Here is a 163,859-nt window from a genome sequence, read left to right as displayed (position 1 = left end):
ATTGTCCCCGACGATGTACAGATTCTCCGACTCAGCGTTCGTCGCGTCGGCGTTGTGCTCAAGGTCAGGCACCCCGGCACCATAACCGTCTCGGTCCGCGTCGAGGTCAGGTACTTGGCGTAGGACTTCGCGAGGGACTCGAGGTCGTAGCCTCGCGGGTCATCGAGACATCGGTCGAACTGAGCGCGTCCTGAAGGCGGTCGAGCCTGAAGCCACCGTCCTTGTCAAAGTACTCGGGCAGGGCCGCGCGGAGGCGTGTCAGCTCGAAGTCGTTCGTCTTCGTTGTCTCGTTCGCGTCGTGCGCGTCCCTGATCACTTCCTACCTCAAGACGTGAGACCCGTCCTAAATTCGACGGCGTTTCGCAGCTGGAGTGCATGACAGCATTGGTAGTTGCTCAGTCTTAAAAGTCTTGTCAGGAACGCGGCAATTCTCGGTTCGAGAAGCGCAAGGAGTTGCCGGTCGCTGGCCGGCCGGAGAGCTATTCCGTGGTGCGAGGAGTGAGCCTTCGGAGGACAAGAGTGGGCTTTGTTGCTCCCCCCTGGGCCAATTGTGTCGCACTTGGCCGTCCCGACGGTCAACTGAGAATCCGTTTGACGAGCGGGAGCGCATATCGCCAGTCGTCGCCGTCTCGATCAGAGAGATCGGCGTCCTCGAACCAGGTTGCGTCCGCCTCCGGATGAGGGCCAATCAAGCCCACACTGCCATCGCCAAACCGATAACACGCGGCGGCAAGGTCGCCTGTCTCGTAATGGGCGTAGGCCTCAGCGCCGTCTACAGGCAACCGCGCGCCCTCTTGGAAGTAGGTCCATCGCAACGTGTCGCCCCACGTGACTGCCACCACATCATCCGCACTATCTTTCACAGGGAAGTCGGGAACGCCCACCTCCCCCTCGACGGATTCACTGAAAAAGCCGAAGCCCTCGCTCCCTGCAAGATATGCACCCATGCAGATGCCGAGGTAGCTACCGCCGGTAGCCACAAAGTCACTCACCCCGCGGATGAAATCCGCAGGAAAACTCTGGGCAGCGGCACGAATATCGTCTCCACCGCCCGGCTGAGCGTAGAGAGCGACTCCAGAAAGGGCACTTGATTCGAGAGGGAATTCTTCGTGCGGGCCGATAAACGCAACGTCCATACCAAGCGGTGATTGCGACAGTCGCTCAGCAAGAGTTTCCGAGCATCCTGCGCACCCCGCCGGTCCGCGGTACAGGAGGGCGATCCGCGCATCCGAAGTCTCGTCGTCGTTCCTGCTGATGGGTGCACATCCGTTCGCTAGCCCAGCGAAAGGGACCGTCAGCAGCCCCGCGAGGACCGACCGGCGCGACCGTCCAGCAGGTGATTCGAACGTACCCATACTTCAATGCTAGGTGGGCTTGATCCACTGCCCGAAGCGACCGGTGCAGCCTGCTCCTGGCCTCTGATCGTTGAATGCGCCCCGAAGTCACGGGCTGCTGCTCGGATGGGTGACATTGGATCGTCTCGCAGCCTGGTCGGCTGGCTCAAAGTTCGTCTGCAGGTCCAGTTTCGACGCCGGGGAGCGGTGACCGTCTCTTCGCACACGAGGATGTGGGGCTCGCAGTAGCCCGGGTCCTTGGGTTCGGCCCACGAGTACGCGTACCGGTTGGCGGTCGTGGGGATAAGCGCCACGTCCTTGTAGGCCCAGCGCAATTCGAGCTTTTGCGGCTACCCATCCAACGACCCGCTCCTTCCACCGGGACCGCCCTTTCAAGCCCATCGACAGGGACTCTCGGCGGCGCCTCACCGCCTCATGAATCCCGGCGTCGGGCGCGCCGCCGCGATGGGCGCTGTCGTCGACCTGGACGGCATTGCCCTCATGCCTGTACTCCTGCTGACCGGCGCAACGCTTCCGCCCAACCGATGATGGTCGGGATCTACATGGCACTGGTCCCGATGCTCCTGGGCTATCTGCTCTTCGGGTATGGCCTCACGCGCGTCACTCCAAGCGCCGAGACAACGCTCACGCTCGCTGAACCCTCGATCGCCGCCCTCCTGGCCGTGGTCCTCGTCGGTGAGCGCCTCCCCGCCATCGGATGGGCTGGTCTCGCGGGCATCTGCGCCTCGCTTCTGGTCCTCTCGCTCGCACCTGCGACACAGGAGTGTGCCGCCGAACCGTCACGTTCGCGCGAGCTCCCGATACGTCAGGAAGCTTGAATCAGTCAGCCTGAGATAGACATCGGGTAAGACCTGGAGATGCGCCCCAGTACCGGGATGAAATCACTGGGTCCGGCCCAATAAGGTCCGTGGAGGGGTTAGATGGCGAAACGAAATTCCACCGCGTTCCGTAGCCAAATAACGTCTCCGCTCGTGGCGTTCACGCGCCGCCGAACGGTGTCGCTGGGCTGCGTCAGACTGTACGGATGACACGCAAGTAGCACCTCCCCGATGTCCTCTCTACCTCTCACGTCATCGCACTGCAGGATTCCCTCCTGGCGAACGCGAACCGTTTACTGAAGACTGCACTGAGGTCAGTCGAGGAAGAAATCTCCCGCTCGCGCGGTCGCTTGCGATCCTCGGCATGGAGGAATCGGGGATGGTTATCGCCCTGCACGAGCGTCGGGTCAGCATGGTACGCGCACCGGAAGGCGAAGAATTCGTCAACGACGAGCTGAAGGCGCGGTGGGTGGTGGGGCTCAAGTTCCTGGCGTACGTAAGCCCTGCCCGAATGAATGCCCGCTGAGGGATCCCCCAACGAGCTACTACTTTCGTTTTTGGTACGACATAGAAGCGATCACCATAGCCATAGGGACAGACGCACGTGTAGGTGTCACATGATCTGTGGCGCTGGAGAGCGTTGCAGGGATGGATGTGTACCATGCCTGCTTCCTATCCCCAGGAGTTCCGGGACGACGTCGTCCGCGTCGCGAGGAACCGTGAACCTGGGACCAGGCGACGGATGGCGACGACAGCAGCGTCACCGAGGGCCTCCAGTCTGACTATCAACGACTCACAGATGAGCAATGGAGCTGGATCAAGCACATCGTTCACACAGAAGAGGGCCCTCTCCGCGGGCGGCCACGCACTGACGTACGCAAGATCGTCGACGCGGCTCTTTACAAGACCCGCACTGGTATCCCGTGGCGCGAGCTCCCAGCAGAGTTCGGGTCATGGCAGACCGCTTTACGCCGGCACAACCAACTGGTGGCGAGCTCCCAGTGGGACGAGATCACTCGCGCTCTGGCGGAACGAGACCTGCCCTAGTGAATGAGGTAGTCGAGGCCCTGCTCCACGCCAACCGGTCGCTGCCGGTGCCGCCAACACGGTGCCGAATCTGGCCATGGCCCCAGTTTGTCCCTCGCCGACCGTAGTCTCCTGATGACAGCTGCTCACGTGAGAGCAGCACTCAGCCGACCGGAATGAGGATATCTATGGGCGCAGACCTGTTCATCTCGTACGCCTGGACGTCGGAGGGGCACCGCGAGTGGGTGCGCCTGCTCGCTGCGCAGCTCACGGCACTCGGGTTCGACGTCCTGATCGATGCCGACGTCGACTACGGCGACGACCTGAACGGATTCATGCGCCGAGTCACGGACTGCGAGCACGTTCTGCTAGTCGTGGACCACAACTACGTCGAACGAGCCGACACCAAGCCCGAGTCGGGTGTGGGCAAAGAGAGCCGCTGGATAGCCGAGGTCTACGAGGACCGCGCCCCTGCCTGGCTCTCCACCCTCTTCGTCGACAACGCCTCGTGCGCCCTGCCAGCATGGCTCGGCGAACGGATGCCCAAGGGCTTCGACTTCAATCACTCCCCCGGCAGCCAGCAGGAGTTCCCCGGGGCAGGGCAGATCGAGGATCTGTGGCGCTGGGTCGCAGGGCTGCCGGCCAACCGCGACAGCGCTACGCCTATCGCGACTCTACGTGAGCGAGCCACACGGCTCGAGCGGCAGGAACTGCGCAGTTCCCCAGCCCAATGGAGAAGTCCAAATCTCGTCGGCGAGACGCACTTCATGTACGAAGACGCGCCCGGTAACAGGTTCCATTGGGGCTGTGGAGCCTCTGAGTTCGCGCTCCATATCAGCGGACGCTCGTACGACTCGGTGTACGTGTACAAGGACCCAATCAAGTCCGTCGGCCTGATCCGAGGCAACGACGTCGACGACGCCGATCTCGCGCAGCACCTCACACCCGGACGGTCTGTCGCTCCACAGGTTGGCCACAGCGTCGTTCTCATGAATGCGCACGGGCGACTGGCCGTCGTCGAAATCCTCCGGGTACAGCAAGAGGACACCAGCGGCAGTCAATACGTTCCGCCCTTCGTCGACTTTCGCTGGAGAGTCGTCGAATCGTCCTGACAGTCACTCCGCATACAAAGAAGCTCGTATCGCCGTCGGTTGCCGGTATGAAGGGTGGAATCTACGCCGGGGCTTCACCAGTCACGGTCGTGTCCAGTGCCTCAACGTCAGCGATCAGCTCCATCACCGACTGGTAGCGCCGGCCAGGCTGAGAATCGACGCATTTGTGGATGATCTGCTCGATCGGAGTTGCATCGTTCCGCCCGATGTTTTTCCGCCCAGTGAAGATGTACAGCAGTACGAAGCCAGCCGCGAAGATGTCATGGACAGCACCGAAGTCCTTGAACGAGCCGAGAGCTGGATCGATCTTCGTACCCTTGAGTTCGGTCTCCGTCGTCGTGAACTCGGACCCTTTGAGCTTGGCCAGGCCGAAGTCGGACAGCTTAACCAGCACGGCTGAACCGCCGAAGGTGCGGAGCAGGACGTTCCTGGTGCTCAGATCCCGGTGGAAGTGCCCCTTGGAGTGGATGAAGTTGAGGCCGTAGAGGAACTGCAGCGCGATTCGCTTGCGGGTGGTCGGGCCGAAGCCTGGCTGGTTGTTGCGTTTTGCGATGTAGTCCTCCAGCGAGGTGTCGCAGTGTTCCATGGTGTACGTCCAGTCCGACTCCTTGAAGTTGTAGACCTCAAGGACGTACGGGAACTGAAGCTCCTTCATCAGCTCGAACTCGCGGCGGAAGCGCTCCTTCTCCCGATCATCAGCACCGGGTTTGAGCTTCTTCCTTGCCAAGGTCATGCCGTAGTTCGGATCAGTGAACCGATGGACCAAAGCGAAGGCACCCTCGCCGATGGGCGTCAGCTTCACGATGTGGGAATCGGACACTGATACGGCTTGGTCACCGAGGCTGAAGACTGGCGCGTAGCTTTCGACCTCGACGGGAGTGAAGCCTTCTGGGATGGGGCTCCCTCCACTATCAACGAGCCATGCCGGCGCGTTCTCGATGACCCGCTGGTACTCGGGAGTCATGGTAAGGGAGTGACCGGCCTTGTTGAGTAACGTGCGGGCTTCTGTCAAAAGGTCGATGAGACCTAGCAAGTTCCTCGAGTTGTCAGCATTGAAGTGTCCGCTGCTGCCGCCACGGGCCTTGTAGTTCATGTGCTTGAACTCGGCGTCGAGGCCAGCGTGGATGTAGGCGAAGGCGCGGGGCAGGACCTGCTCCCGGCGGTATAACTCGAGGTAGGTCGAGTCGATGTCTCTCTCATAGAACGTGCGCTCAAAGCGCTCCACCCGCTCCTGCTCCATGGTCTTCATACCTCGAGGCTATCGATGACCTATGACAGACTTCCCAAGCTGCTCCATGCGGCGTATCCCGAGGAGTCACTGAAGCCGGTGCGACCTGACTACTATGGCATCCAGGCCCGGTCACGGCTTGCTCTCGCCGTCGAGAGCCTCTCAGTCATTCGCCCGCAACCACTCGTGGCCCCACGTCCATCTGCGGCCTCCGGCGTTTGCGTCCTGAAGGATGGCCCGCCTGCCGAAGAAGTTCGACCTCCCGGGCAACCAACTTTTGAGTCAGGGCGATTTATGAGTCAGCGCTCGTGCCGAGCAATCGCCCGCCGAACAATTAGAACTTGCCCCCAGAACAGGCCCTTCGAGGCCGCCTGCCTGCTCCGCTCGCACACCCGAAGGAAGGCAGCCGGCCCCTGCGAGAGCCCCGCAGAGGCCGACCAAAGTCCCCGGTCAGCGGGGCAAATGCTTAGCAACTGATGGTCGATCGGAACTCGTCCGCCGAGCCAGGTCGGAAACTGCGAAGGCAAAACCCCTGGTCAGACGCGCTTTTTTAGACGTTGAAGCGGAACTCGACCACGTCCCCGTCGGCCATGACGTAGTCCTTGCCCTCCATGCGGGCCTTACCCCTGGCGCGGGCTTCGGCAACGGATCCGCACTCGACGAGGTCGTCGAAGCTGATGATCTCGGCCTTGATGAAGCCCTTCTGGAAGTCGGTGTGGATGACGCCCGCGGCCTGCGGGGCCGTCCAGCCCTTGCGGATCGTCCAGGCGCGCGTCTCCTTCGGCCCGGCCGTCAGATACGTCTGCAGCCCGAGCGTGTTGAAACCCTTGTGCGCGAGCTGCTCCAGGCCCGGCTCGGTGATTCCGACCGACTCGAGCAGCTCCTTCGCCTCGTCCTCGTCGAGCTCGGCGACCTCCGACTCGAGCTGCGCGTTGAGGAAGATCGCCTCGGCCGGCGCGACGAGCTGCTGCATCTCGGCCTGGAACGCCTCGTCCGTCAGCTGCGACTCGTCGACGTTGAACACGTAGATGAACGGTTTCGCCGTCAGCAGTCCGAGCTCGCGGATCTCGCTCGTGTCGAAACCGACCGAGCTGAGCGTCTTGCCCTCCTCGAGCACCTTCTGCGCGGCCAGGGCAGCCTCGTAGACCGACTTCTCGGTCTTCTTGCCCTTGACTTCCTTCTCCAGACGCGGCACCGCCTTCTCCAGCGTCTGCAGGTCGGCGAGGATCAGCTCGGTGTTGATCGTCTCCAGATCCGAACTCGGCGAGACCTTGCCGTCGACATGGTGGACGTCGTCGTCGACGAACGCACGCACGACCTGGCAGATCGCGTCGGCCTCACGGATGTTCGCGAGGAACTTGTTGCCCAGGCCCTCACCCTCCGAGGCGCCCTTGACGATGCCCGCGATGTCGACGAACGACACCGTCGCCGGCAGGATCGCCTGCGAGCCGAAGATGCCCGCGAGCACCTTGAGGCGCGGGTCCGGCAACGGGACGACGCCGACGTTCGGCTCGATCGTTGCGAACGGGTAGTTGGCTGCGAGGACGTTGTTCTTCGTCAGTGCGTTGAACATCGTCGACTTGCCGACGTTGGGGAGACCGACGATTCCGATGGTGAGTGCCACGATCGACGATTCTACCGACCGACCATCGGTCGACCTATTCGCCGGGCGTACCCTGCGGCCGCCGTATCGTGAGCGCATGCTGATGCACCTGCGCCTCACCGTGCCGAGCACACTGTCGTCGCAGGTTCGCACCCGCCTCGTCGATGACGAGGCCGTCACCAACGTCACTGTCTCCCCCGGTGCGGTACTCAAGCCCGTAGGCGACCTCATCGAGGCCGACGTCGCCCGCGAGGCCGTCAGTTTCGTCATCGACGACCTCACCGACATGGGTCTCGGCGACTCCGGCGGCATCGTCCTCAGCGAGCCCCTCGCCACCCCGTTCCAGCGCGCCTCATCGGTGGAGCGTGCGGCCCACGGCGACCCCGACGACGCCGTCATCTGGCGCCTCCTCGTCGAGCGGGCGAAGGGCGCAAGCCACATCACCGTCAACTACCTGGCGTTCCTCGTCATCGCCACGGCTCTCGCCTCGATCGCAGTTCTCACCGACTCGTCGGTGCTCGTCGTCGGAGCGATGGTCGTGGGCCCCGAGTTCGCCGCGGTCGCAGCCACGTGCGTCGGCCTCGCGATGCGTGAGTGGCACCTCGCCGGCCGCTCGTTCGCGCTTCTCGTCTGGACCTTCTGCGCCGCCATCGCCGTCATCACGGCGCTCGCGTGGGTCGGCCTCCACGTCGGGCTCTTCGACGCCGACATGGTGACGCGCGAGCGACCGCAGACGAACTTCATCTGGCGGCCGGACAAGTGGTCGTTCATCGTCGCTCTTCTCGCGGGCGCGGCCGGGGTGCTCGCCATGGCCATCGACAAGTCGAGTGCCATGGTCGGCGTCTTCATCAGCGTGACGACGGTGCCCGCCGCCGGCAACGTGGCGCTCGGCCTCGCGATCTGGGACTGGCAGGAGATCCGCGGCTCGCTGGCACAACTCGGCCTCAACATCGCAGGCATGCTCATTGCCGGCGTCGTGACGCTCGTGGTCGAGCGCCTCGTGTGGCGCCAGCTCGGCGAGGAGAGCCGATTCACCCTGACGCAGCGGCACTTCAACCGCGCACACCGCTGACGCGCGGGGCCACCGAAATCCCCGTCGTTCCGCGGTTGTCGGTGGCCCATGCCATCGTGAGGGCATGTCCCCGCTTCTCGCCGTCGCCCTGTTCGCCCTCGGGCTGACGCTCGGCGCCATCGTCGCCTGGCGCCTCACCGCGCTGGTCACCGCGGGGCGCGCACGCGACGACCTCGCTGCCGTCAGTGCCGAGCGTGATGTGCTGCGCGAACGCGTCGTCGACCTCGAAGCCACCGTGAGCGACGACGCCCAGACGGCCGCCGCGCTGCTGCCGCTGCGCGACACCCTGGCCCGTGTCGAACACCAGGTGGCAACGCTCGAACGTGACCGCGTGGAGCAGTACAGCCACGTCGACGTCGCGCTCAAGGACGTGCGAGCCAGCACGGAGCTGTTGCGGCGCGAGACGTCGTCGCTCGCCGGCTCGCTCAACGCCTCGAGCGTGCGCGGGCAGTGGGGCGAGGCGCAGTTGCGCCGCATCCTCGAACTCGCCGGCATGCTCAACCGTTGCGACTTCGACGAGCAGTGGCGCGGACACAACGACGAAGGCCGCCCCGTGCGCCCGGACGTCGTCGTCCACCTGCCCGGCAACCGCCAGCTCGTCATCGACGCCAAGGCACCCATGAGCGCGTTCCTCGAGGCGCAGGCCACGGACACCGACGACGCCCTGCGCGCCGCAGCCCTCAAACGCCACGGCAAGGCCCTCGCGGGGCATGTCGACACTCTCGCGTCGAAGCGCTACTGGAGCGCCGTGGCCACCTCCCCCGACTTCGTCATCGCGTTCGTGCCCGGCGATGCCATGCTCGCCGCTGCGCTCAACGCCTCACCTGGCCTGCTCGAGAGCGCCATGGAGCGGCGCGTCGTCCTCGCCTCCCCGAGCACCCTGCTCGCCACGATGCGCAGCGTGGCCGTGCTGTGGCAGCACGCCACCGTCGAGGACAACGCCCGCGAACTCCTCACGCTCGGTCGCGAACTCCACGAGCGCATCGGCACCCTCGCCAAGCACACCCACGACCTCGGCGGCTCACTGCGCCGCAGCGTCGAGGCCTACAACCTCTTCGTCGGTTCCCTCGAATCTCGCGTCCTCGTGACGTCGCGCCGCATGCACGAGCTCGACCTCGCCACCGCACCGGCGCCCGAGGTCACCCCCCTCACCTCGGTGCCGCGTCCGCTCACCCACGAATCGCTCCTCGAGGCGATCTACGACGACCCCGAGGACGACGAACGCCGCCGAGCCTGAGGCCGGGCGGCGAACGACGAGACGAGAACAGCCGACTACCTGGCTGCGGCCGCCTTCGGCTTATCGGCGTACACCGTCGACACGCCGATCGGGTCGCCACCCTTCGGGTACGCCACCGCGAGCGCCCGAGCAATGCCCCGCGCCTTGGCTGACGACCCCGTTCCGTTGTTGTGGTTCGCATCATCCTGCAGGAACCACTCGGGGTGCGGCAGGGCTTCCGACGCCCAGTCGTAAACGCGCAGGTTCGGGTAGCGCTTCGTGGCCGCCACGACCTTCTCGTTGAACGCCGCCATGTTCTTGTTGGCGTACAGCGGGTTGTTCACCCAGGCCTGCGTCACCGACGTCACCCACAGCACCTTGGCGTTCTTCGGTATCTGCTTGAGCAGCGCATCGACGCGCATGTCGGCCGTGAACGGCGACTCGCCCTTCGCCATCGTCGCGGCATCGTTCATGCCGAGCGCGAGGACCCAGCAGCCGTCGAAGCCCTCTCGCACGTGCTGCGCCACGGCCTCCTTGCCGTTCGTGTCGCTACCGAAGTGCTCGATGATGTTGCGGCCGCCCTTGATGTCCTCGAGCACCGTCGTCACCCCAACGCCCTGGTAGCGCGCGCGGATGCGTTTGGCCGGATCGGTGATGTTGGTCGAGGCACCGTCCTCGAGCCCGAGCGACGACGAGTCACCGATGTGCATAACCTTCTCGCAGGACGTCTTGAGCGGCTTCCCCGGTTGCGGGTAGGCAACGGCAGGAGCCGCAGCGGCCTTCTTCGCCGCCTTCTTCTGCGAGTCCGCATTCTGCTTCGCCGCGATCTCCTTGACCGACATCTGCGGCAGGTTGCCGACCGCCGCCATCGCGCCGACGGAGAGCGCCGTCAGAGCCCCACCACCGACGATGAACGGCGGCAGCACACGTCGGCTCGCACCTGCACGCATCGGCGCTGTGCCGCGCTTCCACGCCCCGACGAGCCCGTAACGACGGATCGGGTCCTCGACCACGACCCAGGACAGCGACGCGATGACAAGCGTCAACACGACGACGATCGTGCCTCGCAGGAGGGTGTTGCCGTAGAACGAACGCTCGGGCAGAAACGCCGCAACCGGCATGTGCCACAGGTAGATGCCGTACGTACGCTCACCGAGCCAGCGCAACGGCTGCACCGACAGCACCTTCGCGATGACGTTGTTCGGGTGTGCCGCGGCGAAGAGCACCATGCACGTCGCGATCGTGAGCAGCGCGATGCCACCGCGGTAGATGAAGGGGGACGTCTCCGTCGTGAACGCCGCGAGCAGGCCGATGCCGACGAGACCTAGGGCGCCGATGAGGGCCACGCCCGCGCGATGAGCAGCACTCGCGAAACGCTCGGCGACGCTCGGGTGCCACAGGAAGGCCAGGGCAGCACCCCACAAGAGCCCGCCGGCACGGGTGTCCGTGCCCTCGTAGGCCCGTGTGGCGTCGGCGTTGCCCGTCGGCGCGACGACGGCGAGCAGGATCATCGAGACGAGCCCGAGCGCGAACGTCACACCGGCGACCTGCTTGAAACGCCCCTTGAACACCGTGAGGAGACCGAGCAGAAGCAGCGGCCACAGGACGTAGAACTGCTCTTCCACCGACAGCGACCACAGGTGCTCCAGCGGCGAGGGCCCCTCGAAGCGGTTGAAGTACGTGTCACCCTCGAGGATCGTGCGCCAGTTCGCCACATAGAAAAGAGCCGCGAGCGCCTCTCTCGTTCGCTCACCGAGTTTGTCGGGCGTGAGCAACGCAACCGCGATCATGACGACGACGAGCAGGAGCACGACGGCCGGCAGAAGTCGGCGGGCACGACGGATCCAGAACGTCTTCAGCCCCAGGCTGCCCTTGCGCTGCCACGAACTGATGAGCAGCGACGTGATGAGGTACCCGCTGAGGGTGAAGAACACACCCACGCCCAGCAGGCCACCACTCATGTGTGGCACACCCACGTGGTAGGCGATGACGAGGGCGACGGCAATGGCACGCAGGCCGTCCAACCCCGGGTAATAAGCAGCGCGCGCGTCTGTGGGCCGTGGCACCGGCGTCCTCACTTCAATGATCGACTCACCACGGTGGAGTTCCCCGCCCACCGCGTGGTCCGACCATAAGAAAGGACTCTTAATGCCCCCTGAAATTCCGGGGCATTCCGGTCACGATTTGACAACGCTCACCCGCGGGGGTGAGCCAAGAATCGTCTTACGCCGCGAGGTCAGTGAAGGTCTGCGACAACACCCTGACCGACGACCTTGGCGCCGTCCGGAAGTCCGCGCGCCTTGAGGTCGCGGCGCAGTTCCATCGGCAGTGCGAACGTCAGCGATTCCTCGGCCGAGATGATCGGCTTGACGTCCTCATAACCGCGCTCGGCGAGGAACTCGAGAACTTCGCGCACGAGGATCTCGGGAACCGACGCTCCGGAGGTGACGCCGACCGTGCCGACGCCGTCGAGCCACGCCGGGTCGATCTCAGCGGCGTAGTCGACGAGGTGACCGTCCTTGGCACCGTGCTCGAGCGCCACCTCGACGAGACGCACCGAGTTCGACGAGTTACGCGAGCCGACGACGATCATGAGGTCGGTGTCCGCCGCCATCTCCTTGACCGCGAGCTGACGGTTCTGCGTGGCGTAGCAGATGTCGTCGCTCGGCGGATCCTGCAGTTTCGGGAACTTCTCGCGCAGACGGCGCACCGTCTCCATCGTCTCGTCCACGGAAAGCGTGGTCTGCGACAGCCACACCACGCGCTCCGGGTCGCGAACCTCGACGTTCTTCACGTCGTCGGGGCCGTCGACGAGGGTGATGTGCTCGGGCGCCTCGCCGGAAGTACCGATGACCTCTTCGTGCCCCTCGTGCCCGATGAGGAGGATGTCGTAATCGGCATCCGCAAACCGGATGGCCTCGCGGTGCACCTTCGTCACGAGCGGGCACGTGGCATCGATCGTCTTGAGTGACAGCGCCTTGGCCTCGTCGTGAACGACGGGGGCCACACCGTGCGCCGAGAAGACGACGGTGGCGCCCTCGGGCACCTCGTCGGTCTCGTCGACGAAGATCGCGCCGCGACGTTCGAGCGTCGTCACGACGTGCTTGTTGTGGACGATCTCCTTACGCACGTACACCGGCGGGCCGTAGAGGTCGAGAGCCTTCTCGACGGTGATCACGGCACGGTCGACGCCCGCGCAGTACCCGCGCGGGGCGGCCAGCAGGACACGCTTCGTCTGAGTTTCCACACCCCCATGGTAACGACCCGCGCTGTGTGCCGCCTTGACGCCTACAGTGGGCGGGGTGACGAACGTTCCCCCACACCTTCCTCAGCTGGCGGGTGACACGAGCGCCGAATCGCCGTGGCCCGTGCGCGTGCTGAGCATGAAGATCGCCGAGTACGTCGATCGCATGTCGCCGCTGTGGGTCGAGGGCCAGATCGTCCAGCTCAACGTGCGCGCCCGCACCGCCTACCTCACCCTGCGTGATGCCGACGTCGACATGTCCCTGTCGCTCACCGTCCCGACGAACACGCTCAACGCGATGGGGCCGCTCGTGCGCGAGGGGGCGCGAGTCGTCGTCCACGCGAAACAGACGTTCTGGACGAAACGTGGCCAACTCATGCTCGAGGGTCGCGTCATGCGTCCCGTCGGCGAGGGCGAACTGCTGCTCCGTCTCGAGCAACTCAAGCGAACGCTGGCAGCCGAAGGCATCTTCGACCGCGACCGCAAGAAGGCCCTTCCGTTCCTCCCCCGCCGCATCGGGCTGGTCACCGGCCGAGCGGGTGCCGCAGAGAACGACGTCGTCGAGAACGCTCGCAGACGATGGCCCGCAGCACGCTTCGAGATTCGGCAGGTCGCCGTCCAGGGCCCCGACACGGTGCAGCAGGTCGGCGGTGCCATCCGCGAACTCGACGAGATCGACGACGTCGACGTGATCGTCGTCGCGCGCGGCGGCGGCTCCTTCGAAGACCTCCTGCCGTTCAGCAACGAAGCCCTCGTGCGCGTCGTCGCCGCAGCCCGCACGCCGATCGTCAGTGCCATCGGCCACGACGTCGACACGCCCTTGCTCGACCACGTGGCCGACCTGCGCGCGTCGACGCCCACGGACGCGGGCAAGAGCATCGTGCCGGACCTGGCCCTCGAGAGCTCGTCGCTGCGTGAGGCGCGGGTGCGCCTCAGCCAGGGGCTGCGCGGGCGCTTCGCCGCCGAACGGCGCCACCTCAACGCCCTCGTTTCCCGGCCGGCGTTGGCCGACCCGAGTTCGCTCGTCGCCGACCGACGTGACGACCTCGACCGCATGACGAACCGCAGCGCCTACGCCCTGCGCCAACGCCTCTCGCGCGCCCACGACCAAGTCGCTCACGCCCGTGCGCAGGTCGTCGCGCTCTCACCGCAACGCACGCTCGATCGTGGGTACGCCGTCGTCCAGCAGGTCGACGGCACCCTCGTCACCTCGCGTGAGAGCGTCAGCGCCAACGACCTGCTCAAGGTGACGGTGGCCGACGGCAACTTCGCCGCCACCCCGGTGTCGGCAACCCCGACGCGAGACTCGAAGGCGCCCACGCCGAAGAAGAAGACGAACGCCGCCCGAAAGACACGAGGAGACGACGCATGAGCGACGACACACAGAACGCAGGCGAAGCGACCGGCACCAACGCCTCGACGCTGACGGCCGTCGACACGAGCGACATCGCCCAGATGGGCTACGAGCAGGCGCGCGACGAACTCGCGTCCATCGTGTCCACGCTGGAGAGTGGCCGCACCCCACTCGAGGAGAGCATGCGCCTGTGGGAACGCGGCGAGGCTCTCGCCGATCACTGCTCGACGTGGCTCGACGGTGCACAGTCACGCATCGAGGACGCCGTGGCGCGGCGCGAGGGCCGCGACGGTGAGGATGACGCCGAGCAGAAGTGAGCTGACCGGCCGGGCGTCGGAGTTCCGAGATTCAGCTCGACCGACGACGGCCGAGCCACAGCGTCACTTCGTGACGGCGCTGATGGGCTTGGCCGACTTCGCGACCTGCTCGAGCTGATTCCACGTGCCCTTGCCGGTGACGACGGTGTCGAGGCCCGCCAGCGGCGTCGTGCGCACGAGCGCCTTCTGGTCGCCGTCCATCTCGACCTTGCGCCACGTGGCACCTCCAGCCTTGAGCTCACCGGAGTTCGTGCCCTTGGCGACCTTCGCGAACCACGCCGCGCCACCGTCCTTGCGCTGCTGGATCGAGAGGTAGTCCTCGCCCGCACCCTGGTATCCGGCGCGCCAACGCTCCGGGTTCTCCTTGTCGCCGGGGATCATCGCCGCGTGGACGGGACGCCAGGGCGAACCGAGGCCGTCGGCAACAGCGACGTCCCACTTCTTCGACTGCGAGACCTGCCCGGCCACGCCTGCCGCGTCGACCGTGGCGAGTTTCGTCGCACCCTGACGAGGAATCAGGGCCAAAAGCACCAAACACCCCGCGATACAGGCGATCATGGACAGGACCATGCTCTTGGCATTGCCCTGCATCCCACGCCGCTTCGGCGGCTGGGGTGTCGGGTTGTCGTTCGTGGCGGTTTCGGGGGGCGTGCTCACGCCCCTATGGTCTCCGACAATGCCCCGTCGGAGCGAACCGGGTCCGTCCGAGCGCTCACGGCGGTGCGATGCCGAGCCGTTCGACGCCGTCGTTCCAACCCCGAGGAGACATCGACGTGACCACGTCCCTGCCGACCTATCAGATCCCCGACCGCAACCTCGCGCTCGAACTCGTGCGCGTCACGGAGGCCGCCGCGATGGCCGCCGGCCCGTGGGTGGGCCGCGGCGACAAGAACGCAGCCGACGGTGCCGCCGTCGAGGCCATGCGCACGCTCATCTCGACGGTGAGCATGAACGGCACCGTCGTCATCGGTGAGGGCGAGAAGGACGAGGCGCCGATGCTGTTCAACGGCGAGCGCGTCGGGGACGGTACGGGCCCGGACGTCGACGTCGCCGTCGACCCGATCGACGGCACCACGCTCACTGCCAAGGGCATGCCGAACGCCGTCTCCGTGCTCGCTGTGAGCGAGCGTGGCTCCATGTACGACCCGAGCGCCGTGTTCTACATGGACAAGCTCGCCACCGGCCCCGAGGCTGCGGACGTCGTCGACATCCGCCTGCCTGTCGCCGAGAACATCCGGCGCATCGCGAAGGCCAAGGGCACCTCGAACAACGGCGTCACCGTCGTCCTGCTCGACCGCCCGCGCCACGAGGGCCTTGCCCAGGAGATCCGTGACGCCGGCGCCCGCATCAAGTTCATCTCCGACGGTGACGTCGCCGGCGCCATCATGGCCGCACGCCCGAACACCGGCGTCGACCTGCTCTTGGGCACCGGCGGCACCCCCGAGGGCATCATCGCCGCCTGCGCGATCAAGTGCATCGGCGGCGTCATCCAGGGCCGTCTCGCCCCGAAGGACGACGAGGAGAAGCAGCGCGCTCTCGACGCCGGCCACGACACCAACCGCGTTCTCACGACGCACGACCTCGTGCGCGGCGACAACTGCTTCTTCGTCGCCACCGGCGTCACCGACGGCGAACTGCTGCGCGGCGTGCGCTACCGCGAGGACGGCTGCACGACCAGCTCCCTCGTCATGCGCAGCAAGAGCGGTACCGTACGAGCCATCGAGGGCGAACACCGCCTGAGCAAGGTGGCCGAGTACGCCTCCGAGCAGTACCAGTAAGCACGACCCGTCCCCCGCGCCCTCGTGGGGGTTCACGCCCCCACGAGGAGCCGCATGTCCCAGCCGAACACCCGCACCACGCTCGTCATCGGCGAGGCACTCATCGACGTCGTCCACGCACTCGACGGTGACGTGACCGAGCACGTCGGCGGCAGCCCGCTCAACGTCGCCGTGGGCCTCGCTCGGCTGGGGCACACCGCCGTGCTTGCCACGCACCTGGGCAACGACGCACGTGGCGAGCGCATCCGTGACCTGCTCACGGACGAGGGCGTCGACGTCACGATGTCGAGCTTCGACCTCGAGTCGACCTCGACGGCCCAGGCCACGCTCGGCGAGGACGGTGCCGCAGAGTACGAGTTCGCCATCGAGTGGCCTCCAGTCACCGGCATTCCGCACGACGCCGAACACCTCCACACCGGCTCGATCGGCGCCTCTCTCGACCCGGGGGCCGCTTCCGTTCTCGACGCGCTCAAGGCTGCGCGCAGCGCCGCGACGACGTCGTTCGACCCGAACGTGCGGCCCTCCCTCATGAAGTCCCCCGAGGACGAGCGGGTTCGCGTCGAGGAGTTCCTCCACCACATCGACGTCGTGAAGTCGTCCGACGAGGACGCACAGTGGATCTACCCGGACCGTAGCCTGCGAAAGATCGCGCACGGTTGGGCCGAACTCGGCCCGCGACTCGTCGTCATCACGCGCGGTGGCGACGGCGCCTTCGTCGTCGTGGGCAACGGCGAGGAGCTCGAGTTCGCGGGCCACTCCGTCGAGGTCACCGATACGGTCGGCGCCGGCGACTCGTTCATGTCCGGTCTCATCTCCGGCCTCCTCGACGCCGGCCTGCTGGGTGGCGCGGAAGCCCGTAGCCGCCTCGAGATGGCGCAGGCCGACGACGTGCGCCCCGCCCTCGAGCGCGCCCTCCTCACCTCGGCCACGACGGTGACGCGCGCCGGTTCGAACCCACCTCACCGCCATGAGGTCGTCGCCGACGAGTCGTGAGACTTCTCACCCCGCGCCTCCCACGGATGCATTCCACCCTTTGGTTTAGTTAGGTTCGCCTTACCTAACTAATTCAGGAGGTGCCGTGCGTCCCAACGCACTCTTCAGCGGCAAGAGCTTGCCCGAGTACGAGCAGGCGATCAGCGAAGCAGGGGCCGTCGTTGCCGACGCCGTGGCCTCGGCGAACCACCCGGCCACACCGCGGCCACCGGCTCACCTGCGCTCCGTCGTCCGCCAGGTCGACCTCGATCGCCCCCTCGGTGAGCTGAGTTCGGCACTGGAGGAATCACGCGACCTCTTCCTCGAGCACGCGGTGTGGTTCCACGACGCCCGCTACCAAGCCCACCTCAACTGCCCCGTCGCCACGGCCGCCATCGCGGCCGACGTCATCGCCTCGAGCGTCAACACGTCGGTGGACACGTGGGATCAGAGCCTCGCTGCCACCCACATCGAGACGCATCTGCTCGAGTGGCTGGCCGGCCGACTCGGACTCGGCGATCTCGCCGACGGCGTCTTCACGAGCGGCGGCACGGCGTCGAACCTCCAGGCGCTCCTGCTCGCTCGGGAACACTCCACCGCCGACGGCACTCCCCTCGACGCGCTACGCATCCTCACCTCACCCGAGGCCCACTTCAGCGTGACGAAGGCCGCCCGAACCCTCGGCCTCGCAGCCGACGCCGTCGTCCACTGCCCCACCGACGAGCGCGGCCGTCTGCGCCCCGACGGCGTGGAGAGCGCCATCGACGACGCCGAGGAAGCTGGCCTCACGGTCATGGCCGTCTCTGCCACTGCGGGGACGACCGACCGCGGGGCCGTCGACCCGCTCGCCGCGCTGGCACAGATCACGCACGGCCGCGGGCTGTGGCTGCACGTCGATGCCGCCGTCGGTGGCGCGCTCGTGACGTCGAGCCGCCACTCCTCGCTGCTCGACGGGATCGGTGGCGCTGATTCGGTCACGGTCGACTTCCACAAGACGTGGTACCAGCCCGTGGCCGCGAGCGCCCTGCTCGTGCGGGACCGCCGCATGTTCGCGCACTCGCGCACGAATGCCGACTACCTCAACCCCGAGCACGCGCGTGTGCCAAACCTCGTCGACAAGAGCCTCGCCACGTCGCGTCGCTTCGATGCGCTCAAGCCGTGGATCACGTTGCGCACCCACGGCGCCGACGCCATCGGATCGTGGCTGGACGCCTCGCTCGACCTCGCGCAGGAGGCCCACACGATCGCGGAGGCAATGCCCGATCTCGAGGTCTTCGAGCGCCCGTCGACCCACATGCTGCTCTTCCGCTTCACGGCCGTCGACCTCGAACAGCGCGACGACGTCAATGACGCCATCCGCGAGACCCTCTTCATGGAGGGCCGCACGGTCATCGCCCGCACCCGCTGGGGCGGTGAGACGTGGCTCAAGCTCACGCTGCTCAACCCGATGGCCGACGCGGCCGATCTGCGCGCGACGTTCGACGACGTCGTGCGCACCGGCCACCTCCTGGCCGGTGACCTGAGTGCGGAGGTGAGCGCATGAGCACGGTTCACGACGTCCTCGCGGTCGGCTGCGGACCGTTCAACCTCGGCCTCGCGGCCCTTGCGGAACCACTTGACCTCGACGTCGCCGTCCTCGAGGCACGCGACGAGTTCTCCTGGCACCCCGGCATGATGCTCGAGGGCGCCACGATCCAGGTTGCGTTCATGGCCGATCTCGTGACGATGGCCGACCCCACGTCGCGCTGGTCGTTCCTCAACTACCTCAAGCACCACGAGCGGCTCTACCCCTTCTACATCCGTGAGTCGTTCTACCCGCTGCGCGCCGAGTACGACGCCTACTGCCGTTGGGTCGCGAGCGAGCTCGAGTCCGTCGAGTTCGGGCACCACGTCGATCGCGTGACCTACGACGAAGGACGCGACGCCTTCGAGGCCCGTTGCACTCTCGCCGACGGCACTCAGGTCACCCGCTACGGAAGGCATCTCGTCCTCGGTGTCGGCACCGCGCCGCACGTGCCGGAATCACTGGCCGACCTCGACGGCGTGATTCACACCGCCGAGTATCTCGACCACCGCGACGAGCTCGCCGAAACAGAACGCGTCACCATCGTCGGCAGTGGCCAGAGTGCCGCGGAGGTCTTCCACGACCTGCTCGTGCGGCGCGGTGAGGACGCTCCCGGCGACCTCACGTGGGTGACACGGTCTCCGCGCTTCTTCCCGATGGAGTACACGAAGCTCACGCTGGAGATGACGTCGCCCGACTACGTCGACCACTTCCACGCGTTGCCCAGCGCTCGTCGTGACGCTCTGGGGCGCGATCAGCGCAACCTGTTCAAGGGCATCAGCGGTGACCTCATCGACGCCATCTACGACACGCTCTACGAGGCGTCGCTGCACGGACGCGTGCCGGCCCGGCTCGGCACCGCACAGGAGGTCGTCGCCGCCGAGACGACAGCGGACGGCCAGCTCCTTCAGCTTCGCCACCTCGACACCGACGAGACCTCGACGCTCACGAGCGAGCGCATCGTCGCGGCCACGGGCTACGCCTCCCGTGTTGGCTCCCTCGTCGAGGGCCTGCCGAACGTACAGCTCGACGAGCGGGGTCGCCCCGCCGTCACCCGCGACTTCACGCTCGACGACGGCCGCGGGCGCATCTTCGTCCAGAACGGGGAGGAGCACACCCACTCGCTCACCGCGCCCGACCTCGGCATGGGTGCCCACCGCAACAGCGTCATCCTCAACCGCATCCTCGGAAGGGAGGCATACCGCGTCGAAGAGCGCATCGCGTTCCAGACGTTCGGTCCGCTCCATGACTGACACCCAGACCAGCCCCAACCGCCACGCCGGCAAGAGCGTCCGCGCCCAGGACGTCGACTTCAGGCCACTCGACGTCGAGCGGGACGTCCCGCTCGTGCACAGCTGGCTGACTCACCCGCGCTCGCACTTCTGGGACATGCAGGAGGCCACGCGTGACGACGTTGCTGCCGGTTACCGCCGCACCGCCGAATCCCCGCACGAGGACGCCTGGATCGGAGAGATCGACGGCATGCCGATCGTTCTCGTCGAGACGTACGATCCCGCACACCACCCCCTCTCCGACCCGGCAGTCGGCGCCGATGTGCGTGACGGTGACCTCGGCATGCACCTGCTCGTCGCCCCGCCGGAGGGTGAAACACGCCGCGGCCTGACGAGCGCCGTCATGGAAGCCGTCGTCGGGTTCTGCTTCTCCCGCGGCGCCGACCGCATCGTCGTCGAGCCCGATGTGCGCAACACCGCCGTCCACGCGAAGAACGCCGAAGTCGGGTTCGAGCGCGTGGCCGACGTTCAGCTTCCCGACAAGCGGGCTGCGTTCAGCGTCTGCACCCGCGACGCGTTCACCCGCGCGTGCTCCCCGACGAACCGTGCGTGGGACGAAGCCGAACGCCTCGTCACGGCCAAGGCGATCGGCGAGTTCGCCCACGAGCTGCTCATCACTCCAGAGCCGCTCGAATCCGGCGCCTACGCACTGCGCATCCCCGCGAGTGACGACCGGCAAGCCGTCGACTGGTACTTCCGCGCGCGGCGCTACGCGCTCGAGCACTGGCACGTCGACCCGCGCAGCATCGAACGCCGCACCCTCGACGGGCGCATCGGCCCGGCGAGCGCCACGACGCTCGTCCTCGACCTGCGCGACGCTCTGAGCCTCGACGGAGACCTGCTCACCACCTATCTCGAGGAACTCTCCTCAACCGTCGCTCACCGCGTGCGCACGAGCGACCCGTCGCGTCCGACGAGCGCGGACCTGCTCGATGCCCCCGCACACGACGTCGAGGCGGCCATGGCCGAGGGCCACCCGTGCTTCGTCGCGACGAACGGGCGGATCGGCTTCTCCGCCGACGACCTCGCGGCCTACTCCCCCGAAACCGGCGCCGACGTGCGGCCGCTGTGGGCTGCCGTACCGAAGGACGTCTCACACCTGTCGCACAGCGATCAGCTCGACGAGGAGCGCGTTTACCGTCTCGCGCTCGGTGACGCGCAGTACGAGCGTCTGCAGGAGCGCATGCGGGAGGTTGGCGTGGAGCCGAGCACCCACCGGGTCATGCCTTTGCACCCGTGGCAGTGGAGCGAGCGGGTCCGGACGACCTTCGCCGAGGACGTGGCGCGTCGGCGCATCGTCCTGCTCGGCGAGGACACGGACAACCACCGCGCCTGCCAGTCGATCCGAACCTGGACGAACGTCGACGACCCGGCCCGTCCCTACGTGAAGACTGCCCTGGCAGTGCGCAACATGGGGTTCGTCCGTGGGCTGTCACCCGCCTACATGCGCGCGACGCCTGCGATCAACGACTACGTCGCGAGCATCGTCCGCCATGACGCCACGCTCGAAGCAGCCGGTTTCGACGTCCTCACCGAGTTCGCCGCCATCGGCTACACCGGCGACGTCTTCCACCGAGAGAACCTCACCGGCCCGCAGACGAAGATGATCGCCGGGCTGTGGCGCGAGTCCGCTGCCTCCCGCACCCCCGAGGGCGAGCAGGCCATGACGATGGCGGCGCTGCTCCACCGCGATCCGCACGGGCGGGCGTTCGTCACCGAACTCGTCGAAGCGTCGGGCCTCAAGGCACGCGAGTGGCTGCGTGGATACCTCGACGCGTACGTCCTGCCGGTCGTGCACATGCTGTCGGCGCGCCGACTGGCGTTCATCCCGCACGGCGAGAACATCATCTTGCGTCTTCGCGATCACCGCGTCGTCGGCGCCTTCCTCAAGGACATCGGCGAGGAGGTCGGCCTCATGGACGACGGGTCCTCACCCGAACGCGTTGCCGCGCTTCCCGAGGAGATCCGGCGCATCGTCGTCGAGGCGAGCAGCGACGACATCGCGCTCGGGCTCTTCACCGACGTCTTCGACGGCTTCCTGCGGTTCCTCGCTCCGGTCTTCGTCGAGGACGGCCTGCTCACCGAGGACGAGTTCTGGGATGAGGTGAGCGACGTCATCGGCGACTACGAGCGGGAGCACCCCAAGCACGCCACATCGCTGCCTCTGCGGGCGCCGTCGTTCGCCCGCAGCTGCCTCAACCGTCTCCAGTTGCGCAACCCGCTCGAGATGGTGAGCCTCGACGACACCGTCGGTTCGCTCATCAAGACCGGCGAGATCGCCAACCCGATCGCGAGCTGACCGCCTCGAGCTGCGTCCGAACCTGACGAGGGCCGCACCCTCCCTTTCGGGAGGATGCGGCCCTCGTCAGGGGATCAGGCGATCCGCGTTCACCACTCAGGCGACGTCGTTGCCACGCGAGATGGCGCCCTTGGCGTCACGCTCCTGCGCACGCTTGAGAGCAGCCTTGCGCTGCTTCTCCGAGGCCTCGGCGATGCGAGCTGCCTTCTCCTCGTTGCGCGTGTAGTTGTGACCCGACTCCGGGTCGAACACGTGCATGTGTGCCGGGTCGAACGCGAACTCGACCTCGTCACCCTCGAAGATCTGCGAGCGAGCGTCGAGGTTGACGACGATCTGGCTGCGAGCGCCTTCGCCGTCGAGCTCCTTCTCGAGGTTGTCGAGGTGGCCCTGGACCGACGAGTCCTGCTCAAAGGGGATGTAGGCGTACTGCTCGTTACCCAGCCACTCCGTCTGGTCGACGAGCGCACGGAACGTGGCACCGCCGGAGACCGGGTTGACCTCGGCGTCCTTGATGTACTCGGGGCGGATACCGACGATGACGACGTCCTTGCCCTTGACGTCGGCAGCGAGCTGCGGCGTCATCGGAACCGAGACGAAGGGCAGACGCAGCTGGTCGCCTTCGACGCGAGCCGGGACGAAGTTCATCGGCGGGGAGCCGATGAAGCCGGCGACGAAGAGGTTGACGGGCTGTTCGTACAGCTCACGCGGGCTCGCGCACTGCTGCAGGACGCCCTTCTTGAGGACGGCGACGCGGTCACCCAGCGTCATGGCCTCGGTCTGGTCGTGGGTGACGTAGATCGTCGTGATGCCGAGGCGACGCTGCATGCGAGCGATCTCGGTACGCATCTGGCCACGCAGCTTGGCGTCGAGGTTCGACAGCGGCTCATCGAAGAGGAACGCGTCGGCCTCACGGACGATGGCGCGGCCCATGGCGACTCGCTGACGCTGACCACCGGAGAGGTTGCCCGGCTTGCGGTCGAGGTGGTCGTCGAGCTCGAGCATCTTGCTCGCCTCGCGCACCTTGCGCTGGATCTCGTCCTCGGAGTGCGTGCCCTTCGAAAGGCGCAGCGGGAACGCGATGTTCTCGAAGACCGTCAGGTGCGGGTAGAGGGCGTAGTTCTGGAACACCATCGCGAGGTTGCGGTCGCGCGGGGCCAGGTCGTTGACGCGCTTGCCGTTGATCTCGAGGTCACCGGAGGTGATGTCCTCGAGGCCGACGACCATGCGCAGCAGGGTGGACTTACCACAGCCGGACGGACCGACGAGGATCATGAACTCGCCGTCGGCGATGTCGAGGCTGACGTCGTTCACGGCCGGGAAGCCGTCGCCGTACTTCTTGATGATGTTCTTGAGCTGAATGCTTGACATTTTTTGTCTCTCCTAAGAGGGCCGGGCGTCAGCCCTTGACGGCGCCAGACGTGAGGCCGGAGACGATCCGACGCTGGAAGATCAGGACGAGGATGATGACGGGGATCGTCACGATGACGGCCGCCGCGGCGATGGCGCCGGTCGGCTGCGTGAACTGGCTGGCACCGGTGAAGAAGCTCAGCGCGGCGGGAACCGTGCGGGCGTTGCCGGAGGTCAGCGAGATGGCGAAGACGAAGTCGTTCCACGCCGTGAAGAACGTGATGATCGCCGTCGTGAAGACGCCCGGGCCGGCCAGCGGAGCGATGACCTTGCGGAACGCTTCCCACGAGGAGGCGCCGTCGACCTGAGCCGCCTGCTCCATCTCCCACGGGATCTGCTGGAAGAACGCCGAGAGCGTCCAGATCGACAGCGGCAGCGTCAGCGCGAGGTACGGAATGACGAGGCCGGGGATCGTGTCGAACAGGCCGATCTGACGCCACATGTTGAACAGCGGCGTCACCATGGCGATGACCGGGAAGAACGAGACCGCGAGGGCCATCGTGAGGATGACCTTCTTGCCCGGGAAGTCCAGGCGGGCGATCGCGTACGCACAGAACGTCGCAAGGATGACCGAGATGACCGTGGCGAGCAGCGAGACGATGATCGAGTTGCGCAGCGCCGGCATGAACAGGTCGGACGCACCGCCCTTGAGGATCAGCTCGTAGTTCTCGAAGCTCGGGTTCGTCGGGAAGAAGTTACCGAAGGTGTTCTCCTTGCCCGTCGTGTCGGTCAGGGCCTTGTCGCTCTTGAGCGACAGGGCGAAGATCCACACGAGCGGCAGCAGCGTCCAGATCATGACGGGAATGGCGAAGCCGAGCATTCCCCACTTGGCCTTGTTGGAGACGTTGGTATCCATCAGTTGTTCCTCCCAGCGGCCAGGTCGACCTTGAAGCCCTTGACGAAGATCGCCGCGATGATGAGCACGCAGAGGAAGAGGATGACGGCGAGCGCCGAGCCCATGCCGATCTCCACTCGGTCGATGGCTTCACGCGAGACGAGCATCGACAGGGACGTCGTCTTGTTGGCACCGCCGGTCATGACGTACGGGTTGTCGAAGATGCGGAAGGCGTCGAGCGTGCGGAACAGCAGGGCGACCATGATGGCGGCCTTCATGTTCGGCAGGATCACCTTCGTGAGGCGCTGCCACCAGGTGGCGCCGTCGACCTTGGCCGCCTCCTCCATGGAGGAGTCGACCTGGGCAAGGCCCGTCAGGAGCAGCAGGGACATGAACGGCGTCGTCTTCCAGATCTCCGAGAGGCAGATGACGAACAGCGCGCTCCAGCGGTCGCCGAACCAGTCGTAGTCGAGCGGGAAGCTACCGAACGACAGCGTGTGCAGCCAGTGGTTGACGAAGCCCGTCGAGACGTCGAAGCCGAACTTCCACGCGAACGCGGAGACGACCGTGATGATCGCGTACGGCAGCAGGACGACGGTGCGCAGCGTGCGACGCGGCATGACGATCTTGTTCATCAGCATCGCGATGGCGAAGCCGAGGATCAGCTCGACGACGACCGTCACGAGCGTGATGATGAGCGTCGTCCACATGGCCTCCCAGAACAGCGAGTCCTTGAAAGCGGAGACGTAGTTCTGCAGACCGACGAACTTCTTTCCCGCCGGGTCGGTGAGACGGTACTTGAAGAACGACAGGTACAGCGCGTTGAGGATCGGGTACATCGTCACGAGAACCATGACGACGAACGCCGGGCCCGCGAGCTTCCAGCCGAGATTGCGCTCGGCCTTCGCGCGGTCGGAAAGGCGCGCCTTCTTGGGCTTTCCCGAGTCGGCTGCGGCCGACTTCTTGGTGTCTACAGCAGCGGAACTCACAGCAGTGCCTTCCCCTTCAGAACGTCAAGGATGTACTTCTGAGCCGTGGCCGGGGTCTGCTGGTTGACGGCGCTGGGCGGCGAGAACTTCAGCTGAAGGGCACCGGAGATGTCACCCCAGTAAGGCGAGAGCGGACGCGGGACGGCCTTGTCGAGCGACGTGCGGATCTGGGCGGCGATCCCGTTCGGGAAGGCCTCCTTCACCTTGGCGTCGTCGTACGACTTCTTGCGGCTGCTCGGGTTGCCCGAGGCCACCATGTAAGCCGTGGTGTTCTCCTGGTTCGTGATGCAGTCGATGGCCTGGTAGGCGAGGTCCGTGTGCTTGGAGTTCTTGCCGACCGAGAGCTGGATTCCACCGAACGGCGGCGCGGAGTCCTTGTCCGCTACCGTGCGCGGGTAGATCGCCGCGGCAACGTCCTTCTTGTCACCCGTGTACGCGCCGTAGGTGTACGGCCAGTTCACGAGGAAGCCACCGTTGGGTGCCTGGAAGAGCGTCAGCGAGGCCGTTTCGTCGGAAGAGCCGACGGCCGGGCCACCCACGCCGCTCGTGGTGACCTTGTTGATGATCGTGGCGGCCTTCTTGCCCGCCTCGGAGTCGAGACCGAGCTTGATGTTCTCGTACGTGGCGCTGGGGTTCTCGACGAGCTTGCCACCGGCACCCGCGACGAGCGCATTGATCCACACCGCATAGCCCTCGTAGAGCTTGGCCTGGACACCGACCTTGGTGTTCGTCTTCTGCGCGGCGCTGACGAGCTGGTCCCAGGTGACGGGCTTGCTCATGTCGAGGCCGGCCTTCTGGGCGACGGACTTCTTGTACCAGAGCAGCTGGGTGTTGGCCCAGAACGGCACCGACGTCAGCTTGCCCTTGTACATCGAGGCGTCGATGGAGCTCTGCACACGGTCCTCGGTGAAGTTCTTCTCCATCCCGGCCGGAATCGGCGCGAGGTAACCCGCGGCCGCGAACTCCGTGACGAAGGCGGGGTCGGCGCTCATGATGTCCATGGAGCTGTCACCCGCCGCGAGACGACGAAGCAGCTGCGTGCGCTGATCCGAGGCCGAGTTCGGCAGCAGTTCGACCTTGATCTTGTACTTGCCGCCCGAGTTCTTCGTGCAGTTAGCGGCCAACGTGGCCTGGCCACCCTTGCTGGCGTCGGAGTTACCGACGTCAGGGTTGATGTACCAGGTCAGCGTGGGCGTGCTGCCCCCGCCGCTGTCCCCGCCGCAACCGGCGAGCACGCCCGTCGCGAGCATCGCCATCGATGCTGCGACGGCTACCCGTCGGCGAGACTTGGATGTGTTCATGAACACCGCTCCATCCTTGATGATTGACGTTTCATGATCACCTGCTCATGTGACGATCGCCATAGTCAGGTGAGCACCGAGACCAAACGGTTACGCAGAAGCAACCGGCCCGTTATGCGAGCGGCGATAAGGGTCGAACAGTCACCCTCCAAGGGGTGAGTTGTGGACAGATGTCCGCCCTCGGCGCGCCCTCGCGACGACGGCATTCGGGATGGCGGCGCCCCGAGGACACGACGACCGCTCCGATAGGCTCCGCGCATGGCAGATTTCGCGTATTCGGACCTCCTTCCGATCGGCGAGGACACGACGACCTATCGCAAGCTCACCGACGAGGGCGTCCGAACCGTCGAGGGCCCCGGCAGACGAACCTTCCTCGAGATCGACCCGAGCGCCCTGGAACTGCTCGCGAAGACTGCGATGCACGACATCGCCCACTACCTGCGTCCGGCGCACCTCGCGCAGCTGCGCCGCATTCTCGACGACCCCGAGGCGAGCAACAACGACAAGTTCGTCGCACTCGACCTGCTGAAGAACGCGAACATCGCGGCCGCGGGCGTGCTGCCGATGTGCCAGGACACCGGCACCGCCATCGTCATGGGCAAGAAGGGCTCGCAGGTGCTCGTCGACAGCCCGTCGGCGCCCGACGAAGAGGCACTGTCGAAGGGCATCTTCGACGCGTACACCGAGCTCAACCTGCGCTACAGCCAGATGGCTCCGGTGACGATGTGGGACGAGAAGAACACCGGCTCCAACCTGCCCGCACAGATCGAGGTTTACGCCGACAGCCAGCCGGGGCACGAGACAACCTACAAGTTCCTCTTCATGGCCAAGGGCGGCGGCAGCGCGAACAAGTCGTTCCTCTACCAGGAGACGAAGGCGATCCTGAATCCGAAGCGCATGCTCGAGTTCCTCGACGAGAAGCTGCGCAGCCTCGGCACGGCCGCGTGCCCGCCCTACCACCTCGCCGTCGTCATCGGCGGCACGAGCGCCGAGTTCGCGCTCAAGACCGCCAAGTACGCGAGCGCCAAGTACCTCGACGAACTGCCCACGTCCGGAGACGCGGCCACGGGTCACGGCTTCCGCGACCCGCAGCTCGAGGAGGAGATCCTCGAGCTCACCCGTAACTTCGGTATCGGCGCCCAGTTCGGCGGCAAGTACTTCTGCCACGACGTGCGCGTCGTGCGCCTGCCGCGTCACGGTGCGTCGCTTCCGGTGGCCATCGCCGTCAGCTGCTCGGCCGACCGTCAGTGCCTCGCGAAGATCACGCCCGAGGGCGTCTTCATCGAGCAGCTCGAGACCGACCCGGCGCAGTTCCTGCCCGACGTCACCGAGGCGCACCTCATCGAGAGCGGCGACGCGGCAATCGGCGCGGGCTCGACCGGCAAGGGCGCCGCCGTCGACATCGACCTGAGCCGCCCGATGCCCGAGATCCTGGCCGAGCTGACGAAGCACCCCGTCAAGACGCGCCTGTCGTTGACCGGCACGCTCGTCGTCGCGCGCGACATCGCGCACGCCAAGATCAAGGAGCGCCTCGACGCCGGCGAGGAGATGCCGCAGTACCTCAAGGACCACCCGGTCTACTACGCAGGCCCCGCGAAGACGCCGGAGGGCATGGCGTCCGGTTCGTTCGGGCCGACGACGGCCGGCCGCATGGATTCGTACGTCAAGCAGTTCCAGGCCGCCGGCGGCTCGATGGTGATGCTCGCCAAGGGAAACCGCAGCGCCCAGGTGACCGAGGCGTGCAAGGCGCACGGCGGTTTCTACCTCGGCTCGATCGGTGGCCCCGCGGCTCGCCTCGCGCAGGACTGCATCACGAAGGTCGAAGTGCTCGAGTACCCTGAGCTCGGCATGGAGGCCGTCTGGAAGATCGAGGTCGAGAACTTCCCCGCCTTCATCGTCGTCGACGACAAGGGCGACGACTTCTTCGCGGCCACCGCGAAGCCCACCGCCATGACCATCACCACCCGCCCCGGCCTGAGCTGACGGCGTCGGCGACATCACCAAGGAGCCACCATGAGCAGCACCCTCACGCCGCAGCAGGCCTGGGACACCCTCGTCGAGGGCAACCGACGCTTCGTCTCCGGCACGACGCAGCGCCCGCACAGTGACGGCGAGCGCCGGCGCGAGCTCGTCGCCGGGCAGGCACCCCAGGCCGTCATCTTCGGGTGCGGCGACTCCCGCGTGCCAGCCGAGATGATCTTCGACCAGGGCCTCGGCGATCTGTTCGTCGTGCGCACCGCGGGCCACGTGCTCGACCCCAGCGTGCTCGGCTCGATCGAGTTCGGCACCGAGGTGCTGCGCGCACCGCTCGTCGTCGTGCTCGCGCACAAGAGCTGCGGCGCCATCAACGCGACGCTCGCCGCCGAGGAGACCGGCGACATGCCGCCGGGGTACCTCCACACGATCATCGAGCGCGTCATGCCGTCGATCCTGCACGGGCGCAAGCACGGGCTGACGACCGGCGAGCAGTTCGAGGCCGAGCATGCCCGGGCGACGAGCGAGCTCCTCCCCCAGCGCAGTCAGCTGATCCGTGATCGCATTGACGCCGGCCGGCTCGCCGTCGTCGCCGTGCACTACGACATCGGTGAGGGCGAGGCGCACGTCGTCGGCACCCTGGGTGACATCACGGCCTGATCGTCCGACGCTGTCACCGTGCCGCCGTCCCCCAGCGAGTGGCGGCACGCCTGATGTCGCGGCACGCACAGGCTGCTGTGCGCCCCTCCCGGGCCACTCGCACACTCGGGGGCCTCGGGAGGGCCCGCAGGGACGTTCGGCCCTGACGCGGCGGGCCGGCTCGGCCTACCGTCAGTGGTGACCCGAGGTCTCGTCCGAGAACCCGCCGACGAAATGAGCCGTCATGCCCAAGCCCGCCGTCCGCGTCGCCGTCAGTGGAGCTGCAGGTGCCATCGGATACAGCCTCCTGTTCCGCATCGCGGCGGGTGAGCTGCTCGGGCCCGATCAGCCGGTGGAGCTGCGCCTGCTCGAGGTCGACGAGGCGCTCGGCGCGCTCGAGGGCACCGTCATGGAACTGCAGGACTGCGCGTTCCCGTTGCTCGCGGGCATGGAGACCGGCTCCGACGCGCGCCGCATGTTCGACGGCGTCTCCCACGCGTTGCTCGTCGGGGCTAAGCCGCGCGGCCCGGGCATGGAACGCGGTGATCTGCTCGAGGTCAACGGCCGGATCTTCGGCCCGCAGGGTGAGGCGCTCAACGACGCGGCGTCCGATGACGTGCAGGTCACCGTCACCGGCAACCCCGCGAACACGAACTGCCTCATCGCGATGCACGCCGCGCGGGACATCCCGAACGAGCGCTTCAGTGCGCTGACGCGCCTCGACCAGAACCGCGCCGTCGCGCAGCTCGCCACGAAGACGGGTGCGAGCGTCACCGACATCCACGACGTCATCATCTGGGGCAACCACAGCGCGACGCAGTACCCGGACGTCACGCACGCGACGGTCCATGGCCGTGCCGCGCGCCTCGAGGTGGGCGACGATGCCTGGCTCAACGACGTCTTCATTCCCACCGTCGCCAAGCGCGGTGCCGCGATCATCGAGGCGCGCGGAGCGTCCTCGGCCGCGAGCGCGGCGAGCGCAACCATCGATCACGCGCGCGACTGGGCGCTCGGCACCGAGGCGATGGTCTCGATGGCCGTTCCGTCGGACGGCTCCTACGGGGTCCCCGAGGGCCTCGTGTCGAGCTTCCCCGTGACGGTGCGTGACCGCGCCTGGCGCATCGTGCCGGACCTGACGATCGACGAGTTCAGCCGCGCCCGCATCGATGCGAGCGTCGCCGAACTTTCGAGTGAGCGAGACGCCGTCCGAGCCCTCGGGCTCATCTGAGCGTCGAGACCGCGCGTCGGCGCGTCAGGAGACCAGGGGGTTCCTGACGCGCCGACGTGCATCCCACGAACAGTAGGGCCCGAGCGACCGGGGCCGTCTGACGTAGCCGGCACGACTGGTGAACCGCAGGACGTCACAGCGTCATGACGAGCTATCGACGAACCTCACCATCCGGTCGAACGCCTCGTCGAGCTCATCGCTCGCGACAGCGAGGCTCATCCGCATGAACCGGTGCCCGTCGACGGGGTCGAAGTCGACCCCTGGCGTGATGGCGACGCCCGTCGCGGCGAGCACGTCGGCGCACCAGCGCGCGGAGTCGTCGGTGAGGTGCGCGACGTCGCACCAGGCGTAGAACGCGCCGTCCGGTGGCGCGTAGGTCGTCACCCCGATCTCGGGAAGGCGCCGCTGCACCAACTCACGATTGCGCCGGTACGTCTCGACGTGCTCCTCCAGCTCACCGCGTGCCGCCTCGCCGAGGGCCGCGAGCGCCGCATGCTGTGACACGGCCGGCGGGCAGATCGTGAGATTCGAGGCGAGAATGGCGACGCGTCGGCGCAGGTGCGCGGGCACGAGCATCCACCCGACGCGCCAACCCGTCATCGAGAAGAACTTCGACACCGAACCGATGACGGCGCCCTGGCGCGACGTCTGCCACGCGCTCGACGTCGCGCGCCCGAACGAGATGCCGTGGTAGATCTCGTCGCTGACGAGCAGCACGCCGTGTGCGTCGCACCAGCGCGCGATAGCTGCGAGTTCGTCCGCGTCGATGATCGTGCCCGTCGGGTTAGCGGGGCTCGCGACGACGAGCCCCTTCGGCGCGGCGACGCGCGCGGCACGTTCCGCCTCGAGCATCGCGACGGTGGGTTGGTAGCGCACCTCGGCGCCGCACGCGAGCTCCACGACGGACGTCCCCAGCGCCCGCAGCGTGTTGCGGTAGGCGGGGTAGCCCGGGCGGGTCATCCACACCTCGTCGCCGCCGTCGAACGCAGCGAGGAACAGCAGCGTGAACGCGCCCGACGACCCGGTCGTGACGACGACGTCGTCAGCACTCACGTCGTCGACGCCGAGGTCGCGGTGATACGCGGCGATCGCCTCACGCAGCGGCCGGATGCCGACCGTCTCGGTGTACCCGAGCGCATCGGCCTCGATCGCCGCGACGGCCGCCTCCCGGGCTGCACGGGGCGCGCCCGTCGAGGGCTGGCCGGCGCACAGGCTGATGACGTCGCCGTGCGTGCGCTGACGTTCCGCTGCCGCGGCGAGCACCTCCATGACGTGGAACGGCTCGACGTCGCTGCGTCGACTCGGCTGGGCGGCTGGCAGGCTCATGCCTGCCACTGTGACACACCCCGCACGCGTGACGGCCGTCGGCGCTGTTCGTCAGCTCCCGTCGATAGCTCGCCGGGCCACCACACGACTGGGAGGCAGACGACTGCGCCCAGATGCACCCGGTGCATCTGGGCGCAGGACGAAAGCGCGTAGCCGGCAGTTCAGTCCATCGACAGCTCGCGCTTGACGACGTCGGCGAGGTGCGAGGCGACGGCGTGCGCGCGTTCGGCGGTGTCGGCCTCGACCATGACGCGCACGACCGGTTCGGTGCCCGACTTGCGCAGCAGCACGCGCCCGGCGCCGGCGAGGTCGCTCTCGGCGGCGCGCACAGCGGCCTGGACGCCCTCGTGCGAATCGACGGCCGACTTGTCGACGCCCTTGACGTTGATGAGCTTCTGCGGCATCCGCTGCATGACGGCGCCGAGCTGGGCGAGCGAGCGCCCACTCGAGGCCACGCGCGCAGCGAGGAGCAGGCCGGTGAGCACGCCATCACCGGTCGTGCCGTGGTCGAGTGCGATGACGTGCCCGGACTGTTCGCCCCCGAGCGAGTACGACCCGCGGCGCATCTCCTCGAGCACGTAGCGGTCGCCGACACCGGTCTGCTTGACGGTGATGCCCTCGCGCTCCATCGCCTTGATCATGCCGAGGTTACTCATGACCGTCGCGACGAGCGTGTCCTCGGCGAGCACGCCGCGCTCCTTGAGGTCGAGCGCGAGGATCGCCATGATCTGGTCACCGTCGACCACCTCACCCGTTCCGTCGACGGCGAGGCAGCGGTCCGCGTCACCGTCGAAGGCCACACCGAAGTCGGCTCCATTCGCGACGACCGCTTCCTGCAGCTTCTCCAAGTGCGTCGAGCCGTAGCCGTCGTTGATGTTGAGCCCGTCCGGCGTCGCACCGATGACGACGACGTCCGCGCCCGCGCGGCGAAACACCTCGGGCCCGACGACGGAGGCCGCGCCGTGCGCGCAGTCGACGACGATCTTGAGGCCCTCGAGGCGGTGCGGAAGCGCCCCGAGCAGGTGACCGATGTACTTCTCACTGCCCTCGGCGTAGGAATGCACACGACCGACCGACGCACCCGTCGGACGCTCGTATTCCTCATGCAGGTGCGCCTCGATCGCGTCCTCGAGCGCGTCGGGCAGCTTGTGGCCGCCGCGGCTGAAGAACTTGATGCCGTTGTCGGGCATCGCGTTGTGCGAGGCGGACAGCATCGCGCCGAGGTCGGCGTTCATCGTCGCCGTCAGGTAGGCGATGGCCGGCGTCGGCAGCACGCCCGCGTCGTAGACGTCGACGCCCGCGCTTGCGAGCCCGGCGACGGTGGCCGCACCGAGGAACTCCCCCGACGCGCGCGGGTCGCGTCCGACGACGGCGACGGGACGCTCGTGATCGGCCGAGACCTCCCCGGCCTCGACGAGTACCCGTGCTGCTGCGACGGACAGCCCGAGTGCGAGCTCTGCCGTGACGTCCTGGTTGGCGACGCCACGCACACCGTCAGTGCCGAACATGCGGCCCATGTGCCCCTCCTGAGGTCTTCGGAATCTCTCTCCACAATACGCGGCGGTACGCGAATCGCTCCGCACCCGGCGCATGGGCCGGATACGGAGCGATTCGAGCAGTGCAGCGCGTGGATCAGCGCTTGCTGAACTGCGAAGCCTTGCGGGCCTTCTTGAGACCGGCCTTCTTGCGCTCCGGCACGCGTGCGTCACGCGTGAGGAAGCCGGCCTTCTTGAGCACCGGACGGTTCAGCTCCTCGTCGACGCCGTTCAGCGAACGAGCGACACCGAGGCGAACGGCACCGGCCTGGCCCGAGGGGCCACCGCCGTGCACGCGCACGAGGACGTCGTACGCACCGTTCAGCTCGAGGGCAACGAGGGGCTCGTTGACGATCTGCTGGTGCACCTTGTTCGGGAAGTACTCCTCGAGCGAGCGGCCGTTGATCTTCCACTCACCCGTGCCCGGGACGATGCGCACGCGGGCGATGGCCTGCTTGCGACGGCCCGTGGCCGCACCCGGTGCGGATGCGGACGGACGACGAACCTCGCCGTCCTCGCCGACCGGGCCGGTCGACTCGCTCGTGTACTCCGTCAGCTGCGGCTCGTCCGTCTCGAGGGCGTCGAGCTCGACATTCTGGTCTGCCACGTTTCTCCTAAGAATTCTTGGCAGGCGCGATTACTGCGCGACCTGGGTGATCTCGAACGGCTTGGGCTGCTGCGCGGCGTGCGGGTGCTCGGCACCGCGGTACACCTTGAGCTTGGCGATCTGGGCGCGGCCCAGCTTCGTCTTGGGCAGCATGCCTCGGACGGCCTTCTCGACGGCCTTCTCCGGGTCCTTCGCCATGAGCTCGGTGTAGGAAGTCGCCGTCAGACCACCCGGGAAACCGGAGTGGCGGTAGGCCTTCTTCTTCTCGAGCTTGGCGCCGGTGAGGGCAACCTTGTCGGCGTTGATGATGATGACGAAGTCACCGGTGTCGATGTGCGGAGCAAACGTCGGCTTGTGCTTGCCGCGCAGCAGCGCCGCGGTCTGGGACGCGAGGCGACCCAGAACGACGTCGGTGGCGTCGATGACGTGCCAGGCGCGGTCGGCCTGAGCCGACTCCTGGTTGGGGGTGAACGTACGCACGGTCGTTCCCTTCGTTCTGTCGTTGACGATGGGGGCGGCCACTTCGCACGTCACACCCTGTGCAGGGCGCGCTGCGAAGCAACAGATGTCAATGTTACGCGGCCCTGCTGACCTGAACCAATCGAGCGCAAACCGTGACAACCATTGCGGCCCAACGCTTTTCATCGCCGCTCAGTGGGCCACCTCCGCGCACGAGTCACTCTTTGCACAACTTTTGTGCAAAATCCTCACGCGTCGTACCCTGGATGCCATGGAGCCCACGGCTGCCGCAGACACCTACCGAGTGCTCGCTCACCCTCTGCGCTCACGCATCCTCGCCCATCTGCGTCTGCACGGTGGCTCGACCTCCGCCGAGCTCGCCCGCGCACTCGGCACACACACCGGCGCCACGAGCTACCACGTGCGTGTCCTCGAATCGGCGGGCCTCGTCGAGGACACCGGGCTTGGCAACGCCAAGACCCGGGTGTGGGCGATCGCCGACGACGAATCCGACGATGAAGACGGTTCGACGACCGATGCTCTCGGCTTCATCGACGAGGCCGACGCGGAGGACGCCCGGTGGCTCGAGCACGACTACGTCACCCACGTCAGCGAACGCGCCCACGCCTGGGTCGACGAGCAGGAGGGCTGGACCTACGTGTGGCAGGAGGAGTGCCGCGCCTTCGACGCTCCCGTCCTGGTGAGCGAGGAGCAGATGAGCGCGCTGCGTTCCGAGATGGAGGCGCTGCTCGGGCGCTACCGCCGCATGGGTGCAGGTACACCCGGCGCTCGCCGGGTGGCCGTCACCGTCATCCCGCTGCCCCTGCCGCCGAGTTGAGCTCAGGCGTGCGGCAGCTCGCGCATGACACGCGACGCCTCCGCGCGCGCTGCCCACTCCTCGGCCGGCGGGTACGAGACCTCCTCGAGGCACAAGCCGTGCGCCGGCATGACGACGACGCCCGGGTCACGACGGCCGGACGTCATCACCTCGCGTGGCCAGCCGACATCCCTGCGCCCCTCCCCCACAGGCACGACCGCGCCGACGAGGGCCCGCACCATCGAGTGGCAGAAGGCATCGGCCTCGATCCGCCCGACGACGACACCCTCGTCGTCCCGGCTCCAGCCGTAGTGCAGGAGAGTGCGAATCGTCGTGGCTCCCTCGCGCTTCTTGCAGAACGCCGCGAAGTCGTTCAGCCCGACGAGTCGCGCGGCTGCCTCGTTCATGGCCTCGACGTCAAGGCCCCGCTTCACGACGACCGTGTCGTGGCGGCGCAACGGGTCGAGCTGCTCCGGTCGGTCGAGGATGCGATACGAATAGCGCCGCTGTGTCGCCGAGAAGCGCGCGTCGAAGTCTTCGGAGACGTTCGCCACGCGTCGCACGACGACATCACGCGCGAGAACTCCGTTGAGCCGGGTGACGAGCGCCTCGGCCGGCGTGCGATCGCTGCGTCCCGGAAGACGCTCAGCCACCGTCCGGTCGAGGTCGACGTGGCAGACGCCCCCACGGCCGTGGACACCGGCATCCGTCCGGCCGGCCACGGTGAGCTCGAGGCCGGCGACACGGCACACCGTCTCGAGGGCCGAGGTCAGTTCACCCTCGACCGTCCTGCGCCCCGGCTGCGCCGCCCACCCGCTGAACTCGGTGCCGTCGTAGGCGAAGTCGATCCGAAAGCGCATGGGCGAAAGCCTACCGACAACGACGGAGCCCACCCGACCTCCGAAGAGGAAGGGTGGGCTCCGTCCGAGATGATCAGCGCAAGGCGGGAATCACGAGCGTGACGCTCAGGCCTCGTCGACCTTCTGAGCCTCAGTCGCGGCCGGAGCGGCCTGCTCGTCCTTGGCCGCACGCTGCGTGGCAGCCTCGGCCTCCTTGACCGTCGACTGCTTGGCGGAGTAGGCCTCACGCACGAGCTCGATGACGACCATGGGGGCGTTGTCGCCCTTACGGGGAGCGATCTTGGTGATGCGCGTGTAACCGCCCGGACGCTCGGCCATGTCGGGCGCGATCTCCGTGAAGAGGCGGTGGACGACGCCCTTGTCGCCGATCGAACGCATGACGCGACGACGCGAGGCGAGGTCACCGCGCTTGGCGAACGACACGAGGCGCTCGGCGTACGGACGCAGGCGCTTGGCCTTGGCTTCCGTCGTCGTGATGCGGTCGTGGGCGAACAGCTGCGTGGCCATGTTGGCCAGGATCAGCCGCTGGTGCGCCGGGCTACCGCCGAGGCGGGCACCCTTCGTGGGGGTAGGCATGTGTTTCTCCTTGGTCTACCGGTCCGCTCCGAGTGGGCTCGGAGCGATCCGAAAAGCTGCTCAGTACTGCTCGTCCTCGGCGAGGTCCGCGCCGTCGGCGTCCTCGTCGTAGCGGTCGGCGATGACGCTGGCGTCGAACCCGGGCGGGCTGTCCTTCAGCTGGAGGCCCATGTCACGGAGCTTGTCGGCGACCTCGTGGATCGACTTCGAACCGAAGTTACGAATGTCGAGCAGGTCGGCCTCGCTGCGGGACACGAGTTCACCCACGGTGTGGATGCCCTCGCGCTTGAGGCAGTTGTAGGAGCGGACGGTGAGGTCGAGGTCCTCGATCGGCAGAGCCAGGTCCGCGGCGAGCGCGGCGTCGGTCGGCGACGGGCCCATGTCGATGCCCTCGGCCTCGACGTTGAGCTCACGGGCCAGACCGAACAGCTCGACGAGCGTCGAACCGGCCGAAGCCATGGCGTCACGCGGAGCCATCGAGTTCTTCGTCTCGACGTCGACGATGAGCTTGTCGAAGTCGGTGCGCTGCTCGACTCGCGTGGCCTCGACCTTGTAGGTCACGGCCAGCACGGGCGAGTAGATGGAGTCGACCGGGATGCGGCCGATCTCCTGCTCCGCCGACTTGTTCAGCGCTGCCGAGACGTAACCGCGGCCGCGCTCGACCGTCAGCTCCATCTCGATGTTGCCCTTGTCGTTGAGCGTGGCGATCTCGAGGTCCGGGTTGTGCACCTCGACACCGGCCGGGGGCGCGATGTCAGCGGCGGTGACCACTCCGGGGCCCTGCTTGCGCAGGTACATCACCACGGGCTCGTCGTGCTCCGAGGAGACGACCAGACCCTTGATGTTGAGGATGACCTCGGTGACGTCTTCCTTGACGCCCGGGATCGTCGAGAACTCGTGCTGCACACCGTCGATGCGAAGGCTGGTGACGGCGGCACCGGGGATGCTCGAGAGCAGGGTGCGACGCAGGGAGTTGCCGAGCGTGTAGCCGAAGCCCGGCTCCAGGGGCTCGATGACGAACCGCGAACGGCTCTCGGAGACAACTTCCTCCGACAGGGTGGGGCGCTGTGCGATGAGCACTGTCGATGTCCTTTCCTACGGCGACCGCTATTTGACGCCGGGTGAACGAGCAGGAATCGAGTCCTGCGCCGGAACGAGCTCTGTCTCTCGAACCGGCCGGTGGACGGCGGCGGGCGCACTGGGTGCGGCCTGCCGCCGTCCGACGTGAAGAAGGATCAGTTCTTCGAGTAGAGCTCGACGATGAGCTGCTCGGTGAGCTGGCTGTCGATCTGCTCACGGGTCGGCAGCTGGTGGATGAGCACCTGCAGCGTGCCGGGCACGACGTGCAGCCACGCCGGAACCGGACGCTCGCCGAACGTCTCGCGAGCGAGCTGGATCGGGAAAGCCTCGCGCGACTTCTCACGGACCGTGATGATGTCGTACTGCTCCACGCGGTAGGACGGAACGTCGACGCGCTTGCCGTTGACCTCGAAGTGACCGTGCGTCACGAGCTGACGAGCGGCACGACGGGTGCGGGCAAGGCCTGCGCGGTAGATGACGTTGTCGAGGCGGGACTCGAGGATGACGAGCAGGTTCTCACCGGTCTTACCAGGACGGCGCGCGGCCTCCTTGTAGTAACGGATGAACTGCTTCTCCATGACGCCGTAGGTGAAGCGAGCCTTCTGCTTCTCCTGCAGCTGGTGGAGGTACTCCTTCTCCTGGACGCGGCCGCGGCCGTGCTGTCCGGGCGGGAAGGGGCGCATCTCGAAGTTCTTGTCGCCACCGACGAGGTCGGTCTTGAGTCGACGCGACTTCTTGGTGATCGGGCCGGTGTAACGGGCCATGGTGGGTTGTCTCCTAGTTCGTCAGGAAGGTCGTGCGGATCTGGTGATCAGACGCGACGACGCTTGGGCGGGCGGACGCCGTTGTGCGGCGTGGGCGTGACATCGCTGATCGCGCCGACCTCGAGGCCGGTTGCGGTGAGCGAGCGGATGGCGGTCTCACGACCGGAACCCGGGCCCTTGACGAAGACGTCGACCTTGCGCATGCCGTGGTCCATGGCACGACGCGCGGCGGCCTCGGCGGCCATCTGCGCTGCGTAGGGGGTCGACTTGCGGGAGCCCTTGAAGCCAACCTGGCCCGCGGACGCCCACGAAATCACGGCACCGGTGGGGTCCGTGATGGAAACGATGGTGTTGTTGAACGTGCTCTTGATGTGGGCCTGGCCCGCAGCAACGTTCTTCTTCTCCTTGCGGCGCACCTTCTTGGCGCCCGCGGCCGTACGGCTCTTGGGAGGCATAGTTCGAATCTCCTGTTTCGACGCTCGTTAGAGGAAGTAGTCGTGCTCAGCGTGAGCTGAGTGACTTACTTGGCCTTCTTCTTGCCGGCCACGGTGCGCTTCGGACCCTTGCGGGTACGAGCGTTCGTCTTGGTGCGCTGACCGTGCACGGGCAGGCCACGGCGGTGGCGCAGACCCTCGTAGCTACCGATCTCGACCTTGCGGCGGATGTCGGCGGCGATTTCACGGCGCAGGTCACCTTCGAGGCGGAAGCTGGCCTCGAGGTGGTCACGCAACTTGACGAGATCTTCCTCGGTGAGGTCGCGGACACGGGTGTCCGGGTTGACGCCGGTTGCTGCCAGCGTCTCCTGAGCGCGGGTGCGTCCGACGCCGAAGATGTACGTGAGGCCGACCTCGACGCGCTTCTCGCGCGGCAGGTCGACACCGATGAGACGTGCCATGAGTTCTCCTGAATCATGAGCGGAGGTCTGGAGCAACACCGGTCCCGCTATGGCGTGAACCCCGTTGCCGATGTCGGCGGGTCCGCGGGTCCCCGGCCTCCGCGCCGGGGGTGACGTCCACTGGCGTGTCTCGTGAACAGATCGCTGTTTCCATCGCTCTGATGAGATCTCGACGACGATCCGCGTGCGGATCTCGTCAGAGCCCAGTGGGGCCGGGTGCTGCAGTTGTTTTTGCTGCGTCCTGTGGAAGACGCTGCGAGCAAGATGCTCTAGGGGATGATCAGCCCTGGCGCTGCTTGTGGCGCAGGTTGTCGCAGATCACCATGACGCGCCCGTTACGGCGAATCACCTTGCACTTGTCGCAGATCTTCTTGACGCTCGGCTGAACCTTCATCTGCCTGCTGTCTTGTCGATCGCGCCCCTGACACGCGAGCCGCGCTGCATCCGCGAGGGAGCAGCGCGCCGGCCAGGGACTGGGTTGAATCAGCGGTAACGGAAAACGATACGGCCGCGGGTCAGGTCGTACGGCGAGAGCTCCACCACGACCCGGTCCTCAGGGAGGATTCGGATGTAGTGCTGACGCATCTTGCCCGAGATGTGTGCGAGCACCTTGTGACCGTTCGTCAACTCGACCCGGAACATTGCGTTCGGGAGAGCCTCGACGATCGTGCCCTCGATCTCGATGACACCGTCCTTCTTGGCCATGTCCTCCGCATTTCGCTGAGCGATCCCACCCCGGTTGGGTGTGATCTCGTGCAGGTCCGCGACACGCCGTGACCCAGGTTCGGGCAGGGTGTGACAAACAGACCGTTCACCAGTCTACGATCAGCGTCCGCCATCCCCAAATCGGGGACGGCGGGCGCCGAGGCACACGCCTGCGAAGGCGCACGGACACCTCAGTCGTCGAGCCCTCCGTAGAGGTCGCCGAGCGCGCTGCGCCCGCCGTCGTGCGCGGTGAGAACCCACAGGCCGCGCTCGGTGACGGCGACCGTGTGCTCGAAGTGGGCGGCGAGCGAGCCGTCGTCGGTCTTGACCGTCCAGCCGTCGTCGAGTTCGTGGGTCTCGTACGTTCCGAGCGTCACCATCGGCTCGACGGCGACAACCAGGCCGGTCTCGACCTTCGGCAGCCGCTCCGAGACTGCCTCGTTGTAGACCGTCGGCTCCTGGTGCAACTCGCGCCCGACGCCGTGGCCCGTGTACCCGTCGACGATCTCGAAGTCGGCCAGTTCGGCGTACCCCGTGCGCAGGGCGGCTTCGACCTGGGAGCCGACGTCGTTGAGGCGCTTGCCGGCGGCAAGGGCTCGAATGCCGGCCCACATCGAACCTTCGGTCGCGAGGACGAGGGAACGCACGGCATCGCCCCCGGCGGCCGCGATCAGCCCTGCTTCGTCGAGGTGGGGGTCCTCCCCCGCGTGACGAGCCGCCACCCGTGCGGCGCCGGCCGGGTTGTCGTCGCTCGCGCCGACGACGAACGTCAGCGCGGAGTCACCGTGCCAGCCGTCGACGATCGCACCGCAGTCGAGGGAGACGACGTCGCCCTCGCTCAGGACCCGGGGCCCGGGGATGCCGTGAACAACCTCGTCGTTGACCGAGATGCACAAGGTGGCCGGGAAGCCGTGATAGCCGAGGAAGGAGGGCGTGGCGCCACGCTCACGCATGTGGTCGTGGGCGACGGCGTCGACGTCCTGCGTCGTCATGCCGGGACGGGCGGCGAGCGCGGACGCACGAAGCGCCGAGCCGGTCACGAGACCGGCCCGGCGCATCGCGCGGATGTCGTCGCTCGACTTCAGGGGAAGGCGAGTGCGTCCGAACATCAGCGTGCCGAGGAAACCTGATCGAGCGCGGCGTTGATGCGAGCCTCGACCTCGTCCATGGAACCCATGCCGTCGATCTGCACGAGCATCCCGCGTTGCGTGTACGCCTCCGCGAGCGGTGCAGTCTCACGCACGTACAGCTCCTGGCGCTCGCGAATCACTTCTTCGGTGTCATCGCTACGACCCGAGGTCTCGGCGCGCTTGACGAGTCGCTGCACGACTTCCTCCGCGTCGACCGTGAGCTCGAGGACGGCGTCGAGCGCCTCACCTTTCTCCGCGAGCATGGCGTCGAGAGCGTCCACCTGGTTCGCCGTGCGGGGGTAGCCGTCGAGGAGGAAGCCGGCCTTCGCGTCGTCCTCGGCCAGACGGTTCTTGACGATCTCGTTGGTGATCTCGTCCGTGACGTAACCGCCCGAGGCGAGGATGTCCTTCACCTTGAGACCGAGCTCGGTCTCGTTCTGGATGTTCGCCCGGAAGATGTCACCGGTCGAGATGTGCGGGATACCGCGTCCGGCCGCGAGTCGCTCGGCCTGAGTTCCCTTGCCGGCCCCGGGAGGGCCGAGAATGATGAGTCGCATTATCGGAGGAACCCTTCGTAGTTGTGCTGCTGGAGCTTGGAGTCGACCTGCTTGACGGTCTCGAGACCCACACCGACGAGGATGAGGATCGACGCGCCACCGAACGGGAAGTTCTGGTTCGCGTTGACGAGCGCGAGGGCGATGAGCGGAATGAGCGCAAGCACCGCGATGTAGATGGCACCCACCGTCGTGATGCGGTTCAGCACGTAGCTGAGGTACTTCGCCGTCGAGGATCCGGCGCGCACGCCCGGGATGAAGCTGCCGGCCTGTTTGAGGTTGTCGGCAACCTCGTCGGGCTGGTACGTGATCGAGACGTAGAAGAACGTGAAGAACACGATGAGCACCGTGTACACGGCCATGTACAGCGGGTGGTCGCCTCGCGCGAAGTAGGTGTTGATGATCTCCACCCACTTCGGCGGGTTGGTCGAAGATCCCTGGAACTGCGCTACGAGCATGGGCAGCGAGAGCAACGACGTCGCGAAGATGATCGGGATGACGTTGGCCATGTTGACCTTGAGCGGGATGTACGTCGTCGTCCCGCCGTAGGAACGGCGACCGATCATGCGCTTGGCGTACTGCACCGGAATGCGACGCTGGCTGTTCTCGACGAAGACGACGGCCGTGGTGATGGCCAAACCCATGACGACGACGATGAGGAACTTGCCCCAACCCTGATCGCGGATCGCCCAGATGCTCTGCGGCACGCTGGCGGCGACGGCGGTGAGGATGAGCAGCGACATTCCGTTGCCGATTCCACGCTCCGTGACCTGCTCACCGAGCCACATGATGAGGCCCGTGGCCGCCGTGAGCGTGATGATCATGATGAGGATCGTCGGGATCGAGTCGTCCGGCATGATCGTCGAACACGTCGCCGGCGAGCCACCCAGGATCGAGGACGGGTTGCGGGCCGCCGTGATGAGCGTCGAGCTCTGCAACAGAGCGAGAGCGATCGTCAGATAACGCGTGTACTGCGTCATCTTGGCCTGGCCGCTCTGGCCTTCCTTCTTCAACTGCTCGAAGCGGGGAATGACCACGGTGAGCAACTGAACGATGATGCTCGCGGTGATGTACGGCATGATGCCGAGCGCGAAGATCGACAGCTGGAGCAGCGCGCCACCGGAGAACAGGTTGGCCAGGCCGAGGAGGCTGCCCGATCCGGTAGCCGCCTCCTGGCACTTCTTCACCAGGTCGAAGCTGATGCCGGGCGTCGGAATGTGCGACCCGAGCCGGAACAGCGCCATGATGGCTAGCGTGAACAGGATCTTGTTCCGCAGTTCGGGCGTCCGGAAGGCGCGTCCAAAACTGGTGAGCACTACAACCTCCTGCGCCACGCGCTTACGTGGCAGGTGTTTGGATCGATCCGTCGGGCCAAAAGGCCGTCAGGTGAGTTCGCGACTCGGGCGCGGGTACGCCGGGCGCAAGCATCAACGGATGAACGATACCTGTCCGTTCCCCCGTGATGCGAAGAACCCCGGCCCGGGCGGTCACATCGTGACTCCCCCGGACCGGGGTTCATCGGTCGAACAGTGCGTCACTCAGCGGTGACGGAACCGCCGGCGGCCTCGATCTTCCCCTTGGCCGAAGCCGAGAACTTCTGGGCCGTGACGTTCACCTTGACGGTGATGTCACCGGTGCCGAGCACCTTGACCGGCTGGCCCTTGCGGACCGCACCCTTCTCGACGAGCGCAGCGACGTCGACGTCGCCACCGTTCGGGAAGAGAGCCGAGATCTTGTCCAGGTTCACAACCTGGTACTCGACCTTGAACGGGTTCTTGAAGCCGCGGAGCTTGGGCAGACGCATGTGCAGCGGCGTCTGGCCACCCTCGAAGCGGGCGGGAACCTGGTAACGAGCCTTCGTACCCTTGGTACCACGGCCTGCGGTCTTACCCTTCGAGCCCTCACCGCGACCGACACGGGTCTTCGCGGTCTTGGCTCCCGGGGCGGGACGCAGGTTGTGGATCTTCAGGGTCGAACCGCCCGTAGCTGCCTTGGTGTCAGCCATTGTCAGTCAACCTCCTCGACGGTCACGAGGTGCGCGACCGCGCGGACCATGCCACGGAACTCGGGGCGGTCCTCCTTGACGACCGTGTGGCCGATGCGCTTGAGGCCCAGCGAACGCAGGGTCTCGCGGTGCTGCGGCTTGCCACCGATCTCGGAACGGATCTGGGTCACCTGGAGCTTAGCCATCACGCATCAGCTCCTGCCGACATCGCGTGCTGCATCGCTGCCGGGGCAACCGCGTCGAGCGGCAGACCACGGCGGGCGGCGACAGCCTCCGGACGCTCGAGACCCTTGAGGGCCGCGACCGTCGCGTGGACGATGTTGATCGAGTTCGACGAACCCAGGGACTTCGACAGGACGTCGTGGATACCTGCGCACTCGAGCACGGCGCGAACCGGACCACCGGCGATGACACCGGTACCCGGCGAAGCCGGCTTCAGCAGGACGACGCCTGCGGCGTCCTCACCCTGGACGGGGTGCGGGATGGTGCCCTGGATGCGCGGGACGCGGAAGAAGTTCTTCTTCGCCTCCTCGACACCCTTGGCGATGGCGGCCGGAACTTCCTTGGCCTTGCCGTATCCGACACCCACGGTGCCGTCACCGTCACCGACGACCACGAGGGCGGTGAAGCTGAAGCGACGACCACCCTTCACGACCTTGGCGACACGGTTGATGGTGACGACGTTCTCGACGTACTGGTTGCGCTCTTCCTCGCGACCGCGGCCACGGCCGCCGTCACGACGACCGCCGTCACGACGGTTGTCACGCTGGTTGTTGTCGCGCTCGCCGCCCGTCTGAGCGGTACCGGCGCCTCGACGCTGGGGTCCAGCCATCAGACATTCCTCTTCTCGGCGTTGTTCTTGTTGGTCATCACAGGCTCAGGCCACCCTCGCGGGCACCGTCGGCGATCGCGGCGACGCGACCGGCGTACCGGTTACCACCACGGTCGAAGACGACGGCCTCGATGCCGGCAGCCTTCGCGCGCTCGGCGACGAGCTCACCGACCTTGCGGGCCTTGGCGGACTTGTCACCGTCGAAGGTGCGCAGGTCGGCTTCCATGGTGGAAGCGGACGCAACCGTCTTACCGACGGTGTCGTCGACGACCTGGACGAAGACGTGACGGCTGGAACGCGAGACGACCAGACGGGGACGGACAGCCGTACCCGTGACCTTCTTGCGCAGACGCAGGTGGCGACGGCCACGAGCTGCGGACTTGGACGCAGAACGCTTGACGATCTTTGCCATGGCTTACTTACCAGCCTTTCCGACCTTGCGGCGGATGTGCTCGCCTTCGTAGCGGACACCCTTCGCCTTGTACGGGTCGGGCTTGCGCAGCTTACGAATGTTGGCCGAGATCTCGCCGACGAGCTGCTTGTCGATACCGGAGACCGAGAAGCGCGTGGGGTTCTCGACGGCGAAGGTGATGCCCTCGGGCGCCTTGACGAGAATCGGGTGCGAGTAACCCAGAGCGAACTCCAGGTCGCTGCCCTTGGCCGTGACGCGGTAACCCGTGCCGTGGATCTCGAGCTTCTTGGTGTAGCCGTCGGTGACACCGACGACCATGTTGTTGATGAGGCTACGCGTGAGGCCGTGACGCGAGCGCGAGTCGCGCTCGTCGTTCGGACGCGTCACCTCGACGGAACCGTCCTCGCCCTTGGCGACGGTGATCGGCGCGGGAACCGTCAGGTCGAGGGTGCCCTTGGGGCCCTTCACCGTGACGTCCTGGCCGTCGATGGTCACCTCGACACCGGACGGGACAGGAACCGGGAGACGTCCAATACGTGACATCTGTTTCTCCTCCTAATTCCTGATTACCAGACGTAGGCGAGGACTTCCCCGCCCACACCCTTCGCGGCTGCCTGCTTGTCGGTCAGGAGGCCGGACGACGTGGAAATGATGGCAACACCGAGGCCACCGAGAACCCGCGGGAGGTTCGTGGACTTGGCGTACACGCGAAGACCGGGCTTCGACACGCGACGCACGCCCGCGATGGCGCGCTCACGGTTCGGGCCGTACTTCAGGTTGATCGTGAGCGTCTTGCCGACGCGGGCGTCCTCGACGGTCCAGCCGGCGATGTAACCCTCGCGCTCGAGAATCTCAGCGATGTGGGACTTCAGCTTCGAAAACGGCATGGACGTCGAGTCGTGGTGCGCCGAGTTGGCGTTCCGGACTCGCGTCAACATGTCCGCGATCGGGTCGGTCATGGTCATTGGGCTTCTCCGCCCTTCCTCACCGGGGTTTCAACCACTCCTGGCCGACCTACGGTGTAGAGAGAATTGTGGGAGTTGTGAGTTCTTACCAGCTGGACTTGGTGACGCCGGGCAGCTCGCCGGCGTGCGCCATTTCCCGCAGGCAGATACGGCAGAGGCCGAACTTGCGGTAAACCGAGTGCGGACGGCCACAGCGCTGGCAGCGCGTGTAGGCACGGACGCCGAACTTCGGCTTCTTGTTCGCCTTGTTGATCAGTGCGGTCTTCGCCATCGTCACTTCTCCTTGAACGGGAATCCGAGGGCGCGCAGCAGGGCGCGGCCTTCGTCGTCGTTGGCGGCCGTGGTCACAACGGTGATGTCCATGCCGCGCACGCGGTCGATCTTGTCCTGGTCGATCTCGTGGAACATCGACTGCTCGTTCAGACCGAACGTGTAGTTGCCGTTGCCGTCGAACTGCTTCGGCGACAGGCCGCGGAAGTCACGGATACGCGGGAGCGCAACCGAGACCAGACGGTCGAGGAACTCCCACATGCGGTCGCCACGCAGCGTGACGTGCGCACCGATGGGCATACCCTCGCGCAGCTTGAACTGAGCGATGGACTTGCGCGCCTTGGTGACGGCCGGCTTCTGACCGGTGATCGCCTCGAGGTCGCGGATGGCGCCCTCGATCAGCTTGCTGTCCTTCGCGGCGTCGCCGACACCCATGTTGACGACGACCTTGACGACACCCGGAACCTGCATCGCGTTGGCGAAGTTGAACTCGCCCTGCAGCTGGCCCTTGATCTCGTCGGCGTAGCGCGTCTTGAGACGCGGGGTGGTCTTGGTGGTCTCAGACATCACAGGTCCTTACCGGAACGCACGGCCACGCGGGTACGCACGTTCTTGGTCTTGCCGTCGCGCTCGACCTGCTCGACGCGGGTGCGCACACGGGTGGGCTTGTTCGTCTCAGGGTCGACCAGGGCCACGTTCGAGACGTGGATCGGCGCCTCGACGACCGTGAGGCCGCCGGTGCCGGCACCGGGCTGACCGGCCTTGACGTGCTTCGTGACGCGGTTGATGCCCTCGACGAGGACTCGCTGCGTCTCCGGGAACACGGCAATGACCTTGCCCTGCTTGCCCTTGTCGCCACCGTTCTTCTCGGAACGGCCGCTGATGACCTGGACGAGGTCGTTCTTCTTGATCTTCATCTTGGCCGCCATGGTTCAGAGCACCTCCGGGGCAAGCGAAATGATCTTCATGAACTTCTTGTCGCGCAGCTCGCGCCCGACCGGGCCGAAGATGCGCGTACCACGCGGGTCGCCGTCGCCCTTGAGGATGACGGCCGCGTTCTCGTCGAAGCGAATGTAGGAACCGTCTGCACGACGGCGTTCCTTCTTGGTGCGAACGATGACGGCCTTGACGACGTCACCCTTCTTGACGTTGCCACCGGGGATGGCGTCCTTGACGGTGGCCACGATGGTGTCACCGATGCCGGCGTACCGACGGCCAGAGCCACCGAGCACGCGGATGCACAGGATCTCCTTGGCACCGGTGTTGTCGGCGACACGAAGTCGCGACTCCTGCTGAATCACAGTTTCTACTCCTGTCGTCTCACTGGTTCTCGCCCTACCTGAGCGAGCCTTGCGGAACGTTTAATGGTCTCATACCGGTCCGCACAGCCAAAAACCGGGGTAATCTGCGCCCTCCCACGGGGGACGAGCAGGCTCGTCCCCCGTGGTGTGCGTGGCTCAGAACGTCCCCGGCTCCGGCTGTGCCATCCGGTTTACTTGGCGCGCTCGAGGATCTCGACGATGCGCCAGCGCTTGGTTGCCGACAGCGGGCGGGTCTCCATGATGAGCACGCGGTCGCCGATACCGGCGCTGTTCTGCTCGTCGTGGGCCTTGACCTTGCTGCTACGGCGCATGACCTTGCCGTAGAGCGCGTGCTTGACGCGGTCCTGGACCTCGACGACGACCGTCTTGTCCATCTTGTCGCTGACGACGTAGCCCTGGCGCGTCTTGCGGTAGTTACGCTCGGCGCTCTCGCTCACGGCGGTCTCCTGCTTGTCGTTCATCTTCAGCCAACCTTCTCGTCACGGCCGATGTTGAGCTCGCGCTCACGCATCTCCGTGTAGATACGCGCGATGTCCGTGCGGACGGAACGCAGACGTGCCGAGCTCTCGAGCTGGCCGGTAGCCGACTGGAAGCGCAGGTTGAAGAGTTCCTTCTTCGCCTCTGCGAGCTTCGTAGCCAGCACCTCGTCCGTCATCTCGCGCAGTGCCTGCGGCTGCAGGTCCTCCGAACCCTTGGCCATCAGATGTCACCACCTTCACGCGCGACGAAGCGGCACTTCATCGGCAGCTTGTGCATCGCCAGGCGCATGGCCTCACGAGCAACTTCTTCGGACACACCGTTGACCTCGAACATGACGCGGCCCGGCTTGACGTTGGCGACCCACCACTCCGGCGAACCCTTACCGGAACCCATGCGGGTTTCGGCCGGCTTCTTCGTGAGCGGACGGTCCGGGTAGATGTTGATCCACACCTTTCCGCCACGCTTCATGTAGCGCGTCATGGCGATACGAGCGGACTCGATCTGACGGTTGGTGACGTAGGCCGGCTCGAGAGCCTGGATGCCGTAGTCGCCGAACGTCACCTCGGTGCCGCCCTTGGCCATACCCGTACGCTTCGGGTGGTGCTGCTTGCGGTGCTTCACACGACGGGGAATAAGCATCAGGCTTCAGCTCCCTCGGTCTTCGGGGCGGACTCGGTGGTCTCGGTGGCCACGTCGTTCGCCTGTGCGGTCTGCTCCGAACGCTGGCCGCGACCGCGACCGCGCTCTCCACGCTCACCGCGGGGACCGTCGCCACGACGACCGCGCTGCGGACGCTGCGGGGCGGCGGCCTGCTCGCGAGCGAGCTCCTTGGCCGTCAGGTCACCCTTGTAGATCCAGACCTTGACGCCGATGCGACCGAACGTCGTCTTGGCCTCGAAGAAGCCGTAATCGATGTTCGCGCGCAGCGTGTGCAGCGGCACACGACCCTCGCGGTAGAACTCCGAACGGCTCATCTCTGCGCCGCCCAGACGGCCGGAGCACTGGACACGGATGCCCTTGGCGCCGGCGCGCTGTGCGGACTGGATGCCCTTGCGCATCGCGCGTCGGAAGGACACGCGGGCCGAGAGCTGCTCGGCGATGCCCTGGGCGACGAGCTGAGCGTCGGCCTCGGGGTTCTTGACCTCGAGGATGTTCAGCTGGACCTGCTTGCCCGTGAGCTTCTCCAGGCGACCGCGCAGGCGGTCGGCCTCGGCGCCGCGGCGACCGATGACGATGCCCGGGCGAGCGGTGTGGATGTCGACGCGAACGCGGTCACGCGTGCGCTCGATGTCGACGCGGGCGATGCCGGCGCGCTCCATGCCCTCCGAGAGGAGCTTGCGGATCGCGACGTCTTCCTTGACGTAGTCGCTGTAGCGCTGACCCGGCTTGGTCGAGTCGGCGAACCAGCGGCTCTTGTGCTCGGTGGTGATACCGAGGCGGAAACCGTTCGGGTTGATCTTCTGACCCATCAGCGGTTACCTCCCTTCGAGTCGCGCTCGCCCACAACGATCGTGATGTGGCTCGTGCGCTTGAGGATGCGGCTTGCGCGACCCTGAGCGCGCGGACGGAATCGCTTCATGGTCGGACCCTCGTCGACGAACGCGGTCTTGACGACCAGCGCGTTCTCGTCGAAAGCCACGGAGTTCTTGTCCGCCGTGAATCGTGCGTTCGCAATGGCGCTGTTGAGCGTCTTGAGAACCGGCTCGCTGGCCGCCTGCGGAGCGAACTGCAGCAGCGCGATCGCGTCAGCGGCCTGCTTGCCACGGATCATGTCCACGACGCGGCGGGCCTTCATCGGCGTTACGCGGACGTGCCGCGCCTGCGCCTTGGCTTCCATCGCTGTCCCTTTACTTTCGTCAGTCATGGTGGAGTACCCCCGCCGCGTCAGCGACGGCGACCCTTCTTGTCGTCCTTCTCGTGACCCTTGAAGGTGCGAGTAGGAGCGAACTCACCCAGCTTGTGGCCGACCATGCTCTCGGTCACGAAGACCGGGACGTGCTTGCGGCCGTCGTGCACGGCCAGGGTGTGGCCGAGCATGTCCGGGGTGATCATCGAGCGGCGCGACCACGTCTTGATGACGTTCTGCGTGCCGGCGGCGTTCTGGGCTTCGACCTTCTTCGCGAGGTGATCGTCGACGAAGGGGCCCTTCTTGAGGCTACGAGGCATTTCGAAAGGCTCCTATCAGCGCTTCTTGCCAGTGCGACGGCGACGCACGATGAGCTTGTCGCTGTCCTTGTTCGGGCGGCGGGTGCGGCCTTCCTTCTGGCCCCACGGGCTGACGGGGTTACGACCACCAGAGGTCTTACCCTCACCACCACCGTGCGGGTGGTCCACCGGGTTCATGGCGACACCGCGGACGGTCGGGCGCTTGCCCTTCCAACGCATGCGGCCGGCCTTGCCCCAGTTGATGTTGCTCTGCTCGGCGTTGCCCACCTCGCCGATCGTCGCGCGGCAGCGGACGTCGACGTTGCGGATCTCACCGGAGGGCATACGCAGCTGGGCGTAGGGGCCGTCCTTGGCGACGAGCTGAACGCGAACACCCGCGGAACGGGCGATCTTCGCGCCACCGCCGGGGCGGAGCTCGACGCAGTGGATGACCGTACCGACGGGGATGTGACGCATCGGCAGGTTGTTACCCGGCTTGATGTCGGCCTCGGGGCCGTTCTCGATGCGGTCACCCTGCTTCAGGCGGTTCGGCGCAATGATGTAGCGCTTCTCGCCGTCGGCGTAGTGAAGCAGCGCGATGCGGGCGGTGCGGTTGGGGTCGTACTCGATGTGAGCGACCTTGGCCGGGATACCGTCCTTGTCCGCGCGGCGGAAATCGATCACACGGTAGGCGCGCTTGTGGCCACCACCGATGTGACGGGTCGTGATACGACCGGAAGCGTTGCGGCCACCGGTCTTGGAGAGCGGGCGTACCAGCGACTTCTCGGGCGTGGAGCGAGTGATCTCGACGAAGTCGGCCACACTCGAGCCACGACGACCGGGGGTCGTGGGCTTGTACTTGCGAATAGCCATGGGTCTAAGTCGTCCTCAGTCTTGGATTGATTCGGCGATCGTCATCTGTTGGTCAGGAAGCCTGACCGAAGATGTCGATGTTGCCTTCCGTGAGCGAGACGATGGCGCGCTTGGTGTCCTTGCGCTTACCCATGCCGAAACGCGTACGGCGCGTCTTGCCCTTGCGGTTCAGCGTGTGCACCGAAGCGACCTTGACGTCGAAGATCTGCTCGATGGCGATCTTGATCTCCGTCTTGTTCGCACGGGGGTCAACGATGAACGTGTACTTGCCTTCGTCGAGGAGCGCGTAGGACTTCTCCGACACCACCGGCTTGATGATGACGTCACGCGGGTCCTTGTTCAGCGAGCTCACTTGGCCTCCTCCTTCACCTGTGCAGCGCCACCGGAGACGAAGCCGTCGAAGGCGGCCTTCGTGAACACGATGTCGTCGGCGCACAGCACGTCGTACGTGTTGAGCTGGTCGGCCCACAGAACGTGAACGTTCGGCAGGTTGCGAACGCTGAGCTCGGAGACCGAGTCGAAGCGGTCGATGACGACGAGCAGGTTCTTGCGGTCGGACAGCGACGCGAGGAACTTCGCGGCGGCCTTCGTCGACGGGGTCTCGCCCGCGACGACCGACTCGAGAACGTGGATGCGCTCGAAGCGTGCACGGTCCGACAGGGCGCCACGCAGAGCGGCGGCCTTCATCTTCTTGGGCGTGCGCTGGCTGTAGTCACGCGGCTGCGGGCCGTGGACGGTGCCACCGCCGGCGAACTGCGGCGCGCGGGTCGAGCCCTGGCGGGCGCGACCGGTGCCCTTCTGGCGGTAAGGCTTGCGGCCACCGCCGCGGACCATGCCGCGGGTCTTGGTGGCGTGAGTGCCCTGACGAGCTGCTGCGAGCTGAGCCACCACGACCTGGTGGATCAGCGGCACGTTGGTGACAACGTCGAAGATGTCAGCCGGCAGTTCGACAGAACCGGACTTCTTGCCCTCAGGGCTCAGGATGTCAACGGTAGTCATGCTCAGGCTCCCTTGAGTGCCGTACGCACGAGAACGACAGCGCCCGCGGGGCCGGGAACGGCACCCTTGATGAGCAGCAGACCCTTCTCGGCGTCGACGGCGTGGATCTGGAGGTTCTGGGTGGTCTGGCGAACGCCGCCCATGCGACCGGCCATACGCATGCCCTTGAAGACACGACCCGGCGTGGCGCAGCCACCGATCGAGCCCGGCTTGCGGTGGTTACGGTGCGCACCGTGCGAGGCCGAGACACCGGCGAAGCCGTGACGCTTCATGACACCGGCGAAACCCTTGCCCTTGGTGCGGCCGACGACGTCGACCTTCTGGCCGGCCTCGAAAGCCTCGGCCGTGATCTCCTGGCCGAGCGAGTACTCGCCGGCGTCGGAGGTACGCAGTTCGGCCAGGTGACGACGCGGCGTGACGCCGGCCTTCTCGAAGTGGCCGGTCAGCGGCTTGGTGACCTTGCGCGGGTCGATCTGGCCGTAGCCGATCTGGACCGCGTTGTAGCCGTCGGCGTCAGCGTTACGGACCTGCGTGACGACGCAGGGGCCGACGGCGACGACCGTGACGGGGACGAGGCGGTTGTCGGCGTCCCAGACCTGGGTCATGCCGAGCTTCTCGCCGAGGAGCCCCTTCACGGAGCGCTCAGTGGTTGCAGTCATGAGTCAAACCCTCGCTTACAGCTTGATCTCGATGTTGACGTCAGCCGGGAGGTCGAGTCGCATGAGCGAGTCGACGGCCTTCGGCGTCGGGTCAACGATGTCGATGAGGCGCTTGTGCGTACGCATCTCGAAGTGCTCGCGGCTGTCCTTGTACTTGTGCGGCGACCGGATGACGCAGAAAACGTTCTTCTCCGTCGGCAGCGGCACCGGTCCGACGACCGTTGCGCCTGCACGGGTCACCGTGTCGACAATCTTGCGCGCCGAGCTGTCGATGACCTCGTGGTCATACGACTTCAGTCGGATGCGGATCTTCTGTCCCGCCATTCGCGTGAGTCTCTCTTCTCGCCAATCATGTTCAGTGCCGGCTCCCCACCCACGCGCTCGGGCGTGTCGCGACCCCTTCGGGCCGTCGCCTCCGTCGGGGAGGCGAGGGCTTTTCAGCCGGTGCTTGCGCTTCCCTGAATCGCACGTCACCCGCTCGGGGTGGTCGCACCTTCAGGAGGCGCAGAACAGGTGCGTTTCAGAGGCGGCAGTGCAGGTACGGACCTTCACCACGCGTCAAGCAACTTGTCCATAGTGCCAGATGCCCGGGCGATGGCCAAATCGGGGCGGCCGTGGCGATGGCCACACCGCGCCTTGCCCTCACACACCGACCGAGCCCACCTCGGAGCGCACCGCTCGGTTCGAGCACGGTGCGCCCCGGGCGGGCCCGGCCTCTCGAACCCCGGCACGGGACCGTGGTTCGGTCGTGTGTCGTGTTCAGGCTGTGTTCTTCGCCTCGGCCGCTGCGAGCAGCACACAGAGGGCGACACCCTCCATGGCCGTGCGTACCTCGTCGAGCGGAGGGAGCGACGGTGCGAGACGGATGTTCTCGTCCTTCGGGTCCTTGCCGTAGGGGAACGACGAGCCGGCGGGTGTCAGCGCGATGCCGGCTTCCTTGGCGAGTTCCACGACGCGTGAGGCCGTGCCGGGCACGACGTCGAGGTTGACGAAGTAGCCGCCGTGCGGCGTGTTCCATCGCGCGACGTCGTAGCTTCCGAGCCGAGCCTCGAGGGCTGCTCCGACGGCGGCGAACTTCGGCGCCATGATGTCGCGGTGCTTGGCCATGTGTGCGCGCACCCCGGCTGCGTCACCGAAGAACTCGGCATGGGCGAGCTGGTTGACCTTGTCCGGCCCGATGGAACCGTTGCCCAGGTTCTCGAGGTACCAGGCCACGGTGTCGCGCGAGCCCGCGAGTAAGGCGACACCGGCACCGGCGAAGGTGATCTTCGACGTCGAGGCGAACATGATCGGGCGGTTCGGGTGACCCGAGGCCTGCGCGAGGCTGACGATGTCCGCCGTCTTGGCCTCCACGCCGTCGAGGTGGTGCACGGCGTAGGCGTTGTCCCAGAAGATGCGGAAGTCGGGAGCTGCGGTCGGCATCGCGGCGAGCGCGGCCGCGACCTCCTGCGAGCAGACGGCCCCCGTCGGGTTCGCGTAGGTGGGCACGACCCACATGCCCTTGATGCTCGGGTCGGTCGCCACGAGGCGGGCGCACTCTTCGGCGTCGGGGCCGTCGTCGTTCATCGGGACGGTGATCATCTCGATGCCGAACGACTCCAGGAGCGCGAAGTGGCGGTCGTAGCCGGGCACAGGGGCCAGGAAGCGAACCTTCTCCTCCTGTGCCCAGGGGCGCGGGGAGTCGAGGCCGCCACGCAGGAGGTGGTACACGAGGGTGTCGTGCATCATCGTGAGGCTCGAGTTGTTGCCCGCGACGATCTGGTCGAGCCCCACACCGAGCAGTTCGGCGAAGATGCTGCGGATCTCAGGGAGGCCCGCGAGCCCGCCGTAGTTGCGTACGTCGACGCCGTCGGCCGTCGTCTGCGAGGGGAGTGTGAGCAAGGCGTTCGCAAGGTCGAGCTGCTCGGCCGAAGGCTTGCCGCGCGTCAAATCGAGCTTCAGCCCCTTGCCCTTCAGCTGTTCGTACTCGTCACGCAGGGATGTCACCAGGCCCGCCAGGTCATCGGCGGCCATGTCGGCGAGGGTCATCGGGTTCCTTCCGGTCGCTCACAGTCGTTCTCATCCTTCCACGCACGGAGCCCCGCAGCCAGACACGTCTCACTCCCCCAACGCCGCCTCGGGTTCGAGCAGACTTCCGCCGTATACGAATTCGATGGAACCTCCTGGCGCGCAGGCCCGTCGGACGTTCATCCAGCCCGGCTCACACACGAAGGAAGACGATCATGCGTAAGACGACACGAGCTACGGTTCTTTCCCTCTCCGTCGCCTCGGCGCTGGCTCTCGGCGCCTGTGGCCCGGAGTCGGCAACCGGCGGGAGCGGTTCCTCCTCGACCACGTCGAAGTCCAGCAGCACGGACGAGGCCTCGCCGTCGACGCAGTCCGAGAAGTCGAGCGAAGACACGACGTCGTCCACGACGACGCCCTCCGACCCGACCGAGGACGCCGGCACAACGGACGAGAAGGACCAGGGCGCAGCATCACCCGAACAGGCCGCCAGCCTGCCCAGCGGCCCCGTGACGAAGGCGACGCTCGTCACCGCAGGTGGTTACCAGAAGCGTCCGGACAGCAAGTACGGCGAGTTCTACGCCGTCCTCAAGGTCGACGGCACCGGCCCGGGCAAGGCCACGGTCCGCTACGACATGCTCGACGCGAGCGGCAAGGTGATCGGCACGGTCGAGGACACGATCAAGGTCGGCAAGGGCAAGGACATGATCAAGATCAGCACCAAGCTCGGCAAGGCCCCGGCGGGCATCAAGAAGGTGCGCCTCAGCCTCACCAAGAACGAGACCGACGACCGCTCGGACGACATCACGATGAGCAACGTCAAGATCAACAACGACGGCCCGAACCGCCGCCCGGTCATCACCGGCAACTACGCCGCGAACGGTGACTCGCCGGTCACCGGGATCCGGGCCATCTGCATGGACGCGAACAAGCGTGTGATCGTCGGCCACGGCCTGCCGGACGTCAAGGGCGCCAAGAGCGGCACCTTCAAGGCTGAGCTGCACGAAGCGCCGCGCGACTGGAAGGCGAGCACCTGCTACGTCGGCCAGAGCGGCACGCTCTGAGTTCGAACGAACGTGGGCCGGGACCATCGCGTGCCCCCCGGCCCACGTTCGTGCGTTCCCCTAGTCCAGTCGAAAGACCGTGACGGTTCCGGAGTGATGTACGGCATCCGCGTAATCCGCGAGGTCGGGAGAGACGTCGCTGGCCGCGGTGTCGGCGTAGAGCCAACGGACTCCCCGCCGTTGCAGTTGCTCGACTGTGCTGCGGTCGGGATCGTGAAAGACCTTCTCGTTGAGCGCGAAGAGCTTCTGATCCGAGAACGGCTGCGACGTCGCCGGTAGACCGCCCCTACCTGCGTTGCGCTGCGCGGGATCGGTGTAGCCCCATGCCTCGATGAAGACCCGCCGCTCGGTCAGCGCGCTCACCCAGTAGGCGCGCGAGTCGCACTCGGCGTCCTCGGGCACCCGACAGTGGACGTTGGTGGCCACGACGTCCGTCTCGCCCGAGTGATCTCGAACCCACTGTGCCGCAGACGTCTCCTGTGCGGACACGGTCCATGCCTTGTCGTCCGTCACGGTGGAGAACAGGCTTCCACCGTTGTTCTTGCCGACGTTGAACGCGGGAAAGACCAGTGCCGCTCCGAAGAGGATTCCGGCTCCGACGAGCGGCCGGTAACGACTGACCACGAGTGCACCGACGACGAGCGCCAGCGTCAGGAGCGCGAAGGCGAGCACGCTTGCCGGGATGTCCGTCCGGTCGGGCACCGATGTGCCGCTCGCCCAACGAAGGGCCAGAAGCAGCAGCCCACCGATGACGAATCCCACCGAGAGCATCTGCCACCGGCGCGAGGCGCTTCGTTCCCACAGCTCGGCGAATCCCCACCCTGCAAGGAGGGCGATGAGGGGCAGGGCGCCCATCGGGAAGTAGCCCTGCGACATCCCCGTGTGGTCCACGAGCAGGTAGGCGGCGAGGCTCGCCGCGAAGGACGCGAGCAGGAAGACGGGTGCGGGGTCGGTCCGCCACGTGCGCCCCAGGGCGACGCTCGTTGCAGCGTAGCCGTACTGCACGGCGAGAGCCACGAGCAGACTGACAACGAGCACGACCACTCCCGTTGTCTCGAGATGCGGCATCACGAAGGGGCCGTGGTCGAACGTGTTCGGCGGCTCGACGTAGTGCTTGTACGGGCTCTGGTGCCGGAAGCTTGAGAAGAGTCGGATCTTGGACCCGGCGGAGCCGCCCGCGAAAAGGGGCAACGCGAGGGCGATTCCGGCGAGGCAGGAACCGAAGACGATCGCGGCGCCACGTCGCACCGCAGACCTGCGAACGTACACGACCCCCACTGCGAGGGCCCCGCAGCAGAAGACCGGCAGGATGCTCGACTTCGCGCCGGCGCACACGAAGGCGGTAACCAAGCAGACGATGGCGCCCTTCCAGCCGATGCGTGCTCCCCGCAGGATCGGCACGAACAGCCACGCGGCCCACAGGGTGAAGACGAGACCGAAGATCTGCGACGGGCTGGGCCAGACGAAAGCCGTCGTCGGGCCGGTCGGGCCCTTCCAGGCCATGGGCACGATGCCCGCCGGAATCACGAACAGGACGATCGCCGCCGTCCCTGCGATCCAGGCCCCGCTCAGCCTGCGCCCGACGACGAGGCACAGCGCGAGCGCCAGAGCAACAACAGGCAGGTACCACAGGCGCGTCGCCACGTCCGACGTCGAGGTGAAGGAGCCCAGGCTCCCGGACGCCATGTAGGCGTTGCTCAACCAGTGATAGTTGAGCTGGCCGAGAACCTCGACGTGAGGAACCGTGGGCAGCGCCGTCCGTTTGAGTTCCGCAGCGATTCCAACGTGCCAGTACAGGTCCTGGTACATCGTGCTGGGACCGGGCGGGCGCGACTGGTGACGTCCGAATCCGACGAAGAGCCACGCCATCCAGAACGTCGACACGGTGAGTAGCCACAGCGAGCCGGTCGGGATGCCCCGAACCGCAGCCTCGTGCTGCCCGACGCGCTCGTCGTCCACGTCGTGCTCGTCGCCGCTGAGCAGTGTCGTTCGATTCCTGGCGCGTCGCTCCAGAACGCCTGCCGCGACGAGGGCCACTACGCCGCCGGCAACCGTGAACGACGGCGCACCGACGACCTGCCACAGAAGCCAGTTCGCGAGCTGCGCCCCGATGCCCACGGCCGCGCCGATCGTGGCTCGCTCGAACCCACCGGTGGTGTAGCGCCCGACCAGGGCCCAACCGAAGACCCACCACAAAGCTGTCCAGAGGGCGTACCGCAAAGCCGCAAGCGGTTCGACGTCGACGAGAACCGGAGCGGCGAACACCACGAGGAGCAGGACGACGAGTGGTGGGGCGTTACGGCGGTTCAGCACCGGAACATCCTACGGCGCCGCAGACAGTGCCCCGAGCACGGCAAAGGGCCCCGAGGCGAATGCCTCGAGACCCTTTGCGGATGGATCCCCGAAGGGATCAGATCACTTGATGATCTTGGTGACGCGACCGGCGCCGACCGTACGACCACCCTCACGGATGGCGAACTTCAGGCCCTCCTCCATGGCGATGGGCTGGATGAGCTCCACCGTCATGTCGGTGTTGTCGCCGGGCATGACCATCTCGGTGCCCTCGGGCAGGTGAACGACACCCGTGACGTCCGTCGTACGGAAGTAGAACTGCGGACGGTAGTTGTCGTAGAACGGCGTGTGACGGCCACCCTCGTCCTTCGAGAGGATGTAGACCTGACCCTCGAAGTCCGTGTGCGGGGTGATCGAACCCGGCTTGACGACAACCTGGCCACGCTCGACGTCCTCGCGCTTGACACCGCGAAGGAGCAGACCCACGTTCTCACCGGCGCGACCCTCGTCGAGCAGCTTGCGGAACATCTCGATGCCCGTGACGGTCGTCTTGGTGGCCGGGCCCTCGTGGATGCCGACGATCTCGACGTCCTCGTTGACGTTCAGGACACCGCGCTCGATGCGGCCCGTGACGACGGTTCCACGACCGGTGATCGTGAAGACGTCCTCGACCGGCATGAGGAACGGCTTGTCGATGTCGCGCTCCGGCTCCGGGATGGAGTCGTCGACAGCGTTCATGAGCTCCATGAGCTTGTCGCCCCACTCGGCGTCGCCCTCGAGCGCCTTGAGCGCCGAGACCTGAACGACCGGCAGGTCGTCACCCGGGAAGTCGTAGGAGGACAGCAGTTCGCGGACCTCCATCTCGACGAGCTCCATGATCTCCTCGTCGTCGACCATGTCAGCCTTGTTCAGCGCGACGACGATGTAGGGAACGCCGACCTGGCGGGCCAGGAGGACGTGCTCCTTCGTCTGCGGCATCGGGCCGTCGGTGGCCGCGACCACGAGGATGGCGCCGTCCATCTGAGCAGCACCGGTGATCATGTTCTTCACGTAGTCAGCGTGACCGGGGCAGTCGACGTGAGCGTAGTGACGCTTCTCCGTCTGGTACTCGATGTGCGCGATCGAAATCGTGATACCGCGCTGCTTCTCCTCCGGCGCCTTGTCGATCTCGTCGAACGGCGTGAAGGGGTTGAGTTCCGGGTACTTGTCGTGCAGAACCTTAGAGATTGCTGCCGTCAGCGTCGTCTTGCCGTGGTCGATGTGACCGATGGTGCCGATGTTGACGTGCGGCTTGCTCCGCTCGAACTTCGCCTTCGCCACTTGGGTCCTCCTCAGGACTTGTGTTGGTCAAACGCTTTGTCGCCTTCGGGGTTGAAGGCGCCGGGACGCGTCTGTTGTTTACAGGTTGTGTTACGGGTCTCTAGACGGGACGGACCCGTTCACTCGCCCCGGATCTTCTTGATGATCTCGTCCGCGACGCTCCGGGGAACCTCGGCGTACGAGTCGAACTGCATCGTGTAGTTGGCACGACCCTGCGTCTTGGAACGAAGGTCACCAACGTACCCGAACATCTCCGACAGCGGAACGAGGCCACGAACGACCTTGGCGCCGCTGACGTCCTCCATGGCCTGGATCTGGCCACGGCGGGAGTTGATGTCGCCGATCACGTCGCCCATGTACTCCTCGGGCGTACGAACCTCGACTGCCATCATCGGCTCGAGCAGCACCGGGTCGGCCTTGCGGACGGCCTCCTTCAGTGCCATGGAGCCGGCGATCTTGAACGCCATCTCCGAGGAGTCGACGTCGTGGTAGGCACCGTCGACCAGCGTGGCCTTGAGGCCCACCAGCGGGTAACCGGCGAGGACACCCTGCTGCATGGCGTCCTGGATGCCGTTGTCGACGCTGGGGATGTACTCACGCGGCACGCGACCACCGACGACGGCGTTGACGAACTCGTAGAGCTCGCCCTCGGACGTGTCGAGGGGCTCGAAGGTGATCTGGACCTTCGCGAACTGACCGGAACCACCGGTCTGCTTCTTGTGCGTGTAGTCGTACTTCGCGACGGCCTTGCGGATCGTCTCGCGGTACGCCACCTGCGGGGCGCCGACGTTGGCCTCGACCTTGAACTCGCGCTTCATGCGGTCGACCAGGATGTCGAGGTGGAGCTCGCCCATACCACGGATGATGGTCTGGCCGGTCTCCTCGTCGAGCTCGACCTGGAAGGTCGGGTCTTCTTGAGCCAGCTTCTGGATGGCCGTGGAGAGCTTCTCCTGGTCACCCTTCGTCTTCGGCTCGATGGCGACCGAGATGACCGGCTCCGGGAACGTCATCGACTCGAGGACGATCTGGCTGCTCGGGTCGCTCAGGGTGTCACCCGTCGTCGTCTCCTTGAGACCGATGGCGGCGTAGATGTGACCAGCCTGTGCCTCGTCGACCGGGTTCTCCTTGTTGGCGTGCATCTGGAAGAGCTTTCCGATGCGCTCCTTCTTGCCCTTGGTCGTGTTGACGACCTGCGAGCCGGCGGAGATCTTGCCCGAGTAGACACGGATGAAGGTGAGCGAACCGAAGAACGGGTGCGCAGCGACCTTGAACGCGAGGGCCGAGAAGGGCTCGTCGAGAGCCGGCTTACGCGTGATCTCCTGCTCCTCGTCACCCGGGACGTGGCCGATCATCGGCGGCACGTCGAGCGGGCTCGGGAGGTAGTCGACGACGGCGTCGAGCATCGGCTGGACGCCGCGGTTCTTGAACGCGGAGCCACACAGGACCGGGTAGAGCTCGGAGTTGACCGTGAGCTTGCGGATGCCGGCCTTGATCTCGTCCTCGGTCAGCTCCTCGCCGCTGAGGTACTTCTCCATGAGGTCGTCGTCGGACTCGGCGACACGCTCGACGAGCGCGTTGCGGTACTCCTCGGCCTTGGCCTTGAGGTCGTCCGGGATCTCCTGGATCTCGTACTTGGCACCCATGGTGACGTCACCCTTGGCGTCACCCGGCCACACGAGAGCGCGGTTGTAGATGAGGTCGACGACACCGACGAAGTCGTTCTCGGCACCGATCGGCAGCTGGAGCACGAGCGGCTCCGCACCGAGGCGGTCCTTGATCGTCTGGACGGTGAAGTAGAAGTCAGCGCCCATCTTGTCCATCTTGTTGACGAAGCAGACGCGCGGAACGTCGTACTTGTCAGCCTGGCGCCACACCGTCTCGGACTGGGGCTCGACGCCCTCCTTGCCGTCGAAGACAGCGACGGCACCGTCGAGAACGCGCAGCGAGCGCTCGACCTCGACCGTGAAGTCCACGTGACCCGGGGTGTCGATGATGTTGATCTGGGTACCTTCCCAGAACGACGTCACAGCAGCGGACGTGATCGTGATGCCACGCTCCTTCTCCTGCTCCATCCAGTCGGTCGTCGACGCACCGTCGTGCGTCTCACCGATCTTGTGGTTGACGCCGGTGTAGAAGAGGATGCGCTCGGTCGTCGTCGTCTTGCCGGCGTCGATGTGCGCCATGATGCCGATGTTGCGGACCTTCTTCAGGTCGGTCAGCACGTCCTGTGCCACGGTGTCTCTTCTCGTTCGAAGTTCAGTATCAGTACTGGGTGAGCCGGGATGACGGCCCGATCCATTCTACGAAGAGAACGGACCGCCACCCCAACTCGATCACCAGCGGTAGTGCGCGAAGGCCTTGTTGGACTCGGCCATCTTGTGCGTGTCCTCGCGACGCTTGACAGCGGCACCCAGGCCGTTGCTGGCGTCGAGGATCTCGTTCATCAGGCGCTCCGTCATCGTCTTCTCACGACGCTGACGCGAGTAGCCGACGAGCCAACGCAGCGAGAGCGTCGTGGCGCGGGCCGGCTTGACCTCGATCGGCACCTGGTAGGTCGCACCGCCGACGCGGCGGGACTTGACCTCGAGCGACGGACGGATGTTGTCGAGCGCACGCTTCAGCGTGACGACCGGGTCGGTGCCCGTCTTCTCACGGCAGCCTTCGAGGGCGTCGTACACGATGCGCTCAGCGATGGACTTCTTGCCATCCATGAGGATCTTGTTGACGAGCTGCGTGACGAGCGGCGAACCGTAGACCGGGTCGACGACGAGGGGGCGCTTAGGAGCAGGACCCTTACGAGGCATTACTTCTTCTCCTTCTTCGCGCCGTAGCGGCTACGCGCCTGGTTACGGCCCTTGACACCCTGGGTGTCGAGCGAGCCGCGGATGATCTTGTAGCGCACACCGGGAAGGTCCTTCACACGGCCGCCACGCACGAGCACGATCGAGTGCTCCTGCAGGTTGTGGCCGACGCCCGGGATGTAGGCCGTGACCTCGATACCCGAGGTGAGCTTGACGCGGGCGACCTTGCGCAGAGCCGAGTTCGGCTTCTTCGGGGTCGTGGTGTAGACGCGGGTGCAGACACCGCGTCGCTGTGGGCTGCCCTTAAGAGCCGGAGTTGCGGCCTTGACGGCCTTGTCCTGGCGACCCTTACGGACGAGCTGGTTGATCGTAGGCAACCTGGTTCTCCGAACGTGTCGTTTCTGTTCCGCTCGCCGACCTGGGCCGACGAGCTCCTTGTCATGCCGCGCACCCACGCTCTCGGGCGTGTCCGGCGCGACCCCTCCCCTGCACTTTCGCGCAGACGATCCGCCGGTCCGGCGGACCTTGCCTGACATACGACTGCCCGGCGAGGGTGTGGCAATGGGCAGACTTCCGCCCATGCACCCATTAAGAGTACCGAGTCGGGGTGCACGCGGCCAAATCCGGCCTGGACCGCAACCCGACACGCCGCCTGAGGTGTCGCCACCCTGATCCCTCGACGCTCCTGCGGCGTCGTCGTCGGAGCACCCCCTTCGGAGGGGGTGCGCGTCGTGCGGGTCGACGTCGGGTCGCCGCCTCGACGGTGGCCCCCGGCCCGTGCTGCCGGCCTGCGTCTACGATGTCATTGATCCAGTCTCCGACGACTCAGGGCGAGGGCACGCACTTGCACACCATCTCCATCGTGATTCCGGTCTACCAGGGTGAGACCACGTTGCCCTCGGTGATCGACGAGCTGCTCCCCTACACCGAGCCCAGCCAAACCGCGCGCGGAACCGAGTTCCGGGTGTCGGAAATCCTTCTCGTGCACGACAACGGACCCGACGCGAGCGACGACACCATGCGTGCTCTCGCCGAGGCGCACCCCGTGGTCCGTCCGGTCTGGTTGAGCCGCAACTTCGGACAGCACGCGGCGACGCTGGCGGGTATGGCGTCCACCGGCGGTGACTGGATCGTCACGATGGACGAGGACGGTCAGCACGACCCGAAGTTCATCGCCGACATGCTCGACACCGCTCTCACCCAGCAGGCGAGTCTCGTCTACAGCATGGCGCGCAACCCTCCGCCCCACGGCTTCGTACGCAATCTCGCCTCGGTGGGCGCCAAGCGTGTGCTCAGCTCCGCGTCGGGCCTGAAGAACGCCAAGGACTTCCAGAGCTTCCGCCTCATGCTGGGCTCCATCGGTCGCAGTGTCGCCGCGTACGCGGGTCCGAACATCTACCTCGACGTGGCGCTCGGTTGGGTGACGAAGGACGTCGCCACCTGCCCGATCGATCTGCGCGAGGAGGGCGACCGCCCCTCGGGCTACAACTACAAGAGTCTCTTCGGCCACTTCTGGCGGATGTTCCTCACCAGCGGTACACGCGGCCTGCGTGCCGTCAGCCTCCTCGGCGTGGTCGCCGCGATCGCCGGTCTCGTCCTCACCGTCGTCCTCGTCGTGGCGAAACTCTTCTTCGAGCCCAGCCTGCCCTCGGGGTGGCCGTCTCTCATGGTCGCGCTCCTCATCATCGGCGGCGCGATACTCATCTCGCTCGGCATGATCGCCGAGTACATCGGCGTCAACGTCAACATGGCGATGGGTAAGCCCTTGTACCTCATCGTGCCCGATCCGGCTGCCGGACCCCTCGGCCGCGACCGCGCTCAGAGCGGGCCCCAGGCCGGCGTCGAGCAGCCCGCGCGACGTGATGGCTGATCGTCCGACGCTCGTCGTCGGATCGAGCGGCCTGCTCGGTTCGTCCGTCAGCACGCTGCTCGGTGACCGGGCGTTGCGCGCCCGCGTCCGGTGGAGCACACCGGACGCGCCGGGCGACCTGGCCGCCGCGGCGAACGCTCTTCTCGCGAGTGTCGAAGACGCGCCGTGGCGCGTCATGTGGTGCGCAGGCGCCGGCGTGGTCGGCACGTCCCAGGAGGCGCTCGATCGGGAGGTCGAGGAGTTCGCCGGATTCCTCGAGCACCTCACCGCAGCGGCCGGCGACCAGCGCGGCACCGTGTTTCTGGCCTCGTCGGCCGGCGGCCTGCTCGCCGGTGCCGACGGTCCTCGGCCTTTCACCGAGGCAACCGAACCCGCTCCTCTGGCGCCCTACGGCCACGCCAAGCTCGCCATGGAGCAGGTCGCGACGAGAATCCTCGGTGACGCACATCAGCGCCTCGCCATCGGCCGCATCGCCAACCTCTACGGCCCGGGACAGAACCTGGCCAAGATGCAGGGACTCATCTCCCACCTCGGCCGCACGCTCGTCTCCGGCAGCCCGCTCGGGGTCTACGTGCCGATCGACACGATCCGCGACTACCTCTACGCCGACGACTGCGCCGCCATGGCGCTCGCCTTCGTCGAGACGGCCGAGGAGCGCGACCTCGCGCACACGACGAAGATCCTCGCCAGCGGCAACGGTGTGACGATCGGCGAGCTGATCGGCCTGCTACGTCACCTGACGAAGCGCAAGCCGCACGTCATCTACGCCGCCTCCAAGCTGGCCTCCGCGCAGTCGAGCGACCTGCGACTGCGCTCCATGGTGCTGCCGGAGCTCGACGCGTACGCCACCACTCCCCTGCCCGTCGGCGTCTCGGCGACGGTCGAGGGCATCCTGCGCCAGTTCCGCGAGGGAGAACTCGCGAGCTGACCCAGCACGTGCGAGCCCGACAGGGGTCCTCCCCATACGCACAGCTCAACTGAAACGCCGAAGGCGGCCCCGGTCGAAACCGGGGCCGCCTTCGGCGTTGGTCCTGCGAACGATCAGCTGTCGAAGCCGAGCGAAGCGTCGTCCAGGCGGACGGCCTCACCCGAACCCGGGCCGAAGACCGGGTAGTCGTACGGCTGGTAGTCCGGCAGCGCGTACATCGCGGCCTTCGCCTCTTCCGTCGGCTCGACCTTGACGTTGCGGTAGCGCGTCAGGCCGGTACCGGCCGGGATGAGCTTACCGAGGATGACGTTCTCCTTGAGGCCCAGCAGCGGGTCGCTCTTGGCGTTCATCGCGGCCTCGGTGAGGACGCGCGTCGTCTCCTGGAACGAAGCGGCCGACAGCCACGACTCGGTGGCCAGCGACGCCTTCGTGATACCCATGAGCTCGCTACGACCCGACGCCGGACGTCCGCCCTCGGCGAGAGCCTGACGCGAAGAGTCCTCGAAGCGCGCGCGCTCCGCCAGCTCACCCGGGAGCAGGTCGGTGTCGCCGGCCTCGATGATCGTCACGCGACGCAGCATCTGGCGCACGATGACCTCGATGTGCTTGTCGTGGATTGACACACCCTGCTGGCGGTACACGCCCTGGACCTCGTCGACGAGGTGCTTCTGCACCTCACGCGGGCCGAGGATGCGCAGCACCTGCTTCGGGTCGATCGCACCCTGCACGAGCAGCGTGCCGACCTCGACGCGGTCGCCGTCCGCGACGAGCAGGCGCGCACGCTTGCTCACCGGGTAGGCGTGCGGCTCGGAGCCGTCGTCCGGAACGAGGTGGATTCGACGGGCCTTGTCCGTCTCCTCGATCTCGATCTTTCCGGCGGCCTCGGCGATCGGGGCGACACCCTTCGGCGTACGAGCTTCGAACAGCTCGACGACTCGGGGCAGACCCTGCGTGATGTCGTCACCGGCAGCACCACCGGTGTGGAAGGTACGCATCGTCAGCTGGGTACCGGGCTCACCGATCGACTGGGCCGCGATGATACCGACGGCCTCACCGATGTCGACGAGTTTGCCGGTGGCCAGCGAACGGCCGTAGCACTTCGCACACGTACCGACGCGGGACTCACAGGTGAGGACCGAGCGGACCTTGACCTCTTCGATGCCGGCCTCGATCAGCGCGTCGAGCGCGACGTCACCGAGGTCGTCACCGGCCTGCAGGTACGTCTTGCCGTCGATCTCGATGTCGGTCGCGACGTTACGTGCGTACACGCTCGACTCGACGTCCTCGTGCTCGACGAGCGCGCCGTCGGCGTTGCGCTGCGCGATCGGCAGGACGAGACCGCGCTTCGTGCCACAGTCCTCCTCGCGGATGATGACGTCCTGCGACACGTCGACGAGACGACGCGTGAGGTAACCCGAGTCAGCCGTACGCAGAGCGGTGTCGGCCAGACCCTTACGAGCACCGTGGGTCGAGATGAAGAACTCCAGAACCGACAGGCCCTCACGGAAGTTGGCCTTGATCGGACGCGGGATGATCTCGCCCTTCGGGTTGGCCATGAGGCCACGCATACCCGCGAGCTGACGCAGCTGGAACCAGTTACCTCGGGCACCCGAGTTCACCATGCGGTAAATCGGGTTGTCCTTCGGGAAGTTGTTCTCCATCTGCTTGGAGACCTCGTTGGCCGCCTGCGTCCAGATCTCGATGAGCTCCTGACGGCGCTCGTCGTCCGTGATGAGACCACGGTCGAACTGGAGCTGGACCTTCGCGGCCTTCGCGTCGTAGCCCTCGAGGATCTCGTTCTTGTTCGACGGCATGACGACGTCCGAGATGGCGACGGTCGTACCCGAGCGCGTGGCCCAGTGGAAACCGGTCTCCTTCAGAGCGTCGAGCGACGCCGCGACCTGGACCTTCGAGTAACGCTCCGCAAGGTCGTTGACGATGGCCGAGAGGACCTTCTTGTCAACGGGCTTGTTGATGTACTCGTAGTCCTCGGGCAGCGTGCCGTTGAAGATCGCGCGACCGAGCGTCGTACGGATACGCAGCTCGGAGACGAAACCGTTCTCGTCGGCCTCGACGCCCTCGGGCAGCGAGGTGCCGGCCGTCGGAACGAAGTCGCGAAGGCGAACCGAGATCGGCGTGCCGATCTTGATCTCGCCGGCGTCGAAGGCCATGCGGGCCTCGGCGACGGTCGAGAACGAACGGATGTCCTCGTCCTTGATCTCGTCGGCGTCGAGCACCTCGGAGGTGAGGTGGAACAGGCCGATGATCATGTCCTGCGTCGGCATCGTCACGGGACGACCGTCGGCGGGCTTGAGGATGTTGTTGCTCGAGAGCATGAGGATGCGGGCCTCGGCCTGCGCCTCGGAGCTCAGCGGCACGTGGACGGCCATCTGGTCACCGTCGAAGTCGGCGTTGAAGGCCGAGCAGACGAGCGGGTGGATCTGGACGGCCTTGCCCTCGACGAGCTGGGGCTCGAACGCCTGGATGCCGAGACGGTGCAGCGTCGGTGCACGGTTGAGCAGCACGGGGTGCTCACGGATGACCTCTTCGAGGACGTCCCACACGACCGGGCGAGCACGCTCGACCATGCGCTTGGCCGACTTGATGTTCTGCGCGTGCTCGAGGTCGACCAGACGCTTCATGACGAACGGCTTGAACAGCTCGAGCGCCATCTGCTTGGGCAGACCACACTGGTGCAGCTTCAGGGTCGGGCCGACGACGATGACCGAACGGCCGGAGTAGTCGACGCGCTTACCGAGCAGGTTCTGACGGAAGCGACCCTGCTTGCCCTTGAGCATGTCGGAGAGCGACTTGAGCGGACGGTTGCCCGGACCGGTGACCGGACGACCACGGCGGCCGTTGTCGAACAGCGCGTCGACGGCCTCCTGAAGCATGCGCTTCTCGTTGTTGACGATGATCTCCGGCGCACCGAGGTCGAGCAGTCGCTTGAGTCGGTTGTTGCGGTTGATCACGCGGCGGTACAGGTCGTTGAGGTCGGACGTCGCGAAACGGCCACCGTCGAGCTGAACCATCGGGCGCAGGTCCGGCGGGATGACCGGAACGCAGTTGAGAACCATGCCGGCAGGCTTGTTCTCGGTCTGCTGGAAGGCCGTGACGACGCGCAGGCGCTTGAGCGCACGCGTCTTCTTCTGGCCCTTGCCCGTGGCGATGATCTCGCGCAGCAGTTCGGCCTCGGCGTCGAGGTCGAAGTTCTCGAGGCGCTTCTGCAGTGCAGCGGCGCCCATGCCGCCCTCGAAGTACAGACCGAAACGGTCGCGCATCTCGCGGTAGAGGACCTCGTCGCCCTCGAGGTCTTGGACCTTGAGGTTCTTGAAGCGGTCCCAGACCTGCTCGAGGCGCTCGATCTGCTGGTCCGCACGCTTGCGGATCTGCGTCATCTCGCGCTCGGCGGACTCGCGCACCTTGCGGCGGGCGTCAGCCTTGGCGCCCTCCTTCTCGAGTTCCGCGAGGTCGGACTCGAGCTTGGACGAACGCGTGTTGATGTCGCCGTCGCGACGGTTCTCGAGTTCCTTCTTCTCGACCTCGATCTGGTTCTCGAGCGACGGCAGGTCGGCGTGACGCTGCTCCTCGTCGACCGAGGTGATCATGTAGGCCGCGAAGTAGATGACCTTCTCGAGGTCCTTCGGGGCGAGGTCGAGCAGGTAGCCCAGGCGGCTCGGGACACCCTTGAAGTACCAGATGTGCGTCACCGGAGCGGCGAGCTCGATGTGACCCATGCGCTCACGGCGAACCGCGGAACGGGTGACCTCGACGCCACAGCGCTCACAGATGATGCCCTTGAAGCGGACACGCTTGTACTTACCGCAGTAGCACTCCCAGTCGCGAGTCGGGCCGAAGATCTTCTCGCAGAAGAGGCCGTCCTTCTCGGGCTTGAGGGTGCGGTAGTTGATGGTTTCGGGCTTCTTGACCTCGCCGTGCGACCACGTGCGGATGTCGTCCGCGGTCGCGAGGCCGATACGAAGCTCATCGAAGAAGTTGACGTCCAGCACTGTGCTGATTCCTTCTCTCGCCTAAATCTGAAAAGTCTGATCGTTGCTGTTGTGGTTGTCCGCACGCCGATAGGCGCGGGACCTAACGTCTGCCGGGGACCGGGGCGCGCTCGTCACGCTCGGCACGAGCGCGCCCCGGTCTGGCCGTGATCAGACTTCCTCGACGCTGCTCGGCTCGCGGCGCGACAGGTCGATACCCAGCTCCTCGGCAGCGCGGAAGACTTCCTGCTCCGAGTCGCGAAGGTCGATCGCCGTGCCGTCGCTGCTGAGGACCTCAACGTTGAGGCAGAGCGACTGCATTTCCTTGATGAGAACCTTGAACGATTCCGGAATGCCGGGCTCGGGGATGTTCTCGCCCTTGACGATGGCCTCGTACACCTTGACGCGGCCGCTGACGTCGTCCGACTTGATGGTGAGCAGCTCCTGCAGCGCGTAGGCGGCGCCGTACGCCTCCAGGGCCCACACCTCCATCTCGCCGAATCGCTGACCACCGAACTGCGCCTTACCGCCGAGCGGCTGCTGGGTGATCATCGAGTACGGACCGGTCGAACGGGCGTGGATCTTCTCGTCCACCAGGTGGTGGAGCTTGAGGATGTACATGTAGCCCACCGACACCGGGTCCGGGAACGGCTCGCCGGAACGACCGTCGAACAGCTGCGCCTTGCCGGAGTTGTCGATGAGACGCACGCCGTCACGGGTCTTGTTCGTCGAGTCGAGCAGACCGCGGATCTCGGCCTCTCGCGCACCGTCGAACACCGGGGTCGCGATACGCGTGTTGGCGTCGGCCTGACGCGCGTCCTCGGGGATCTTGGCGGCCCACTCCGGGGTGCCCTCGATGTCCCAACCACGCGATGCGGCCCAGCCCATGTGCAGCTCGAGGACCTGACCCGGGTTCATTCGGGACGGAACACCGAGCGGGTTGAGCACGACGTCGACCGGCGTGCCGTCCTCAAGGAACGGCATGTCCTCGACCGGCAGGATCTTCGAGATGACGCCCTTGTTGCCGTGACGGCCGGCGAGCTTGTCACCGTCGGTGATCTTGCGCTTGTTCGCGACGTACACACGCACGAGCTGGTTGACGCCCGGGGGAAGCTCGTCGCCCTCCTCGCGGTCGAAGACCTTGACGCCGATGACCGTGCCGGTCTCGCCGTGCGGGACCTTCATGGACGTGTCACGGACCTCGCGGGCCTTCTCACCGAAGATGGCGCGCAGGAGGCGCTCCTCCGGCGTCAGCTCGGTCTCACCCTTGGGCGTGACCTTGCCGACGAGCAGGTCGCCGTCGCGGACCTCGGCGCCGATGCGGATGATGCCGCGCTCGTCGAGGTCGGCGAGGACCTCCTCGGAGACGTTCGGGATGTCCCGCGTGATCTCCTCCGGGCCGAGCTTCGTGTCACGAGCGTCGATCTCGTGCTCCTCGATGTGGATCGAGGAGAGAGTGTCGTCCTGGACGAGACGCTGGCTGAGGATGATGGCGTCCTCGTAGTTGTAGCCCTCCCACGGCATGAACGCCACGAGCAGGTTCTTACCGAGCGACATCTCGCCACCGTCGGTCGCGGGACCATCGGCGATGACAGCGCCTTCCTCCAGACGCTCACCCTCGGTGACCACGACACGCTGGTTGTAGCAGGTGCCCTGGTTCGAACGCGTGAACTTCGCGATGCGGTAGGTGCTGTACGTGGCGTCGTCGTTGGCGACGGTCACGAGGTCGGCGGAGACCTCCTGCACGATACCGGCCTTCGTCGCACGCACGACGTCACCCGAGTCGAGTGCCGCGCGGTACTCGATGCCGGTACCCACGAGCGGGGCCTCCGAGCGCACGAGCGGCACGGCCTGACGCTGCATGTTGGCACCCATGAGGGCGCGGTTGGCGTCGTCGTGCTCGAGGAACGGGATGAGCGCGGTGGCGGCCGAGACCATCTGACGTGCGGACACGTCCATGAAGTCGACCTCGTCGCGCGCGACGTCGCTCGCCTCGCCGCCCTTGGTGCGGGCCATGACGCGATCCTCGACGAACTCGTTGTCCTGCGTCAGCGGGGCGTTGGCCTGCGCGATGACGTAGGTGTCCTCCTCGTCGGCGGACAGGTAGACGACCTCGTCGGAGACCTTGCCGTTCTCGACCTTGCGGTACGGGGTCTCGACAAATCCGAACGGGTTGATGCGACCGTACGACGCGAGCGAACCGATGAGGCCGATGTTCGGGCCTTCCGGCGTCTCGATCGGGCACATGCGGCCGTAGTGCGACGGGTGGACGTCACGGACCTCCATGCCGGCGCGGTCACGGGAGAGACCACCCGGGCCCAGCGCGGAGAGACGACGCTTGTGCGTCAGACCGGCGAGCGGGTTGTTCTGGTCCATGAACTGCGACAGCTGCGAGGTGCCGAAGAACTCCTTGATCGACGCCACGACCGGGCGGATGTTGATCAGGGTCTGCGGCGTGATGGCCTCGACGTCCTGCGTCGTCATGCGCTCACGAACCACGCGCTCCATACGGGAAAGACCCGTGCGGACCTGGTTCTGGATGAGCTCACCGACGTTGCGGAGGCGACGGTTGCCGAAGTGGTCGATGTCGTCGACCTCGACACGCACGTCGACGTCCTCGCCGTGACGCTTGCCCTTCATCGTGTCCTCGCCGGCGTGCAGCGCGACGATGTACTTGATGGTGGCCACGACGTCGTCGACCGACAGCGTCGAGTCCTCGAGGCCGCCGTCGACACCGAGCTTCTTGTTGACCTTGTAGCGGCCGACCTTCGCGAGGTCGTAACGCTTGCCGTTGAAGTACAGGTTGTCGAGCAGCTGCTGAGCGGCCTCACGCGTCGGCGGTTCGCCCGGACGCAGCTTGCGGTAGATCTCGAGCAGCGCGGCGTCCTGGTCGGCCGTGTGGTCCTTCTCCAGGGTGGCGCGCATCGACTCGTACTGGCCGAACTCCTCGAGGATCTGAGCCTCGGTCCAACCGAGGGCCTTGAGCAGGACGGTGACGGACTGCTTGCGCTTGCGGTCGACGCGAACGCCGACCATGTCGCGCTTGTCGACCTCGAACTCGAGCCAGGCACCGCGGCTCGGGATGACCTTCGCCGTGTAGATCTCCTTGTCGGAGGTCTTGTCGATGCTGCGCTCGAAGTACACGCCGGGGCTGCGCACGAGCTGCGAGACGACGACACGCTCGGTGCCGTTGATGACGAAGGTGCCGCGGTCGGTCATGAGCGGGAAGTCACCCATGAAGACCGTCTGGCTCTTGATCTCGCCGGTCTCGGCGTTCATGAACTCGGCGGTGACGAAGAGGGGAGCCGCGTACGTCATGTCGCGCTCCTTGCACTCGTCGATCGAGTACTTGACGTCCTCGAAGCGGTGGTCGCGGAAGCTCAGCGACATGGAGCCGGAGAAGTCTTCGATCGGGGAGATCTCCTCGAAGATCTCCTCGAGACCGGAGCGCTCGGGGACGTCGACACGGCCCTCGGCCTTGGCGGCGGCCACGCGGGCCTGCCACTTCTCGTTGCCGAGGAGCCAGTCGAAGCTCTCGGTCTGCAACGCGAGCAGATCCGGGATTTCGAGGGGCTCACGAATTTTGGCGAAGGTGAGACGGCCGGAGGCAGTCTTCGCCGAGGACAGAGTCTGGGTCGCGGTGCGCGAGGCAGCCAAGGAGTGTTCCTTCCACAGGCCTAACAGAGCGGCTAATACGTGCCCTCAGCCCCGGACGGAACCCGAACCCCAACGCACTCGAGCGCGAGGATCGAACCCACCCGTCGTGGTGACCGGGACGCGACGCGGCCGCAGCCGGTCGAACAGTCGATCTCGTCGTCGTGCTTCGTTGGTTTTCGAGGGTGCCCAGAGACAAGGCAGCGCAAAATAGCAGAATAGTCCCCCGGCCGGGGACATGCAAGTTCGACGTCGTCGAGCGTTCGCTTCGTGCGTCGCGCTCCACCTGAGTCGATATGGAACGAGCCTCTCCCCCGAGGCTCGTATTGAGTCACATGAGGATGGCTCAGCCGGGCTCGCCAGTCAAGCACCCACACCGCGCCGCGCCCGAGCGACCGGCAATACCCCCGTGATGACACCCCATCCGGGTGATTCGCGGCAGGTCGCCGAGCGGGCGCCCGAGGCTCCGGCTAGCCCGCCAGAACCCCGAACCGCCCACTCAGCCTGGACCACGGACCGACAGCGGCGACGCGCCCGTCCACGAGCACGACGACGCGGTCGGCCCGGGCCAGTGCGGCCCGCTTCGAACTCGCCCCGATGACGGTGGAGCCTCGCTCGCGCAGCGCGTTCCACAACTCCAGCTCGGTGGTGGCGTCGAGGGCGCTCGAGACGTCGTCGGCGACGATGAGTTCGGCGTTGGTGGCGAGTGCGCGCGCCAGGGCGAGACGTTGCACCTGCCCGCCCGACAGCCGCAGGCCGCGGTGACCGACCAGCGCATCGACACCCCCGGCCCGCTCGATGTCGGGCACGAGACGGGCATCGGCGACGGCCTCGTCGTACCGTCGCGGCAGACCGAGACGGATGTTGTCACCGAAGGTGCCCGACAGAACGCGGGGCGTCTGGGACACGTACGCCACCTGGCCCGGCCGCAGGAAGCTCTCCTCGTCCTCGACGACCTTCCCGTTCCACCGCAGTTCGCCGGTGTGGCGCACGAGCCCGGCGAGCGCGCCGAGCAGGCTCGACTTGCCTGAACCCACCTGACCGAGGACGAGGACGAGTTCGCCCGCCTCCACGGTGAGCGAGACGTCCTCGACGCCCAGCGTGCCGTCGTCGTGCACGGCCGAGAGGTGCTCGAGGCGCAGGCTCTCGAGCGGTTCCCCCGGCTCCTCTTGGGGCGCCGGGGCCCGGCCCGCCGCGAGGTCGACGTCCTTCGGCAGCGACGTGATGTCACGACCACCCGCGTAGGCCACCGTGGCCTGCTGCCACGCCCGGGTGCCGGGAGCCTCCGTGACCACGGCGCTGGCCACCTGGCCGAACCACTCGAACCCCATCGCCGCGTTCGCGACGAGGAGGCCCGTCGCGAGGCTCCACACGTCCCAGACGACACCGGCCCAGGCGATGACGACACCGGCTTCGATCGCGACGAGCGGAACGCCCTGGAGCACGGCGGCGATGCGGTGTTCACGCACGGCGGCGTCGACGCGGCCCGCGTCCACCTGGCGCAGGTGCTCGCGCGCCTCCCGCAGACGCCCCGCCAGCTTGACGGTGCGCGCCGACTCGACGACGGAGACCAGCGCCCGGCCGAAGCGGGCACGGCTCTTCGACGCCGCGGCGGCTGAACTTCCCGCGAGGGGACGCCCGAGGGCCGAAGCCGCAGCGGAGACGAGCATGATGGCGGCGAGCACAGCGCCGGTGAGCGGTGTGCCGGACACGAGCGACGTCACCGCGACGATGGCCAGACCGTTGAGGAAGTCGACCCAGCGGTCGGCGTATTTCACGAAGCGGTCGGCGTCCATCGCTCGGGCCACGACCTCGCCGGGCGGGGTGGCCTCCAGCCGCGACGTTGCCGTCTGACCGAGCAGCACGTTGAGTCGCACTCGAAGGAGCACCTCGATCCACCACCGGGGGTAGCGCGAAACGGCCCACGCGAGGATGCCCGGCCCGAGCAGCACCGCGACGAGGGAGGCGACGAGCCAGGGGCGCCACTCAGCATCCGCGACGAGGGCCTCGACCGTCGTTCCCCACACCCAACCGGTGATGGCTCCCACCGAACCGACGAGGGAGAAGGCGAGGAAGCCCAGCCCCGGGATGGCGCCCCACAGGGGCTTGACCAGGAGCGCGTCACGGATACCCCGCCACAGCGGAGGGGCGGGGTCGACCTTGCGAGCGGCAGGCACGTCAGTGCGCCGACGAGCTCGCAGAACGGGTTGATCGTCCGGCGCCGACGGCGCGTCAGGCGTATCGGCCTCGGGTACCGAAGCGTCGGCTGCCTCCGCAGCCTCAAGGAGGCGGCTGAAGTGGCCCGGTGCCTGCGACAGCTCGTCGTGCGTGCCGAACTGCGCCACGCGGCCGCGATCGAGCACCGCGACGAAGTCAGCGCGTTCGATGGTCGAGAGGCGGTGGGCGATGATGACCCCGGTGCGGTTCTTGAGCAGCCGCTCCGACGCCGCGACCACGCGCGCCTCCGTCACCGGATCCATCCGCGCCGTGGCCTCGTCGAGGATGACGACCTCGACGTCGCGTGCGAGCAGACGGGCGAAGGCGACGAGTTGCGCCTCCCCCGCCGAGAGCGTGATGCCTCCCGGGCCGAGCAGGGTGTCGACGCCGTTCGGCAGTCCCTCGACCCAGTCGCTCAATCCGAGCTCGGCCATGATCGCCGTCACCCGGGCATTGTCCGCCTCGCCGAAGAGCGTGACGTTCTCGGCCAGCGTGCCCGCGAGGATGTCGGTCTTCTGGGTCACCGTCCCCACAGCGGCGCGCAGGGCGTCGACGTCGAGCTCGAGCACATCACGTCCGCCGACGAACACCTGGCTCGCAGGCGGCTCGACGGCCCTGGAGACGAGGCTCGCGAGCGTCGACTTGCCGGAACCCGTGCGCCCGACGAGCGCGAGCGTCGCACCGGCGGGAAGCCGCAGGTCGACGTTCTCGAGGACGACGTCGTCCCCCGTGTAGGAGAACGTGAGGTCGCGGAACTCGAGACTGAGATCGCCGTCGGGGACCGGATCGCCCTCGACGCGCTCGGGCTCGACCGCCATGAGCTGACGCAGTCGGGTGATGGCGCCGAGGCCGGCCTGCAGGTCGGGAAGCTGCTCGGCGAGGCGCCCGACCCGCCCGACGAAGGTGCTCGTCACGAGCACGAGCGTCACAACCTGCGAGACCGCGAGGTCACCGCGCGAGGCGAGAACGACACTGACCGCCATCGCCACGGCGAGCAGGAGATGCAGCGTCAGCCCGGAGCGAAGGATGACGCCGACTTCGAGGCGCAGCACGTCCTGGAAACGACGGTGCACCACCGACGACAGGCGCACGATGTTGGCGAGGACGAAGCCCTGGCCGAGGTTGGTGCGGATGTCGTCACGCGCGGCCACGCCCTCTTCGAACGCAGCGGCGTGCTCTGTCCACTGGGCTTCCTCGATGACCTTCCGCTCGGCGATCTTGCCCAGCAGGGGCTTGATGAGCCAGAAGGCCCCCGCGGCGAAGAGCGGGAACATCACCCACGCGGGAGTCCAGGACACGCCCGCCACGACCCACATGGGCACGAGCGCGAAGACGGTGTTGAGCACCATCCACAGCTGCATGCGCACGAGGTTGTTCACCTCGTGGGTGTCGTCGTCGACGCGGTCGAGCACCTCTCCCACGGCCTGCTCCGACAGCGCCGCGAGGGGCTGGTGGAGCACGGCGTCGACGAGGTCCTGGCGCAGCGCGCCGGCAGCCCGGTCGACGACGGTGGCCCACACGTATCGACCCACCGTGTTGAGCACGGCGCTGCCGAGCAGGAGCACGGCCAGCCACGCGACGAGCCCGCCCTCGGGATGTTCCGCGAGCCGCCCTGCGAGGAGCGCCGCGATCGAGGGACCCACCGACGAGACGGCCAGCGCAACGAGCGCGATCACAGCGGCGGGGCCACGCAGGCGTCGCCAGTCGACAGGAGCCCGATGGGCTTCGGAAGCCGATCGGGTGGGGGCGGACGCTGACTGCTGACTCATGGCCCGGAACACACTAGAGGCAGCCGGTGACGACCGCACACGAATATTGCCCCGACACAAACGACCATCGGGCCGCACCCGCAGGTGCGACCCGATGGTCGAAGTTCACGATCCCAGGCGAGCCTGGGACGAGATCACTTGAGCTCGACGGTGGCGCCGGCGCCCTCGAGGGACTCCTTGGCCTTGTCCGCGGTCTCCTTGTTGACACCCTCGAGAACGGGCTTCGGAGCACCGTCAACGAGGTCCTTGGCCTCCTTCAGACCGAGGGACGTCAGGGCGCGGACCTCCTTGATGACCTGGATCTTCTTGTCACCGGCAGCGGCCAGGATGACGTCGAACTCGTCCTTCTCCTCGGCAGCGGCAGCGTCGCCACCGGCAGCCGGAGCGGCACCGGCAACTGCAACCGGGGCAGCAGCGGTGACGTTGAACGTGTCCTCGAAGAGCGTCACGAACTCGGAGAGCTCGATGAGCGTCATTTCCTTGAAAGCCTCAAGGAGCTCGTCGTTGGAGAGCTTCGCCATGATGGGCGTCCTTTCTGTTCTTGTCGGATCGCAGATGTTCTCTGGCGATCCGTGCCGTGAGTGGCGTTGTGTTGGGTGCGACCTGCTCGACGGGTGTCGAGATCAGGCCTCGTCGCCACCCTCGGCGACGTCTGCGGTGGCCTCTTCGGCAGCCGGAGCTGCGTCGGAAACCGGGCCCTCGGTCTCGACCTTCGCGCGCAGGGCCTCGATTGCACGAGCGCTCTGCGACAGCGGGGCCGCGAAGAGGTAAACCGCCTGGCTGAGCGAGGCCTGGAAGCCCCCGGCCAGCTTGGCGAGCAGGGTCTCACGGGACTCGAGGTCCGCAAGCTTGTTGATCTCCTCGGCCGACATGGCCTTGCCGTCAAGGACGCCGCCCTTGATGACGAGGAGAGGGTTGGCCTTGGCGAAGTCACGCAGCTTCTTCGCCGTCTCCACCGGGTCACCGGTGACGAAGGCGATAGCGGACGGGCCCTGGAGCTGGCCGTCGAAGGCCGTGACTCCGGCCTCGGCAGCCGCACGAGCGGTCAGCGTGTTCTTCACCACGGAGTAAGTGGCGTGCTCACGAATGGAGTTACGCAGATCGGTGATCTGCGCCACGGTCAGGCCGCGGTACTCCGTCAGCACGGCAGCATCCGAGTTGCGGAAGTTGTCCGCGAGCTCGGCAATGGCTGCATCCTTTGCGGCAGTAGCCATGCGTGCCTCCTTCGGTGGTGAATGCCAGTCGTGAGGGCGCACATGAAAAAGAGCCTCAGGCGCAGGCGCGCTGAGGCTCGTATGTCACCGACGATCACACTCGAAGAGGCGATCACGATGGACGGCTTAGCTCACCTGCGCGGGCTGCTCACTTCCGTGAGGCCTTCGGTCGTGCGCCGCTTCGAGAAGCAACTCATGACAACCGGCGGTCATTGGTACGCAAGAGACTACCGGGCGCGGTGCCAGCGACCAAATCGAGGGCGCCGTCTTGCCCGGACGGCACGGACGTCGTCGACAGCACACCTGCTGTTCATCCACCGGACGCATCGGGCGCGCTCCGCGAACTCCTTTGGCAGCGTATGTTTTTCGGCGCACCCTGAAAACTCCTTGGAAGGCATCCCCATGGGTCAGCACCCTCCCCGCCGGTTCCTCGCCGGCACGACCGCCCTCGTCGTGGTCGGCGCGCTCGGCACCGCGTTCAGCCCCGCGCAAGCCGCGTCCTCGACCGTCCTCGTCTCCGAGGTCTTTGGGGGCGGCGGCAACTCCGGCGCTCCGCTGCGCAGCGACTTCGTCGAGCTGTACAACGCCTCCGGCACGGCGATCGACCTCACCGGGTGGAGCGTGCAGTACTGGTCCGCCTCAGGCACGAGCGCGCAGACGACGCCCCTCACCGGCTCGGTCCCGGCGGGCCATCACTTCCTCGTCCAGGAGGCTGACGGAGCGAACACCTCGGCCGCGGCCCTTCCGAACGCCGACGTGACGGGCCGCATCCCCATGTCCTCCTCCGCCGGTCGCGTCGCCCTCGTCAACGCCGATGGCGCCACCGTCGACCTCGTCGGCTGGGGCAATGCGGCGGTCGCCGAAGGAGCCCCGGCTCCCGCGACGTCGAACACCACCTCCGTCGCACGCCGCAGCGAGTGCACAGACACCGACGACAACGCGAGTGACTTCGCCACCGGGGCGCCCTCTCCGGCGGGCGCTGCCGCCGGCGCGAGCTCGTGCTCTGCCGTGCAGCCGCCAGCCCCATCGGCCACGACCATTCAGGAGATCCAGGGATCGTCGCACCTCTCCCCGCTGCGCGATCAGCGCGTGAGCGGCGTTGCCGGTGTCATCACGGCGACCTCGCGCACCGGCTTCTGGATGCAGGCGCCCAGCGACGAGAACGACGCCACGAGCGATGCTGTCTTCGTCTACACCAGGTCGGCGCCGGCGCAGAGCGTCGGTGACGCCGTCGAGGTCGCCGGCGTGGTCACCGAGTTCCGCCCCGGCGGCGCATCCGGCAACGACAACCTCACGACGACCCAGATCTCGAGCCCGAAGGTCTCCGTCACCGGCCACGGCCAGGCGATTCCGGCCGTGTGGATCGGCAAGGACCGCATCGCACCGCAGCAGACGATCGAAGCGGGCGACCCCAAGAGCGTCGAGTACGACTCCGCCGTCTTCGACCCGGCCCGGCACTCCATCGACTTCAACGAGTCCCTCGAGGGCATGAAGGTGGCTCTCGACGATGCGCGCGCCGTCGGCCCCACGAACGCGCGCTACGGCGAGACGCCCGTCGTGCCCGGCCAGAACGTCAGCGCCACCACCAGCCCGCGCGGCGGCGTCGTGTACGGCGGATACGACCGCCCCAACGCCATGCGCCTCGTTCTCGACGACTCGCTCATCCCGGCGAACTCCATCCCCGCAGCCAACGTCGGCGACACCTACACGGGCACGACCATGGGCATCATGGACTACGCCTTCGCCATGCCCCACGTCCTCGTCACGACGCCCGCCGGCCACATGACGTCCGGCCTCACCCGCGAGACGACGAGCGCACAGTCGAACAACCAGCTCGCCGTCGCCACGTTCAACGTCGAGAATCTCGCGCCCAGCGACCAGCAGGACAAGTACGACCGCCTCGCCAACCAGGTGACGACCAACCTCCGCTCGCCCGACGTCCTCGCGCTCGAGGAGATCCAGGACAACAACGGGGTGCAGAACGACGGCACCGTGGACTCCTCCACCACCGTGCGCAAGCTCGTCGACACGATCAAGGCCAGGGGCGGTCCCGCCTACGAGGCACGGTGGGTCAACCCCGAGGACGGCCAGGACGGGGGCGCGCCCGGCGGCAACATCCGTCAGGTCTTCCTCTTCCGCACCGACCGCGACATCGACTTCGTCGACGCCGGCAACCCGTCCGCGACGACGGCCACGCAGGTCATCGGGCGCGGCAAGAAGACGGCGCTCACCGTCTCCCCCGGCCGCATCGACCCGACGAACCCCGCCTTCGCGGACTCCCGCAAACCACTCGTCGGCCAGTTCCGCTTCCGCGGCGAGAACGTCTTCGTCATCGCCAATCACTTCAACTCCAAGGGCGGCGACGACCCGCTGTTCGGTCGGTGGCAGCAACCCGTTCGCTCCTCCGAGACCCAGCGCCACGCCCAGGCGCAGGTGGTGCGAACCTTCACCGACCAGCTCCTCGCAGCCGACCCCGACGCACGAATCGTCGCCCTCGGCGACATCAACGACTTCGAGTTCAGCCGCACCACCGACATCCTCGTCGGCTCCGGAGCGAACGCGATGACGGACCTGCCGCGCACGCTCCCCGCGAACGAGCGCTACAGCTACGTCTACGAGGGCAACAGCCAGATCCTCGACCACATCCTCGTCTCGCCGCAGCTGACGCGCAGCCCCAAGGGCTGGAAGGGCGCGCCCTACAGCTACGACATCGTGCACACGAACAGCGAGTTCACCGACCAGGACTCCGACCACGACCCGCAGGTGGTGCGACTGCAGATCCGCCCCAACTGATCCGATCAGCACAACGCAAGAGGCCCCGCCGAGTTCGACTCGGTGGGGCCTCGTGCGTCAACGAGAAAGATCAGGCCTGCTCGCCCGACTCCTCCATGAGGTTGCGCGTACGCGACTGGTCGAGCAGGATGCCGGGGCCCATCGTCGTGGCCAGCGTGGCCTTCGTGATGTAGCGACCCTTCGAAGCGGACGGCTTGAGGCGCAGGATCTCCTCCAGCGCAGCCGCGTAGTTCTCGACGAGGGCGCGCTCGTCGAACGAGGCCTTGCCGATGATGAAGTGAAGGTTCGCGTGCTTGTCGACGCGGAACTCGATCTTTCCGCCCTTGATGTCGGAGACGGCCTTGGCGACGTCCATCGTCACCGTGCCCGTCTTCGGGTTCGGCATGAGACCGCGGGGGCCGAGGACCTTACCGAGACGACCGACCTTGCCCATGAGGTCCGGCGTGGCGACGACGGCGTCGAAGTCCGTCCAGCCGCCCTGAACCTTGGCGATGAGGTCGTCCGAACCGACGAAGTCGGCGCCGGCGGCCTCAGCCGCAGCTGCCTTGTCGCCGTTCGCGAAGACGAGGACGCGGGCCGTCTTACCCGTGCCGTGCGGCAGGTTGACCGTGCCGCGGACCATCTGGTCGGCCTTGCGCGGGTCGACACCGAGACGCATCGCGACCTCGACGGTGGCGTCGAACTTCGTCTCGTTCGTCGACTTGGCGATACGAACCGCCTCGAGCGGGGAGTAGAGCTTGCCGGCCTCGATCTTCTCTTCGGCCGCGCGGTAAGCCTTGCTGCGCTTCATGAGTTCTCCTTGGAACAGGTGGAGGTCGTGGTTGTACGGACCAGCGCGGGCCCAACCACTTTCGAACCGTGAGGTTCACGACGGACGGAAAGGCTCCGAACGCCGCTGATGCCACAAGGGCAACCCTTCAAGGATAGCCGAAGGGCCCAGCCCACCGAAATCGGTGAGCCAGGCCCTTCGAGGACGACGGCGGTGGAAATCAGACCATGTTTTCTGGACTGAAAGCACACCGCCGGATCGTCACCTACGAAGCGAACGCGCGGCGTCCGTTCCGTCGGTGCACTTTCAGTCCGTGGTAATACCCATCGAGCGCGCCGTTCCCGCAATGATGCGCGAGGCCATGTCGATGTCGTTGGCGTTCAGGTCCTGCATCTTCATCTCGGCGATCTCGCGGATCTGGTCCTTGCTCAGGTGAGCGACCTTCGTCTTGTGGGGCTCGCCGGAGCCCTTCTGCACGCCCGCAGCCTTCTTGATGAGCTCAGCAGCCGGCGGCGTCTTCGTGATGAAGGTGAAGGAGCGGTCTTCGTAGACCGTGATCTCGACCGGGATGACGTTGCCACGCTGGGATTCCGTCGCGGCGTTGTACGCCTTGACGAACTCCATGATGTTGACGCCGTGCTGACCCAGCGCCGGACCGACCGGCGGTGCCGGCGTAGCCGCGCCGGCCTGGATCTGCAGCTTGATGAAGCCGGAAACCTTCTTCTTCGGGGGCATGGTGCCACCTCTTTCGTGTTGTGGGCCGACGCCGTGGGCGATGACCCGGTTGCATCCTCGTCACCCGGACGGGCGACGAGAGGAACAGGTGGGGCTGATCAGATCTTGGCGACCTGGTTGAAGCCCAGTTCGACCGGCGTTTCGCGGCCGAAGATGGAGACGAGGACCTTGAGCTTCGCGGTGTCAGCGTTGATCTCGGAGATCGTCGCGGGCAGCGTCTCGAACGGGCCCTCCATGACGGTGACGGACTCGCCGACGGTGAAGTCGACAGCAACCGGGGCCGTGCCCGAGCCGCCCTTGGCGCCTCCGGTGGCAGCGGCGTCGGAAGCCTTCTCCGGCTCGTCGAACGTCGGGTTCAGCATCGTGACGACCTCGTCGATCGACAGCGGCGACGGCTGGTGGGCGTTGCCCACGAAGCCGGTGACGCCCGGCGTGTGACGCACGGCGCCCCACGACTCGTCCGTGAGGTCCATGCGCACGAGGACGTATCCGGGCATGCGAACGCGCGTGCCGGACTTCTTCTGACCGTTGCGGATCTCGGTGTACTCCTCGATCGGCACCTCGATCTGGAAGATGTAGTCCTCCATGTTGAGGCTCGTGATGCGCTGCTCGAGGTTCGTCTTCACGCGCTTCTCGTAGCCGGCGTAGGAGTGGATGACGTACCAGTCACCGAACTGCGACTTGAGGTCGGCGATGAAGGCCTCGCGCGGGTCGACGGCAGCCTCGTCGGCGCCGTCCTCGGAAGCGGACGCCTCGTCCTCGGTGCGCGCGGCGTTCTCCTCGTCGGCTTCGTCGGCCGTCGGCAGCTTGCCGATCTCGCCGAGCTCGGGCGTGAGATCGGCGTCCGGCGTCTGTGCGGCGTCGGCCGCGTACTCGGCCTCTTCTCGAGCGGCGGGCGAGAGCTGCTCGGGGTTCTGCTCGGTCATCGACCCTGCTTCCTTCACATGAGGGGAACTACATTCAAGTGGTGCGCCACACAAGCGCGCCGCCCGTGCCTCCCGCGAAGCGGGCGCCCAGGCGGCGACTCTCGTGATGTCTCGGGGATCAGCCGGAGCCGAAGACCCACGACACCGCACGCGTGAACATCCAGTCTAGACCGTTGACGTAGGCCATGATGACCGCGAGGAACACCAGGACGGCAATCGTGAAGCTGGTGAGTTCGTCACGCGTGGGGTAGACGACCTTGCGCATCTCGTCGATCACCTGTCTGACGAACAACAGGATGCGGCCGAAGAAACCGCGGCGCTCACGCTCGCCTGCGACGGCCGTGCTCGTCGCTGCGTCGTTGTCTGCCACAGTGTCACCCTTCCGGATCAGTGCGCTGTGCAGGGCACGAGGGACTTGAACCCCCAACCCCCGGTTTTGGAGACCGGTGCTCTGCCAATTGAGCTAGTGCCCTTCGCGGGTTGCCCCGCGCGGTATCCCGAATGGGTGTCCGGTCTACCGGCGCACGAGTCTACGGGACGAACGGCGCTGGGTGGAAATCGGGGTGGCCTCAGGCGGCGGGCTGCGTCACGGTCGGGAACGCCCGCGCTCGGTGACAGGATGAGGGTGTGACCGGAACGACCAGGACCGCCCGCGACATCGACACCCTCCCGAAGGCCCACCTGCATCTGCACTTCACTGGCTCGATGGCGTTCGAGACGCTGCTCGACCTCAGCGTCGCTCACCGAGTTCGCCTTCCGGAGAGCCTCACGGCCCACTGGCCGCCGACGCTCGCCTCGGCCATGGACGAACGCGGCTGGTTCCGGTTCCAGCGCCTCTACGACGCGGCCCGCGCCTGCGTGCGCTCGGAGGACGACATGCGACGCATCGTGGACGAGGCCGCGGCCACAGACGCCGCGGAGGGTTCGCGATGGCTGGAGATCCAGGTCGACCCCACCTCCTACGCCCCCTTCGTCGGCGGAATCACACCCGCGCTGGAGATCGTGCTCGACGAAGCGCAGAAGGCGTCCGAGCGCCACGACGTCGGCGTCGGCGTCGTCGTGGCTGCCTCGCGCCTCAAGCACCCCTTCGACGCCCGCACACTCGCCCGGCTCGCCGCGAGGAACGCAGGCCCGGTTGTCGGCTTCGGGTTGAGTAACGACGAGCGCCGCGGTGACACCGAGAGCTTCGCGCCGGCCTTCCGCATCGCCCGGGACGCCGGGCTCGCCTCGCTCCCCCACGGCGGTGAGCTGCTCGGCCCCGACGCGGTCACGGAAACGCTCGATGCGCTGCGTCCCGACCGCCTCGGCCACGGGGTGCGTAGTGCGGATTCCGATGACGTCCTGCGCAGGGTCGTCGACGACGGTGTGGGCCTCGAGGTGTGTCCCGGCAGCAACGTCGCGCTCGGCGTCTACGAGGAAGCACGTGACGTGCCCCTGCGCCGCCTCTTCGACGCCGGAGCCAAGATGGCGCTCGGCGCGGACGATCCCCTGCTGTTCGGCTCGCGCCTGAGCGATCAGTACCGCACGGCGCGCGACGTCCACGGCTTCAGCGACGCCGAACTCGCGCAGCTGGCACGCGACAGCTTCGCCATCTCCCGAGCACCGCAGGACGTCGTGCAGCGCGCGAACGCCGACATCGATGCGTGGCTGCTCGCCCAGCCCGCCGGCTCGCCCCGGCCGAACGAGGCGTGACGCTCAGAGCGTGAGGCCGACCCAGACGGGCTCGGGCACGAGACGGACGCCGAAGGCCTCCTCCACACCGTCGACGACGACGCGGGCGAGCGCTGCGACATCGGCAGCAGTGGCCGTACCGCGGTTCGTCAGGGCGAGCGTGTGCTTCGTCGAGAGGGCCGCGGGGCCCGGCATGTTGTAGCCCTTGCCGAAGCCGCCCTTGTCGATGAGCCACGCGGCCGACGTCTTGAGCATGTCGGGGTGCGCCGCGCCCGCGGGGAACTGCGGAGGCACCGGGCCGTCGGCGCCGAGGCGCTCCTCGGCGCGCGCGACGATCGAGTCCATTTGCTCACGCGTGACGATGGGGTTGGTGAAGAACGAGCCGCACGACCACGTGTCGTGATCGCCTGCCTCGAGCACCATGCCGCGCTTCGCGCGCTGCGCGAGAACGCCTGCACGCGCGTCGGCGAGCGGCACGCGCTCGCCCTGCTCGACGCCCAGGCCGGCCGCGAGGTCGGCGTACGCGATGGGCTGGCTGCGGTCTGCCTTGCGCAGCTGGAACGAGACGTCGAGCACGACGTAGCGCCCGCTCTTGTCACCGTCGCGATACGGGGTGCTCTTGAAGATGCTGTGGCGGTAGGTGAACTCGCAGTCGGCGTTCGCGAAGGTCTTGATCCGCTGCGTCACCCGGTCGTACGTGCGCACGCTGGAGATCGTCTGGGCGACCTCCTGGCCGTAGGCGCCGACGTTCTGCACCGGGGTGGCACCGACGAGACCGGGAATGCCGGAGAGCGCCTCGATGCCCGACCAGTCGCGCTCACACGCCTCCCGCACGAAGTCGTCCCACACGACGCCGGCACCGACGCGGACGGTGACGCCACCGCAGTCTGAGTCGTGCTCGATCTCGAGGCCCTGGTTGGCGATCTTGACGACCGTTCCGGGGAACCCCTCGTCGGCGATGAGCAGGTTGGAGCCGCCGGAGAGAACGAGCAGGGGCTCGCCCGCGTCGTCGGTCTCGCGCACGGCGTCGACGATCTCGTCGATGGTCTCGGCCACGACGAGGCGGCGTGCGGGGCCGCCGACGTGCATCGTCGTCAGCGATGCCAGGGGGATGTCGAACTGCTCTTGCACGAAGACCTCACTCAGATGTTGACGACCGCTCGGGCTCGGTTCAAGACCTTAGTGCCTGCCACCGACACGGCCGTATCGAGCGTCACTGTGCCAGCGGACTCGTCCGTTGCGGCGACCGTGAGAACGAGCGCCACCTCGACGCCGTCGTCACCGGCCGGCACGACGACCGGGGCGGCGAAGCGCGTCGTGAAGGATGCGACCTCACGCCCCGCCGCTACCGTCTCGACGGCGGAAGCCACGAGGCCCATGGTGAGCATGCCGTGCGCGATGACGTCGGGCAGACCGACGGAGCGGGCAAACTCCTCGTCCTGGTGGATGGGGTTCTGATCGCCACTCGCGTTGGCATAGGCCACGAGGTCGGCTCGCAGCAGACGGTGGGTCGTCGACCAGACCTCGTCACCGACCTCGGCGTCGGCGAGGCATGTCACGGTGCTCATGCCTGCTCCCCTCGAATGACGACGACACTCGTCGTCGTGACGCGGGGCTCGCCCGCAGTGGTCTCGACGCCCGTCTCGAGCGTCACCATGTCGTGCCCGCCGGCCGAGCGCACTCGGCGCACCTTGGTGGTGGCGGCGAGTTCGTCGCCCGCGACGATCGGTGCGTAGTAAGTGAAGCCCTCCTCGCCGTGGACGAGCCGCGAGAAGTCGACGTTCGCCTCCGGATCGACCATGAACTCGGCCTCGGCGCGCTGCGCGATCGTGACGGCGAACGTCAGGGGCGCAGCCTGTGACGTAGCGCCCGAGCTGGCGCCGGGCGAGCGAACGGCCGCAGCAAAGGCGTCGAGCTCGTCCTGCGTCACGACGTGCGGCTCCGGAATGGAATAGGTGCGGCCCTCGACGGCCGGATTCACTGCCATGGCTCGACCGTAGGCGCCCCGCAGGGCTACCCGGAAGTCGCTGCCGACGCCGCACCTGCGCGAGCGGCTCAGACATGACGAAGGGCCGTCACCGTGCGGTGACGACCCTCCGTGGATGTTTCGTGCGCGAGATCAGCGGGTCTCGCGGTGCGCCGTGTGCTTCACGCAGCGCTTGCAGAACTTCGCCAGTTCGAGACGGTCGGGGTTGTTCCGACGGTTCTTCTTGGTGATGTAGTTGCGCTCCTTGCACACGGTGCAAGCCATCGTGATCTTCGGGCGAACGTCAGCGCTCTTGGAGGCCATGTCCCACACCTGCTCTCGGAAAGTCGAAATCTGTTGTCATGAAGATTGGTAGCGGGAGCGGGACTCGATCCCGCGACCTCACGATTATGAGTCGTGCGCTCTAACCAGCTGAGCTACCCCGCCGCGCCGTGAACCTTCCGGGCGAGCCCGAAACATTCAAGCGAGCCCCCAAACGGAATCGAACCGTTGACCTTCTCCTTACCATGGAGACGCTCTGCCGACTGAGCTATAGGGGCCTCGCGCCACTGGTATCGAAGGCTCGACACGTTTTGGGCGCGAGGAAGACCTTACACGGGTGGGTAACCAAAGTGAAATCGAGATGACCTGCGGATGCGGGTGTTCTCGACCACACACGACGCCGCTTCGTGACGCCATCGCTACGACCGTGTAACACCGACCGGCACCCGGGCATTCCCGACGCTGCGCCGAGGCCACTCGGGCCACTCTGGGCCGTTTGGGGCCGCCTGAGGCCGTTCGTCCAAAAGATGACGGCGGGGCCTCCCCCAGAGGTGGCCCCGCCGTCTGCACCTTGTTCACCCTTGCCCTCGACGTGGACGTCAGGCTCCACGCGAGGACACCCGGACAAACGCCTCGGGGCGCCGGGAAAGTTCCCGACGCCCCGAGGCGTTTTTTCGGCGCTTCTTTTGCGCCGCGATCCGATGCGGCTCAGGCGAGCGGACGCACCGATCCGCGCACGTGTTCCGTGCGCTTCTTCGCGTTGCGCAGGGCAAGGTCGAAACCGCCGTCGCGCGCACCCTCGGCCACGAACGACACCGTGCTCGGGATGAGCAGCGGCTTGCGGAAGCTCATCGTCGCCTCGTAGGCGTCCGGCAAGCGGTTCTCGATCGCCGCGAGCATGCGCGCCTTGCTCCACATGCCGTGCACGATCGTCGTCGGGAAACCGAGCGCCTTGGCGGCAAGCGGATTCATGTGAATCGGGTTCACGTCGCCCGAGACCTTGGCGTAGCGACGCCCGAGGTCTCCCCCGAGGCGCCACGTGGCTCCGAAGCCCTCGACGGCGTCCGGCTCGTCCACCTTCGGCGGCACCTCGCCCTCGACCTTGCGGCCGCGGAAGAGGTACGTCGAACGCCCTTCCCACACGAGCTCGCCGCCGACGTAGACCTCACCGATGAGGTCGGCCTGCGCGCCGCGGAAGTGCGGACGCAGGTTCTCGGCACGAGCGCGCAGTTCGAGCGTCTCACCGAGCAGCACCGGACGGTGCTGCGTAATGGTGTTCTCGAGGTGCACGCTGCCCATGAGCGGGAACGGGAAGGCCTCGTCGGACATGAGCGCGACCTGCAGCGGGAAGACGAGCACGTGCAGGTACGTGCTCGGCAGGCGGTTGCTCAAAGCGAACCCGCAGACGGCGTCGTAGTCGGCGACGTCGGTGACGCTCGGCGTCACGTCCCGGCGCACGACCTCGAGGTCCGGCAGGGTCTTGCCCTTCCGGCGCCCGCCCGTGGCCACGGCCTTCGCGAACATCGGTCCGAGCTTGGGCTCGCCCTTCAGTTCGATCGTCCGAGCAGATGCCACGTCAGGCTCCGATCTGGCTCTGACCGCACACGCGCAGAACCTGGCCGGTCACACCCGCGGAACCCGGCTCGGCGAAGAAGGCAATGGCCTCGCCCACGTCGACCGGCTGGCCGCCCTGGAGCATCGAGTTGAGTCGACGACCCACCTCGCGCGTGGCGACGGGGATCTTGGACGTCATGTCGGTCTCGATGAAGCCCGGCGCGACGGCGTTGACCGTGATGTTGCGGTCGGCGAGGTGCTCCGACAGCTCACGGACGAGACCGATGACACCGGCCTTCGACGCGGCGTAGTTGGCCTGGCCACGGTTACCGCCGATGCCCGAGGTGGAGGCGACGGAGACGATGCGGCCGCCGTCCTTGAGCCCGCCCTTGGTGGCCGGGTCGAGGAGCACCTCGTTGATGCGCAGCTGCGAGGCGAGGTTGACGTCGATGACGGAACCCCAGCGGTCGGCGTCGGTGTTGACGAACAGCTTGTCGCGCGTGATGCCGGCGTTGTGGACGATGACGTCGAGCTTGTCGGCCTTGCGTGCCACGGCTTCGGCGATCTTGTGACCGGCGTCCGGCGTCGTGATGTCGAGGCCGAGCGACGTGCCGCCGATCTCGTTGGCGACCTTGCTCAGGGCGTCACCGGCGGCGGGGATGTCGACGGCGATGACGTGCGCACCCGCGCGGGCGAAGACGCGCGCGATCTGCGCACCGATACCGCGAGCGGCGCCGGTGACGACGGCGACCTGACCGTCGAACGGACGGTGCCAGTCGAGCACCTCCTGGACGCCGTGCTTGCGAATGCGCACCGGCTGGCCGGAGACGTACGCCGAGCGGCTCGAGAGGAAGAAGCGCAACGGCGCGGCGAGCACCGAGCTGTCGCCCTGAGCGCTCGGGTCGACCCAGAACAGGTTGGCCGAAGCGCCGGCACGCAGCTCCTTGCCGATCGAGCGCGTGATGCCCTCGAACGCCTGAGCGGTGGCGGCGGCCTCGACGTCGTCGATCTCGCTCGGCGTCGTCGCGAGGACGATGACGCGAGCCGAACGACCGAGCGCCTTGACGGCGGGCACGGCAATGGCGCGGAACGCCTCGAGGTCGGCGAGCGTCTTGGCGTCCGTCACGTCGATGACGAGGGCGCCCAGCTTGTCGCCGTAGGACGCGTCGGGCGTGGCCTCGACGACCGTGGCGTCGGACGAGCGGATGATCGCGGCGGCGTTGGCGGCAGCGACACCGGCGCCGACGACACCGACGGCGGCGGGACCGTCGAGGAGAGCCTGGCCCACCTCGTAGCGGCGCAGCACCGGCGGCTGGGGCAGCCCCAGCTGCTTGGCGAGCTTCTTGCCGAAACCGTTGTTGACGAAGTTCGAGTAACCGTCAGCCATCACACTGCCTCCAGAATCGCGACGACGCCCTGGCCACCGGCGGCACACACGGAGATGAGGCCGCGGCCGGAGCCCTTTTCGTGCAGCTGCTTCGCGAGCTGGGCGATGATGCGCCCACCCGTGGCAGCGAACGGGTGACCCGCCGCGAGCGACGAGCCGTTGACGTTGAGCTTGCTGCGGTCGATCGAGCCCAGGGGCGCGTCGAGACCGAGCTTCTCCTTGCAGAACTCCGGGTCCTCCCACGCCTTGAGCGTCGCGAGGACGGTCGAGGCGAAGGCCTCGTGGATCTCGTAGAAGTCGAAGTCCTGCAGGGACAGACCGTTGCGCTCCAGCAGGCGCGGCACGGCGTAGGCGGGAGCCATGAGCAGGCCCTCGTTACCGTTGACGTAGTCCACCGCGGCGCCCTCACCGTCGACGAAGCGGGCGAGCAGCGGCAGGTTGCGCTCCTTGGCCCACTCCTCGCTGCCGAACAGAACGGCCGAGGCGCCGTCGGTGAGCGGCGTCGAGTTACCGGCGGTCATCGTGCGGTTCTCGCCCTTGCCGAAGACCGGCTTGAGCTTGGCGAGCTTCTCCGCCGTGCTGTCGGGACGGAGGTTGTTGTCCTTCGCCAGGCCCAGGAAGGGCGTGATGAGGTCGTCGAAGAAACCGCGATCGTACGCAGCGGCCATGTTCTGGTGGCTGGCGGCCGCGAGCTCGTCCTGAGCCTCGCGGGTGATGCCCCACTTCTCGGCCGTGATGGCCATGTGGTCACCCATGGTGAGGCCGGTGCGCGGCTCCTCGTTGCGCGGCTGCTCCGGGGCCAGCTGGTTCGGGCGGATCGAGGCGAGCGCCTTCAGGCGGTCACCCGTCGTCTTCGCGTAGTTGGCCTTCATCAGCGTCTTGCGCAGGCCGTCGTTGAGGGCCAGCGGGGCGTCGGACGTCGTGTCGGTGCCGCCGGTGATGGCGGAGTCGATCTGGCCGAGCTTGATCTTGTTCGACACGAGGATGGCGGCCTCGAGGCCGGTGGCGCAGGCCTGCTGAATGTCGTAGGCCGGCGTCGCCGGCGCCAGGTGGCTGCCGAGAACCGACTCGCGGGTGAGGTTGAAGTCGCGCGCGTGCTTGATGACGGCGCCCGCGACGACCTCACCGAGGCGTTCGCCGGCCAGGGAGTAGCGCGAGACGAGGCCGTCGATGGCCGCCGTCAGCATGTCCTGGTTGCTCGCCTTGAGGTAGGCGCCGCCCGAGCGTGCGAAGGGGATGCGGTTGCCGCCGATGACGTAGGCGTCACGGATCGTGGTCATTTCTCGCTCCGATGGTCGTGAGAACCCTGGTCGCCGAGCCGCGTTCGCGATTCGACGTGAGTAGAAGTGCTCATTGAAACTTACCGATACGGACAGTAGCAGGTACGCGCGGTACGCGATACCCTCTGGGACATGTCCGCCCCTTCGAGCACCTCCGACCACGGCCAGACACCCCGCGACGGGCGCGACGTGCGCTGGGCCGCCCACCGCGTCGCCAGGCGCCGTGAGCTCGTCGACGCCACCGTGCGGGCCATCCGCACGCACGGCGCCGGCGTCGGCATGGAGGAGATCGCCGCGCAGGCGGGCACGAGCAAGACCGTCATCTACCGCCACCTCGGCGACCGACACGGGGTCTACCTCGCGGTCTGTGAATCCGTTGACGCCCGCATCCTCGCCGAGATCGAGCAGGCCACCGCCTCGTCCGGCGGCTTCGCCACGACGGCCGAGGTCAACCTCCCCCGGATCCTCGGCGCGGTCATCGACAGCTACCTGCGCCTCGTCGAACGCGACCCCGAGGTCTACCGCTTCGTGGTGCGCCGCCCCGACGTCACGCTTCCCGACGACCTGCCGGCGAGCGACCCGGTCACCGGCCTCTCGGGGCGTATTGCGGACAACCTCACCCACCTGCTCGCGCAGCTACAGCCGGACGACGCCCACACCCAGGGGCGGAATCGGGCGCTGGCCTGGGCGCTCGTCGGCATGGTCAAGGAGTCGGCCGATCGCTGGCTCGAAAACCCCGACGGCCTCACGCGTACGGACCTCGCGCGCCACCTCGCAGCGTTCGCCCACACCGGCCTGGCCGGCCACGGCGAGCTCCCGACTTCCGACGGATCGGCCCCACACCCGCGCCGTCGATGACACGATCCTGACCAGACGATGCCCTTCATCCCACCCAGACCGACGCGTCACGCAACACCGCGTCCCAGGAGGACGACATGAGCACGACCACGAACGACACCACTCCCCGTCACGAGAACCCGAACGCCGCCGAACCGCTCGGCGCACAGGCCGACGTCGACGTCCTGCGCGCCGCGCTCGACGGCCCGTGGCGCGACCTTCGCGAGCGCGTGCGCCGCGAACTGCCGGCCGACGCCATCACGGGCACCCCGGGCGAGCCGATCGACGTCCAGCGCGAGCGCGTCACCCGTCAGGTACTCGCCCTCGCGGACATGGGCTACGGCTCCATCGGCTTCCCCACCGAGCACGGCGGCACCCTCGACTACGGCGCCTCCTGCGTCGCGTTCGAGATGCAAGCCTTCGGCGACCTGTCGCTCCTCATCAAACTCGGCGTCCAGTTCGGCCTGTTCGGCGGCGCGCTCGCCCGCCTCGGCACCGAGCGTCACCTCTCGGCGTACCTGCCCGACATCATGTCGGGGCGCCTCATGGGCTGCTTCGCCATGACGGAGATCGGCCACGGTTCCAACGTCGCAGAGGTCGAGACGACCGCGACGTACGACATCGAGACCGACGAGATCGTCATTCACTCCCCCACCGTCTCCGCGACGAAGACCTACATCGGCAACGCCGCGAAGGACGGCAAGGCGGCCGTGGTCTTCGCCCAGCTCGTCGTGCCGCAGGTCGGCGACGTCCCGGACGGCGAGGAGGAGAGCGGCGAGCACGGCGTGCACGCCCTGTTCGTGCGCATCCGCGACGACGAGGGCAACCCGATGCCCGGCGTCACGATCGGCGACAACGGCGCCAAGGGCGGCCTGCCGGGCGTCGACAACGGCACCATCGCGTTCGACCACGTCCGCGTGCCGCGCGAGAACCTGCTCGACAAGTTCGGCGGCATCGACGAGACCGGCGCCTACGTCTCCGAGATCGACAACGTCAACCGACGCTTCTTCACGATGCTCGGCACCCTCGTGCGCGGCCGCGTCTGCGTCGGTGGCGGCTCGGGTTCCGCGGCGCAGAAGGCGCTGGCCATCGCCATCCGCTACGGCGACCAGCGCCGTCAGTTCGACGCTCCGGGTGAGGAGCAGGAGATCGTCGTCCTCGACTACCTCGCGCACCAGCGCAAGCTGCTGCCGCGCCTGGCGAAGTCGTACGCGCTGCGGTTCGCGCAGAACGCCATGACCTCGCGCCTGCAGGAGCTCGAGGACGCGGCCAAATCCGCCGAGGGCGGCACGCCCGGCCCCGACCACGAGGACGCCCAGCGCGAACTCGAGTCGTGGGTGGCCGGCATGAAGGCGCAGACGACCTGGCACGCGCTCGACACCATCCAGGCCTGCCGCGAGGCCTGCGGTGGCGCCGGGTACATGGCCGTCAACGGCCTGACGCAGATGCGCGCGGACGTCGACGTCTTCGCCACCTTCGAGGGCGACAACACCGTGCTCATGCAGCTCGTCGCCAAGGGTCTGCTCACCGAGTACCGCGACAGCTGGGGCGACCTCGACATCGCCGGCATGATCGCCCGCGTGGCCTCCCAGACCGTCGAGGGTCTCGTGGAGAACACGCTCAAGCGCGCCGGCCTGCAGAAGCTCATCGACGGCGCCACGCCGCGCAACGACGAGACCGCTCTCGACTCGCGCGGCTGGCAGGAATCGATGTTCTCCGAGCGCGCGAGCCACCTGCTCGAGACGGCGGCGATGCGTCTGCGCAAGGCCGGCAAGGACAACGGCTTCGAGGTGTTCAACAACGCCCAGGACCACATCCTCGCCGCCGCGAAGGCCGACATCGACCTGCGCGTCTTCGAGGCCTTCCAGGACGGCCTCGAGGCGATGGAGGACGGCTCGGCCCGCGACCTCATGGCGAAGGTCTTCGACCTCTACGCCCTGTCGTCGATCGAGGAGGACAAGGGCTGGTTCATGGAGCACGGCCGCCTCTCGGTGGCGCGCTCCAAGGCCGTCACGACGCGCATCAACTCGCTGTGCGGCGAGCTGCGCCCGCACGCCGTCATGCTGACGGAGGCGTTCGGCATCCCCGAGGGCTGGCTCGAGAACGACCTCATCGACCTCGGCCAGGACCGCGCCGGCGTCACCCGCTGACACGAAATCCTCGCACCACCTCAGACGGCGGCCCGGCTCAACGTAGCTGGGCCGCCGTCGGTGTCCGTCAGCGCTCGCTACGGCACGGCGACCGGGCCTGCCGCGAGCGCCGTTAGGGTCGGATCATGCAGACGATCCATCACATCGCCCTGGCCGACGAGTGGGACGAGGCGCAGCGTGAGGGCACCTACGCGACGTCGACGCTCGGCATGAGCATCGACGCCGTGGGCTACCTGCACGCGAGCTTCCCCGAGCAGGTTCGCCCAACCCTCGAGCGCTTCTACTCCGACGTCGACGCGCCGCTCGTCCTGCTCACGCTCGACCCGGAGGCCCTGGCCGAGGCGGGCCTCGAGGTGCGCGTCGAACCGGCGGCGCCCGACGACCCCGAGAGTGAGCGCTTCGCGCACGTGTACGGCGGCGTGCTGCCCGTCAACGCTGTCAGCTCTGTCGAGTCGCTCGAGTTGCCCGGCACGCAGGCGTGAACAGCAGCAAGGACAAGACGAAGGCCCCGCAGCTGATGCTGCGGGGCCTTCGTGCACTGGGGTGCCAGGTGAAGGATTCGAACCTTCGAAGCTTTCGCGACGGATTTACAGTCCGCTCCCATTGGCCGCTCGGGCAACCTGGCTCGCGTGCTCGGAAACCATAGCAAAGAGGCGGGAGGCTGGGCGAATCGGCTCGCGCGTCCCACCCGCGCGGCGCCACCTTCGCCGACCGCCTCCCCTAACCGGCGTGTCGGGCTCTATCGTGGCGCTGGAGAAAGCACTCACCCGCGACCCGAGGAGACACCGTGGCAGACAGCTCGTTCGACATCGTCAGCAAGATCGACAAGCAGGAAGTCGCGAACGCCGTCAACCAGGCGGCCAAGGAGATCTCGTCGCGCTACGACTTCAAGAACGTCGGCGCCTCCGTCGAGCTGTCCGGCGACTCGATCGTCATGAAGGCCAACTCCGAGGAGCGCACCCTCGCCGTTCTCGACGTGCTGCAGACGAAGCTCGTCAAGCGCGGTGTCTCGCTCAAGACGCTCGACTACGGCAGCGACGAGCCGACGCCGAAGCTCTCCGGCAAGGAGTACCGACTCGAGGCCGCCCTCAAGGAGGGCATCTCGTCGGAAAACGCCAAAAAGATCAGCAAGCTCATCCGTGACGAGGGCCCCAAGACGGTCAAGGCACGTATCGAGGGTGACGAACTGCGCGTCACGAGCAAGAGCCGTGACGACCTGCAGACCGTGCAGCAGCTCCTTCGCGGCGCCGACCTCGACGTGGCCCTGCAGTTCACGAACTACCGCTGACCCGGCCATGACCTCCCTCCGCGAGTCCTACGCGCTACGGACGTGGGCACTCGTGCTCGTTCTCGTCGTTCTCGCCGCGGCCGGTGGCGAACGCCTCGTCGACACGCTGGCCGACGACGAGGAAACGGTCGCCTGGGCACACGGAGCACGCCTGGCCTCGTCCGCCGTGACACTCGTTGTCTCGCTCGTCGCGCTCGCGCTCATGGGGCGTGGACACCATCGTCGGATGGCCACGTTGCGCCCTGCCGCGCCCACCCCGACGAAGCTGTTGGGTTCCGCCCGGGACGAGGAGGAGCAGGCGCAGATGCTCGTCGAGACCTTCCCGCTGACGACGTGCCTGCTCGTGCTCGCCCTGGCGGTGGCGGTGTTCGTCGCGACCTACCCGGAGGAGCCCGCGTTCGTGCGGGTTCTTGCCTCGACGGGAGCCCTCATCACGTTCCTGTGGCTCCTCGGGGCCGTCGCCTCCCGCGTGCGCGCGGGACGGGCGCTACGCAGCTGAGAGCCGCCGGTCAGTGCAGTGGGTTGGGCAGGAGGAGTTCGGTGTTGCGGTCGGCCGGGGTGCCCAGCCCCTCGCGCTCGGCGTTGATGTCGTTGTACGACAGTTCGCGGTAGAGGGACGCCAGCGCAGCCTGGGAGCCGTCGGAGTAGGAGGCCTGGTACGGCGCCGCCGACTCGACGAGCGTCGTGAAGAGGCTCAGGGTGCCGTCGGCGTTGTCGCAGACCTCGATGATGCGGGCGAGCTGGGGGAAGTCGACGTGGCTGGCCGTGTTGATCTCCCAGAAGCTGCGCTCCGGATCGCGGTGACGGCGCGCGGTGATGCTGTTGACGTGAGTGTGGCCGTTGACCCAGGCGATGACGTTCGGGAAGCGCTTCAGGGTGTTGACGACTTCGAGGCCACCGTGGCGGATCTCGGGCTTGCCCGGGTCGAGGAGCAGGTTGTTCATCGACTCGCTCGTGTGGTGGCTGAACAGGACGAACAACTCGTCGTCGACCTGACGCTTCTGCTCGGCGCCCCAGACATCGAAGAACCGGCTGCTGCCGGCCTCCAGACGGCGCTGCAGCCAGCGGAACTGCTCGTCACCGAGGCTGCCCTCGGTCCAGCCCGCGCGGTTCGTCGAATCCATGGCGATGCCGGTGACGCCGTCGGCGATGCGGAACGCGTAGTAGCCACGGCCCGTGGCGACGTTCTCCTCGGTGAAGCCGTGCCCTCCGCTCGGCAGGTGCGCCTTCATGTACTCGACGGGCGTGAACGGCGCGCGACGGGCGTCCGGAGTCACGCTGCGCGTCGTCATCGACGATGTCTGCGGCAGGGTGCGCGAGGCGCCGGTGTAGGCACGACGTAGCTGCGTGTTCGAGGTTGACGCCTTGAACCCCATGAACTTCTTGTCACTCGTGTAGAGCTTCGCGACGGCCGCCCAGTCGCTCGGCAGCACCCCGCTCATCGAGTCGTCGTGGTTACCGAAGACGCTGAACCACGGCGTCTTGAGGCCGTGGCTGCGGTGCGGCGCAACGGCGCGGGCGAAGAATCCGGGCACCGTCGGGAAGCCGGCCTCCTTGTACCGGTCGCGCACGGCGTCGTCGCTCACGTTGTAGAACTGCTCGTCACCGCCGGTGGCGACGCCCTCCCACTCAGTGGCGGCACCGGTGTTCTGCCGAATCGTTCCACCGTTCATCACGGCGAGGAACCAGTCGAGTTCGACCGACTCGTGGTTGTCGGTGTTGTCGCCGGTGGAGACGACGCAGTCGAAGACGCGCCCGGAGAAGGGCCCCTTCGCCAGATCGTTGATGCGCTTGACGAGCTGCGCCCCACCGTGCGAGCCGAGCGGCTCCTGCGGGCGGAACGCGCTGCCGTTGACCGTGCTCAACCACTCGAAGCGCACCGGGCTCTGGGCGTCGATCATGTGCAGGTCGGTGAACTGAACGATGCTCGCGAGCGCCTTACGGGTGTCGTCGCGGTTCGGCTTGGCTGCGACCAACTCGTCGCGCACGACGAGTGCCCAACCCGGCCCGGCAGTGAGGCGCGCGTAACCCGACGAGGCCTTCGGCGTCGCGACGTTCGCCAGCGTCGTGCCCTTGGTGAACACGCTTCGCGACGCCGCGTAGGCAACCTGGCGATCGGTGGCGACGCCGGCGAAGGCGAGGGCGGCGAGGGAGCCTGAGGCACCCTTGAGGACACGGCGGCGGGAGATGTCGGACACGGGGAGACCTCTTCTCGGGCTGGGCGATCGTCCGAACATCGTGCCCGGCCACCTCTACTCCCCAGTAACCCGCAACTGAACGTCGAATGAACGGCCCCTCGGGAGCGTTTCGTGAGGCCCCGCGGCTTACGCCTGCGTAGGGAAGCGGGGTGGGAGGCGCCGCCATCGTCGGCGTCGTAGCATGGCTGGAGCTACCCATCAGTATCGAAAGGCTGCGACCATGCCCCGCAACATTTACGACGAGGACCACGAGGCGTTCCGCTCCTCCGCCCGCGAGTTCGTCGAGCGCACCCTCGCCCCGCGTGCCGAGGAGATGATCCGCGATCACGTCATCGCGCGTGACATCTGGCTCGAGGCCGGCAAGCAGGGCTTCTTCGGCCTGTGCATTCCGGAGGAGTACGGCGGCGCCGGCATCGACGACTACCGCTTCAACGCGATCTTCGCCGAAGAGATCAGCAAGTTCACCGCCGCCGTCGCGTCGTGCTTCGGCATCCACTCGGATGTCACCGCGCCGTACATCGTCAGCCTCGGCACCGAGGAGCAGAAGCAGAAGTACCTGCCGCGGGTCGCGACGGGTGAGCTGATCCTGTCGATCGGCATGACGGAGCCGTCGGGCGGTTCGGACCTCGCCAACCTCAAGTCGATCGCCGTCAAGGCCGACGACGGTTCGGGCGACTGGATCCTCAACGGTTCGAAGACGTTCATCACGAACGGCCACCAGTGCGACGTCGCCGTTGTGGCGGCACGCACGGACCCGAGCAAGGGCGCCAAGGGCATCTCGCTGTTCCTCGTCGAGGCCAGCACCGAGGGCTTCACGAAGGGCAACAAGCTCGACAAGGTCGGCCAGGTCGAGTCCGACACCTCCGAGCTGTTCTTCGACAATGTGCGTCTGCCCGCCGACGCGCTGCTCGGCCCGCAGGACCTCGGCTTCATCGCGATGATGAAGCACCTGCCGCAAGAGCGCATCGGCAACGCCATCGCCAACATCGCGAACGCGAAGCAGATCCTCGCCGAGACGATCCAGTACTCGAAGGACCGCAAGGCCTTCGGCCAGTCGATCGGTTCGTTCCAGCACAACACGTTCAAGATCGCCGAGATGGTGACGAAGATCGAGGTCTCCGAGGCGTACATCGACGACTGTGTCGCCGCGCACGCCGAGGGCAAGCTGACGGCCGTCGACGCCGCGAAGGCGAAGTGGTGGGCCGCCCAGGTGCAGTGCGACGTACTCGACGAGTGCGTGCAGTTGCACGGTGGCTACGGCTACATGAACGAGTACCGCGTGGCACGTGCGTGGCGTGACGCTCGCGTGCACAAGATCTGGGCCGGTTCGAACGAGATCATGAAGATGATCATCGGGCGTGACCTGGGACTCTGAGAAGCGGGAACCGGAGGTTGAGGGGCCCGCGAGCGCAAGCGAGCTCGCCCCTCGGCCGCAGGTAGACACCGACAGAACAAGCCAGAGAAAATCTCTCTGAGCTCGTAGAAGTCTGACGAGAAGGGCCGGTTCGAGCGTCTGCTCGAACCGGCCCTTCTCCGTTTCCCCTCAGGCGAACGCTTCGGCCGTCGTCGTGACGGCCCCCGTTGCGGCGGGCTGCTTGGTATAGGCGGCTTGCGCGTTGAGCACGGCAATCGACTGCTCGGGCGAGAACTCAGCGCCCCACTGCCGCAGATCACCGGTGGTGTGCGCGTCGGACACCAGCGTCACGTCGTAGCCGCGGTGGATGCCGCCGTAGAACGTGCTGCGGATGCACGCGTCTGTCTGCGCGCCCGCGAGGACGATCTCGCGAGCCCCCAGCGCCTCCAGCTGCTGAGCCAGGTCGGTCTCGACGAAGGAGTCGCTCCACGTCTTGTGCACGATCGCCTCGTCGTCGGCGGGCGAGAGCTGCGGCACGATCTGCCATTCGGCACTCCCCTTCGCGAGCCCTGCGTCGGAGTGCTGCACCCACACGACGGGAGCGTCGGCGGCGCGAGCCGCCTCGACCAGTTTCGCCACGTTCGCGATGACGGCGTCGGAACCGACCGACTCCTCCATGACGTCGACCTGCACGTCGACCACCAGTAACACTCGTTCGCCCATGACATTCACGCTACACGCGGCCACCGACAACCCAGCGATTCCGGGAAGGCGCATCGTAGGGAGTTCAATTCACGACGGCCGACTGGACCGGGAACTATTGAGCAACGCTCAATAGTTGTTGCAGCATCATCGATGTGATGTGATTCAGAGCACATCGACGTTTCATCTCGCGGGGGTTTCTCCATGTCCGACATGCCTTACGTTTCCACGACCCTCTCCCTGGCCAGCGTTCTCGCCGAGCCGGCCCGTCGAGAGCCGGACGCCATCGCCCTCGTCCAGGGAGAGCAGCGCCTCACGTACGCCGAGACGTGGCAGCGGGCGCGCCGCACGGCAGCACAGCTCGTGGCCGACGGCGTGCAGCCCGGCGACCGCGTCGCTCTGCTCGCGCCGAACGTCATCGAGTTCGTCACCTCGTACTACGGAATCCTCGCTGCGGGCGGCGTCGTCGTTCCCATTCCGACGCTTCTGCAGGGCCGCGAGGCGGCGTATCTCATCGACACCGCCGAGGCGAGCCACCTCATGTACCACCCGGCCGTCGCCGCTGCGGCCACCAAGGCTGCCGAGATGACGGGCGTTCCGACCCACGACATCACGACGTACGGCACCGACGCCGAGCCACTCACCACGTTCGTCACGCGCGAGCCGCTCGACCCGGCCGTCATCTTCTTCACGAGCGGCACGACCGGACGCCCCAAGGGGGCCATCCTCACCCACCTCAACCTCGTGATGAACGCCACCGTCAGCGCCTTCGACGGCAACGGCGTGCCGCCCGGCACGATCGCCCTCGGGTGCCTGCCGCTCTTCCACGTCTTCGGCCAGTCGGTCTCGCTCAACGCGGGCTTCCGCCACACCGCGACGCTCGTGCTCCAGCCGCGCTTCGACGCGAGGGAGGCCCTCGAGATCATGAACCGCGAGGGCGTCACGATGATCTGCGCGGTGCCGACGATGTACATCCAGCTTCTCGCCGCGGTGGCGGAGAACCCCGACATTCCGGTGCCGCAACTCGAGGACGCCGTCAGTGGCGGCGCCTCCCTGCCGGTCGCCGTGCTCGAGCGCTTCGAGGCCACCTTCTCGACCAAGATTCACGAGGGTTACGGCCTGAGCGAGACCTCGCCGTCCATCACGTCGAACCAGGAGCAACTCGGCGTCGAGGCCGGCAGCGTCGGCCACAGCCTGTGGGGCATCGACATCGCCATCGCCGACGTCACCGTGCCCGACCACATCGAGTTCGTGCCCGCCGGGGAGCGCGGCGAGGTCATCGTCCGCGGCCACGCCGTCTTCGCGGGCTACTGGAACAACGAGGCCGCCACCCGCGAGGTGCTGCAGGACGGCTGGTTCCGCACCGGCGACATCGGCATCCAGGACGAGTCGGGGCGCCTGCGCATCGTCGACCGCACGAAGGACCTCGTCATCCGCGGCGGCTACAACGTTTACCCACGCGAGGTCGAGGAAGCTCTCATGCGCCACGAGGGCGTCGACCAGGTCGCCGTCATCGGAGTGCCGGACGAGCAGTACGGCGAGGAGATCATGGCCGTCATCGTGCCGAGCGAAGGGGCCCGACTCGACGGCGACGAGATCATCGCCTGGAGCCGCGAGCGCCTCGGATCGCACAAGTACCCGCGCCGCGTCGAGATCGTCGGCGAGCTGCCGCTCGGGCCGAGCATGAAGGTTCTCAAGCGCGAATTGCGCACCCAGTACTCCACCGGGGAATAGAGTTGTTGAGCAACGCTCAATAAGCATCGAGAGGAAGCATCGCGCATGCCAGTACAGACCCAGCGCTTCGAGGGCAAGGTGGCCATCGTTACCGGAGCGAGCCGCGGCATCGGCCTTGCCATCGCGCAGCGCCTCGTCGACGAGGGCGCCAACGTCATCATCACGGCGCGCGGCCAGGAGGCTCTCGACGCCGCCGTCGCCCAGCTCGGTGACGCCGCGCTGGCGCGCGCGGGCAAGGCTCAGGACAAGGAGCACCAGGAGGACGTCGTGCGCACCGCGCTCGACACCTGGGGCCGCCTCGACGTGCTCGTCAACAACACGGGCATCAACCCCGTCTTCGGTGGCCTCATGGACCTCGACGACTCAGCGGCCACGAAGATCTCCGAGGTCAACCTCCTCGCCACGCTGTCCTGGACGCGCACCGCGTGGAACCTGTGGATGAAGGAGAACGGCGGCTCCGTCGTCAACCTGGCCAGCATCGCCGGCCTGCGCACGGCCCCCGGCATCGCCTACTACGGCGTGACGAAGGCCGGCCTCATCCACCTCACCGAGGAGCTGGCCGTCGAGCTCGGCCCCACGGTGCGCGTCAACGCCGTGGCCCCCGCCGTCGTCAAGACCGACTTCGCCAAGGCCCTCTACGAGGGCCGTGAGGACGAGGTCGCCAAGCCGTACCCGCTCAAGCGCCTCGGCCGCCCCGAGGACATCACCGGCCCCGTCGCCTTCCTCGCCTCCGAGGATGCGGCCTGGGTGACGGGCCAGACGCTGCCGATCGACGGTGGCATCACGCTCACCGGCGGCTTCTGAGCATCCCGAAACCCTCGAACTCCCGAAGAAAGGACATCCCCATGACCCAGCGAACCGCCATCGTCACCGGTGCCGCGCGCGGCATCGGCGCGGCCGTCGCCCAGCGTCTCGCCTCCGACGGCTTGCAGGTTGCCGTCATCGACCTCGACGAGAGCGCGTGCGCCTCGACGGTCGAGGCCATCACGTCCGCTGGCGGCAAGGCCATCGCCGTCGGCGCCGACGTCTCCGACGAGGAGAGCGTCAAGAAGGCCGTCCAGCGCGTCGCCGACGAGCTCGGTGCCCCCACCGTGCTCATCAACAACGCCGGCATCCTGCGCGACAACCTGCTGTTCAAGATGAGCGTCGACGACTGGGACATGGTCATGGGCGTTCACCTGCGCGGCAGCTTCCTCATGGCCCGCGAGGCCCAGGCACACATGACGAAGGAAGGCTTCGGCCGCATCGTCAACCTGTCGTCGAGCTCGGCGCTCGGCAACCGCGGTCAGGCCAACTACTCGGCCGCCAAGGCCGGTCTGCAGGGCTTCACGAAGACCCTCGCCATCGAGCTCGGCAAGTTCGGCGTCACCGTCAACGCCATCGCTCCGGGCTTCATCGCCACGGACATGACGGCGGCCACCGCCGAGCGTGTCGGCGTGCCGTTCGACGACTTCATGAAGGGCGCGGCGGACGCCACGGCCGTCAAGAAGGTGGGCCGCCCCGAGGACATCGCCAACGCGGCGTCGTTCTTCTGCGACGAGCGCTCCGGGTACGTCTCCGGCCAGGTGCTCTACGTCGCCGGCGGACCCCTGAACTGAAGGAGGAGCTCATGCGTACGTTCAACGGACTCGAGGAACTCAAGGCCGCCGTCGGCGAGGAACTCGGCTCGAGCGAGTGGCACGAGGTCACCCAGACGATGGTCGACCAGTTCGCCGAGGCGACGGGCGACCATCAGTGGATCCACGTCGACCCGGAGAAGGCGAAGGCCGGCCCGTTCGGCACGACGATCGCTCACGGCTACCTCACGCTGAGCCTCGTGCCGATGCTGGCTGCCGAGATCTGGTCGATCGAGAACATCTCGATGGCCGTCAACTACGGCTCGAACAAGGTGCGTTTCACGCAGCCGGTTCCCGTCGGCTCGCGCGTGCGCGGCACCGCCGTGCTCGACGAGGTCAAGGAGTCGCCCAAGGGCGCCCAGGTGGCCATGACGTTCACCGTCGAGATCGAGGGCGAGGAGCGCCCGGCCTGTGTCGCACAGACGCTGTCGGTCATCGTGCCCTGACGCGCGTAGCCGCTGACGCGAGGCCCGACCCGGAGTCCCTGCTCCGCGGTCGGGCCTCGTTCGTCTTCCCCCGTCCTGTCCGGAAATGAACCGCCCGTCAGCGGGCGAAGACGGCGCGGGAGGCGATGACCTCGCGCATCGTGGCGTGCGCATCGACAACCGAGCGGCGCACCGACGCCGGGAGCTGCTGATCGAGCATCCGGCGCACCTCGACGTCGAGCTCCTCGCTCGCGAGGGCGGCGGGGAACGCGAGCGAGGCGACGCGGGCGAGGGCGTCCTCCCCCACCCACTCCCGCATGCGCGGGATGTCGCTGACGTAGCGCTCCACGTACGGCGCGAGAGTGGCCTCGTCGTCGGCCGACCAGAAACCGGAGGCGAGCGCGTTCATCTCGTAGTTGCTGTGAGCCGGCGAATCCTCGCTCGGCGCTGCCGTGAGCTCCTCCCAGGCCCACACCTTCGTCGCGGCGTCCGGGAACGACGCGCGAGCTGTGAGGTAGCCCAGGCGGCCGGACATCGTGTTGTCGGCGGCGAGCGCCTCGTCGAGATCGTCGATCGTGACGGCGTCGAGCTGCGCGAGGCGGCGCGCCACCCGCCAACGGAACGGAGTGTCACCGTCGAGCCCGGCGGGCAGGTCCTCTCCCCGGAACCACGGCGTGAGGCGCCCGGCGTCACCCGTACCGGCCAACAGGCGCGCGCCCGCGAGGGTGCGCGGGTCGTGTTCACCGTCGGCCTCGGCCAGCATGCGCTCGGCAAGGTCCGCGAGCCCGGCGAGCGCAGCCGGACGCTCGGACCACGGCAGGAAACGACCGACGACTGCGCCCAGAGCGAGCGAGGTGGCGACGTCGAGCACGGGCATCTGCGTCTCGGCCGGAAGCGCGGCCTCGGCTATCGCGAGGATCTGCTCGGGCGCCACCTCGGCGCGGGCCAGGCCGTGCGCGAGCGCCGTCCAGATCATGGCGCGCGTCGTCGCGTCGTCGATCCCCGGTAGCGCCCCCGCCATGGCCTCGAGGCTCGCGTCGTCGAACGCCACACCCGCCCACGTGAGGTCACCCGCGTCCGGCACGACGAGTGCAACGCTCTCGCCTCCCGTCGCAGCGGCGATGTTCGGCAGCTTCACGCGCCCGCTCACGCCGTGCAGATCGTCGGCGGCCACCTCGGCGCCCGCCTGGTCGTAGGCGGCGACGCGCACCGTGTGAACACGCGTCGCAGGGCGATCCGGGTCGGGCGTGATGACGAGTCGGGGGCTCGCGGTCTCGCCCACGTTGTCGCCGTCATGCTCGATCCGCAACGTGTCCATTCCGGCCGTCTCGAGCCACGCCTGCGCCCATTCGGTGAGGTCGCGTCCCGCCGCCTGCGAGAGTGCCTCGAGGAAGTCCGCGAGGGTGGCGTTCGCGAAGGCGTGACGCTCGAGGTGAGCGCGCACCCCGGCGACGAACGCGTCGTCCCCGATGTGGTGGATGAGCTGACGTAGAACGGCCGAGCCCTTGGCGTAGGAGATGCCGTCGAAGTTCTGCAGGGCCGTGTCCGTGTCGTCGGCGGGTGCCCCCGCGACGGGGTGCGTGGACGGCGAGCGCTCCGCCGCGTATCCCCAGGCCTTGCGGGAGGCTGCGACGTCGACCCAGGCGTCGTCGAACTCGGTGGCGGCCTCGAGCGTCCGGTTCGCCATGTACTCGGCGAAGGATTCGTTGAGCCACAGGTCGTCCCACCACTGCATCGTGACGAGATCGCCGAACCACATGTGCGCCATCTCGTGGCTGATCGTGTTGGCGCGCACGAGATGCTCGGTGCGCCCGGCCGCCCCGGTGAAGACGAGCTGGTCGCGGAACGTGACGCAGCCGGGGTTCTCCATGGCGCCCGCGTTGAACTCGGGCACGAACACCTGGTGGTACTCCCCGAACGGGTACCGGATGCCGAAGAGCGAGTGGTAGTGGTCGAACGACTGCTTCGTCACCGTGAGCATCTCGGGCGCCTGCGCTTCGAGGTGGTCTCGCAGCGACGCGCGGGCGTGGATGCCGAGGCGGATGCCGTCGTGCTCGTCGGTCACCGTGGCGAACGTGCCGGCACAGACGGTGACGAAGTAGGTGGCCAGTGGCTTCGTCGTCTCGGCCCGCCAGAGCCCGGGTTCGACCTCACGCATCGCTCCGTTCGCCACGACGATCCAGCCGCCGGGGGCGCGCACCGTGACGTCGTAGGGCGCCTTGAGGTCGGGCTGGTCGAAACACGCGTAGACGCGCGGCGCAGCATCCATGAAGAGGTGACCGTAGACATAGGCCTCGCCGTCCGCCGGGTCCTCGGCACGGTGCAGCCCCTGGCCGTCGCGGCCGTAGCGCATCGTAGCGGTGACGACGAGTTCGTTGTGTTCGGCGAGATCCGTCAGGTGCAGACGGCGTCCCTCGAGGGCCGACACGGGCAGCTTGCGGCCGTTGAGCATCGCCGACTCGAGGCTCACCGGGTCGAGGTCGGCAAACGTCGAGGCACCGTTCTGCGCCGTGAACGTCAGCCGCGTCGTCGAGGCGAACTCTCGTGGGCCCCGGTCGAGATCCAGCTCGATGTCGTAGTGCTCGGGGCGAACGATCTGCGAGCGCTCGCGGGCTTCGTCACGGGTCAGCGTCATGGGCTCATCCTGCCACCCGCGACCGAGTCGTCGAGGGGAGCACGAACGCGTCGCGACACGCCGAAAGCCGAACGCCTCACGGGCTGGCTCCTCGAACGTTCCTTACGACGTGAGCGTGACGCGCATCGCGGGGAAGGCCACCTCGGTGAAGCCGGCGCGCTCGTACAAGACGCGGCCCGCCTCGGTGGCCATGAGTTCGGCCCGACCCACACCCGTTCCTCTGGCCCACGCCAGCACCGCGTCGAAGGCCTGACGCCCGAAGCCGCGCCCGCGGTGGTCGGCAAAGGTACACACATTGCTGATGAGAACGTCGCGGCCGTGCGGAACCGCCGGTGAAGGCGCCGCGTCACGGACGGCCCCGACGGCACCTGCCACGACCTCGCCGTCGGCTTCCACGACGAAGAACCCGTGGTCAGGGCTGTCCAGGCGTTCGGCGAACCAGCGTCGGGCCTCTGGCTGCCAGGCGCGGGTGCCCTCGGCGCCCATGGCGGTGAACATCTCCGCTCGAAGCGCCACCAACGCGTCAACATCCCGACGCTCCGCGCGCCGGGCCGTTCCTTCGCCGCTCATGCGATCACAGTATCGAGGCAGCGCTCGACGCTCAGCCCTGGTGCGGACCGGGCCGGTAGGGCCCGTCGAACCGCTGGGGCATCCGGATGCGCTGGCCGGCCATCTGCTCGAGGCGCTCGATGCGGTCGGCCGTCTTCGGGTGCGTGGAAAACATGCGCGAGATGTCCTGCGCACGGAACGGGTTGGCGATGAACGCGTGGCTCGCGTTCTGCAGCTGCGGCGTCGGCGCGAGCGGGGCCGAGGCGACTCCCGCTTCGAGCTTGGCGAGCGCCGAGGCGAGCGCGAGCGGGTCGCCCGTCAGCTTGGAACCGTCCTCGTCGGCGTCGAACTCACGCGTGCGGCTGATGGCCATCTGGATGACCGACGCTGCGAGCGGCGCGAGGAACGCCATGAAGAGCATGACGATGGGGTTCGGGCGGTTCTCGCTGCTCGAGCCGCCGCCGAAGAACATCATCATCTGCGCGACGCTCGTGATGAGGCCGGCGAGGGCTCCGGCGACGGACGATGTGAGGATGTCGCGGTTGTAGACGTGCATGAGCTCGTGGCCCAGCACACCACGCAGTTCACGCTCGTCGAGCAGGCCGAGGATGCCCTCGGTGCAGCAGACCTTTGCGTTGTTCGGGTTGCGGCCCGTGGCGAACGCGTTAGGTGCCTGCGTCGGCGAGATGTACAGCTCGGGCATCGGCTTGCCGGCCTTCGTCGACAGCTCGCGCACGATGCGGTACATCGCGGGCGCCTGCGTCTCGCTCACCGGGTAGGCCTGCATCGCGCGGATGGCAAGCTTGCCGGAGTTCCAGTACGCGTAGAAGTTCATCGCGAGACCGATGACGGCGAACACACCGATGTAGCGGCCGTTGCCGATCACCGCGCCGAGGCCGAGCAGCAGAGCCCAGATGAGCCCGAACAGCGCGGCCGTCTTCAGCCCGTTGAAATGCCTGTGCATGTCCGGTTCAACGAAGGCTCGGGTGCGGATGTTCCGGCGCGGTCGGCCCCAGATGTGAACTCTGGCCCGATCTGTGACCGGCGCAGGTCACAGACCGAGCCAAAGATCACAGCCTGTGCGGCGGAGCGCGTCAGAAGAGGGCGAGGAGGACGTTCGGCGCGAGGCTCGTCGTCACGACGGCGAGCGAGACGAGCGCGGCGAGCACGCCGTAGACCTTCTTGGGGCGCGGCAAGGGCGTGAGTTCGGGTTCGTTGCCCGACAGCGCCGCCACAGCGGCTGCCTCCTCGGAGACGTCGTCGTTCTCGGGCGCGGGGGTGGCGACGGGCGCGAACATCGCGGCGATCCAGCGCAGGTACACCGCCACGCCGAGCACGGCGTTGAGCAGAGCGATGACGACGAGCCACCACACTCCCCCGGCGACGACCGGCTTGAGCGCCACGATCTTCGCGACGACGCCGATGATGCTCGGCGGCAGCCCGGCCAGGGCGAGAAGGCCGAGCGCGAGCGTCGCGGCCATCATCGGGCGGGTGCGGAACAGGCCGCGCAGGTCACCGATCGTCGTCTCGTACTCGCGCGAACGGGCGTCCTCGAGGGCCGCCAGGACGACGAAGACAGCGAGCGTTCCGATCGTGTAGAGCGCGAGGTAGGCGGCGGCCGCGGTGACGGAACCACCGGCGACGACCGTCATCGGCAGCACGACCCAGCCGGCCTGCGCCACCGTCGACCACGCCATGAAGCGCAGCGCGCCGTCCTGACGCCAAGCCATGACGTTGCCGACCGTCATCGACAGGGCCGCGACGACGGCGAGCGCCGTGAGCGCGGACGAGCCGAGCGACGACGCGGCGCGCAGCACGACGAGCATGCCGCCGAGAGCACCGACCTTGGACGTCGTGGCAAGGAAAGCCGCGACCCAGGAGCCCGAGCCCTCGAACGCCTCCGGCGTCCACGCGTGGAACGGAGCGAGGGAGAGTTTGAAGCCGACACCCGCGATGACGAGCATCATCGCGAGGACGACGAGGGGCTTGCGGGCCGGGTCGGCGAAGGCGTCGAGCACCTGGTCGCCGGTCATCGACGCCGTACCCGTGGCCGCGAACCACACGGCCGCGCCGAGGGCGAGGACGGCGAACGAGACGAGGGCCGTCACGAGCAAGGTGAGGGCGCCGTGAGCGGCCTGCCGGCCCCCACGCAGAGCGACGAGCGCGACGCTGGGAATCGTGGCGAGCTCGATGAGCACGAGCCAGGAGCCGAGATCACGGGCCGCAACGACGCCGACGCAGCCGGCCGTCGCGGCGAGCACGAGCATCGCCCGCACAGCGGGGTGGCCCTTCGTGCCGGGCACGTCGCTGGTCTTCTCGGCGAGGGCGAGCACCGCGACCACCGCCGCGGAGGCGAGCGCCAGGCCCTGCAGACCGACGCCGGTCTGGTCGGCCTGCCAGTAGCAGCCGCCCGAGGCGTCGCACAGGCTCGTGCCGTGACCGCCGGTCACGGCACCGACGATAAGTGCGCCGAGGCCGCCGAGACACGCCAGGACGGCGAGCACCCACGGGAGGCGGGCTCGCCCGGGCAGAACGACGTCGACGAGGAGCACGAGAAGGGCACCCACCATCGGCACGACGGCGGGAGCGAGTGCGAGGGCGTCGAAGGAAATCTTCACTTGAGGCCTCCGAGCAGCCGCGGCAGGTCGGCGTCTGCCACGTTCATGAGCAGCGTCGGCGCAAGGCCGAGGACGAAGACGGCCGCCACGAGCACGCCGATGGCGAGCCATTCGAGACCGACGACCCGCTCGGTGGCCACAGAGGCGCTCGCCTCGGCGTGCTCACCGGCGGTGGACGCCGGGGTGGCCCCGTCGCTCGTGCCGAGCGTGGCGTCAGCGGCCTCGGGCGCGAGCTCCCCGGCCCACACCGCACGCAGCACACGCACGCCGTAGGCCGCAGCGAGAACGGCGCCGAACGCGGCCACTGCCGTCAGGACGTGGAACAGGGCGCCCGGGCGGTGCGGAGCACCCCAGGCAGCGAACAGCGCGAGGATCTCACCCCAGAAGCCGGCGAGACCGGGCAGGCCGATGGCTGCCGCGGTGCCGACGACGAGGGCGAAACCGAGCCGCGGATCGCTGTTACGCAAGCCGACCATCGGTTCGTCGACGTCCACCGCACCGCGACGCGCCTTGAGCGCGCCGACGACGGCGAACAGGAGCGCGGAGATGACGCCGTGTGCGATGTTGCCGTACAGCGCAGCCTGCAGACCGATCTGCTGACCGGCTGCGAGCGCAAGCATGACGAAGCCCATGTGCGCGATCGACGACCACGCCACGAGGCGCTTGAGGTCCCGTTCGACGAGGCAAACGAGCCCCCCGACGATGATGCCGACCACCGCGAGAACCGCGATGAGGGGGGCGATCGTGCGCCACGCGACGGGCAGCGGCAGGACGACGAGACGGATGAAGCCGTACGTGCCGAGCTTGAGCAGGACGGCGGCGAGGAGCATCGAGCCGGCCGTCGGGGCGGCCGTGTGAGCCCGCGGCAGCCACGAGTGAACACCGATGAGCGGCACCTTGACGGCGAGGCCGAGGGTGAGCAGCACGCCCGCCGTCATCGCGATGGGGAACGGCAGTGCGGCAGCCGCACCACCGGCGAGCCGTTCGAGGTCACTCGTGCCCGCCGAGACAACGAGCAGGAGGATGCCGGCGAGCATGAACATCGAGCCGCCGACGGTGTAGAGAACGAACATCCACCCGGCACGACGGCGGTCGGCCGCGGCGTCACCGAAGCGGTCGATGAGCACCCACATCGGCACGAGAACGACTTCGAAGGCGATGAAGAACGCAACCGCGTCACGGACACTGAACGCCGCGACGGCACCACCGAGAACGACGAGCAGGCAGCCGTAGAACAGCCCGGGTGTGCCCTTCGGTCGCTGGCGGGAACTGACGGCGACGGCCAGCAGCGTCACGGCCGCCGCGAGGATGACGAGCGGAGCGCTGATGCCGTCGGTGGCCAGGTGGAGGCGCATTCCGAGGCCGGGCACCCACGGCTTGTCGATGTGGGCGTCCGTGACGACGGCCGCGACGCACGCGGCGAGGGTGACGACGCTCGCGAGCATCGCGACGGCCCAGGCGCCGGTGTGACCGACAGGGCGTCCGAGTCGGTCGCCCGCCATGAGGGCGGCACCGACGCCGAGCGGCACCGCCACGGCCGCGAGCAGAACGAGGCTCACCACAGCGTCACCCCCAGGATCGAAGCGATGACGACGCCGACGATCACCCACGACAGGCCTGTCGCGGGACGTCGTCCGTGGACGCCGTCGAGAGCCTTGCCGGCGCGGGCCAGGGCACCGGGCGCACGCGTTGCGGCAGCGTCGACGCCCGAGTCGAGGCGGTGGACGCCGCGAGCCAGCGCGAGCACGGGACGCGTCACGAGAGTGCGGTAGAGCGTCTCGACACCGAACCCTCGCGAGGCGGCCAGCGGGATGTGGCGCGGCAGGCGACGGGCGGCGTCACCGTAGAGCTGGCCGAGCGACATGATGCGCACGACGAGGCCGGTGGCGACGATGAGCAGTACCGAGGCGCCCATCATGGCGAGGTTGAGGTGACTCGTGTCGATGTCGAACAGCGGCGTGAAGGCGAGGAGCCCGCCGAACACTCCCCCGAGCACGAGCATCCACAGCGCGAGGCGCACCGAGACGCCCGGGCGCGGCAGCACCTCGTCCTCCTCGATCTCCTCGATCGGGTCGATCTCGTCACCGAACTCGTTGACCTCCGGAGTGCTGCGCAGCATCTCGACGATGTCGACGTCACGCACCGTGTGGGAGTCGGTGAGCACCTGACGTTCACCACGCCGTTCGAGGACGGTGCGGTGCTGCAGGATGAGCCACGCGCGGGCCGAGTACGCGGCGGTGCCGACGATGATGAGCGCGAGCATGATGAAGCCGACGAGTCCCTCGACGTGTCCGTCGCTCTGGGAGCGCACGGCGTTCTCGAGCATCGCGTCCTTCGAGACGAACGCGACGGTCGGCGGCAGGCCGGCCATCGTGAACAGGGCGAGGGTCACGGGGACGAAGGTCTTGGGCAGCCGACGGGTTGCGCCCGTCATCCGGGTGACGAGCGTGGAGCCGACGACCACCGCGAGCCAGCCGACGAGCAGGAACAACAGCGACTTGAAGAAGGCGTGACCGACGAGGTGCAGGAGCGCGGCGTCGGCGCCCTCGCCCGGGGCCAGCGCGCCGAGGCCGAGGAGCATGAGGCCGACCTGGCTGATCGTCGACCACGCGAGCAGCCGCTTGATGTCGACCTGCGCGAACGCGCTCACCGCAGCGAACACGGACGTCGCGCCGGCGAGGATGACGAGGGTGAGACGGGCCGTCGGTTCGGCGGCCAAGAGCGGCAGGAACTGGGCGAGCACGACGGTGCCCGCGGCCACCATCGTCGCGGCGTGGATGAGTGCCGACGCGGGCGTCGGGCCCTCCATGGCGTCGGGCAGCCAGTCGGTGAACGGAAGCTGTGCGGACTTGCCGAGCACACCGCACACGAGGCCGAGCAGAAGAACGAGGCGCAGGGTGCCGTGGGCGTCGAGGTTCGAGGTGCTCCAGGCCGTGACGATCTCGCTGATGCGCGTCGTGCGCGCACCCATGGCGAGGCCGGCGAGGCCGACGACGAGCGGCGCGTCGGCCACGCGCGTGACGAGGAACGCCTTGAGCGCGGCGCGGCGCGGGCCCGGCTGGTTGCTCTCGTGGCCGATGAGCAGGTAAGAGCACCAGGCCATGACCTCCCAGCCGACGAGGGTGAGCAGCACGTCGTCGGAGAGGACGACGAGCACCATGGCGGCGGTGAAGGCGGAGACCGTGGCGGCGAACGAGCGGTAGCGCGGGTCGGAGAACAGGTACCAGCGCGCGAACATCTGGACGCACGTCGCGACGAAGAGCGCGACGGCCGCGATGAGCGCGCCGGTCGGTGTCACCCGCAGTTCGAGCGGCGCCTTGAGCGCGGGCCCGAGCGGCAGGGACCCGACGGTGACGAGGTGCTGGGCGACCGGCGTCGTGAGCTGCTGCGCGACGAGCAGAATCGCCGCGACGAGGCCACCGAGCGTGCCGAGGGCCGCGAGCGCGTAGGCGCCGGCGTTACGGCGCCCCAGGAGGAAAGCCAGCACCGCGCCGAGCAGCGGGACGGCGACGGCGGCCTGCGCGAGGTGTGCGGTCACGACGTCACCCGCCCGTCGGTCCGGTCGTCGACGGGCGCGTGGGCCGCGTCATCGTCGAGGCGCTCGGTGAGGTCGATGTGCCCGCGCATTCGGAACGCGGCCAGGATGATGCCGAGCGCGAGCGTCACCTCGGCGGCGGCGAGCGTGATGACGAAGATCGTGAGGATCTGCCCTGCTGCGGCGTCGTCGGGAAGGGTCGTGCTCATCGTGACGAGGATGAGGCTCGCCGAGGCGAGGATCAGTTCGACCCCGACGAGCATGAGCACGGCGTTACGGCGCGCCAGCACGCCGTAGACGCCCGAACCGGCGAGCACGGCGGCGAGTGCGAAGGGCAGGAGGAGGTGGATCACTTCGAGCCACCGTCCTTGCGCGTGCCGATCATCGCGAGGGCGCCGACGAGCGCGGCGAGCAGCACGAGCGAGAGCACCTCGAACGGCCAGGCGAAGCGGCCGAAGAGGTTGGCGGCGAGGTTGGCGTTCGTTCCGCCGTCGAGGCCGACCTGCTGCGACCCGAAGGCTGCCGCGAAGGCGGCGAAGAGCAGGCCACCGGTGGCTGCGGAAATGACGAGGGCCACCATCCGGCCGGCCATCGGCACGTCGTGATCGGCGCTCTTGCCGATGGGAGCGCGCGTCAACATGACGGCGAACAACACGAGCACGACGACGGCACCGACGTAGACGAGCAGCTGCACGAGCGCGACGAGTTCGGCGCCGAGCACGAGGTAGCAGCCCGACAACGTCGTCATACACAGGGTGAGCCACAGCGCGGCGTGTACGAGCTGACGCGTCGTTACGGCGCAGACGGCCGACACGGCACTGATGAGGCCGAGGCAGCCGAAGAGGGCGTCGTGCACGGTCATGGGCTCACTCCTTTCGTCGTCGTCGCGTTGGCTCGGGTCACTTCGTCACGTTCCGGCGCGCCACCCGTGGGGGCTTGCTCGCCGCTGCGACCTCGGGCGCCTCGGGGGCACGCTCGTCGAGGTCGGGCGGGGCCGGAACCGTGCGCATCCACTCGCCGAGCTGCTCCTTCTCGTGGAGCAGGTCGCGGATGTCGCCGGAGGCGTACTCGAACTCCGGGCTCCAGAAGAGCGCGTCGAACGGGCACACCTCGATGCAGATGCCGCAGTACATGCACAGTGAGAAATCGATGGCGAAGCGGTCGACGACGTTGCGCTGACGATCACGCCCACCCGGCGTCTCGCTGGGAATCGTCTCCTTGTGCGAGTCGATGTAGAGGCACCAGTCGGGGCACTCGCGCGCACAGAGCATGCACGCGGTGCAGTTCTCCTCGAGCAGCGCGATGACGCCGCGACTACGCGGCGGCAGGTCCGGCTTCTCGTCCGGGTACTGACGCGTCGACGTCTTCTTCGTCATGGTGCGCGCCGTCGTGGCCATTCCGGAAAGAAGGCCGCGGATCGGCCCCTTCTCGCGGCCCGAGGCGGGCAGGTCGTGGACGTGGTGAGCGTGCTCGTGCACGTGCTCGCCGTGGTCGTGGTTCGCGTTCTGCTCGGTCATGCGGTGTAGATCACTCCTGCCGCGGTGAGAGCCAACTGGAACAGGGCAAGGGGAACGAGGAAGAACCACGCGAAGCGCTGCAGTTGGTCCTCGCGCAGGCGCGGCCAGCTCATGCGCACCCACAGGACGACGAACGCGACGGCGGCGGTCTTGAGCAGCATCCAGACGAAGCCGAGCGCCCCGTCGAACGGACCGTTCCACCCGCCGAGGTAGAGCGCGGCGAACAGCGCCGACATGACGACGATGCCCGCGTACTCGGACAGCAGGAACAGCGCGAAGCGCAGGCCCGTGTACTCCGTCATCGCACCCATGACGACCTCGGAGTCGGCCACGGGCATGTCGAACGGCGGGCGCTGCAGTTCGGCGGTGGCCGCGATGAGCAGCACGATCGCACCGGGCAGCTGCCACAGCAGCCAGATCGGGTGCCAGGCGTGCACGATGCCGCCGATCGAGAGCGACCCTGCCGCCATCGCGAACGACGCGCACGCGAGGATGAGCGGCACCTCGTAGCTGACGAGCTGAGCGGCGGAACGGAACGCGCCGAGCATGGCGTACTTGTTACCCGAACCGAAGCCGGCCATGAGCGTCGCGACGGTGCCGATGCCGGAAACGGCCAGCACGTAGACGAGCGATGCTGGCAGGTCGCCGGCCACGGTGGACGGCGTGAACGGGATGGCGACGAGCGCGAGCAGGTAGCTGAACATCGACACCGCAGGAGCCAGGCGGAAGACCGGCTTGTCGGCGGCGCGAGGAACGACGTCCTCCTTCTGCGCGAACTTCACACCGTCAGCGACGAGCTGCGCCCATCCGTGGAAACCACCGGCCTTCATCGGGCCGAGGCGCCCCTGCATGTGGGCCATCACCTTGTGCTCGGCCTGGCCGAGCACGAGCGGCAGCACCATGAAGCACACGAGCACGGCGACGCTACGCAGGACGATCTCAAGGACGCTCATCGCGGCCCCCACGTCTCGTCGGGCACGCCGGGTGCCATGACCTTGCGACGCTTCGAGGCTCCCGCGCGGCCGCCGGACTCACCGGGATCCTTGATGCCCGGCCACTCCTTGCTCGCGCGCGCCGTGAGGACGAACGACTTGCGCAGTGGCGTACCGGTGAAACTCGCGGGCAGCAGGAGCTTGCGCACGCCCTGCCCGGTGCCGTCGTCGAAGCCGGCGAAGTCGATGCCGAACATCTCGAAGGTCTCGCGCTCGTGCCAGGCCGCGCCGCGCCACAGCCCGGTGAGGCTGGCGATACTCGGGGCGCCCGCACCGTGGTCGTCGACTTCGAGGCGCGTGCGTACGAGGATGCTGCGGCGAGCGCCGCCGGCGATGTCGTACAGGTGCGTGACGATGTCGAAGCCCGCGGGCTTGCCGTCGGAGGGACCGGATTCGCCACGGTCGCTCTCGTCGACGGCGGTGAGGAAGTCGAAAAACGTGAAGCCCTCCGAGCGCAGACGCTCATGGGCTTCGACCCAGTCGGACGCCTCGACGTCGTGGGTGGGGACGTCGCGCGTCATCCCTCACCATCCTCGTCGGTCTTCGCCTGCTCCGTTTTGGTCGGCCCCGTCTTGGTCTCGTCGGTCTTCGCCTGCTCGGCGGCGCGACGTTCGCGTGCCTTACGGCGGGCCTCGGCGATGCGGGCGGCACGCTCGTCGTCAGAGATGTCGGCCTTCGTCGTCGGTGCCTTGTCGGGGGCCTTTTCGGGGTCGCCCGTCTGCGCAGCCTTCTCCTGTTCCGCCTTGCGCTCACGCGCCCTACGGCGCGCCTCGGCGATGCGGGCGGCGCGCTCGTCGTCTGGAGCGTCGGCCTTCGAGGCCGGCTTGGCCACGTCGGCGGCTGTTTCCTCGGTACCGCCTGACTGTGCTGCCTTCTCCTGCTCGGCCTTGCGCTCACGCGCCTTGTGACGAGCCTCCGCGATGCGGGCCGCACGCTCGTCGTCGGAGAGGTCGGTCTTCGCGGCGGGCTTGCCGCCGTTGTCGCTCGCGCCTTCCCCAGCGGCCGACGAGGTGTCCTTCTCCGCCTTGCGCTCTCGCGCCTTGCGGCGGGCTTCCGCGATGCGGGCGGCGCGCTCGTCGTCGCTGAGATTCGCCTTGCCTGCGGGCTTGGCGTCCGCAGGTGCGGGCTCGGGCGTTGCCTTCGACTCGGTGGCCCCACCTTCCTTCGCGGGCTCTGCCACCGTCTCCGCCTCGGGTGCGGCGGGCTTCGTCACGAGGGGGCGCTGCACCGACGCGGCGGTGCGCCCCCGGCCGGCGAACGGGTTGAGGCGGGCGAGGATGCCCTCGCTGCTCACCTTCTCCTCGGCGATCTGGTTCTGGAGCGTGACGATGCCCTGCAGCAGCGCCTCGGGGCGCGGCGGGCAGCCGGGCACGTAGACGTCAACGGGCACGAGCTGGTCGACGCCCTTCGTCACGGAGTACGAATCCCAGTACGGCCCACCTGAGTTCGAGCACGCACCGAAGCTGATGACGTACTTCGGCTCGGGCATCTGGTCGTAGAGGCGCCGCACGGCAGGAGCCATCTTGTCGGTCACCGTGCCGGAGACGACCATGAGGTCGGCCTGCCGCGGGCCGGGAGCGAACGGGATGACACCGAGGCGGATGAAGTCGTGACGCGACATCGACCCGGCGATGAATTCGATGGCGCAGCAGGCGAGCCCGAAGTTGAAGACCCACAGCGAGTACCGGCGACCCCAGTTGAGGACGAGGCGCATCGGCTTGGGGGCGTGTTCCTGAACGGCGCCGACGCTCGGACGCACGGTGGGCATGGGCAGATCGGTCGTCATCGGATCACCCGCCTCACAGCCAGCTCAGGACGCCGCGACGGGCGGCGTGGGCCAGACCGACGAGAAGCACGAGGATGAAGATGCCCATCTCGACGACCGAAGCGACGCCGAGCCCGGAGGTGCGCAGCACGAGCGCCCACGGGAAGAGGTAGACGGCGTCGACCGCGAAGACGACATAGAGGAACGCGTACGCCACGTAGCGGAAGCCCGACTGCTGCCAGTCGCCGCCGCTCGGGTCGACTCCCGACTCGTACGTGGCGAGCTTCGCCCCACTCGGAGCTCGCGGTGCCAGAACTCGACGAACCACCATGGCAGCCGTGAAGAGACCGACGCCCCCGAGGGTGACGCCGAGCACCACCAGGTAGCCCAGGAGTCCGGAATTCACCAGGCAAGCCTAACGAGCCGACTCGCCGGGGGCGGAAAGGCTGGGGGTGCGTGTCTTCACAGTGAGACACATCGGGCGTGGCACCATACGCGCCGTCCCTCCGCCCGGCTCGAGGGGCCCGTGGTTCACCAGACCGTTCGAGCGGAGGTTTTTCGCGCAACGGCGCGGTTGTCGGAGGCTCGCGTTAGTGTCGCGACGTGGCCCTCATCCTGCATCGTCGTGACGATCCCACGGCCCTCGCCGACCAGCTCGCGCAGCTGCTCGCCGAGGCACCGCTCGACGTGTTCGCCCGCGAGCTCGTCGTCGCTCCCTCGGCCGGCGTCGAACGCTGGCTGACGCAGCGGCTCTCGCACCGCCTCGGCGCCACGCTCGGTGACGACGGCGTCTGCGCGGGGATCGACGTGCGCACACCGCACACCTTCATCTCGCTCCTGTTGGGGCGGGAGAACGACGATCCGTGGCACCCCGACCGCCTCGCGTGGGCGGTGCTCGCAGCCATGGACGAGTGCGTCTCACGCTCGGGCTTCGAGGCTCTGGCGCGGCATCTCGGTGCCGATGCGGTGCGGGCGGGTGAGGATCCGTGGTGGCACCGTGCCCGGCAGTCGCGCCGTTACGCGGTGGCGCGCCGTGTGGCCGGCCTGTTCGCCCGGTATGCCGACGACCGCCCCGAGCTCATGCGTGCTTGGGAGGCGGGCCGCGAGAACGACCTCGTCGATCCTGATCTCGCGTGGCAGGCCCCGCTGTGGCGCACCGTGGTCGAGCGCGTCCTGGCATGTGGCAGCGCCGACGCCTCCCCCGTCCAGCGCCTCGACCGCACCCTCGCCGATCTGCGGGCGGGCACGGCGCCGAGCGACCTGCCGGAACGCGTCTCCTTCTTCGGCTACACGCGCATGCCGGCCGCCATGCTCGACCTGCTCGAGGCCCTCGGGCAGGTGTGCGATGTCCACGTGTGGCTGCCGCACCCGAGCCCGGCCCTCTGGGCCGCGCTGGCCGAGAACCGGCAGGGCATCGTCGCCCGCCGAGATGATGCGAGCGCCGAGGCGGCCGCGCATCCGCTGCTCGCCACGTTGGGCCGTGACATCCGTGAGGTCGAGGCGGCTCTGCTCGCACGCAGTGTCGTCGATGCCACCGATTCTGGCGGTGGGGAGAGTCGCGACGCCTCTCGGGCGACGCCGACCCGCCTCGCCCTCATGCAGGACGACATCCGCGCCGACCGAGCGCCGTCGTCGGTGCCGAGCGTGCCCGAAGACGATCGCTCGGTGCAGATCCACGTGTGCCACGGCGCTGCCCGTCAGGTCGAAGCACTGCGCGAGACGCTCCTGTGGCTCGTGAGCGCCGAGGGCGGCAATCTCGAGCCGCGCGACATCGTCGTCATGTGCCCCGACGTGGAAACGTACGCACCGCTCATCAAGGCCACGTTCGCGGCCGTCGACGAGCACGACCACCACCCCGGCCGGCGTCTACGCGTGCAACTGGCGGACCGCGCCGTTTCGGCCACCAACCCGCTGGCCGAAGCCGCGCAGCGTCTCGTCGAACTCGTGACGAGCCGCGTCACCGCCTCGCAGGTGCTCGACTTCGCGGGGCTCCCCGCGGTGGCCGAGAAGTTCGGCTTCGACACCGACGCGCTCGAACGCATCGCCCGGTGGGTCCGCACGACGGAGGCTCGCTGGGGTCTCGATGCCCAGCATCGCGGCGAGTACAGCCTTGGCGGCCTCGAGAACAACACCTGGGCGCAGGCCCTCGACCGGCTGGCCCTGGGCGTCGCCATGAGCGCTGACACGGACGCGGCGGCGTCGCAATTCGTCCCGGTCGACGATCTCGGAAGCTCCGACATCGCCGTCGCCGAGGCCTTCGTCGCCCTCCTCACGAAGGTGAGCGAAGCGGCGTGGGAGATCCGCCGCGTGAGCGCCGTCGACCCCGCCCTGCCGCGGGCGAGCTTCACTCCCGAGGAGTGGTTCGCGTGGCTGCGGCGCAACGTGCTCGCCGTCGCTGCACCCGCTCGTGACATGGCCTGGCAGCGCGCCGAGTTCGAACGCGAACTGTCGTTCCTCGAAACCGGCTCCGTATCGGGTGCCGCGCTTCGCATCACCGATGTCCGCGTCATGCTGGAGCAGCGCTGGGGTCCGCGCCGCACGCGCAGCAACTTCCGCAACGGGGCCGTCAGTGTCTGCACGCTCACGCCCATGCGCTCGGTGCCGCACAAGGCCGTCGTCCTGCTCGGTCTCGACGACGACACGTTCCCGCGCGCTCAGGTCGTCGACGGCGACGACGTGCTGGCCCGCCACCCACTCGTCGGCGAACGCGATGCCCGCAGTGAGGACCGGCAGCTCCTGCTCGACGCCCTCATGGCGGCACAGCATCACTTCATCGCGTTCTACTCCGGCTTCGACGAGCGTGACGGCACCCGCCGCCCACCGGCCGTCCCGCTGCAGGAGATCATCTCGGCGGCCGCTCGGACCGGCACGGGCGAATCCCCTGCCCAGAACACGGCCCAGAGTGCGGACGAGGGGGCGCCGTTCGAGCACCTGCACCCCCTTCAGGCGTTCGACGAACGCAACTTCGTCGAGGCCTCCCCCCTGCCCGGCGGTTCCTACGACGCCGCCGCGCTCCAGGGAGCCCGGGCCCTGCGCGAGTTCCACGCCGACCCTCTGCCCCGCCCGGCGTTGCTCTCCGAACCGCTCGCGCCCGCACCCCCGACCGACGTCACACTCGACGACCTCACGTCGTTCCTCGAGAACCCTGCACGCACCTTCCTGCGCTCGCGCCTGCAGATCGGCGTCACCTACGAGGCCGAGGAAGTCGAGGACGGTCTACCGATCCAACTCGATCCCCTTGAAAAGTGGGCCGTCGGTGACCGCGTTCTGCGCCAGGTGCTCTCCGGCCGAGCTCTGGATCGTGCGCTGGCCGACGAGAGGCGCCGAGGCAGTCTGCCTCCGGACCTTCTCAAGGCGGGCCGCGACGACGCGGCCACCATCGAGAGGCAGGTGCGTGGCGTTCTCGAGGGTCTCCCCCCGGGCGACCGCACGTCGCACGACATCCACCTCGATCTCGCCCTGCCGCCGAGCGCCGAGGGCGCGCCCAGCACCTCGGTGCGTCTCACCGGTGTGGTGCCGGGGGTCATCGGCGACGAGATCCAGGTGGTCAACTACGGCAGCGTCAACGCCCGGCACCTCGCTTCGGGGTGGGTCAAAGTGCTCGCCCTGGCCGCCTGCTTCCCCGACCGAACCTGGCGGGCTGCGGTTCGCGGAAGGAGCGGCTCGTGCGTTCTCACAGTCGACTCGGCCGAAGCGCGCGAGAGCCTCGTCTCACTCGTCCTCAACCGCGGCTACGGGCTGCGCGCTCCGTTACCGGTCCCGGCCAAGACCGGCCTTGCGTACGTGGAGGGCTACCGTGCCGCGATGCGCAGCGCCAACCCGAACGAGGCGAAGGCCGTGGAGCGCGGCCTCATGAAGGCTCGTCGGGAGTGGGAGAGCAGCTACGAGTACACCCGGGAAGACGCCAACGAGTGGTGGAGCCGTGTCTTCGAGGGGCGAGCCAGCCTCGCTCGCCTGGACGCGCAGGGGCGCTTCACGCTGCTGGCGCCGCGCCTGTGGGGCCCCATCGTCGACCACCGTCAGGAGCTCTCGTCATGAGCGGATACCAGCCCGCGCTGCCCGACACCGTGCCGAACGTCATGCAGCCGTTCAGCATCACCGCTCCCATCCCGGAGGGCACCACACTCATCGAAGCCAGCGCCGGCACGGGCAAGACGTGGACCCTCGCCGCGCTCGTCACCCGGCTCGTGGCCGAGGAGGAACTCCCCCTCGACGAGCTTCTCGTCGTCACGTTCTCGCGCGCCGCGAGCCAGGAACTGCGTGAACGCGTCCGCGGCCAGCTCGAGGACACGCTGCACCGCCTCGGCGCACCAGCCGGCGATGACGACGACGAACTCGTCACGGCGCTGCGCGGCGGCGGCGCCGAGGCGGTGGATCAGCGCCGGGCCCGTCTGGCCCGAGCGCTCGCAACGTTCGACTCCGCCACCATCGCGACGATCCACCAGTTCTGCCATTACGTGCTCAAGAGTCTGGGCGTCGCGGGCGACTCGGACCCGTACGCCACGCTCGTCGAGGACACCGAGACCCTGCGCCAGGAGGTGGTCGACGACGTCTTCCTCCGGTTCAGCAAGGAAGCGAACTTCACCCTCGACTACGAGGAAACACAGAAATACGCGAAGGCCACGCTGGACAACAGCACCGCAGAGATCGGCCCGGTTCCGCCGCCGGCGCACCTCGAGACCGCGATCGCCTTCAGCCGTGCCGTGCGGGAGGAGTACGCACGCCGCAAGCGCCGCGGCGGCATCCTCGAGTACGACGACCTGCTCTCCCAGCTGCGCTCGGCGCTCAACGACGAGAATTCCCCCGCACGTGATCGCATGAGGGAGCGCTGGAGCGTCGTCCTCGTCGACGAGTTCCAGGACACCGACCCGGTCCAGTGGGAGGTCTTCTCCCGCGCATTCGGCGAGAAGGGCCGCTCACTCATCCTCGTCGGCGACCCGAAACAGGCCATCTACGCCTTCCGCGGTGGCGACGTACAGACATACCTGTCGGCAGCGAAAACGGCCGTCAACTCCTTCACGCTGCCGACGAACTACCGCAGCGACGCTCCGCTCGTCGAGAGCCTGCAGACACTGATGGCTGGTGTCCAGCTCTCACCCGGCATCGTGACGCACCGCGTCGACGCGGCCCAGCACACCTCACGCCTCGGCGGACAGCCAGGGCAGGCTGACGCCCCCGTCGAACTGCGCTGGGTTCCCGAGTCCGGGCTGGCCGTCGGGCTGGCCCGCTCCATCGTCCTACGCGACGTCGCAGCGAGGGCCGCGCAGCTTCTCGCCGGGGAAACGACGTTCGACGGTGAGCCCCTCGCTCCCCATCACTTGGCCGTCCTGTGCCGTACCAACAATCAGCTCGTCGAAGTGCGCGAGTACCTGCGCGAGTTGGGCATTCCGGCGGTCATGATGTCGAGCGAGTCGGTACTGCGAAGCTCCGCCGGCCGGTGGTGGCTCGAACTGCTCATGGCACTCGAGCAGCCGCACCGCCCCGAGCGGGTCAGGGCCGCCTGCCTCACGCCGCTCGTCGGGTGGTCCGCCGAGCGCCTCGACGCGATCGACGACTCGGGCGTCGACGAGGCAGCCGAACTCGTCGCCATGTTGCTGGCGCGGTTCCATTCCGGCGGCGTTCCTGGCATCGTCGACGCGCTACGTGCGCGCGGCATGCTCGCCCGCCTCCTGCGCCGCACCGGCGGAGAACGCGACGTCACCGACATCGAACACTGCGCCCAGTTGCTCGCGGCCCGGCAGATGTCGGCCCAGGCAGGCATCTCCTCGCTCGTCGCCTGGCTGCAGGAGCAGAGCGCACAGGACGCCAAAGCAACCGCCGACGCACGCATCATGCGCCTCGACTCCGACGCCCTCGCCGTCACGTTGTCGACCATCCACAGCAGCAAGGGTCTGCAATACCCCATCGTTCTGGCCCCGACGCTGTGGGACCGGCACGACCAGCCGACCAAGACTCCGGGGGTCGTGCACCGCAACAACCGCCGGGAGCTGTCCTTCGACCCCGCGACGGTGAACGCTCCCGAGGCCACGGAGGAGAACACCGGGGAGGAGATGCGTCTGGCGTACGTCGCGATGACGCGGGCGCAGAGCGGCCTCGTCCTGTGGTGGGCCGGCACGAAGCAGAACACGTCCAAGAGCGCCCTGCACCGGTTGCTCTTCGGGCAGGCCAACGGCCCCGAGGCCCTCGATGCGCTCCTTCAGGAGCGCGCCGACGGAGCATCCGAGAAGTGGCTCACCACCACGGAACAGAACGGCACCCCCAAGGTGGACCGGGTACGCGAGGTCTTTGCCGCTTGGGCGAAGCACGGCGCGTTCACCGTCCATGAAATCGACCCCAACACCGTTCCTCCGCACATCACGGTCAGGCGGGGTGACGCGCGGCTTGCGGTGAACACCTTCGACGACGCGGACGTCGATCGCGCCTGGCGCCGTACGTCCTACTCGGCGCTCTCCGCCGCCGGTGAGGCCGCCGACGAACTCGCCGCCCTCGGTGATGTGACAAGCGAACCCGAGCACCTCGCCGTCCGCCTCGACGAGGACGCCGACGTCGAACTCGCGACGCCGCCGTCCCCGGACATGCCGGGCAGCGAGATCTCCTCCCCCATGGCGAATCAGCCGATGGGCGCGACGTTCGGTTCCCTCGTCCACGGCGTGCTCGAGGAGGCTGACTTCCAGGCCGCGGACCTGCGCGACGAGCTGCGGGCCCACATCCTCGAGCAGCAGATGCGCTGGCCCGCGGATGTCGAGGTCGAGTCACTCGCCGACGCCCTCGTCGCCGTCATGCACACGCCCTTCGGCCCCCTGGCCGACGACGTGACGCTGCGGGACATCGTCTCCACCGATCGACTGCCCGAGATGGACTTCGAGCTCCCTCTCTCCGGCGGCGAGGAGCCCCACCCGTCATCGACGTTGCGCGCTTTCGCTCCGCTCCTGCGCGAGCACCTCGACGAAGGCGACCCCCTGCGCACCTATGCGGATCAGCTCGATACCTCGGCACTCGGCGATGAGCTCCTGCGCGGCTACCTCACGGGTTCGATCGATCTCACCTTCCGTCATGGTGGCCGCTACTTCGTCGTCGACTACAAGACCAACCGACTCGGCGATGTCGACGCGGCGCTGACGCTGGCCGACTACGCGCCGTCGCGGCTCGTCGAGGCGATGAACCACTCGTCGTATCCGCTGCAGGCGATCCTGTACTCCGTCGTGCTGCACCGCTACCTGCGTTGGCGGCTGCCCGGCTACAACCCCGACGAGCATCTCGGAGGCGTGATGTACCTCTACGTCCGTGGCATGGCCGGCCCCGACACGCCGCGCGAGAACGGCACGCCGTGCGGAGTCTTCACCTGGCGGCCGCCGGCGACACTCGTCGTCGCGCTGTCCGACGCCGTCGACGGGGTACGGGCAGGTGGTGTCCGATGACCGACACGCAGCTGCCGACCACACCCGGCGAGCGTTCCGCAGAGCCGGGCGGCGACACACCGAACGGCACTCCGCTCGAAACGCTCAGGGCGGCGGCGTTCGTCACCGAGGGCGATGCCCTTGTCGCGAGCCGCGTCGCCCGGCTCGTCGACGCGCCGACCGACACGTGGCAGATCGCCACGCTCGCGCTGACCGTGCGCGCCGTGCGCGAGGGCTCCAGCGCGCTCGCACTCGACGAAATCGGCCGCCTCACACCCGAACGGGACCGTTCGCTCGACGACGACACCGAGGCACCGACCATCACGCTCGCCGACATCGTCGCGCCACCGTCGTCGCACCAGCTGGCAGACGACCTGCGCACCGGTCCCCTCGTCGGGCAGGGTGTCGTGCACCTCGAGTACGGCTTGGCGTACCTCGATCGCTACTACCGCGACGAGGTGATCGTCGCCGGTCTCCTGCGCTCACGTGGTGTTGCGCCCGTCGACGACGACGCTCTCCGGCGCGCAGGTGCGGCTCTCGAAGGGGGCGCCCTCGACGACGCCCAACGCGCCGCAGTGGACTCGGCACTCACGTCCGCAACGACAGTCCTCACCGGTGGTCCCGGCATGGGTAAGACCTACACGGTCGCTGCAATGCTCGTGGCCGCCCGAGCAGCCCTCGGCGACACGACACGCATCGCACTCGCTGCCCCCACGGGCAAGGCCGCGGCACGCATGGCCGAATCGCTGCGCGAAGCGGACGTGCTCGCCGACAACGACGCGCTCACGCTCCACCGGTTGCTCGGCTACGACCGCACGAACTCCCAACGGTTCGTCCACGGTCGGGGCAACCCGCTCCCGCACGATGTCGTCGTCGTGGACGAGGCGTCGATGATCTCGCTCAGCCTCATGGCACGCCTGCTCGAAGCGCTCGGGCCGAACACGCGCCTCGTGCTCGTCGGCGACCCGGACCAGCTCGCGAGCGTCGAGGCGGGTTCCGTGCTCGGCGACCTCGTCGCCGGGCTCGACACCGGAGTGATCCGGCTCGCCACGCACCACCGCCTCACGCAGGGTCGCGCAGCGGTGGCGGAGGCCTTCGCGCAGCCGACCGGCGACCATCCCGACGGCGGCGAAGGAACTGTCCCGCCGTCCTCGGAGCGTGTGCTCGCAGCCATCGACAGCCCGGACGACGGCGTCGAGTTCCTCGAGACCGACGCCCCCGACCTCACGATGCTGCCTCACCTCGTCGAGGCCGCTTCCCGGCTGCGCGAGGTCGCGGCCACGGGCAACGCAGAGGCGGCTGTCGCGCAGCTTCGCGCAAGTCGGCTCCTCGCGGCGCACCGCACCGGGCCGTTCGGTGTGGCGCGGTGGAACCGTCTCATCGAGAACGCCCTCGCCGAGCGGTTCCCCGACGTCACGCCGTACGCCATGTACGTGGGGCGCCCGGTCATCGTGACGAAGAACGACCGCGCCCTCGGGCTCTTCAACGGCGACAGCGGCGTCATCATCCGCCAGGGCACCGCGCTCGTGGCCGCGATGGAAACCGCCTCCGGCGTGCGCACGTTCTCGCCGTGGCGCCTGGGCGACCTCGAGACGATGCACGCCATGACCGTGCACAAGGCCCAGGGAAGCCAGGCCGAGCACGTCACCGTCATCGTGCCGCCGGTCGGCTCGCGCCTGCTCACCCGCGAGATGCTCTACACGGCTCTCACCCGAGCGACAGAGCGCCTCACCGTCGTCGGCACGCGTGAGGCCGTCGAACTCGCTGTGGAGACGCCGATCCTGCGCGCCTCCGGGCTGCGTCACCGTCTGCGCGAGCAGGACGGCTGAGGCCGCAGCGTGAACACCCCCGTCGGCCGGTTCGGGCGGCGTGATCGAATGAGGTCGCGCCCCGAAACCGGAGCGACGGGGTGATGAAGGGACGGGCTTCGTGAGCAACGAGGACGAGACACGCAAGGGCACGCTCTACGGCTTCCTCGCGTACCTCGCGTGGGGCATGTTCCCGCTCTACTTCCACGCCCTCATCCCTGCCGGGCCGTGGGAGATCCTCGCCCACCGCATCCTGTGGACGCTCCTGCTGTGCGTCGTCCTGCTCGGCGTCACACGTCATCTCGGCTTCCTCAGGAGCCTGTTCGGCGATCTCAAACGCCTCGGCGCCATCTCGATCGCAGCGGTGCTCATCGCGATCAACTGGGTCGTCTACGTCCTCGCCGTGACGACGGGACACGTCACCGAAGCCGCGCTCGGCTACTTCCTCAACCCGCTCGTCACCGTCATGCTGGGGGTGCTCGTGCTCGGCGAGAAGCTACGTCGGATGCAGTGGCTCGCCGTAGCCATCGGCGTCATCGCCTGCGTGTACCTCGCCGTCGACTACGGCAGCCCGCCGTGGATCTCCGTCGGCCTCGCCCTCAGCTTCGCGGCGTACGGGCTGATGAAGAAGCGTGTCGGCGGGCGCCTCACGGCGCTCGAGGGGCTCACCGCAGAAACGGTCGTCCTCGCTCCGTTCGCGGCCGTCATGCTCGTGTGGCTCGGCGCCACGGGGCGCAGCACGTGGTCCGGTAACGGCTCGTGGCACCCCGTGCTGCTCGCCCTGTCGGGCGTCGCCACCGCCATCCCGCTGCTGCTCTTCGCCGCCGCAGCGCGCCGTATCCCACTCTCGACGATCGGGCTCCTGCAGTTCATGACGCCGGTCATACAGCTGCTGTGCGGCGTGCTCGTGCTCGGCGAGACGATGAGCGCCGGACGCTGGGTGGGCTTCGGCCTCGTCTGGATCGCCCTCGTCGTCCTCACGGCTGACTCCCTCGCGCAAGCCCGGCGAACCCGGCGAGCGTGCCGCGCGACGGCCCTGGAGACGTCAGCGGCCGCCCCCACCTAGACCGAGGTCGAGGCGGGGCCGGCCGGAGAACCTGAGGTCAGCGTCAGGCGCCGAGCACCTGGTCGAGGTAGGCGTTCGTGAAGACCCGCTGCGGGTCGAAGCGCTCGCGCAGCGCCACGAAGTCGTCGAACTTCGGGTAGACGGTGCGCAGGTACTCAGCGTCGTAGTCGTGCATCTTGCCCCAGTGCGGGCGCGCCTCGTGAGCGCGCGCCATGTCCCAGAAGTACTTGAAGTACGTCCGGTGGTCGGCCTTCACGTAGTGGTGGATGGCGATGTAGCAGCTCTCGCGGCCGTAGGCGGTCGACATCCAGCGGTCGTCGCCGGCCGTCCAGCGCACCTCGACGGGGAAGGCGACAGGCTCGTTGGTGCGCTCCACCCAGGCCTGAAGATCACGCAGGATCGACTCGGCCGCCTCGACCGGCACAGCCATCTCCGACTCGCGGAAACGCACGGTGCGCGGTGAGGCGTAGACGCTGTGGCTGACGTCGCTGAACTCTCGCGCCGAGAGGGCCCGCGCCGAGACGTTGTTGATGCGGCGCGTGAGGTTCGGGCGAGCGACGCTCAGGCGGCAGATCGCGTCGAAGAGCGTGTTGGAGAGGAACTCGTCGTCGAGCTTGTGGCGCCACTGCGCCAACGGCTTCGTCGGGGCATCGCCGGCGCCGCGCGTGTTCCGCTTCGTCATCACCTTGTCGGTGTGCGGGAACCAGTAGAACTCGTAGTGATCGGTCTCGGCGAGGGTCGCGGGGAGCACGGCGAGTTCCTCGGTCATCGTCGAGGGACGCTCGACGGCCGAGAGGGTGAACGCGGGCACGCACTGCAGCTCCACCTCGGTGAGCACACCGAGTGCTCCGAGCGTGACGCCGAGCGCCGGCACGAGGTCGCTGTTCTCTCCGCCCTCGCTCCAGCGCAGCACGTCGCCGGTGCCGGTGACCATCTCGCCGCCGACGACAGTGCCGCCGAAGCCGGTCCACGCGAGGCCCGTGCCGTGCGTCGAGGTGGAGACGGCGCCGGAGATCGTCTGACGGTCGATGTCGCCCATGTTCGCGAGCGCGAGGCCGCGGTCGGCGAGCAGGTTGACGAGCTCGTACAGGTGGGTGCCCGCCTTGACGCGCACGCGGTTCGTCGCTTCGTCGACCGAGACGATGCCCGACATCGCGTCGAGACGCACCTGGGTGTCGACCGGCTGCGCGATGGGAGTGAACGAGTGGCCGGCACCGACGGGGCGAACCTTGCGTCCAGCCGCAGTACTCTCACGCACGAGCTCCGCCGTCGCGGCAGTATCGCTCGGCGAGACGACGCGTGACGGCGTCGCCGTGACGTTGCCCGCCCAGTTGCTCCACTCAGCCAAAGTTCTTGCCCTCCCCTCGATACGTGGGCACCGTCTCGATGACGCGCCCACCCTCCACGACGTGAACGGTGTCGAAACGCTCGCACGCCTCGCCCGCCTTGGTGTGGCGGAACCAGACGTTGTCGCCGATCGCGAGCCCACGCGTTCCGGGGCCACGCAACGGGGTCTGCACCTCGCCCGGGCCCTCCTGACCGAAATAGCGCAACCCCTCGGGCCACACCGGGGTGGGCATACGCGACGAGTTACCGACACCGGAGGCGAGGTAGCCGCCGCTGAACGTGACGACGACGGATTCTGACGGACGCCGCACGACCGGCGAGACGAAGTAAGCGGCCGCCTTGGTGGTCAGATCGCGGTAGTTGTCGAAGAACGTCGAGGTGAACAGTCCGGAGCCCACAGCGATGTCGGTGACGACACCGTCGTTTCCGGTCAGGTGCACCGAGCCGGTTCCGCCACCGTTGACGAACTCGAGGTCGGTGTATTGCTCGACGGCCCGACGCACCGCACCGCGACGCACCTCCAGCTCCTGCACGGAGCGGCGCTTGATGAGTCGGTGCACGGGGGTGGCGTCGGCGACGCCGGCCACCTGGGCCTCGTACATCATGATGCCGACGAGGCGCACACCCTCGGTCTCGGAGGCGAGGCGCGCGAATTCTCCGGCCTCTTCGGCGGTGTGCACCGACGATCGGTGGACGCCGAGTGAGAGGCGTCCGATCCGCAGGGACGCGTCGACGTCGAGGCTCACACGCAACTCGCACCCGTGCTCGCGTCCGATCCGCCCGATCATCTCGAGGTGCTCGGGAAGGTCCACCATGAACGTGATCTCGCGGCGGGCGGTGTCGTTCTGCGCAACCATCGCCATCGTCGCCACGTCAACACTCGGGTAGGCGATGACGACGTCGTGGGCGCCGTTCTCGACGAGCCAGAGCGCCTCGGCCGCCGAGTAGACGAGCAGACCGCAGACCCCGTCCTGCTCGAGGCCCCATTCGAGGATCGAGCGCACGCGCACCGACTTGCTCGCGAGCCGGAGCGGCACACCGTCGGCGGCGCGACGCAACTTCTCGAAGTTCTCACGGAGCACGCCTTGATCGACGACGAACTGCGGCCCCTCACCTGCATCGATGGGGGCGTCGAACACGGAGGTCATGTCTGGGTCATCGCGAGAATCTCTGCAAAGCTGTCGAGAACCTCGAGGGCCTTCTCGTCATCCCCGTCCGCGAGCCACGCGAGAGCGACGCCGTCCGTCATGGCAACAGTCATCCGGGCGATGACATCGGCGGGCAGACCGAGTTCGGCCTCCCCCTTCTTCTGGAACAGTTCGACGAAGCCGCGCACGACCTCGTATTTGTTCGCGAAGATGCGTTGCGCGAGCTGCGGACCCGGAGCCTCCTGGCGCACGAGGTAGGCCACCAGTTCGTAGACCAGGCGCTGCCGCTCGGTCTGGGCACCACTCAAGGTCCAGTAGTACCGGAAGGCTTGCTTGATGGCGTCGACGGGGGTGGCGCCGTCGGGCAGGTCGAACTCGGCTACGTCGACCTCACGCTGAAGGAGGGTCTCGACGACTGCTTCGAGCAGGGCCCGCTTGTTGTCGAAGCAGTAGTGCACCGTTCCGAGCGAGACACCCGCCTCCGTCGCGATGCGCCGCACCGTCGTGTTGTCGAGGCCGTCACGGAGCGCGATGCGGATGGCAGCGTCGATGAGCTGCGTCCTGCGCGTGTCGATGTCCAACCGAGGCATGCTTGCGACCCTACTCCCTCATGAGGACGCGTGACCCGACGAAAGAAACCCATTCATCTTTCAACTATCGGACTGCGTGACGCGTCTCGCGGGTTCAGGCGGAACGCGACGCGACGCTCATCGGTAGCGCCTTGAGAGCCGTCTGCGCGTCACCTTCGCCCAACTCGTCGATGAGCGCAGCCGCCTCACGAGCCAGCGAGGCAGTGTGCTCACGTGCCTTGTCGATCGCGGGGTGACGACGCAACAGCTCAAGGGCTTCGGCGTGCTCGGCGTCATCGACCAACGGGCGCGCGAGGAGCTCCTTGAGCCGCTCGTCGGCCGGGTCGTTCGAGGCGTTGACGTAGAACGTCGGCAGGGTCGCCACGCCTTCGCGCAGATCGGTGCCGGGCATTTTGCCCAGCGTCTCGGCGTCGCTCGTGATGTCGATGATGTCGTCGGAGAGCTGGAAGACGAGGCCGACGAGTTCGCCGTATCGGCCGAGCAGGTCGATGACGCGCGCGTCGCAGCCGGAGAACATGGCGCCGTACTGCGCGGCGGCCGCGATGAGCACACCGGTCTTGTCGGCGAGCACACGCAGGTAATAGGCCATGGGGTCTTCGCCGTCAGGAGCCTGACGCTCGTCCTCGATCTGGCCTGCACACAGGCGGACGAAGGTACGCGCCTGCAGGAGCACGGCCTCGGAGCCGAGGTGAGCGACGAGCTCGGAGGCCTTGCCGAACAGCAGGTCACCGACGAGGATCGCCGTCGAGTTGCCGTAGACCGAGTTGGCGCTCGGCACCCCGCGACGCAGGTCGGATTCGTCCATGACGTCGTCGTGGTACAGCGAGGCGAGGTGCGTCAGTTCGACAGCGGCGGCGGCATCGACCACCTCGTTGCTCGCGCCCGTGCCGAGTTCGGCGGTGAGCAACGTGAGCAGCGGGCGAAAACGCTTGCCCCCGGCGTCGACGAGGTGGTGACACGCCTCCTTGACGAGCGGGCTGTCGTGATCGACGACCTCGTCGAGGCGGTCGTTGACGCGCACGAGACCGTCGGCGAGGCGCTGCGTCAGTTCGTCCGACGCCTCGGGCACGACCGCAGCGGCAGGGGATGTCATCGGTTCACTCTTTCGTCGTCGCTCACGCGCTGGGCGTGATGCGCGTCAGGGCGCTGTACAGGCGGTCGGTGGTGCTCGTGCCCTTCGGGTCGGCGAGGTTCGCCATGACCCGGACGACGAGCTTCATGAGGTCTTCCCGCGGCAAACCGTATGTCACGGCGAGCTTCATCAGCTGCGGGTTGCCGATGATCGTGGCGAAGTGACGCCCCAGGGTGAAGTACCCACCGAGGGCGTCCTTCATCACCTTGGGGTAGGTCTCGAGGACGCGTTCGCGGGCAGCGTCGTCATGGCGGCCACGGGTGAAGGCACTCGCGACGACCTCGCTTCCGAGGCGTGCGGCCTCCATGGCGTAGGCGATGCCTTCGCCGTTGAACGGGTTGACCATGCCGCCCGAGTCACCGACGAGCATGAGGCCGTCCGCATAGTGCGGCGTCCGGTTGAAACCCATGGGCAAGGCTGCGCCGCGCAGGTCGCCGACGAGCGTCTCGTCGGTGAAGGTCCATTCGGCCGGCATCTGCGCGGCCCAGCGCTTGAGCACCTCGCGGTAGTCGGTGCGCCCGAACGCCTTGGAGGTGTTGAGGATGCCGAGACCGACGTTCGAGGTGCCGTCGCCGACGCCGAAGATCCAGCCGTAGCCCGGGAGCAGGACCTCGCGCCCGTGCTCGTCACGTCCGGGCAGCTCGAGCCAGCTCTCGAGGTAGTCGTCGTGCGTGCGGGGGCTCGTGTAGTAGCCGCGCACTGCGACGCCCATGGGGCGGTCCTCGCGCTTCTCGCGCCCGACGGCGAGCGCCAAGCGGCTCGAGTTGCCGTCAGCCGCGACGACGAGCGGGGCGCGGTAGGTGGCCGTATCCCCCGTGGCACGGCCGTCCTCACCGAGGAGCTTGGCCCTGACACCGACGACCTGCGAGCCCTCGCGCAGCGGCTCGGTGACATTGACACCCTGCAGGAGACGGGCACCCTTGCTCACCGCGTGACGCGCGAGGATGTCGTCGAAGTCCTGGCGGGTGCGCACGAGGCCGTAAGTCGGGAAGCCGGACGCCTCGGGCCAGTCGACCTGCAACCGCATACCGCGGCCCACGAGGCGCAGCCCCTTGTTGCGGATCCACCCCTCGCTCTCGGGGGTCGGAATGCCGAGCAGGTCGAGTTCCTTGACGGCGCGCGGCGTGAGGCCGTCACCGCAGACCTTCTCGCGTGGGAAGCGCGTCTTCTCCAGGAGCAGGACGTCGAGGCCCGCGTCCGCGAGGTACGCGGCCATCGTCGAACCGCCGGGGCCGGCGCCGACGACGATGACGTCGGCGCGCTCGGATGCGTCTGCGCTGTTCACACGGGTGCCCGGCGTGAGGTTCGAGGTGTCGCTCACGCCGCCCCGCCCTTGGACTTCGGCTGGTTCTTCTGTCCCTTCGCCGCCGCAGGCTTCACCGCGCGGTGAAGCGCGACGATGCCACCCGAGAGATTGCGCCACTCGACGTCGCCCCAGCCTGCTGCCTTGATGCGCGTGGCGAGTTCGCGCTGCGCCGGCCAGGCCTGAATGGACTCGGCGAGATAGACGTAGCTCTCCGGGTTGGAGCTGACGGCGCGCGCCACCGGCGGGAGCGCCTGCATGAGGTACTCGCCGTAGATCTTGCGGAAGGCACCGTTCGTCGGCTGGCTGAACTCGCAGATGAGGAGGGTGCCACCGGGCTTCGTCACGCGGGCGTACTCGGCGAGGGCGCCGTCGACATCGACGACGTTGCGCAGGCCGAAGCTCATCGTCACCGCGTCGAACGAGGCGTCGGCGAACGGCAGCTTCGTCGCGTCCGCGGCGGTGAAGGCCATGTCGGCGCGGCGCTTCTTGCCCTCACGCAGCATGCCGAGGCTGAAGTCGGCGGGCACGACGTGCGCTCCCGCGGCTTCGAAGGGCTCGGACGACGTGCCGGTTCCGGCGGCGATGTCGAGCACGACCTGACCGGGCCGGGGAGCCAGCGCCTTGAGCACCTGCTTGCGCCAGCGACGGTCCTGACCGAGGGAGAGCACGTCGTTCATGAGGTCGTAGCGTGCCGCCACGTCGTCGAACATGCGCGCCACGTCGGAGGGTCGCTTGTCCAGGCCTGCTCGATTCATGCCTGCATTCTCGCACCCGTCACCGCCTGGGCCGAAGCGCGCCTTAGGCTGGTCCATTGTGAACGAAGCCCGTCCCGCCGCCACGCCGCGTCTGCGCGTACGCACGTACGAGCTCACCGACCCCGGTGACCTCGTCGGCCTCATCCCCGCAGGGCGCCCCGCGGAGGACGTCATGTCCTGGGTTCGGCGCGAGGAAGGGCTCGTGGGCTGGGGACGCGCGGCAGCCGTTTCCACCTCCGGCGACGCTCGCTTCGCCGACGCCGAGGAGTGGTGGGACGCCCTCGTCGCCGCAGCCGACGTCGTCGACGAGGTGGAACGACCGGGCACCGGCCTCGTCGGCTTCGGCTCGTTCAGCTTCCGCAACTCCTCCGACGAAGGCGCTGCGCTCGTCGTACCGGAGATGATCGTCGGTCGGCGTGACGGCCACGCGTGGCTGACGACGATCAACCGCACCACCGACCAGTTGCCGGAGGTGAAGCCCGCCGAGGCACCCACCGGCGTGGAGCGGACTGACGGTGCGCTGTCGCCGGCGCAGTGGCGCGGCGCTGTCGGAGACGCCATCGAGTACATCCGCGCCGGACGTATCGACAAGGTCGTCCTCGCGCGCGACGAGATCCACACCGCCGACGCCGACATCGACCCGCGCTGGCTCCTCGCCCGCCTGTCCACCGCCTACCGCGACACGTGGGCGTTCGCCGTCGACGGGCTCGTCGGTGGCACGCCGGAGCTGCTCGTGCGCTCGGACAAGGGCCTCGTCACCTCGCGTGTGCTCGCCGGAACGATCCGGCGCACCGGTTCCGACGATCACGACCTGGCTCTCGCGGCGAGCCTCGCGCGCAGTTCGAAGGACCTCGTCGAGCACGAATTCGCCGTGCGTTCGGTGGAGGCCGCGCTGCGGCCGCACTGCTCCTCGATGAACGTGCCCGACGCCCCCTTCGTGCTGCACCTGCCGAACGTCATGCACCTCGCGACGGACGTCTCCGGGGCTCTCACCGACGGCGCGTCGTCGCTCACGCTCGCGGCGTCACTGCACCCCTCGGCTGCCGTCTGCGGTACGCCGACGCGCGAGGCCGCCCTCGTCATCGACGAGCTGGAACACATGGACCGCGGCCGGTACGCCGGGCCCGTCGGGTGGATCGACGCGCGCGGTGACGGCGAGTGGGGCATTGCCCTGCGCAGCGGCCAGATCGACATCGAGAACCCGTGCCGCATCCGCCTGTTCGCCGGCTGCGGCATCGTCGAGGGCTCGGATCCGGTGAGCGAGGTGGCCGAGTCGGTCGCCAAACTCGCACCGATGCGCGAAGCGCTGCGCTGATCGCCGCTACCGTCGAGGGATGAAGCAACTCCTCGTCATCACACACGCCCCGACGCCCGCCACCGTTGCGTTGCGCGACGCCGTGCTCGCGGGTGCGAGCGATCCCGAGTTCTTCGCCGGCGAGGTCGACGTGCACGCCGTGGCAGCCCTCGAGGCCACCGATCCGCAGCTCTACCTCGACGCCGACGGCTACCTCTTCGGCACGCCCGTGAACTTCGGCTACATCTCGGGCGCACTCAAGCACAGCTTCGACTCGACGTACGACGACCTGCTCGAGGAGGTGGCGCGCCGCCCCTTCTCCTACTGGGTTCACGGACGCAGCGACACCACCGGCGCGCGTCGTGCCCTCGACGCCATCACCACCGGGCTCGACCTTCGTCTGGTCGCCGAACCGTACGAACGCCTCGGCGAACTGAGCGACGTCGACCTCGCCGAGGCCCGCGAGTTCGGCGCCACCGTCGCCGCCAACCTCATCGCCTGACGCACACCGAGCGCGTCCGGACCGGCGCTCAGCGACGCTCGAACCGCGTCGGCATCTCCTCGGCACCGGCAACGGCCTCGACGGCGGCGGCCACGAGATTGCGGCGGCCGAGACGCTCACCGCTGCGATCGACCGTCACCTCGACCACCTGGACGTCCGGCCGCGGGTTCGAGACGAGATCGATGAGGTGCTCACGCGAGGTGGCCCGGGTGTACTCGACGCCGTGCGCCTGGCACACCATCTCGAGATCGGCGCCCGTCGGCGTACCGAAGACGCGCTCGAAGTGCTCGGCGAACTCCGGCCGCCCCTGTTCGAGGGTGCCGAAGATGCCCCCGCCGTTGTCGTTGATGACAACGATGGTGAGATCTGGGCGTGGCTCGCCGGGGCCGAGCAGCAACCCGTTGCTGTCGTGCAGGAACGTGAGGTCCCCCATGAGGGCGAAGCTCGGCCGCCCGTGCGCGAGTGCGATGCCCATGGCCGTCGAGACGAGCCCGTCGATTCCGGACAGGCCACGGTTGCCGACCGCGGACACCTTGCGAGCGATCTGCTGCGGGTTGCGCCCGAGGTCGAGGTCGCGCGCCGTGTTCGACGAACCCACGAGCAGCGCCGAGTCGGCCGGCAGGTGCTGCACGACGGTCGACGTCGCGGACATTCCGGATGGCCACGACTCAGCGACGAGCGGCCCGACGACCTGGGTGAGGCGGTGGCCCGCCATCCGCCACGCACTGGCCCAGCGACGGTCGGCGCACGCCGAGACCAGCTCGTGCGAACGGGCGATCGTGGCCCACTCGTGGACCCGCTGGACGACGTGTGAGGGGTCGGCCCACGCGTTCGATCCGGTGATGATCTCGACCGTCACCTCGGGGTTGCGCAGCAGCAGGGCGACGTCACGCGAGAGCGTCATGCGACCCGCGACGAGCACGCGTTCCGGCAGGTGCTCGTCCAGCCAGTCGTGGCAGGCGAGGATGAGCGAACCGTGCGGCATCGCGCGGCCACGGTGGTAGTCACCGAACGGCTCGGCGATGACGGGCCAACCGGCGGCGTCCGCGAGTTCGGCGATCTCCGCGCTCATGCGCGGGTCGGGCAGGTCGCCCATGAGGACGAGGGTGCGCGGCACCGGGGCGATGCCCGGCCCGTCCGCCACGGCGACGCGGGAGGCGGGGGCTCGCAACTGCAGCCACGGGCGTCCACGATCGCGGCCCTCGAGGGACTCTGGCCACGTCCCGTCGTCGGAGGTTTCGGGGGTGAGCGGCTCACGGAACGGCAGGTTGAGGTGGACCGGTCCGGCGTCGCCGGTGGGCACTCCCACGGCGTGCGCGACCGCACGACCGATGACCGAGCGCCACACGGTGTTCTGCCCCTCACGCTCGGCGGGCGTGGCGAACTCGTGGAACCAGCGCGTGGTCTGACCGAAGATCTTGACCTGATCCGTCGTCTGGTTGGCACCTGTGTCACGCAGCTCTGCGGGACGGTCGGCCGACATGACGATCATCGGCACCTGCGCGTGGTGCGCTTCGAGGACGGCCGGGTGGAGGTTCGCGACGGCCGTGCCGCTCGTCGTGATGACCGGCACCGGGTTACGTGAGATCTTCGCGAGTCCGAGGGCGAGGAAGCCGGCCGAACGCTCGTCGATGCGCACATGGAGGCGCAACTTCTTCGCGGCGTCGGCCCGCGCCACCGCGTAGGCGAGCGGCGCGGAACGTGAGCCGGGCGCGAGGACGACGTCGGTGATGCCCAGGCGCACGAGTTCGTCGACGAGGACGGTGGCCATAGCGGTCGAAGGATTCACCGGGCCAGTCTCGCGCACCCCGCCGCCGAAGGCCACACGTGACAGGGTGTGACGGACACTCGGGTGGGCCCGGTCCTGCCCGCTCCCGGGTGGGAGTGTGCGGTGGGCCCGACCCTGACAGGGCCGTTAGCCTGACCGACGTGAGCACCCTCAACGACCTCCCCGCCCCGAGCGGCGAGCAGTGGACCATCGCGGCGCACGGCTACGAGGCAACCGTAGTCGAGGTGGGTGGTGGTCTGCGCCGCCTGACCCACGACGAGCGTGACCTCGTCTTCGGTTATGCCGTCGAGGCAATGGCGGACGCCGCGCGGGGACACGTCCTCACGCCGTGGCCCAACCGAATCGACGGCGGACGGTACTCGTTCGACGGCGAGGATTACCTCCTGGCGCACACCGAACCGGGGCTGGCGAACGCCTCGCACGGTCTCGTGCAGTGGCTCGCCTGGGATCTCGTGGAGCGCTCGACCCACCGGCTGACCGTCGGCGTCACCCTCCATCCCCAGCCCGGCTGGGCGTGGACCCTGCGCGTCGAGATGACGTACTCGCTCGACCCCGACGGCCTGACGGTCACCCCGAACGTCACGAACCTGTCGTCCACCGCGTGCCCGTTCGGGTTCGGAGCGCACCCGTACCTCACCGCGGGTGAGTCCTCGCTCGACGACGCCGCCCTGACGCTCGACGTCGCCACGCAGCTCACCGTCGACGAGCGACTCATCCCGACCGGGCGCGAGACGAGCACCCACGATTTCTCCGGCGGGCTCCCGCTCGAGGGGGTCTCACTCGACACGTGCTTCACGGACATCGGCGTCACCGACGGCCGCTGGCGGGCGTCGGTCACGAGCGGCTCGCGCACGACGACACTGTGGGCCGACGCGAGTGCGTACCGCTACGTCCAGACCTTCACCGGCGATGGCCTGCCCGAACCGAAGAACCGCCGTTCCGGGCTCGCCGTTGAACCGATGACATGCCCCGCCAACGCCTTCAACACCGGGGAGGGCCTGCTCACCCTCGCGCCCGGCGAGACGTGGAGCGCCCCGTTCGGCATCACCGGCGCCTGAAACTCGATGTTGAGCGGTGAGCGCGGCACGGGTACCGCCCACACCGCTCAACATCGAACCCCGATGGGCGCCGCGGATGCCGATGCCGCCCGCGGCGACTACCGTGGTGAGAGTGCCTCGATCTGCCCGTAGCTTCGCCGACGACCTGAGGGGCCGCGCGGACGACGACCTCGCGGCGCTCCTTCTCGCCCGGCCCGATCTGGCGCGCCCGGCACCCGCCGACATCACGTCGCTCGCCGCGCGGGCCTCCACGCGCGCCAGCGTCCAGCGCGCTCTCGAACACCTCGACGCGCGCCTCCTCCACCTCGTGGAAGCGCTGCTCGTCGTCGGCGCCGAGGGCGCTCCTTCGGCGCTCGGTGCGTCACGTTCCGCCGTCGACGACGGTATCCGCGAGCTGTGGCACCAGGCTCTCGTCTGGCGCTCTCCCGGCGGGTGGCGCACCGCCCGAGCTGTCGGCGAAACCCTCACGCACCCAGCAGGATTGGGACGAAGCGCGAGCGATCTTGACGTACGACTGGACGACCTTGCCGTCGGCTCCGAGGGCGACTTCGACGCCGTGACACGGGCCTACAACGCGCTCTCACCGCGTGCTCAGGCCGTCATCGACCAACTCCGGTGGACATCCGCACGCGGCTCGTTCACCACGCAGACCCTGCGCGATGTGCGCCGCGAACTCGTCGGTGCCGGCCTCATGGTGGCCGTCGACGGCGAGCGCGGCAGCGACGCCGTCATCCCGCGTGAGGTCGGGCTCGCGCTGCGTGGCGGGCGTCTGTACCGCGAGGCGTGGGCTCCCCCGACCGCCGAGATGACCCACGTCGAGCAGGCGAGTGCCGACGACGCGGCGGCCGGCGCCGTGCTCGATCTGTTGTGGCGTCTCGACGAGGTCGTCGCCGCCTGGGACGCCCAACCGCCCCGCGTGCTGCGCACCGGAGGCGTCGCCGTACGCGATCACCGACGCACGGCCGTAGCGATCGACAGTTCGAGCGATCTGACGGCGTTCGTCCTCGAACTCTCCTACGCCGCCGGCCTTCTCGCTCCCGACGGGGAGGTCGATCCGCTGTGGCGGCCCACCGAGTTCTACGACGAGTGGGCCACGTGGACTCCTGCCCGTCGCTGGGCCCATCTGGCGTTCGCGTGGCGCGACACCACGCGCGCCGCGAGCCTCGCCGGTCAGACGATCGACGGCACTCTCGTCAGCGTCCTCGGCAAGGACGCCTCGTGGCCGCTCATGCGGGCTCGCCGCGCCGACGTCCTCGCCACGCTCGCCGCGCTCGAGGCAGGCAGCGCCCCGACCACCGAACAGGTCGACGCCCTGCTGCGCTGGAAACGACCCCTGCGCCTTCCCGAGGAAGCCCCCACCCGCGCCGACGACGTGTTGCGCGAGGCCGGCTGGCTCGGCGTGACGGGCCGCTCTGCCCTCACCTCCGCCGGTCGAGCGCTCCTCGCGGTGCCGAGCGACGACTCCGTCCCGACGAGCGAGGCGAACCTCGAGTCCGTCGCCGCCCTCATGGCCGCCTCCATGCCCCAGCCTGTCTCGCAGGTCATGCTCCAGGGCGACCTCACCGCTATTGCGCCAGGGCCTCTCACGGAAGAGGTCGCGACGTTCATGCGCCGCAGCGCCGACGTCGAATCACGTGGCGGCGCAACGGTCTTCCGGTTCACCGAGAGCAGCATCCGACGGTTGCTCGACCACGGCGTCTCCTCGGGCGAAGCGCTCGAGGCCCTCCGGCGTCACTCGATGACACCGGTCCCCCAGGCGCTCGAGTACCTTCTCGGCGACGTCGCGCGTCGATACGGCCATCTGCGCGTCGGCTCCGTCGGTTCGTACGTGCGCAGCGACGACGAGGGATCGCTCGACGCCCTCGTCGCGGACTCCTCGCTCGCCTCGCTCCAGCTACGCCGCATCGCTCCGACCGTGTGCGTCTCGCCCCTGCCCGCCTCGACGCTGCTCGACGTTCTGCGTGAGCACCGTCACGCGCCGGTTGCCGAGACCTCGGACGGTGGCGTCGTCGTGCGCACCGAAGCGGTGAAGCGCTCCCCCACGCCCGGGCGCCGCAGCACGCCGGTTCGTGTTGTCCGCCTCGACGGTGACGAAGCGACGGCCATGACGCAGCGCATGCGGGAGGCGGAGAAGAGCGCCGTGCGCCCCTCGCAGCACGACGAGCGCACGCGCATCCCCTCGTCCGACCCGACGGTCACACTCACCTCCTTGCAGGACGCTGCCGCCGATCGGGCTCCCGTCTGGATCGGTTATGTCGATGCCTCGGGCGACATCAAGCGCGCCCTCTTCCGGCCGACGAGCGTCTCGGGTGGGCGCGTCGTCGGGCAGATCGGCGACAACACGACGACCACCCGCTCGTTCTCCATCCACCGCATCACCGGGGTGGCACCGGCGTGAGCGAGCCGATCGAGACGTGCCTCGTCGTCGTCACCCGGACCCTCGAGGGCCGCACGCACCTCCTGCTCGGGGAGAAGCTGCGCGGGTTCGGCCAGGGCCGCATGGTCGTGCCGGGCGGCAAGGTCGATCCGGGTGAAGCACCTCGCCGAGCGGCCGCGCGGGAGCTGTTCGAGGAGACGTCGCTTCGTGTGAACGACGCCGATCTGGACGCGCGGGGCGTCGTCACCTTCGCCTTCCCGGACGGCGGCGGGGTCGACATGCGCGTGCACGTCTTCGTCACCGACGCGGCCGCGGGCGAACCGAAGGACTCGGACGAACTGCTCGTCACGTGGGTGCCCGTCGACGCTCTGCCCACGAGCCGTATGTGGCCGGACAACGTCCACTGGCTCCCTGCGGCGCTTGCTGGTGGCTTCGACGAGGCCACCTTCACCTACGCCGCGGACGGCGCGACCCTCGCCAGTCACACCGGAATCTGAACGCGGGTCTTTCGTCCCAGATACCTGGGGCCGAGGACGATGATCGCAACACCGGCGAGGAGCAGCGCTCCTCCGGCGAACGCCGAGACAGCCGGCACCTCCCCGAGGAACAGCCACCCGGCGAGGAAGCCGACGACCGGCACGAGCAGAGTGAACGGTGCGACGTTCGAAGCCGGGTAGTGGCCCATGAGGCCGTTCCAGATCGTGTAACCCACCAGGCTTGCGAGGACGACGGTGTAGGCGGTCGAGGCGACCGCTGCGCCTCCGAAGTGATGAAGCCCCTCGACCATCCGGTTCGGGCCCTCGATGAGGAAGGACAGCGCGAACAACGGCAGCGGCACGAAGAGGCTGCCCCACACCGTCAGTCCCAGGCCGGACGCGCCGGCGCAGCGGCGGGCCGCGACGTTCCCCGCGCCCCAGCTCAGCGCACCGGCGAGACAGAGCATCACCCCGACGAGTGGCGTCGCGCCCGAGCGTCCGGACGCCACGAGAACGAGACCGGCCAGGGCCACACCCACGCCCACGAGCTGGATCGCCTTCGGTCGCTCCTTGAGCAGAGCGGCCGCGATGACGACGGTGAAGAGCGCCTGGGCCTGGAGGATGAGCGACGCCATCCCGGAGGCGAGACCGGCGGCCATGGCCGAGTAGAGAAAACCGAACTGCCCCGCCGACATGAGCAGGCCCACCGGTGCGAGGTCGCGCCAGGCCACCTTCGGACGCGGTACGACGGCGACGAACGGCACGATGCAACTGAAGCGAATGGCCGCGAACAGCAGCGGCGGCACGCCCTCGAGGCCTTCGTGGATGACGACGAAGTTGACGCCCCAGATGAGCACGACGAGAAGTGCGAGGGCGATGTGGCGGGGCGTCATGGGGCTATTCGACCGCGCGGGGACCCTGCCGGACGAATGCGCGTCCACGGGCGCGGACGGCTGCGCCCCGAGGGTGGCATGCGCGGGGCCCGCCCCGGCGTGCGGAGCGGGCCTCGTCGCCGGCTCCTGGCGAACGATCAGACGATGTCGATCAGAAGATGCGAACGCGCTCGTCCTCGTCGATCCACATGCCGTCGCCGGGCTTCACGTCGAACGCCTCGACGAACTCGGTGAGGTTGCGAGCGGCGTTGGCGCGCACATCCATCGGCGAGTGCGGGTCGATGGCGAGCAGGCGCTTGGCCTCGGCCTCACGGGCGACGCCGCTCCACACCTGTGCCCAGCCGAGGAAGAAGCGCTGCGCGCCGGTGAAGCCCTCCAGCACGGGCGCAGGGGCTTCTTCGCAGGCGATGGTGTACGCCTTGTAGCCGATCGTCAGGCCGCCGAGGTCGCCGATGTTCTCGCCGACGGTGAGACCACCGTTGATCTTGACGCCCGGCGCGTCACGCGTCTCGTACTGGGAGAACTGCTCGATGAGCTTCTTCGCCAGTGCGTCGAACCGCTCGCGGTCGCCCTCGGTCCACCAGTCGACGAGTTCGCCGTCGCCGTTGAAGCGCGAACCCTGATCGTCGAAACCGTGGCCGAGCTCGTGCCCGATGACGGCGCCGATGCCGCCGTAGTTGACGGCGTCGTCGGCGTCCACGTCGAAGAACGGCGGCTGCAGGATGGCGGCCGGGAAGACGACCTCGTTCATCATCGGGTGGTAGTACGCGTTGACCGTCTGCGGGCTCATGAGCCACTCGGTACGGTCGATAGGGCCGCCGATCTTGGCGAGCTGGTAGTCGGTCTCGAACGACGCCGAACGCTTGACGTTGCCGACGAGATCATCGGCGAGGATCTGCAGTTCGGAGAAGTCACGCCACTTGTCGGGGTAGCCGATCTTGGGCGTGAACCGGTCGAGCTTCTCGAGGGCCTTGGCCTGCGTCTCCTCGCTCATCCACGCGCTCTCGCGGAAGCTGCGGCGGAAGGCTTCGACGAGGTTGTCGACGAGTTCGACCATGCGCTCCTTGGCCTTGGGCGGGAAGTGGCGCTCGACGTAGAGCTTGCCCGCCTCCTCGCCGAGCACGCCCTCGACGAGGCCGACGCCGCGCTTCCAGCGCTCACGCAGCTGCGGCGTTCCCGACAGGGCGCGACCCGCGAAGTCGAAGCGCTCCTCGACGATGTCGTCGGTGAGGTAGCTGGCGAACGACGTCACGAGGTGCCACGTCATCCACGCCTTCCAGTCCTCGACGTCACGCTCGTCGAACAACTCGCCCAGGGCCTCGAAGTAGCTCGGCTGGCCGACGACGACGTTCGCGAACGCGCCGTCCGGCACGACCTGGCCCTCGAGCCACGCGTCGATGTCGAACGCGCCGAAGAGCTCACGCAGTTCCTCGAGCGAGTATCGGTTGTAGCTCTTGACGGCGTCGCGGGTGGAGACGTTGTCCCAGTGGTGCTTCGCGAGGGCCTTCTCGAGCTCGTAGACGCGCGGGGCGACCTCGTCGGCGTTCTCGACGCCCACGAGCGTCAGGAGACGTTCCATGTGAGCGGTGTACTTGTCGCGAATCTCGGCGTACTGCTCCTCGCGGTAGTAGGCCTCGTCGGGAAGGCCCAGGCCGCTCTGGCCGAGGTAGACGATGTACTCGTCGCTGTTCTTCGCATCGGCGCTGACGTAGAAGCCGAACAGGCCGCCCATGCCGTACCGCTCAAGGTGGCCGAGCAGCATGAGCAGGTCACGCTTGTCGGTGAGGCCGGCGATGACGGCGAGGTCCTCGAGGATCGGCGACGTTCCGAGGGTGGCGATGCGCTCGGTGTCCATGAACGAGCGGTAGAGGTCGCCGACCTTCTGCGTGGCGGGCCCCGCGTCCGTTCCGTCGTTCTCGGCGGCCTCGGCCTTGCCCGCAGCTTCCTCGATGATGTCGCGCATGGCCTTCTCACTCGCCTCGCGCAGCATGTCGAAGGCGCCGTAGCGCGATTTGTCCTCGGGAATCGGGTGGTTGGCCACCCACGTGTTGTTGACGTGCGCGAACAGGTCGTCCTGCGGGCGCACGTCCGGGTCGAAGCTGGTCACGTCCAGGCCGGAGTTGATCTTGCTCGTCATGCCCCTACCTTCTCACCCCGCGCTGACAGCACCCGCCGCCGCGAGTCCGAGGACCCACGGCGGCGTTCGGCAGGAAGGGCGTTCGGGCCTCAGCGCGCCGGTTCGACGACCTCGGCGACGTCGTCGTCGAGGTCGACGATGCCCGGCAGCGCGTTGGGGTCGTCCCGCACCTCCTTGGGGTTGGTCTCGGGTAGGAAGAACGCCCCGACGGCGGTGAGTACGCCGAGGAGCACCATGTAGGCCGCGATGCCGTTCGTGCTGCCCGTCTTCTCGATGACGGTCGCCATGATCATCGGCGTCGGACCGGCGAGCGCGATCGCGGACAGCTGGTAGGCCAGCGACATGCCCGAGTAGCGCATCTTGGGGTGGAAGATCTCACCGAGGTACGCCGCCAGCGGTCCGTAGATCGAGGACTGGAAGAAGCTCGTGATGAACGAACCGACGGCGAACAACGCGAGGCTCTTCGTGTTCATGAGCGCGAAATACGGGAAGATCGACAGCGCCAGACCGATGCCGGACCACAGCACGACGGGCTTGCGGCCGACCCTGTCCGACAGAGCACCCGCGAACAGGATGACCGGGATGTTGAACAACGAGATGACGAGCATGATCGCCAGCAGCGAGTCACGCGACATGCCCAGGTCGCTGGAGGCATAGCTCAACGAACCGACGATGCCGACGTAGAACATCGCGTTCGTGCCGCCCATCATGAGGCAGCCGAGCAGGATGCGCTTCCAGCCCTTCTTGACCACCTCGAACACCGGTGCCTGCTTGCCGACCTGAGCAGCGCGCTTGGCTGCGCGCTCCTGGAGCACCTTGAACTCGGCCGAGTCCTCGACCCGCTTGTGGATGAACAGGCCCAGCGGGAACAGCACGGCGCTGAGGAGGAACGGGATGCGCCAGCCCCAGTCGAGGAAGGCCTTGGCCGAGACGAAGTGCGAGACCGTGAGGAAGGCGAGGTTGCCCAGGATGACGCCGATCGGCACACCCATCTGCCCGAAGGTTCCCGCGTAGCCGCGCTTCTTCGGGCCTTCGGATTCGGTGAGCAGCAGGATGATGCCGCCCCACTGACCACCCGCCGCGAGGCCCTGCACGAAGCGCAGGAGCACGAGGAGGATCGGCGCCGCGACACCGATCGTCGCGGCGGTCGGCAGGAGGCCGATGCCGAACGTCGCGATTCCCATGGCGAAGATGCAGAAGACGACGACGGGCTTGCGCCCGATCTTGTCGCCGTAGTGCCCAGCGAGGATGCCTCCGAGCGGGCGGGCGAGGAAGGCCGCCCAGAAGGTGCCGAAGGAGAGCAGCGTACCCGTCAGGGCCGAGCTGTCCGGGAAGAAGATGTGCGGGAAGACGAGTGCGGCGGCGGTACCGAAGATGAAGAAGTCGTACCACTCGATCGAACTGCTCAGCAGACTCGAGATGAGCAGTTGGCGACGCCGTTTCGCAGGGATGGCTTGGACGGCGTCGCTCACGGCTGCCGAGGTGTCGGCCATGGGAACTCCTTCAATGACGTTGAGGCGCGGGGCGATTCGAGCGCGAGCGGAGTCGCCCGGGCGTTCAACCAATGTGTCCTGTGCCACATTGCAGGGTCAATAGTCGTTGCCGATTTGTTACTAACTGACCAACTGTCAATAGCGGGTGCGCGGCGGCGGCTCGGGCCGGGCGCGCTCGCCCACCCAAGGCCGGAATGGCCCCGCGCCCCTCGTCGTTAGGCTGAGAGAACCCAGACATCCGGCGAAAGGGCCATCACGTGCCGAACGGCGCACTCATCGTCCAGAGTGACCGCACGATCCTGCTCGAAGTCGACCACGAGAATGCCGAGGCGGCCCGCCGGGCCATTGCGCCGTTCGCCGAGTTGGAGCGCGCGCCGGAGCACGTGCACACCTACCGCGTCACGCCGCTCGGCCTCTGGAACGCTCGCGCTGCCGGCCTCGACGCCGAAACCGTCGTCGACGCGCTCATCACACACAGCCGTTTCCCCGTGCCGCAGTCCCTCCTGCTCGACGTGGCCGAGACGATGGATCGCTACGGGCGCCTCGTGCTCGAGAAGGACGGCGAACAGCTCGTCCTGCACTCCACGGACAAGCCCGTGCTCGAAGAGGTGCTGCGCCACAAGAAGATCAAGCCCCTCGTCGGCGAACGCCTCGACGAGCTGACGGTCGTCGTCCACCCGAGCGAGCGAGGCGCGATCAAGCAGGAGCTCATCAAGGTCGGCTGGCCCGCGGAGGACCGCGCGGGCTTCGTCGACGGCGAGGCTCACCCGATCGAGCTCGACACCTCCGGCTGGCAGCTGCGCCCCTACCAGGCGCAGGCCGTGGACGGCTTCTGGGACGGCGGCAGCGGCGTAGTCGTCCTGCCGTGCGGTGCCGGCAAGACGCTCGTCGGAGCGGGTGCCATGGCGAAGGCCAAGGCGACGACGCTCATCCTCGTGACGAACACCGTCAGTGCCCGCCAGTGGCGCGACGAACTCCTCAAGCGCACCTCGCTCACCGAGGACGAGATCGGCGAGTACTCCGGTGCGCGCAAGGAGATCCGCCCGGTGACGATCGCGACGTACCAGGTGCTCACGCTCAAGCGGAAGGGCGTCTACCCGCACCTCGAACTGCTCGACGCGCGCGACTGGGGCCTCGTCGTCTACGACGAGGTCCATCTGCTGCCCGCGCCGATCTTCCGCATGACGGCCGACCTCCAGGCCCGCCGCCGCCTCGGCCTCACGGCCACGCTCGTGCGCGAGGACAACCGTGAGGACGACGTGTTCTCCCTCATCGGCCCCAAGCGTTACGACGCGCCGTGGAAGGACATCGAGAGCCAGGGCTACATCGCGCCGGCCGACTGCGTGGAGGTGCGCGTGGGCCTGTCCGACGCAGACCGCATGGCTTACGCGACGACGGAGCCCGACGAGCGTTACCGCTTCGCGTCCTGCGCGACGGTGAAGGACCCGGTGGTCGAGCGCATCGTCAAGCAGCACGAGGGCGCACCGACGCTCGTCATCGGGCAGTACCTCGACCAGCTCGAGACGATGGCGAACCGTCTGGACGCCGACCTCATCACCGGCGAGACGTCCGTCGCGGTGCGCCAGAAGTTGTTCCAGCAGTTCCGCGACGGCGAGATCACGAAGCTCGTCGTGTCCAAGGTGGCGAACTTCTCGATCGATCTGCCGGAAGCGAGCGTCGCCGTGCAGATCTCCGGAACGTTCGGTTCACGTCAGGAGGAGGCCCAGCGCCTCGGGCGCGTGCTGCGACCGAAGGCGGACGGGCGCACGGCGCACTTCTATTCGATCGTCACGCGCGACACCGTGGATGCCGACTTCGCCGCCCACCGTCAGCGCTTCCTCGCCGAGCAGGGCTACGCCTACCGCATCGTCGACGAGAGCGACATCTGAGGTCAGCGGCGCCAACGCGTTCGCCGCGCCTGCACGGGGTTGATGACCGTCAGGACGCTGACGCCGAAAGTGCAGGTTGTGCGCGATATTTCATGCACAACCTGCACTTTTCCGCATCACCTGACGGTGACGACGGGTTGTCCACAGGGTCTCTGCGGCGCCCACGTTCGTGCAGCCACAGTGGTGGCATGGACCTTCCGCCGGGCGCTCCCCTGACGACCGCCGCCCTCACTGCGCTGGGGTATGACGCCCACGCGCGCCGACGCCTCTGTTCCAGTGGGCAGCTGCGACGCATCACCCACGGCGTCTATCTCGTCGCCGAAGCTGCGCCTGCGACGTTCGCCGAACAGCGGAGGCAGTACCTCCAGCGGGCGGGCGCCCTCATGGCGGCACTCCCCGACACGTATCTCGTCGGCCCGAGCGCCTGTCTGGCACAAAATCTCCCGCTGCTGAACCCACCGTCAGCCATTCATCTGTCCCGGGAGCGACAGCTCCACTCGAACCGAGCGGGCGTCGTTTCGCGTCGTCCGTGGCCGCATTCCGTCGAGCCGGTCGACGGCCTCATGACGCAGCAGGCGACGGCGGCCGTCATCGAGGTCGCCGCACTCGAGGGGACGTTGGCCGGTCTCGTTCCCGCCGACGTCGCCGCACGCCGCGGCCTCCTGCTCGACACCGATGCGCTCCTCGACGCCTGGGGCCGACGCAGGGGCAGCGCCCACGCCCGAGCGGCATTGGCCCTCGCGGACGGTCGACGCGAGTCGGTGCTCGAGACACGGGTCGCGTGGGCGGCTGCGCTCGAAGGCATCGCCCTCGACCCGCAACTGCGAGTCCTCGACGAACGCGGAGGGTTCGTCGCCCGAGCGGACTTCGTCGTGCGCGGGCATCGCGTCATCGTCGAGGTCGACGGGTTGGGCAAGTACCGTCACGACGGCGACCTACGGGCGGAGAAGCTTCGTCAGAGCGACCTGGAACGTCTCGGGTGGGTCGTCGTGAGGATCATGGCGAGAGACATCGACGCCGGCCGGGTGGGCGCGCTCCTGCGCGACGCCATCCGTCACGCCGACGCGCTCTTCGGCCCGTCAGCTGCCTGACGCCAAAAGTGCAGGTTGTGCACGATATTTCATGCACAACCTGCACTTTTCCGCATCAACTGACGCAGGGGTCAGGCCGCTTCGGCGTTCCCTCGCCCACGACGCACGTACGCCCAACCCATGAAGCCGAGCACGATGCCGGCGACGCAGGTCCACGGCCACCAGTGCCGGTCGCCCTCGTGAAGGGCCGGCACGAGCAGCGTCACGACGAGCGCGAGCGCCCACACGGCGATGCCACCGAGGATGACCCGGGCGGTGTCGAGGTGAAGCGGTTGCGGCTTCGGAATGACGGTGTCGCCGCCGGTGAAGAAACGCTCGTAGGGCGACTCCTCAGGCGGGGGCGCACCCTCCTGGGGCAGACGGACGCCGGCCTCGTACGACATGGAGACCTCGGCGCGCTCGCGCATCTCCCGCGCGCGCTCCACCGAACGGGGCGTCGCGCCGTCCGGGCGCGGTTCGCGCGCACGACGGGAGGGGTCTGGTGTCACGGCGTCCAGCCTAGTTCACGGCCTGGAGCGCCCACCCCTCGGCGCCGAACACGGGCACGCTCCCGCACGAAATACCATCAGTGCCATGTCGAGCACACCCATGACTGCCCAGCCCGGGGGCGCACCGTCCGGCGCACTGGACCGCTACTTCAAGATCACCGAGCGCAGTTCCACCGTCGGTCGCGAGATCCGCGGCGGTCTGGTCACGTTCTTCACGATGGCTTACATCATCGTGCTCAACCCGCTCATCATCGGCACCCAGGCCGACTCGACGGGTCACTACATCGGAGGCGGCACCGAGCCGAACCTCGCCGCCGTCGCCGCCGTGACGGCCCTCGTCGCCGGTCTCATGAGCATCCTCATGGGCAGCGTCGCCAAGTTCCCCATCGCCATCGCCACCGGCCTCGGCCTCAACGCGTTCCTCGCGTTCTCCGTCGCCAAGATCCCCGGCATGACGTGGAACGACGCGATGGGCCTCGTCGTCATCGAGGGATTCATCATCTTCCTGCTCGTGGTGAGCGGGTTCCGCAAGGCGCTGTTCGCCGCCATCCCCCGTTCGCTCAAGACCGCCATCTCGGTGGGTATCGGCCTGTTCATCTGCCTCGTCGCGCTTCACGACGCGGGCTTCAACTCCGCCGGTGGCGGCTTCCTCCAGCTCGGCCCGACGGGCAACCTGCAGGGCTGGCCGGTGCTCGTCTTCATCATCGGCGTGCTCCTCATCGCGGCGCTCATGGCGCGTCGTGTGCACGGTGCCATGCTCATCGGCATCATCGCCATGACGGCGCTGGCGCTCGTCATCGAGGGCGTCGCGGATCTGGGCGCGAAGGGTGAGAAGAACCCGACGGGCTGGTCGCTCACCATTCCGTCGATGCCGAAGGATCTGCTCACAGCCCCCGACTTCTCGATCATCGGCGACTTCTCCCTGACGGGTGCGTTCGCGAAGGTCGGCGCCATCTCCGCCATCCTCATCATCTTCACGCTCGTGCTCGGCGCGTTCTTCGACCTCATGGGAGCGATGTACGCGGTCGGCGCGGAAGGTGACCTGCTCGACGAGAACGGCGTTCCGGAGCACTCCGAGCGCATCATGGTGGTCGACTCGATCGCCGCGATGGCCGGTGGTGCGGGTTCGATCAGTTCGAACACGGCGTTCATCGAGTCGGCCTCGGGTGTGGGCGAGGGTGCCCGTACGGGTCTCGCATCCATCGTGACGGGCACGGTGTTCCTGCTCGCGACGTTCCTGTCGCCGGTCGTCGGGATGGTGCCGTCGGAGGCTGCGGCCCCGGCGCTCGTCATCGTCGGTTACCTCATGATGACGCAGGCCACCGACATCGACTGGAAGAACATGGAGATTGGCCTGCCGGCCTTCCTCACGATGGCGCTCATGCCGTTCACGTACTCCATCGCGGTGGGTATCGGAGCAGGCTTCATCAGCTACGTGCTCATCAAGCTCGTCAAGGGCAAGCCGAAGGACGTGCACCCGCTCATGTACGTCGTGGCCGCGATGTTCGTCGTCTACTTCGCCATCGACCCGATCAAGCAGTTGCTCGGCGTGAGCTGAGCCTCCGACCAGCAATCGGACCCGCGACCTCGAGCTAGGAGGTCGCGGGTTCGATACGTCCGGGACGCGCACCCACCTGTTCTCTGCCGAGGTTACTGACCGCCACCCCCAGGACGGTGGCCTGCAAGCGCTCGACGGCCGCGAGCCGCACTCCTCGTGCCGTGGCATCGTCGTCGAGCGCCGTGACGACATCGACCGGTCGCGCGCTTCGTGCCACTTCGGCGCGCACGGCAGCGGCCACCTGCTTCGCCCACGGTCCGGTCACGACGACCTTCGACGGATCAGCCCACCCGACGAGCGAGGCCACCACGGCCGACACAGCCACTGCGAGTGCCTGACGCACCGAGTCATCCGATGCCGTCACCTCGAGCAGACGCTCCACATCGACAGCGCTCGAACCAGGCTGACGCAGCCCGAGCCGCGCGAACACCTCGGTGAAGGGGATCGCCGTGCCGTCCGGCCCCGGGACGACGATGTGCCCGATCTCCCCGGCGAGACCGCGACCGCCTCGCAACACACGGCCGTCCTCGACGATCGCGGCGCCCAGCCCCTCACCGAGATGGATGAGTCCAACACACCCTTCCTCGACGAGCGTGTTCGCGGCCCAGTTGACGTCGTTGTCGACGATGACGTCGTCACACAGGTCAGCCAGCGCCGCGCGAGCGTCGAGTTCGCCGACAAGGAACGGCTCGTCGGGTAGCTGCACCGCCCGCCCCGTGTGCCGGTCGACAGGATCAGCCACCGAGACGGCAGCGCACCGCACGGGTACGAGGCCGTCTCGCGAAACTCGGGCCAAGACCGCCTTGGCCACTCGAGTCAGTCGCTGCTCGTGTGGGCCGTCGACGGAGCGTGCACGGGCAATTTCGTCACCGTGGATGTCGACTACGACACCGCTGACCCCGACCGGCGCCACGACGAGCGCCAGCGCCACCCCCACCTGCGGCGCGAGACGCACGATCGCCGTCGACCGTCCGCGCCCGGACGTGCGTTCCCCCGTTTCCTCGACCAGGCCCGCAGCGACGAGACGTGACACCGACGTCGCGGCGGTGGGACGTGAGAGGCCCGCGGATTCGGCCAGCGACGCACGCGTCGCCTCCCGCTCGTGCGCCAACACCGTGAGCACTCGACGATCGGTCGACGCTCGGACGAGATGGGAGCCGGTGTCAGTCACCCCTGAATCGTAAACCCTCTTTACAAAAGCGAGGGGGCGCCTTAGATTGACGACACCTAGTTTGTAAACCTCCTTTACGAAAGGATCGCCGTGACGATGTCGCCTGCCCCCGAGGCCAGGGAGCTTCCCCACTGGCAGTCCACGCCCGACGACCTGCGTGGGGCGATCAAAGAGATCAAGGCCGCACTGCGCGCCCGCGTCGAGGCGTCGGGACGCACGGTCGAAGAGGTCTTCGAGGTCGTCGAGAAGCGCGTCGCGGACCAGGTCGAAGAACTCAAGGAGATGAAGGCACGCGGTGAGAACCCCTGGCCGGTCGTGCGGTACGAAGACCTCCTCGACGATTCGAAGCGCGACACCCTGCGCGAGCAGATCCGCCGCCGCGGGTGCGCCGTGATCAAGGGGCACTTCCCCCGCGAACAGGCCCTGGAGTGGGATGCCCAGATCGTCGACTACGTCGAGAAGAACGCCTTCTTCGAGAACTACCGCGGCCCCGGCGACGACTTCTTCGGCACCGTCGGTTCGAAGCCTGAGATCTACCCGATCTACTGGAGCAAGCCGCAGATGCAAGCCCGCCAGAGCGAACGGATGGCAACCGTCCAAGCCTTCCTCAACAGCGTCTGGACCAGCGAGTCCGACGGGCAGCAGTGGTTCGACCCGAACCGCGATTCGCTCTACCCGGACCGCATCCGCCGTCGCCCTCCGGGCGCGGACTCCGCCGGCCTCGGAGCACACCTCGACCCGGGAACGCTCGACCTGTGGATGACCGAGGAGTACCAGAGGCACTTCGCGCCACTCTTCGACGGTCGTCCCGAGGAATACGACCCCTGGGATGCCGCTCACCGCACGTCGGGGCCGCAGTACCCCGGTTCGACGATGTGCTCGGCCTTCCGCACTTTCCAGGGCTGGACCGCGTTGTCGGACATGAAGAACGACCAGGGCGTCCTGCAGAGCGTGCCCATCCCCGAGGCGATGGCCTACCTCATGCTTCGACCGCTCGTCGAGGACGTACCTGACGACGACATGTGCGGGGTCACCGTCGGCCAGGTCTTCCCGTGCAACTGGAAGTGGCACCCTCACCTCATGGAGGCTCTGTCGGTCATCCCCGACGTCGAAGCCGGCGACTCGGTCTGGTGGCACTGCGACATGGTGCACGCCGTCGAGGACGTGACCAACCAGGAGGGCTGGGGCAACGTCATGTACATCCCCGCCGCCCCCTGGTGCCCGCGCAACGAGGCGTACAGCGCCAGTGTTCGCGAGGCCTTCGCAACGGGCGCCAGCCCGAGCGATTTCCCCGACGAGAACTACGAGGTCGACTGGGAGGGACGCTTCACCGAAGCAGACCTCAACGAGATCGGACGCCGCGGCCTCGGTCTCGCATGACGGCGCACTCCTGCGCGTGAAGGCCGTGGCTCATCGCACGTGAGCCACGGCCTTCACGCGCCGCGCGCGCACGGATGAGCGCGCCTTCCCTTTTGCCCGCCCAGCGGCAATGCTGGGGCCATGCCAGCACCAGCAACCACCGTCGTCCTGTTCGGCGCCACCGGCGACCTCGCTCGACGCAAGCTCCTTCCCGGGCTGCTCCACCTGTTCGCCAGCGACCTGTGTGACGACCTGCGCGTCGTCGGGACGTCGCTCGAGGATTTCGACACGGAGTCGTTCCGCGAGTTCGCGCGTACCGCCATCGCCGAGTTCTCCTCCCACCCGGTCACCGACCAGCAGTGGGACGACTTCGACGACCGCCTCACCTTCGTCCGCTCCGACGCAGGCCCGGACGCCCTGCGCAAGGCCGTCGAAGAGGCCGAGTCGCACTTCCCGCAGGGCAGCCAGCGCCTGCACTACCTCAGCGTCCCGCCGAAGGCCGCCCTCTCCGTCCTCGCCGAGCTGCACCAGGCGGGGCTCGTCGAACGCAGCCGCGTCATCATGGAGAAGCCCTTCGGCACCGACCTCGCGAGCGCGAAGAAGCTCAACGCCGCGGTCCACGAGTACTTCGACGAGAGCCAGATCTTCCGCATCGACCACTTCCTCGGCAAGGAGGCGGCGCTCAACATTCTGGCGTTCCGCTTCGCGAACGGCCTGTTCGAGCCGATCTGGCACCGCAACAACATCGACCACGTGCAGATCGACGTGCCCGAGACGCTCGGTCTCGAGACGCGCGCCGAGTTCTACGAGTCCACGGGCGCCTACCGCGACATGGTCGTCACGCACCTGTTCCAGGTGCTCGCGTTCACCGCGATGGAACCGCCGACGTCACTCGAGCCTGATGCCATCACCGAGGAGAAGAACAAGGTCTTCCGCTCGATGATGCCGCTCAACCCCGAGGACGTCGTGCGCGGGCAGTACCTCGGCTACCGCGACATGAAGGGCGTCGGCCCCGAGAGCGAGACCGAGACGTTCATCGCGCTCAAGTGCTACATCGACAACTGGCGTTGGGCCGGCGTGCCGTTCTACCTGCGCACCGGCAAGAAGATGGCCGAGGGCGCACGCATCATCTCGATCGCCTTCAAGGAGCCCCCGAAGTCGATGTTCCCGAGCGGATCGGGCGTCGGTCAGCACGGCCCCGACCACCTGACGTTCGACCTCGCCGACAAGGCCCGCATGTCGCTCAGCTTCTACGGCAAGCGCCCCGGGCCGGGCTTCCGCCTCGACAAGCTGTCGATGCAGTTCGCCATGGGCGACACCGACTGGGCCGGAGGCGCACTCGAGGCCTACGAGCGTCTGATCTACGACGCCATCCGCGGCGACCACACCCTGTTCACGACGGCCGACGGCATCGAGCGCCTGTGGGAGGTCAGCCAACCGCTGCTCGACAACCCGCCGCCGGTGCGCCCGTACGACCCGGGCACCTACGGCCCCAACCAGATCCACCAGCTCATCGCACCGCGGGGCTGGCGCCTGCCGTTCGAGCGCAAGTGGCGCGAACCCACCGTCTGACGCACCGTGCGAGCATGACGAAGGCCGCTCACCTCACGAGGTGAGCGGCCTTCGTCATGGGCCGGGTTCTCGGACACTAGAAGGGAAGAAACCTTCCCGTCGTGTGCGTAGGCGACGGCCTTGGGCACCACAAGGGAAGAAATCCTCCCTCGATGCCACGAGGCGGGCTCAGGCCTGCGGCGACTCGCTCTCGTTCGCCTTGTCGCTCGTCGCAGCCGAGGTGTCGGTCTCGGCGTTCTCGACCTCGAGGTCGGCGTCGAACTCGTCGAGCACCGGAGCGTCCTGGTGGTCGTGGGCCTCGGGGGCTTGCATCTCCACCTCGGAGTGCGCACCGCAGCCGAAGTCGAGCGCAACGACCTTGCCGTCGGCGGGCGACCAGTCGTTGGCGCAGACGCCGAACTGCTGACGCAGCACGCCCGCCATCGGCACGAAGTAGCCGCACGAACCGCACTGCGCGGGGGCCTTGCGGGCCACCTCGGCGCTCGGGCCGTGGTCGCCGTCGTACCAGCGCTGCGCCGCTTCGTCACGACCCTCGGCCGAGAGCACGCGCTTGCGGCCGAGGCCGAGCTCGAAGAACGCGACCTGGTCGACGTCCTCGTCGCCGGTGGCCTCGAAGCCTGCCTCGAGGCGCGGGTCGTCCTCCTTGTAGGGAAGGACGTCACCAGCGCTGAGGTCGCCCGGCGCAAGGCGGTCGGCCCACGGCACCCACTCGGGCGCGAGCACCGACGTCGCGGACGGCATGAGGTTGGTCTCGCAGACCGTGGCCACCTTGGCGCGCGGCGCACGGGCCACCGTGACGGCCCAGCGCCAGTCGGGGTAGCCCTTGGCGTTGCTCGCGAAGTAGTGCGTTCCGAGACGCTCCGCGTCCATGACGAAGTCGACGTGCTCGCCGACGGCGCCCGGATCGGCGATGGCGGTGACGGCCTCGAGCGCGAGCTTCTGCGCCGCCTCGCTCGCGAGAACGGCGTCGTGCTTGACGGCCTTGGCGCGGCGAGCGCGCGTCGCACGAGGTGCCTCGGACGTCGGTGCGGTTACCTCGGCGTCGGCGGCGAAGTCCTCGACGCGCTCCGGTTCGGCCACTGCGGGTTCAGTCATGGGTCTCAGACCTCGAGGTCGTCGGCGACGGCGCGCAGCACCGCCGCGATCTTGTTCGAATGGGACCGGTCGGGGTAGCGCCCCTTCTGCAGACCGGAGGACAGGTCGTCGAGCAGACGGATCACGTCTTCGACGATAACGCTCATCTGCTCGGCGGGCTTGCGCTTGCGCTCGGCGATGGAGGGCATCTTGTCGAGCACCTCGACGTGCATGGCCTGAGCGCCCTTGCGGCCCTGGGCGACGCTGTACTCGACGCGCGTGCCGCCACGCAGCTGGGTGACGCCCGCTGGGAGCGCGCTCGCGGGCAGGAAGACGTCGTCGCCGTCGTCGCCGGAGACGAAGCCGAAACCCTTTTCGGCGTTGAAGAACCTGACCTTGCCGACCGGCACGTCACACCTCGTTCGAATTGCCGGGTGCCGGACGACGAGCCGTCCCGCACCCCCGCGTGCACATAACTTGCGAAGTTTACCGGCGCGCGCCGGGCTCCAGCGAATCGTCCGCCGGCGGCGTGGGTTCCGCGCTGCGCGCTCCGCCGCGAAGGTCTCGCAGCACCTCGTCGCGCTCCGAGCGCGACACGTTCGTCGTCACGACCGGACGCTCCTGGCGCGCCTTCCACCACAGGAAGACACCGATGAGGAGGGAGCCGAACCCGCCGAGCAGAACGATGAGCGAGAGGATCGCCCAGATGACGACGCCGGTGATGACGAGGGCGCCCCGGTGGCCGTCGTTCGCGAGGTTGGTGATGAGCGCGATGCCGCCACCGATGAAGAGCGGCGCGACGATCCACAGCATCACGGCGCCGCGGATCATGTTCTTGCGCGCGTGGCGCCTCACCTCGTCCATGCGTTCACGGTACCGACGCGGGGCGCGGTAATCGAAACGCCCGCCGCACCCCACGATGCCCCGCGGCGCATTTTCTGCCGTGACGACCGGTGTCGGTGGTCGCCGCTAGGCTCCGGGCATGAGCTCGCCGCCTCGCATCAGTGCCTTTCAGGCTCGTCGCATCGCCCTCGCGGCGCAGGGCTTCGCGCGCCCGCGTCCTGACGAGGTCACCACCCGCCACCTGAGCGCGACCGCGGCGCGACTTCAGGTCGTGCAGATCGACAGCGTCAACGTGCTCACGCGCAGCCACTACCTGCCGTTCTTCAGCCGTCTCGGTCCCTACGACCCGGCCGCCCTCGACGCTCTGCGCGATCGCGCGCCGCGCCGTCTCGTCGAGTACTGGGCGCACGAGGCCAGCCTCGTCTCCCCGCAGGTGTGGCCGCTGCTGCGTCACCGCATGGCGCGCGCTCACTCCGACGCGTGGGGCGGCATGCGTCGCGTCGCGGCGGACCACCCGGAGCTCGTGGAGCGCGTCTACGAGTACGTAACGACGCACGCTCCCGCCACGGCGAAGACGATCGAGGCGGAACTCGCGCACGACGAGGAACTCTCGCGCGAGCACTGGGGCTGGAACTGGTCCCTCATCAAGGCTGCGCTGGAGCACCTGTTCTGGGCCGGGCGCATCACGTCGGCAGGGCGCACCCGTCAGTTCGAGCGCCGGTACGCGAGCCTCGAGCGCGTCCTACCCCATGAGATCGCCGCGAGCGCCGTCGCGGAGGATTTCTTCTCCCCCGAACCGCTTCTCGCCCCGCCGGCCGGTGACGATGTCGACTTCTTCGACGACGTCGTCGACCTCGTGCGCCGCAGCGCGATCGCGCACGGCGTGGGCACGGTGTTGTGCCTGCGCGACTACTTCCGACTCAAGACGGCACAGGTCGTGCCGGCCATCGACCATCTCGTGCGCGCCGGCGAACTCGAGCCCGTCGACGTCGAGTGCTTCGACAAGCCGGCGTGGCGCCACGTCGATGCGAAAACTCCGCGGCGCGTCGAGGCAGCGGCGCTCCTGTCGCCGTTCGACTCGCTGGTGTGGCAGCGCGAACGTACCGAGGCGCTGTGGAACTTCCGCTACCGGCTCGAGATCTACACACCCGCCGAGAAGCGTCAGTACGGCTACTACGTGCTGCCGTTCCTCTTCGGCGAGCACCTCGTGGCCCGTGTCGACCTCAAGGCGGACCGGGCCAACGGCGTCCTCCGGGCCCACGCGGTGCACTGGGAGCCGGGTGCGCTCACGCGCCACCCGGAAGCGGCCGGCGCCCTGGAGCGAGAACTCGCGACGATGGCCACCTGGCTCGACCTCCCGCGCGGATGGGCCGGACAGCTCGGGTCCTGAAGGCGCTGCGCCAACCCGCCTTTACCGTGCAGTGGCAGCGTCAGATGACGCTCTTGTCCGCCTTCCCGGGCCAGTGCTCGATGCGGAAGCTGTCGGCGTCGACGAGCACCTCGGCGGGCACGGCGTTCGGAATGTACTGACGCCGCGCGAGGTCGTTGCGCACGTTCGCCGACAGACGCGGTAGCGCGAGCGACATCACGCCGCCGTGGCTGATGACGAGCACGCTCTCGCCGCGGTACTGATCGGCGAGGTCCCGCAAGGCTTCTCGGTACCGGTTCACCACGTCGAGGCCCGATTCCCCTCCGGGAAAGGCGGCGTCGAGGTCACCGTCCATCCAGGCGGCGAGCACGCGCTGCATGCCGGCGTCACCGAACCGCTGACCGACGAGCTCCCCGACGCGGTACTCCTCGAAGCCGGGCAGGCTCGTCCAGTCGACGCCCAGCATCTCGGCGGCGACGCGGGCCGTCTCCTGCGCCCGGGCGACGTTGGAGCACACCACCGTCGCGATGTTCTCGGTCCGCAGGCTCTCCCCCAGCTCCCGCGCCTGCGAAAGGCCCAGCGGCGTGAGCCACCCGCCGGCCTCCGTGATGACACCGCGCGGAGTCTCGTAGGCAGCGTCACCGTGACGCGCGACGAAGAAGCGGGCCGGGCAGAACAGGTCGGACATGCGCTTCACGCTACCCGCGATGCCATGCGATGTTTCCCCCCGCGCTCACCCCTGTGGATGCCATGATCAAAACACTCACGACACCAGGAGGGGGGAGATCTCGATGAAGAACACACGCTCCGCTCTGGCAGCCACGGCCCTGATCGGCATGCTCGCTGTCTCCGGCTGTTCGTCGGACGACAAGGAGAAGGCGAAGGACGCCGCGACGACAGCCAGCAAGGCCGCCTCCAGCGCGAGTTCCGCGGCCACGAGTGCCGGCGGCGACACGAGTGCCAACGCCGACGACCAGCTGGCCTCGGCGTCCAAGAGTCTCGAGTCGATGCAGTCGCAGGCCGGTGGCGACTGCAAGATCTCGGTCGACGGCAAGGAAGCCACGACCTCCGTCATCGGCATGAGCTGCGACGACGCGAAGGGCGTGTGGAACGCGTTCGGTGGCAAGAGCGACCAGGCCGCCAACGAATCGGTCGAGTACAAGGGTGAGAAGTACCAGTGCTCCACCGGCGAGTTCAACGGCAAGCGCGCCTCGTCGTGCACGAGTTCCTCGGGCAAGGCTTTCGCCGTCGCCAACTGACGAACGACGCCGCCCGACATGACGAAGGGCGGGTGAGGAGCCCCCTGGCCACCTCACCCGCCCTTCGCGCACCGGCTGCGCCGCACGGCTCCTTTCTCAGAACGACGCCGGTGCGTGAGGGCCGAACTCCTGCGGTCCGGCCTGCCCGCCGCGCTTGCGCTCGGCGGCTGCCTCGCCGTAGATGCGGGCGTACTTCGTACCCGCGGCGAGAAGAACGAGGCCCGCGGCCATGAAGGTGAACGCCTTCGTCATCGAGCCCATGTACTGCAGGTCGAAGATGAACAGCTTCACGAGCGCGCAGCCGACGAGCGCCAGACCCCAGCCCATCGACGCCGTCAGGTGACGCGGCCGGCTCAGACCGGACGTGAGGACGAGGGCCGCGAGCGCCAGCGACATCACCGTGATGGCGAGGTGCACGAGGAAGAAGCCTGTCGGTGCCTTACCGAAGACGCTCAGCATCGTCATGGCCGTGCCGACGATCCCGGCGAAACCGCCGACGACGAGCAGGAACTGGGCATACGTGGCGTCGAGCTTGCGTCCACGCACGGCGGGAACCGTGAGGGCTGCGAAGGCAACGAACATCAGCCCGGTGACGAGCGTCTGCATCGTCATGTCGGTGACGCGGCTGCGGTAGAAGAAGTCCACGTACGCGGTGACCGTCCCCTGCGCCATGAATCCGAGGAAGAACGCGATGACGGCGCCACCTCCGACGATCGGGCCGGGAACGCGAGCGTGCACGGCCATGAGCACGACGGCAATGACGAGGAACGGCATCGCGAACCAGTCGGCCTGGGCGGCAGAGACACCGGCGATGACGGCGCTGACACCGGCGAGCACGAGCGTCGCGATCCGAACGGTGGAACCGCTCGTCCGCAGGACGGCGAAGCCGCCGAGCGCCACGACGGCCATGATCGAGGCGACGAGGGCCGAACGCATTCCGGTTTCGAAGCCAGCGAAGACCCACAGCGGAATCCACGAGGCGGCCAGTGCCACCGGAGCGCCGATGGCGTCACGACGCGTGAGACCGGCCTGAACCGCGGTGAGCAGGCCGACGGCCGCGATCGTCGACGCACCGAAGACGAGCGTGCGGGTCGATGACGCCTCGAGCGCCACCCAGAACATGCCGGCGAACGACACGGGGATCGTGCGGGCGAGCGCCGTTTCGTCCCAGCCCTTGGTGATCTCGGGAATGGCACCGGCGATCTGGAGCACGGCGAGGAATCCGACCAACGTCGCCGTGATGCCGCCCGTGAGGTAGGGCGCAAGCGCCGCGACGCCGATCGTCACAGCGATGAAGAGCCACTTCTCGTCCCAGCGCAGAGCCTGGAAGCTAGCTGCCGCTGCGACGACGAGCGCGAGACCGAGGCCGGCCGTGAGCGGGATCCAGTCGTAGATGCGCGTCACGGCGACGACGTCGAAGAAGGCTCCGGCGACCGCAGTCGTGAGGAGAGCGACGGAACCGATGCGACCTCCCGGACGGGGCCGAACCCACTGCGCGGCAGCGGCGAGGGCACCGACGAGAACGGCGCCTCCACCGACACGGACCGGCGGGGTGAGGAAGCCCTCACGAGCGGCCATTGCGAGCAGAAGGACGACGCCGATGAGCGTCACTGCGATACCGGCGGCCGCGAGAAGCGCGGCCACCATCTGCTCGCGGCTGAAGCGCGGCTCACGCGGGGCCGGAGGAGTCGGCGTCTGATCGTAGGGCGGCCGGCCGGCGAAGCCGGCGCCACCGGGACCGCCGGGGGACATCGGACCGCCGGAGTGGCCGCCCTGGAACGGCGGGACGTACTGCTGAGCGCCCTGAGGCGGGATCGGGCCGCTCCACGGACCCTGGCTTCCGCGTGCGACAGCGTCCGCGTTGTTGCTGATGAGGGTCTGCGCGTGCTGCGGGTACTCGGTGTGCGACGGACGTGACGGCGCCGCCGCAACGTTCATGGGCTGCGGCGGTGGGAAGGACGTGGGGTGGTCGGGACGGGGGGCCTGGGGGGTGCCGTACGGCTGCTGTGTGTTCATGCCTCAAGCCTCGCGACGACGGGACTCGCGGGCCTGAGTAGTGCTACTCAGGTGGCCTGGGTGATCTGTGCACGCTCACCCGAGTGAACAGCAGCGTCAGTCGAGCCCGTTCTCCAGCGCGAAACGGGCGAGCTCGACGCGGTTGCCCAGTTGCAGCTTCCGCAGCGTCGAGGCGATGTGGTTGTCGACGGTGCGGTGGCTCAGGCCGAGGCGGGTGGCGATCTGCTTCGATGCCAGGCCCTTGGCGACCATGCGCAGCACCTCCGTCTCGCGGGGTGTGAGCACGGCAGTGGGATCGGGGCTTTCCTCGCGCTCGCGTCCGCGCAGTTCGGCGAGGACGAGGCCGGCCAGTTCCGGGGTGAAAACGGCGCGTCCCTGCGCCGTGTCGTGGACGGCCGTGAGCAGTTCCTCGGCGCCGGCGCTCTTGAGGAGGTAGCCGGACGCTCCGGCCCGGACGGCGTCGAGCACGTCCGTGCGCTCGGAGGACGCGGACAGCACGAGGATCTTGACGTCGTCGAAAACCGCGCGAATGGCCGTCGTGGCATCGGTGCCGTTGCCGTCGGGCAGGTTCATGTCCATGAGGACGAGGTCGGGCGAGGTTGCCTTGGCACGATCCACGGCCTCACGCACGGAGCCGGCCGCCGCGACGACGTCGTAGCCGTGCTCGCGCAGGTCACGCGCGACGGCGTCGCGCCACATCGGGTGGTCGTCGACCACCATGAGTCGCGTGGTGGGGGCGGCACCGTCGGAAGTCATGTGCCCATCCTCTCGCGCTGGCCCTCGGCAAGGTGACTCAACGCGGCAGCGTGAACTCCCACTCGACGCCCTCCCCCGGTGCTGCCTCGAGATACGCCCGGCCCCCGATCGACTCGACGCGTCCGACGATCGACCGGCTTACCCCCATGCGGCCTTGCGCCTTGGCTTCGGCGAGGCGGCCGTCGGGAATGCCGGGGCCGTCGTCGCGGACGGTGAGCGTCACCTCGTCGTCGAGGTCTTCGAGGAGGACGAAGGCCGTGGCGTGCTCCCCCGCGTGCCGCTCGGTGTTGGCGAGTGCCTGCTTCGTCGCGGCGAGCAACTCCCCAGCTCGAGCGGCGTCGAGGAGCACGGGCGCCGAACCTGCCGAGACGCGAACGCGGTCATCGGCCAGTGCGAGGAGCTCACGGCGCAGGTCGACCGGCGCGCCGTCTGTCGAAGCGTCCACCGGCGCGGACGATGAACCGGGTGCCGCGATCGGCGCTTCGTCGACGTCGGCGATGAGGGTGCGCAGCGCCCGTTCCTGTTCGGTGGCCAACTGCCCGAGGGCCGCGCCCTCCGCACCGAACGACGGGCCCTTACGCCCCATGAGCGCTAGCACCTGGAGCACGCCGTCGTGCACCTCTCGCGCGAGCCGCTCTCGCTCGGCCGCACGGGCACGCAGCTCGAGAGCGGCGACGAGTTGAGCGTGTGAGCGTCGCGCACCGACACCCCCGACACCGGCTGCGATGCCGGAACTCACGAGAATCGGCATCGTCGGCGAACGCACCATCCACGACAGATCGTCGCCGATGTGAAGGCTTGCGAGGGAAATACCGACGCCGGCGAGGAAGCCCGCCGTCACGCCCCACTGCATGCCGGCGGCCAGCACGGCGTTCGTGGCCCACATCGTCGTCGGCAGACTCTGGTTGTGGTCCCACCAGCTCGCGTCGGCGACGATCCACGTCGCGTACATGAGTCCGAGCGTCACGACGATGTCGCCCGCGACGAGCCAGGAACGCCACCGCGGGCGTGCGAACAGCGCGATGGCCACGACACCCGACCAGATGCACTGCACGGCGATGAGCGCCGTCGCGAGGTGCGGGCGCGTGTAGTGATCGACGGCGCCAGTGTGGATGAAGAGCGAGTACGCGAGGGTGAGCATCCGGAAGGCACCCTCGGTGGCCCACAGGTACTTCATCGGGTCGTCGGAGGCCGCCTGCTGGGCCTCGGCCTCGCTCGTCCGGCTCATCATCCGCAGCCGGGAAGCGGAAACGGGCGACGCCCCGAACCGCTGCTGCGATTCGGGGCGTCGTCGGGATCGGATCACTTGCGCTGCTCGGGGTACTCCACCCCGTAGCCCTGCTGACCAGGAGCCTGGAACGTGTTCGACTGGCCACCCTGCGTCGGGTACGGCATCTGCGACGGCGGCAGCTGCGGCTGCTCGTTGTACGGACGCTGCTGGCTCTGCGGGGCGTCGAACTGCACCGACGGAGCCTCCGCGTTCGTCATGTTGACCTGCGGCGCGCCCTTCGTGGCCTCGTCGGCCTCGTAGTACTCGGCCTTCGTCACACCGG

149 protein-coding genes, 4 tRNA genes and 2 pseudogenes (1 of these 155 only partly in view) are annotated in these 163,859 nt (G+C 67.8%); 48 read left to right on the top strand and 107 right to left on the bottom strand.

From position 1 onward, the window contains the following. Positions 1-575 precede the first annotated feature (575 nt). Positions 576-1,355, bottom strand: a complete 780-nt coding sequence (locus EVU97_RS06295; RefSeq protein ID WP_129664350.1) for a BPL-N domain-containing protein — start codon at positions 1,353-1,355, stop codon at positions 576-578. 542 nt (positions 1,356-1,897) lie between these two features. Here EVU97_RS06295 and EVU97_RS06290 point away from each other — a divergent pair. The 4 genes and pseudogenes from EVU97_RS06290 to EVU97_RS06280 all read left to right on the top strand — a co-directional run bounded on the left by EVU97_RS06290 (position 1,898) and on the right by EVU97_RS06280 (position 4,311). After that, a complete protein-coding gene (locus EVU97_RS06290) occupies positions 1,898-2,173 on the top strand; it encodes an EamA family transporter (RefSeq protein WP_240730144.1) in 276 nt (91 codons plus the stop codon). Between the two features lie 379 nt (positions 2,174-2,552). Beyond that, positions 2,553-2,699, top strand: coding sequence for a hypothetical protein (locus EVU97_RS14955; RefSeq protein ID WP_165357897.1), 147 nt, complete (start codon positions 2,553-2,555; stop codon positions 2,697-2,699). Positions 2,700-2,977: 278 nt separating this feature from the next. After that, positions 2,978-3,220 (top strand): annotated as a pseudogene (locus EVU97_RS15355) (transposase); the annotation flags it as partial. Positions 3,221-3,387: 167 nt separating this feature from the next. After that, entirely contained in the window at positions 3,388-4,311 is a 924-nt protein-coding gene (locus EVU97_RS06280; RefSeq protein ID WP_165357896.1) for a toll/interleukin-1 receptor domain-containing protein, read from the top strand. A 61-nt stretch (positions 4,312-4,372) separates the two neighbouring features. Here the strand turns inward: EVU97_RS06280 and EVU97_RS06275 are convergent, their stop codons facing one another. Continuing rightward, entirely contained in the window at positions 4,373-5,560 is a 1,188-nt protein-coding gene (locus tag EVU97_RS06275) for a protein kinase (protein ID WP_129664346.1), read from the bottom strand. A gap of 529 nt (positions 5,561-6,089) precedes the next feature. Further along, positions 6,090-7,163 carry a redox-regulated ATPase YchF gene (ychF, locus tag EVU97_RS06270; protein ID WP_129664344.1) on the bottom strand — a complete coding sequence of 358 codons (1,074 nt, stop codon included), beginning with the start codon at positions 7,161-7,163 and terminating at the stop codon, positions 6,090-6,092. 76 nt (positions 7,164-7,239) lie between these two features. Here ychF and EVU97_RS06265 point away from each other — a divergent pair, with 76 nt between their 5' ends. Together EVU97_RS06265 and EVU97_RS06260 are read left to right on the top strand one after the other, a co-directional pair. Then, positions 7,240-8,214, top strand: coding sequence for a DUF389 domain-containing protein (locus tag EVU97_RS06265; RefSeq protein ID WP_129664342.1), 975 nt, complete (start codon positions 7,240-7,242; stop codon positions 8,212-8,214). A 64-nt stretch (positions 8,215-8,278) separates the two neighbouring features. Next, on the top strand, positions 8,279-9,451 hold the full coding sequence (locus tag EVU97_RS06260) for a DNA recombination protein RmuC (protein ID WP_129664340.1): 1,173 nt from the start codon (positions 8,279-8,281) through the stop codon (positions 9,449-9,451). 35 nt (positions 9,452-9,486) lie between these two features. Here the strand turns inward: EVU97_RS06260 and EVU97_RS06255 are convergent, their stop codons facing one another. Together EVU97_RS06255 and EVU97_RS06250 are read right to left on the bottom strand one after the other, a co-directional pair. Next, positions 9,487-11,496, bottom strand: coding sequence for an acyltransferase family protein (locus EVU97_RS06255; protein WP_165357895.1), 2,010 nt, complete (start codon positions 11,494-11,496; stop codon positions 9,487-9,489). Between the two features lie 170 nt (positions 11,497-11,666). Continuing rightward, positions 11,667-12,677: a 4-hydroxy-3-methylbut-2-enyl diphosphate reductase gene (locus EVU97_RS06250; RefSeq protein ID WP_129664336.1), complete on the bottom strand. Its 1,011-nt coding sequence runs from the start codon at positions 12,675-12,677 to the stop codon at positions 11,667-11,669. A gap of 55 nt (positions 12,678-12,732) precedes the next feature. Here EVU97_RS06250 and xseA point away from each other — a divergent pair, with 55 nt between their 5' ends. Both xseA and EVU97_RS06240 read left to right on the top strand, forming a co-directional pair. Next, a complete protein-coding gene (gene xseA, locus EVU97_RS06245) occupies positions 12,733-14,046 on the top strand; it encodes an exodeoxyribonuclease VII large subunit (RefSeq protein WP_129664334.1) in 1,314 nt (437 codons plus the stop codon). Next, positions 14,043-14,345: an exodeoxyribonuclease VII small subunit gene (locus EVU97_RS06240; protein WP_129664332.1), complete on the top strand. Its 303-nt coding sequence runs from the start codon at positions 14,043-14,045 to the stop codon at positions 14,343-14,345. Before xseA ends, EVU97_RS06240 begins: the two co-directional genes overlap by 4 nt. 63 nt (positions 14,346-14,408) lie before the next feature. On the opposite strand, the gene EVU97_RS06235 is transcribed toward EVU97_RS06240, so the two are convergent. Continuing rightward, the gene (locus EVU97_RS06235) at positions 14,409-15,002 is read right to left on the bottom strand and encodes a DUF4245 family protein (protein WP_129664330.1); all 594 of its coding nucleotides are present in this window, start codon (positions 15,000-15,002) and stop codon (positions 14,409-14,411) included. A gap of 116 nt (positions 15,003-15,118) precedes the next feature. On the opposite strand from EVU97_RS06235, the gene glpX reads away from it, so the two are divergent. The 5 genes from glpX (at position 15,119) to EVU97_RS06210 (ending at position 22,250) form a co-directional block, all read left to right on the top strand. Next, complete coding sequence (gene glpX, locus EVU97_RS06230) at positions 15,119-16,123, top strand: class II fructose-bisphosphatase (RefSeq protein ID WP_187035857.1); 1,005 nt, start codon at positions 15,119-15,121, stop codon at positions 16,121-16,123. Between the two features lie 54 nt (positions 16,124-16,177). After that, the gene (locus tag EVU97_RS06225) at positions 16,178-17,116 is read left to right on the top strand and encodes a carbohydrate kinase (protein WP_129664328.1); all 939 of its coding nucleotides are present in this window, start codon (positions 16,178-16,180) and stop codon (positions 17,114-17,116) included. Positions 17,117-17,201: 85 nt separating this feature from the next. After that, positions 17,202-18,638 carry an aminotransferase class V-fold PLP-dependent enzyme gene (locus tag EVU97_RS06220; RefSeq protein ID WP_129664326.1) on the top strand — a complete coding sequence of 479 codons (1,437 nt, stop codon included), beginning with the start codon at positions 17,202-17,204 and terminating at the stop codon, positions 18,636-18,638. After that, the gene (locus EVU97_RS06215) at positions 18,635-19,912 is read left to right on the top strand and encodes a lysine N(6)-hydroxylase/L-ornithine N(5)-oxygenase family protein (RefSeq protein ID WP_129664324.1); all 1,278 of its coding nucleotides are present in this window, start codon (positions 18,635-18,637) and stop codon (positions 19,910-19,912) included. The genes EVU97_RS06220 and EVU97_RS06215 overlap by 4 nt, the downstream gene beginning before the upstream one ends. Then, a complete protein-coding gene (locus EVU97_RS06210; RefSeq protein WP_129664322.1) occupies positions 19,905-22,250 on the top strand; it encodes a GNAT family N-acetyltransferase in 2,346 nt (781 codons plus the stop codon). Before EVU97_RS06215 ends, EVU97_RS06210 begins: the two co-directional genes overlap by 8 nt. A gap of 96 nt (positions 22,251-22,346) precedes the next feature. Here EVU97_RS06210 and EVU97_RS06205 read toward each other — a convergent pair whose 3' ends face one another. Genes EVU97_RS06205 through EVU97_RS06190 form a run of 4 tightly spaced genes read right to left on the bottom strand, consistent with a single transcriptional unit; the run spans position 22,347 to position 26,782 of the window. Next, positions 22,347-23,618 carry an ABC transporter ATP-binding protein gene (locus EVU97_RS06205; protein ID WP_129664320.1) on the bottom strand — a complete coding sequence of 424 codons (1,272 nt, stop codon included), beginning with the start codon at positions 23,616-23,618 and terminating at the stop codon, positions 22,347-22,349. A 28-nt stretch (positions 23,619-23,646) separates the two neighbouring features. Further along, positions 23,647-24,513 carry a carbohydrate ABC transporter permease gene (locus tag EVU97_RS06200; RefSeq protein WP_118912221.1) on the bottom strand — a complete coding sequence of 289 codons (867 nt, stop codon included), beginning with the start codon at positions 24,511-24,513 and terminating at the stop codon, positions 23,647-23,649. Next, positions 24,513-25,481 (bottom strand): carbohydrate ABC transporter permease, encoded by a 969-nt coding sequence (locus EVU97_RS06195; RefSeq protein ID WP_129664318.1) that lies wholly within the window; start codon positions 25,479-25,481, stop codon positions 24,513-24,515. The genes EVU97_RS06200 and EVU97_RS06195 overlap by 1 nt, the downstream gene beginning before the upstream one ends. Next, the gene (locus EVU97_RS06190; RefSeq protein WP_129664316.1) at positions 25,478-26,782 is read right to left on the bottom strand and encodes an extracellular solute-binding protein; all 1,305 of its coding nucleotides are present in this window, start codon (positions 26,780-26,782) and stop codon (positions 25,478-25,480) included. The genes EVU97_RS06195 and EVU97_RS06190 overlap by 4 nt, the downstream gene beginning before the upstream one ends. 258 nt (positions 26,783-27,040) lie before the next feature. Here EVU97_RS06190 and EVU97_RS06185 point away from each other — a divergent pair, with 258 nt between their 5' ends. From EVU97_RS06185 to EVU97_RS06175, 3 genes are all read left to right on the top strand, one after another. After that, the gene (locus EVU97_RS06185; RefSeq protein WP_129664314.1) at positions 27,041-28,765 is read left to right on the top strand and encodes a fumarate hydratase; all 1,725 of its coding nucleotides are present in this window, start codon (positions 27,041-27,043) and stop codon (positions 28,763-28,765) included. 30 nt (positions 28,766-28,795) lie between these two features. Next, on the top strand, positions 28,796-29,416 hold the full coding sequence (locus EVU97_RS06180) for a carbonic anhydrase (RefSeq protein WP_006946116.1): 621 nt from the start codon (positions 28,796-28,798) through the stop codon (positions 29,414-29,416). A gap of 223 nt (positions 29,417-29,639) precedes the next feature. After that, complete coding sequence (locus tag EVU97_RS06175; RefSeq protein WP_129664312.1) at positions 29,640-30,623, top strand: malate dehydrogenase; 984 nt, start codon at positions 29,640-29,642, stop codon at positions 30,621-30,623. 141 nt (positions 30,624-30,764) lie between these two features. Here EVU97_RS06175 and EVU97_RS06170 read toward each other — a convergent pair whose 3' ends face one another. The 4 genes from EVU97_RS06170 to rplM form a co-directional block, all read right to left on the bottom strand. Then, positions 30,765-31,949, bottom strand: a complete 1,185-nt coding sequence (locus tag EVU97_RS06170) for an aminotransferase class I/II-fold pyridoxal phosphate-dependent enzyme (RefSeq protein WP_129664310.1) — start codon at positions 31,947-31,949, stop codon at positions 30,765-30,767. 161 nt (positions 31,950-32,110) lie between these two features. Further along, on the bottom strand, positions 32,111-33,466 hold the full coding sequence (gene glmM, locus EVU97_RS06165; protein WP_129664308.1) for a phosphoglucosamine mutase: 1,356 nt from the start codon (positions 33,464-33,466) through the stop codon (positions 32,111-32,113). Between the two features lie 115 nt (positions 33,467-33,581). Beyond that, positions 33,582-34,091 (bottom strand): 30S ribosomal protein S9, encoded by a 510-nt coding sequence (gene rpsI / locus EVU97_RS06160; protein WP_047310364.1) that lies wholly within the window; start codon positions 34,089-34,091, stop codon positions 33,582-33,584. Between the two features lie 30 nt (positions 34,092-34,121). After that, positions 34,122-34,571 carry a 50S ribosomal protein L13 gene (gene rplM / locus EVU97_RS06155; RefSeq protein ID WP_047311058.1) on the bottom strand — a complete coding sequence of 150 codons (450 nt, stop codon included), beginning with the start codon at positions 34,569-34,571 and terminating at the stop codon, positions 34,122-34,124. A 250-nt stretch (positions 34,572-34,821) separates the two neighbouring features. On the opposite strand from rplM, the gene EVU97_RS06150 reads away from it, so the two are divergent. Further along, on the top strand, positions 34,822-35,388 hold the full coding sequence (locus EVU97_RS06150) for a helix-turn-helix domain-containing protein (protein ID WP_129664306.1): 567 nt from the start codon (positions 34,822-34,824) through the stop codon (positions 35,386-35,388). 2 nt (positions 35,389-35,390) lie between these two features. On the opposite strand, the gene truA is transcribed toward EVU97_RS06150, so the two are convergent. The 33 genes from truA to EVU97_RS05985 all read right to left on the bottom strand — a co-directional run bounded on the left by truA (position 35,391) and on the right by EVU97_RS05985 (position 54,921). Beyond that, a complete protein-coding gene (gene truA / locus EVU97_RS06145) occupies positions 35,391-36,227 on the bottom strand; it encodes a tRNA pseudouridine(38-40) synthase TruA (protein ID WP_129664304.1) in 837 nt (278 codons plus the stop codon). Positions 36,228-36,332: 105 nt separating this feature from the next. Next, a complete protein-coding gene (gene rplQ, locus EVU97_RS06140) occupies positions 36,333-36,803 on the bottom strand; it encodes a 50S ribosomal protein L17 (RefSeq protein ID WP_047310367.1) in 471 nt (156 codons plus the stop codon). 60 nt (positions 36,804-36,863) lie between these two features. Next, entirely contained in the window at positions 36,864-37,883 is a 1,020-nt protein-coding gene (locus EVU97_RS06135; protein ID WP_047310368.1) for a DNA-directed RNA polymerase subunit alpha, read from the bottom strand. Positions 37,884-38,038: 155 nt separating this feature from the next. Continuing rightward, on the bottom strand, positions 38,039-38,647 hold the full coding sequence (gene rpsD, locus EVU97_RS06130) for a 30S ribosomal protein S4 (RefSeq protein WP_047310369.1): 609 nt from the start codon (positions 38,645-38,647) through the stop codon (positions 38,039-38,041). A 47-nt stretch (positions 38,648-38,694) separates the two neighbouring features. Further along, a complete protein-coding gene (rpsK, locus tag EVU97_RS06125) occupies positions 38,695-39,102 on the bottom strand; it encodes a 30S ribosomal protein S11 (RefSeq protein ID WP_047310370.1) in 408 nt (135 codons plus the stop codon). Positions 39,103-39,167: 65 nt separating this feature from the next. After that, positions 39,168-39,542, bottom strand: a complete 375-nt coding sequence (gene rpsM, locus EVU97_RS06120; protein ID WP_047310371.1) for a 30S ribosomal protein S13 — start codon at positions 39,540-39,542, stop codon at positions 39,168-39,170. A gap of 280 nt (positions 39,543-39,822) precedes the next feature. After that, positions 39,823-39,936, bottom strand: coding sequence for a 50S ribosomal protein L36 (gene rpmJ / locus EVU97_RS06115; protein WP_007928044.1), 114 nt, complete (start codon positions 39,934-39,936; stop codon positions 39,823-39,825). An 89-nt stretch (positions 39,937-40,025) separates the two neighbouring features. Then, entirely contained in the window at positions 40,026-40,247 is a 222-nt protein-coding gene (gene infA, locus EVU97_RS06110; RefSeq protein ID WP_006946284.1) for a translation initiation factor IF-1, read from the bottom strand. 191 nt (positions 40,248-40,438) lie between these two features. Next, positions 40,439-41,356 (bottom strand): M24 family metallopeptidase, encoded by a 918-nt coding sequence (locus EVU97_RS06105; protein ID WP_129664302.1) that lies wholly within the window; start codon positions 41,354-41,356, stop codon positions 40,439-40,441. Further along, a complete protein-coding gene (locus EVU97_RS06100; RefSeq protein ID WP_129664300.1) occupies positions 41,356-41,934 on the bottom strand; it encodes an adenylate kinase in 579 nt (192 codons plus the stop codon). Before EVU97_RS06100 ends, EVU97_RS06105 begins: the two co-directional genes overlap by 1 nt. Further along, complete coding sequence (secY, locus tag EVU97_RS06095) at positions 41,934-43,247, bottom strand: preprotein translocase subunit SecY (RefSeq protein ID WP_118912232.1); 1,314 nt, start codon at positions 43,245-43,247, stop codon at positions 41,934-41,936. The genes EVU97_RS06100 and secY overlap by 1 nt, the downstream gene beginning before the upstream one ends. A gap of 218 nt (positions 43,248-43,465) precedes the next feature. Continuing rightward, the gene (rplO, locus tag EVU97_RS06090) at positions 43,466-43,936 is read right to left on the bottom strand and encodes a 50S ribosomal protein L15 (RefSeq protein ID WP_129664298.1); all 471 of its coding nucleotides are present in this window, start codon (positions 43,934-43,936) and stop codon (positions 43,466-43,468) included. A gap of 2 nt (positions 43,937-43,938) precedes the next feature. Next, on the bottom strand, positions 43,939-44,121 hold the full coding sequence (gene rpmD, locus EVU97_RS06085) for a 50S ribosomal protein L30 (RefSeq protein WP_047310376.1): 183 nt from the start codon (positions 44,119-44,121) through the stop codon (positions 43,939-43,941). Beyond that, on the bottom strand, positions 44,121-44,768 hold the full coding sequence (rpsE, locus tag EVU97_RS06080; protein WP_047310377.1) for a 30S ribosomal protein S5: 648 nt from the start codon (positions 44,766-44,768) through the stop codon (positions 44,121-44,123). Before rpsE ends, rpmD begins: the two co-directional genes overlap by 1 nt. Positions 44,769-44,805: 37 nt before the next feature. Continuing rightward, positions 44,806-45,180, bottom strand: coding sequence for a 50S ribosomal protein L18 (rplR, locus tag EVU97_RS06075; protein WP_047310378.1), 375 nt, complete (start codon positions 45,178-45,180; stop codon positions 44,806-44,808). A gap of 3 nt (positions 45,181-45,183) precedes the next feature. Beyond that, positions 45,184-45,723, bottom strand: a complete 540-nt coding sequence (gene rplF, locus EVU97_RS06070; protein WP_118912233.1) for a 50S ribosomal protein L6 — start codon at positions 45,721-45,723, stop codon at positions 45,184-45,186. Between the two features lie 23 nt (positions 45,724-45,746). Further along, positions 45,747-46,145: a 30S ribosomal protein S8 gene (rpsH, locus tag EVU97_RS06065; RefSeq protein ID WP_047310380.1), complete on the bottom strand. Its 399-nt coding sequence runs from the start codon at positions 46,143-46,145 to the stop codon at positions 45,747-45,749. 85 nt (positions 46,146-46,230) lie between these two features. Further along, positions 46,231-46,416 (bottom strand): type Z 30S ribosomal protein S14, encoded by a 186-nt coding sequence (locus tag EVU97_RS06060; RefSeq protein WP_047310381.1) that lies wholly within the window; start codon positions 46,414-46,416, stop codon positions 46,231-46,233. Between the two features lie 2 nt (positions 46,417-46,418). Then, on the bottom strand, positions 46,419-46,982 hold the full coding sequence (gene rplE / locus EVU97_RS06055; protein ID WP_047310382.1) for a 50S ribosomal protein L5: 564 nt from the start codon (positions 46,980-46,982) through the stop codon (positions 46,419-46,421). Further along, positions 46,982-47,344: a 50S ribosomal protein L24 gene (gene rplX, locus EVU97_RS06050; protein ID WP_047310383.1), complete on the bottom strand. Its 363-nt coding sequence runs from the start codon at positions 47,342-47,344 to the stop codon at positions 46,982-46,984. The genes rplE and rplX overlap by 1 nt, the downstream gene beginning before the upstream one ends. A gap of 3 nt (positions 47,345-47,347) precedes the next feature. Further along, entirely contained in the window at positions 47,348-47,716 is a 369-nt protein-coding gene (gene rplN, locus EVU97_RS06045; protein WP_006946197.1) for a 50S ribosomal protein L14, read from the bottom strand. Between the two features lie 191 nt (positions 47,717-47,907). Further along, positions 47,908-48,198, bottom strand: a complete 291-nt coding sequence (gene rpsQ, locus EVU97_RS06040) for a 30S ribosomal protein S17 (protein WP_129664297.1) — start codon at positions 48,196-48,198, stop codon at positions 47,908-47,910. Positions 48,199-48,200: 2 nt separating this feature from the next. Next, entirely contained in the window at positions 48,201-48,437 is a 237-nt protein-coding gene (gene rpmC, locus EVU97_RS06035; RefSeq protein ID WP_047310385.1) for a 50S ribosomal protein L29, read from the bottom strand. Beyond that, positions 48,437-48,856: a 50S ribosomal protein L16 gene (gene rplP / locus EVU97_RS06030; protein ID WP_047310386.1), complete on the bottom strand. Its 420-nt coding sequence runs from the start codon at positions 48,854-48,856 to the stop codon at positions 48,437-48,439. Before rplP ends, rpmC begins: the two co-directional genes overlap by 1 nt. Further along, a complete protein-coding gene (gene rpsC / locus EVU97_RS06025; RefSeq protein WP_047310387.1) occupies positions 48,856-49,686 on the bottom strand; it encodes a 30S ribosomal protein S3 in 831 nt (276 codons plus the stop codon). Before rpsC ends, rplP begins: the two co-directional genes overlap by 1 nt. Then, positions 49,686-50,054: a 50S ribosomal protein L22 gene (gene rplV / locus EVU97_RS06020; RefSeq protein ID WP_047310388.1), complete on the bottom strand. Its 369-nt coding sequence runs from the start codon at positions 50,052-50,054 to the stop codon at positions 49,686-49,688. The genes rpsC and rplV overlap by 1 nt, the downstream gene beginning before the upstream one ends. Positions 50,055-50,101: 47 nt before the next feature. Then, a complete protein-coding gene (gene rpsS / locus EVU97_RS06015) occupies positions 50,102-50,383 on the bottom strand; it encodes a 30S ribosomal protein S19 (protein WP_047310389.1) in 282 nt (93 codons plus the stop codon). A 15-nt stretch (positions 50,384-50,398) separates the two neighbouring features. After that, positions 50,399-51,235 (bottom strand): 50S ribosomal protein L2, encoded by an 837-nt coding sequence (rplB, locus tag EVU97_RS06010; protein WP_047310390.1) that lies wholly within the window; start codon positions 51,233-51,235, stop codon positions 50,399-50,401. Positions 51,236-51,287: 52 nt separating this feature from the next. Next, on the bottom strand, positions 51,288-51,587 hold the full coding sequence (gene rplW / locus EVU97_RS06005; RefSeq protein ID WP_047310391.1) for a 50S ribosomal protein L23: 300 nt from the start codon (positions 51,585-51,587) through the stop codon (positions 51,288-51,290). Further along, positions 51,584-52,234 carry a 50S ribosomal protein L4 gene (rplD, locus tag EVU97_RS06000; protein WP_129664295.1) on the bottom strand — a complete coding sequence of 217 codons (651 nt, stop codon included), beginning with the start codon at positions 52,232-52,234 and terminating at the stop codon, positions 51,584-51,586. Before rplD ends, rplW begins: the two co-directional genes overlap by 4 nt. A gap of 2 nt (positions 52,235-52,236) precedes the next feature. Next, positions 52,237-52,893, bottom strand: coding sequence for a 50S ribosomal protein L3 (gene rplC, locus EVU97_RS05995; RefSeq protein ID WP_118912237.1), 657 nt, complete (start codon positions 52,891-52,893; stop codon positions 52,237-52,239). 15 nt (positions 52,894-52,908) lie between these two features. Then, positions 52,909-53,217 carry a 30S ribosomal protein S10 gene (gene rpsJ, locus EVU97_RS05990; RefSeq protein ID WP_006946210.1) on the bottom strand — a complete coding sequence of 103 codons (309 nt, stop codon included), beginning with the start codon at positions 53,215-53,217 and terminating at the stop codon, positions 52,909-52,911. A gap of 435 nt (positions 53,218-53,652) precedes the next feature. Next, positions 53,653-54,921 (bottom strand): aminotransferase class I/II-fold pyridoxal phosphate-dependent enzyme, encoded by a 1,269-nt coding sequence (locus tag EVU97_RS05985; RefSeq protein ID WP_129664294.1) that lies wholly within the window; start codon positions 54,919-54,921, stop codon positions 53,653-53,655. 194 nt (positions 54,922-55,115) lie between these two features. Between EVU97_RS05985 and EVU97_RS05980 the strand changes: the two genes are divergently transcribed. Next, positions 55,116-55,961 carry a hypothetical protein gene (locus tag EVU97_RS05980; RefSeq protein WP_047310395.1) on the top strand — a complete coding sequence of 282 codons (846 nt, stop codon included), beginning with the start codon at positions 55,116-55,118 and terminating at the stop codon, positions 55,959-55,961. Positions 55,962-56,021: 60 nt separating this feature from the next. Here EVU97_RS05980 and EVU97_RS05975 read toward each other — a convergent pair whose 3' ends face one another. From EVU97_RS05975 to rpsL, 5 genes are all read right to left on the bottom strand, one after another. Then, on the bottom strand, positions 56,022-58,274 hold the full coding sequence (locus tag EVU97_RS05975) for a hypothetical protein (RefSeq protein ID WP_129664292.1): 2,253 nt from the start codon (positions 58,272-58,274) through the stop codon (positions 56,022-56,024). Positions 58,275-58,376: 102 nt separating this feature from the next. Further along, positions 58,377-59,573, bottom strand: a complete 1,197-nt coding sequence (gene tuf / locus EVU97_RS05970; RefSeq protein WP_047310397.1) for an elongation factor Tu — start codon at positions 59,571-59,573, stop codon at positions 58,377-58,379. Positions 59,574-59,692: 119 nt separating this feature from the next. Further along, positions 59,693-61,807, bottom strand: a complete 2,115-nt coding sequence (fusA, locus tag EVU97_RS05965) for an elongation factor G (protein WP_047310398.1) — start codon at positions 61,805-61,807, stop codon at positions 59,693-59,695. A gap of 99 nt (positions 61,808-61,906) precedes the next feature. Next, a complete protein-coding gene (gene rpsG / locus EVU97_RS05960) occupies positions 61,907-62,377 on the bottom strand; it encodes a 30S ribosomal protein S7 (RefSeq protein ID WP_047310399.1) in 471 nt (156 codons plus the stop codon). Next, positions 62,377-62,751 carry a 30S ribosomal protein S12 gene (gene rpsL, locus EVU97_RS05955; RefSeq protein ID WP_047310400.1) on the bottom strand — a complete coding sequence of 125 codons (375 nt, stop codon included), beginning with the start codon at positions 62,749-62,751 and terminating at the stop codon, positions 62,377-62,379. The genes rpsG and rpsL overlap by 1 nt, the downstream gene beginning before the upstream one ends. 467 nt (positions 62,752-63,218) lie before the next feature. On the opposite strand from rpsL, the gene EVU97_RS05950 reads away from it, so the two are divergent. Then, positions 63,219-64,244, top strand: a complete 1,026-nt coding sequence (locus EVU97_RS05950) for a glycosyltransferase (RefSeq protein ID WP_240730143.1) — start codon at positions 63,219-63,221, stop codon at positions 64,242-64,244. Continuing rightward, positions 64,237-65,172, top strand: a complete 936-nt coding sequence (locus EVU97_RS05945) for an NAD-dependent epimerase/dehydratase family protein (protein WP_047310401.1) — start codon at positions 64,237-64,239, stop codon at positions 65,170-65,172. The genes EVU97_RS05950 and EVU97_RS05945 overlap by 8 nt, the downstream gene beginning before the upstream one ends. A 113-nt stretch (positions 65,173-65,285) precedes the next feature. Here EVU97_RS05945 and EVU97_RS05940 read toward each other — a convergent pair whose 3' ends face one another. From EVU97_RS05940 to rplJ, 5 genes are all read right to left on the bottom strand, one after another. After that, the gene (locus tag EVU97_RS05940) at positions 65,286-69,182 is read right to left on the bottom strand and encodes a DNA-directed RNA polymerase subunit beta' (protein ID WP_129664290.1); all 3,897 of its coding nucleotides are present in this window, start codon (positions 69,180-69,182) and stop codon (positions 65,286-65,288) included. 150 nt (positions 69,183-69,332) lie between these two features. Further along, positions 69,333-72,818 (bottom strand): DNA-directed RNA polymerase subunit beta, encoded by a 3,486-nt coding sequence (gene rpoB, locus EVU97_RS05935; protein ID WP_129664288.1) that lies wholly within the window; start codon positions 72,816-72,818, stop codon positions 69,333-69,335. Between the two features lie 467 nt (positions 72,819-73,285). After that, positions 73,286-76,801 carry an ABC transporter ATP-binding protein gene (locus EVU97_RS05930; protein ID WP_129664286.1) on the bottom strand — a complete coding sequence of 1,172 codons (3,516 nt, stop codon included), beginning with the start codon at positions 76,799-76,801 and terminating at the stop codon, positions 73,286-73,288. 134 nt (positions 76,802-76,935) lie between these two features. Continuing rightward, positions 76,936-77,322 carry a 50S ribosomal protein L7/L12 gene (rplL, locus tag EVU97_RS05925; RefSeq protein WP_129664284.1) on the bottom strand — a complete coding sequence of 129 codons (387 nt, stop codon included), beginning with the start codon at positions 77,320-77,322 and terminating at the stop codon, positions 76,936-76,938. A gap of 102 nt (positions 77,323-77,424) precedes the next feature. After that, entirely contained in the window at positions 77,425-78,015 is a 591-nt protein-coding gene (gene rplJ / locus EVU97_RS05920) for a 50S ribosomal protein L10 (protein WP_047310406.1), read from the bottom strand. A gap of 402 nt (positions 78,016-78,417) precedes the next feature. Here rplJ and EVU97_RS05915 point away from each other — a divergent pair, with 402 nt between their 5' ends. Continuing rightward, positions 78,418-80,808, top strand: coding sequence for a lamin tail domain-containing protein (locus EVU97_RS05915; protein WP_129664282.1), 2,391 nt, complete (start codon positions 78,418-78,420; stop codon positions 80,806-80,808). A 70-nt stretch (positions 80,809-80,878) separates the two neighbouring features. Here EVU97_RS05915 and rplA read toward each other — a convergent pair whose 3' ends face one another. The 5 genes from rplA to EVU97_RS05890 form a co-directional block, all read right to left on the bottom strand. Continuing rightward, the gene (rplA, locus tag EVU97_RS05910; RefSeq protein ID WP_047310408.1) at positions 80,879-81,598 is read right to left on the bottom strand and encodes a 50S ribosomal protein L1; all 720 of its coding nucleotides are present in this window, start codon (positions 81,596-81,598) and stop codon (positions 80,879-80,881) included. Positions 81,599-81,883: 285 nt separating this feature from the next. Then, entirely contained in the window at positions 81,884-82,312 is a 429-nt protein-coding gene (gene rplK, locus EVU97_RS05905; protein ID WP_047310409.1) for a 50S ribosomal protein L11, read from the bottom strand. Positions 82,313-82,410: 98 nt separating this feature from the next. After that, positions 82,411-83,238 (bottom strand): transcription termination/antitermination protein NusG, encoded by an 828-nt coding sequence (gene nusG / locus EVU97_RS05900; protein WP_047310410.1) that lies wholly within the window; start codon positions 83,236-83,238, stop codon positions 82,411-82,413. A 118-nt stretch (positions 83,239-83,356) separates the two neighbouring features. Continuing rightward, a complete protein-coding gene (gene secE / locus EVU97_RS05895) occupies positions 83,357-83,608 on the bottom strand; it encodes a preprotein translocase subunit SecE (protein ID WP_118912249.1) in 252 nt (83 codons plus the stop codon). 30 nt (positions 83,609-83,638) lie between these two features. Then, positions 83,639-83,711: transfer RNA gene (locus EVU97_RS05890), tRNA-Trp, on the bottom strand. 154 nt (positions 83,712-83,865) lie between these two features. Between EVU97_RS05890 and EVU97_RS05885 the strand changes: the two genes are divergently transcribed. Further along, positions 83,866-84,930, top strand: a complete 1,065-nt coding sequence (locus tag EVU97_RS05885; RefSeq protein WP_129664280.1) for an adenosine deaminase — start codon at positions 83,866-83,868, stop codon at positions 84,928-84,930. A gap of 3 nt (positions 84,931-84,933) precedes the next feature. Here EVU97_RS05885 and EVU97_RS05880 read toward each other — a convergent pair whose 3' ends face one another. The 9 genes from EVU97_RS05880 to EVU97_RS05840 form a co-directional block, all read right to left on the bottom strand. Next, entirely contained in the window at positions 84,934-86,040 is a 1,107-nt protein-coding gene (locus EVU97_RS05880) for a UDP-N-acetylmuramate dehydrogenase (protein WP_129664278.1), read from the bottom strand. Between the two features lie 11 nt (positions 86,041-86,051). Beyond that, positions 86,052-86,477, bottom strand: a complete 426-nt coding sequence (locus tag EVU97_RS05875; protein WP_129664276.1) for a MaoC/PaaZ C-terminal domain-containing protein — start codon at positions 86,475-86,477, stop codon at positions 86,052-86,054. Beyond that, complete coding sequence (locus tag EVU97_RS05870) at positions 86,474-86,896, bottom strand: MaoC family dehydratase N-terminal domain-containing protein (RefSeq protein WP_129664274.1); 423 nt, start codon at positions 86,894-86,896, stop codon at positions 86,474-86,476. Before EVU97_RS05870 ends, EVU97_RS05875 begins: the two co-directional genes overlap by 4 nt. Positions 86,897-87,028: 132 nt before the next feature. Beyond that, positions 87,029-87,199 (bottom strand): 50S ribosomal protein L33, encoded by a 171-nt coding sequence (gene rpmG / locus EVU97_RS05865; RefSeq protein WP_047311061.1) that lies wholly within the window; start codon positions 87,197-87,199, stop codon positions 87,029-87,031. Positions 87,200-87,245: 46 nt separating this feature from the next. Beyond that, positions 87,246-87,322 (bottom strand) — tRNA-Met (locus tag EVU97_RS05860). Positions 87,323-87,362: 40 nt separating this feature from the next. Next, positions 87,363-87,435, bottom strand: a tRNA-Thr gene (locus EVU97_RS05855). 430 nt (positions 87,436-87,865) lie between these two features. Then, complete coding sequence (locus EVU97_RS05850; protein ID WP_197078918.1) at positions 87,866-88,732, bottom strand: MaoC/PaaZ C-terminal domain-containing protein; 867 nt, start codon at positions 88,730-88,732, stop codon at positions 87,866-87,868. A gap of 1 nt (position 88,733) precedes the next feature. Continuing rightward, complete coding sequence (locus EVU97_RS05845) at positions 88,734-90,098, bottom strand: 3-oxoacyl-ACP reductase (protein ID WP_165357894.1); 1,365 nt, start codon at positions 90,096-90,098, stop codon at positions 88,734-88,736. Beyond that, positions 90,098-91,378: an acetyl-CoA C-acetyltransferase gene (locus EVU97_RS05840; protein WP_129664270.1), complete on the bottom strand. Its 1,281-nt coding sequence runs from the start codon at positions 91,376-91,378 to the stop codon at positions 90,098-90,100. Before EVU97_RS05840 ends, EVU97_RS05845 begins: the two co-directional genes overlap by 1 nt. A gap of 132 nt (positions 91,379-91,510) precedes the next feature. On the opposite strand from EVU97_RS05840, the gene EVU97_RS05835 reads away from it, so the two are divergent. The 3 genes from EVU97_RS05835 (at position 91,511) to EVU97_RS05825 (ending at position 94,847) form a co-directional block, all read left to right on the top strand. Further along, entirely contained in the window at positions 91,511-92,236 is a 726-nt protein-coding gene (locus tag EVU97_RS05835; protein ID WP_129664268.1) for a TetR/AcrR family transcriptional regulator, read from the top strand. Positions 92,237-92,313: 77 nt separating this feature from the next. Further along, positions 92,314-94,365 carry an acyl-CoA dehydrogenase gene (locus EVU97_RS05830; protein ID WP_129664266.1) on the top strand — a complete coding sequence of 684 codons (2,052 nt, stop codon included), beginning with the start codon at positions 92,314-92,316 and terminating at the stop codon, positions 94,363-94,365. Positions 94,366-94,490: 125 nt separating this feature from the next. Next, positions 94,491-94,847 (top strand): DUF952 domain-containing protein, encoded by a 357-nt coding sequence (locus EVU97_RS05825; protein ID WP_047310418.1) that lies wholly within the window; start codon positions 94,491-94,493, stop codon positions 94,845-94,847. Between the two features lie 62 nt (positions 94,848-94,909). Here the strand turns inward: EVU97_RS05825 and EVU97_RS05820 are convergent. Then, a tRNA-Tyr gene (locus tag EVU97_RS05820) sits at positions 94,910-94,990 on the bottom strand. A gap of 162 nt (positions 94,991-95,152) precedes the next feature. On the opposite strand from EVU97_RS05820, the gene EVU97_RS05815 reads away from it, so the two are divergent. Together EVU97_RS05815 and EVU97_RS14950 are read left to right on the top strand one after the other, a co-directional pair. Continuing rightward, positions 95,153-95,653: a YajQ family cyclic di-GMP-binding protein gene (locus tag EVU97_RS05815; RefSeq protein WP_129664264.1), complete on the top strand. Its 501-nt coding sequence runs from the start codon at positions 95,153-95,155 to the stop codon at positions 95,651-95,653. Positions 95,654-95,660: 7 nt separating this feature from the next. Beyond that, a complete protein-coding gene (locus EVU97_RS14950; RefSeq protein WP_165357893.1) occupies positions 95,661-96,152 on the top strand; it encodes a hypothetical protein in 492 nt (163 codons plus the stop codon). A gap of 10 nt (positions 96,153-96,162) precedes the next feature. Here EVU97_RS14950 and EVU97_RS05805 read toward each other — a convergent pair whose 3' ends face one another. Then, positions 96,163-97,851: a TIGR03767 family metallophosphoesterase gene (locus tag EVU97_RS05805; protein ID WP_129664262.1), complete on the bottom strand. Its 1,689-nt coding sequence runs from the start codon at positions 97,849-97,851 to the stop codon at positions 96,163-96,165. 220 nt (positions 97,852-98,071) lie between these two features. Here EVU97_RS05805 and EVU97_RS05800 point away from each other — a divergent pair, with 220 nt between their 5' ends. Further along, positions 98,072-99,226, top strand: a complete 1,155-nt coding sequence (locus EVU97_RS05800; RefSeq protein WP_129664260.1) for an acyl-CoA dehydrogenase family protein — start codon at positions 98,072-98,074, stop codon at positions 99,224-99,226. 168 nt (positions 99,227-99,394) lie between these two features. On the opposite strand, the gene EVU97_RS05795 is transcribed toward EVU97_RS05800, so the two are convergent. Continuing rightward, positions 99,395-99,928 (bottom strand): isochorismatase family protein, encoded by a 534-nt coding sequence (locus tag EVU97_RS05795; protein ID WP_129664258.1) that lies wholly within the window; start codon positions 99,926-99,928, stop codon positions 99,395-99,397. A 183-nt stretch (positions 99,929-100,111) separates the two neighbouring features. Between EVU97_RS05795 and EVU97_RS05790 the strand changes: the two genes are divergently transcribed. From EVU97_RS05790 to EVU97_RS05775, 4 genes are read left to right on the top strand one after another with little or no spacing between them, the layout of a single operon-like run. Continuing rightward, positions 100,112-101,641: a long-chain fatty acid--CoA ligase gene (locus EVU97_RS05790; RefSeq protein ID WP_129664256.1), complete on the top strand. Its 1,530-nt coding sequence runs from the start codon at positions 100,112-100,114 to the stop codon at positions 101,639-101,641. 45 nt (positions 101,642-101,686) lie between these two features. Next, entirely contained in the window at positions 101,687-102,445 is a 759-nt protein-coding gene (locus EVU97_RS05785; protein ID WP_129664254.1) for an SDR family oxidoreductase, read from the top strand. A gap of 41 nt (positions 102,446-102,486) precedes the next feature. Further along, entirely contained in the window at positions 102,487-103,239 is a 753-nt protein-coding gene (locus EVU97_RS05780; RefSeq protein ID WP_222617816.1) for an SDR family oxidoreductase, read from the top strand. Positions 103,240-103,250: 11 nt separating this feature from the next. Further along, a complete protein-coding gene (locus EVU97_RS05775; protein ID WP_047310426.1) occupies positions 103,251-103,703 on the top strand; it encodes a MaoC family dehydratase in 453 nt (150 codons plus the stop codon). Between the two features lie 97 nt (positions 103,704-103,800). On the opposite strand, the gene pepN is transcribed toward EVU97_RS05775, so the two are convergent. The 13 genes and pseudogenes from pepN to EVU97_RS05710 all read right to left on the bottom strand — a co-directional run bounded on the left by pepN (position 103,801) and on the right by EVU97_RS05710 (position 117,699). Beyond that, entirely contained in the window at positions 103,801-106,317 is a 2,517-nt protein-coding gene (pepN, locus tag EVU97_RS05770) for an aminopeptidase N (protein ID WP_129664250.1), read from the bottom strand. 102 nt (positions 106,318-106,419) lie between these two features. Then, positions 106,420-106,887: a GNAT family N-acetyltransferase gene (locus EVU97_RS05765; protein ID WP_118912268.1), complete on the bottom strand. Its 468-nt coding sequence runs from the start codon at positions 106,885-106,887 to the stop codon at positions 106,420-106,422. Between the two features lie 31 nt (positions 106,888-106,918). Beyond that, the gene (gene htpX / locus EVU97_RS05760; protein ID WP_047310428.1) at positions 106,919-107,830 is read right to left on the bottom strand and encodes a zinc metalloprotease HtpX; all 912 of its coding nucleotides are present in this window, start codon (positions 107,828-107,830) and stop codon (positions 106,919-106,921) included. A 130-nt stretch (positions 107,831-107,960) separates the two neighbouring features. Then, positions 107,961-109,484, bottom strand: a complete 1,524-nt coding sequence (locus EVU97_RS05755) for an NADH-quinone oxidoreductase subunit N (RefSeq protein WP_129664247.1) — start codon at positions 109,482-109,484, stop codon at positions 107,961-107,963. Further along, positions 109,481-111,043, bottom strand: coding sequence for a NuoM family protein (locus tag EVU97_RS05750; RefSeq protein ID WP_129664245.1), 1,563 nt, complete (start codon positions 111,041-111,043; stop codon positions 109,481-109,483). Before EVU97_RS05750 ends, EVU97_RS05755 begins: the two co-directional genes overlap by 4 nt. Continuing rightward, positions 111,040-113,022, bottom strand: a complete 1,983-nt coding sequence (locus EVU97_RS05745; protein WP_129664243.1) for an NADH-quinone oxidoreductase subunit L — start codon at positions 113,020-113,022, stop codon at positions 111,040-111,042. Before EVU97_RS05745 ends, EVU97_RS05750 begins: the two co-directional genes overlap by 4 nt. Continuing rightward, positions 113,019-113,372 carry an NADH-quinone oxidoreductase subunit NuoK gene (gene nuoK / locus EVU97_RS05740; RefSeq protein WP_129664241.1) on the bottom strand — a complete coding sequence of 118 codons (354 nt, stop codon included), beginning with the start codon at positions 113,370-113,372 and terminating at the stop codon, positions 113,019-113,021. Before nuoK ends, EVU97_RS05745 begins: the two co-directional genes overlap by 4 nt. Next, positions 113,369-113,881 (bottom strand): NADH-quinone oxidoreductase subunit J, encoded by a 513-nt coding sequence (locus EVU97_RS05735; protein WP_047310432.1) that lies wholly within the window; start codon positions 113,879-113,881, stop codon positions 113,369-113,371. The genes nuoK and EVU97_RS05735 overlap by 4 nt, the downstream gene beginning before the upstream one ends. Positions 113,882-113,918: 37 nt before the next feature. Further along, positions 113,919-114,536 (bottom strand): NADH-quinone oxidoreductase subunit I, encoded by a 618-nt coding sequence (locus EVU97_RS05730; RefSeq protein ID WP_082128608.1) that lies wholly within the window; start codon positions 114,534-114,536, stop codon positions 113,919-113,921. Beyond that, positions 114,533-115,489 carry a complex I subunit 1 family protein gene (locus tag EVU97_RS05725; protein ID WP_129664239.1) on the bottom strand — a complete coding sequence of 319 codons (957 nt, stop codon included), beginning with the start codon at positions 115,487-115,489 and terminating at the stop codon, positions 114,533-114,535. Before EVU97_RS05725 ends, EVU97_RS05730 begins: the two co-directional genes overlap by 4 nt. Next, complete coding sequence (locus tag EVU97_RS05720) at positions 115,486-116,049, bottom strand: NADH-quinone oxidoreductase subunit C (protein WP_129664237.1); 564 nt, start codon at positions 116,047-116,049, stop codon at positions 115,486-115,488. The genes EVU97_RS05725 and EVU97_RS05720 overlap by 4 nt, the downstream gene beginning before the upstream one ends. 776 nt (positions 116,050-116,825) lie before the next feature. Further along, positions 116,826-117,314 (bottom strand): annotated as a pseudogene (locus EVU97_RS05715) (NADH-quinone oxidoreductase subunit B); the annotation flags it as partial. A gap of 13 nt (positions 117,315-117,327) precedes the next feature. Beyond that, positions 117,328-117,699: an NADH-quinone oxidoreductase subunit A gene (locus EVU97_RS05710; protein ID WP_047310434.1), complete on the bottom strand. Its 372-nt coding sequence runs from the start codon at positions 117,697-117,699 to the stop codon at positions 117,328-117,330. 197 nt (positions 117,700-117,896) lie between these two features. Between EVU97_RS05710 and recC the strand changes: the two genes are divergently transcribed. From recC to rarD, 4 genes are all read left to right on the top strand, one after another. After that, complete coding sequence (recC, locus tag EVU97_RS05705) at positions 117,897-121,331, top strand: exodeoxyribonuclease V subunit gamma (RefSeq protein ID WP_129664235.1); 3,435 nt, start codon at positions 117,897-117,899, stop codon at positions 121,329-121,331. Then, positions 121,328-124,711: a UvrD-helicase domain-containing protein gene (locus EVU97_RS05700; RefSeq protein ID WP_205744862.1), complete on the top strand. Its 3,384-nt coding sequence runs from the start codon at positions 121,328-121,330 to the stop codon at positions 124,709-124,711. Before recC ends, EVU97_RS05700 begins: the two co-directional genes overlap by 4 nt. After that, complete coding sequence (locus EVU97_RS05695; RefSeq protein WP_129664233.1) at positions 124,708-126,519, top strand: AAA family ATPase; 1,812 nt, start codon at positions 124,708-124,710, stop codon at positions 126,517-126,519. Before EVU97_RS05700 ends, EVU97_RS05695 begins: the two co-directional genes overlap by 4 nt. Positions 126,520-126,619: 100 nt before the next feature. Then, the gene (rarD, locus tag EVU97_RS05690) at positions 126,620-127,564 is read left to right on the top strand and encodes an EamA family transporter RarD (RefSeq protein ID WP_129664231.1); all 945 of its coding nucleotides are present in this window, start codon (positions 126,620-126,622) and stop codon (positions 127,562-127,564) included. A gap of 43 nt (positions 127,565-127,607) precedes the next feature. On the opposite strand, the gene EVU97_RS05685 is transcribed toward rarD, so the two are convergent. From EVU97_RS05685 to EVU97_RS05660, 6 genes are all read right to left on the bottom strand, one after another. Further along, complete coding sequence (locus EVU97_RS05685) at positions 127,608-128,912, bottom strand: D-arabinono-1,4-lactone oxidase (protein ID WP_129664229.1); 1,305 nt, start codon at positions 128,910-128,912, stop codon at positions 127,608-127,610. Beyond that, positions 128,905-130,059: an alanine racemase gene (locus tag EVU97_RS05680; protein ID WP_129664227.1), complete on the bottom strand. Its 1,155-nt coding sequence runs from the start codon at positions 130,057-130,059 to the stop codon at positions 128,905-128,907. The genes EVU97_RS05685 and EVU97_RS05680 overlap by 8 nt, the downstream gene beginning before the upstream one ends. Beyond that, positions 130,056-130,649, bottom strand: coding sequence for a TetR/AcrR family transcriptional regulator (locus tag EVU97_RS05675; RefSeq protein WP_129664225.1), 594 nt, complete (start codon positions 130,647-130,649; stop codon positions 130,056-130,058). Before EVU97_RS05675 ends, EVU97_RS05680 begins: the two co-directional genes overlap by 4 nt. Positions 130,650-130,743: 94 nt before the next feature. Further along, the gene (locus EVU97_RS05670) at positions 130,744-131,742 is read right to left on the bottom strand and encodes a polyprenyl synthetase family protein (RefSeq protein WP_129664223.1); all 999 of its coding nucleotides are present in this window, start codon (positions 131,740-131,742) and stop codon (positions 130,744-130,746) included. Positions 131,743-131,764: 22 nt separating this feature from the next. Then, positions 131,765-133,102 (bottom strand): geranylgeranyl reductase family protein, encoded by a 1,338-nt coding sequence (locus EVU97_RS05665; protein ID WP_129664221.1) that lies wholly within the window; start codon positions 133,100-133,102, stop codon positions 131,765-131,767. Beyond that, positions 133,099-133,842, bottom strand: a complete 744-nt coding sequence (locus tag EVU97_RS05660) for a demethylmenaquinone methyltransferase (RefSeq protein WP_047310441.1) — start codon at positions 133,840-133,842, stop codon at positions 133,099-133,101. The genes EVU97_RS05665 and EVU97_RS05660 overlap by 4 nt, the downstream gene beginning before the upstream one ends. A 58-nt stretch (positions 133,843-133,900) precedes the next feature. Between EVU97_RS05660 and EVU97_RS05655 the strand changes: the two genes are divergently transcribed. Further along, on the top strand, positions 133,901-135,157 hold the full coding sequence (locus EVU97_RS05655) for an isochorismate synthase MenF (RefSeq protein ID WP_240730142.1): 1,257 nt from the start codon (positions 133,901-133,903) through the stop codon (positions 135,155-135,157). A gap of 19 nt (positions 135,158-135,176) precedes the next feature. Then, a complete protein-coding gene (locus EVU97_RS05650) occupies positions 135,177-135,638 on the top strand; it encodes a flavodoxin family protein (protein ID WP_129664217.1) in 462 nt (153 codons plus the stop codon). 28 nt (positions 135,639-135,666) lie between these two features. Here EVU97_RS05650 and menD read toward each other — a convergent pair whose 3' ends face one another. Next, the gene (gene menD / locus EVU97_RS05645) at positions 135,667-137,427 is read right to left on the bottom strand and encodes a 2-succinyl-5-enolpyruvyl-6-hydroxy-3-cyclohexene-1-carboxylic-acid synthase (RefSeq protein ID WP_240730141.1); all 1,761 of its coding nucleotides are present in this window, start codon (positions 137,425-137,427) and stop codon (positions 135,667-135,669) included. Positions 137,428-137,567: 140 nt separating this feature from the next. Here menD and EVU97_RS05640 point away from each other — a divergent pair, with 140 nt between their 5' ends. From EVU97_RS05640 to EVU97_RS05630, 3 genes are all read left to right on the top strand, one after another. Further along, a complete protein-coding gene (locus EVU97_RS05640; RefSeq protein WP_129664215.1) occupies positions 137,568-138,485 on the top strand; it encodes an aldose 1-epimerase family protein in 918 nt (305 codons plus the stop codon). Positions 138,486-138,597: 112 nt separating this feature from the next. Then, entirely contained in the window at positions 138,598-140,883 is a 2,286-nt protein-coding gene (locus EVU97_RS05635; RefSeq protein WP_240730140.1) for a helicase-associated domain-containing protein, read from the top strand. Then, positions 140,880-141,359: an 8-oxo-dGTP diphosphatase gene (locus EVU97_RS05630; RefSeq protein ID WP_129664211.1), complete on the top strand. Its 480-nt coding sequence runs from the start codon at positions 140,880-140,882 to the stop codon at positions 141,357-141,359. Before EVU97_RS05635 ends, EVU97_RS05630 begins: the two co-directional genes overlap by 4 nt. Here the strand turns inward: EVU97_RS05630 and EVU97_RS05625 are convergent. From EVU97_RS05625 to EVU97_RS05615, 3 genes are all read right to left on the bottom strand, one after another. After that, positions 141,344-142,231, bottom strand: coding sequence for an EamA family transporter (locus tag EVU97_RS05625; RefSeq protein ID WP_129664209.1), 888 nt, complete (start codon positions 142,229-142,231; stop codon positions 141,344-141,346). The genes EVU97_RS05630 and EVU97_RS05625 overlap by 16 nt on opposite strands. 151 nt (positions 142,232-142,382) lie before the next feature. Beyond that, complete coding sequence (locus EVU97_RS05620; RefSeq protein ID WP_129664207.1) at positions 142,383-144,368, bottom strand: M13 family metallopeptidase; 1,986 nt, start codon at positions 144,366-144,368, stop codon at positions 142,383-142,385. A gap of 89 nt (positions 144,369-144,457) precedes the next feature. After that, entirely contained in the window at positions 144,458-145,861 is a 1,404-nt protein-coding gene (locus EVU97_RS05615) for an MFS transporter (protein ID WP_129664205.1), read from the bottom strand. Between the two features lie 257 nt (positions 145,862-146,118). On the opposite strand from EVU97_RS05615, the gene EVU97_RS05610 reads away from it, so the two are divergent. Together EVU97_RS05610 and EVU97_RS05605 are read left to right on the top strand one after the other, a co-directional pair. Further along, positions 146,119-147,750 (top strand): DNA repair helicase XPB, encoded by a 1,632-nt coding sequence (locus EVU97_RS05610; protein WP_129664203.1) that lies wholly within the window; start codon positions 146,119-146,121, stop codon positions 147,748-147,750. Positions 147,751-147,938: 188 nt separating this feature from the next. Beyond that, complete coding sequence (locus tag EVU97_RS05605) at positions 147,939-148,841, top strand: DUF559 domain-containing protein (protein ID WP_165357892.1); 903 nt, start codon at positions 147,939-147,941, stop codon at positions 148,839-148,841. A 71-nt stretch (positions 148,842-148,912) separates the two neighbouring features. Here the strand turns inward: EVU97_RS05605 and EVU97_RS05600 are convergent, their stop codons facing one another. Then, the gene (locus EVU97_RS05600) at positions 148,913-149,329 is read right to left on the bottom strand and encodes a DUF2530 domain-containing protein (RefSeq protein WP_231579496.1); all 417 of its coding nucleotides are present in this window, start codon (positions 149,327-149,329) and stop codon (positions 148,913-148,915) included. An 85-nt stretch (positions 149,330-149,414) separates the two neighbouring features. Between EVU97_RS05600 and EVU97_RS05595 the strand changes: the two genes are divergently transcribed. After that, complete coding sequence (locus tag EVU97_RS05595) at positions 149,415-150,887, top strand: NCS2 family permease (protein WP_129664199.1); 1,473 nt, start codon at positions 149,415-149,417, stop codon at positions 150,885-150,887. 34 nt (positions 150,888-150,921) lie between these two features. Here EVU97_RS05595 and EVU97_RS05590 read toward each other — a convergent pair whose 3' ends face one another. Further along, the gene (locus EVU97_RS05590) at positions 150,922-152,058 is read right to left on the bottom strand and encodes an ROK family transcriptional regulator (protein ID WP_129664197.1); all 1,137 of its coding nucleotides are present in this window, start codon (positions 152,056-152,058) and stop codon (positions 150,922-150,924) included. Between the two features lie 96 nt (positions 152,059-152,154). On the opposite strand from EVU97_RS05590, the gene EVU97_RS05585 reads away from it, so the two are divergent. After that, a complete protein-coding gene (locus EVU97_RS05585; protein ID WP_047311076.1) occupies positions 152,155-153,438 on the top strand; it encodes a DUF1479 domain-containing protein in 1,284 nt (427 codons plus the stop codon). A gap of 120 nt (positions 153,439-153,558) precedes the next feature. After that, positions 153,559-154,989 (top strand): glucose-6-phosphate dehydrogenase, encoded by a 1,431-nt coding sequence (zwf, locus tag EVU97_RS05580; protein ID WP_118912293.1) that lies wholly within the window; start codon positions 153,559-153,561, stop codon positions 154,987-154,989. A gap of 168 nt (positions 154,990-155,157) precedes the next feature. Here zwf and EVU97_RS05575 read toward each other — a convergent pair whose 3' ends face one another. From EVU97_RS05575 to EVU97_RS05565, 3 genes are all read right to left on the bottom strand, one after another. Continuing rightward, the gene (locus EVU97_RS05575) at positions 155,158-156,084 is read right to left on the bottom strand and encodes a DUF3027 domain-containing protein (protein WP_118912294.1); all 927 of its coding nucleotides are present in this window, start codon (positions 156,082-156,084) and stop codon (positions 155,158-155,160) included. A gap of 5 nt (positions 156,085-156,089) precedes the next feature. Continuing rightward, the gene (locus EVU97_RS05570) at positions 156,090-156,473 is read right to left on the bottom strand and encodes a cold-shock protein (protein ID WP_118912295.1); all 384 of its coding nucleotides are present in this window, start codon (positions 156,471-156,473) and stop codon (positions 156,090-156,092) included. Positions 156,474-156,549: 76 nt separating this feature from the next. Beyond that, positions 156,550-156,927: a hypothetical protein gene (locus tag EVU97_RS05565; RefSeq protein ID WP_129664195.1), complete on the bottom strand. Its 378-nt coding sequence runs from the start codon at positions 156,925-156,927 to the stop codon at positions 156,550-156,552. A 118-nt stretch (positions 156,928-157,045) separates the two neighbouring features. Between EVU97_RS05565 and EVU97_RS05560 the strand changes: the two genes are divergently transcribed. After that, the gene (locus EVU97_RS05560; RefSeq protein ID WP_129664193.1) at positions 157,046-158,296 is read left to right on the top strand and encodes a winged helix-turn-helix domain-containing protein; all 1,251 of its coding nucleotides are present in this window, start codon (positions 157,046-157,048) and stop codon (positions 158,294-158,296) included. Between the two features lie 40 nt (positions 158,297-158,336). Here EVU97_RS05560 and EVU97_RS05555 read toward each other — a convergent pair whose 3' ends face one another. Beyond that, positions 158,337-158,963, bottom strand: coding sequence for a histidine phosphatase family protein (locus EVU97_RS05555; protein WP_129664191.1), 627 nt, complete (start codon positions 158,961-158,963; stop codon positions 158,337-158,339). 103 nt (positions 158,964-159,066) lie between these two features. Here EVU97_RS05555 and EVU97_RS14945 point away from each other — a divergent pair, with 103 nt between their 5' ends. Beyond that, complete coding sequence (locus EVU97_RS14945) at positions 159,067-159,534, top strand: hypothetical protein (RefSeq protein WP_165357891.1); 468 nt, start codon at positions 159,067-159,069, stop codon at positions 159,532-159,534. 96 nt (positions 159,535-159,630) lie between these two features. On the opposite strand, the gene EVU97_RS05545 is transcribed toward EVU97_RS14945, so the two are convergent. The 4 genes from EVU97_RS05545 to EVU97_RS05530 form a co-directional block, all read right to left on the bottom strand. After that, complete coding sequence (locus EVU97_RS05545; RefSeq protein ID WP_129664189.1) at positions 159,631-161,550, bottom strand: DUF2339 domain-containing protein; 1,920 nt, start codon at positions 161,548-161,550, stop codon at positions 159,631-159,633. A 96-nt stretch (positions 161,551-161,646) separates the two neighbouring features. Next, positions 161,647-162,306 (bottom strand): response regulator transcription factor, encoded by a 660-nt coding sequence (locus tag EVU97_RS05540; protein WP_129664187.1) that lies wholly within the window; start codon positions 162,304-162,306, stop codon positions 161,647-161,649. 37 nt (positions 162,307-162,343) lie between these two features. Then, on the bottom strand, positions 162,344-163,534 hold the full coding sequence (gene macS, locus EVU97_RS05535) for a MacS family sensor histidine kinase (protein ID WP_165357890.1): 1,191 nt from the start codon (positions 163,532-163,534) through the stop codon (positions 162,344-162,346). Positions 163,535-163,608: 74 nt separating this feature from the next. Then, positions 163,609-163,859, bottom strand: partial view of a LemA family protein gene (locus EVU97_RS05530; protein ID WP_047310458.1) — the 3' portion only. The gene runs 493 nt beyond the window's last position; only the last 251 of its 744 coding nucleotides appear in the window; the start codon falls outside the window, past its right edge; it ends in the stop codon at positions 163,609-163,611.

This window comes from Dermacoccus sp. 147Ba, assembly GCF_004151355.1.
Taxonomy (GTDB): Bacteria; Actinomycetota; Actinomycetes; order Actinomycetales; family Dermatophilaceae; genus Dermacoccus; species Dermacoccus abyssi.
Note: the sequence above shows the minus strand (reverse complement) of the source record. Positions and strands in the feature narration are given on the sequence as shown.

Bases quoted from the DNA above. Each gene is read 5' to 3' on its own strand.
- EVU97_RS05670 (WP_129664223.1), bottom strand. From the start codon at position 131,742: ATGACATCCCCTGCCGCTGCGGTCGTGCCCGAGGCGTCGGACGAACTG.
- rpmD (WP_047310376.1), bottom strand. From the start codon at position 44,121: ATGGCTAAGCTCCAGGTGACCCAGATCCGTTCCGAGATCGGTGGCAAG.
- EVU97_RS06295 (WP_129664350.1), bottom strand. From the start codon at position 1,355: ATGGGTACGTTCGAATCACCTGCTGGACGGTCGCGCCGGTCGGTCCTC.
- EVU97_RS05660 (WP_047310441.1), bottom strand. From the start codon at position 133,842: ATGAATCGAGCAGGCCTGGACAAGCGACCCTCCGACGTGGCGCGCATG.
- EVU97_RS06280 (WP_165357896.1), top strand. From the start codon at position 3,388: ATGGGCGCAGACCTGTTCATCTCGTACGCCTGGACGTCGGAGGGGCAC.
- rplR (WP_047310378.1), bottom strand. From the start codon at position 45,180: ATGGCAAAGATCGTCAAGCGTTCTGCGTCCAAGTCCGCAGCTCGTGGC.
- rpsQ (WP_129664297.1), bottom strand. From the start codon at position 48,198: ATGAACGACAAGCAGGAGACCGCCGTGAGCGAGAGCGCCGAGCGTAAC.
- EVU97_RS05650 (WP_129664217.1), top strand. From the start codon at position 135,177: ATGAAGCAACTCCTCGTCATCACACACGCCCCGACGCCCGCCACCGTT.
- EVU97_RS05625 (WP_129664209.1), bottom strand. From the start codon at position 142,231: ATGACGCCCCGCCACATCGCCCTCGCACTTCTCGTCGTGCTCATCTGG.
- EVU97_RS06290 (WP_240730144.1), top strand. From the start codon at position 1,898: ATGGCACTGGTCCCGATGCTCCTGGGCTATCTGCTCTTCGGGTATGGC.
- rpsE (WP_047310377.1), bottom strand. From the start codon at position 44,768: ATGGCTGGACCCCAGCGTCGAGGCGCCGGTACCGCTCAGACGGGCGGC.
- rplV (WP_047310388.1), bottom strand. From the start codon at position 50,054: ATGGAAGCCAAGGCGCAGGCGCGGCACGTCCGCGTAACGCCGATGAAG.
- EVU97_RS05585 (WP_047311076.1), top strand. From the start codon at position 152,155: ATGTCGCCTGCCCCCGAGGCCAGGGAGCTTCCCCACTGGCAGTCCACG.
- EVU97_RS05840 (WP_129664270.1), bottom strand. From the start codon at position 91,378: ATGACCACGATCCGTGACGCCTACGTCATCGGCGGCAACCGCATCCCC.
- EVU97_RS06170 (WP_129664310.1), bottom strand. From the start codon at position 31,949: ATGAGCCTGCCAGCCGCCCAGCCGAGTCGACGCAGCGACGTCGAGCCG.
- EVU97_RS05825 (WP_047310418.1), top strand. From the start codon at position 94,491: ATGCAGACGATCCATCACATCGCCCTGGCCGACGAGTGGGACGAGGCG.
- EVU97_RS05575 (WP_118912294.1), bottom strand. From the start codon at position 156,084: ATGACTGAACCCGCAGTGGCCGAACCGGAGCGCGTCGAGGACTTCGCC.
- EVU97_RS05835 (WP_129664268.1), top strand. From the start codon at position 91,511: ATGTCCGCCCCTTCGAGCACCTCCGACCACGGCCAGACACCCCGCGAC.
- EVU97_RS06180 (WP_006946116.1), top strand. From the start codon at position 28,796: ATGAGCAGCACCCTCACGCCGCAGCAGGCCTGGGACACCCTCGTCGAG.
- rplQ (WP_047310367.1), bottom strand. From the start codon at position 36,803: ATGCCTACCCCCACGAAGGGTGCCCGCCTCGGCGGTAGCCCGGCGCAC.
- EVU97_RS05730 (WP_082128608.1), bottom strand. From the start codon at position 114,536: ATGACCGAGCAGAACGCGAACCACGACCACGGCGAGCACGTGCACGAG.
- EVU97_RS05870 (WP_129664274.1), bottom strand. From the start codon at position 86,896: ATGGCAGTGAATCCGGCCGTCGAGGGCCGCACCTATTCCATTCCGGAG.
- EVU97_RS14955 (WP_165357897.1), top strand. From the start codon at position 2,553: ATGGTTATCGCCCTGCACGAGCGTCGGGTCAGCATGGTACGCGCACCG.
- EVU97_RS14950 (WP_165357893.1), top strand. From the start codon at position 95,661: ATGACCTCCCTCCGCGAGTCCTACGCGCTACGGACGTGGGCACTCGTG.
- EVU97_RS05985 (WP_129664294.1), bottom strand. From the start codon at position 54,921: ATGACCCTCGCCGACATGGCCGCCGATGACCTGGCGGGCCTGGTGACA.
- EVU97_RS06275 (WP_129664346.1), bottom strand. From the start codon at position 5,560: ATGAAGACCATGGAGCAGGAGCGGGTGGAGCGCTTTGAGCGCACGTTC.
- EVU97_RS05830 (WP_129664266.1), top strand. From the start codon at position 92,314: ATGAGCACGACCACGAACGACACCACTCCCCGTCACGAGAACCCGAAC.
- rplF (WP_118912233.1), bottom strand. From the start codon at position 45,723: ATGTCACGTATTGGACGTCTCCCGGTTCCTGTCCCGTCCGGTGTCGAG.
- EVU97_RS06150 (WP_129664306.1), top strand. From the start codon at position 34,822: ATGGAGCCCACGGCTGCCGCAGACACCTACCGAGTGCTCGCTCACCCT.
- macS (WP_165357890.1), bottom strand. From the start codon at position 163,534: ATGAGCCGGACGAGCGAGGCCGAGGCCCAGCAGGCGGCCTCCGACGAC.
- EVU97_RS05695 (WP_129664233.1), top strand. From the start codon at position 124,708: ATGACCGACACGCAGCTGCCGACCACACCCGGCGAGCGTTCCGCAGAG.
- EVU97_RS05565 (WP_129664195.1), bottom strand. From the start codon at position 156,927: ATGGACGAGGTGAGGCGCCACGCGCGCAAGAACATGATCCGCGGCGCC.
- EVU97_RS06265 (WP_129664342.1), top strand. From the start codon at position 7,240: ATGCTGATGCACCTGCGCCTCACCGTGCCGAGCACACTGTCGTCGCAG.
- rpmC (WP_047310385.1), bottom strand. From the start codon at position 48,437: ATGGCCAAGGGTTCGGAGGACCTGCAGCCGCAGGCACTGCGCGAGATG.
- rplC (WP_118912237.1), bottom strand. From the start codon at position 52,893: ATGACTGCAACCACTGAGCGCTCCGTGAAGGGGCTCCTCGGCGAGAAG.
- rplB (WP_047310390.1), bottom strand. From the start codon at position 51,235: ATGGCTATTCGCAAGTACAAGCCCACGACCCCCGGTCGTCGTGGCTCG.
- EVU97_RS05735 (WP_047310432.1), bottom strand. From the start codon at position 113,881: ATGACCGTGCACGACGCCCTCTTCGGCTGCCTCGGCCTCATCAGTGCC.
- EVU97_RS05725 (WP_129664239.1), bottom strand. From the start codon at position 115,489: ATGAGCGTCCTTGAGATCGTCCTGCGTAGCGTCGCCGTGCTCGTGTGC.
- EVU97_RS05845 (WP_165357894.1), bottom strand. From the start codon at position 90,098: ATGGCTGACGGTTACTCGAACTTCGTCAACAACGGTTTCGGCAAGAAG.
- EVU97_RS05915 (WP_129664282.1), top strand. From the start codon at position 78,418: ATGGGTCAGCACCCTCCCCGCCGGTTCCTCGCCGGCACGACCGCCCTC.
- rpsJ (WP_006946210.1), bottom strand. From the start codon at position 53,217: ATGGCGGGACAGAAGATCCGCATCCGACTGAAGTCGTATGACCACGAG.
- EVU97_RS05780 (WP_222617816.1), top strand. From the start codon at position 102,487: ATGACCCAGCGAACCGCCATCGTCACCGGTGCCGCGCGCGGCATCGGC.
- rpsH (WP_047310380.1), bottom strand. From the start codon at position 46,145: ATGACCATGACCGACCCGATCGCGGACATGTTGACGCGAGTCCGGAAC.
- rpsM (WP_047310371.1), bottom strand. From the start codon at position 39,542: ATGGCACGTCTCATCGGTGTCGACCTGCCGCGCGAGAAGCGCGTCGAG.
- rplK (WP_047310409.1), bottom strand. From the start codon at position 82,312: ATGCCCCCGAAGAAGAAGGTTTCCGGCTTCATCAAGCTGCAGATCCAG.
- rpsS (WP_047310389.1), bottom strand. From the start codon at position 50,383: ATGCCTCGTAGCCTCAAGAAGGGCCCCTTCGTCGACGATCACCTCGCG.
- rplP (WP_047310386.1), bottom strand. From the start codon at position 48,856: ATGCTTATTCCCCGTCGTGTGAAGCACCGCAAGCAGCACCACCCGAAG.
- EVU97_RS06225 (WP_129664328.1), top strand. From the start codon at position 16,178: ATGTCCCAGCCGAACACCCGCACCACGCTCGTCATCGGCGAGGCACTC.
- glmM (WP_129664308.1), bottom strand. From the start codon at position 33,466: ATGGGCCGCATGTTCGGCACTGACGGTGTGCGTGGCGTCGCCAACCAG.
- EVU97_RS05560 (WP_129664193.1), top strand. From the start codon at position 157,046: ATGAGCTCGCCGCCTCGCATCAGTGCCTTTCAGGCTCGTCGCATCGCC.
- EVU97_RS05930 (WP_129664286.1), bottom strand. From the start codon at position 76,801: ATGAGTCAGCAGTCAGCGTCCGCCCCCACCCGATCGGCTTCCGAAGCC.
- EVU97_RS05790 (WP_129664256.1), top strand. From the start codon at position 100,112: ATGTCCGACATGCCTTACGTTTCCACGACCCTCTCCCTGGCCAGCGTT.
- EVU97_RS05700 (WP_205744862.1), top strand. From the start codon at position 121,328: ATGAGCGGATACCAGCCCGCGCTGCCCGACACCGTGCCGAACGTCATG.
- EVU97_RS05605 (WP_165357892.1), top strand. From the start codon at position 147,939: ATGGACCTTCCGCCGGGCGCTCCCCTGACGACCGCCGCCCTCACTGCG.
- EVU97_RS06190 (WP_129664316.1), bottom strand. From the start codon at position 26,782: ATGAACACATCCAAGTCTCGCCGACGGGTAGCCGTCGCAGCATCGATG.
- EVU97_RS06205 (WP_129664320.1), bottom strand. From the start codon at position 23,618: ATGTCAAGCATTCAGCTCAAGAACATCATCAAGAAGTACGGCGACGGC.
- EVU97_RS06060 (WP_047310381.1), bottom strand. From the start codon at position 46,416: ATGGCGAAGACCGCACTGATCAACAAGGCGAACAAGAAGCCGAAGTTC.
- nusG (WP_047310410.1), bottom strand. From the start codon at position 83,238: ATGACCGAGCAGAACCCCGAGCAGCTCTCGCCCGCCGCTCGAGAAGAG.
- EVU97_RS05800 (WP_129664260.1), top strand. From the start codon at position 98,072: ATGCCCCGCAACATTTACGACGAGGACCACGAGGCGTTCCGCTCCTCC.
- EVU97_RS05720 (WP_129664237.1), bottom strand. From the start codon at position 116,049: ATGACGCGCGACGTCCCCACCCACGACGTCGAGGCGTCCGACTGGGTC.
- rpsG (WP_047310399.1), bottom strand. From the start codon at position 62,377: ATGCCTCGTAAGGGTCCTGCTCCTAAGCGCCCCCTCGTCGTCGACCCG.
- zwf (WP_118912293.1), top strand. From the start codon at position 153,559: ATGCCAGCACCAGCAACCACCGTCGTCCTGTTCGGCGCCACCGGCGAC.
- EVU97_RS14945 (WP_165357891.1), top strand. From the start codon at position 159,067: ATGAAGAACACACGCTCCGCTCTGGCAGCCACGGCCCTGATCGGCATG.
- infA (WP_006946284.1), bottom strand. From the start codon at position 40,247: ATGGCCAAGAAGGACGGTGTCATCGAGATCGAGGGCACGATCGTCGAG.
- htpX (WP_047310428.1), bottom strand. From the start codon at position 107,830: ATGCACAGGCATTTCAACGGGCTGAAGACGGCCGCGCTGTTCGGGCTC.
- pepN (WP_129664250.1), bottom strand. From the start codon at position 106,317: ATGACGCTGACCCGTGACGAAGCCCGCGAGCGCTCGCAGATCGTTCGC.
- EVU97_RS05680 (WP_129664227.1), bottom strand. From the start codon at position 130,059: ATGACCTCCGTGTTCGACGCCCCCATCGATGCAGGTGAGGGGCCGCAG.
- EVU97_RS05875 (WP_129664276.1), bottom strand. From the start codon at position 86,477: ATGAGCACCGTGACATGCCTCGCCGACGCCGAGGTCGGTGACGAGGTC.
- EVU97_RS05675 (WP_129664225.1), bottom strand. From the start codon at position 130,649: ATGCCTCGGTTGGACATCGACACGCGCAGGACGCAGCTCATCGACGCT.
- rpsC (WP_047310387.1), bottom strand. From the start codon at position 49,686: ATGGGTCAGAAGATCAACCCGAACGGTTTCCGCCTCGGTATCACCACC.
- EVU97_RS05785 (WP_129664254.1), top strand. From the start codon at position 101,687: ATGCCAGTACAGACCCAGCGCTTCGAGGGCAAGGTGGCCATCGTTACC.
- EVU97_RS06200 (WP_118912221.1), bottom strand. From the start codon at position 24,513: ATGGATACCAACGTCTCCAACAAGGCCAAGTGGGGAATGCTCGGCTTC.
- EVU97_RS05795 (WP_129664258.1), bottom strand. From the start codon at position 99,928: ATGGGCGAACGAGTGTTACTGGTGGTCGACGTGCAGGTCGACGTCATG.
- rpsK (WP_047310370.1), bottom strand. From the start codon at position 39,102: ATGCCTCCCAAGAGCCGTACGGCCGCGGGCGCCAAGAAGGTGCGCCGC.
- EVU97_RS05555 (WP_129664191.1), bottom strand. From the start codon at position 158,963: ATGTCCGACCTGTTCTGCCCGGCCCGCTTCTTCGTCGCGCGTCACGGT.
- rplJ (WP_047310406.1), bottom strand. From the start codon at position 78,015: ATGGCTACTGCCGCAAAGGATGCAGCCATTGCCGAGCTCGCGGACAAC.
- rpmG (WP_047311061.1), bottom strand. From the start codon at position 87,199: ATGGCCTCCAAGAGCGCTGACGTTCGCCCGAAGATCACGATGGCTTGC.
- EVU97_RS06175 (WP_129664312.1), top strand. From the start codon at position 29,640: ATGCCCAAGCCCGCCGTCCGCGTCGCCGTCAGTGGAGCTGCAGGTGCC.
- EVU97_RS06260 (WP_129664340.1), top strand. From the start codon at position 8,279: ATGTCCCCGCTTCTCGCCGTCGCCCTGTTCGCCCTCGGGCTGACGCTC.
- rplD (WP_129664295.1), bottom strand. From the start codon at position 52,234: ATGACTACCGTTGACATCCTGAGCCCTGAGGGCAAGAAGTCCGGTTCT.
- EVU97_RS05945 (WP_047310401.1), top strand. From the start codon at position 64,237: ATGGCTGATCGTCCGACGCTCGTCGTCGGATCGAGCGGCCTGCTCGGT.
- rplX (WP_047310383.1), bottom strand. From the start codon at position 47,344: ATGGCGGCCAAGATGAAGATCAAGAAGAACGACCTCGTCCAGGTCATC.
- EVU97_RS05980 (WP_047310395.1), top strand. From the start codon at position 55,116: ATGCGTAAGACGACACGAGCTACGGTTCTTTCCCTCTCCGTCGCCTCG.
- EVU97_RS05540 (WP_129664187.1), bottom strand. From the start codon at position 162,306: ATGACTTCCGACGGTGCCGCCCCCACCACGCGACTCATGGTGGTCGAC.
- truA (WP_129664304.1), bottom strand. From the start codon at position 36,227: ATGCGCTTTCGGATCGACTTCGCCTACGACGGCACCGAGTTCAGCGGG.
- rplL (WP_129664284.1), bottom strand. From the start codon at position 77,322: ATGGCGAAGCTCTCCAACGACGAGCTCCTTGAGGCTTTCAAGGAAATG.
- rplO (WP_129664298.1), bottom strand. From the start codon at position 43,936: ATGGCTGACACCAAGGCAGCTACGGGCGGTTCGACCCTGAAGATCCAC.
- EVU97_RS06100 (WP_129664300.1), bottom strand. From the start codon at position 41,934: ATGCGACTCATCATTCTCGGCCCTCCCGGGGCCGGCAAGGGAACTCAG.
- rpsD (WP_047310369.1), bottom strand. From the start codon at position 38,647: ATGGCCCGTTACACCGGCCCGATCACCAAGAAGTCGCGTCGACTCAAG.
- rplA (WP_047310408.1), bottom strand. From the start codon at position 81,598: ATGAAGCGCAGCAAGGCTTACCGCGCGGCCGAAGAGAAGATCGAGGCC.
- EVU97_RS06105 (WP_129664302.1), bottom strand. From the start codon at position 41,356: ATGTTCGGACGCACTCGCCTTCCCCTGAAGTCGAGCGACGACATCCGC.
- EVU97_RS06185 (WP_129664314.1), top strand. From the start codon at position 27,041: ATGGCAGATTTCGCGTATTCGGACCTCCTTCCGATCGGCGAGGACACG.
- EVU97_RS05615 (WP_129664205.1), bottom strand. From the start codon at position 145,861: ATGGCCGACACCTCGGCAGCCGTGAGCGACGCCGTCCAAGCCATCCCT.
- EVU97_RS06215 (WP_129664324.1), top strand. From the start codon at position 18,635: ATGAGCACGGTTCACGACGTCCTCGCGGTCGGCTGCGGACCGTTCAAC.
- EVU97_RS05545 (WP_129664189.1), bottom strand. From the start codon at position 161,550: ATGAACACACAGCAGCCGTACGGCACCCCCCAGGCCCCCCGTCCCGAC.
- EVU97_RS05620 (WP_129664207.1), bottom strand. From the start codon at position 144,368: ATGACGAGCAAGATCAACTCCGGCCTGGACGTGACCAGCTTCGACCCG.
- EVU97_RS06210 (WP_129664322.1), top strand. From the start codon at position 19,905: ATGACTGACACCCAGACCAGCCCCAACCGCCACGCCGGCAAGAGCGTC.
- EVU97_RS06240 (WP_129664332.1), top strand. From the start codon at position 14,043: ATGAGCGACGACACACAGAACGCAGGCGAAGCGACCGGCACCAACGCC.
- rpmJ (WP_007928044.1), bottom strand. From the start codon at position 39,936: ATGAAGGTTCAGCCGAGCGTCAAGAAGATCTGCGACAAGTGCAAGGTG.
- EVU97_RS05765 (WP_118912268.1), bottom strand. From the start codon at position 106,887: ATGAGCGGCGAAGGAACGGCCCGGCGCGCGGAGCGTCGGGATGTTGAC.
- EVU97_RS05775 (WP_047310426.1), top strand. From the start codon at position 103,251: ATGCGTACGTTCAACGGACTCGAGGAACTCAAGGCCGCCGTCGGCGAG.
- rplE (WP_047310382.1), bottom strand. From the start codon at position 46,982: ATGTCTGAGACCACCAAGACCACCCCGCGTCTCAAGACGCGCTACGCC.
- EVU97_RS05595 (WP_129664199.1), top strand. From the start codon at position 149,415: ATGTCGAGCACACCCATGACTGCCCAGCCCGGGGGCGCACCGTCCGGC.